This window comes from Nocardia sp. NPDC049526 (assembly GCF_044465765.1).
Taxonomy (GTDB): Bacteria; Actinomycetota; Actinomycetes; order Mycobacteriales; family Mycobacteriaceae; genus Nocardia.
Map to the genome: position 1 here is coordinate 204,529 of NZ_JBITMA010000009.1, position 230,686 is coordinate 435,214.

213 protein-coding genes, 1 tRNA gene, 1 other RNA gene and 1 pseudogene (1 of these 216 cut by a window edge) are annotated in these 230,686 nt (G+C 65.5%); 107 read left to right on the forward strand and 109 right to left on the reverse strand.

Going from position 1 to position 230,686, the window contains the following annotated elements; genetic code table 11:
* Nucleotides 1-147 precede the first annotated feature (147 nt).
* A complete protein-coding gene (locus ACIBW7_RS27630; RefSeq protein ID WP_397051162.1) occupies nt 148-582 on the reverse strand; it encodes an ester cyclase in 435 nt (144 codons plus the stop codon).
* Between the two features lie 928 nt (nt 583-1,510).
* Here ACIBW7_RS27630 and ACIBW7_RS27635 point away from each other — a divergent pair.
* Nucleotides 1,511-3,718 carry an elongation factor G-like protein EF-G2 gene (locus tag ACIBW7_RS27635; RefSeq protein ID WP_397051164.1) on the forward strand — a complete coding sequence of 736 codons (2,208 nt, stop codon included), beginning with the start codon at nt 1,511-1,513 and terminating at the stop codon, nt 3,716-3,718.
* A gap of 33 nt (nt 3,719-3,751) precedes the next feature.
* The gene (locus tag ACIBW7_RS27640) at nt 3,752-4,303 is read left to right on the forward strand and encodes a hypothetical protein (RefSeq protein ID WP_397051166.1); all 552 of its coding nucleotides are present in this window, start codon (nt 3,752-3,754) and stop codon (nt 4,301-4,303) included.
* A 310-nt stretch (nt 4,304-4,613) separates the two neighbouring features.
* Here the strand turns inward: ACIBW7_RS27640 and ACIBW7_RS27645 are convergent, their stop codons facing one another.
* The 4 genes from ACIBW7_RS27645 to glnA all read right to left on the reverse strand — a co-directional run bounded on the left by ACIBW7_RS27645 (nt 4,614) and on the right by glnA (nt 8,719).
* Nucleotides 4,614-5,423 (reverse strand): tyrosine-protein phosphatase, encoded by an 810-nt coding sequence (locus tag ACIBW7_RS27645; protein ID WP_397051168.1) that lies wholly within the window; start codon nt 5,421-5,423, stop codon nt 4,614-4,616.
* 907 nt (nt 5,424-6,330) lie between these two features.
* Entirely contained in the window at nt 6,331-6,714 is a 384-nt protein-coding gene (locus ACIBW7_RS27650; RefSeq protein WP_397051170.1) for a hypothetical protein, read from the reverse strand.
* Between the two features lie 13 nt (nt 6,715-6,727).
* Nucleotides 6,728-7,135: a type VII secretion target gene (locus ACIBW7_RS27655; protein WP_397051172.1), complete on the reverse strand. Its 408-nt coding sequence runs from the start codon at nt 7,133-7,135 to the stop codon at nt 6,728-6,730.
* A gap of 147 nt (nt 7,136-7,282) precedes the next feature.
* Nucleotides 7,283-8,719 (reverse strand): type I glutamate--ammonia ligase, encoded by a 1,437-nt coding sequence (gene glnA, locus ACIBW7_RS27660; RefSeq protein WP_387294815.1) that lies wholly within the window; start codon nt 8,717-8,719, stop codon nt 7,283-7,285.
* Nucleotides 8,720-8,972: 253 nt separating this feature from the next.
* Here glnA and ACIBW7_RS27665 point away from each other — a divergent pair, with 253 nt between their 5' ends.
* Together ACIBW7_RS27665 and ACIBW7_RS27670 are read left to right on the forward strand one after the other, a co-directional pair.
* Nucleotides 8,973-9,503: an RDD family protein gene (locus ACIBW7_RS27665; RefSeq protein ID WP_357480117.1), complete on the forward strand. Its 531-nt coding sequence runs from the start codon at nt 8,973-8,975 to the stop codon at nt 9,501-9,503.
* 37 nt (nt 9,504-9,540) lie between these two features.
* Nucleotides 9,541-9,930 (forward strand): YrdB family protein, encoded by a 390-nt coding sequence (locus tag ACIBW7_RS27670; protein WP_397051175.1) that lies wholly within the window; start codon nt 9,541-9,543, stop codon nt 9,928-9,930.
* A 46-nt stretch (nt 9,931-9,976) separates the two neighbouring features.
* Here the strand turns inward: ACIBW7_RS27670 and ACIBW7_RS27675 are convergent, their stop codons facing one another.
* The 4 genes from ACIBW7_RS27675 to ACIBW7_RS27690 form a co-directional block, all read right to left on the reverse strand.
* Complete coding sequence (locus tag ACIBW7_RS27675; RefSeq protein ID WP_387294812.1) at nt 9,977-10,720, reverse strand: DUF4191 domain-containing protein; 744 nt, start codon at nt 10,718-10,720, stop codon at nt 9,977-9,979.
* A 42-nt stretch (nt 10,721-10,762) separates the two neighbouring features.
* Complete coding sequence (locus ACIBW7_RS27680) at nt 10,763-11,212, reverse strand: TY-Chap domain-containing protein (RefSeq protein WP_397051177.1); 450 nt, start codon at nt 11,210-11,212, stop codon at nt 10,763-10,765.
* 223 nt (nt 11,213-11,435) lie between these two features.
* The gene (locus tag ACIBW7_RS27685; protein ID WP_397051179.1) at nt 11,436-11,891 is read right to left on the reverse strand and encodes a DoxX family protein; all 456 of its coding nucleotides are present in this window, start codon (nt 11,889-11,891) and stop codon (nt 11,436-11,438) included.
* 81 nt (nt 11,892-11,972) lie between these two features.
* Nucleotides 11,973-12,815: a sigma-70 family RNA polymerase sigma factor gene (locus ACIBW7_RS27690; RefSeq protein WP_397051181.1), complete on the reverse strand. Its 843-nt coding sequence runs from the start codon at nt 12,813-12,815 to the stop codon at nt 11,973-11,975.
* Between the two features lie 72 nt (nt 12,816-12,887).
* Between ACIBW7_RS27690 and ACIBW7_RS27695 the strand changes: the two genes are divergently transcribed.
* The 5 genes from ACIBW7_RS27695 to ACIBW7_RS27715 are packed head-to-tail and all read left to right on the forward strand — an operon-like array spanning nt 12,888 to nt 17,630.
* Nucleotides 12,888-13,229 (forward strand): VOC family protein, encoded by a 342-nt coding sequence (locus ACIBW7_RS27695; protein WP_397051183.1) that lies wholly within the window; start codon nt 12,888-12,890, stop codon nt 13,227-13,229.
* 14 nt (nt 13,230-13,243) lie between these two features.
* The gene (gene tsaA, locus ACIBW7_RS27700; RefSeq protein WP_397051185.1) at nt 13,244-13,651 is read left to right on the forward strand and encodes a tRNA (N6-threonylcarbamoyladenosine(37)-N6)-methyltransferase TrmO; all 408 of its coding nucleotides are present in this window, start codon (nt 13,244-13,246) and stop codon (nt 13,649-13,651) included.
* A 57-nt stretch (nt 13,652-13,708) separates the two neighbouring features.
* Nucleotides 13,709-15,361, forward strand: coding sequence for a CocE/NonD family hydrolase (locus tag ACIBW7_RS27705; RefSeq protein WP_397051187.1), 1,653 nt, complete (start codon nt 13,709-13,711; stop codon nt 15,359-15,361).
* Nucleotides 15,358-16,767, forward strand: a complete 1,410-nt coding sequence (locus ACIBW7_RS27710) for a M20 family peptidase (RefSeq protein ID WP_397051189.1) — start codon at nt 15,358-15,360, stop codon at nt 16,765-16,767. Before ACIBW7_RS27705 ends, ACIBW7_RS27710 begins: the two co-directional genes overlap by 4 nt.
* The gene (locus tag ACIBW7_RS27715; RefSeq protein ID WP_397051191.1) at nt 16,764-17,630 is read left to right on the forward strand and encodes a lysophospholipase; all 867 of its coding nucleotides are present in this window, start codon (nt 16,764-16,766) and stop codon (nt 17,628-17,630) included. Before ACIBW7_RS27710 ends, ACIBW7_RS27715 begins: the two co-directional genes overlap by 4 nt.
* A gap of 4 nt (nt 17,631-17,634) precedes the next feature.
* On the opposite strand, the gene ACIBW7_RS27720 is transcribed toward ACIBW7_RS27715, so the two are convergent.
* Together ACIBW7_RS27720 and ACIBW7_RS27725 are read right to left on the reverse strand one after the other, a co-directional pair.
* Nucleotides 17,635-19,077, reverse strand: coding sequence for a metallopeptidase (locus ACIBW7_RS27720; protein ID WP_397051192.1), 1,443 nt, complete (start codon nt 19,075-19,077; stop codon nt 17,635-17,637).
* A 139-nt stretch (nt 19,078-19,216) separates the two neighbouring features.
* Nucleotides 19,217-20,161, reverse strand: a complete 945-nt coding sequence (locus ACIBW7_RS27725; protein WP_397051194.1) for an endonuclease/exonuclease/phosphatase family protein — start codon at nt 20,159-20,161, stop codon at nt 19,217-19,219.
* Nucleotides 20,162-20,268: 107 nt separating this feature from the next.
* Here ACIBW7_RS27725 and ACIBW7_RS27730 point away from each other — a divergent pair, with 107 nt between their 5' ends.
* On the forward strand, nt 20,269-20,610 hold the full coding sequence (locus ACIBW7_RS27730; RefSeq protein WP_397051196.1) for a hypothetical protein: 342 nt from the start codon (nt 20,269-20,271) through the stop codon (nt 20,608-20,610).
* On the opposite strand, the gene ACIBW7_RS27735 is transcribed toward ACIBW7_RS27730, so the two are convergent.
* Together ACIBW7_RS27735 and ACIBW7_RS27740 are read right to left on the reverse strand one after the other, a co-directional pair.
* Nucleotides 20,564-21,205, reverse strand: a complete 642-nt coding sequence (locus ACIBW7_RS27735; protein WP_397051198.1) for a cysteine hydrolase family protein — start codon at nt 21,203-21,205, stop codon at nt 20,564-20,566. The two genes, ACIBW7_RS27730 and ACIBW7_RS27735, sit on opposite strands and share 47 nt — an antisense overlap.
* Nucleotides 21,205-21,543, reverse strand: coding sequence for a hypothetical protein (locus ACIBW7_RS27740; protein ID WP_327096773.1), 339 nt, complete (start codon nt 21,541-21,543; stop codon nt 21,205-21,207). The genes ACIBW7_RS27735 and ACIBW7_RS27740 overlap by 1 nt, the downstream gene beginning before the upstream one ends.
* Before the next feature lie 121 nt (nt 21,544-21,664).
* Here ACIBW7_RS27740 and ACIBW7_RS27745 point away from each other — a divergent pair, with 121 nt between their 5' ends.
* The gene (locus ACIBW7_RS27745; RefSeq protein WP_397051200.1) at nt 21,665-21,997 is read left to right on the forward strand and encodes a winged helix-turn-helix transcriptional regulator; all 333 of its coding nucleotides are present in this window, start codon (nt 21,665-21,667) and stop codon (nt 21,995-21,997) included.
* A 76-nt stretch (nt 21,998-22,073) separates the two neighbouring features.
* On the opposite strand, the gene ACIBW7_RS27750 is transcribed toward ACIBW7_RS27745, so the two are convergent.
* The 3 genes from ACIBW7_RS27750 to ACIBW7_RS27760 all read right to left on the reverse strand — a co-directional run bounded on the left by ACIBW7_RS27750 (nt 22,074) and on the right by ACIBW7_RS27760 (nt 28,170).
* The gene (locus ACIBW7_RS27750) at nt 22,074-25,085 is read right to left on the reverse strand and encodes a bifunctional [glutamine synthetase] adenylyltransferase/[glutamine synthetase]-adenylyl-L-tyrosine phosphorylase (protein WP_397051202.1); all 3,012 of its coding nucleotides are present in this window, start codon (nt 25,083-25,085) and stop codon (nt 22,074-22,076) included.
* Nucleotides 25,086-25,173: 88 nt separating this feature from the next.
* Nucleotides 25,174-26,514: a glutamine synthetase family protein gene (locus ACIBW7_RS27755; RefSeq protein ID WP_397051205.1), complete on the reverse strand. Its 1,341-nt coding sequence runs from the start codon at nt 26,512-26,514 to the stop codon at nt 25,174-25,176.
* 117 nt (nt 26,515-26,631) lie between these two features.
* Entirely contained in the window at nt 26,632-28,170 is a 1,539-nt protein-coding gene (locus ACIBW7_RS27760) for an alpha/beta hydrolase (RefSeq protein ID WP_397051207.1), read from the reverse strand.
* Nucleotides 28,171-28,354: 184 nt separating this feature from the next.
* Between ACIBW7_RS27760 and panB the strand changes: the two genes are divergently transcribed.
* The 5 genes from panB to ACIBW7_RS27785 all read left to right on the forward strand — a co-directional run bounded on the left by panB (nt 28,355) and on the right by ACIBW7_RS27785 (nt 32,498).
* The gene (gene panB / locus ACIBW7_RS27765; protein ID WP_397051209.1) at nt 28,355-29,209 is read left to right on the forward strand and encodes a 3-methyl-2-oxobutanoate hydroxymethyltransferase; all 855 of its coding nucleotides are present in this window, start codon (nt 28,355-28,357) and stop codon (nt 29,207-29,209) included.
* Between the two features lie 7 nt (nt 29,210-29,216).
* Complete coding sequence (locus tag ACIBW7_RS27770) at nt 29,217-30,071, forward strand: phosphotransferase (protein WP_397051211.1); 855 nt, start codon at nt 29,217-29,219, stop codon at nt 30,069-30,071.
* Nucleotides 30,072-30,160: 89 nt separating this feature from the next.
* Nucleotides 30,161-30,607 (forward strand): hypothetical protein, encoded by a 447-nt coding sequence (locus tag ACIBW7_RS27775; RefSeq protein ID WP_397051213.1) that lies wholly within the window; start codon nt 30,161-30,163, stop codon nt 30,605-30,607.
* Complete coding sequence (gene pip / locus ACIBW7_RS27780; protein ID WP_397051215.1) at nt 30,607-31,569, forward strand: prolyl aminopeptidase; 963 nt, start codon at nt 30,607-30,609, stop codon at nt 31,567-31,569. The genes ACIBW7_RS27775 and pip overlap by 1 nt, the downstream gene beginning before the upstream one ends.
* Nucleotides 31,570-31,571: 2 nt before the next feature.
* Nucleotides 31,572-32,498, forward strand: a complete 927-nt coding sequence (locus tag ACIBW7_RS27785; protein WP_397051217.1) for a CHAD domain-containing protein — start codon at nt 31,572-31,574, stop codon at nt 32,496-32,498.
* Nucleotides 32,499-32,570: 72 nt separating this feature from the next.
* On the opposite strand, the gene ACIBW7_RS27790 is transcribed toward ACIBW7_RS27785, so the two are convergent.
* Nucleotides 32,571-33,458, reverse strand: a complete 888-nt coding sequence (locus ACIBW7_RS27790; protein ID WP_357480181.1) for an alpha/beta fold hydrolase — start codon at nt 33,456-33,458, stop codon at nt 32,571-32,573.
* A 107-nt stretch (nt 33,459-33,565) separates the two neighbouring features.
* On the opposite strand from ACIBW7_RS27790, the gene rnpB reads away from it, so the two are divergent.
* Nucleotides 33,566-33,982: RNase P RNA component class A (gene rnpB, locus ACIBW7_RS27795), an RNA gene on the forward strand.
* Between the two features lie 91 nt (nt 33,983-34,073).
* A complete protein-coding gene (locus ACIBW7_RS27800) occupies nt 34,074-34,967 on the forward strand; it encodes a slipin family protein (RefSeq protein ID WP_397051219.1) in 894 nt (297 codons plus the stop codon).
* 195 nt (nt 34,968-35,162) lie between these two features.
* On the opposite strand, the gene ACIBW7_RS27805 is transcribed toward ACIBW7_RS27800, so the two are convergent.
* Nucleotides 35,163-35,543, reverse strand: a complete 381-nt coding sequence (locus ACIBW7_RS27805) for a hypothetical protein (protein ID WP_397051221.1) — start codon at nt 35,541-35,543, stop codon at nt 35,163-35,165.
* A gap of 429 nt (nt 35,544-35,972) precedes the next feature.
* On the opposite strand from ACIBW7_RS27805, the gene ACIBW7_RS27810 reads away from it, so the two are divergent.
* On the forward strand, nt 35,973-36,305 hold the full coding sequence (locus tag ACIBW7_RS27810; protein ID WP_040688408.1) for a hypothetical protein: 333 nt from the start codon (nt 35,973-35,975) through the stop codon (nt 36,303-36,305).
* Between the two features lie 17 nt (nt 36,306-36,322).
* On the forward strand, nt 36,323-38,023 hold the full coding sequence (locus tag ACIBW7_RS27815) for an RNB domain-containing ribonuclease (RefSeq protein ID WP_397051224.1): 1,701 nt from the start codon (nt 36,323-36,325) through the stop codon (nt 38,021-38,023).
* A gap of 166 nt (nt 38,024-38,189) precedes the next feature.
* Here the strand turns inward: ACIBW7_RS27815 and ACIBW7_RS27820 are convergent, their stop codons facing one another.
* Nucleotides 38,190-38,435, reverse strand: coding sequence for a hypothetical protein (locus ACIBW7_RS27820; protein WP_397051226.1), 246 nt, complete (start codon nt 38,433-38,435; stop codon nt 38,190-38,192).
* Nucleotides 38,436-39,566: 1,131 nt separating this feature from the next.
* Between ACIBW7_RS27820 and ACIBW7_RS27825 the strand changes: the two genes are divergently transcribed.
* The 7 genes from ACIBW7_RS27825 (at nt 39,567) to ACIBW7_RS27855 (ending at nt 44,260) form a co-directional block, all read left to right on the forward strand.
* On the forward strand, nt 39,567-39,932 hold the full coding sequence (locus ACIBW7_RS27825) for a hypothetical protein (RefSeq protein ID WP_397051228.1): 366 nt from the start codon (nt 39,567-39,569) through the stop codon (nt 39,930-39,932).
* Nucleotides 39,913-40,434 (forward strand): DUF6879 family protein, encoded by a 522-nt coding sequence (locus ACIBW7_RS27830; RefSeq protein WP_397051230.1) that lies wholly within the window; start codon nt 39,913-39,915, stop codon nt 40,432-40,434. Before ACIBW7_RS27825 ends, ACIBW7_RS27830 begins: the two co-directional genes overlap by 20 nt.
* A complete protein-coding gene (locus tag ACIBW7_RS27835; protein WP_397051232.1) occupies nt 40,431-41,279 on the forward strand; it encodes a helix-turn-helix domain-containing protein in 849 nt (282 codons plus the stop codon). Before ACIBW7_RS27830 ends, ACIBW7_RS27835 begins: the two co-directional genes overlap by 4 nt.
* A gap of 504 nt (nt 41,280-41,783) precedes the next feature.
* Nucleotides 41,784-42,287, forward strand: a complete 504-nt coding sequence (locus ACIBW7_RS27840; RefSeq protein WP_397051657.1) for a TrmH family RNA methyltransferase — start codon at nt 41,784-41,786, stop codon at nt 42,285-42,287.
* A gap of 37 nt (nt 42,288-42,324) precedes the next feature.
* A complete protein-coding gene (locus tag ACIBW7_RS27845; RefSeq protein ID WP_397051234.1) occupies nt 42,325-43,317 on the forward strand; it encodes a YncE family protein in 993 nt (330 codons plus the stop codon).
* 43 nt (nt 43,318-43,360) lie between these two features.
* On the forward strand, nt 43,361-43,645 hold the full coding sequence (locus ACIBW7_RS27850) for a hypothetical protein (protein ID WP_397051235.1): 285 nt from the start codon (nt 43,361-43,363) through the stop codon (nt 43,643-43,645).
* 36 nt (nt 43,646-43,681) lie between these two features.
* Nucleotides 43,682-44,260 (forward strand): NUDIX domain-containing protein, encoded by a 579-nt coding sequence (locus tag ACIBW7_RS27855; RefSeq protein ID WP_397051237.1) that lies wholly within the window; start codon nt 43,682-43,684, stop codon nt 44,258-44,260.
* Between the two features lie 4 nt (nt 44,261-44,264).
* Here ACIBW7_RS27855 and ACIBW7_RS27860 read toward each other — a convergent pair whose 3' ends face one another.
* Nucleotides 44,265-44,684, reverse strand: coding sequence for a pyridoxamine 5'-phosphate oxidase family protein (locus ACIBW7_RS27860; protein WP_397051239.1), 420 nt, complete (start codon nt 44,682-44,684; stop codon nt 44,265-44,267).
* 233 nt (nt 44,685-44,917) lie between these two features.
* On the opposite strand from ACIBW7_RS27860, the gene ACIBW7_RS27865 reads away from it, so the two are divergent.
* Nucleotides 44,918-45,325, forward strand: coding sequence for a hypothetical protein (locus tag ACIBW7_RS27865; protein WP_397051241.1), 408 nt, complete (start codon nt 44,918-44,920; stop codon nt 45,323-45,325).
* A gap of 139 nt (nt 45,326-45,464) precedes the next feature.
* The gene (locus ACIBW7_RS27870) at nt 45,465-45,974 is read left to right on the forward strand and encodes a GNAT family N-acetyltransferase (RefSeq protein WP_397051243.1); all 510 of its coding nucleotides are present in this window, start codon (nt 45,465-45,467) and stop codon (nt 45,972-45,974) included.
* 45 nt (nt 45,975-46,019) lie between these two features.
* Here the strand turns inward: ACIBW7_RS27870 and ACIBW7_RS27875 are convergent, their stop codons facing one another.
* Nucleotides 46,020-46,415: a hypothetical protein gene (locus ACIBW7_RS27875; protein ID WP_397051246.1), complete on the reverse strand. Its 396-nt coding sequence runs from the start codon at nt 46,413-46,415 to the stop codon at nt 46,020-46,022.
* A 127-nt stretch (nt 46,416-46,542) separates the two neighbouring features.
* Here ACIBW7_RS27875 and ACIBW7_RS27880 point away from each other — a divergent pair, with 127 nt between their 5' ends.
* The gene (locus tag ACIBW7_RS27880) at nt 46,543-47,418 is read left to right on the forward strand and encodes a helix-turn-helix domain-containing protein (RefSeq protein ID WP_397051248.1); all 876 of its coding nucleotides are present in this window, start codon (nt 46,543-46,545) and stop codon (nt 47,416-47,418) included.
* On the opposite strand, the gene ACIBW7_RS27885 is transcribed toward ACIBW7_RS27880, so the two are convergent.
* The 8 genes from ACIBW7_RS27885 to cobC all read right to left on the reverse strand — a co-directional run bounded on the left by ACIBW7_RS27885 (nt 47,367) and on the right by cobC (nt 63,996).
* Entirely contained in the window at nt 47,367-48,056 is a 690-nt protein-coding gene (locus tag ACIBW7_RS27885; RefSeq protein WP_397051250.1) for a S1 family peptidase, read from the reverse strand. The two genes, ACIBW7_RS27880 and ACIBW7_RS27885, sit on opposite strands and share 52 nt — an antisense overlap.
* A gap of 151 nt (nt 48,057-48,207) precedes the next feature.
* Nucleotides 48,208-55,470 (reverse strand): amino acid adenylation domain-containing protein, encoded by a 7,263-nt coding sequence (locus tag ACIBW7_RS27890; RefSeq protein ID WP_397051252.1) that lies wholly within the window; start codon nt 55,468-55,470, stop codon nt 48,208-48,210.
* A gap of 177 nt (nt 55,471-55,647) precedes the next feature.
* Nucleotides 55,648-58,122 carry an FAD-dependent monooxygenase gene (locus tag ACIBW7_RS27895; protein WP_397051254.1) on the reverse strand — a complete coding sequence of 825 codons (2,475 nt, stop codon included), beginning with the start codon at nt 58,120-58,122 and terminating at the stop codon, nt 55,648-55,650.
* A gap of 316 nt (nt 58,123-58,438) precedes the next feature.
* The gene (locus ACIBW7_RS27900) at nt 58,439-59,728 is read right to left on the reverse strand and encodes a bifunctional RNase H/acid phosphatase (RefSeq protein ID WP_397051256.1); all 1,290 of its coding nucleotides are present in this window, start codon (nt 59,726-59,728) and stop codon (nt 58,439-58,441) included.
* An 82-nt stretch (nt 59,729-59,810) separates the two neighbouring features.
* Nucleotides 59,811-60,548, reverse strand: a complete 738-nt coding sequence (locus tag ACIBW7_RS27905) for a zinc ribbon domain-containing protein (RefSeq protein ID WP_397051258.1) — start codon at nt 60,546-60,548, stop codon at nt 59,811-59,813.
* A gap of 497 nt (nt 60,549-61,045) precedes the next feature.
* Entirely contained in the window at nt 61,046-61,690 is a 645-nt protein-coding gene (locus ACIBW7_RS27910; protein WP_040688334.1) for a hypothetical protein, read from the reverse strand.
* 103 nt (nt 61,691-61,793) lie between these two features.
* The gene (locus ACIBW7_RS27915) at nt 61,794-62,915 is read right to left on the reverse strand and encodes a Nif3-like dinuclear metal center hexameric protein (RefSeq protein ID WP_397051261.1); all 1,122 of its coding nucleotides are present in this window, start codon (nt 62,913-62,915) and stop codon (nt 61,794-61,796) included.
* Nucleotides 62,916-62,919: 4 nt separating this feature from the next.
* Entirely contained in the window at nt 62,920-63,996 is a 1,077-nt protein-coding gene (cobC, locus tag ACIBW7_RS27920) for an Rv2231c family pyridoxal phosphate-dependent protein CobC (RefSeq protein WP_397051263.1), read from the reverse strand.
* Nucleotides 63,997-64,040: 44 nt separating this feature from the next.
* Here cobC and ACIBW7_RS27925 point away from each other — a divergent pair, with 44 nt between their 5' ends.
* A complete protein-coding gene (locus ACIBW7_RS27925) occupies nt 64,041-64,601 on the forward strand; it encodes a low molecular weight protein-tyrosine-phosphatase (RefSeq protein ID WP_397051659.1) in 561 nt (186 codons plus the stop codon).
* Entirely contained in the window at nt 64,601-65,461 is an 861-nt protein-coding gene (locus ACIBW7_RS27930) for an SURF1 family protein (protein ID WP_397051265.1), read from the forward strand. Before ACIBW7_RS27925 ends, ACIBW7_RS27930 begins: the two co-directional genes overlap by 1 nt.
* A 183-nt stretch (nt 65,462-65,644) precedes the next feature.
* Here the strand turns inward: ACIBW7_RS27930 and ACIBW7_RS27935 are convergent, their stop codons facing one another.
* Nucleotides 65,645-66,562, reverse strand: a complete 918-nt coding sequence (locus ACIBW7_RS27935) for a cobalamin biosynthesis protein (RefSeq protein WP_397051267.1) — start codon at nt 66,560-66,562, stop codon at nt 65,645-65,647.
* Nucleotides 66,563-66,894: 332 nt separating this feature from the next.
* Between ACIBW7_RS27935 and sigJ the strand changes: the two genes are divergently transcribed.
* A complete protein-coding gene (sigJ, locus tag ACIBW7_RS27940) occupies nt 66,895-67,845 on the forward strand; it encodes an RNA polymerase sigma factor SigJ (RefSeq protein WP_397051269.1) in 951 nt (316 codons plus the stop codon).
* 41 nt (nt 67,846-67,886) lie between these two features.
* On the opposite strand, the gene ACIBW7_RS27945 is transcribed toward sigJ, so the two are convergent.
* From ACIBW7_RS27945 to ACIBW7_RS27955, 3 genes are all read right to left on the reverse strand, one after another.
* Nucleotides 67,887-69,398, reverse strand: a complete 1,512-nt coding sequence (locus ACIBW7_RS27945; protein ID WP_397051271.1) for a serine hydrolase domain-containing protein — start codon at nt 69,396-69,398, stop codon at nt 67,887-67,889.
* 49 nt (nt 69,399-69,447) lie between these two features.
* Entirely contained in the window at nt 69,448-70,563 is a 1,116-nt protein-coding gene (gene ald, locus ACIBW7_RS27950; RefSeq protein WP_397051273.1) for an alanine dehydrogenase, read from the reverse strand.
* A gap of 75 nt (nt 70,564-70,638) precedes the next feature.
* Nucleotides 70,639-71,406 (reverse strand): MBL fold metallo-hydrolase, encoded by a 768-nt coding sequence (locus tag ACIBW7_RS27955; protein ID WP_397051275.1) that lies wholly within the window; start codon nt 71,404-71,406, stop codon nt 70,639-70,641.
* Between the two features lie 71 nt (nt 71,407-71,477).
* Here ACIBW7_RS27955 and ACIBW7_RS27960 point away from each other — a divergent pair, with 71 nt between their 5' ends.
* The 4 genes from ACIBW7_RS27960 to ACIBW7_RS27975 all read left to right on the forward strand — a co-directional run bounded on the left by ACIBW7_RS27960 (nt 71,478) and on the right by ACIBW7_RS27975 (nt 74,137).
* Nucleotides 71,478-72,437: a GlxA family transcriptional regulator gene (locus tag ACIBW7_RS27960; protein ID WP_040688322.1), complete on the forward strand. Its 960-nt coding sequence runs from the start codon at nt 71,478-71,480 to the stop codon at nt 72,435-72,437.
* A 64-nt stretch (nt 72,438-72,501) separates the two neighbouring features.
* Nucleotides 72,502-73,017 carry a gamma carbonic anhydrase family protein gene (locus ACIBW7_RS27965; RefSeq protein WP_397051278.1) on the forward strand — a complete coding sequence of 172 codons (516 nt, stop codon included), beginning with the start codon at nt 72,502-72,504 and terminating at the stop codon, nt 73,015-73,017.
* A gap of 166 nt (nt 73,018-73,183) precedes the next feature.
* The gene (locus ACIBW7_RS27970) at nt 73,184-73,369 is read left to right on the forward strand and encodes a hypothetical protein (RefSeq protein WP_364345428.1); all 186 of its coding nucleotides are present in this window, start codon (nt 73,184-73,186) and stop codon (nt 73,367-73,369) included.
* 147 nt (nt 73,370-73,516) lie between these two features.
* Nucleotides 73,517-74,137 (forward strand): TetR/AcrR family transcriptional regulator, encoded by a 621-nt coding sequence (locus ACIBW7_RS27975; protein WP_397051280.1) that lies wholly within the window; start codon nt 73,517-73,519, stop codon nt 74,135-74,137.
* Nucleotide 74,138: 1 nt separating this feature from the next.
* On the opposite strand, the gene ACIBW7_RS27980 is transcribed toward ACIBW7_RS27975, so the two are convergent.
* The 4 genes from ACIBW7_RS27980 to ACIBW7_RS27995 are packed head-to-tail and all read right to left on the reverse strand — an operon-like array spanning nt 74,139 to nt 78,581.
* The gene (locus tag ACIBW7_RS27980; RefSeq protein WP_397051282.1) at nt 74,139-76,139 is read right to left on the reverse strand and encodes an Eco57I restriction-modification methylase domain-containing protein; all 2,001 of its coding nucleotides are present in this window, start codon (nt 76,137-76,139) and stop codon (nt 74,139-74,141) included.
* Between the two features lie 18 nt (nt 76,140-76,157).
* Complete coding sequence (locus ACIBW7_RS27985) at nt 76,158-77,420, reverse strand: acyltransferase family protein (protein WP_397051284.1); 1,263 nt, start codon at nt 77,418-77,420, stop codon at nt 76,158-76,160.
* Nucleotides 77,417-78,337 carry an SGNH/GDSL hydrolase family protein gene (locus tag ACIBW7_RS27990; RefSeq protein ID WP_397051286.1) on the reverse strand — a complete coding sequence of 307 codons (921 nt, stop codon included), beginning with the start codon at nt 78,335-78,337 and terminating at the stop codon, nt 77,417-77,419. The genes ACIBW7_RS27985 and ACIBW7_RS27990 overlap by 4 nt, the downstream gene beginning before the upstream one ends.
* Nucleotides 78,338-78,353: 16 nt before the next feature.
* Complete coding sequence (locus ACIBW7_RS27995) at nt 78,354-78,581, reverse strand: hypothetical protein (RefSeq protein ID WP_397051288.1); 228 nt, start codon at nt 78,579-78,581, stop codon at nt 78,354-78,356.
* Nucleotides 78,582-79,026: 445 nt separating this feature from the next.
* On the opposite strand from ACIBW7_RS27995, the gene ACIBW7_RS28000 reads away from it, so the two are divergent.
* A complete protein-coding gene (locus tag ACIBW7_RS28000) occupies nt 79,027-79,722 on the forward strand; it encodes a nitroreductase (protein WP_397051290.1) in 696 nt (231 codons plus the stop codon).
* 234 nt (nt 79,723-79,956) lie between these two features.
* Complete coding sequence (locus ACIBW7_RS28005) at nt 79,957-80,445, forward strand: hypothetical protein (protein WP_397051292.1); 489 nt, start codon at nt 79,957-79,959, stop codon at nt 80,443-80,445.
* 16 nt (nt 80,446-80,461) lie between these two features.
* Here the strand turns inward: ACIBW7_RS28005 and ACIBW7_RS28010 are convergent, their stop codons facing one another.
* The 8 genes from ACIBW7_RS28010 to aceE all read right to left on the reverse strand — a co-directional run bounded on the left by ACIBW7_RS28010 (nt 80,462) and on the right by aceE (nt 91,042).
* Nucleotides 80,462-80,932 (reverse strand): winged helix-turn-helix transcriptional regulator, encoded by a 471-nt coding sequence (locus tag ACIBW7_RS28010; protein ID WP_397051294.1) that lies wholly within the window; start codon nt 80,930-80,932, stop codon nt 80,462-80,464.
* A gap of 59 nt (nt 80,933-80,991) precedes the next feature.
* Nucleotides 80,992-82,359 (reverse strand): C4-dicarboxylate transporter DctA, encoded by a 1,368-nt coding sequence (gene dctA / locus ACIBW7_RS28015; RefSeq protein WP_397051296.1) that lies wholly within the window; start codon nt 82,357-82,359, stop codon nt 80,992-80,994.
* A 158-nt stretch (nt 82,360-82,517) separates the two neighbouring features.
* Complete coding sequence (locus tag ACIBW7_RS28020) at nt 82,518-83,951, reverse strand: carboxyl transferase domain-containing protein (protein ID WP_329406031.1); 1,434 nt, start codon at nt 83,949-83,951, stop codon at nt 82,518-82,520.
* A 198-nt stretch (nt 83,952-84,149) separates the two neighbouring features.
* A complete protein-coding gene (locus ACIBW7_RS28025; protein ID WP_397051299.1) occupies nt 84,150-85,400 on the reverse strand; it encodes a KasA/KasB family beta-ketoacyl-ACP synthase in 1,251 nt (416 codons plus the stop codon).
* A gap of 10 nt (nt 85,401-85,410) precedes the next feature.
* Entirely contained in the window at nt 85,411-85,710 is a 300-nt protein-coding gene (gene acpM / locus ACIBW7_RS28030) for a meromycolate extension acyl carrier protein AcpM (RefSeq protein ID WP_063040462.1), read from the reverse strand.
* Between the two features lie 123 nt (nt 85,711-85,833).
* Nucleotides 85,834-86,748, reverse strand: coding sequence for an ACP S-malonyltransferase (locus ACIBW7_RS28035; protein WP_397051302.1), 915 nt, complete (start codon nt 86,746-86,748; stop codon nt 85,834-85,836).
* A 128-nt stretch (nt 86,749-86,876) separates the two neighbouring features.
* Nucleotides 86,877-88,211 carry a PucR family transcriptional regulator gene (locus ACIBW7_RS28040; RefSeq protein WP_397051304.1) on the reverse strand — a complete coding sequence of 445 codons (1,335 nt, stop codon included), beginning with the start codon at nt 88,209-88,211 and terminating at the stop codon, nt 86,877-86,879.
* A gap of 11 nt (nt 88,212-88,222) precedes the next feature.
* Nucleotides 88,223-91,042, reverse strand: coding sequence for a pyruvate dehydrogenase (acetyl-transferring), homodimeric type (gene aceE, locus ACIBW7_RS28045; protein ID WP_397051662.1), 2,820 nt, complete (start codon nt 91,040-91,042; stop codon nt 88,223-88,225).
* A 297-nt stretch (nt 91,043-91,339) separates the two neighbouring features.
* On the opposite strand from aceE, the gene ACIBW7_RS28050 reads away from it, so the two are divergent.
* From ACIBW7_RS28050 to ACIBW7_RS28075, 6 genes are all read left to right on the forward strand, one after another.
* Nucleotides 91,340-91,897 carry a hypothetical protein gene (locus tag ACIBW7_RS28050; protein ID WP_397051306.1) on the forward strand — a complete coding sequence of 186 codons (558 nt, stop codon included), beginning with the start codon at nt 91,340-91,342 and terminating at the stop codon, nt 91,895-91,897.
* A 159-nt stretch (nt 91,898-92,056) separates the two neighbouring features.
* Complete coding sequence (locus ACIBW7_RS28055; protein ID WP_040688342.1) at nt 92,057-92,479, forward strand: DUF3052 domain-containing protein; 423 nt, start codon at nt 92,057-92,059, stop codon at nt 92,477-92,479.
* Between the two features lie 71 nt (nt 92,480-92,550).
* On the forward strand, nt 92,551-93,030 hold the full coding sequence (locus ACIBW7_RS28060; protein WP_357480279.1) for a peroxiredoxin: 480 nt from the start codon (nt 92,551-92,553) through the stop codon (nt 93,028-93,030).
* Nucleotides 93,031-93,062: 32 nt separating this feature from the next.
* Nucleotides 93,063-93,134: transfer RNA gene (locus ACIBW7_RS28065), tRNA-Val, on the forward strand.
* 608 nt (nt 93,135-93,742) lie between these two features.
* Entirely contained in the window at nt 93,743-94,255 is a 513-nt protein-coding gene (locus ACIBW7_RS28070; RefSeq protein WP_397051308.1) for a hypothetical protein, read from the forward strand.
* A gap of 111 nt (nt 94,256-94,366) precedes the next feature.
* Complete coding sequence (locus ACIBW7_RS28075; RefSeq protein ID WP_397051310.1) at nt 94,367-95,257, forward strand: NADP-dependent oxidoreductase; 891 nt, start codon at nt 94,367-94,369, stop codon at nt 95,255-95,257.
* A 55-nt stretch (nt 95,258-95,312) separates the two neighbouring features.
* Here ACIBW7_RS28075 and ACIBW7_RS28080 read toward each other — a convergent pair whose 3' ends face one another.
* The gene (locus tag ACIBW7_RS28080; RefSeq protein ID WP_397051312.1) at nt 95,313-97,118 is read right to left on the reverse strand and encodes a serine/threonine-protein kinase PknD; all 1,806 of its coding nucleotides are present in this window, start codon (nt 97,116-97,118) and stop codon (nt 95,313-95,315) included.
* Between the two features lie 293 nt (nt 97,119-97,411).
* A complete protein-coding gene (locus ACIBW7_RS28085) occupies nt 97,412-97,993 on the reverse strand; it encodes a TIGR03086 family metal-binding protein (RefSeq protein ID WP_397051314.1) in 582 nt (193 codons plus the stop codon).
* Between the two features lie 72 nt (nt 97,994-98,065).
* Between ACIBW7_RS28085 and ACIBW7_RS28090 the strand changes: the two genes are divergently transcribed.
* Both ACIBW7_RS28090 and ACIBW7_RS28095 read left to right on the forward strand, forming a co-directional pair.
* Nucleotides 98,066-98,674, forward strand: a complete 609-nt coding sequence (locus ACIBW7_RS28090) for a TetR/AcrR family transcriptional regulator (protein WP_397051316.1) — start codon at nt 98,066-98,068, stop codon at nt 98,672-98,674.
* A 350-nt stretch (nt 98,675-99,024) separates the two neighbouring features.
* Complete coding sequence (locus tag ACIBW7_RS28095) at nt 99,025-100,500, forward strand: glyceraldehyde-3-phosphate dehydrogenase (RefSeq protein WP_397051318.1); 1,476 nt, start codon at nt 99,025-99,027, stop codon at nt 100,498-100,500.
* A gap of 317 nt (nt 100,501-100,817) precedes the next feature.
* Here the strand turns inward: ACIBW7_RS28095 and ACIBW7_RS28100 are convergent, their stop codons facing one another.
* Nucleotides 100,818-101,441, reverse strand: a complete 624-nt coding sequence (locus tag ACIBW7_RS28100; RefSeq protein WP_397051320.1) for a TetR/AcrR family transcriptional regulator — start codon at nt 101,439-101,441, stop codon at nt 100,818-100,820.
* 92 nt (nt 101,442-101,533) lie between these two features.
* Between ACIBW7_RS28100 and ACIBW7_RS28105 the strand changes: the two genes are divergently transcribed.
* The 7 genes from ACIBW7_RS28105 to mmsB all read left to right on the forward strand — a co-directional run bounded on the left by ACIBW7_RS28105 (nt 101,534) and on the right by mmsB (nt 110,999).
* Complete coding sequence (locus ACIBW7_RS28105; protein ID WP_397051322.1) at nt 101,534-102,376, forward strand: alpha/beta fold hydrolase; 843 nt, start codon at nt 101,534-101,536, stop codon at nt 102,374-102,376.
* Nucleotides 102,377-103,160: 784 nt separating this feature from the next.
* Nucleotides 103,161-104,831: a ribulokinase gene (gene araB, locus ACIBW7_RS28110; protein WP_397051324.1), complete on the forward strand. Its 1,671-nt coding sequence runs from the start codon at nt 103,161-103,163 to the stop codon at nt 104,829-104,831.
* Complete coding sequence (locus ACIBW7_RS28115) at nt 104,828-105,493, forward strand: L-ribulose-5-phosphate 4-epimerase (protein ID WP_397051326.1); 666 nt, start codon at nt 104,828-104,830, stop codon at nt 105,491-105,493. Before araB ends, ACIBW7_RS28115 begins: the two co-directional genes overlap by 4 nt.
* Nucleotides 105,494-105,525: 32 nt before the next feature.
* Nucleotides 105,526-106,920 (forward strand): L-fucose/L-arabinose isomerase family protein, encoded by a 1,395-nt coding sequence (locus ACIBW7_RS28120; RefSeq protein WP_397051328.1) that lies wholly within the window; start codon nt 105,526-105,528, stop codon nt 106,918-106,920.
* A 16-nt stretch (nt 106,921-106,936) separates the two neighbouring features.
* A complete protein-coding gene (gene chvE, locus ACIBW7_RS28125) occupies nt 106,937-108,031 on the forward strand; it encodes a multiple monosaccharide ABC transporter substrate-binding protein (protein WP_040698588.1) in 1,095 nt (364 codons plus the stop codon).
* A 101-nt stretch (nt 108,032-108,132) separates the two neighbouring features.
* Nucleotides 108,133-109,686, forward strand: a complete 1,554-nt coding sequence (mmsA, locus tag ACIBW7_RS28130; protein ID WP_397051331.1) for a multiple monosaccharide ABC transporter ATP-binding protein — start codon at nt 108,133-108,135, stop codon at nt 109,684-109,686.
* Complete coding sequence (mmsB, locus tag ACIBW7_RS28135) at nt 109,683-110,999, forward strand: multiple monosaccharide ABC transporter permease (RefSeq protein ID WP_397051333.1); 1,317 nt, start codon at nt 109,683-109,685, stop codon at nt 110,997-110,999. The genes mmsA and mmsB overlap by 4 nt, the downstream gene beginning before the upstream one ends.
* A 4-nt stretch (nt 111,000-111,003) precedes the next feature.
* Here mmsB and ACIBW7_RS28140 read toward each other — a convergent pair whose 3' ends face one another.
* Entirely contained in the window at nt 111,004-112,074 is a 1,071-nt protein-coding gene (locus ACIBW7_RS28140; RefSeq protein ID WP_397051335.1) for a LacI family DNA-binding transcriptional regulator, read from the reverse strand.
* A gap of 239 nt (nt 112,075-112,313) precedes the next feature.
* Between ACIBW7_RS28140 and ACIBW7_RS28145 the strand changes: the two genes are divergently transcribed.
* From ACIBW7_RS28145 to ACIBW7_RS28220, 16 genes are all read left to right on the forward strand, one after another.
* On the forward strand, nt 112,314-113,273 hold the full coding sequence (locus ACIBW7_RS28145; RefSeq protein ID WP_397051337.1) for an ABC transporter substrate-binding protein: 960 nt from the start codon (nt 112,314-112,316) through the stop codon (nt 113,271-113,273).
* Between the two features lie 13 nt (nt 113,274-113,286).
* A complete protein-coding gene (locus tag ACIBW7_RS28150; protein WP_397051339.1) occupies nt 113,287-114,819 on the forward strand; it encodes a sugar ABC transporter ATP-binding protein in 1,533 nt (510 codons plus the stop codon).
* A complete protein-coding gene (locus ACIBW7_RS28155) occupies nt 114,816-115,847 on the forward strand; it encodes an ABC transporter permease (RefSeq protein WP_397051341.1) in 1,032 nt (343 codons plus the stop codon). Before ACIBW7_RS28150 ends, ACIBW7_RS28155 begins: the two co-directional genes overlap by 4 nt.
* On the forward strand, nt 115,844-116,857 hold the full coding sequence (gene yjfF / locus ACIBW7_RS28160) for a galactofuranose ABC transporter, permease protein YjfF (RefSeq protein ID WP_397051343.1): 1,014 nt from the start codon (nt 115,844-115,846) through the stop codon (nt 116,855-116,857). Before ACIBW7_RS28155 ends, yjfF begins: the two co-directional genes overlap by 4 nt.
* Before the next feature lie 76 nt (nt 116,858-116,933).
* On the forward strand, nt 116,934-117,599 hold the full coding sequence (locus tag ACIBW7_RS28165) for a GntR family transcriptional regulator (protein ID WP_397051345.1): 666 nt from the start codon (nt 116,934-116,936) through the stop codon (nt 117,597-117,599).
* A 430-nt stretch (nt 117,600-118,029) separates the two neighbouring features.
* A complete protein-coding gene (locus ACIBW7_RS28170) occupies nt 118,030-118,767 on the forward strand; it encodes a PIG-L deacetylase family protein (protein WP_397051347.1) in 738 nt (245 codons plus the stop codon).
* Nucleotides 118,764-119,570, forward strand: coding sequence for a DUF1932 domain-containing protein (locus ACIBW7_RS28175; RefSeq protein WP_397051349.1), 807 nt, complete (start codon nt 118,764-118,766; stop codon nt 119,568-119,570). Before ACIBW7_RS28170 ends, ACIBW7_RS28175 begins: the two co-directional genes overlap by 4 nt.
* Nucleotides 119,567-120,274: a 4-carboxy-4-hydroxy-2-oxoadipate aldolase/oxaloacetate decarboxylase gene (locus ACIBW7_RS28180; RefSeq protein WP_397051351.1), complete on the forward strand. Its 708-nt coding sequence runs from the start codon at nt 119,567-119,569 to the stop codon at nt 120,272-120,274. Before ACIBW7_RS28175 ends, ACIBW7_RS28180 begins: the two co-directional genes overlap by 4 nt.
* On the forward strand, nt 120,271-121,344 hold the full coding sequence (locus ACIBW7_RS28185) for a 4-oxalomesaconate tautomerase (RefSeq protein WP_397051353.1): 1,074 nt from the start codon (nt 120,271-120,273) through the stop codon (nt 121,342-121,344). The genes ACIBW7_RS28180 and ACIBW7_RS28185 overlap by 4 nt, the downstream gene beginning before the upstream one ends.
* A 27-nt stretch (nt 121,345-121,371) precedes the next feature.
* Entirely contained in the window at nt 121,372-122,358 is a 987-nt protein-coding gene (locus tag ACIBW7_RS28190; protein WP_397051355.1) for a VOC family protein, read from the forward strand.
* Nucleotides 122,359-122,512: 154 nt separating this feature from the next.
* On the forward strand, nt 122,513-123,850 hold the full coding sequence (locus ACIBW7_RS28195; RefSeq protein WP_397051357.1) for an MFS transporter: 1,338 nt from the start codon (nt 122,513-122,515) through the stop codon (nt 123,848-123,850).
* Between the two features lie 160 nt (nt 123,851-124,010).
* Nucleotides 124,011-125,024, forward strand: a complete 1,014-nt coding sequence (locus tag ACIBW7_RS28200; RefSeq protein WP_397051359.1) for an NADP-dependent oxidoreductase — start codon at nt 124,011-124,013, stop codon at nt 125,022-125,024.
* A complete protein-coding gene (locus tag ACIBW7_RS28205) occupies nt 125,024-125,833 on the forward strand; it encodes an SDR family oxidoreductase (RefSeq protein ID WP_397051361.1) in 810 nt (269 codons plus the stop codon). The genes ACIBW7_RS28200 and ACIBW7_RS28205 overlap by 1 nt, the downstream gene beginning before the upstream one ends.
* On the forward strand, nt 125,830-126,450 hold the full coding sequence (locus ACIBW7_RS28210; RefSeq protein WP_397051363.1) for an HAD family hydrolase: 621 nt from the start codon (nt 125,830-125,832) through the stop codon (nt 126,448-126,450). Before ACIBW7_RS28205 ends, ACIBW7_RS28210 begins: the two co-directional genes overlap by 4 nt.
* 58 nt (nt 126,451-126,508) lie before the next feature.
* Nucleotides 126,509-127,726, forward strand: a complete 1,218-nt coding sequence (locus ACIBW7_RS28215; protein ID WP_397051365.1) for an acyl-CoA dehydrogenase family protein — start codon at nt 126,509-126,511, stop codon at nt 127,724-127,726.
* A gap of 15 nt (nt 127,727-127,741) precedes the next feature.
* Nucleotides 127,742-128,797 (forward strand): phosphotransferase family protein, encoded by a 1,056-nt coding sequence (locus ACIBW7_RS28220; protein WP_397051367.1) that lies wholly within the window; start codon nt 127,742-127,744, stop codon nt 128,795-128,797.
* Nucleotides 128,798-128,943: 146 nt separating this feature from the next.
* Here the strand turns inward: ACIBW7_RS28220 and ACIBW7_RS28225 are convergent, their stop codons facing one another.
* The 6 genes from ACIBW7_RS28225 to ACIBW7_RS28250 all read right to left on the reverse strand — a co-directional run bounded on the left by ACIBW7_RS28225 (nt 128,944) and on the right by ACIBW7_RS28250 (nt 134,288).
* Complete coding sequence (locus tag ACIBW7_RS28225) at nt 128,944-130,284, reverse strand: RNA-guided endonuclease TnpB family protein (protein WP_397051369.1); 1,341 nt, start codon at nt 130,282-130,284, stop codon at nt 128,944-128,946.
* A 282-nt stretch (nt 130,285-130,566) separates the two neighbouring features.
* The gene (locus ACIBW7_RS28230) at nt 130,567-131,019 is read right to left on the reverse strand and encodes a MaoC family dehydratase (RefSeq protein WP_397051371.1); all 453 of its coding nucleotides are present in this window, start codon (nt 131,017-131,019) and stop codon (nt 130,567-130,569) included.
* Nucleotides 131,020-131,029: 10 nt separating this feature from the next.
* Complete coding sequence (fabG, locus tag ACIBW7_RS28235; RefSeq protein WP_397051373.1) at nt 131,030-131,791, reverse strand: 3-oxoacyl-ACP reductase FabG; 762 nt, start codon at nt 131,789-131,791, stop codon at nt 131,030-131,032.
* Nucleotides 131,792-131,825: 34 nt separating this feature from the next.
* The gene (locus tag ACIBW7_RS28240; RefSeq protein WP_397051375.1) at nt 131,826-132,809 is read right to left on the reverse strand and encodes an NADPH:quinone oxidoreductase family protein; all 984 of its coding nucleotides are present in this window, start codon (nt 132,807-132,809) and stop codon (nt 131,826-131,828) included.
* Entirely contained in the window at nt 132,806-133,561 is a 756-nt protein-coding gene (locus tag ACIBW7_RS28245) for an SDR family oxidoreductase (protein ID WP_397051377.1), read from the reverse strand. The genes ACIBW7_RS28240 and ACIBW7_RS28245 overlap by 4 nt, the downstream gene beginning before the upstream one ends.
* 148 nt (nt 133,562-133,709) lie before the next feature.
* Nucleotides 133,710-134,288, reverse strand: coding sequence for a TetR/AcrR family transcriptional regulator (locus tag ACIBW7_RS28250; RefSeq protein ID WP_397051664.1), 579 nt, complete (start codon nt 134,286-134,288; stop codon nt 133,710-133,712).
* Between the two features lie 255 nt (nt 134,289-134,543).
* Between ACIBW7_RS28250 and ACIBW7_RS28255 the strand changes: the two genes are divergently transcribed.
* Genes ACIBW7_RS28255 through ACIBW7_RS28265 form a run of 3 tightly spaced genes read left to right on the forward strand, consistent with a single transcriptional unit; the run spans nt 134,544 to nt 137,969 of the window.
* Nucleotides 134,544-136,085 (forward strand): long-chain fatty acid--CoA ligase, encoded by a 1,542-nt coding sequence (locus ACIBW7_RS28255; protein WP_397051379.1) that lies wholly within the window; start codon nt 134,544-134,546, stop codon nt 136,083-136,085.
* Nucleotides 136,082-137,041 carry a phosphotriesterase gene (locus tag ACIBW7_RS28260; protein WP_397051381.1) on the forward strand — a complete coding sequence of 320 codons (960 nt, stop codon included), beginning with the start codon at nt 136,082-136,084 and terminating at the stop codon, nt 137,039-137,041. The genes ACIBW7_RS28255 and ACIBW7_RS28260 overlap by 4 nt, the downstream gene beginning before the upstream one ends.
* 34 nt (nt 137,042-137,075) lie before the next feature.
* Nucleotides 137,076-137,969 (forward strand): hypothetical protein, encoded by an 894-nt coding sequence (locus tag ACIBW7_RS28265; protein ID WP_397051383.1) that lies wholly within the window; start codon nt 137,076-137,078, stop codon nt 137,967-137,969.
* Nucleotides 137,970-137,974: 5 nt separating this feature from the next.
* On the opposite strand, the gene ACIBW7_RS28270 is transcribed toward ACIBW7_RS28265, so the two are convergent.
* The 9 genes from ACIBW7_RS28270 to ACIBW7_RS28310 form a co-directional block, all read right to left on the reverse strand.
* Nucleotides 137,975-138,907 carry an alpha/beta fold hydrolase gene (locus ACIBW7_RS28270; RefSeq protein WP_397051666.1) on the reverse strand — a complete coding sequence of 311 codons (933 nt, stop codon included), beginning with the start codon at nt 138,905-138,907 and terminating at the stop codon, nt 137,975-137,977.
* Nucleotides 138,908-139,099: 192 nt separating this feature from the next.
* Nucleotides 139,100-139,591, reverse strand: a complete 492-nt coding sequence (locus ACIBW7_RS28275; RefSeq protein WP_397051385.1) for a MarR family transcriptional regulator — start codon at nt 139,589-139,591, stop codon at nt 139,100-139,102.
* 91 nt (nt 139,592-139,682) lie between these two features.
* Complete coding sequence (locus tag ACIBW7_RS28280; protein ID WP_397051387.1) at nt 139,683-140,126, reverse strand: nitroreductase/quinone reductase family protein; 444 nt, start codon at nt 140,124-140,126, stop codon at nt 139,683-139,685.
* A 182-nt stretch (nt 140,127-140,308) separates the two neighbouring features.
* Nucleotides 140,309-144,070: an ABC transporter ATP-binding protein gene (locus ACIBW7_RS28285; RefSeq protein ID WP_397051390.1), complete on the reverse strand. Its 3,762-nt coding sequence runs from the start codon at nt 144,068-144,070 to the stop codon at nt 140,309-140,311.
* Nucleotides 144,067-145,410 carry an LLM class flavin-dependent oxidoreductase gene (locus ACIBW7_RS28290; protein ID WP_397051392.1) on the reverse strand — a complete coding sequence of 448 codons (1,344 nt, stop codon included), beginning with the start codon at nt 145,408-145,410 and terminating at the stop codon, nt 144,067-144,069. The genes ACIBW7_RS28285 and ACIBW7_RS28290 overlap by 4 nt, the downstream gene beginning before the upstream one ends.
* Nucleotides 145,411-145,420: 10 nt before the next feature.
* Nucleotides 145,421-146,143, reverse strand: coding sequence for an ABC transporter ATP-binding protein (locus ACIBW7_RS28295; protein WP_397051394.1), 723 nt, complete (start codon nt 146,141-146,143; stop codon nt 145,421-145,423).
* Nucleotides 146,119-146,262 (reverse strand): hypothetical protein, encoded by a 144-nt coding sequence (locus ACIBW7_RS28300; protein ID WP_397051396.1) that lies wholly within the window; start codon nt 146,260-146,262, stop codon nt 146,119-146,121. The genes ACIBW7_RS28295 and ACIBW7_RS28300 overlap by 25 nt, the downstream gene beginning before the upstream one ends.
* Before the next feature lie 405 nt (nt 146,263-146,667).
* Nucleotides 146,668-148,023: an NtaA/DmoA family FMN-dependent monooxygenase gene (locus tag ACIBW7_RS28305; RefSeq protein WP_397051398.1), complete on the reverse strand. Its 1,356-nt coding sequence runs from the start codon at nt 148,021-148,023 to the stop codon at nt 146,668-146,670.
* 11 nt (nt 148,024-148,034) lie between these two features.
* Nucleotides 148,035-149,282: an LLM class flavin-dependent oxidoreductase gene (locus ACIBW7_RS28310; RefSeq protein WP_397051401.1), complete on the reverse strand. Its 1,248-nt coding sequence runs from the start codon at nt 149,280-149,282 to the stop codon at nt 148,035-148,037.
* A 295-nt stretch (nt 149,283-149,577) separates the two neighbouring features.
* On the opposite strand from ACIBW7_RS28310, the gene ACIBW7_RS28315 reads away from it, so the two are divergent.
* On the forward strand, nt 149,578-150,315 hold the full coding sequence (locus ACIBW7_RS28315) for a GNAT family N-acetyltransferase (protein ID WP_397051403.1): 738 nt from the start codon (nt 149,578-149,580) through the stop codon (nt 150,313-150,315).
* A gap of 22 nt (nt 150,316-150,337) precedes the next feature.
* Here the strand turns inward: ACIBW7_RS28315 and ACIBW7_RS28320 are convergent, their stop codons facing one another.
* The 5 genes from ACIBW7_RS28320 to ACIBW7_RS28340 all read right to left on the reverse strand — a co-directional run bounded on the left by ACIBW7_RS28320 (nt 150,338) and on the right by ACIBW7_RS28340 (nt 155,660).
* Nucleotides 150,338-151,633 carry an NtaA/DmoA family FMN-dependent monooxygenase gene (locus tag ACIBW7_RS28320; protein WP_397051404.1) on the reverse strand — a complete coding sequence of 432 codons (1,296 nt, stop codon included), beginning with the start codon at nt 151,631-151,633 and terminating at the stop codon, nt 150,338-150,340.
* A gap of 154 nt (nt 151,634-151,787) precedes the next feature.
* The gene (locus ACIBW7_RS28325; RefSeq protein WP_397051668.1) at nt 151,788-152,486 is read right to left on the reverse strand and encodes an ABC transporter permease; all 699 of its coding nucleotides are present in this window, start codon (nt 152,484-152,486) and stop codon (nt 151,788-151,790) included.
* A gap of 89 nt (nt 152,487-152,575) precedes the next feature.
* Nucleotides 152,576-153,553, reverse strand: coding sequence for an aliphatic sulfonate ABC transporter substrate-binding protein (locus tag ACIBW7_RS28330; protein ID WP_397051406.1), 978 nt, complete (start codon nt 153,551-153,553; stop codon nt 152,576-152,578).
* Complete coding sequence (locus tag ACIBW7_RS28335) at nt 153,553-154,344, reverse strand: ABC transporter ATP-binding protein (RefSeq protein ID WP_397051408.1); 792 nt, start codon at nt 154,342-154,344, stop codon at nt 153,553-153,555. Before ACIBW7_RS28335 ends, ACIBW7_RS28330 begins: the two co-directional genes overlap by 1 nt.
* Before the next feature lie 5 nt (nt 154,345-154,349).
* Nucleotides 154,350-155,660 carry a bifunctional o-acetylhomoserine/o-acetylserine sulfhydrylase gene (locus ACIBW7_RS28340; RefSeq protein ID WP_397051410.1) on the reverse strand — a complete coding sequence of 437 codons (1,311 nt, stop codon included), beginning with the start codon at nt 155,658-155,660 and terminating at the stop codon, nt 154,350-154,352.
* 160 nt (nt 155,661-155,820) lie between these two features.
* Between ACIBW7_RS28340 and ACIBW7_RS28345 the strand changes: the two genes are divergently transcribed.
* Nucleotides 155,821-156,453, forward strand: coding sequence for a TetR/AcrR family transcriptional regulator (locus ACIBW7_RS28345; protein ID WP_397051412.1), 633 nt, complete (start codon nt 155,821-155,823; stop codon nt 156,451-156,453).
* Here ACIBW7_RS28345 and ACIBW7_RS28350 read toward each other — a convergent pair whose 3' ends face one another.
* From ACIBW7_RS28350 to ACIBW7_RS28380, 7 genes are read right to left on the reverse strand one after another with little or no spacing between them, the layout of a single operon-like run.
* On the reverse strand, nt 156,454-157,590 hold the full coding sequence (locus ACIBW7_RS28350) for an amidohydrolase family protein (RefSeq protein ID WP_397051414.1): 1,137 nt from the start codon (nt 157,588-157,590) through the stop codon (nt 156,454-156,456). It lies immediately after the preceding gene.
* Nucleotides 157,591-157,628: 38 nt separating this feature from the next.
* The gene (gene dmpG, locus ACIBW7_RS28355; protein WP_397051416.1) at nt 157,629-158,690 is read right to left on the reverse strand and encodes a 4-hydroxy-2-oxovalerate aldolase; all 1,062 of its coding nucleotides are present in this window, start codon (nt 158,688-158,690) and stop codon (nt 157,629-157,631) included.
* Nucleotides 158,687-159,637, reverse strand: a complete 951-nt coding sequence (locus ACIBW7_RS28360) for an acetaldehyde dehydrogenase (acetylating) (RefSeq protein ID WP_397051418.1) — start codon at nt 159,635-159,637, stop codon at nt 158,687-158,689. The genes dmpG and ACIBW7_RS28360 overlap by 4 nt, the downstream gene beginning before the upstream one ends.
* Nucleotides 159,634-160,461: a 2-keto-4-pentenoate hydratase gene (locus ACIBW7_RS28365; RefSeq protein WP_397051670.1), complete on the reverse strand. Its 828-nt coding sequence runs from the start codon at nt 160,459-160,461 to the stop codon at nt 159,634-159,636. Before ACIBW7_RS28365 ends, ACIBW7_RS28360 begins: the two co-directional genes overlap by 4 nt.
* Nucleotides 160,462-160,487: 26 nt before the next feature.
* On the reverse strand, nt 160,488-162,212 hold the full coding sequence (locus tag ACIBW7_RS28370) for a bifunctional 3-(3-hydroxy-phenyl)propionate/3-hydroxycinnamic acid hydroxylase (RefSeq protein ID WP_397051420.1): 1,725 nt from the start codon (nt 162,210-162,212) through the stop codon (nt 160,488-160,490).
* Complete coding sequence (locus tag ACIBW7_RS28375) at nt 162,209-163,237, reverse strand: VOC family protein (protein WP_397051422.1); 1,029 nt, start codon at nt 163,235-163,237, stop codon at nt 162,209-162,211. Before ACIBW7_RS28375 ends, ACIBW7_RS28370 begins: the two co-directional genes overlap by 4 nt.
* A 2-nt stretch (nt 163,238-163,239) precedes the next feature.
* Complete coding sequence (locus ACIBW7_RS28380; protein ID WP_397051672.1) at nt 163,240-164,094, reverse strand: alpha/beta fold hydrolase; 855 nt, start codon at nt 164,092-164,094, stop codon at nt 163,240-163,242.
* 263 nt (nt 164,095-164,357) lie between these two features.
* Between ACIBW7_RS28380 and ACIBW7_RS28385 the strand changes: the two genes are divergently transcribed.
* The 3 genes from ACIBW7_RS28385 (at nt 164,358) to ACIBW7_RS28395 (ending at nt 167,035) form a co-directional block, all read left to right on the forward strand.
* A complete protein-coding gene (locus ACIBW7_RS28385; protein ID WP_397051424.1) occupies nt 164,358-165,755 on the forward strand; it encodes a wax ester/triacylglycerol synthase family O-acyltransferase in 1,398 nt (465 codons plus the stop codon).
* A gap of 84 nt (nt 165,756-165,839) precedes the next feature.
* Entirely contained in the window at nt 165,840-166,418 is a 579-nt protein-coding gene (locus tag ACIBW7_RS28390; protein WP_397051426.1) for a DUF2267 domain-containing protein, read from the forward strand.
* Nucleotides 166,419-166,540: 122 nt separating this feature from the next.
* Entirely contained in the window at nt 166,541-167,035 is a 495-nt protein-coding gene (locus tag ACIBW7_RS28395; RefSeq protein WP_397051428.1) for a YbhB/YbcL family Raf kinase inhibitor-like protein, read from the forward strand.
* 222 nt (nt 167,036-167,257) lie between these two features.
* Here the strand turns inward: ACIBW7_RS28395 and ACIBW7_RS28400 are convergent.
* Nucleotides 167,258-167,617, reverse strand: a pseudogene (locus ACIBW7_RS28400) (MFS transporter); the annotation flags it as partial.
* A gap of 191 nt (nt 167,618-167,808) precedes the next feature.
* Between ACIBW7_RS28400 and ACIBW7_RS28405 the strand changes: the two are divergent.
* The 10 genes from ACIBW7_RS28405 (at nt 167,809) to ACIBW7_RS28450 (ending at nt 175,591) form a co-directional block, all read left to right on the forward strand.
* Nucleotides 167,809-168,048: a hypothetical protein gene (locus ACIBW7_RS28405; protein WP_397051430.1), complete on the forward strand. Its 240-nt coding sequence runs from the start codon at nt 167,809-167,811 to the stop codon at nt 168,046-168,048.
* A gap of 8 nt (nt 168,049-168,056) precedes the next feature.
* Nucleotides 168,057-168,878, forward strand: coding sequence for a CoA transferase subunit A (locus ACIBW7_RS28410; RefSeq protein ID WP_397051432.1), 822 nt, complete (start codon nt 168,057-168,059; stop codon nt 168,876-168,878).
* The gene (locus ACIBW7_RS28415) at nt 168,875-169,657 is read left to right on the forward strand and encodes a CoA-transferase subunit beta (protein WP_397051434.1); all 783 of its coding nucleotides are present in this window, start codon (nt 168,875-168,877) and stop codon (nt 169,655-169,657) included. The genes ACIBW7_RS28410 and ACIBW7_RS28415 overlap by 4 nt, the downstream gene beginning before the upstream one ends.
* Entirely contained in the window at nt 169,654-170,835 is a 1,182-nt protein-coding gene (locus tag ACIBW7_RS28420) for a thiolase family protein (RefSeq protein WP_397051436.1), read from the forward strand. The genes ACIBW7_RS28415 and ACIBW7_RS28420 overlap by 4 nt, the downstream gene beginning before the upstream one ends.
* A complete protein-coding gene (pcaH, locus tag ACIBW7_RS28425; RefSeq protein ID WP_397051438.1) occupies nt 170,832-171,554 on the forward strand; it encodes a protocatechuate 3,4-dioxygenase subunit beta in 723 nt (240 codons plus the stop codon). Before ACIBW7_RS28420 ends, pcaH begins: the two co-directional genes overlap by 4 nt.
* Nucleotides 171,547-172,089 carry a protocatechuate 3,4-dioxygenase subunit alpha gene (pcaG, locus tag ACIBW7_RS28430; protein ID WP_397051440.1) on the forward strand — a complete coding sequence of 181 codons (543 nt, stop codon included), beginning with the start codon at nt 171,547-171,549 and terminating at the stop codon, nt 172,087-172,089. Before pcaH ends, pcaG begins: the two co-directional genes overlap by 8 nt.
* Complete coding sequence (gene pcaB, locus ACIBW7_RS28435; RefSeq protein WP_397051442.1) at nt 172,082-173,434, forward strand: 3-carboxy-cis,cis-muconate cycloisomerase; 1,353 nt, start codon at nt 172,082-172,084, stop codon at nt 173,432-173,434. The genes pcaG and pcaB overlap by 8 nt, the downstream gene beginning before the upstream one ends.
* A gap of 165 nt (nt 173,435-173,599) precedes the next feature.
* Nucleotides 173,600-174,376 (forward strand): 3-oxoadipate enol-lactonase, encoded by a 777-nt coding sequence (gene pcaD / locus ACIBW7_RS28440; protein ID WP_397051444.1) that lies wholly within the window; start codon nt 173,600-173,602, stop codon nt 174,374-174,376.
* On the forward strand, nt 174,373-174,759 hold the full coding sequence (pcaC, locus tag ACIBW7_RS28445; RefSeq protein WP_397051446.1) for a 4-carboxymuconolactone decarboxylase: 387 nt from the start codon (nt 174,373-174,375) through the stop codon (nt 174,757-174,759). Before pcaD ends, pcaC begins: the two co-directional genes overlap by 4 nt.
* Nucleotides 174,760-174,781: 22 nt before the next feature.
* Nucleotides 174,782-175,591 carry an IclR family transcriptional regulator C-terminal domain-containing protein gene (locus ACIBW7_RS28450; protein WP_397051448.1) on the forward strand — a complete coding sequence of 270 codons (810 nt, stop codon included), beginning with the start codon at nt 174,782-174,784 and terminating at the stop codon, nt 175,589-175,591.
* On the opposite strand, the gene ACIBW7_RS28455 is transcribed toward ACIBW7_RS28450, so the two are convergent.
* A complete protein-coding gene (locus ACIBW7_RS28455; RefSeq protein ID WP_397051451.1) occupies nt 175,575-176,495 on the reverse strand; it encodes a LysR family transcriptional regulator in 921 nt (306 codons plus the stop codon). The genes ACIBW7_RS28450 and ACIBW7_RS28455 overlap by 17 nt on opposite strands.
* A gap of 91 nt (nt 176,496-176,586) precedes the next feature.
* On the opposite strand from ACIBW7_RS28455, the gene ACIBW7_RS28460 reads away from it, so the two are divergent.
* Genes ACIBW7_RS28460 through xylA form a run of 3 tightly spaced genes read left to right on the forward strand, consistent with a single transcriptional unit; the run spans nt 176,587 to nt 180,210 of the window.
* Entirely contained in the window at nt 176,587-177,840 is a 1,254-nt protein-coding gene (locus ACIBW7_RS28460) for an MFS transporter (RefSeq protein ID WP_397051453.1), read from the forward strand.
* On the forward strand, nt 177,837-179,012 hold the full coding sequence (locus ACIBW7_RS28465) for a 4-hydroxybenzoate 3-monooxygenase (RefSeq protein ID WP_397051455.1): 1,176 nt from the start codon (nt 177,837-177,839) through the stop codon (nt 179,010-179,012). Before ACIBW7_RS28460 ends, ACIBW7_RS28465 begins: the two co-directional genes overlap by 4 nt.
* A gap of 19 nt (nt 179,013-179,031) precedes the next feature.
* On the forward strand, nt 179,032-180,210 hold the full coding sequence (gene xylA / locus ACIBW7_RS28470) for a xylose isomerase (protein ID WP_397051457.1): 1,179 nt from the start codon (nt 179,032-179,034) through the stop codon (nt 180,208-180,210).
* Between the two features lie 61 nt (nt 180,211-180,271).
* Here the strand turns inward: xylA and ACIBW7_RS28475 are convergent, their stop codons facing one another.
* Together ACIBW7_RS28475 and ACIBW7_RS28480 are read right to left on the reverse strand one after the other, a co-directional pair.
* On the reverse strand, nt 180,272-180,805 hold the full coding sequence (locus ACIBW7_RS28475) for a DUF3145 domain-containing protein (RefSeq protein WP_397051459.1): 534 nt from the start codon (nt 180,803-180,805) through the stop codon (nt 180,272-180,274).
* Nucleotides 180,806-180,925: 120 nt separating this feature from the next.
* The gene (locus ACIBW7_RS28480) at nt 180,926-181,756 is read right to left on the reverse strand and encodes a serine hydrolase domain-containing protein (protein WP_397051461.1); all 831 of its coding nucleotides are present in this window, start codon (nt 181,754-181,756) and stop codon (nt 180,926-180,928) included.
* 85 nt (nt 181,757-181,841) lie between these two features.
* Here ACIBW7_RS28480 and ACIBW7_RS28485 point away from each other — a divergent pair, with 85 nt between their 5' ends.
* Nucleotides 181,842-183,029 (forward strand): serine hydrolase domain-containing protein, encoded by a 1,188-nt coding sequence (locus ACIBW7_RS28485; protein WP_397051463.1) that lies wholly within the window; start codon nt 181,842-181,844, stop codon nt 183,027-183,029.
* Nucleotides 183,030-183,223: 194 nt separating this feature from the next.
* On the opposite strand, the gene ACIBW7_RS28490 is transcribed toward ACIBW7_RS28485, so the two are convergent.
* From ACIBW7_RS28490 to ACIBW7_RS28500, 3 genes are all read right to left on the reverse strand, one after another.
* Nucleotides 183,224-184,354 carry an NDMA-dependent alcohol dehydrogenase gene (locus ACIBW7_RS28490; protein ID WP_397051465.1) on the reverse strand — a complete coding sequence of 377 codons (1,131 nt, stop codon included), beginning with the start codon at nt 184,352-184,354 and terminating at the stop codon, nt 183,224-183,226.
* Between the two features lie 174 nt (nt 184,355-184,528).
* On the reverse strand, nt 184,529-185,104 hold the full coding sequence (locus ACIBW7_RS28495) for a DinB family protein (RefSeq protein ID WP_397051467.1): 576 nt from the start codon (nt 185,102-185,104) through the stop codon (nt 184,529-184,531).
* A gap of 78 nt (nt 185,105-185,182) precedes the next feature.
* Nucleotides 185,183-186,232, reverse strand: a complete 1,050-nt coding sequence (locus tag ACIBW7_RS28500) for a phosphotransferase family protein (protein ID WP_397051469.1) — start codon at nt 186,230-186,232, stop codon at nt 185,183-185,185.
* Nucleotides 186,233-186,312: 80 nt separating this feature from the next.
* On the opposite strand from ACIBW7_RS28500, the gene pabB reads away from it, so the two are divergent.
* On the forward strand, nt 186,313-188,397 hold the full coding sequence (gene pabB / locus ACIBW7_RS28505; protein WP_397051471.1) for an aminodeoxychorismate synthase component I: 2,085 nt from the start codon (nt 186,313-186,315) through the stop codon (nt 188,395-188,397).
* Between the two features lie 6 nt (nt 188,398-188,403).
* On the opposite strand, the gene ACIBW7_RS28510 is transcribed toward pabB, so the two are convergent.
* Nucleotides 188,404-188,892: a hypothetical protein gene (locus ACIBW7_RS28510; protein WP_397051473.1), complete on the reverse strand. Its 489-nt coding sequence runs from the start codon at nt 188,890-188,892 to the stop codon at nt 188,404-188,406.
* A 195-nt stretch (nt 188,893-189,087) separates the two neighbouring features.
* Here ACIBW7_RS28510 and ACIBW7_RS28515 point away from each other — a divergent pair, with 195 nt between their 5' ends.
* Both ACIBW7_RS28515 and ACIBW7_RS28520 read left to right on the forward strand, forming a co-directional pair.
* Nucleotides 189,088-191,040 (forward strand): TerD family protein, encoded by a 1,953-nt coding sequence (locus ACIBW7_RS28515; RefSeq protein WP_397051475.1) that lies wholly within the window; start codon nt 189,088-189,090, stop codon nt 191,038-191,040.
* Nucleotides 191,041-191,170: 130 nt separating this feature from the next.
* Nucleotides 191,171-191,935, forward strand: a complete 765-nt coding sequence (locus ACIBW7_RS28520) for an SDR family oxidoreductase (RefSeq protein WP_397051478.1) — start codon at nt 191,171-191,173, stop codon at nt 191,933-191,935.
* Here ACIBW7_RS28520 and ACIBW7_RS28525 read toward each other — a convergent pair.
* Nucleotides 191,925-192,650 (reverse strand): TetR/AcrR family transcriptional regulator, encoded by a 726-nt coding sequence (locus ACIBW7_RS28525; protein ID WP_397051480.1) that lies wholly within the window; start codon nt 192,648-192,650, stop codon nt 191,925-191,927. The genes ACIBW7_RS28520 and ACIBW7_RS28525 overlap by 11 nt on opposite strands.
* Before the next feature lie 8 nt (nt 192,651-192,658).
* The gene (locus tag ACIBW7_RS28530; protein WP_397051674.1) at nt 192,659-193,888 is read right to left on the reverse strand and encodes a cytochrome P450; all 1,230 of its coding nucleotides are present in this window, start codon (nt 193,886-193,888) and stop codon (nt 192,659-192,661) included.
* A gap of 315 nt (nt 193,889-194,203) precedes the next feature.
* Here ACIBW7_RS28530 and ACIBW7_RS28535 point away from each other — a divergent pair, with 315 nt between their 5' ends.
* Nucleotides 194,204-194,647: a group II truncated hemoglobin gene (locus ACIBW7_RS28535; protein ID WP_397051482.1), complete on the forward strand. Its 444-nt coding sequence runs from the start codon at nt 194,204-194,206 to the stop codon at nt 194,645-194,647.
* A 7-nt stretch (nt 194,648-194,654) separates the two neighbouring features.
* Here the strand turns inward: ACIBW7_RS28535 and ACIBW7_RS28540 are convergent, their stop codons facing one another.
* The 4 genes from ACIBW7_RS28540 to ACIBW7_RS28555 form a co-directional block, all read right to left on the reverse strand.
* A complete protein-coding gene (locus ACIBW7_RS28540; RefSeq protein WP_397051484.1) occupies nt 194,655-195,365 on the reverse strand; it encodes a hypothetical protein in 711 nt (236 codons plus the stop codon).
* A gap of 22 nt (nt 195,366-195,387) precedes the next feature.
* On the reverse strand, nt 195,388-196,779 hold the full coding sequence (locus tag ACIBW7_RS28545) for a DUF1254 domain-containing protein (RefSeq protein WP_397051486.1): 1,392 nt from the start codon (nt 196,777-196,779) through the stop codon (nt 195,388-195,390).
* Between the two features lie 9 nt (nt 196,780-196,788).
* Nucleotides 196,789-198,189: a DUF1254 domain-containing protein gene (locus tag ACIBW7_RS28550; RefSeq protein ID WP_397051488.1), complete on the reverse strand. Its 1,401-nt coding sequence runs from the start codon at nt 198,187-198,189 to the stop codon at nt 196,789-196,791.
* Between the two features lie 113 nt (nt 198,190-198,302).
* Nucleotides 198,303-198,599 carry a hypothetical protein gene (locus ACIBW7_RS28555; RefSeq protein ID WP_397051490.1) on the reverse strand — a complete coding sequence of 99 codons (297 nt, stop codon included), beginning with the start codon at nt 198,597-198,599 and terminating at the stop codon, nt 198,303-198,305.
* A 157-nt stretch (nt 198,600-198,756) separates the two neighbouring features.
* Between ACIBW7_RS28555 and ACIBW7_RS28560 the strand changes: the two genes are divergently transcribed.
* Nucleotides 198,757-199,032, forward strand: coding sequence for a hypothetical protein (locus ACIBW7_RS28560; protein WP_397051492.1), 276 nt, complete (start codon nt 198,757-198,759; stop codon nt 199,030-199,032).
* A gap of 31 nt (nt 199,033-199,063) precedes the next feature.
* Here the strand turns inward: ACIBW7_RS28560 and ACIBW7_RS28565 are convergent, their stop codons facing one another.
* From ACIBW7_RS28565 to ACIBW7_RS28585, 5 genes are all read right to left on the reverse strand, one after another.
* The gene (locus ACIBW7_RS28565) at nt 199,064-200,320 is read right to left on the reverse strand and encodes a VWA domain-containing protein (RefSeq protein WP_397051494.1); all 1,257 of its coding nucleotides are present in this window, start codon (nt 200,318-200,320) and stop codon (nt 199,064-199,066) included.
* A 46-nt stretch (nt 200,321-200,366) separates the two neighbouring features.
* A complete protein-coding gene (locus ACIBW7_RS28570) occupies nt 200,367-201,206 on the reverse strand; it encodes a DUF5995 family protein (protein ID WP_397051676.1) in 840 nt (279 codons plus the stop codon).
* Nucleotides 201,207-201,306: 100 nt separating this feature from the next.
* Nucleotides 201,307-201,981 carry a hypothetical protein gene (locus ACIBW7_RS28575; RefSeq protein ID WP_397051496.1) on the reverse strand — a complete coding sequence of 225 codons (675 nt, stop codon included), beginning with the start codon at nt 201,979-201,981 and terminating at the stop codon, nt 201,307-201,309.
* Between the two features lie 120 nt (nt 201,982-202,101).
* Nucleotides 202,102-203,625 (reverse strand): glycerol kinase GlpK, encoded by a 1,524-nt coding sequence (glpK, locus tag ACIBW7_RS28580; RefSeq protein ID WP_397051498.1) that lies wholly within the window; start codon nt 203,623-203,625, stop codon nt 202,102-202,104.
* A gap of 48 nt (nt 203,626-203,673) precedes the next feature.
* A complete protein-coding gene (locus tag ACIBW7_RS28585) occupies nt 203,674-204,438 on the reverse strand; it encodes an IclR family transcriptional regulator (protein ID WP_397051500.1) in 765 nt (254 codons plus the stop codon).
* A 308-nt stretch (nt 204,439-204,746) separates the two neighbouring features.
* Here ACIBW7_RS28585 and glpK (ACIBW7_RS28590) point away from each other — a divergent pair, with 308 nt between their 5' ends.
* The 3 genes from glpK (ACIBW7_RS28590) (at nt 204,747) to ACIBW7_RS28600 (ending at nt 208,851) form a co-directional block, all read left to right on the forward strand.
* Nucleotides 204,747-206,216 carry a glycerol kinase GlpK gene (gene glpK / locus ACIBW7_RS28590; RefSeq protein ID WP_397051678.1) on the forward strand — a complete coding sequence of 490 codons (1,470 nt, stop codon included), beginning with the start codon at nt 204,747-204,749 and terminating at the stop codon, nt 206,214-206,216.
* Nucleotides 206,217-206,263: 47 nt separating this feature from the next.
* On the forward strand, nt 206,264-207,943 hold the full coding sequence (gene glpD, locus ACIBW7_RS28595; RefSeq protein ID WP_397051502.1) for a glycerol-3-phosphate dehydrogenase: 1,680 nt from the start codon (nt 206,264-206,266) through the stop codon (nt 207,941-207,943).
* A gap of 131 nt (nt 207,944-208,074) precedes the next feature.
* Nucleotides 208,075-208,851, forward strand: coding sequence for a hypothetical protein (locus ACIBW7_RS28600; RefSeq protein ID WP_397051504.1), 777 nt, complete (start codon nt 208,075-208,077; stop codon nt 208,849-208,851).
* Nucleotides 208,852-209,101: 250 nt separating this feature from the next.
* On the opposite strand, the gene ACIBW7_RS28605 is transcribed toward ACIBW7_RS28600, so the two are convergent.
* Genes ACIBW7_RS28605 through ACIBW7_RS28615 form a run of 3 tightly spaced genes read right to left on the reverse strand, consistent with a single transcriptional unit; the run spans nt 209,102 to nt 212,967 of the window.
* Entirely contained in the window at nt 209,102-209,539 is a 438-nt protein-coding gene (locus ACIBW7_RS28605) for a hypothetical protein (protein ID WP_397051506.1), read from the reverse strand.
* Nucleotides 209,529-211,490: a primary-amine oxidase gene (locus ACIBW7_RS28610; protein ID WP_364476462.1), complete on the reverse strand. Its 1,962-nt coding sequence runs from the start codon at nt 211,488-211,490 to the stop codon at nt 209,529-209,531. Before ACIBW7_RS28610 ends, ACIBW7_RS28605 begins: the two co-directional genes overlap by 11 nt.
* A gap of 19 nt (nt 211,491-211,509) precedes the next feature.
* Nucleotides 211,510-212,967 (reverse strand): APC family permease, encoded by a 1,458-nt coding sequence (locus ACIBW7_RS28615; protein WP_397051509.1) that lies wholly within the window; start codon nt 212,965-212,967, stop codon nt 211,510-211,512.
* 197 nt (nt 212,968-213,164) lie between these two features.
* Here ACIBW7_RS28615 and ACIBW7_RS28620 point away from each other — a divergent pair, with 197 nt between their 5' ends.
* Nucleotides 213,165-214,673 (forward strand): APC family permease, encoded by a 1,509-nt coding sequence (locus ACIBW7_RS28620; protein WP_397051511.1) that lies wholly within the window; start codon nt 213,165-213,167, stop codon nt 214,671-214,673.
* Nucleotides 214,670-215,359: a helix-turn-helix domain-containing protein gene (locus ACIBW7_RS28625; protein WP_364476468.1), complete on the forward strand. Its 690-nt coding sequence runs from the start codon at nt 214,670-214,672 to the stop codon at nt 215,357-215,359. The genes ACIBW7_RS28620 and ACIBW7_RS28625 overlap by 4 nt, the downstream gene beginning before the upstream one ends.
* Before the next feature lie 44 nt (nt 215,360-215,403).
* Here ACIBW7_RS28625 and ACIBW7_RS28630 read toward each other — a convergent pair whose 3' ends face one another.
* The 3 genes from ACIBW7_RS28630 to ACIBW7_RS28640 form a co-directional block, all read right to left on the reverse strand.
* Nucleotides 215,404-216,627, reverse strand: a complete 1,224-nt coding sequence (locus ACIBW7_RS28630) for a cytochrome P450 (protein WP_397051513.1) — start codon at nt 216,625-216,627, stop codon at nt 215,404-215,406.
* 11 nt (nt 216,628-216,638) lie between these two features.
* Nucleotides 216,639-217,901 (reverse strand): cytochrome P450, encoded by a 1,263-nt coding sequence (locus ACIBW7_RS28635; protein ID WP_397051515.1) that lies wholly within the window; start codon nt 217,899-217,901, stop codon nt 216,639-216,641.
* Nucleotides 217,902-218,411: 510 nt separating this feature from the next.
* Entirely contained in the window at nt 218,412-219,158 is a 747-nt protein-coding gene (locus tag ACIBW7_RS28640) for an NADPH-dependent F420 reductase (RefSeq protein ID WP_397051517.1), read from the reverse strand.
* 148 nt (nt 219,159-219,306) lie between these two features.
* Here ACIBW7_RS28640 and ACIBW7_RS28645 point away from each other — a divergent pair, with 148 nt between their 5' ends.
* Together ACIBW7_RS28645 and ACIBW7_RS28650 are read left to right on the forward strand one after the other, a co-directional pair.
* Nucleotides 219,307-220,137 carry a helix-turn-helix domain-containing protein gene (locus ACIBW7_RS28645; protein ID WP_397051519.1) on the forward strand — a complete coding sequence of 277 codons (831 nt, stop codon included), beginning with the start codon at nt 219,307-219,309 and terminating at the stop codon, nt 220,135-220,137.
* Between the two features lie 425 nt (nt 220,138-220,562).
* Nucleotides 220,563-221,453, forward strand: coding sequence for an MHYT domain-containing protein (locus ACIBW7_RS28650; protein WP_397051522.1), 891 nt, complete (start codon nt 220,563-220,565; stop codon nt 221,451-221,453).
* Between the two features lie 6 nt (nt 221,454-221,459).
* On the opposite strand, the gene ACIBW7_RS28655 is transcribed toward ACIBW7_RS28650, so the two are convergent.
* The 7 genes from ACIBW7_RS28655 to ACIBW7_RS28685 all read right to left on the reverse strand — a co-directional run bounded on the left by ACIBW7_RS28655 (nt 221,460) and on the right by ACIBW7_RS28685 (nt 227,969).
* Nucleotides 221,460-222,197, reverse strand: a complete 738-nt coding sequence (locus ACIBW7_RS28655; protein WP_397051524.1) for a glutamine amidotransferase — start codon at nt 222,195-222,197, stop codon at nt 221,460-221,462.
* A gap of 25 nt (nt 222,198-222,222) precedes the next feature.
* A complete protein-coding gene (ehuA, locus tag ACIBW7_RS28660; protein WP_397051680.1) occupies nt 222,223-222,987 on the reverse strand; it encodes an ectoine/hydroxyectoine ABC transporter ATP-binding protein EhuA in 765 nt (254 codons plus the stop codon).
* 4 nt (nt 222,988-222,991) lie between these two features.
* Nucleotides 222,992-223,660: an ectoine/hydroxyectoine ABC transporter permease subunit EhuD gene (ehuD, locus tag ACIBW7_RS28665; protein ID WP_397051526.1), complete on the reverse strand. Its 669-nt coding sequence runs from the start codon at nt 223,658-223,660 to the stop codon at nt 222,992-222,994.
* Entirely contained in the window at nt 223,660-224,385 is a 726-nt protein-coding gene (locus ACIBW7_RS28670) for an amino acid ABC transporter permease (protein WP_397051528.1), read from the reverse strand. The genes ehuD and ACIBW7_RS28670 overlap by 1 nt, the downstream gene beginning before the upstream one ends.
* Nucleotides 224,386-224,389: 4 nt before the next feature.
* The gene (ehuB, locus tag ACIBW7_RS28675) at nt 224,390-225,277 is read right to left on the reverse strand and encodes an ectoine/hydroxyectoine ABC transporter substrate-binding protein EhuB (RefSeq protein WP_397051530.1); all 888 of its coding nucleotides are present in this window, start codon (nt 225,275-225,277) and stop codon (nt 224,390-224,392) included.
* A gap of 98 nt (nt 225,278-225,375) precedes the next feature.
* Nucleotides 225,376-226,473 carry a tartrate dehydrogenase gene (locus ACIBW7_RS28680; RefSeq protein ID WP_397051682.1) on the reverse strand — a complete coding sequence of 366 codons (1,098 nt, stop codon included), beginning with the start codon at nt 226,471-226,473 and terminating at the stop codon, nt 225,376-225,378.
* A gap of 23 nt (nt 226,474-226,496) precedes the next feature.
* Entirely contained in the window at nt 226,497-227,969 is a 1,473-nt protein-coding gene (locus ACIBW7_RS28685; protein ID WP_397051532.1) for an NAD-dependent succinate-semialdehyde dehydrogenase, read from the reverse strand.
* A 123-nt stretch (nt 227,970-228,092) separates the two neighbouring features.
* Here ACIBW7_RS28685 and ACIBW7_RS28690 point away from each other — a divergent pair, with 123 nt between their 5' ends.
* The gene (locus ACIBW7_RS28690) at nt 228,093-229,340 is read left to right on the forward strand and encodes an aspartate aminotransferase family protein (RefSeq protein WP_397051534.1); all 1,248 of its coding nucleotides are present in this window, start codon (nt 228,093-228,095) and stop codon (nt 229,338-229,340) included.
* A gap of 16 nt (nt 229,341-229,356) precedes the next feature.
* A complete protein-coding gene (locus ACIBW7_RS28695) occupies nt 229,357-229,851 on the forward strand; it encodes a DUF3830 family protein (RefSeq protein ID WP_397051535.1) in 495 nt (164 codons plus the stop codon).
* Nucleotides 229,852-229,866: 15 nt separating this feature from the next.
* Here ACIBW7_RS28695 and ACIBW7_RS28700 read toward each other — a convergent pair whose 3' ends face one another.
* Complete coding sequence (locus ACIBW7_RS28700) at nt 229,867-230,556, reverse strand: methyltransferase domain-containing protein (protein WP_397051536.1); 690 nt, start codon at nt 230,554-230,556, stop codon at nt 229,867-229,869.
* A 28-nt stretch (nt 230,557-230,584) separates the two neighbouring features.
* On the opposite strand from ACIBW7_RS28700, the gene ACIBW7_RS28705 reads away from it, so the two are divergent.
* On the forward strand, nt 230,585-230,686 hold the beginning of the coding sequence (locus tag ACIBW7_RS28705; RefSeq protein ID WP_397051537.1) for a MerR family transcriptional regulator. The gene runs 279 nt beyond the window's last position; 102 of the gene's 381 nt are visible here — the first part of the coding sequence; its start codon is at nt 230,585-230,587; the stop codon falls past the right edge of the window.

Below are 230,686 nucleotides of genomic sequence, written 5' to 3' on the forward strand. Positions count from 1 at the left end.
TCCCCCGGAAACAGCGTCACGAGCAGCAGCCGTGCGGACGAGCGGCCAAATTCTGGCGAGATGTACGGAGTGGGCGTACCCAACCGCCCACTCGAATTTCACTGCCGCACTCGAGTTTATCCAACAGCAGCGAGGATGCGGTGCGAGTCAGGTTGTTGCAGAGTGCGCCGGCTGGACGACACCTAGTTGCTGCATCATCCCGAGCGTGTCCCAACATGTCCAGTTTTCGACGATCTTGCCGTCCTGGAAGCGATAGATTGTGATTCCCTGAACGACCGCTGATTTGCCTGTCGGGGACATGCCCATCATCTCGCCGTCATTGGTGCCTGTCGCCGTCCATCGGGTAGTGACGAAATCGCCTTCGGCGATCAGTTCGTTGACCAAGAACCGTTGATCCGAGAACGCGGCGAGATACATCTGCACGAGCCTTTTGAAACTGTCGGGGCCATGGACATCGGCGAACGGGTTCTGTGGATCGTGGTTGATGCAGTCAGCCGCGATCACCTCGTCGAATACGTCGAGGTCTCGCATGTTCCATGCGTCGAGGATGCGCTTGGCGGTGGCCTTGTTCTGCTCTGACATGGCGCTTCCCTTTCGATTGATAGTGCCGAACCGGCGGGGGCGGCCATAGTCGCTACAGGCAGCAGTCGCGGTGCCCGGCATTGAGTGTGATGTGGAACGCGGGCGCGATGCCAGCAGCGAATCCAGGCGCCGCGCCCCAGAATGTGGACGCTGTCATCACGGCGGATGCCCGTCCGAATGTTGTCGGCGGACATTCAGCTACCCGCCGATCACAAACCCTGAAACCGGTGTACCGCAATAATTGTGCGCCTGTTTCGTACGCGAGGTAAGGGGCAACGGAGACTGCTGCGGACCCTGTCCCGTGCTCACATGATGTCTACGTGCGGGTTGATAATTCAATAAGCTGATTTGAGGTCGACCATGAGCGGCCTCGAACGGGAAAACTCTGGCAATGCGAGAATTGGGCTCTACCACCGAGTACTTCATCGAGAGCCTTCAACGTCTCCTCGGCCCGGGTCAGTGCCAGGGATTCCTTCGCCCCGGCAAGGGCATCATCTCGAGCCGGGACGGCCACCGGCGCGTTGCCTGCGGTGGTGGTTGCGTCCGCGCCTCGGCTTCGGCGATGGCAGTCCGCTGATTCGGATCGAGCGGGCCGACTTCGATCCGATGTATCTCCTGACCGGTGGACAGGCGGCGATGGATCACCTTCCACAATGGGGCAAGGTCAGGTGACCGTCGTTCAGCGGTCATCGATCTTCCTGCACCGGGCGGTACGACGAGAGAGCCATCGGGCCATTCCGCACTGGGACCACCTCGGATCCCGATCCGTGGATGCGATGGACCAATGGTGCGTAACCCAAACCTGAACCCCACATGCACGCCATCCCACGCGCACTTGAACGCATCGGATCGCCCGATCCGTGCACACGACGCGACCGCTGGTGGGAAGCTCGAAGGACCGTAGGTGTCGACCGAGAAAGCGAGACACATGGTCGAGAAAGCGAGTGCGTCCGCAGGGACCAACGGTAAGGCTGTGACGGCGCAGCGGCCGGAGGACATCCGGAATGTGGTGCTGGTCGGGCACAGTGGGTCGGGTAAGACCACGTTGGTGGAGGCGATGGCGCTCACGGCGGGCGCGGTGAATCGCGCGGGCCGGGTGGAGGACGGGACGTCGCTATCGGATTACGACGAGATCGAACACCGCCAGCACCGATCGGTGCAGCTTTCGGTGGTGCCGATGGTGTGGCACGGGATCAAGATCAATCTCCTCGATACCCCTGGATACGCCGATTTCGTCGGTGAGCTGCGCGCGGGTCTGCGTGCGGCGGATGCGGCCCTGTTCGTCATCTCCGCGGCCGAAGGTGCCGAGGCCGTGAGCGGCGCGACCCGCGCGCTGTGGGAGGAGTGCGCGGCGGTCGGGATGCCGCGGGCCATCGTGATCACCCACCTCGATACCGCCCGCGCCGAATTCGACGAGATGACCGAGACCTGTCGACAGGTACTCGGCGGCGGTTCCTCGGAAAACATTCTGCCGCTGCACCTTCCGGTGTACGGGCCGAAGAGTCCGGACGGTCGTCGCCCGGTGACCGGTTTGGTCGAGCTGCTGCCGCACTGCATCGCGGACTATTCCTCCGGGGAAGAGGTCCAGTGCGAACCGTCCGCTGATCAGCTGCCGCTGCTCGAGGAGGCGCGCAACCGGCTGATCGAGGGCATCATCGCCGAGAGCGAAGACGAAACCCTGATGGAGCGCTATCTCGGCGGCGAGGAGATCGAGCTGGCGGCACTGGTCGAGGACCTCGAACGCGCGGTCGCCCGGGGCAGCTTCCATCCCGTCCTGTTCGGCGCGCCCGCCCCGGAAGGGGCCAAACAAGGCCTGGGCACCATCGAATTGCTGGAGCTGATCACCGGCGGATTTCCCACACCACCGGAGCATGCGGTCTCGGCGGTCACCACCTCCGACGGCGCGGCGCCGACCCCCTTGCACTGCGATCCCGACGGCGCGTTGGCCGCCGAGGTGATCCGCACCGCCTCGGATCCGTATGTCGGCCGGGTCTCGCTGGTCCGCGTATTCTCCGGCACCCTGCGACCCGACGACACCGTGCACGTCTGCGGTCACGGTCTGGAGGACCGTGGCCATGAAAGCCACGATGTGGACGAGCGCATCGGCGCCGTCACCGCACCGTTCGGCAAACAGCAGCGCCCACTCGGCCAGGCCATCGCCGGTGATATCGCCTATGTCACCAAACTGAGCCACGCGGAAACCGGCGATACCCTGTCCGGCACCGCCGCACCGCTGCTGATCGAACCATGGCAGATGCCGGACCCCTTGCTGCCCATTGCCATTCAGGCACGCAGCAAGGCGGATGAGGACAAGCTCTCCAGCGGCCTGGCCCGGCTGGCGGCCGAGGATCCCGCGATCCGGCTGGAACAGAATCCCGATACCCACCAGATCGTGCTCTGGTGTCTGGGTGAGGCGCACCGCGATGTCGCGCTGGAGCGGTTGCGCACCAGGTTCGGCGTGCAGGTCGACGTGATCGACCACAAGGTCGCGCTGCGAGAAACGTTCGCGGGCAAGGCAACCGGTAAGGGCAGGCACGTCAAACAGTCGGGCGGGCACGGACAGTACGCGGTCTGCGAGATCGAAGTGGAACCGCTGCCCGGCGGATCGGGTATCGAATTCGTCGACCGGGTGGTGGGTGGAGTCGTACCGCGGCAGTTCATTCCGTCGGTGGAGAAGGGTGTGCGCGCCCAGGCGGCGCGCGGAGTGGCGGCCGGGTACCCACTGGTCGATATGCGCGTGACGCTCTTCGATGGCAAGGCGCATTCGGTCGACTCCTCCGATTCCGCATTCCAGACCGCGGGTGCACTGGCGTTGCGCGAGGCCGCGACCGCCGCGGGTATCGACCTACTCGAACCGATCGCCGACGTATGGGTGGTGGTTACCGACGATTACGTCGGTCCGGTACTCAGCGATCTGTCCGGACGCCGCGGACGCGTCCTCGGCACCGAACCGCACGGCACCGGCCGCACCCGCATCCACGCCGAGGTGCCCGAACTCGAACTCACCCGCTACGCAATAGATCTACGCTCGATCTCACATGGCGCGGGTGATTTCACGCGCTCGTATGTCCGGCACGAGCCGATGCCGAACGCATTGGCGGGCACGGTCCGCGAGCAGGCCAAGAAGTCGGGCTGATCCCCAGATGTTCGCTAGCGTCGAAGGAGCCGGGTGAGCAGTCCAGAGCGTTTCGTTGTCGACACCGAGCATTTCGGCAAGATCGTGATCACGCGGGCCGACGAAAGAGTCGTCACCACACCGGTATTCGATGATGCCACCGTGGTGACCATCGAGCGCATCGGTCCACGCACTCGTCAGCGCGTGCCCATCGGTACGCGAAATACCAAGCGACTGCGGGCATCGATCAATGATCGCCCCATCAGATTGACGGTCGGGCGCGGGCATTTCTACTACCGGTGGACCTATCGCGCGGTCGCCGAGGTCGATGGCAAGATCTTGCGGCTGATGCCGACGAATCTGCACTCCAGCACATTGATGGTCGGGCAACGGGATCGGGGCGAGCATGTGCTCGGCGATTTCATGCTGACCGGAACGCACCAGATCGATGTCGTATGGGCGCTGCCTTTCACTTCGCGTGACCACAAGGTAACCGTTCGGCAGCCGACTTTGGAGGACGCACTTATCGCCTACACCTTGGTCACGGCTTTCGGCACCGGGGGCGTCTCACTATGGGACCTGGTCGAGATGGTCCTACCGATCTGAACTTCTACTGTCGCACAAGGTATGCGCGCAGGCTATAGAGCCTGTTGCCAACGGGTGCGTACCACAGATCAATTGCCTGGATGGACTGCTGCCATGTAATCATGCTCACCGGTAGGCGATTCGGTCCCCCGCCGTGGCGTCACGATCGCCTGCTGGGGCGCCCGTTGGGCGTATTCGGCAACAGGCTATATGCGGTGTGCGCGATCGTGAGTGTTGTGCGGCAGCTCGCGGGTTCGGGCGCGGCCACCAGGCTGAGCTGAATGCGATCGGGCCCACTCCACCGGAAAGGAGTGGGCCCGAACCGTTCTCGCTAGCTCACCAGGTTCTTCCGAAGTTGTACGAGGGTGCCGCCGTCGAGGCCCAAGCCCTGCGTCAGGAACTTCCCGAAATCGCCATAGGCCTGCTCGATCGCGGCGATCGCGGTATCCAAGTACTCGTCACGAACCTCTTGCAGCGGAATCAACAGATCGGGATTCTGCATCAGCCCCGCCTGCTTCACCTGCTCGCGCAACTTGGCATCCGCCGCCGCCCGATACTGATTCGACAGCAGATAATCCTGCCGCGCAGTCTGTTCCGGCACCCCGACGGCCCGCAACACCACATACGTCAGCCAGCCGGTGCGATCCTTACCCGACGTGCAGTGGTACAGCGTCGCCCGGTCGGTCGCCGCGAGATCCCGAATCGTCTGCCCGAACTTCGCCCGCGAATCATCGGTGAAGAAGCTCCGATACACATTCGCCATGATCTCCTCGGCCTTCCCGTTCCCGAGCAGCGCCTCCTGCTTCTGCGGATCCCGAGACTGAATCGCCGCCAACATCTGTTGGAACAGCCCCGTGTCATCGATCGGCCGCGCCACCTTCGGCACCCCCGCAGGCACCTTGTCAGCCCCCGCGAACTGCACCTCCGCAGGCGTCCGCAGATCAATAACGGCTTTGAGGTTCAGGGTTCCGAGCTTCTGGACATCGGAGTCCGTCAACTTCTCCAGCGAATCCGCCCGAATAGCCTTCCCCGACTTGACCTTCGCCCCGTCATAAGTCCGATACCCCCCGATATCCCGAACATTGACCGCCCCCTGCAAATCGATCTTCCCGCCGACCGCCGCGACACCCGGCTCAGCCACCGCCGAAGGCTGCACCCCCGTCGCAGTCAACGCCAACGCCGCCGCAGCAGCACCTATAAGTGAAACAAGTGAAATCCTCATGGCGCGGGACAGTAGAACCCACCCCACCCCTCGTGCGCCACTTCCCATCGATCCCGCCGCCGTTACCCCACTCACCGGTATTCCCGTGCCGCTCAATGAGATTCAGGCTGTTCATAACGCGCTGAGCACCCGCCTCGCCAGCGAAACCCGAGATCGGTTGCAGCAGTTCCGAAGCAGTATATGCCTACTCGAAATTGATTGCACGGCACACCGGTTGCAAATACCGCCTATGGCGCGAGGTGTTCCGACGTCACCGCCTCCCCCAGCGCTCGGTCGAACCGCTCGCGCGCTATCCGTCGTTCCTCGACGGGATTGGGACCGTTGCGCCGCGCGTCGCCAGGTACTCATCGAGCAGCGTCGTACCGAACTCCGCTGCACACCGGACGGAAAAGATGCGGATCGGCAGCGGCACATCAGTGAGTGCCGGGCATGTTCGGCGTCGCCGACACTCCTCTACTACTCGAGCTTGCGATGCGACGATCAACTGCTCGTCGATCAGCATGTACGGCTAGCCGACTCCGATCTTGCACCTGCGGCGAATCCAAGGCGCCGATTCGACATGTACATCGCAGCTTCGAACAGGTATGGGAAACCGCTTCGCCCATCATGGATTCAACGTTCCGGGAGGCGTTCTCGGAGGCGCACCGCAAACCCTAAGCGTCTGCTCGATGCCAACGTATTCAGCATTCGACCACAGGGCATTATTTGGATCTGGGCTCGTCGAACATTTTCGACCAAAAAAAAATTCTGGACTCGTATACATGGAACGAAATCCCCGCTGGCTTCCAAGAATCCGAGCTTCGAACTCCATCCGACTCCCATTCGGCTAGCTTGTCGTTCGATCGCGAAACGGCGCGTACCAGTCCCTGGGAAGGCCCTGGATCGTTCCGATCTCGGCGATATCGTCGTGCACGATTCTGAAGCAGACGTAGGTCGGGGAATAGTATTCCGGCAACATCGGTTCGTCATCCGTGACCACACGCAACTCTCCGGCAGAATTTTCCAATATATGGAGCGTGCCACGAAAACCGATCTCGTCGTCGCTATCGATCTCTATTGTTGCGACCGGATGAGGTTCGACGAAACTCAGGTGCCACACAGTCTCCCATCGTCCCCCTTCGAGATCGGTGACATCACCCCAAGTCGTCTTCCGGATATGCTCAGCGGAGTACCGCTTCAGCCCAGGATGCATCGAATAATCATCATTCATTCGCAAAGCCTTTCTATCCGTTCGGAGTGAACTTCGCTATCCACTGCATTTCCCGATTCAGTATTTCGAAAGAGTCCGGATGGAATATCGTTTCATCCGGCACACCCTCACCAGCTTTCCGGACTTCGACAAGACCCATATCCAACGAGGCGTCTACGGTTTCGAAGCTGTCGGCGACGCTGCGAAGCTTGCCCGCGTCCTCTCCCAACGCCGTTTGCGCCGATTCGATCGCGTCGACACCGTCGGTCTCCACCGAATCGACGAATAGTGGTGGGAGGAAGGCACACAGTTTTCCGAACGCATCCGTCGGAAGTGATACCGCCTGCGCCGCCTCCAGTGCCTGCGACAGGGATTGGCCGACTTTCTCCACGTTCGCGGCGTGCGTCCGCAACTTTTCCGGCTCTGCCGAGACTTCGCTCATCTACCCCCCTCAGCACTCCCGGTTCCGAATTGCCTTGTGACTGAACCGGTGTGCCCACTATAGCCAGGGCTTCGAGCCAGAGGCTCCCCCGAAAAACGACGGAGCCCCATCCGTCGAAACGGATGGGGCTCCTTGCCTTACAACGACTTACACGTCGAAGTAGAGCTCGAACTCGTACGGGTGCGGACGCAGGTTCACCGGCGCGATTTCGTTTTCGCGCTTGAGGTTGATCCAGGTCTCGATCAGGTCCGGGGTGAACACGTTACCTTCGGTGAGGTAGTCGTGGTCGGCCTCGAGGCGGTCGATGACCGAAGCCAGGCTGGTGGGGGCCTGCGGGATGCCCTTGGCCTCCTCCGGCGGGAGCTCGTAGAGGTCCTTGTCGACCGGGGCCTTCGGCTCGATCTTCTTCTTGATGCCGTCCAGGCCGGCCATCATCATGGCGGCGAAGGCCAGGTACGGGTTACCCGAGGAGTCGGGCGCACGGAACTCGATGCGCTTGGCCTTCGGGTTGTTGCCGGTGACCGGGATGCGGACCGCGGCGGAGCGGTTGCGCTGCGAGTACACCAGGTTGATCGGGGCCTCGTAGCCCGGGACCAGGCGGTGGTAGGAGTTCACGGTCGGGTTGGTGAACGCCAGCAGCGACGGGGCGTGGTGCAGGATGCCGCCGATGTAGTGGCGCGCCAGATCCGACAGGCCCGCGTAGCCGGCCTCGTCGTGGAACAGCGGCTTGCCGTCCTTCCACAGCGACTGGTGCACGTGCATACCCGAGCCGTTGTCGCCGAAGAGCGGCTTCGGCATGAAGGTGACGGTCTTGCCCTCGGCCCACGCGGTGTTCTTCACGATGTACTTGAACAGCTGCAGGTCGTCGGCCGCGCCGAGCAGGGTGCCGAACTTGTAGTTGATCTCGGCCTGACCGGCGGTACCGACCTCGTGGTGGCCACGCTCGAGTTCGAAGCCCGCGTTCTGCAGGTTGGTCGAGATCTTGTCGCGCAGGTCGACGTAGTGGTCGTACGGGGCGACCGGGAAGTAGCCGCCCTTGTTACGGACCTTGTAGCCGCGGTTCAGGGTGCCGTCCGGGTTGAACTCCGCGCCGGTGTTCCAGGAGCCCGAGATCGACTCGATCTCGTAGAAGGCGCCGTTCATGCCCGAGTCGTAACGGATGGAGTCGAAGATGTAGAACTCGGCCTCGGCACCGAAGTAGGCAGTGTCGGCGATGCCGGTGCTCTTCAGGTACTCCTCCGCCTTGCGCGCGACGTTACGCGGGTCGCGGCTGTAGGCCTCCCGGGTGAACGGGTCGTGCACGAAGAAGTTGAGGTTCAGCGTCTTGGCCTGACGGAACGGGTCCAGCCGCGCCGTGCTGAAGTCGGGGAGCAGCAGCATGTCCGACTCGTCGATGGACTGGAAGCCACGGACGGAGGAGCCGTCGAACGCTAGCCCTTCCTCAGCGAGGTCAGCGGTGAAAGCCTTCGCGGGGATCGAGAAGTGCTGCTGCACACCGGGAAGATCACTGAAGCGGATGTCGACGTATTCGACTTCCTCTTCCTTGATGTGCTTGATGACCTCGTCGGCCGTGCTGAACGTCACTTGTTCTCCTTACGGATCGGTTCCCAGCCAGTGTCGATTGCATGGGTTCGTCGCGTCCAGACGCTATGGACGCGATGTTTCCCAGCAATCAAGGCTATGTTTCGCCAGTGTTACACGTGCGGCCGGACGGGTGGTGAAGGCCACCTGGGCTCGAACAGCATGGTAATCCTGCCATTCTTTCCAGCGCCTGCCGAGGTCAACTTGGGTTGATGCGGTGTCCTACGACCGGTCGTAGAGGCCTATCCTGGGGGCCATGGCACGCATCAGCGGATCCTGGCTCTCCGGCCCCTCGGCGGATCCGGGTGATCCGGCAACCCCAGAGTTCCCCGGTCAGCACCTGGGTCTGCCGCGCTCGGGCGCAGGGTCACTGGTCGGCATGTTACGACGCATCGTCGCACTCGTCGTGGACTGGTTCATCTCGCTCGGTGTGACCGCAATCATCGTGCGCCCGAACCCGGACAAGATCATCGCCGGGATGGATATCCCGGCCGGGAAGCCGCGCCCGTCGAACTTCGAGGCGATTGTGAGTGCGCTCACGACTCCCAACCTGCTCGTCTGGTTCGTGATCGGTGTCGTCGCAGTGTCGTTGTTCGGGTACACGCCGGGGCAGTACTTCCTGCGCCTGCGCGTCATCCGCGTCGATGCGCCGGTGGCCGTCGGCTTCGTGCGCGCGTTGGCCCGCCAGGTGCTGCTGGTTTTCGTGGTTCCGGCGCTGTTCACCGACGCCGACGGTCGCGGCATGCACGACCGCGCCACCGGCACCGCGGTCGTGCGCTCGCGCTAGCGCCTCCGGGCCGGCGTCGGAACAGTACGCTCCGGCGGTGTCTCTGAATCCGGTCATGCTGGCGGTCCGCCTGTTCCTCGAACTCGCCGCCATTTCCTCGTTCGCGGTCTGCGGTTGGCGCGCGTTCGATTCGCCCTGGCGCTATGTGCTGGTTGTACTGCTGCCGCTTGCCGCCGCCGCGGCTTGGGGGACGTTCGCGGTGCCCGGCGATCCGAGCCGCAGTGGAAAAGCCCCGGTCGCGGTGGACGGCTGGGTGCGTCTGCTGGTCGAGATCGTGGTGTTGTTCGGCGGCGCGGCGGCCTTCTGGCTCGCGGGGCTGCCGCGCTGGGCCCTGGTCTTCACCGCGGTGCTCGTCGTCTACCACGCCGTCGGCTACGACCGGATCACCTGGTTGCTCGGCGCCAGGCGAACCGGAACGACTCCTTAGAAATGCGAAGGCCCGCATCCCATGGGATGCGGGCCTCGAAACAGGATCAGCGCCGACGGATGGTGCGCTGCACTCCGCGCATCTTGGCGCCCGCGGGCATCGGGCCCTTGGGCAGTGCGGGACCGCTGCGCGAACTCAGCGCGGCCAGGCGACCCTCGATGAGGTCGATGCGCTTGGCGTCGATATTGCGGGGCAGCTTGGTGAGGTGCTTCTGCAGCTCCTTCAGCGGGATCTGGCCCTCGTCGTTGCCGATGATGATGTCGTAGATCGGGGTGTCGCCGATGAGTCGCGCGGTGCGCTTCTTCTCCTGTGCCAGTAGCGACTTCAGCCGCTGCGGGGAACCCTCGCCGATCAGGATGACGCCCGGCAGACCGATTACCCGATGCACCGCATCCAGCTGGGTGGTCGCGGCGATGCCATTGCTGACCCGCCATTTGCCCTGCAGGTTGTCCAGCACCCAGGCCGCCGCACCCGCCTGGCCCTCGGCCTTGGCGTAGACATTCCGCTGCACCCGGCGACCGAAGATGATGAACGCGACGAGCACACCGAGCAGCAGACCGAGTGGCAGCAGGAACCACTGCAGCCCGAAGATCAGGCCGACCACCAGGAAAACGACCGTGATGCCGACGACGGCGCCGATCATCAAAGGCAGCAGCAGCTTGTCTTCCTTGCGCTGCATCTGGAACGCCTGCCAGAGCTGCTGGCGGCGTTCTTTCGACTGCTGCTTGCGGGCCGCCTTCGCCGCGGCCTTCGCTTCCTTCGACGGCGTGCCGCCCTTGCCTACTGCCATATTCACAGAATAGTGGCACGTCGGGTGGGTGCCCCCACCGCGTCAGTTCACGCCGCGACGCGCGATCTCGCCCAATGCGGTGAGATCCAGATCACCCGAGGTCTCGGTCCACCCCATGGCACGCAACTCCGCGGGCTCGCCGACGCCGAGTGCGTCGTGTAGGCCGACGGCGACCGAGCGTGCGAGCCCGCGCAGTGTGTCCAAAGACAGTGGCCAGAGCAGCGTGCGGGTCCAGTTGTCGATTTCGCGCCGTGCGACGGGTTCGCGCCAGCCGAGATCGCGCAGCATGCGTTCACTGGTCGGCGAGATGGGCTGCGCGAGATAGGAATTGCCCGCTAGTTCGACGGTCAGTTTGATGTCGTATTGCACGAATTGGACATATCGATTGCCGGGGGCGGCGATGATCAGCGTTGCGCGGGAAGGTAGTTCGAAAAGGCACTGCGCCAGCGCCCGCCCGAATAGGTCCCAATCCGTGATCACCGACTCGGTCATGCCTGCGCCTCGCTAACACTCAGCTCCGGCATGACCGCGCGACTCGACTGTATTTACTGTTCACTCGCTGCGCTCGCTCACAACTCCCCCGGGGACCCGCTGTGCCCGATCATACGCCGCGCTGCCTGGGACACCAGCCGAATCGTATCGGCCGAGCTCGACCTTCACCCGGCGATAGCGAAAGCAAATAGCCCGCCGTTCTCACGAACAGCGGGCACCCGCTTCACGCGGTCGCAGCAATCGGCCCTGACCTCATCTGCCGCATGCCGTCCAATTCCGGAACCCGGCCGAGCCCGCGGAAAACGGGCACGTCCAGCTTGCGGCTCGCGGGCCGCAATGCCCACGACGCCACCACGCACAGCGCGAAAAAGCCGGTGTAGATCAGATGATTCGCGGCGGAATGATGCGCGATATGCGAGGCGAATCCACCGGTCAGGTCGAAAAACGCACCGGCATAGGCCCATTCCTTCACCAGCGGAAAGCGCGGGACCGCAAGTGCCATGGCGCCGAGCAATTTCCAGAATCCGAGGATGGTCATGACATAGGTCGGATAACCCAATTCCGTCATGCCCGCCGCCGTCCCGCCGCGATGCAGCAGGTCGGCGATACCGCCCGATGCCAGGACGAACACCGTCAACCCGGTGGTGGTCCAGTAGCCGATCGATCGTGCGTTGCTCATGGTGTTCTCCTGCCTCGTGCGCGAGTGTCTCCCGCTGTCACCCCCTGACCAGCGCGGCGACCGAGATGTGACAGGCGCTGGTCAGCCCGCCTGCAGTTCCATGAGTTCCAAGGTCTGCGGGTCGGCGAGCAGATCGATCGCCACGATCCGACCCTCGGACACGGTGAAATCGAAGATCACGCGCGGTTGGCCGCCGACGGACCACACGAGGCCCGCCCGTCCGTCGATGAGCGCGAGCTGCGCCGCCCTGGCCCGGCCGAAGAAAGTCTGCGCGACCGCATTCGCACCGGACGCTGCCGCGGCACCGGTGGCGATGGCCGCGGCGTCGACGCGCAGCACCACATCCGGATCGAGCAGGGTCAGCAGCGCCTCGAATTCACCGCTGCGCGAGGCGGCGAGAAATGCGTCGACGACCTCACGCTGGCGATCGCGGTCGGCGGCTGCTCTGACACCCTGCACCCGCCGGCGCGCCCGACTGGCCAATTGCCGCGCGGCCGTGGGAGTTTTGCCGACGATCGGCGCGATCTCGTCGAACGGCACGGCGAACATATCGTGCAGTACGAACGACAGCCGCTCCGGCGGAGCGAGGGTGTCGAGCACGACGAGTAGCGCAAGGCCGATCGAATCGCCGAGCACTGCTTCCTGTTCCGGGCCGTCGACATCCGGCACCGGTTCGAATTCGTCGAGCGGTTCCTCGCGCCGCGTCTTGCGGAACTGCAGCATATTCAGGCAGACCCGGGCGACCACGGTGGTGAGCCAGCCACCCAAATTCTCGATCTCATCGCTATCGGAACGGCTGAGTCGCAGCCAGGCCTCCTGGACGGCGTCATCGGCCTCACTGCCGGAGCCGAGCATGCGATACGCCACCGCGAGCAGATGCGTGCGGTGCTCCTCGAAGCGCTCGGCAAGAAATTTCTCGTCCACTTGTCACATTCTCCCGATCGGGCTGGTCATGTCCGTGAACTGGAAACCGCAACCGCGAACAAGGAGCGAATGATGACCGCTGGACTGCAGACCATCGTGTACCCCGTCACCGACCTGGTCAAGGCGAAGAGCGTGTACGGCGCGCTGTTCGGCTCGGAGCCCACCGCCGACACCCCGTACTACGTCGGCTACCGGGTGGCGGGCCAGGACATCGGCCTGGACCCGAACGGCCACAAGAAAGGTATGACCGGTCCGATCGGCTACTGGACCGTCGATGACATGGAGAAGCAGCTGACCACCCTGGTCGAGGCCGGTGCCGAGGTGACCCAGCAGCCGACGAATGTCGGCGGCGGAAAGCTGATCGCGACGGTCAAGGACACCGACGGGAATGTCTTCGGCCTGATGCAGCCGTAGGCGAGGATCAAGCCATGCCCTCCGAGACCTATGACGTGCGCCCGATCGGCCGAGTGCGCTCGCCGCTGACCGATCCGGCGGATGCGCCGAAACAAGGCGACGAAGGCGCACCGCCCACCGAGATCGTGCTCGATCCCGAGGTCGCGGCGGGCTTGCGGCCCGGCGATGAGGTGTTGGTGTTCACCTGGTTGCACCGGGCGGATCGGGAGGTGCTCGCGGTGCATCCGCGCGGCGACCGCACCCGCCCGGTCACCGGCGTGTTCGCGACGCGCGCCCCGCATCGGCCGAATCCGATCGGGCTGCATCGGGTCACGATCGCCGATATCGATGGGGCGACGCTCACCGTGCACGGTTTGGAAGCGATCGACGGCACACCGGTGCTGGATCTGAAGCCGGTGCTCGGTCCGACCGCGGAGCGCTGAGTGGCACCCCCCTTCCGGGGGCTGGACTATCGACCAGCAGCGGTCGATAGTTCTCGGGTGGGTTCGGTGCTGTTGCGCGGGTTGGCCGGGGTTTTGTTGATGCTCGGCGTGCTGGCGCCGGTGACGACGGCGGACCCGGTCGGTGTGCCGTTCCAGTGGTCGCAGAGCTTCATCACCGCGGCGGACGGCACCCGGCTGCACGCCGATATCCTGCGCCCGCAGGGCATTTCCGCGGATACGCGCACGCCGGTGGTAATGACCGTCAGCCCGTACCGCTCGCATACCGCTTATCTGAGTGTGCCGCGGCTCGAAGATGGACCGTCCACCGATGACCTGCACGTCGCGATGTTCCTGAATGCGGGCTACACCTACGTCATCGTGGACCTGCGCGGCTACGGCGGCTCGTCCGGTTGTCCGGATTTCGGTGGGCCGGGCGAACGTTCGGATGTGTCCACCGCCGTGGAGTGGGCGGCGGGGCAGCCGTGGTCGACCGGTCGGGTCGGGATGATCGGCACCTCCTACGAGGCCTGGACCGGGATGATGGGGCTGGCCGCCGAACCCGCGGGGCTGGCCGCCGTCGCGGCGTTCGGACCGGACGTCGACCCATACGCGTACATGTACATGCAGGGTGTCGCTTGGAAGTTCTCGGGTAAGCCGGTCACCGAGAGCGGCATTCGCCCAGCCGAAATGACGGGTTTCGAGCACCTGCTCATCGCCTCTACACCCGGCCGACCCGACGACTTCCCCGAGTACCAGTCCAATGCCGTCCAGATTTCGGCCGGGTGTTACGAGCAATTCGCGGCGAACACCACCAACCATGACGCCACCACCCCGTTCTGGCGCGAGCGCGATCTCGTGGAAGAGTTGCGCGGCAATACCATTCCGCTGTTCGTCGGCCAAGGCTTCCTCGATTACAACACCCGGGCGTATCGCATCTTCGACGTCTGGAATGCGCTCGGTCCCGGCGATCATCGCGCTTGGTTCGGCCAATGGGGCCACAGCGATTGCGATAGCAAATGCGGTGCACCAGATTTCGATACCCAGCTACTTGCCTTCTTCGATAAGCATGTCGCCGACCGCGATGTCGAGGTGCCCGGCCCGCGCGTGACGGTCGGCCAGTTCGATGGCGGCTGGCGCTCCGAAACCGCATGGCCGCCCGCGGATTCGCGACGCATTCCGATCGATCTGCGCACCGGCACCTATACCGATCGTGGCCTGCTGCCCGGACCCGATCGCGAGATCTGGTCCATTTCCGAGCCGCTGAGTACGACCCAGCACGTCTCCGGAATTCCGACGGCAACGCTGCGCCTGTCCGGTCCGCCGACCGCGACGGTCGCGGTCGAGCTGTTCGATATCGCCCCCGACGGCCGCGGCACCATCATCACCCGCGGCATCGCTCCGGTCGCCGATACCGCCGAGGTCAGACTGTTGGCGCAGGACTGGCCGATCATTGCCGGGCACCGCCTCGGCGTGCGGATCACCGATGTCGTCGACGATGTCTGGTCCCATGCCGCCGCCAATGCCCAGGTCACCGTCGTCTCGGCGCGCCTGGACCTGCCCCTGCTCAGCGCCCCGCGTACCCCCGACCTCACCGGCGGCACCAGCGAGGCCTGGGCGAAGTGGCGCGACCAGAAGGTCCGCGCACTTGGGCCCGAGGTGTTGAATGCAGTGATGCCCATGAATTTGCCGAATGAGACCGGCCCTCGATGACAGGTAACGCCGCGCAGACCCACACCACGCCGGTTGTCGTCGATTCGCACGTCGCCGAACGACTCGCGCAGGCCTTGCGCTGTGCGACGGTTTCCTACGAGCCATCGGATACCGCAGAGCCCACAGAACCCAGCGAGGCGGAATTCGTCCGGCTGGGCGCGCACCTGGAACAGTCGTTCCCCCTGGTCCACGCCGAACTGGAATTGGAGCGGTTCGGGCACAGCAGGCTGTATCGCTGGCCGGGCGTCGAACCGGATCGGGTGTCGGCGATTCTGCTCGCCCATCAGGATGTGGTGCCGGTCGACGATCTGCAGCGGTGGACGCATCCGCCGTTCGGGGGCGTAGTGGATGACGAATTCATCTGGGGCCGTGGGGCAATCGATGACAAGAGCCGGTTGATCGCCGTTCTGGAGGCGGTCGAATCCGCACTCGCCGCGGGAATTCGCCCGCGGCACACCATCTATCTGGCATTCGGGCACGACGAGGAGGTGTTCGGAGATGACGGTGCGGTGCGCATGGCGCAGCGGCTGCGCGAATCCGGCGTGCACGCGGATCTGCTGCTCGATGAGGGCGGCGTCATCCTCGATGATATCGCCGACGGCATAGACCGGCCGGTGGCCTCGATCATGGTGGGCGAGAAAGGCTATGCGACCGTTCGCCTTTCGGTATCGGCGGTGGGCGGACATTCGTCGATGCCCGGCAAACAGACCGCGGTCGGACGGATCGCCCGCGCGGTGGGCCGGGTCCAGGACCATCCGATGCCGCTGCGATTGACGCCGGTGGTGTCCGACATGGTCACCAGACTGCGCCACGTCATGCCCGAATATCGCCGTCGCCTGCTCCGCTTCGCCGGACTCGCCACGCCGGTGATCACCCGGATACTCGCGGCCCGTCCGCAGACCGAGGCGATGGTGCGCACCACGACCGCGCCGACGGTCATCCGCGGCGGCGTCAAACCCAATGTGCTGCCGCAGCAGGCCGAGGCCCTGGTGAATTTCCGCATCCTGCCCGGCGATTCGGTCGAATCGGTGCTCGCACACTGCCGCAAGGTGGTGCGCGACGCGGATGTGCGGATCGAACTCGTCGGCATGACCTCGGAGCCCTCCCCCGGTAAACCGCCCGGCCCGGCATTCGACATGATCGCGGGACTGGCCGAGTCCGTCGTCCCGGGCATCGCGGTGACCACCGGCATCGTCCCCGGCGCCACCGACTCCCGGCACTACGACGACCTCGCCGCCACCCGCTGCAACTTCGCCCCCATCCTGCTGACCAAGGCGGATGTGGAAACGATCCATGGAACCGACGAGCGCATCTCCCTGGTGAACTACGCTCGGCTCATCGAGTTCAATCGGCGGCTGATCGATCAGCTCGCGGCGCCGCCACGTACCCAGGGAGCCGATGTATGACAACCGATCCGAAGGCCGACGAGCCGACACCGGGCACCGAGGGCGAATTCGACGGCATCGGCAGCCGAATCGCTTGGCGCGCATGGCTTCCCGAAACGACTGCGCGCGCGGCGATCGTGCTCGTGCACGGCGTCGCCGAACATTCCGGCCGCTACGCCCATGTCGGAAAGCGCCTGGCGGACAACGGTTTCGCGGTCTATGCGCTCGACCATCTCGGCCACGGCAAGTCGGCGGGCAACAACGCGAATATCGGTTCGATGGCCGGCTCGGCCGACAATGTCGCGGAGATGCTGAAGATCGCGAGCCGCGAACATCCGGATGTGCCGCGGTTCCTGCTCGCGCATTCGATGGGCAGCCTGATCACCTTGTATCTGGCGGTCCGAGCGCCGATCGACGTCGACGGCATCGTATTGTCGGCACCGCCGCTGGATATCGCCGTCGGCAATCCGCTGCAGCGTCTGGTCGGTCCGCTGCTGTCCCGGTTCGCACCGAATATCGGTGTGCTGAAACTGGATTCGTCGATGATCAGCCGCGATCCCGAGGTCGTGCGCGCCTACGACAACGATCCGCTGGTCTTCCGTGGCAAGCTGCCGGCCCGAACCGGTATGGAGATGCTGAATGCCACCGAGTTCGTCAAGAGCCGTCTGGACAAGCTCACCGTGCCGCTGCTGGTGTTGCACGGCACCGCCGACGCCATCGCGGCACCGTCCAGCACGGATCTGATCGAGCGGGGCGCGGGTTCGAAGGACCTGACGGTGATCCGCTACGAGGGCCTCTACCATGAGGTATTCAATGAACCCGAACAGGACAAGGTGCTGACCGATGTCCTGGAGTGGCTGGAGGCCCACGTAGCGGACGAGTGAGCCGCTAGCGGTAGTTCGTCAGGCAGGTCTGCTCGCCGTCGAGGACTCCGGTGCGAAACGCCTCCAACCGCTGGAAGCCGCTCGCCACCACCTTGCCGTCCACATCGCCGGCGACCAGACCATCGGCGAGCAGTCCGGAGACCGCCTCGTCGAGATCGTTCGCGGACAGCCGCGGATCGCTGCCCGGCTCGCTCAACTTGGTCGTCACGACTCCGGTGAGGCATGCGGTGCGCAGTCCGGCGGTCTCGGCCCCGGAGATCGAGAGCTTGCGTTCCTGCTGCACCGCAAGGACATAGCGGGAGATGAACACGGCGAAGGCGTTGTAATCACCGTCCACCACCGCCGAGAGCGGTTCGTCGTCGCCCTTCATCGCGCCGCCGCGTTTGGCGAGTTCGGGCACATCGGTGCCGATCTTGTTCGAACTCGGGCAGTACGAGACCGGCTCGGTGGCGGTCACCTTCGAGCAGTTCTTGATGATCCCGTTGTAGTCGTACTGCGGTGCCTGCTGCAGGGGGAAGATCTTCGCCAGCGCTTGGCTCAGGCTGGTCAGCGATGCTACGTCTACCGGGAGCTGAGCGTCCTGTTCGCCGTCCTCGTACGTCGTCGGCAGGGTGCCCCGACGCTGCTCGATCTCCTTCTTATTGATCTTCTTGCAGCCCTGTGCGCCGTCGGTGTAGCCGATCTGCACCGCGGTCACCCGCTCGAAGGCAGAGCCGTGGGCATTCTTCGGATTATCCGGATCGGTATCGCGCACGGCGATGGTCGCGCCGAGGACCGCATTGAGCCCGTCGGTCATATTCAGCGTGAAATGCGCCGAATTCCCTTCCGCCACATGGCGCAGGAACACACCGGCCAGGCAGTCGGCCTGCTGCTCCTTCACCAACGTCCCGGTGAAGAATCCGGCGATTTTGGCCTGGCCCTGGATGGAGTGACCGTATTCGTGCGCGAGCACCATCACGATCGCCATATCGCTGTACTTCTCCTGCAACAGCGGCAGCAGTACACCGCGGTCCCAGCCGATGGTGTGGTCCACGCTGCAGTAGGCGGCGTTGACCAGGTGATAGGTGCTGGACTTGCAGAATTTGACCGCCTGTTCCTTGGACGCCTTGGCATCCCAGGAGATGTAGCGACTCACCGGCTTGAAGGTGCCGGGAAAGTTCTTGCCGTACTCGGTCTTCCAGAAATCTTCCAGATCGGCGACGGTGTTGAGGGCGAGTTTGTCGACCGCGCCGGCGTCGCCGTTCTCCGCGGTGAGCGGTGCGTCCGGCACACCCTTGCGCGGGCCGCTCGGACCGTTGCCGGAGGCCGCGCCGGTCAGCTCCCACGGATTGTCCGCGGTCACCGCACTTGCCCCTGGCGGGCCCGTCTTGCTGTCGCAGCCGACCAGCGCCGCGCCGGCCAACAGCAATACCGCGACCACCCCGAACCGCAGCCGTCTAGTCCTCATCAGGTATTTCCTCCCCGAACTCACTGTGGGTCCGTCCTCGGCGAACCCCGACCCGATGGGGCCACTCCTGCCCGTCGAGCGATCACATGGTAATCGCAGAAACGCCTGCGCGCGTATACGTCTGAGCGCATTCGCTCCGTCAGGCGTTCAACTGCACCTGTGCCAGTATCGCGCGATGATCGGATCCGGGAATGGTGAGCGAGCGGACATCGGCCGCCGTGCCATCGGCGACCAGAATATGGTCGATGCCGATCACCGGACCCCACCGGCGATCCGCCGGATAGGTGAGCAGCGGCCCGGCACCCGCCTGATCCGCCGCCGCGACAAACCGTCCGCGCAGCAGATCACGGAATGCCGAATGATCGCGGGTGGCATTGAAATCCGCGCCGACGATCGCGGGACCCTGTTGTGCGTCCAGTATTTCGCGAATCCGGTCCAGCTCCGAACTCCACGCCGGGAAGTCGACCGACGGCGGCACCGGATGAAATGCGAACACCGCGACCGGTCCGCGCTGTGGATGCTCCATGGTGGCGGACAGATTGTTCATCCAGAATCCGTCGTATTTCTTGGTGTCCCGCAACGGATATCGGCTGTAGATCCCGGTGCCGTTGCCGCCCCCACGGGCCTGTAGGAACTGATGTGGCAGCAACTCTTCGATTCCGGCCGCCGCGAGTCGCTGCGCAACCTCCGGTGTCAGCTCGTCGACGGTGAGCACCTCGACCCGGTTTTCCCGCACCGCCCGAACCACCGCTGGCGCATCCGCCTTCCCGAACAACAGATTCGACTGCATGACCGAAACCTCGGGCCCACTCGCCGCCCGCCCCTCCGGTACGAATATCGGCACCTGCATCCACAACACCGACGCGACGATGCACCCGGCAGCCGCCGCACTCTTCCATCCCCGCGCGACCAGGAACAACACCAGTCCCAACACCGCCCCGAGCATCAGATACGACGCACCCGACGCCAACAGCACCAAAGCCTGCCGCCGCCACGTCCCGAAATGCAGCACGATCCCCAGAACTCCCGCCGCCAAGGCGCACCACCCCAGCCCGAGCACCACCCGGTCCACCCATTTACGCATGCCCCGACCCTAACCGGCAGCGATGGAGACCAGGTGCGGCGATTGTGGAGATCCCGTGGGGATGCCGCGGCCTCCTACACTGGCCAGCAGAGAGTGAGGTGGTCGCGATGTATGTCGAGGAGTTCACGGCGACGGGTGCGCTCACCGCGGACGCGGCCGAAGATCTTGCCGACATCGCGGGCCGGTTCACCTCGCGGATCACGGTGAGCTGCAATGGGCACACGGTGCTGACACCGGTGCTGCCGTCGTGTTGGGACGAGCTGCGGGTGCGCGCGGGGAGCACGGTCTCGGTCACCGCCGAGCGGGGGTACCGCCCGCCCGGCGATGAGGACCGCATTGCGCTGCGGGAATTCGTGCGCCGCTTCCAGGTGCTGACCGCGCTCGGCCCGGCGCGGCTTCCGCTCAGTGGCGGTGCATCCGCTCGACGAGCGTCGCGGCGTCCGTGGTGAGCGAGCCACCGGCGAAAGCCAGTGTGGCCAAGGAACGTTCGGCCGCGGCCGGATGGCCCGCGCCACAGGCATCGGTCACCAGAATCGGGAGATAGCCCAGGTCCAGGCTGTGCCGGACGGTGGGTTCGATGCCGACCTCCAGAGCGATGCCCGCAATGGCGAAGGTGTCGATGCCCAAGTCGCGCAAGGCGATATCGAGCGGTGTCGCCGCGAAGGCGGACATGGTGATCTTATCGATGACCACCTCGTTCGGACCGGGTGTCAGCTCGGGGACGAGCTGATACTGGGGCGACCCCTGCGGGAAGCTGGAATTCACCTCGTTCGGATTGTCGACCCGCTGCCACTCCATGGCCGTGCGCAGTTGCGCGACACCGGCCGCTGCGGGCGGCAGCGACATATGCCGGGTGTAGAAGACGCGAAAACCGTTCTCCCGCGCTGCATCCCGCAGCTGCACACAGGTCTGGACGATCTTGTCGCCGTCCGGCAGCTGCCGGACGATGCCGACCTGCATGTCGTAGACGATCAGCGCCATCCTGGTCGGATCGCAGGCATCCGCGAGGGTCTGCGGAATGCTCAGACCGTAGGCGTATTGCATCAGGCCGACCCCACCTTCGTCCTGTCATAGGGCTCGGCGACGTCGACGGAGGGATCCATCAGCGCCTCCAGCGGCAACGGGGCCTGCACCGGAACGTAGGTCCATTCCAGGTGACCGGCCTTGGTCAGCGGGAAATCAGCGACATAGCGCTTGGCCTCCTCGACGCTGTCGACCTCGAATACGATCACCACGCCCGGCTCATCGGCGCGCGCATAGTTCTCGCGCACGATGCCCGCCTTCCACAGCCGCCACACATTGGCGACCTCTTCGGGAAGATAAGGGGTGATGGTCTCCATCGTCACGCCGGGCTTGAAGCTGTCGAAAACGATGACTTTCACGGGAATCGAACTCCATGTCTGCAGAATGTGATGCGGCCGCGCCGCAGTGCGAGTTCCATGTAAGCCCGATGATTACAGTGTTACAAGAACGCACTTTTTGGTGAGTACCGGGAGGCCAGCGATGCCGGAGAAGCGCTATTACTGCGCGGTCGAGGTGACCGTCGATCTCATCGACGGCAAATGGAAGCCGGTCATCCTGGCCCACCTCAAGGAGGGCGTGCGCCGCTACGGCGAATTGCGGCGCCTGATGCCGAGCACCAGCGAGAAAATGCTCGTCCAGCAACTGCGCGACCTGGAGTCCGACGGCCTGATCCGCCGCACCACCTTCGACACTGTGCCGCCCCAGGTCGAATACGACCTGACCGAGGAAGGCTGGAGCCTGGTCCCGGTCCTGACAGCCCTCTACGAATGGGGCCGAAAACGCGCCGACCGCGCCGGTATCGCCCTGCCCTGAGCGAACTCGCCGACGGTAGTCGAATGGCGGCCGCCATGCCCGCCGAGAACCACCTTTCGACTGTTGTCGGCGCGTGTCAGCCGCCGAAGACGCGCTCCACCACCGCTTTTGCACGGCGGGTGATGCGCATGTAGTTGTCCAGGAACTCGCTGCCGTCGTCGTTCGGCCAGCCCGCGACCCGGGCGACGGCCGATAGTAGACGGCCTGGGCCGGGTAGTTGATCGGCGGCCTTGCCGCGGACGAGCACCAGTGCGTTGCGCGCCCTGGTCGCCGTGATCCAGGCTTCGCGCAGCAGCGAAACATCTTCGATCGCAAGCAATTTGGTCTGCTCGATGACATCGAGGGATTGCAGCGTCGAGGTGTTGTGCAGTGCGCGCACATCGTCGGCGTAGCGCAGCTGCATCAGCTGCACGGTCCATTCGATATCGGCGAGACCACCGCGGCCGAGTTTGGTGTGGGTCGCCGGATTCGCACCGCGCGGCAGGCGTTCGGCATCCACCCTGGCCTTGATCCGGCGGATCTCGCGCACCGCCTCCGCCGATACACCGCCCTCGGGATAGCGAACCTTATCGATGGTGCGCAGGAACCGGACACCGAGATCCTGGTCCCCGGCGACCTGGTGCGCGCGCAGCAACGCCTGCACCTCCCAAGGCTGCGCCCACTGCTCGTAGTAGGCGGCATAGGCGGCCAGCGTGCGCACCAGCGCGCCGTTGCGGCCCTCCGGGCGCAGTCCGGCGTCGACCTGCAGTGGTGGATCGGTACTCGGCGCACCGAGCAACCGCTGCACCTTCTCGGCGATGCCGATCGCCCATTTCACGGCCTTGGTCTCGTCCGCGCCGGGGCGCGGATCGCAGACGAAGAGCACATCGGCGTCGGAGCCGTAGCCGAGTTCCATGCCGCCCAGCCGCCCCATGCCGATCACCGCGAAATCGGCCGGTGCCGGCGCCCCGAGTTCGACCTCGCCGGCCCGAATCACCGCGCGCAGTGCCGCTTCCAGCACCGCGACCCAGACCGAGGACAGTGCCCGGCACACCTGCGGCACATCCAGCATGCCGAGCAGATCGGCCGAGGCCACCCGCGCCAGTTCGTGCCGGCGCAGTGAGCGAGCCGCGGCCACAGCACGTTTCGGATCGTCGTAGCGCGCCGCCGCGGTAAGGATCCCGCGCGCAACGTCCTCCGGCTGCGGGCTGAGCAACAGCGGTCCGCCCGGCCCGTCGGCATACATCCGGATCGTGTCCGGCGCATTGATCAGCAGATCCGGCAGATATTCCGAGGAGCCGAGCACGATCATCAACCGCTGGGCGATCGCGCCCTCGTCGCGCAATTCGCGCAGGAACCAGATCTGATCGTCCAGCCCCTCCGAGACCCGCCGGTAGGCGAGCAGTCCGGCATCGGGATTCGGTGTGTCCCCGAGCCATTCGAGCAGCGTCGGCAATAGCAGCGCCTGAATCCGGCCCTTGCGCGATACCCCGCCGGTGAGCGCTTTCAGATGTCCGAGCGCGTTTTCCGGGGCCGCATAGCCGAGTGCCGCCAACTGGCGGATCGCCGCGTCCGGACTGAGCCGCAGCGCGTCGGGATCCATCTTGACCACCGATTCGAGCAGCGGCCGATAGAAGAGTTTGGCGTGTAATCGCCGCACCCGCACCGCATTTCGGCGGATCTCATTGCTCAGCACGCCGACCGCGTCCTGGCGTCCGTCCGGGCGGATATGGGCGGCGCGCGCCAGCCAGCGCATGCCCTCTTCGTCATCGGCGGCGGGCAAAGTGTGGGTGCGCTTGAGCCGCTGCAACTGCAGCCGGTGTTCGAGCAGGCGCAGGAATTCATAGGAGGCGGTGAGATTCGCGGCGTCGTCGCGGCCGACGTACCCGCCCGCGGCCAACGCCGTCAGCGCTTCCACGGTGCCCTGCACATGCAGCGTCTCGTCTACCCGGCCGTGCACCAATTGCAGTAGCTGGACGGCGAATTCGACATCGCGCAGGCTGCCGTGGCCGAGTTTGAGCTCCCGCTCGCGCAGATCGGCGGGCACCAGATCCTCCACCCGGCGTCGCATCGCCTGCACATCGGTGACGAAGTCGGGGCGCTCGGAGGCGGTCCACACCATCGGCATCAGCGCGTCGCGGTACTGCTCCCCCAGCGCCAGGTCACCGGTCATCGGCCGCGCCTTGAGCAGTGCCTGGAACTCCCAGGTCCTGGCCCAGCGCTTGTAGTAGGCGATATGCGAGTCCAGGGTGCGCACCAGCGCGCCCGCCTTGCCCTCGGGCCGCAGTGCCGCATCGACCTCGAAGAAGGCCGTGCTGCCCACGCTCATCATCTCGGCGGCCAACCGGGTGGCGGTGGCATCGGCCGGTTCGGCCACGAAGACGACATCGACATCGCTGACGTAGTTGAGTTCGCACGCACCGCTCTTACCCATGGCGACCACGGCCAGCCGCACCGGCACCGGCTCGTCCTTGCAGACCCTGGCCACCGCCACCGCCAGCGCGGCGGTCAATGCGGCGTCGGCGAGATCGGTGAGATGACGGCCGACCACCTGATACGGCAGCACCGGCTCGTTCTCCACGGTGGCCGCCAGATCGAGTGCGGCCAAGAGCATGAGCTGATCGCGATATCGATTGCGCAGCAGTGGAATTGCCTCGGGACCGGACAGCTCGGCCCGGTACAGCACGGCATCCGCGTGCGGACTCTCGGCCGGTACTGCTTGCACAGCCGCCAACAGGTCCGCGATCAACTCCTCGCGAGCGGGTAGCTTGTCCCGCAGCAGAATTCGCCATGCGGGAGGGTCGGCGACCAGATGATCGGCGAATGCGCTGGACGATCCGATGAGCGCGAAAAGCCTGCCGCGCAACGCAGTATCGATCCGCAGTGTCGAATCGAGCTCGGACCAGTCCTCGCCGAGCGCAGCCCGCAATCGTGTCAGCGTCAGCAGTGCGAGATCGGCATCGGGTGCGCGCGACAGCGCCCACAGCACCGGAATGGAGTCGATATTGTCCCAAGCCAACTCTCGTAACGAGGCGGCGGCGGTCGGCTCGAGCAAGCCGAGCCGACCGACACCAGGGACAGCTGAACGAGCAGACGGCGGCCGGACCATAAGTCCAACTTAGATGGCCGATCATCTCTTTCCACCCGGCCGGGGTGGAAAGAGTCGCAAACGTAGCCGACTGCGCCGGTTTAGCCGGCTAGAGGCCGAGGTACTCCTTCAGCTCGTACGGCGTCACCTGGCTGCGGTAGTCCGCCCATTCCCGGCGCTTATTGCGCAGGAAGAAGTCGAAAACGTGCTCACCGAGCGTCTCGGCGACCAACTCCGAGCGCTCCATCGCCTGCAGCGCCTCGTCGAGTGTGCCGGGCAGCTCACGGAAGCCCATGGCGCGCCGCTCGGCGACGGTCAGCGACCACACGTCGTCCTCGGCCTCCGGCGGCAGCGTGTAGCCCTTCTCGATGCCGCGCAGACCGGCCGCGAGCAGCACGGCGAAGGTCAGGTAGGGGTTGCAGGCCGAATCTGGGCTGCGGATCTCGACGCGGCGCGAGGAGGACTTGTTCGGGGTGTACATCGGCACCCGCACCAACGCGGAGCGGTTGGACCGCCCCCACGAGGCCGCCGTCGGCGCCTCGCCGCCGTGGATGAGTCGCTTGTAGGAGTTCACCCACTGGTTGGTGATCGCGCTGATCTCCGGGGCGTGCTCCAGGATGCCCGCGATGAACGCCCGCGCGGTCCCCGAGAGGTTGATCGGATCGTCCGGATCGTGGAAGGCGTTGGCCTCACCCTCGAACAGGCTCATATGGGTGTGCATGGCCGAGCCCGGGTACTGCGCGAAGGGCTTGGGCATGAAGGTCGCGCGCACGCCCTCGTCGATGGCCACTTCCTTGATCAGGTAGCGGAAGGTCATCACGTTGTCGGCCATGGACAGCGCATCGGCATAGCGCAGGTCGATCTCCTGCTGACCGGGTGCGCCCTCGTGGTGGCTGAACTCCACCGAGATGCCCATGGACTCCAGCGCGTCGATGGCGTGGCGCCGGAAGTTGGGCGCGGAGTCGTGCACGGCCTGGTCGAAGAACCCCCCGGTGTCGGCAGGAGTCGGCTGGCGGCCGTCCTGTGGGCCATTCTCCAGCAGGAAGAACTCGATCTCCGGGTGCACGTAGCAGCTGAACCCGACGTCACCGGCCTTGTTGAGCTGACGCCGCAGCACATGGCGCGGGTCGGCCCAGGACGGCGAACCGTCGGGCATGGTGATATCGCAGAACATGCGCGCGGAGTGCTGATGCCCCTTACTCGTCGACCACGGCAGCACCTGGAAGGTCGAGGGATCCGGCCGCGCCACCATATCGGCCTCCGACACCCGGGCGAAGCCCTCGATGGCCGAGCCGTCGAAGCCGATGCCCTCTTCGAAGGCGCCCTCTAGCTCCGCCGGAGCGATGGCAACGGACTTCAGATAGCCCAACACATCGGTGAACCAGAGACGCACGAAGCGGATATCCCGTTCTTCGAGCGTCCGCAGCACGAATTCCTTCTGGCGATCCATGTCGCCGAGCGTAAGCACCCGGCGTTAAATCCGTGTTACATACACGCTTAGGGATTGCAATCCCATCATTCGGAATGAAAACGCACCGGGTGCAAGATCGCCTTGTGAGCGGGGCGGTCAGCAGGTCAGACCGGCCTCCGGGACCTTCAGATCAGTGAGGTAGGAGATCACCGCGTCGTCGAGGCACTGATCACCGGCGACCAGTGCCGCGGTGTGTCGGGTGCCCTTGTAGGTGATCAGTGCGGCGCCCAGCTGGTCGGCCAGATCGACACCGGCCTGATACGGCGTCGCGGGATCCTCGGTGGTCGAGACCACCACCGTCTTCGGCAGACCCGGCGCCGAAACCTTGTGCGGTGTGCTGGTGTTCGGCACCGGCCAGACGGCGCACAGTTCCAGCGGTGCGGTCCCGGTGCCGCGGCCGTCGTCCAGGAACGGCGCCGCCTTGCGGTATTCGGCGTCCTGTCGGCCCACCACCGCACGATCGTTGATCGGCGGATCGTCGACGCAGCGGATGGCGTTGAATGCCTCCTGCGTGTTGTCGTAGCTGCCGTCGTCGCGGCGGCCGTCGTAGAGATCGGCGAGCTTCAGCAGCGTGTCGCCACGCCCGTCGCGCAATTCGGACAGACCGAGGGTGAGCACCCTCCAGAAATCATCGGAGTAGAGCGCCTGCTGCACGCCGGTGATGGCGTCGCTGTAGCTGAGTCCGCGCGGATCGGTGGTCGCGGCCGGTTTGGTCTCGAGCGGATTCACCAGCGCGCGGAACTTCGCGACCGCCTGGGCCGGATCGGTGCCGACCGGGCAGTCCGCCTGCTTCGCGCATTCCGCGGCATAGGCGTCGAACGCCTGCTGGAAGCCCGCCGCCTGCCGCAGCGATTCCTGCACCGGATCCTGGGAGGAGTCCACCGCACCGTCGAGCACCAGCGCGCGCACATTGTCCGGGAACTTCTCGGCGTAGGCCGAGCCGAGCTTGGTGCCGTAGGAGTAGCCGAGGTAGCTGAGTTTCGGATCGCCGAGGACGGCGCGGATCACATCCATGTCCTGCACCACCTCGCGGGTGCCGACGTGGGCCAGGAATTCGGTACCGGTGCGCTCGACGCAGTGACCGACGAACTGACGGTTCTCGTCCTCGGCCTTGGCGATGCCTTCCGGGTTGTTGTCGGTCGGCGGTTCGGCGCGTTCGGCGTCGTTCTGCTGCGGGGTCAGACAGGCGATGGTCGGGATCGAGGAGCCGACACCGCGCGGATCGAAGCCGACCCGGTCGAAGCGCTCGGCCAGCGGCGTCTTGCCCGCGATACCCGCCATCGACAGACCCGATACGCCCGGCCCGCCCGGATTGAGCAGCAGTGAGCCTATCCGCTTGCCACTGGCCGGAATTCGGGACAGCGCTATCTGCGCGGTCGCGCCGTCCGGCTTGGTGTAGTCGACGGGCACGGTGATGCGGGTGCATTCGGTATTGGGTGCGGGGCGGTCGTCCGGGGAGCCGAAATCGTCGCAGGAACCCCAGTTCGCGCTCTGGCTGTAGAACTTCTCGAGGCCCTGGGGCGGAGTGGGTAACGCATTGCCCGGCTCATCCGTGGATGCGCTGCACCCGGCCGCCACCACCGCCAACGCCACCGCGACCAGCACACCACGCGACCCATTCCGCACCACAGACATGTCGAAGATCCTGCCATTGCCGTGCGAGCCCGTGCGTACGGTCGCCCGGCGGCGCGGATACGGCTGTGACCAAATGCACCGTCATCGCACTTAAGTCGCGATCGCACGGGTGGCAGACTGGTTTCGTCACACAAACCCGGGGACCCGGACGGGCCTCGAGGCGACAACCACGAAAGGGACGATGATGTCCGTATCCGAATCGGAGACCCCTGCCTACGGCGCTGCCCCCGCTGCCAAGCCGGCCAAGCGCAAGACGCGGGTACCTCATCTGCAGCAGATGAAGGCCGATGGCGAGAAGTGGTCGATGTTGACCGCCTACGACTATTCCTCCGCCCGCATCTTCGAAGAAGCCGGAATTCCGGTGCTCCTGGTGGGCGACTCCGCCGCCAACGTCGTCTACGGCTACGACACCACCGTGCCGATCACCGTCGACGAGCTCATCCCGCTGGTGCGCGGCGTGGTCCGTGGCGCACCGCATGCGCTGGTGGTGGCCGATCTGCCGTTCGGCACCTACGAAACCTCGCCGCAGCAGGCACTGGCCACCGCCACCCGGTTCATGAAGGAGGGCGGTGCGCACGCGGTCAAGCTGGAGGGCGGTGAGCGGGTCGCCGAGCAGATCGCGCTGATCACCTCGGCCGGTATTCCGGTGATGGCGCATATCGGCTTCACCCCGCAGAGCGTCAATACCCTCGGTGGTTTCCGGGTGCAAGGTCGCGGCGACGGCGCCGAGCAGCTCATCGCCGATGCCATCGCGGTCCAGGAGGCCGGTGCGTTCTCCGTGGTGATGGAGATGGTGCCCGCCGAACTGGCCGGCCAGGTGACCCGCAAGCTGACCATCCCGACCGTCGGCATCGGCGCGGGCGCGGAATGCGATGCGCAGGTGCTGGTCTGGCAGGATATGGCGGGCTTCACCAGCGGCAAGACCGCCAAGTTCGTCAAGCGGTTCGGCCGGATCGGCGATGAATTGCGTTCCGCCGCAGCCGCTTACGCCGACGAGGTGCGCCGAGGGACCTTCCCCGGCCCCGAACACAGCTTCTGAGTTCAGGATGACCGGCCGAGCAGTGCACGCACCAGCGGCACTGCTCGGCCGACCCGTGCAACCGATGCTCGACTGGGCCACGGGAGTTCTCACCGATCGCGGCGTGAAAATCGTCGGGCCGCCGGAGGAAACGCGGCGGCGGGCGTGGTCGTTGATTGTGCGCATCCCGACCGATGCGGGTCCGATGTGGTTGAAGGCCAATGCTCGCGCCGGTGCGCACGAGGGTCCGCTGCTGCAGACATTGGCGCGGTTGCGGCCCGGCAGTGTCCTCGAACCGCTTGCGGTGCAACCGGATCACGGCTGGTTGCTCAGTCCTGACGGTGGTGCCACCGCGCGGGATTCCGCAGCCGCGTGGACCGAATTGGTCGGCCGTTACGCCGACCTCCAGCTGGCGATGGGCGATCACATCGATGAGCTGCGCGCCACCGGCACGCCGTATCTGCCGCCTGCCCAACTGATCACGGTGTATCGGCATTTCGAGCCACGCCTTCCCGGCCTCGGCGCGGCGATCACCGAGGACGCCGCGGCGCTTGCCGAATTCGGCAGGCAGAGCATCGAACACAATGATCTCCATCCAGGCAACGTGTTCACCGATTCGGACATGCTGTTCGACTGGGGCGATGCGGTGATCACCCATCCGTTGCTGTCCTGGCGCGTACTGCGCGGTCCGTACCGCTCGGGATACCTGGACCGTTGGCAGCAGTCGTGCGCCATCTCCGACACCGAAATCGCCCTCGTCGACCGGCTGGCACCACTGGTCGCCCTGCATCCGTGGCGCACCATCGACGCGTCACCACCGCGGTTTGCGCGCTTCCTGCAGGGCTTGCTCGACGATCTGCGCGCGGGCTTCGGCCCGGTTTGATCGGCGGCGCCCAGCAAACTCGCGCGGGCCAGGCGCGGCAAACAATGGCAGACTCGAAGCCGACAATGCCGACACGAGCAGAGGTACCGATGCCGCAACCCCGTTGGATTTCACGCAGCACGCTAGTGGTGGCGGGCCTATTCGCCGCCGCGGCACTCACCGCCTGCGGGAGCGACTCGAGCCCGGCGCCCACCGGTAGCTCGAGCTCGACCACCGGATCGGCGACAGCCACCAGCGCGGGCAAGACCACCAGCGCACCGACGACCCTGGAGATCTCCGATGCGTCGGCCACCCAGCTGTGCGACATGATCCGCCCGGAGCTGTCGAACTGGCGGGTACAGGGTCCGACGCTGGGCCGGATCGGGCTCAATGCGCTGGTGCACGAATGGGCACTGCGCAATGGCGGCATCAACGGCCATGTGCTCGCCGATAAGGCGATGATCGACCGGATCACCACCAAGAGCTGCGCCGATGTACACCAGCAGGCGATCGAGGCGCTGGAACTGCCGGATCTGGCTTCGGGAATCGCCTTCTGATGCGAACCCTCTACCCCGCGATCGAGCCGTACGAAACCGGCATGCTCGACGTCGGCGCGGGCCAATCCGTGTACTGGGAGGTCAGCGGCAATCCGGACGGCAAGCCCGTAGTTTTCCTGCACGGCGGACCCGGTGGCGGCACCGAACCGTTCCACCGGCAGTTCTTCGATCCGGCCGCCTACAAGATCGTGCTGCTGGATCAGCGCGGCTGCGGACGATCCACCCCGCATATCGCGGACGGTGCGAGTCTGGAGACCAATACCACCGCACATCTGATCGCCGATGTCGAAGCGCTGCGTATTCGTCTCGGCATCGACCGCTGGCAGGTATTCGGCGGCTCCTGGGGTTCCACACTCGCACTCGCCTATGCGCAACAGCATCCGGAGCGGGTCACCGAACTGGTGCTGCGCGGGGTATTCCTGTTGCGGCGCAAGGAAATCGACTGGTACTACAACGGCGCCGCGGGCAACATCTACCCCGACGAGTGGGAGAAGTTCCTGGCCCCGGTTCCGGAGGACGAGCGCGACAGCGATCTGGTGCAGGTGTATCACCGGCTGCTGCACTCCCCCGACGAACAGGTCGCCGAAGCGGCCGCCATCGCCTGGTCCACCTGGGAGGGCGCGACGAGTTCGCTACTGCCGCACCCGGATCGGGTGCAGGAGAGCGCCCAGCCGCGGTTCGCGCTGGCCTTCGCCAGGATCGAGAACCACTACTTCGTCAATGGCGGATTCCTCGACGAGGGACAACTGCTGCGCGATATCGACAAGATCGCGCACATCCCGGCCGTCATCGTGCAGGGGCGCCACGACGTCGTCTGCCCGGCGACCAGCGCATGGGAACTGCATCGCGCCTGGCCCGGTTCGGTGCTGCACATCGTGGACGACGCCGGTCACGCCGCCGCCGAACCCGGAATCACCCACCATCTCGTCGAGGCGACCGACGGATTCGCGAAAGTGAGCTGACCATGGTCACGGCCGGAACCGCCATCGTCGCGGCGCTGCGCGACGACGTCGACCGGCTGCTGGCCGCCGAACCGGAAGTCCGCGCCGACGCCTGGGATTCGGTACACCAGATGCGGGTCGCGACGCGCAGACTGCGCAGCGTGCTGCGCTCGTACCGCACGCTCTTCGAGGCCACGCCGATCGCCGAGATGCAGGACGAACTGAAGTGGCTGGCCGAGCTGCTAGGTGTTGCCCGCGATGCGGAGGTGCGAGCGGAACGGTTCGCGGCACTGCTGGCCGCACACGCGCCACAGGATGAATTCGCCCGGCTCGCAACGGAATCGGCGGTTCCAAGAGCGGCGGGCACCGGCTATGTGCCCGGCACCACCGAGTATGTGCGCACCGATCTGGTCGACGCGGAGCGAGCCCGGTACCGGAGCGCGCATGCCGAGATCCTCGACGCCCTCGATCACCATCGCTATCACGCACTGCGCCACCGTCTTTCGGCCTGGCGCACCGACCCGCCCCTCGATGCCGACAAGTCGAGGCAGCCCGCCGCCGAGGTCTTCGAACGCATCCTGCGCAAGGACCGCAAGCGCTTACAGCGACTGGTCTACGCCGAACCCGCCGTCTCCCCCGCCGAACGCGTCGAACTGCTACACGATATCCGCAAGGGCGCCAAGCGCCTGCGCTACTCGTGCGAGGGCGCGATCGATGTACTCAGCAGTGCCGCAAAGGATCTCGGCACTGAGGCCAAACGCCTGCAAACCGTACTCGGCGACCACCGCGACGCCGTCGAATCCCGCGAAGCCATCCTCGCCCGCGCCGCCGAAACCCACGCCACCGGCGTCAACGCCACCATCTACGAATTGCTCGCCGACGCCGAAGAAATCGCGGCAGGCGAAGCGCTGGCCAAATACCCTGCCGCAGCCGCGTTCGTATCGGGGTGACCGGCTCTCGTCATTACACACTGTGGGGTGGCACCGTTTGCGGTTCCACCCACACCGCACTTCGAAACGGGCCTAGGGCCGCAGCACCGACACCAGGAACTCGGTCTGGTCGTATACCGTCTGCTCGAAGACATCGTCGAAGTAGACATCGAAATGCCCTACCGGGTAACGCTTTACGATCGCGTGTTTGGTGCGTTCGGCCGCGCGCAGGGTCGGCTTCGGCGGTGCGATGGTGTCGTTGTCGGCGACCGCGTAGAAGACCGGCATCTTCAACGCCTTGGCCCGGCGGCCAGGGGAATCGAACAGTGTCGAGAATGCCACGCGGGCAGCGACTTTCGGCTCGTAGGTCTCGCTCTCATCGGCGAGCCTGCCGTACCCCTCCGGCGCATCGGGTGCGCTCATCAGCGCAGCTGAGCGCTTGCGACCCGCCAACCGGACGCGAACCGGCTTGCGCCGGATCGGACCGACGAGCAGATCGGTTGCCGCGATGGTGGCCACCTTGGTCAGGCTGGTCGGGCCCTTTGCCAGTGCCGAGGCCCAGCCACTGGTGAACGGTACCTGGGCGACCACGGCCGCGATGTAGTCGTCGTCGGGCGCGACCGACAGCACATGGCCGCCGCCGAAAGAGGTGCCCCACAGCGCGATTCGAGTCGCGTCGAAGCCGCGCAGCGTGCGTGCGTAGGCGATGGCCGAGCGCCAGTCCTCGCGCTGCCGGGCGATATGCAGTAGCTGACGCGGCGCACCCTGACTGGCCCCGAAATGCCGGTAGTCGAATACCAGCACACCCATCCCGGCGGCGGCGAAACGCCGTGCGTACCTATCCAGACCCATCTCCCGGTTGGCGCCGAGTCCGTGCCCCATCACAACAAGTGGGCGGGGCTTGGGGATGCCGGCGGGGGGATACAGCCAGGCAGCGCAGTGCTCGCTACCCGAGGGAAAACTGACCTCGACACGTTCCATGGCACCTCACCGTACTGTTTCGGTCCGAACTCTTGCGCTCCGACCGGTCGCCAGGTCAGGCCAGTGAACAACGTACCCCTAGATCAAAGTAGGCTAAACGCTGCGGACGAGTTGGCCGGGCGGCCGCGGTGATGGGAACGGGCACGCGAGTGCCGCCGCCCGTCGCCGAGGAAAGTCCGGACTCCACAGAGCAGGGCGGTTGCTAACGGCAACCCGGGGTGACCCGCGGGAAAGTGCCACAGAAAACAGACCGCCCCACGATCCCTCGGGATCGTGCGGTGAGGGTGAAACGGTGCGGTAAGAGCGCACCAGCGCCCCGGGTGACCGGGGCGGCTAGGTAAACCCCGCCCGGAGCAAGGTCGAAGGTCGCACCGTTCGCGGTGCGGCTGCGCAGGTGTTCGAGGGTTGCTCGCCCGAGCCTGCGGGTGGACCGCTCGAGGCACCCGGCAACGGTGTGTCCAGATGGATGGCCGTCACCCGGTGTGAACCGGGGACAGGATCCGGCTTACAGGTCAACTCGTCCGCCCCTGCAATCCGGTGCTCGCCGGTGCCATGATGGAGGTGACCGCTGAGCCGGAATTCGGTGCGGTCAGGCACTTCGCACGGGGTGTAGCCATGGATATTCTTGCCGTTATCGGGGCGATTTTCGGGGTGGGGGCGATCGCGGGCGGGGTGCTCACCGCAATGAGCGCGCGCGTGGTCAGCCAATACGAGAGGGGGCTGGTATTCCGGTTCGGCCGGGTGGTCGGAACCCGAGATCCCGGACTCCGCATGCTGATTCCGTTCGTCGATCGGATGCGCAAGGTCTCGACACAGATCGTCACCATGCCGGTACCCGCACAGGACGGCATCACCCGCGACAACGTGACGGTGCGCGTCGACGCGGTGGTCTATTTCCGGGTGATCGATCCGGTGTGCGCGGTGATTGAAGTGCAGAACTATCTGTTCGCCGTCGGGCAAGTGGCGCAGACGTCCTTGCGTTCGATCATCGGAAAGAGCGATCTGGATAGCCTGTTGTCCAATCGCGAGGAGCTGAACAGGGGCCTCGAGATCATGATCGACAGCCCGGCGCTCGCCTGGGGTATCCATATCGATCGGGTGGAGATCAAGGATGTCTCGATTCCGGATTCGCTGAAGCGCTCGATGTCGCGGCAGGCCGAGGCGGAGCGGGAACGGCGGGCGCGAGTGATTTCCGCCGAGGGCGAATTGCAGGCGTCGAAGATGTTGGCGCAGGCGGGCGCGCAGATGTCGGAATCGCCGGCGGCACTGCAACTACGATTGCTGGAAACCGTGGTCCAGGTTGCGGCGGAAAAGAACTCGACATTGGTGCTGCCATTCCCGGTGGAATTGCTGCGGTTCCTGGAACGCGGTACGCCGCCCGCGGCGACTACCGCCGAGTCCACCTCGACCCCATCCGAATCCAGACCGGAGATCAACCCGCCCGACCCGACACAGACGCTCGGTCAGGGCAACACGCCAGCGGTCGAACAAGATGGAACGCGCCCGTAACACAACGGGCGTATACCGATACGGGTACGGCAACTATCGCGTGCCGTACCACCGCATCGGTAGCACAACGTAAGGAAACCGGGCCGATGTCCATACTGATTCCCGTGATCGCGATCATTCTCATGATCACCGTGGGGTATGTGTTGAAATACCTGCCCAATTACTTTCCGTGGCTGAAGGATTGAACGTTTTCGCTCAGCAGAGCATCTTCGCCATCTGATAGATCGCCTGGGCCTCTTCCTTGGAGGCCTCGGTGGCGCCCTTCGTGCGCTTGATGACGTTCTGGACGACTTCGTCCTCGCCCTTGCCGTCCTTGATGTCCTTGCAGGTGTCGACCAGGATGTCGCGGATTTTGGTGTCGTCTTTGCCCTCGGCGAGCTTGGGGAAGGCGCTGCGGTAGCTGACGACGAACGTCCCCGCCTTGACGTTGTCAATTGTCTCGCCGCCCGCGGACTTGGCCGCCGAAGTCGTCGCGGAAGCGGGAGCGGCGGAAGAGCCGTTGTCATCATTGCAACCGGCAAGGAGCAGGGCGAAGACGGTGGAGCTGGCCGCGATAGCGGCGGTAGTTCTGGTCACGCAGCGGGATGCTAGCGGCACTTGGGAAACGTCGCCTCCCGTGTGGTTAACGGAAGGCGACGAAAACCGCATCGTTGACGGTGAGGTCAGAGCGGGTTGACCATGAACACCTGAGCCCAATACGCCGCCTGCTCGGGACCGAGCAGAGGCATCAGGTAATCGAAAAGAATCGTTGACATCAGTGGATAACTCCCAATTGTCGACGTACGGGTCACTTGCGAATGTGCGGGAAAAGCTCGATCCCGCCACGCCGGGGAACCCTAGCAGTCGGGGTGTGACCTCGCCGGGCTCGGCGTGTCCGGCATGGCGATTCGGTTGGAACTGGCCTAGAACGTGAGCGACGTCATAGAGTAGGCGCCGTTGGTAAGACCCGTTGCCGGTCCGCCACGAAACTCACATTCTTCGATCACGGAAGCAGGTCACAACTCTATGCGGATTGTTCGTTCACTGGTCGCCGGTGCGCTGATCGCCGGGGCCGCATCGGTTTTCGCCATGCTGGGCACCGGATCCGCCTCGGCGGTCGCGGTCACCCCGCTGGCGGGTGGGGTCCAGGTCGACCTCAACCCGGCCGACACCGCCTGGGTGCACCAGAACCACATCGGGCAGGCCATCGCCGGTCTGCCGCATCCGTCGGCGGCGTCGTTCGGCCAGGCGCTGGACGCCGCGGCAGACGTTTCCACCAGCGTCCCGGGTGGACGGGTGACCTTTACCGTGTACGGTCCGCTCAATGAATTGAACGGCACCATGTTGGCTCTGCAGTAGAGACCGACCGCGACAGCGTGGAACTCCACCAGCGGATCGTGTCGGCGCCGGTCGATTTCGGCGCCATTCGATCCGAATTCGGATTGTCCTCGGCGTATCCCGCCGAGGCCACCGCGGCGGCCCGCGACGCGATCGACGCGTTCGCGGGCACTCGCGCCGACCGCACAGATATTCCATTCGTCACGATCGACCCGCCCGGCGCCATGGATCTGGACCAGGCGGTGCATATCGAACGCACCTCTTCCGGTTTCACCGTCCACTACGCGATCGCCGATGTCGGTGCGGTAGTAGACCCCGCAGGCCCGCTGGCCCAGGAAGCGGGCGCGCGCGGCCAGACCTTCTATCTCCCCGACGGCACCGTGCCGCTGCACCCGCCGATCCTGTCGGAGAATTCCGCAAGCCTGCTGCCCGGCCAGACCAGGCCGGCCGCCCTCTGGACCATCGAATGCGATGAGAACGCGGAACCGCAACAATTCTCGGTGATCCGGGCCACCGTGCGCTCGCGCGCCCGACTCGACTACGCGAGCGTCCAAGCCGACGCCGACGCGAACCGCCTGCATCCCTCGATCGCGGCCCTGCCGGAATTCGGCACGCGGCGCATCGAGGCCGGGCTGGTACGCGGCGCGATCGGGCTGCGTCTGCCCGCCCAGAGCATCATCCGTGACGACAAGGCCGTCGGCCACTGGCGTCTGGTGGTGGAACCGCGCACCGCCGCCGATGACTGGAACGAACAGATTTCCTTGCTGACCGGGATGTGTGCGGCGCGAATCATGTTGAACGGCAATAGATCCGATGGTGCTCCCAGTGTTGGTGAGCGCATCGCATTGCTGCGGACGATGCCGCCGCCCATTGATTCGGCGATCGATTCGATGCGCAGGACCGCTGCGGCGTTGGGGGTTGCCTGGCCTGCGGAACAGTCCGTCGGTCGAATGTTGGCCGGGCTCGATCCGAATGCGCCTGCGACGTTGGTGTTGATGTCAGAGGCGACCGGGTTGCTGCGTGGGGCGGGGTATACGGTGCTCGATGGGGTGGCCGGTGCCGGAGTGAATGGTTCTGGGGTTGGTGCTCAGTCGGCGGATGGTGCGCGGGCGGCGGGCGGCGGCGCCGAGTTGGAGGGCGATTCGCGGTCGGGAGGTTACGCCGAGTCGCCGGGCGGTGCGGGCTCACTGGGCGGCGCAGGCTCGCGAGACGGATCGGATTCCGTCGGCGGCGCGGGCGCGCCAGGCAGTACCGGCGCGGGCGGCGGGCGGACCGGCGCCAAATCGGCGAGCGTCGCTCGGACTGTGAACAATCTGCAGCACAGCGCAATCGGCGCGCCCTACGCGCACGTCACCGCACCGCTGCGCCGCCTCGCCGACCGTTTCGCCACTGAGATCTGCCTGGCCCGCTGCGCCGGAACCGAAGTGCCGCAATGGGTCCGCGATGGCCTGATCCCCACCGCCGAGTCGATGAAACGCAGCGACAGCATCGCGGGCAAAGTGGAACGCGCCTGCATCGACCTCACCGAAGCCACCCTGCTCGCCGAGCGCAGCGGCGCGATTTTCGAAGCCGTAGTAGTACGCGAAGCCAACGGCACCCGCCCCGCCGAGGTCTTCATCGCCGACCCACCAGTAGTCGGCCCCTGCATCGGCGCACCCCCGGAAGGCGAGCAAGTCCAGGTCCGCTTGGTCGCCGCCGACCCCACCACCCGCAAGATCAGCTTCGGTTATCCCATCTGACGCCGTCGCGTCGGCTTCATGCGCCATCCACGTCCACGAAACGGATTGCCGCCCAACGGGCGTGGGTGTCCAGTATCGACGCCCCCAACCGGCAGTAAGCCCCGGCGAAAACCGGGGCCTACTTCGATCATGGCCGAATGGCCGGGGTGGCTGATCCCCTCCTGGGTCACTCGTCCGGGGTGTACTCGGCGTACTGCCCCGACTTAGGGAAGGTGACTACCGCCAACTCTGTTGCAGCTTTGACCAGTGCGTCTATGGCCCGGTGGTCTGGACCGAGGTACGGGTTCACTTCCTCTGCAATCTTCTGCAACCGATCACGAAGCGCCACCGAAAGCTCTCGAGGCAGCGTTCCGGGAAATTCCGGCGGGTTATCGGGATCTATCGGGTACTCGATCGGTTCGGGTGTAGACACAACTCTGGCTCCTTCAGAATCGGGGGTGACACTGCGAGGTCGGTACCTCCACGGTCCCGGATGCGTTGGTGTAGGTGAACTGGTGCCCCTGAATCTTCCCCCGTATGCCGACGCTGACGCGCCATCTCCCGGCGTAGCACGCAGCCGACACCGTGTAGGAGTGTCCACCGGCCCGGTACGGCGGTGGAATGGTCGAATCGGGACGGGCGGAGGCAGAAACCCACCTACCACCCTCTTGATAGTCCAGCGACAACGTAACTATGTGTTCGTCCGGCGGGACATCACAGGCGGCAATGCCATCCCCCGTGATCTGGGGCGGTAGCACTGTCGGCACGCTGCGCGTGAACTCGAAATCGCAACTGAGGGCAGCGCGGGCCGTGGCCGTGCCGACCGTAACCGCTGGACTCATGCCGATCAGCACGGCCGCAGCGATAAGCCCTGATCGCGCAATATTGGTCTTCAAAGGGAACCCCCCGATTTTGATGGATTCAAATTATTCAGTCCGGACTTAACTCGCTCTAGAAGATCGGGCACCGGAGGTTCCCACTCGTCAAAGCTGGAGAGTAGAAACAGCCCCAATCTCGCACCCGGATCACGTTCCGGAAGATCGTCGTCAGTCACCTAGATACCGCCTTGCTGACGCGTATCTTCGCGTTCGATCCGTTCCCGGACCGCTTGTACGGACTTCTCTTTCGGTATCCGCTGAGGCCAGAACACCACCGCGAAAAACGCGACCAGCGGAACAGCGAACGCAATGCTGAGCCCTATCACGCGGACTGCCCGTCTGTGTCTGCATTGCCGGTAGCCGGGGGTTCAGGCCCCCACCACTCCAGATATATCCCGGGGGACTCGTCTTCGTCGCGGTAGCCCCAGACTTCAAGCACGCCACCCGGAAAAATGTAAAGCCTTGTGCCCCTGCGCGATTGCTCTCGGTATGCGTTCATCGCAACCCCTGTAGTCGGCTGTTGGTAGGCACCCCGTGACCGGTTGGCGTCACATGTCACGGGGGCGAGCTCAGACGCTACGAACCCGAAGCCAACCGCGTCCATGCCCATGCTCGAACATGCTCATATCCGCTTATTCGCTCACCCGAACCGCTGCAACTGAGGCATCATCGAAGAGGTTCGAAGCATGAACGCGCATGATCCGATTGGAGACCCAACCATGCGGTTACAGTTCCTTGGCAAAGGCGGCACCGAGGGCGGAGGATGCCCCTCGTTGTACGCCACCGACAGAGGCACCTACATCTGCCAGGGGTGGAAGACGAGCACGCCGGAACGAATCGAGATCCCGCATCTACTACTGGGATTCGCTGAGCCGGACACGTTCATCGGTGCCGCCATGACCGACACCGGCCGGGGCACGTTCACACTGTCCGGCGCACCCGTTGTGGACGCCGAAGCGCTGGCACAGATGGACATCTATCCCGACGAGACCTGTGTGGAAGTGCTCAAACTAGAAAGGAAGTTCTACGGCAATGCTGCTAGCGCAGGGTGAGGCATTCGACGCCCTGTTCCGAGAGGCCAAGCGCGAAGCGTTCCACCTCGAAGTCAGGGACGACTACTACCCGCCGGATTACCCTCCACTCGTTCGGTTTCTGAACAACGAACCCGAGGACTACCAGTGGTTTCAGCCTTGGCTAGACCAGGTAAGGGAAACGACGAATCGGGGCGTAGCAGTCAACCGGGCACGAGTAGTCACCGTGCCGCACAACGATTACACCCGGTACGCGAAACACGTTGCTCATCTCAATGTCGAGGCGGGCGAAGATGTGCGGTACCTGCCGCGCCACTTGATCAAACCTGACGAATTGACTGTAGACGATTGGTGGATATTTGATGATTCGGTTATAGCATTCACCGTATTCGAACCCGGCGAGAACGGTAAGTGGCTTGGTGGTGCTGTAACCACTGATCCCCGAATAGTCGCGTACATCCGCACAGTCAAAGAACGGGTGTGGTCTATGGCTACCCCGTTGTCTGAGTACAGTGAGCCGTGACAAGTTCACTCGATCAGGCTAAGGAAGCTCTCGGGGTGCGACTCCGAGAGCTTCGCCTTGATGCGGGTATCAGCGGCACCGAGCTTGCCCGGCGTGCCGGATGGCATCAAACCAAGGTGTCGAAAATCGAGTACGGCAAGACCAAGCCCACAGACGCCGATATACACGCCTGGTGCGCCCATACAGGCGCTGAAAACCATATCCCCGACCTGATGGCCACTTTGCGGAATATCGAAGCCGCGTGGCTCGAATGGCGGCGCGTACTCGGTACTGGCACCAAAAGGAGACAACAAGCCTCTATCAAGTTGGAAGCGGAAACCGAGGTCATGCGGGTTTATCACCCGTTCCTGATACCGGGATTGCTCCAGACAGCGGAATACGCCGAGGGTGTTCTACGACGCGTTATCGAGTTCCAGCAGGTACCCAACGATATTGACGAAGGCGTGTCCAAGCGGATGGAACGCCAACAAATCTTGTACCGGCGAAACCACAAGTTCCACTTCGTCATTGCGGAACAAGCCCTACTGACCACGGTGGGAACCGATCAAACCATGATCGGCCAACTTGACCGGCTGCTGGCCGTCGCGGGAATGCCGAGGGTAGCTCTCGGAATTGTTCCGGCAGGGTCGCCGTACCGGGTATCCATGACGAACTTCACCATCTTCGACAACGCGCGGGTCATGGTCGAAACCGTCACGGCTGAGTTGACGGTCACTCAGCCGAGAGAAATAGCCCAGTACGGCAGGGCCTTCGATGTGCTTGCTGGCCAGTCGGTGACCGGTGACGCTGCACGGAAGTTGATCGGGGCAGCGCTCGATAAACGACGCGGGCGGCCTGCGGAATGACGAACCGGGGCCTATCGGCTTGATTCCCCGCACACGATCGCTCACGCGGGTTCGGTGGTCCCCAGTCAGCTGACGTATGCCCTCGGTGGCCGACTTCCCGAACCGTCGATGCTGCTCGCGCCGTCGTAGGTCACCCCACGTAGCACTGGTGGCCCAGAAGGGAAAGCCAACGGGTGCGGCCTCACGACTGATGCCGCGATAGCCGCGTAGTGGCGGTTGGCTACGCCATTCCGCGAGTGTGTGAATGAATCCACGGTGAACACCGCTCAGTGACAAGTTCGGTGCAGGAGGCGCACGAACCACGCAGACGATGCCCCAGCGCAATCCTGCCAGGGTATGCACGGGACCGGCGGTATGCTGGGACGACACGGCCGGTTGTCAGATTGACCGGCCACGTCGATGGCCTGATGCGCCGCGAAGCATCATCGTGATGGAATTCATTGTCTGCCAAGACTTCCGCTCCCTCGGGAAGGGTATTCCCGCGCGCCCGTGACGGCCGCGAGGGTGCGCACCCGCCCCGAAATCCGCCGTCAGCGCCGTCCGCGTTCGCATGGCTGTTGGAATCATCTACTCGCCGCACCGCTTTGGCCCAAGCACGGTGTCAATCTCGGCACGCTGCTTCGCACCTGTGATGCGGTCGGTGCGTGCATGGCGGTACCGCGAAGGCCCTGGGTGCCCGATGCGCTCGACCACGGCAATACGCTGCGCCACCGCCAGTGCGTGCACTGGATCGATGGGCGGGTCGATCGGTGGCTGCGGCGTCAGCGGGACGGAGGTTCAGCCATCGTTGGCGTAGAACTCACCGACGAATCCATTCGACTCGCCGATCTGCCCGTCGCCCGCAAACGCACCGTCATCGTGCTCGGCCACGAGTCCACCGGCATCCCCCCAGAAGGGCTCGAACTACTGGATCTGGCCGTCGAGATCCCGATGGTCGGCACCGGACACAGCCTCAATGTGGCCGTCGCCGGATCGCTGGTGCTCTACAAACTCGCGGGGCTGTGCTGAGTTCACTAGCCTGAGACCACCTCCACGGGAGGCTTGGATGGGAACGATGTGGCGGATGGGCTTGGCCTGCGCGGTCGTCATGGTGGCGACCGGGTGCGGTACTCCCGTGCCGTCCGACGCACTGCCGCTGCGTCAGGTCGGGCAGCTCGCTTTGCCCGGTGCGGCAGTCCGATTCGACTACATGAGCCTCGATCCCGGATCCGGCCTGCTGTGGGTGGCGCATATGGGTGCGGGCGCGGTTGTCGAGGTCGATATTCGCGCCCATCGGGTGGTGCGGACAATCTCGGATCTGCCGGATGTGCACGGTGTGCTGGCGGTCCCGCAGCGGCAGCGGACCTACGCGACCGCGACAGGACGCAACCAGCTCGCGGCCATCGATTCGGAGACCGGAGCGATCCTGTGGACCACACCGACCGGCGACTATCCGGACGGACTCGCATTCGATTCGCGACGCGGCACGGTGTGGACCACGGATCAACGCGCCGGGACCGAGACGGTCGTCGACGCGGATACCGGAACCATCCGTGGCACAGTGCCATTGGGCGGGGAGGTCGGCAATGTAGTCTACGTCGCCGATGCCGATCGCATGGTCGTCGCGGTGCAGGGCACGGGCGATCTCGCGGTCATCGATCCGGAGACGCTGGCGGTGACCGATCGGATTCCGGTGCCCGGCTGCGCCGGACCGCACGGCCAGGCCTTGGATGCGGCCGATCGGCTGATGTTCGTGGGGTGTGAGGACAATGCCCGTCTCGTCAGGGTCGATCTCACCCGTCGCAGCGTCGTCGGCGAGAACAGCGTCGGCCAGACACCCGATGTGCTGGTTTACGACGGCTCGGCGCAGCGGCTGTATGTGGCCGCCGAGAGCGGTTGGGTGAATCTGTTCGAGCAGCGTACGGGGCATACGAACGCGCTGGGGTCGAGCCATCTCGCCGACGGCGCGCACACGGTTGCCGTCGATCCGGACACCCATCACAGCTTCTTCCCGCTTCCGCAGGGACCGGTGCTGCTGGAGTTCGAGCCATCGAGGTAGGTCGCGGTAGATTGCGGGGGAATTCGGAAGTGGGGAGCGTGCGATGACCGATCCATTGGCACTCGAGATTCGGCGGCAGCAGTTGTTTCATCGGCTGCGGGAACTTCGTGGGGAGCTGGCCGGGCTCGATGCCGATTACAGTTCGTTGCAGGCCTCGGGAATATTGGTCGATACCGACGGGATCGGGGCGCTCACCACCCCGGCCTACTGCATTGCCGGGGCGCGAGAAGTCTTCGAGGAGACCATGATCGAACTCGATGCCGCCGTCGATGCGCTCGATCGCGCCGGGGTGTACACCACCCGGCTGCGCCCGGTCGTCCTCGAGTAGTAAACCTGTCGGTGTCTGCGGCTACAGTCACCTGCCATGAACCTCGCGACCGCGACCGTCGCCGACATCGTCGACGCGATCACGCCGCTCGATGCGCTCGAACGGCAGCATGTCGAGGACACCAAGGCCTGGCTGGCCTCGACCGACGATGTGTTCCGTCGCGTCGAACCCGACACTCCCCCACGGCATCTGGTCTCGTATGTGGTGCTCGTCGACCCGCGAGCCCGCAGTGTGCTGCTGGGCCGACATCTCCTCGCCGGACTGTGGCTGCCGACCGGCGGCCACATATCGCCGGGAGAACATCCGCGGGCCGCCGCCGGACGCGAGGCCGCCGAGGAATTGGGCATCGATCCAGAATTCACCGTCATCGGGACCGAACCGCTGTTCCTCACCGTCACGACGACGGTCGGCACCCACAGCGGACACCAGGATGTCAGCCTCTGGTACGTCATCCGCGGCGACCGTACCCGCGAATACAGCTTGGACCCGGGCGAATTCGCGGAAGCACACTGGTGGGATATCGACACCTTCGACCGCACCGACGCCGATCCTCATTTCACGCGCTTCCTCACGAAACTCGAACCGCGACTCCCCGAAAGGATTCCGAACCCTTGAACGACTACCGATCGGCCTCTTCCGGCCCTACGTACTCGATTCCGGTGACAATGTCGGGCAGGATTCTGGTCACTCGATCACCAGAACCGACCGTGCGAGCGGGCAAGAACTGTTGGTAGTGCACGATTTCGTGCTGGTCGCGCACGGTGTCGGCGATTCCGGTCACGATTACGCACCAGCCGAGCGAGGTCCGGTGGTCGATCGCGTCCACCTCGTAGGCCACGACCTGACGATCGAGCGAACCGGTCGTCGCGGCGTCGGCGTAGATGACCAGATGGTCCTCGACCAACGCATGGCTGACCGGGCGAATCGCGGGTAAGGCATAGCGCGAGAACGCGACACGCCCGAATCCGATCGTGCCCAGCAGGTGCAGTGCGGTATCGACCGACAGTTCGCGTGACTCCCGCACACCGTGTGCTGCCATACCCCATTGTCCACCAGTTCGCGATGCGAAGCAGCCCGTATCGATCACCTCACTTCGGACAGCCGGTGATCATGTTGCCTACCAAGCAATTACACGGTACGAAGGATAAACAGGTATCGGTTTTCCGAAGGAGCCGTTCGTCCCCGCCCAAATCGGGCGCAGTAGAATGGCCACGTCTCCGGGGTCCCGAAACGTGGCCACCAAATACGAATCAACGACTCAGGAGGATTTCGATGCCCGACGATGTGCGGTCGAGCTCCCGGACCGGCGCCCGCGTGGGCAGCAGCCGAGGCACGTGGCGAAGGCCGCGAAGATCATTCGGCCCCACCAAGGAACTATCCGGAACCGCCACCGCGTTCACCGATACCAGCGATCGACTGGTGCGCCGCCTCTTCGATACCGGGCTGCGGCTGCACAAACTCCGTATGGTTTTCGATCGGCCGGATCCGAGCGCCGCCGAATTGCGCACGGCCAGCGATGCGATCGCCGCGATGCTCGACGATCTGGATGGGCTGATCCGCGAAACCGGACTTGCCATGCTGGATCTCGCCCACGAACGGGATACCGAGACGATCGAATCGCTGCGTAACCAAGCCATACACGACGGGCGACCGACGAATCGTCGCGGACGACTACGCTGAGCCGACGACTCGGCGCCTATCGTTCACGATCGGCACGGCATCCAACAGAGTGCATATTTCGGCAATACACGATACCGACCGGCCAGTCCGAAAGGATGCGCGTTTGCCTGATGCAGCGGTGTCGGTACACGATCGCCGGATGAGAGTTCGGCAGTTGGGCGGGGCCGAATGGACGGTCGCCCGCGAGATCCGGCTCGATGCCCTGTCGGGATCGCCACCGGGTACGTTTGCCTCGACATTCGAGGTGGCATCGCAGTGGGACGAGCCGCAGTGGCGGCAGTGGATGGGGACGCGGCTGCTGTTCGTCGCCGAGCGCGAAGGCAGAGTCGTCGGCTCGGCAGGCATCGTCACCAAGTCGGATGACAGACCGCCGATCGTGGTGTCGGTCTGGGTGAATCCGAGCGCACGCGGCACCGGAGCATCGGATCTCCTACTGGCCGCCACCATCGACTGGACCAGGGCACATGGTCACGGCGAACTCGGACTCTGGGTTGTCGAGGGCAATCATCACGCCGAGTCCTTGTACCTGCGAACAGGTTTCGCCTTCACCGGAGGTCAACAGCGGTGCGCAGAGGATGATCCGCGGCTGGAGAACGAGATGTTCATCGCGGTGACGCCGGGGGTAGGACCGGCTCGCCATCCCGGATGACATCTCGACAGGCTCGTCCGTCATCAGATCCGACGGCACCGAGGTTCACAACCCGGCCCGCCGCACCCCACTCACCTCCAACGCCGCGAACACCGCAACCCACACCGCGCCGATCAGCAGGAACGCGACCCCGAGCCCGGTCAAGTCGAGCAGACCCGAGAACGGCAGCACCACCAGCGCCACCGCCGAAACCACATTGACTCCGATAACAGCGACCGCATGGCTCGGCACGAGATCCGGGTACCCGGCAATCAGCAGCAGCGCCAGTCCGCCGCCGATCATCGCGACACCGAACGGAATGGACCAGGCGGTCGGCAGCCCCAACGGCCCGCTCAGCACAGCCGCCCCGGCCAGCATGACGACGCCGAACACCCCGGTGCCCCAGCCGTCCAAGCGCAGTACGGTACGCAGGTAACCGGTGCGCGCGACGAGTGTGCTCATCTTCTTCTCCTTTGCCGATCCGGCAGCCGATCGGCTCCCGAAACCGACCATGCCGGGCCTGAGGTGAAGGTCTCAATAACCTCTGAGGTCATGGCCGAGCGCACGCGGCGCTGATTAACCTGCCCAGGTGGCGGTAAATCAGACGGAATCGCGGGTCGGCGCCCTGCTGCGCGACTGGCGGCAGCGGCGCAGGCTCAGCCAGCTCGACCTGGCGCTGGCCGCGGACAGCTCCTCGCGCCACATCTCCTATCTGGAGACCGGACGGGCAAAACCCAGCCGAGCCATGATTCTGCGGCTCTGCGATGCGCTGGAGGTGCCGCTGCGCGAGCGCAATACCCTGCTGCTGGCCGCCGACTACGCACCCGCCTACCGGGAGAGCAGTCTCGACGACGCCGGCCTGGCCTCGGTCCGCTCCGCACTCGACATCATGCTGACCGCACACGAGCCCTATCCGGCGGTCGTGGTGGACCGGCTGTGGAATGTGGTCACCGGCAATATCGCCATGGGCTTGTTCATGGCCGATATCCCCGAAGCGCTGATGCTGCCGCAACCGAATGTCTACCGGCTGGTGTTGCACCCCGACGGGCTCGCGGCCCGCCTCGCCAACCTCACCCAGGTGCGAGAGTTGTTCCTGGAGCGACTGTCTCGACAGGTCAATGCCAGCGGCGACGCCGAACTCCGAACACTCTATGGCGAGGTCGCCGCCTATCCCTTACCGCCGGATTTCATCGATGCACCCGATGACGATGCGGCACAACCCAATCCGTTCGAGGTGCCGCTGCGGATCCGAACTCTGTTCGGCGAACTACGCATGTTCAGCACCATGGCCACCTTCGGCGCACCGGCCGATGTCACGCTGTCCGAACTCGCGATCGAATTGTTCTACCCACTCGACGAATTCACCGCCGCAGCCCTGCGCGGACTCGCGGCCGCGCACAACCCGTCGACGGATCAAATGGGCTGGAATCCGCTGCCGACACCACCGGTGGCGTCCACGGCCTGAAGTATCTGATCGATCGGCGCGAAGAACGCCGGCGAGTGGACGGGATTCGCGGGGAAGATGCACGGAATATTGAATCCGACGCCGCCGAATCCGGTCAGCCGCCCCTGATTCATGCCGACCAGTCGATCACCGACGGTGACCGGACCACCGGAATCGCCCGGTTTGGAACAGGATTGGTTGATGGTGGTGCCCTCCAGCGAACCCCAGACCACACCGCAGTCGAATCCGCTGCTGCGCCCGCTCGTGCACACCGGTTCGCCGGGTGCGGGTGCCGCACCGAATCCGGCGATGGTGGTCGGCCCGACATTGCGCACGGGCGTGACCTTGGCCGGATCGAATTGCAGCACAGCGAAATCGAGGCCTTCGCCCTCATCGGAGTATACGACCGTACCGATCACACCGGCATCCAGGAATCGTTCGGCGCCGAATCGCGCACCGGTCGGGGCGCAGTGCCCCGCGGTCAGCCCGACCAGGCGCCCGTCACCGTCGTAGCCGATCGTGGTCAGCGAGCACGCGGCGTTGTTATCGAAGACCAGGCCGGAACTGCCGCCGATCACGGCATTTCCGGCCGCGTGAGCAGTACCGGCCCCCACGAGTCCGACGGCCGCCGAGCACAACGCGATCATTCCGAACTTCACGGCAACTACTCTCCTTCTCGAAAAGCGCTGGCCGACATCGAAATCGACTCAGGCTTTGGCCAACCGCACACACGATGGAGAGCCGCCCCCGACAGCTGCGGCCACCCCCGAACTCTAGTTCACGCTTCGTGTGCAGGGTTGGCCCACACCGCTAGGCGTCGAGCATTTCGGCGCCGAGCTCCCGGTCCGGATCCGGATCGGCCGCCGCGAGCGCCGAGTCCAATTGCACCGCGACCTCGCGAACATGCGGTTCGGTCATCATGTGCAGGTGGTCGCCGGGCACCGGGACCAGCGTGAAGCGCCGGGCCGCGTACTGCTGCCACCCGTTGTTCGCGCTGTCGAACATGCTGCCGACGGCCTGGTGCGCGAGATCCACACCCGGTGGCAGGCCCTCCTCGGCGCGCAGCAGGGTGATATCGCGGTCGTAGGGTTCGAGCTGATACTCCAGCAACGCCGTGTAGTTGGCGTAGAACACCTCGTAGAGCCGCCCGATCGCCTGCGGTGAACTGTCGGCGGGCAGAATTCCCGACCGGATCGCCTCGGCGAGCATCGCATCGAAGAGCTCCTCGGATCCGTGCACGCCGGGCTCGAAATCGACGAGCGCGGCCTTATTGCCACGTGCGTACCACAGCAATTCGAGGAAGAACCAGCGAATGAGCTGTTCCTCGGCAATGGGTTCACGAGCCTGCTGACGCAAAGCCATGGTGTCCAGCAGCGTCACACTGGCCACCTCCCGCTCGGGCAGTTGCCGTGCCATTTCGAGCGCGACATTGCCACCGAAAGACCAGCCGGCCAGGTGGTAGGGCCCCTCCGGATGCACCCGACGCACCGCCGCCAGATAGGACTCGGCCATCCCGACGATCGTCTTCTCCGGCGTACTGCCCGCATCCGCGCCCGCGGCCTGCAGGCCGTAGATCGCGCGATCCGGATCGAGATAGCGGGCAAGTGTCAAGTAGCACAGCACATTTCCGCCGATCGGATGCACCAGGAACAGCGGCGGCTTGTGCCCGCCGACGGTGATCGGCACCAGCGGGTCGAAGGTGCGCCGGGTATTTCCGGACCGGATCACCGCCGCGAGCTGGGCGGCCGTCGGCGCGCCGATGAACATATCCAGCGGTATTTCGGCGCCGAAGCGCCGGGACAACCCCATCACCACGCGCATGGCGCCGATGGAGGTGCCGCCCGCGGCGAAAAAATCGTCGTCGAGGCCGATGGAACGTAGACCCGCGTATTCGGCAAGTAGCTCTACTGCCGAGTGCTCGTATTCGTCGGCCGGTTCCCGTTGTGCGGTAACCGATTCCGGTGCCGATTCGACGATCGAACGCAAAGCGCCGTCGTCGCGTTTGCCGCTGGGGGTGCGGGGCAGTCCGTCGAGGAAGACGAATCGCGACGGCACCATATGCGCGGGCAGTACGCCGCGTAGATCGTGGCGCAACGCGGCCAGATCGGTTTGCTCGGCGTCGCCGGCCAGGAAGGCGATCAGCGCACCGTCGATGCCGCCGAATCCCCGTGCCACCACGGCCGCCTCGGTGATGGTCGGATACTTCTCGACCAGTCCGAGGATGCACAGCTCCACCTCGGCGGGCTCCACCCGGAAACCGCGGATCTTCACCTGGCTGTCACTGCGGCCGAGGCAGACGAGATCGCCGGAGGCCAGCCGCACGCCGAGATCGCCGGTGCGATAGAGAATTCCGCCGCCGTGGGTGGCCACGAACCGCTGTGCGGTCAGTGCCGCCCGGTCCTGGTAACCGCGGGCGAGGGAACGGCCGCCGAGATAGATCTCACCGATCACACCATCGGTCACCGGACGCAACGCGCCGTCGAGCAATTCGACGGTATCGCCGTCGACCGGACGTCCGATCGGCGGCAGCGCCGGGTAGTCGTCAGGTGAGCCCGCGAGGGTGAATACTGTCGCGACGTGGGATTCCGTTGGGCCGTACTGGTTTTCCAGCAATAGACCCGGCACCACTTTGCATAGCGCGCGGATCTCGTCGGTGATGCGCAGTTGCTCACCGGAGGACGCGAGCACTTTGAGGTCGACCGGGAACTTTCGCCGGGCGACCACGGCCTCCGCGAAGGCCTGCAGCGCGACATAGGGCAGGAACAGCCGCTCTATGCCTTCGTCGACAACGGTATTGAGCAATTCCTCGACATCGGCGCGCAAATCCGCCGAACTCACCCGCAGCGTGGACCCCGCGGCCAGGGTCGTGAAGATCTCCTGGAACGACACGTCGAAGCTCAACGGTGCCAACTGCAATGTGCTGGCCAGATTCATGCCCGATGGGCTGCGGTTCTGCCAGTTCACCAGCGTGCTCAGGCCGCGGTGCGGCATGGCGACGCCCTTGGGCTCGCCGGTGGAGCCGGAGGTGAACAGCACGTAGGCGAGTGCGTCGGGCGAAATGTAGTCCGGGACAGCGAAATCTATGTCATTGTCGGCCGTCGGATCGAACACCTCCGCCGTGTCCAGCACCAGTCGAACATTATCGACGATCTCGGCATAGGCGGCGTCGGCGATCACCCGGTGCGGGCGGGCGCGGTCGATCATGAGATTCAGCCGGGCCCGCGGGTAGCTGACATCGAGCGGCACGCAGGCCGCGCCCATTCGCATGAGTGCCAGCACCAGCAGCACCAATTCCGGGCGACGGCTCATCAGGATGCCGATCCGGTCGCCGGGTCCGACTCCCAAACCGTTGAGCCACCGGGCGAGCCGTTCGCTGCGCTCGATCAATTCGTCGTAGGTGAGGCTGGATTCGTCGCCCTGAACAGCGATGGTGTGCGGATTGAGCGCGGCCGCGTCGGCGACAAGTGTGCCGACATCACGCGCGGTCGCCGGGCCGGTGCCGCGATCGATCGGCGCATCCGGATCCGCGACGATCGCCGCCAACATGCGCAGCTGAGTCACCGCGACGGTCTCGCACTGATCCTTGGTCAGCGTGTGATCCCCGTTGACCCGCACCCACATTCGGTCGTCGCGCGGATCATGGGCCACCGTCACCAACAGCTGGAAATTGGTGTCCTCGCGAACGTCGAAGTCGCGCAGGGTGACTCGGTCCGTGCCGAGGATCGGTGCGAAGACGTGATAGTTGATGAAGTTGAATGCCGTCTCGAACGCGGGCCCGCCATCGGCCAGAATCGACCGCAGGGGATAGCGTCGGTGCGGGTAGGCGTCGCGATCCCGGCGCGCTATCTGCGCTACGGCCGCGAGCCAGGTGGTGGCGGTATCGTCCAGCCGCATCGGCAGCGTGTTCAGGAACAGGCCCGCGATACTCTCCGCGCCCGCGCGATCCGGTCGGCCGTGGCTGACCACGCCGGTGGTGATATCGGCGCGGCCGGTCACCGTGCGCAGGGTCAGGCAGTGCGCCGCCAGGTAGACCGCCTTCTCGGGCACCTGATGCCGGGCCGCGAAGGCGGTGACACGCTCGGCGAGCCGGCGCGGCACCAGGGCGGCGGCCTGGGGGTCCGCCGCACCCGCCCCCTCGTGGACACCGAGGGCGGTCAGCGCGGTCGGCTCGGCGCCGGCCAGCGCCTCGCGCCAGAACTCGCTGGCCGAATCATCGTGCACCGCGGCAATTTCGGACTGGGCGTACTCGGCCAGGACAGTGGCCGCATGCGGCGTGTCATCGATACCGGTTTCGATCAGTCGCAGCTTGTTCAGGTAGTCGACCAGCAGCTCGAGCACCGAGGTCGCGACACTCCATCCGTCGAGGATGGCGTGGTGGAAGCTGAGCACCAGATCGACGCTCTGGAGGGTGCCCTCGGACGGCTGCAGGAATACCCGGACGGCATGTAGCGGGGCGCGTGCGAGGTCGTACCGGGCGCGCCTACGTTCCTGCGTGTAGTCCTCGACATCCTGATCGGCCAGCACCGGATCGAGATCGGAGACATCGACGATGTCCATCTCGTACTCGATCGCGGTATGCACGACCTGCAGCGGGACCGAATACCTGCTCAGCTCGAACGAGGAGCGCAGCGCGGGCTGGCGGCGTACCAGCCGGTCGAATGCGGCGCGGAATTGCGCGGCGTCCCAGGGCATTTCGAACCGATAGCGGAATACGTCCTTGTAGGTCACCGAATCCGTGCGCTCGATGCTGTGGAAGAGCATGCCGAGCTGCAGCGCGGTGGCCGGGAAGGCGTCCTCGGCCTGATGCAGTGCGGCGCGGTCGATCAGCGGCACGGTCGCCAATGGATCGGCGATGCGAATCCGGTTGCCGTCCGGGCCATCCGAGACGATCTGAGCCAATTCGGCAATGGTCGGATGCGCATAGAAGGCATCCACATCGAAGAACAGTCCGGCGCGTTCGGCGGCGGTGCGTACCGATAACGCGAGTATGGAGTCGCCGCCGTGGGTAAAGAAGTTGTCGTGCACACCAATGGAGTCGATACCGAGCACGGTCCGCCAGACCTGTGCGAGCTCGGCCTCGACCGGTGTCCGCGGTTCGATGGGCACGCCGACGAACTCCGCATGCTCCGAAACCGCCGCCGCGCGTGCCAGCGCCTTGCGATCGGCCTTGCCGTTGTGGGTCAACGGAATCCGGTCGACGCGCAGCAGCCGGGTCGGAATCATGTAGCGGGGCAGGCGAAGCGCGATCTGTTCGGCGATCTCGTCACCGGTCACCGCGTCGCCGACGAAGTATCCGGCCAGATGCAGTCCATGCGTCTCGGAGTGCTCGTCGACGACAACCGCGGCGCGCACACCCGCACAGTCCAGGATGGCGTTCTGTACCTCGCCGAGGGTGATCCGGTTCCCGCGGATCTTGACCTGATCATCGAAGCGGCCCAGGTACTCCAGGGTGCCGTCGGCCAGCCAACGCGCCAGGTCACCGGTGCGGTAGCGACGACGGCCGGGCACGGTCAGATCGTCGACGAATGCGGCCGCGGTCAGGTCGGGGCGGCCGCGGTAGCCGCGCGCGAGGCCGACTCCGGCGATATTGAGCTCGCCGGGAACGCCGATGGGCATGCGGCGACCGGATTCGTCGAGCACAAGCAGGTCGATATTGTCGATCGGACGGCCGATGGGCACCAGATCCAGCGAATCGCTCTGGTTCTTTCGAGCGACCTGCAAGCGGTCGCCAGCGGGTGGGCACTCGAAATACGAGACATCCACGGTGGCCTCGGTGGGACCGTAGAGGTTCACCAATTGCGGTGGCCGCTGAGCGACCGCGGCGAAGGCGGCGTGGAAGCGGCGGACCAGCGCGGGCGGCAGCGCCTCACCGCTGCAGAACACCCGGCGCAGGCCCGCGATGCGCGGCACGATCGTACGATCGGCCTCCAGTTCATCGATGAAAGCCGCCAGCATGGACGGCACGAAGTGCACGACGGTCACCGCATCCGCCTCGATGGCCTCGGCGATGCGGCGCGGATCGCGCTCGCCGCCGATCTCGAGCAGCGCGACCTTGGCGCCGGTGATGGCCCACCAGAACAACTCCCACACCGAAACGTCGAAGGTGACGGGCGTCTTCTGCAAGATCACGTCGTCGGCGAACAGCGGGTAGCGGCGCTGCATCCAGGTCAGCCGGTTGACCACCGAGCGGTGCTCGACCATCACACCCTTGGGCACACCGGTGGAGCCCGAGGTGTAGATGAGATAGCTCAAATCGTGTGGATGCGAAACGTTTTCGACGGCGCCGGGCACCGTGTCGGCCACCGTGATACGACTGATGCCGAGGTCTCGGTAGACCCGCGCATGCTCGCTTCCAGCAACCACGAACCGCGCTTCGCAGTCCGCGAGAACCGTTTCGATACGCGCCGCCGGATAATCCGGATCGAGCGGCACGTAAGCGCATCCGGCACGCAGAATGCCGAGCACCGCGATGAGCATGTCGGTCGAACGGGGCAGAACCACCGGAATGCACTCGTTGCCGGTGGCGCCGAGTGCATACAGCCGGGCTGCGAAACCGTCGGCCAGACCGGACAATCGGGCGTAGGTCAGTTCGCGGGAGTCGGCGGATACCACCGCCACCCGGTCCGGATGGTCGGCGGCTTTTTCGGTGAAGAGCCGATCAATGGTGGTGTAGGGGAATTCGATACGCGGACCAGCCTCGAACGCCGCGACTTCGGCACTCGCCTGCGCAGAAAGCAGCGGCAGCGCGCCCACCGGGGTCTCCGGACTGTCCAGCGACGCGGTGACCATTTCGCCGACGCTGCGCAGCGCCGATTCGATCGGGAAGCTCGCGTCGAAAATGTCTTTGTCGTAGAACAACTGGAGGCTGAACGAGCCGTCCCGGCCATTTTCGGCAGTGACGATAGTGAGCGCGTTGGTCACCGAACCCGGATTGTGCACCGTCCATTTCGAGATCAGCTCGTGGACATAATCGGCATCCGGCAGCTTCGTGTGCGAGAAGGCGACGTCGTACAGCGGGGGCGCGGCCGGATCCGGATTCAGCGCACGGGTCAGCTCGCCGTATGGGAAGCGCTGATGCTTCTTGAGCTTTCGAATCTGCTGGGTAACCTGCTCGGCGATCCGCGCGAGCGGCACGTCGCGATCGACGCGCACCGGCAGCGGAACGACATTGGCGCGGTGGCCCTGCGTGCGATAAGTCTCCGCCGAGTGCCGGTTCAGCATCGGGACGCCGATCACCACCTGATCGGTGCGGTGGATCGTCGCGAGATACGTCGCCACCGCGGCGGTCAGATATGCGAAGACGGTGACACCGGTGGCACGGACACGATCGAGGTACTCCCCCGAGATCATCGTGTTGTAGTGCCCCCGGGCGATTCTCGGCGAGCTGGTCCGGTTGGGGAACAGCGCGGGTTCGACGCCGTCGAGCGCAGCGAGCAGACCATCGCGGTCCGCCGTGTACTGCTCGGAGGTCCGGTACGCCTCGTCGTCCTCGATGATCCGCCGATAGGTGGCCACGGAACGATCGGTGTGCTCGTTGGCGGGCTCGGGCACCGCAAGCCGTTCGAGCGGAACGTCTTTCATCTTGTAGCTGGTATCGAGCGTGGCGATGACCGGATTCATGCCGTAGCCGTCGGCCAGCGCGTGATGGAACGACATGAACAGGAAGAACCGGTCCGGCCTGTCCACAACCGCGGCCAGCCGCGCGGGCCGCTCCGGCCGCTCCGGCGCGCCGACCTCGCGCCACAGCCACTCCTGGGTCGCGGCCTCGGGGTCGGGTGCTCCGGTCAGATCGACGACCTCGACCGGCGGAATCTCATTCGAAATCCATTGGCGGAATTCGCCGTTCTCGAACGCGAAGCGCAGTCGCAACGCGTCATCGCTCATCAGGGCGCGCTGCCAGCACGCCTGCAGCCGCTCGATATCCAGCGGCTCATCCATGCGCAGGCTATAGGTCTGCTGCGCAACGGGTTCCGGCGCCAGCCGGAATGCCAGGCCGAGCACGTCGCGCTGATATGCGCTGACCGGCCATGCTTCGATTGGTCTTGCGGGATTTGCGCTGGTTTCCGACGTCACAGTCACTCCTATCGCGACAGTCGCGGCACAGACCGTGCGCGAACTGTCCAGGACCCACCCCTGACGACGCCGAAACGCATAGCCGTTACCACTTGTATCCAGTTTTCGGATAGCGCGAATCACCGGCATCGACATAGATGCCGGGATTCGCCCTCGTTTGTGGGTGTGCGAGCCCTGTCAGATCACCGACAGCAGTGCGCGCACACTCTCATCGGCAAGCCGTTCGGCACGCTCGCGCGACACCGCGGGCTCGACATAGCCGATGTTGAACGACAACTCGCCATGCGTGGCATTGGCGGTGGCCATGATGAAGCCGCTCACCGACATGCCCGAGACGAATTGCGCGCCCGAGAGCTGCCACGCGCCGATCTTGTCGGGGAACGCATAACGTCCCAGGTAGGTCATACACAGGTGACCTGGACCGCGGGTGTCCATCAGCTTGACCGTGGATGCACTGGCGGCCACCGATTTCGGTGCGGCCACCTTCAGCAGGCTCAAGGCCGCGAGATGGTCGCGACGGTCCATTCTTGCGCCGTACTCGCGCTCGATTTCGCCGGCGATCTGCCACAGCGAGGACCACGGTGCGTACTTCGCCGGGGTCGCGATCATGCCCTGGTAGGTCCCGACCTCGGTATCGGCGACCGCGCCGTCGAGGTGGCCGCGGAAATTCACCGAACTGCCGACGGTGTACCAGGATTCGGTGTAGGTGCCCGACTCGCGGGCCGCCGCGATGAGCAGCGCCGCCGAGAGCGCGGCCTGCAGGCCGACGCCTTTGCGCTCACAGCCTGCGGTCAATGCGTCGAGTTGATCGGCATCCAGGCTGCGGTGCACGACCCGGCTGCGTCGCTGCGACGGCCGTGCGAGTTCGGTCGGTTCGAGTCGGCGCGGCCGCTTCAGCTGCGCCTTCTGGTCGCGCAGCAGCGATCCCACAGTGCGGCCGAAGCCCTTGGCGCCCTGGAGCTTTGCCGGGAACAGTTGCTCCGGACCCGGCCGGACCGGCGCGGGCTCGAGATCAACGCCGTCGCCCGCGGCGACCTGCAGCACCTGTTTGGCCACCGACATCGCACTCTCGCCGTCGGCGATCGCATAGTGCAGGGTGACGATCAGATCGCTGGTCTCACCGGTCGCATCCGTGATGAGCACGGCGCGCGCGAGCGGACCGGAGTGCCAGTCGAAGGGTTCACGCAATTCGACCTCGTCGACCTCGGTCAACCAGGCATCCGGATCGGCGGATTCGAGCACGCGCAGCGGAATCGGCGTGGGTACCGGCACGAAACGCGGTGCGGTGCCGTCGGGTTCGGCCGCCACCGCAACACCCAGCAGCGGATGTCGGTGCTGCACCTCGTCGAGACCGGTTCGCACTTGCTCAGCGGTAATCGAGCCGTGCACCCGCACCCGGGCCAGAATATGCAGCGGCGCAAGCTGATCCGCGATCCAGTGCCAGCGCTCCACTGGGGACAGCTGGCGCGGCAGCCGCGCGGTCGGTCCCTCCAGCGGCGGGAACGACATCGGCTTGCCCAATTCGCGCAGGAAGAATTCAGTGGGTGCGTGTCGGAAGTAGGTGTCGCGCACCTTCACCAGCTTCGGGTCGGTCGTCTGCTCGATCTTGCCGAGCGACCAGGAGCCGTTTACGAACATGGCGGTGCGCTCTGCGCGCACCTGCTCGTAACGACGCAGGCCCGCAACAGGATCCAGCGAGGACTTCAGCGTGTGGGCGAGTACGACCGCGTCCTCGATGGCCGAGTTGGCGCCCTGGCCCAGGCTGGGCAGCATGGGATGTGCGGCATCACCGAGCAGGGTGACCCGGCCGCGGCCCCAGCCGTCCAGCGGCGGACGGTCCTGGCAGGGCACGGCGAGCACATCGGCCCATTCGGTCTGATCGATGCAGGCGCGCACCTCCGGCGCCCAGTCGGCATAGAGCCGTCGCAGATCTTCCTTGGTGCCCTGCCAATCGGCGGCCTCGTCGCCCGGCATGGTCATCGTGCCCCACCAGTACACCCGGCCGTGGCCGATGTCGTGGATGCCGAAACGCATTCCGGCGCCCCAATAGTGGGCGGAGTAGCCGCGCGGCACGGCGGGATGTTCGAACGGGATGCAGGCCAGCCAGGCGACGAAATTGCCGGGGCGCGGTTCGGCGCGGCCGTGCAATTGGGCGCGCACCACGGAGTGGATGCCGTCGGCGCCGATCAGCAGATCGCCCTCGGCGATGCGGCCGTCGGCGAATTCGACGCGCACATGCTCACCGTCGTCGATGAACCGAATCGCCTGTGCGCCAACATGAGTAGGGGTGTCGCCGATCGCGCGCAGCAGGATCGCGTGCAGATCCTTGCGGTGCAGGGCGACGCTCGATGCGCCGAGCCGGTCGTCCTGGCGGTGTACCGGAAGCACTCGGATGGGCGTGCCGTCCGGGTTGTTGAAGCGGAAGGTCTCGACCTTGCCACCGCGCTCGAACAGTTCCTCCTCGATGCCGAGGCCGATTGCACGCAGCGCCTTGATCCCATTGGCCTGCACCGAAAGTCCGAATCCCTGGCCACGCAGCTCGGGAGCGGCCTCGTAGAGTTCGACCGCGAAGCCCGCCTGGCGCAATGCGGCGGCCGTGGTGAGCCCTCCGATCCCCGCACCGAGCACGATAACCTTGATCGGACTACTCATTCGAACCTGCGCTTCCATCGAATCACTCGACCGCACAGGACTACTTCATCGTACGAAGCGACCACCGAGCAACGCTGCTCGTCAGCTCTCATCCCCCCGAGCAGCACTGTTCGAAGACCTTCGGTATCCCCGACCAGACAGGCGGGGCGGGATGCCTGTGCCTGACCGACCCGAAGCCTACCGCTATAACCGTGTCTGAAACGTTACCGTGTGAGATTCAACCCAAAGGGGTCGTTTCGACAGGCCGAATCCATTGCGATGCGCCATAATTCGCGGTTCGCGAAAAGAATCGGGTTTGGTCCGATGCGCAACTTCCTCAGAGGTAGGACGTGTCGTTGACCAACCGAACCGATGAACCGCCGTCCGGATAGAACTCCGCGATCGATAGCGACGCCAGGTCCAAGTGCAGGCGGTACAGCAACGACGGACCGACACCGAGCGCCAACTGCAGCAGGGTCTTGATCGGGGTCACATGGCTGACCACCACGATGTTCTGGCCGGGATACAGGGCGAGCAGATCACGCCGCGCCGCCTCGACTCGTTCTCGCACCTGGTCGAAACTCTCGCCGTTCGGCGCGGGAGTCGAGGGATCGCCGAGCCAGCGGGCATGTAGTTGCGGATCTCGTTGTGCCGCTTCCTGGAAGGTGAGACCCTCCCATTCGCCGAAGTCGGTCTCGGTGAGGCCGTCGAGGACGCGCATCGGAATATCGAGTGCGGTCGCGGCGGCTTCGGCGGTCTCACGGGCGCGGCCGAGCGGGGAGGTGACAACCGCGGCGATGCCACCCTTCGCGGCGAGCATTTTCGCGGCGCGGGCGGCCTGTTCACGGCCGAGGTCGGTGAGAGGTGGGTTGCCGCGGCCGGAGTAGCGGCGCTCTATCGAGAGGGCGGTTTGACCGTGGCGCAGCAGGAGGAAGCGGGTCGGGCGGCCCGTTGCGCCGGTCCAGGCGGGTGCACTTTCGGCGGCGGCCGGCGTCTCGCGTTCGGCGGCTCGGGTATTCGATGCGGACGACTGCGCATCCCGGGCCTCGTCGATCCAGCTCGGGTGGTGCTCTTCGACGCCGTGCGCGGAGGTCTGCGGCTCGTCGGTCCAGCTGAGCAGCTGTTCTTCGGCCTCACGCACCTCTTCGGCCAGGGTGGCGGCCGCCGCGCCTGCATCGAGCAACTGCCGCTCGGCGGCGTGCACCTCGCCGATCAGCGTGGCGTCATCCATCGCCTCGTTCGCCAGCCGGTCGGCATGTGAGTTCTCGGCGCGTGGAATCCAGGTGAACGTCACGCTGTCGAAGCCGGCGACCAGCCTGCGTGCCCGGTCGGCCAGCGGAATCATGGACGCGTGCTTGACCTTCCAGCGGCCGGACATCTGCTCGACCACCAGCTTGGAATCCATCCGCACCGCCACCACGCGCGCACCCAACTCTGCCGCCGCCTCCAAACCCGCGATGAGCCCGCGGTATTCCGCGACATTATTGGTGGTGATGCCGACGTATTCCCTGCGCTCGGCGAGAATTCGGATGTGATCGGCACTGAAGACGACCGCGCCGTAACCGGCCGGGCCCGGATTGCCCCGGGAACCGCCGTCGGCCTCGACGATCACCTCGCGCTCGGTCATTGTTTCCCTCGTCCTCTTCGACAGCCGACCATCCGTCGCTGGGAGCGGACCGACGCGAGTACTGATACCCGCACCGGAAACCTCACAAACCCGACTCTTTGGTGCGCACCAGGATCGCACCGCATTCCGGACACCGCATGATCACATCCGGCGCGCTCTTGGCGATCCGCGCGATCTCGCCGCGGTCCAGTTCGATCCGGCACGCGCCGCACCGGCGGGCCTGCAGCAGCGCGGCGCCGACGCCGTGCTGGGTGCGCTGCCGGTCGTAGATGCTCAGCAGTTCGTCCGGGAACAGCGCGACCAGATCCTTGCGGTCGGAATCGCAACGGCCCTGCGCCACATCGAGATCCGCCAGCGCCTCGTCGCGCAGGCGCTGCGCATCGGCCAGCTCCTGCTCGGTCTTGCTGAGCCGTGCACCTGCGTGATCATGATCGGATGCCGACGCCTCGCGGCGCTCCATCACCTCGAGCAACTCGTCCTCGAGCACCGAACGGCGTCGCTCCAAGCTGCCCAGCTCGTGCTGAATTTCCGACAGCTGTTTGGCGCCCACCGAACCGGCGGTCAGCATGCCGCGGTCGCGCTCCTCGCGTTTGCGCACCGCGTCGACCTCGCCCTCCAGCTTGCGGATATCGCGGTCGAGATCGTCGAGCATGATCTCGACCGCCACCGCCGCATCCTTGTGCGCATTCCGCTCGCCCTCGAGCCGCGCCACCTCCTGCTGCTCGGGCAGCACGGTGCGCCGATGCGCGATCCGCGTCAGTTCGGCGTCGACGGCGGCGAGCTGGAGCAGCTTGGCCTGGACAGGCGGTTCGACATTCAACGCGGACAAACTCCTGGACGCTGTGGACGGATGGAGGCACGCGAGGTCGCGATGCCAGTCTTCAACCGTACCCCGGATGGTGGGTGATCCGGTCCGGGCCACGACCAGTGGCGGGCAAGTGCGTGGAACCGAGGCGGGGCGGGGACACCTACCGCAGCCGCATCACTGTCTCGATGGGTTCCCGCTTCACCGGTCGGACGGACAGCGGTTTCGTGCCATCGGCCCGGCCACATACTGGAGACTTCCGACCGGCCGACCGGAAAGAAGCGGTCACCTTGGTGACGCTGCACCCGTACCTGCCCGCTTGCTCCGCCGGCATGCGGGTGAACATGCCCCGACCCGCGTCATGCACGCTCTTGGCAGCACACTTACTTGGTTTCGTCACGAAGTATCGGGACGACTTCAGCATCAGCCCCGGACCGCCCGATGAACTGACGCGGCAGCTGCAATCTCCGATCGTCGCGATCAGCCGATCGCGACGGTGGTAGCTCGTACAGTCAGCTGCCGGGGGCCCGGGTTTTGATGGCGTCGCGGGAGATGAAGACGTCGTAGGTGCCGGGGGTGGCGATAACGGCGTTGCCGTAGGCGGAGCGGACGAAGGGGTCGGTCCACCACTTGTGGTTGCGCATATCGTTGAAGAAGTCCTGGTCGTCGCCGTTGACGAAGATCTGGTTCTGGGTGGTGGCCACGCCGTCGAGACGTTGGCCGTAGAGGCGGGTGACCTTGTAGCCGGAGTGGAAGCCGAGGGCGTTCACCCAGGGCTCCAATTCGACGATATTGGCCTGCAGCACCCACAGGTCACCCTCGACCTGATACTTCTCGTGCTTGTCGGGATGATGCTCGTCGCCGTAGAGGGTGAGGTCGACCTCGAGCCGGTGGTCTTGGCCCGCAACCTGATTCACCACCACGTGCGCGGCCTTGACCTCCCCGCTCAGTCCGAGGAACGTCTGCACGAGCGTGATCACCCACAGCAGCAGTACCGCGACGACCAGCAGCGCCAATCCGCCCGCGCCGCGCCCGAGCAAAACCCGCAATCCAACCTTGCGCACCATGACGAGCGCCGATATCAGCAACGCGACCGCGACCAGGATGATCAGCATCAGACCGATCTGCACGATCCCGAAGTCCACCGGGTAGTTCATGCGGTAGTTGTACCCCGAGCGGGCGCGTCAACTCACCTGAACCACAACCTAGTCCGGCAACACGCCCCGAACACGCCGTCGCACTGGCTGGTTCGGTATCGGATTACCGGGCAGCAATGGTCCAGGGGTCGGTGCGCAGGGTGGAGATGCGGGTTTCGAGGTCGGGCAGGGCGGTTCGGACTGCTGTCCGAGCCTGTGCGCACCAAGGGAATTCGGTGGCCCAGTGAGCGGCATCGATCACGGCGGGGCCGCCGCCGCGCAGGTGTTCGTCGACCGGATGGTGGCGCAGGTCGGAGGTGACGTAGGCGTCGACACCGAGGCGGGCAACCGTATTCAGATAGGAGTCGCCCGCGCCGCCGCACACCGCGACGGTCTGGATCATGCGGTCCGGGTCACCGGCCGCACGGACGCCCCAGGTGGTCGCGGGCAATGCGGCGGCGACCCGAGAGGTGAACTCGCGCAAGGACTCCGGTTCGGCCAGGGTGCCGACTCGACCGAGACCGAGCCCCGATGGCAGCGCCGCACGCTCGGTGACGTGATAGGCGGGATCCTCGTAGGGATGGGCCGACCGCAGCGCCGCCAGCACGGCGGTGCGCGCCGCGGGCGGTGCGATCACTTCGAGGCGATCCTCGTCGACCTGCTGCAACTCCCCGATCGCGCCGATCGCCGGATTCGCCCCTGCCACCGGACGAAACTGCCCGACTCCCGGCACCCGCAAAGCGCAGTCACGATAGGTTCCGCTGCCACCGGCACCGGCGGCGAACAGCGCCGCCAGCACCGCATCCGCATGCGAACGCGGCACCTGGACCACCCAATTGTCGACGGCGGCTCGCGGTTTCGAATCCAAAGGTCCGGTGACGGTGAGTCCGAGCGCCTCGGCCAGCGCATCGGAAACTCCCGGATCAGCGGAGTCCGCATTGGTGTGCGCCGCGAACAACGCACACCCGGACCGGATGAGCCGGTGCAGCAGAGCACCCTTGGGCGTATCGGCGGCGACCGTGTCGACCCCGCGCAACAGCAGCGGATGGTGCACCACCAAAGCCTGCGCCCGCCAATCGATCGCCTCATCCACCACGGCGGCAGTGGCATCCACCGCGAACAGCACCCGAGTCACCTCGTCGCCCGGGTCACCGCACACCAAACCCACCGAATCCCACGACTCCGCCAACTTCGGCGGATATGCCGCGTCGAGCACCCCGATGAGATCCGCCAGCGTCGTCACCATCCGCCTACCTCCGTATCCCGACTTCCGCCCGCACCAGCCGACGTCGAGCTCCGGCCGCACGGATTCCGGCTACCAAACGATCGACCTCGGCGGGACCGCGGACCGCGACGCGCACATAATCCACTCCGAGGCCCGGGAATGTGTCCGCGCGGCGGACCGCAATCCCCTGGTCTGCCAGGTGCTTTCGCAAGAGTTCACCGTCCGGCACGCGCAGCAGTAGGAACGGCCCGGCGGCGGGGGTGTGGACGTGTATGCCGACAGCGGTCAGTCGTTCGATCATCGAATCGCGTTCAGCGGCGATAGTGTGTGCGCGCTGTTGCGCCGCGGCGACCGCATCCGGCTCGGCGGTCGCGATAATCGCTTCCAGTTGCAGTGTGCCGAGTGGCCAGTGCGCGCGGCCGTGATTCAGGCGGGCCAGCAGTCGGGGCGCGCCGAGGAAGTAGCCGCAGCGCAGACCCGCCAGGGCCCAGGTTTTGGTGAGACTGCGCAGAACGAGGATGTCCGGTCCGGCCGTAGCGGCCAGTGACTGCGGTTCGCCGGGAATCGCATCGGCGAAGGCCTCGTCGACCACGATGATCCGCCCCGGTCGGCGCAGCGCGCGGATGGTGTCGGCGGGGTGCAGGACCGAGGTGGGATTGGTCGGGTTGCCGAGCACCACCAGGTCGGCGGCGGTGGGGACGAGCGCCGGGTCGAGGGTGTACGGCGGTTCGAGTACGACGCGGGTCACCGGGATATCGGCCTCACGCAGCGCAAGTTCGGGTTCGGTGAACGAAGGGTGCAGCACCGCGGCCAGTCGCGGTGTGAGTCGGGGCAGCATCGCGAAACCCTCGGCCGCGCCCGCCAGCAGCAACACTTCGTCGGTGGTGCGTCCGTGGCGAGCCGCCACCGCGGTGCGTGCGGCCAGTTCGTCGGCCGCGCTCGGATATCTGCCGAGGTCGTCGAGTCGCGCGGCCAGTCGGTTCCGCAGCCAGTCCGGCGGCACACTGCCCTGCACGTTCACCGCGAAATCGAGCATGCCGGGGCGCGCATCGACGTCACCGTGATGACGCAATTTCGCGTGATCGACACTCTCCGCTGGCACGAGAAAACACCCTACGTGGCGGTCCATCGGGACGACCGGCCAGAATAGCTGTCGTGGGTGAGTTGCACGTGTCGTTCGTCTGTACCGGCAACATTTGTCGATCGCCGATGGCGGAGAAGATGCTCGCGGTACACCTGTACCGCGAGGGACTCGCCGACCGCGTGCGGGTCAGCAGCGCGGGCACCGACGGCTGGCATGCCGGACAGGACGCCGACGCCCGCACCAATGCCACCCTGCGCCGCCACGGCTATCCGACCGGCCACGTCGCCGCGAAATTCGGCAACCAACACCGCGACGCCGACCTGCTGGTCGCCCTCGACTCCGGCCACGAACGCCGCCTCGCCACCCTCGGCGTCCCATCGGACCGCCGCCGCCTACTCCGCAGCTTCGACCCCGCTGCCGACGCCCTCGACGTCCCCGACCCGTACTACGGCGACACCGCCGACTTCGACCTGGTCCACGACCAGATCGCAGCCGCCATCCCGGGGCTGTTGGACTGGGTTCGTGCCACCCTCGCCGCGCGCAGCCCGATCGCCGCCGATGAGCCCGGAGACAAACCAGACCAATCAGTCTCTTACGAACCCGTCCCCGACGGACGCCCGTGATGCGCCGACTGACGTTCCTGCTGCGCCCGAGCTGGCTGATCCTGGCCGTACTCGTGGCGGCCTTCGCCTACCTCTGCTTCACCGTGCTCGCACCGTGGCAGCTCGGTAAGAACACCACCACCTCGCACCGCAACCAACTGATCGCCGATTCGGTGGACGCTGCCCCGATCGATATCGCCACCGTCCTGGACGACCGGGGCACCGATTCGCACGCCGAATGGCGACGTGTCACGGCGACCGGCAGCTATATGCCGAACTCGACCGTGCTGGTCCGCCTGCGCCACCTCGACGGCGCACCCGGCTACTCGGTACTGGCCACCTTCAAACTCGACGACGGCCGCATCCTGCTCATCGATCGCGGTCTCGTCGCGGCCGTCGACGGCTCCCGCCCACCGCAGATACCGGACCCGCCCGCCGGGCCGCAGAAGATCGAGGCGCGCATCCGGATGTCCGAGGGCGTCACCCCCGGTAAGGACCCGATGGTCCAGGACGGCTACCGCCAGGTGTATTCGGTGGACACCACACAGGAGATGACCGTCCTGCAGGAGCCCATGACCGCCATTCCCACCGGCGAACGCGGCGGCTACCTGCAGCTCAGCGAAAACCAGCCCGGCGCTTTCACCCCCACCCCCCTCCCACAACTCGACGCGGGCCCCTACCTCTCCTACGGCCTGCAATGGCTGGCCTTCGGCATCATGGCTCCCCTCGGCCTCGGCTACTTCGTCTACGCCGAGATCCGCGAGCGCCGCAAGGAAAAGGCCGAGGCCACCCCGCAGCCGACCCCGGCCGAAACGCCAACTCCCGCACCGGTGTCCACCAACGAGCAGCGCCTTGCCGACCGCTACGGCGGAAATCGCTGACCCCAGCGCTCACCAGGTTGCCGCCCGCACGCGGATCCTCGCACTACCGGACGAGTGAACTGCGCGGGCCCACCGAAGCGTGAATATCGGCCTGGAATCTGTTCATCCGATAACGGGTCTGAGCATGCAATTTCGTATCCGTGCCAGATATTTGCGAAAGCGCACGCCCAACCGTGAGCGGAGTCAGCGGCGCAGGACAGACCAGAGCGCGGCGGTCACGACTGCGCCCAATTGGACCGCCTCCGACATGCGTACGGCGCGACGGAGATCCGCGACCTGAGGTGCCGGGCCGTCCCCCAGGGTGGGACGCAGTTCGGTGCCGTAGCGGTACTGGGTCCGGCCGCCGAGGCAGACGCCGAGCGCGCCGGCCATGGTGGCCTCGACGACACCGGCATTCGGGCTGGGATGTTCGGCCGCGTCTCGACGCCAGGCGTGCAGTGCGTCGGCCGGGTGACCGCCTATCGCAGGGGCCAAAGCAGCGGTGAGCATGCCGGTGATGCGCGCGGGCACCAGATTAGCCAGATCGTCGACGCGAGCCGCGGCCCAGCCGAAGCGAAGGTACCGCTCGTTGCGGTAGCCGATCATCGCGTCCAATGTGTTGATCGCGCGATACCCGAGCAATCCGGGTGTCCCGGCGACCGCGCCCCACAGCAGCGGCGCGACCGTCGCGTCCGAGGTGTTCTCGGCAATGGATTCCAATGCGGCACGGGCCAATCCGTCCGCATCGAGCACCTCCGGATCCCGCCCGCACAGCGAAGGCAGCAGCGCCCGTGCGCCCGCCACATCATCGGACTCGAGCCGGTCGGCCATCTCCCGTCCGGCGCGCACCAGACTGCGCCCGCCGAGCACCGTCCACGTCGCCAGCGCGGTCGCAACTACCCCACCCCGCCGCAGCCCGAACCCGAACGCCGTTGTCGCACCGACCAACACCAGTTCGTGCACCGCCCCCGCCGAACGCCGATCGGCATAGGTCACCCGCTCGAGCGCACTTGCCGCCGCACCGAATCCGGCCACCGGATGCCACCGCCGTGGATCACCGAAAACGCGGTCGAGCGCGAACCCGAGCACCAGCCCGACCGCCGTGGAAGTCCCCGTTTGCACCCGGCGAGGGTAGCCGGTTGCCCTGACCCGATAGTGTCCGCGCCCGCCGGACGCGTCCCGTCCCGGGTAGTCGCACCCGAAACCGATGCGTTTATATCGCGCATCCCATCTCGACCGTCCAGGACCGCGTTGTCGAACTGGCCACGCGGAAAAGTAAGGCGGGCCTCTGCGGCGGCCTGATGGCTGCTCACGCTGGTGCGTTCCTTGCCTGAGCAACCCGCCAGCGCACCCCAGGAATCCGAAATGTCACACTCGCTAGCCCTGCGTCGTCATCAGGATGACGACGCATAAACTCGCCCCTGACGGGGCCGTACGACCGAACGGCGAGACCAGTGACTGCAGACCAGCCTTCCTCCGAACCCATCGACCAGGCCGAGTTGGCTCGGCGTTTCGAGGAGCACCGGCCGTATCTGCGCAGGCTCGCCTACAGCACGCTCGGCAGTCTCACCGATGCCGACGATGTGGTGCAGGAGGCATGGCTGCGGCTGCAGCGTCAGTACGAGGCCGGGACCGCAGGCGAGATCGAGAATCTACGGGCCTGGCTCTCCACGGTCACCGGGCGGCTGGCCCTCGATCAGCTCGGTTCGGCTCGCGCCCGGCGCGAGCAGTACGTCGGTGAATGGTTGCCGGAGCCCGAGGTCACGACCTGGGATGATCCGGCCGACCGGATCACGCAGGACGAGCGTGTCACCACGGCGCTGCTGGTCGTACTGGAATCCCTCTCGCCCGCCGAGCGCACCGCATTCGTGCTGCAGGATGTGTTCGGCATGAGCGGTCCCGAGGTCGCCGAGGTCGTCGGGCGCACACCGGCGGCCGTGCGGCAGCTCGCCTCGCGCGCACGCAAGCGCGTCGAGGACGGCACCCCCCGCTTCCCCGCCTCGCCCGACGAGCAGGAGAAGGTCGTCTCGGCCTTCGCGGTCGCCTGGCGCTCGGGTGATCTGAGTGCGCTGCTCGGTGTGCTCGATGCCAATGTCAGCCTGACCGCCGACGGCGGCGGCAAGGTCCCCGCTATCCGCCAGCCCGTGCGCGGCGCCGAACTCATCGCGAAGATGCTGCTCGGCTGGTACCACGCACCGTCCGCGGCAGGCGCCTGGGGCCGCGCGGTCCTGGTCAACGGCGCGCCCGGTCTGGTCGTCTTCGACGGCACCCACACCGGCGTCTTCTCCTTCACCATCGACAACGGCAGCATCGTCGCCATCAATGTCGTCCGCAACCCGGACAAGCTGCACGACCTGCCCACCGAAGGCGCCCCCGACTGGTACCTCGGCCCGAACGCCGAATGACCCACGCGGCCCGCACATTTCGATGTGCGGGCCGCTGTCGGCTAGGTTGGCGCTCGGGCCACGGGTGCTTCTCGCTCGACATCGGTCCCGGATCGATTGCGCCGCAACATGATGAGCCGGACACCGCGAGCGAGCAGAACACCCGCGCCCGCCAATGCGGCAATGCCGAGAAATACCACGAGACCAGGCCAAACGTAGGTCACCTGGAGGAAAGTCGGGGCCCGGCCGCGGAAGAGCAAACCTGCGAGCTGTGGTAGCGCGATGAGGATCGGGATCGGGGCGAGATAAGGCAATTGGCGCAGGGCGATCAGCCAGCTGGGCCGGGTGGTCTGCCGATCGGCCCAGCGGCGCGATCGCACCAGGCAGAGCACACCGAGTGCGAGAGTCGCGAGCGTGAGCAGTGCCATGCCCCAGTCGGCGTAGATGCCCCACGGGCGGTGCACATCCGGTGACTCGCCCCGGGTCAGCTCGACCAAGCCCTGCGCGATGATCCTGGGATCATCCTCGAGCGCCAATCCGGTATCGGCTATGACAGCGATCCCGTATCCGGTATCGGGCACCAAGACCTGTGCGGCGGTGTAGGTGAACCAGTCACCGTAGTGCACGATCTGATCGGATTGTTCACGCTGCCAACCCATTCCGTATCCGTCGTCACCGACTCCGGAGGGTGTGTGCATCTCGGTCACCGCGGCCGCGGACACCACCCGGTGCCCGTCCGGTGCCACGCCACCGTTGTTCTGGGTGATCAGCCACGCGGCCAGATCGGCGGCCGTGGTGATCACACCGTGGCTACCGCCGACGAACCAATCGGGCTCGGCGACCGGTATCGCGAAGCCGTAGGCCCGAATGTATCCGTGCGTCACATCCTCGGCGTCGCGCGGCGAATTCACTGTCGTGCTGTCGCGCATCCCGATGGGCCCGAATACATTTCGCCGCAAATAATCCGCGAACGGTTCCCCGCTGACCACCTCTACCAGCCGAGCGGCCACCTGGTAGTTCGGGTTGTGATAGTGGAATTCCGTCCCCGGATCGGCGGCCAGTTTCGCCGCATGTAGCCGGTCGACCGCCCCGGCCAGCGAATCCGCCTGTGGCCGGCGCAGATCGGGAAATGCGGTATCCGACATTCCGGACGTCTGATTCAACAACTCCCGCACGGTGATCCGATCACCGCGCGAATCGGCCAACCGAAAGCCGGTGAGATACTCACGCACCGGCGCGTCGAGCCGCACCTTCCCCGCATCGACCAACTGCAGCACGGCCAGCGCCGTCATGGACTTGCTCACCGAGGCGATCGGCATACGCGACGTCGCGCTGATCCCCGCACCGCTCGAATCGTGACCGTACCCCGCGACATACACCACCCGATCCCCATGGGTAATGGCGATCGAAGCCCCCGGCAACCGTGTCCGGGAAAGGTATTCGGACATATATCGATCCACTGCCGCCGGATCGACGCCCTCCGCCGTCGGTGCCGCGACCGCAGTACCGACCGACGGCAACAGCACCAGCAGTAATGCGATCACCACCACCCGCCGCAGGTATTCCGCAGTCACCGCTTTCGCCCTTCTCGTTGCGCGGCCGCGGATCCACCATCGCACCACGTCAGCCCGCCAACCCAACCGGTTCGGGTATCGAATATCCGTGCGCCGCCGCAACCTCTGCCGACAATAACCGCCCTTTATCCGCGGTGACACCGTGTGCGAGATCGGGATGCACCGTGCACGCCTCCCGCCACCCGTGGTCGGCGATCGCGCGCACATACGGCAGCGTGGCATTGGTGAGCGCCACGGTCGCGGTGTGCGGCACCGCGCCCGGCATATTCGCCACACAGTAGTACAGCGAATCAGCCACGCGGAAAGTGGGATTCGCATGCGTCGTCGGGCGTGAACCGGCGAAGCACCCGCCCTGATCGATGGCGATATCCACCAGCACCGACCCCGGCCGCATTCCGCGAACCAGTTCCTCGGACACCAGCTTCGGCGCCCGCGCGCCGGGCACCAGCACCGAACCGATGACGAGATCCGCCGCCAGCACGGCCCGTTCGACCTCGACAGTATTCGAGGCCACCGTCGAGATACGCCCTTCGAACCGCGCGTCGAGCTCGCGCAGTCGCGTCAAATTCGTATCCAGCACAGTGACTTTCGCGCCCATCCCGGCCGCGACCGTGGCCGCGTTCGTCCCCGCGACACCACCGCCGAGCACCACCACATCGGCCGGAAGCACCCCCGGTACCCCGCCGAGCAATAGCCCGGCACCGCCGAGCGGCGCCATCAGGTGATACGCGCCGACCTGTGGGCCGAGCTTGCCCGCGACCTCGCTCATCGGTGCGAGCAGCGGGAGCGCCCCATCCGCCGCCCGCACCGTCTCATAGGCGATCGCGGTTATCCCGGACCGCAGAATCGCATCGGTGCACTCGCGCGACGCGGCCAGATGCAGATATGTGAACAGCACCTGCTCCCGTCGCAGGCGCGGATACTCCTGGGCGATCGGCTCCTTGACCTTCAGTACCAGCTCGCCCTCCCACCACACCTGCTCGACGGTGGGCACCATCCGCGCACCGGCGGCGACATAATCCGCATCCGAAAATCCGGACCCCACCCCCGCACCGGCCTGGATCAGCACTTCGTGCCCGTGCCGTACCAGTTCCCCGGCACCGGCCGGGGTCAGCGCCACTCGAAACTCCTGCTCCTTGACCTCCCGCGGAACTGCGATCCTCATATCGCCATCGTGGACCACCAATGGTCCCGGCGCCATGAACGCCGCGCTGAGCGCACCGCCGGATTCCGAGGGCGCTCACACAGCGAACGTCTCACCCAGCTTCGGAATGCGCAGCTGCTCGCCCCGCCCGGCGTACCCGAAATTCTGCTCCAGGCGCTCGAGCGTCTCACTGAAATGCGCCCATCCCTCGGCATGCACCGGCACGATCACCGCATCGCCCAACGCCTCGGCGGCCTGCACCGCGGTACGGGCGTTCAGGGTGAGATCGATATCGCCGAACCGGCCGACATTCGCGGCACCGGTGAACAGGATCGCTATATCGATCCGGCCGATCCGTGCCACGATCTGCTCGACGACCTCGACCGAGGCATTGTCACCCGATACGTACACGGTCGGCAGCCCCTCGGCCTGTAATACGAACCCGGTCACCACGCCGGTCTGCGACTCGCACCCCGCGGGCCCGTGCAGTGCGGGCACAGCCGTCACGCGCACGTCACCCAGTGTGACGGTCTCCCAATTCGCCAGTCCCCGAACACCTTCGATGCGATCGGCGGCATCAGGGGTCGACAAGACGGTCGGCACTGTCGAGAGGAATTCACGGCCGGAGTGATCCAAATTGTCGTCGTGCTGGTCGTGCGACAGCAGCACGACGTCCACCGGCCCCACCTGGTCCACCGAAACAGCAGGGCCGGTGAGCTTGTGCAGCGTGATCGGGCCGGGGTAGTCGCCCGGAGCGTCGAAGGTGGGATCGGTCAGCCAAGTCAGGGTGCCGTACCGGAAGCGCAGGGTGGGCCCGCCGATATGCAGGGCTTCGATGGTGGTGCGTGCAATCGTCTCGGTCATGGGATCAATACTTGTCGCCCCGATATTCGACCAATAGTGGCCCGTGAGCCGCTTAGCGATAAGATCGGGCCATGCGTTCCGTCGCCGCTCTGGCCTTCGACGGGGTTATCCCCTTCCATCTGTCGGTACCGACGCTGGTCTTCGGCCGCGTCGGCACCGAGGGCACACCCGACTATCGCGTCGAGGTGTGCGCTGAAAATCCCGGCACCCTGCGGACCCCGGCCGGTTTCGACATCGTCGTGAAGACCGGACTCGACGCCTTCGAGCGCGCCGACATGGTGGTGATCCCGAGCTGGCAGCGCGATATGAGCATCTCGGCGGAACTGCGCGACGCACTGCATCGAGCTCACGCCAGGGGTGCCCGGATCGTCGGCCTGTGCCTGGGTTCCTTCGCGGTGGCGGCGAGCGGTCTGGCGGACGGTCGGGAAATCACCACCCACTGGGCCGCTGCCGCCGATTTGGCCGCGACCTATCCGAAGGTCCGGGTCCGCGCCGACACCCTCTGGACCGACCTCGGCGATATCGTCACTTCCGCGGGCGTCGCCGCCGCGCTCGACTGCTGCCTGCACCTGGTCCGCGACGACCTCGGCAGCCGGGCCGCCACCGAACTGGCCAGGTCGCTCGTGACCGCCCCGCACCGCAGCGGCTCCCAGGCCCAGTACATACCGGTCGCCGTGCCCGAAGCCGCCGACGACGACCCGATCGAACGCGCGATGGTCTGGGCGCGAACGAATCTCGGCGAGCCGATCGACCTGGACAATTGGGCTCGCATCGCACTCATGTCGCGACGCACCTTTACCCGCCGCTTCCGTGAACGCACCGGAAACAGTCCGCAGCAGTGGTTGCTGCAACAACGCGCCGACCGCGCCCGGCTGCTCCTGGAATCCACCACCGACACCATGGATCGCATTGCCGCCGAGACCGGCTTCGGCACCGCGGTCAGCCTGCGCCACCACTTCCACCGCATCCTCGGCACCAGCCCGGCCGCGCACCGCGCGCTGTTCTCGGGCACCCCGGTCCCGGCGGAGTAGCAGCTCCGGCTGCCTTCGCCCACCCCGTCGGCTCCACCGCTTTCGGTCCCCTTATGTTTTCGGCATGAGGATCGAGGTAAGCGGACATACGCCCGAAATCGACGAGACCGCGTGGATCGCACCGAACGCCACCGTAATCGGACGCGTGCAACTCGCCGCCGAGGTGAGCATCTGGTACAGCGCCGTACTGCGCGGTGACCTCGAGGCGATCAGCGTCGGCGCGCGCACCAACATTCAGGACGGGTGCGTACTGCACGCCGACCCCGGCTTCGCGCTCACCGTCGGCACCGGAGTTTCGGTGGGACACAATGCGATCCTGCACGGCTGCACCGTCGGCGATGATGTGCTCGTCGGCATGGGCGCCACGGTGCTCAATGGCGCGGTCATCGGCGCGGGCAGTCTGATCGCCGCCAATGCCCTGATTCCGGAGGGTGCGCAGATTCCGCCCGGCTCGCTGGTCGCGGGGGTGCCCGGCAAGGTGCGTCGCGAGTTGAGCGCGGCCGAGCAGGACGGCATCCGACTCAATAGCGCTGTATACCTGCACAACATGGCCAATCACCGAGACGCGAAACAGGTGTGAGACAGAGCACACTGATCAATTGACCAAACTAAATCGCTGATAGCATTCTGCCAGCGTGCCCGGTATCCCGGGGTCTCCCGCCGACACAGCTGTCGAGTGGTCTGCAGCGCGGAGGGCGAGCCCACCGGGATGGTGGCCGCAGAGCGTGCAGGCAGGAGGTAACACGGTGGCGTACGTGCAGCAGAGTATGCACCGGCCGTCGGGGCGGATCAGCGTGGCCGATATCGCGGCCCAGCCGGGTGGGGTCGAGGCGCTACAGCGGCGAGTGCACGAGTTGCGCTCCAGCGGAGTGGATTTCGCCGCCAATGCGATCGAAAAGGAGATGGCGGAACTGGATCTGCCGCGCACATAATCGCGCGTCCGCCTGTCGTCGGTCGGGCTCTGGTGCCGATCCGCGGTCGAACCGCCGCGACCCGGTGAAATAATGAACGGCACGCACCCGCACCGTCGCGACGCCCAGACACCATCGGCGTCCCGAGCCGATTCGACTGGAGCTTCGATGCCGACCGTTCCGCCCATCCTCCAGCGCATCCTGGAAAAGCCCGTCAGCGACGGTGAGAAGCTGCTGGAGAGCGCGCTGTCGGCGTTCCTGGACTTCGGCATCAAACGCACCAGCATGGGCGAGATCGCCCGGCGCGCCGGAATCAGCCCGGCCACCCTGTATCGCCGCTTCGAATCGAAGAACGATCTGGTCGAGGCGGTCAGCGTGCGCGAGGCGCAGCGTTTCGTCGCCGAGATCGATAAGCGGGTGCAGAAGGTCGACGGCGTCGAGGAACAGCTGATCGAGATCTTCGTCGCGGTCATCACCGAGATCGCGGGCAACGAGCTGTTGCGGCGGCTGCTGCGCACCGAACCCGATCTCATCCTGCCCCGATTGACTACCGAAGCCGGACCGATCATCGCAGTCGGGCGCACCTATCTGGCGGAGAAACTGCGCGAATTCCGCAGCGGTGCGAATGACGACTTCGACTTCGAACTCGTCGCCGAGATCATGGCGCGGCTGGCACTGTCGCTGGCATTGACACCCGACGGGCTCATTCCGATCGACGATGTGGCGGCGGGTCGGGATTTCGCGCGACGCACGTTGCTGCCGATGGTCGGTGTCCGGGCCACCGCATAACTCAACGCCTTTCGAACATCCGGGTGCCGAAGGCGGCCGCCACCCATTCGTCGAGCAGGCGGAGCGAATTCGCATCGGGCTCCCTGCCGTCGTCGATGAATTCCCGTACCAGTTCGACGACGCCGCCCGCCCGCATCGTGGTCGGATCCGGCAGCGGCAGCCGCGACACATACTGGGTGATCCACCGCCGCCGTCCCGAATACAGTCGATTCCCGCACACCGCATCGTAGAACCGCAGGCCCAGCGCCGAATTCGCGACGCCCATCAGCAAATACGCCAACCGCTCGGCGGCGCCGTCCACCCCGAGATCGGCCAGCGAAATCCAATAGCAATCCCCGTTCACCACCGCCCCGGACCGATCCAAGGCGAATCGCGGCCGCTCGCTGATATCGGGAAAGACCACCTTCGGCACCCGCCACAGATGCGGTCGCTGCGGCACCCAGATCTCGAACCACTCCCTGCCGCTGTCGGTCAGATATTTCCGGCCTGCCAACGTCTCCCGATGTGACTCCAGATATGCCGCGGACCCGGGAAATTCTCGCAGGTCTACCGGCGTCCGCGCGGGTTTCGCCGTGTCGTACGGATACAGCACCTGTACGTCGCGCTCACGCGAGATCCGCCACGGATCGACATCGTGATGGGTGATCAAATCGAATAGCAACTCCCCCTCCGGCCGCGGCCGCACCTCCCCCCACCGATCGGAAATGAACACCCGATCCGCAGTTGTCTTGATCCCCACCCGAATCCGCCCCACGGCGCCGAACGTCCGCCAAGTCCCCGCCTCCACCTCGGCCAACCACCTGTCGACCTCCGGCCGGGACATTCGCCACGCGCCGCTGTACCCGTTCGCGTCACAAGCAACGGTTTCCGACGCGTCCGCATCGTCACCACGACCGGAAGCGGCGACCCGCCAGGCGACTGCCGGGCCCGATACCACCGGATCGCTGCGGTTTGCTCGATCGCCCGTCATCTGATCGCCGGATGCCCCACCGATCACAGCCTGATCGCCTGTCGCCAACGTACCGACCTCGACCGCGAAAGTGCGCCCGCCGTGCTCGACACAGTGACTGTGTTCGGCTGCCAGCGCCTCGAAAAGATCTGTTCCGCCGACGATTTCGGCGGCGTCGACCTCGTAGGCCGAAACATAGCGGCAGATCGCGCGGGCTGCCGTCCGGGTGGCGATGGTGACCGCGGGCAGCACCGCCGCCTGGAACAACTTCGTATCACCGAGGTCGTACAGCTCGACCGGAGCCAGCTCGGTGCGCAGCAGGCTCCGAATATTCGCACCGGCCTTGGTGGTGAGAAACCGATTGGCACACAGCAACCCGAGCACCCCACCCGATCGCAACAGCCGCGGCGCGACCGCGACGAACGGGTGGGTGAGATCGATCCGCCCCTGCAAACCGAACTGTTTGCTGAGCAGCTGCGCGGTCGGCCCACCCAACTGCTGAGTCCGCACATATGGCGGATTGGTGATGATCGCATCGAACGACCCCGCCGCGATCCCCGCCGACTCGGTCAGGAAATCCCCGATATGCCACTCGATCGCGACCCCCGCGGCCGCAGCCCGCTCCCGCGCCACCGCCACCCCGGTCGCGTCCAGGTCGTACCCCACCAATTCCACCCGCACCCCCGGCACCAACTGCCCCGCAACCTGATCCAGCGCGAGCAGCAGCTCACCGTCCCCGCAGGCCGGATCGAGCACCCGTAGTACCCCTCCGCTCGGCGCACGGACTCCAGCGACCAGGGCTGTCGTGTCCCGCACCTCTCCATCAGGCGTCCCGGACTCGGATAACCCGGCCGGTCGCACCTGCTGACCAAGTCCCGGCAGGGCCACTCGCACGTCCGGTGCCACAACACGAGCGGCTCCCGACGACCCGACGTCAGCCGGCAGCGGCGCATGTTCGAGCAGCCGCTGCGCGAGAAAGCGCGCCAGGGCGGGTGGCGTGTAGTGCCTACCGTGCCGTTTGCGGTCGCGCGCGGCCGGCTCGCCGGGAGTCATGCCTGGGATTCTGCCTCGTCACGGCGCAACCGAGGCGGTAACGCGGTCGACCGGGTCTCGCGTCGTCGCGGGCGGACGCACGGCGCGGCGGCCGGCGAAGCAACGCATCAGCGGTTCGTCCACCCAGCGGTAGATCGCGGCCGCCGCCGCTATTGCGACGATCAGGCTCAGCCCGGCGAACCCCAGCCAGCCGAGTGGGCCGAACTGGCGACCGCCGATGAACAGCCGGGTGATCAGCACCATGACCGGGAACTGGATCAGATAGAAGGCGAAGGAAATATTGCCGAGCCACACCATCCTCGGCGAGGCGTTCAGACCGCGCAGACCAGCCAGATCCCGCACCGCGAGCGTCGCGACCACCGCGGTCATCGGTGCCAGCAGCAGCGCCGACATCTTGTAGTTCACCGGCACCACCCAGGTGGCCGCGAAGGCGACGGCCAAGGCCAGCAGCGGCCAATCCAGCCGGGTATTTCGCCAGCGCCCCTCCAGCACCAGCCGCGCGGCGAGCACCCCGAGGAAGAACTCGGGCAGCCGCGACGCCGGGAACGTGTAGCTGAGCCAATAGGACGGCGCCACCGGGATATCCGGCTGGGCGAACCAGGCCGGTGACGCGTGCAGCTCGAAGTACGGGGACACATCTCCCGGAACGAGCCGTGGCGCAAAGGCATTCGCGATGCCCTTCGGACCGGGCACCCACAGGAAGTACGCCGTATGCAGCGCGAGGATCAGCACGAGCAAACCGGCGAGCACCCACCACACCCGCTCCCCGCGAATGCGCCGCACCAGCGGCAAGGCGAGCGGAAAGCTCAGGTAGAAAAGCATTTCCGCACCCAGCGACCAGGACGGCACATTGAGGCCGCCGACCGTCGTCCACTTGGGCACCCAGGTGTGGACCAGCAGCACATTCGGCGCCCACACCACCAGCCGCGACAGTGGCACACCCGCGACCACGATGAAGGCCACCGTCGCAACCAGATGCGTCGGATAGATCTTCAACACCCGCCGCCAATAGAAGCGCGGCACCGAATTTCCGGGCCGGAACGACCAATAGATGATGAACCCGGACAGCACGAAGAAGAACGTGACCCCGGCCGCGCCCAACTGCATCGGCATCACCTGGTGGATCTGCCGGAACAACTCGGACTTCTGAAACGGATAGACCGGCAGAAATACCAAGGCGTGCAACAGGAATACCGCGAACGCGGCCCACCACCGCGCACCGGTCAGTGCAGGCAGTGCGGGCCGTGCCTCGGCGGGATCCGCCGTGGGCTCGGTCGTCACTTGCCGTACCGCTCGTACAGCGCTCCAGCGATCACCGAATCCCCGTGCGCCGAGGGATGAAACGGAATCCCGACCGGATCCGCTCGCGGATCGAGCACACCGTTCAACCACGGCTGCGCCGAACACAATCCGTGCCCGGCCGTCAGCGCCCTGGAGTCGAAGTATTCGATCCCGAGCTGCGTCGCCGCGTCCCGCTGCGCCGCATCGATGCGATCCAGGTATTCCACCAGCCCGGCACCGCGCGGCTGCACGTACTGCCCGACGCCGAGCACGCTGATACAGGTGAAACTCTGCCCGGCCGGGAACAATTCCGGATAGCCGACCAGCACGACCTTGGCCTGCGGGGCGTAGTACCGCAGATATTCGACCACCGCGCGTATGCGTTCGGCATACTGCGCACCCGATACGCCCCGATAGTCGGTGATCCGCCCCTGTGCGGCGGCCTCCAACCCACACCCCTCGGCGACATTGAAGACGCACGGCACCAGCGAGGTCCACAGGGTGGCCGGATTCGCTCCCCAGGTGTCGTTCAGCCCGAACTGCACTGCGATCAACTTGGTTCGCGGCCCGAATGCGCCCGCCTTATCGGCATTGATCGCCTCCTGAACCAGCGAATAACCCCGCTCGGTCTCGATCGCCGCACCCGAGCACGACACGTCCACGAAGTCGGAGCCACCCGCGGCACCCATCAATCGACTCAGCTGTGTCGGCCACGAAGTCGGCCCGCGCAGACACTCCTTCGCATCGGCTTCCCAGCGAAACCCATTGGCGGCGAATGAATCCCCGAGCACCACCAAGGCGCTACCCGGCGCGGCGGGCGGAGCCGCCTCCGCCGCGGGCACTCCGGCCACAGCCGCCACGGTCGCCGTCACCGCTCCGAGCCATCGGGCACAACGACGAGAGAGCTTGCTGTTCACGGTGTTTCCTCCGCTGTCAGTAGCCCGCGCGTGGTTCGAATCCGGGGGCGGTCAATGTCGGTGCGGGCTTGGCGGGTTCGGGCTGCGGCGCCTGCACGGCCGGTGGCGCTTGCAGTTCCGGTGCCGCGGCGGGCGGCGGCGCTACCGATGTCGCTTCCGGCGCGGGCGGAGCCGGGGCTTCGGATGCGATGGTCGACTGGACCGCGGCGCTGGTCGGCGCCGGTGCACTGGTCTCAACCGGCACGCTGGCAGGGTTGTGATCGCCATGCGATTCGGTCCCCTCGCCGCATCCGGTGACACCGAGAAGCACTGCACCGCAGGCGAACACGGTCGCAAGACAAACCTTCAACACAATCCCCGTTTCAGTAAATCAGGAACATTTGCTTTTCAGTCTAGCCGGGAGGCTACGAGCCGATTCGGACCCGCATGGCGTCTTTCACCGAATTACTCCGACCGCCAGAACCCGACTTCCGACGCGCAGCGCGCCGCGTATCCCGAAGCGGGCCAAGCATTTTCGCTATCAATCCCAGCCAATGCGTATGCACCCCAACCGGTTTCACGAATGTAACCGCCACATTAACTTCGGCAAGCAACACCATACGCCCGATGATCCCACCCCGCTGGTTTCAAAACGAGACCGTAAATGCTAGCGTTCAGTCTCGAAATAAGACCAACTCGAGAGGGTGCCCATGAGCCCGACCAGCCTGCAGACCGACGAGTTCACGGCATTGAGCCACATCCTCGACAACAGATGGACTTGCCGTCAGTTCAAATCCGACCAGGTCCCCCGCGACACCGTCGAGGCCCTGCTGCGGCTGGCCCAGCGCACCCCGTCCTGGTGCAATACTCAGCCCTGGCAGGTCGTCCTCACCGAGGGCGCGGGCACCGACCGATTCCGCGAAGAACTCCTCGAACACGTCACAATCGCCGAACCGGAACCGGATTTCGCATTTCCCGCGCAGTACGCCGGCGCGTACCGCGATCGTCGACGCGCATGCGGCCTGCAGCTCTACGACAGCGTGGGCATCGTGAAGGGAGATCAGGCAGGCACTATGCGCCAGGCCATGCGCAACTTCGAACTCTTCGACGCCCCGCACGTCGCGATCGTCACCACCGAGGCCGACCTCGGCGTGTACGGCGCCATCGACTGCGGCCTCTACATCGGCACCTTCCTCCTCGCGGCCCAGAGCCTGGGCCTCGGTGCCGCCCCCCAAGCCGCCCTCGCCTCCTACTCACCCTTCCTGCACACCTACTTCGACCTACCCGATCACCGCCGAGTGGTCGCCGCGATCTCCTTCGGCTATCCGGACTCGGACCATCCGGTCAACACCTTCCGCACCGCCCGCGAAGACCTGAACCAGGTCGCCACCTGGCACACCGACTGACGCCGCGATCCTGACTCGCAGGCCCACCCGCGACACCGCGCAGCAGACCCGCGCATCCACCATCGGCAGCCGATCGGAGCCCGCCGACCGGGCTGGGCCGCCCGACCTGTAGCCCGATCGGCACACCGACGGAACATCGCCTGTGCGCCGGCCCACCGCGCTGGGGTGGCGGAACGAATCGGGGGTGGGTTCGGCCACCCCTGCCGTTGATTGCACAACGAGGAGGTCGGCTTTATGCGTTCCATCAGTGCACTCTCGACAGTCATCGCGGCCGCGGTTCTCGTGCTCTGCCTGGCATCCTGCGACAAGGCGGACAACAACAACGCCAAGGCCACGAGCTCCACCGCGCGCGCGACAACCACACACCCCACCACCACCTATGCGGCGGCAACCCCGACCACCGAGCCGCCGACCACAGTCGTCACCACCTCACCGCCGACCACCCCACCGGTTGCCGAGCCCACCACGGTCTCCTGCGGCGCGGGCCCCTTCGGCCTGGCCGTCTCGGCCGTCACCACCAAGGGCGACGCCGCCTGCCCCACCGTCCTCGCGGTCACCAATGCCTATGCCGTGCAATTTGATCTGTGGGATGTCGACTTCGTCATCCCCATCACCGTCGGCACCAGCACCTGGGACTGCCAGGAACACGTCGGTACCCCGAACATGTACCAGGAGTGCGTCAGCCGCGACAACCCCACCGAAAAGGCCCGCCTCGGTTCATAATTGGGAACGCCCGGGGTCAGCCGGCCTGACGTCCGTCTTCGGAGGTGAAGCCGGGACCCGGCTCTACGGAGATTTCGCGTGCGGTGAGTTCGCTTCCGCACGAGTCACATTCGAGTTTGATGTGCCCCTCGCCGGTGCAGTCCGAATGGCGGTAGTGCACCGGCGGACCGTCCGGTGCCATGTAGGTATCGCCCCAATCCCGGATCGCCATCAGGATCGGGTAGATATCGTGTCCCTTCGGCGTCAGCCGGTACTCCTCGTGCGCGCCGACGGCAGCCTTCTGTTTGACCAGAATCCCGTGTTCGATCAGCCGGTCGAGCCGATCCTGCAACCGGCTCCGGGAGATGCCGAGCGCGCTCTGGAATGCGTTGAACCGCCGGATGCCCGCAAACGAATATTTCAGGATCACCAGGGTCCAGCGGTCGCCCAGGATCACCAGCGGCCGTGTGATCGAACACGGCTCATCAGCAAGTTCCTCGTAGCGCACCTGTCGATGTTACCGAGCCCGCGGTGCCCGGCGGTGGCTTTACCCGCCGGGCACCGAGGTCAAGCTTCCTCAGCGGTGTAGGCGACCATCGGGTCCTTGTCTTTCAACGGCGGCACCTCTTCCCCGTCCAGCACCTTGCGCATCCGCTCCGAATCCAACTGCCCCTCCCACTTCGCGACCACGAAGGTCGCGACGCAATTGCCGAGCAGATTCACCGTGACCCGCATCGAATCCATCAGCCGATCCGCCCCGAGCAACAGCGCGACCGCCGCCACCGGAATCGATCCGTGCCCGATCGCACTGATCGTCGCCGACAGCGCCAGAAATGACGAACCCGGCACGCCCGCCATACCTTTCGAGGTCAACATCAGCACACCGACGGCCGTGATCTGCTCGCCGAGACTCAGATCCACCCCGAGCGCCTGCGCCAAGAACAGCACGCAGATGGACAGATACAGCGTCGCACCGTCGAGATTGAACGAATACCCGGTCGGTATCACCAGCCCCGTGGTGGCACGTGAACAACCGGCTTCGGTCAGCTTGATCATGATCCGCGGCAGCACCACCTCGGTCGACGCGGTGCCGAGCGCGAGGAACAGCTCATCCTTGATGTATTTGACGAGCTTCCACAGGCTCACCCCCGCGAAAACCCGCACGACCACCGCGAGCACCAGCAGGAACAACACGGCCGCCCCATAACAACAGGCGATCAGCTTGCCATAGCTGCCGAGCGCGGAAAGTCCGTACTGCCCAACGATGTAGGCCATCGCGCCGAACGCACCCAGCGGCGCCAATTTCATGATCCAGCCGATGATCGTGAAGAAGATCTTCCCGATGTGATCGACCGCCTCCAGAATCACCGGCGGGCCATTTTCACCGAACTTCGCCAACGCCAATCCGAACAGCACCGCGAAGAACAACACCTGCAGCAGCGCATTCTCCGCGAATGCCGAAATCACCGATGCCGGAATGATATTCAGCAAAAAGTCGACGGTATGCGGTAGCTCGCCGTTCTTGGTGGTCTTGGCGATCTTCTCGGCACCGGTCGCCAGGGTCTGCGCGTCGACATGAAAGCCCGCACCCGGCTGCACCAGGTTGCCGACCAGCAAACCGAAGAGCAGCGCGAAGGTGGTGATCACCTCGAAGTAGATCAGCGCCTTCACACCGATCCGGCCCACCGACTTCATATCGCCGACATGGGCGATCCCGAGCACCACCGTGCAGAAGATGATCGGCGCGATCACCATTTTGATCAGCTTGATGAATCCGTCGGCCAGCGGTTTGAGATCCGCGCCGAAGTCCGGCCACAGCTTGCCGACCAGAATTCCGGCCACGATCGCCACCAGCAGCTGCAGGAATAGCGACCGGTACCAGGGCGGTTTGCGCACCGGGTCGGTTACTGCGGTGGATTCGATCGTCACGCTCATGCGCGCAACGTACGAGCCATTCGTATCGTCGAAGTTTCAACTGCATTGCCGCGCGGAAACCCGATCGATATATGCCCGTCACCCCAGGTTCGACACCGAGAACAATACGAACGAAAGCGGGCCCCGGGAAATCCCGAAGCCCGCTTCTACTGCTGGTTTTACAGCGGAATGTTCTTGTGGTGACTCTTGCGCACCGGCGCCGCCGCCAATGCCGCGGCAATGGTGCTGCGGGTCTTGGCCGGGTCGATGACCTCGTCCACGACACCGATCGCGATGGCCCGCTCGACACCACCGGCGATGCGCTCGTGTTCGACCGTCAGACGCTCGTGCAGCGCCTCACGCTCTTCCTCCGGCGCGGCCGCGAGGGCCTTCTTGTGCAGGATGCCGACCGCGGCCTTGGCGCCCATCACGGCGACCTCGGAACCGGGCCAGGCGTACACCGCGGTCGCACCGAGCGAACGGGCGTTCATCGCGATGTAGGCGCCACCGTAGATCTTGCGGGTAACCAGCGTGACCCGCGGCACCCGCGCCTCGGCGAATGCGTGCAGCAGCTTCGCGCCGCGCCGCACCACACCTTCCCACTCCATGCTGACACCGGGCAGGTACCCCGGCACATCGGTGAGCACCACCAGCGGAATGCCGAACGCGTCGCACAACCGCACGAAACGCGCGGCCTTCTCGGCACTTTCGGAGTTCAGGCAGCCCCCGAGGCGGATCGGGTTATTGGCGAGCACACCCACGGTGCGCCCACCGAGCCGTCCGAGACCGGTGACGATGCTGCGCGCGTAACCGCCCTGCAGCTCCTCGAACGAGGACTCGCCGTCGACGTTATCGAGCAGTTCGTGGACGATCGGCTTCACGTCATAGGCGCGCTTGGCCGATTCCGGCATCATCGCTTTCAGATCGACATCACCGTGCGCGGCCGCGACCAGATCGAATTCGCCCTGTTCGGCGAACATCGACACCAGGCGCCGACCACGGTGCAGCGCGTCGGCCTCGTCGTTGGCGACGATGTGCGTGACACCGGACTTCTTGCCGTGCGTCTCCGGACCACCCAGGGTGGCCATATCGACCTGCTCACCGGTCACACTGCGCACCACATCGGGACCGGTCACGAAGATCCGACCCTCCGGCGCCATGATCACGATGTCGGTCAGTGCCGGACCGTAGGCGGCGCCACCGGCCGCGAAGCCGAGCACCACCGAAATCTGCGGCACCAGGCCGGACGCGCGAACCATGGCCTCGAAGACCAGACCGACCGCGTGCAGCGCCTCGACACCCTCGGCCAGGCGAGCGCCGCCGGAATGCCAGATGCCGACCACCGGAATGGCGGAATCGATGGCGGTGTCGATCGCGTCGACGATGTGCTTGCAGCCCTCCACGCCCATCGCGCCGCCCATGACGGTGGCGTCGGAGCAGTAGGCAACGGTGCGGACACCGTCCACCTCGCCGATCGCGGCGAGCACACCGGACTTGTCGCGCGGGTGCAGCGGTAGCACGGTTCCGGGATCGAAGAAGCGTTGGAGCCGACCTAGCGGATCACGCGGATCGGTGGCAGTTTCTGGTCGGAACGCGGGAGCAACAATTGTCATCGCGTTTTCTCCTCACCTCAAGGACGTGCGCCGCTACCGCGGCTGCGTATGTCGAACACCGGTGGGGTCGACCGACTTGGCGTTGGTCGACCCCACCGGGATCGTTGTGCAGTCAGCCAGTCTGTGCGGTCAAGGCCCGGACGCGGCACTTGCGTAACCGTGTAGGGCTCCGCTCAGACTGAATCGGTTATCGAGCGGCTATGCCCGACCGAAAGCGAGCGCGACGTTGTGCCCACCGAAACCGAACGAGTTGTTGATGGCGTACTCGATCTCCTGGCGGCGAGCCTCGCCGTGCACCACATCCAGATCGATCTCCGGATCCTGGTTCTCCAGGTTCAGCGTCGGCGGGACGATGCCGTCGCGGATGGCGAGCACGGTGAGCACCGATTCGAGCGCACCGACGGCGCCGATCGAGTGACCGAGTGCCGACTTCGGCGCGTACACCGAAGCGTGATTGCCCACGGCCTTGTTGATCGCGTTCGCCTCGGCGGTGTCGCCGATCGGGGTTGCGGTCGCGTGCGCGTTGATGTGGGTGATGTCCTTGGGCGTCAGACCCGCGGTCTGCATCGCCCTGGTCATCGCCCGGGCGGCACCGTCACCCGTGGGATCGGGTGCGACCAGGTGGAAGCCATCGGAGGTGATACCGGCGCCGAGCAGGCGCGCGTGGATCGTCGCGCCACGAGCCTTGGCGTGTTCCTCGGTCTCGATGACCATCAGCGCACCGGCCTCGCCGAAGACGAAACCGTCGCGATCCTTGTCGAAGGGACGCGAGGCGCCCTTCGGGTCGTCATTGCGGGTACTCATCGCGCGCATCATGGTGAATGCCGCGATCGGCACCGCGTCGATGAAACCCTCGACGCCACCGGTGACGACCATATCGGCGTCACCCATGACGATCATTCGCCACGCATTGGCGATGGCCTCGGAGCCCGATGAGCATGCCGAGACCGGAGTGACCACTCCTGCCCTGGCCTTCAATTCGAGACCGACGACGGCCGACGGACCATTCGGCATGACCATCTGAACAGCCAGCGGCGAAATCTTGCGATAGCCACCGTTCTTCAGCTTGTCGACCGAGTCGATGAGCGCATCACCGCCACCGAGCCCGGTACCGATCGCCACACCCAGACGCTCCGGGTCGACCTCGGGGCTGCCCGCGTTCTGCCAGACCTCGCGACCGAGTACGGTCGCGAGCTGCTCGACGTAGGCCATGCGCCGACATTCGACACGGCTCAACAGGGTCTCTGGCCGGACCTTCAGGTGACCGCCGATACGGACCGGAAGGTCGTACTCCTCGACGAAGGGGTCCTCGAGAACGTCGATACCGCTCTCGCCGTTGAGGAGTCCCTTCCACGTCGCATCGACATCACCAGCGATCGACGTGGTCGCCGCCATACTCGTGACGACGACATTGGGGAAATTCCCGTTCAAGGTGGAAGGAGTGGTCACGGTGTCGGCCCTACTCGGCGTCGAACTTGGCCTTGAGCTCCGCGGCCGCCTCAGCGTTCTCGGCCTCGAGCTTCTGGATGTAGCCGACAGCGTCGCCGACCGTCTTCAGGCTGGCCAGATCCTCGTCCGGGATCTTCACGCCGTACTTGTCCTCGGTCTGAACCGCGATCTCGACCATGGACAGCGAGTCGATGTCCAGGTCATCGACAAAGGACTTCTCGATCGTCACCTCGGAGGGCTCGATACCGGTCACCTCTTCGATGATCTTGCCGAGTTCCTCGACGATTTGTTCCTGGGTCAGAGCGGCCACTTCGTGGCTCCCTTCTTATCTACTTTGTAGGGCTTCACTGTTGTTTTTCGAATCGAGCGAGCCGATGGTTACCGTCCGCTCGGTCACGATCGCGTATTGGGTTACACGGTCGCGGGGGGAAAGCTAGCCGGAAGTGGTGAGCCCGGCCAACGCGGGGAGGTCTTCGGGGGTCTTCAGGGCCAGTGTTGGCGTGCCCTTCAGTTCCCGTTTTGCGATGCCGACGAGCGTGCCCGCCGGCGGCAGCTCCGCCACTGCCGAGACCGCCGCCTGTCGGACGGTCTCGGTGCACAGATCCCACCGGACGGGCCGGGTGACCTGCGCCGCGAGCTTAGCGACAGCATCGGCTCCGGAGGTAACCGGCTTGCCGTCGAAGTTCGAGAGCAGGGTCCTGGTCGGCTCGTTCGGCGTGATCTTGGATATGGCGTCCGTCACAGCGTCCTGGGCCGGGGCCATGAACGCGGTGTGGAACGCACCCGCGACGGGCAGCGCACGCACCCGCGCCTTCTCGGGCGCATCGGCGGCGAGTTCCGCGAGGGCGGTCAAACGTCCGGCGGCCACGATCTGACCCGCGGCATTGCGGTTGGCCGGGACGAGTTCGAGCTCTTCGAGCCGGGCGAGCACGGCGTCCTCATCGCCACCGAGCACCGCGGACATGCCGGTCGGCTCGAGAGCGCACGCCTTGGCCATCTCCGCACCGCGGATTGCGGCCAGCCGCACCGCATCGTCGGCGGAGATGACTCCGGCGACCGCGGCGGCGGCGAGTTCACCGACCGAATGTCCGGCGACGATTGTATCGGCCGGAAGTGCGTCCGGCTCGATTTCCGCGAAGGCCAGCAGTGCGGCGGCGACGACAAGCGGCTGGGTAACGGCAGTATCGGTGATCTCCTCCGCCGTTGCGGTGGTGCCGAGTCGAACCAGATCCAGGCCGGAGGCCTTGGACCAGATGGCGAGGCGATCAGTCGCGCCGGGAAGGTCGAGCCAAGGCGCGAGCATGCCGGGTGTCTGGGACCCCTGTCCAGGGGCGAACAACGCGATCACACCTCTAAGACAACACTGTGAGGTACGCCGCAGGTGATGTCGACGCGAATGAACCTTGCGGAGCGCTTTTGTGGGGGTCCCACAAAAGCGCATGTGGGTCGTCCCGATCGACCGACTCGCTGGATCCGTTACACGCCCTCGTGACTCACCGGGAACTGAGTGACTTCTGGGGTCGGAGTTGACGATTCGTTACGGGTTCGTGTCAAACGACCTACTGTGGCGGCGATCCGGAGCACGTACGCATCCCGCGGATTCATCGGATCCCGGCCCGTAATCTCCGCTATCCGTTTGAGGCGATAGCGAACGGTATTTGGATGAACGTACAGCTGACGTGCACACGTCTCGACCGCGCCACCACAATCCAGATAGGCCTCGAGAGTGTCGGCCAGCGCGGATCCGGCGGCGGCCAACGGTAGGACAAGATACTCGTTCAACGCGTCGATTGCAGCTCGGTCACCCAAAAGTGCTCGCTCGGGTAACAATTCCGCAGCGTGCACCGGTCGCGGGGCCCCGCGCCAGCCGACGACGGCCTCCATGCCAGCCAGTGCCTCCACCGCGCTGGCATGCGCCGCGCCGAGGGTGCGCATGGTCGGGCCGATCACCACCGGACCGTCGGAGAACACCTCGACCAGCAGATCCGCGAGAAAAGGGGAGGCATAAGAGGTATCGCCCAGATTCCCGCTGACCACCATCACCAGCCGTGAACCTTGGACCACGGCCAGCGCCGCGCGACCGTGCCGCGCGGCGATCGTGTGCACCGAGCCGACCATCGACACGCCCTGGTCCCCCGGCGGCGTGCCGACCAGCACCGTCGCCGGTGCGGTGGCGTCCCAGTTCAGGGTCGCGGCCCGCGACAGCATGTCCGGACCGGTATCGCCGCGGACTACGGCGTCCACGACCAGCGCCTCGAGGCGGGTATCCCATGCGCCGCGGGATTCCGCGGCACTCGCATACACCGAGGCGGCGGCGAATCCGAGCTCACGCCCATAGCGCAACACCGCCTCGGTGAGTGCGACCAGCTGCCGATCATTGCGCGCGAGCGCGGGCAGCCACTGTTCGAAGAACTCCATGGCCACACGGACCATGTCCACGGTCTGGCGCAACGTCAGCCGCCGCGCCAGATCCTGCGGGATCACTTGGAAGGCATCCAGGCTGAACCGGATATCACTATCCGGATCCTGTAGCCATTCCAGGAAGTTCACCACCGCGGTCTGCACCAGCATCTGGACGCCTGCGCGTTGCGCGGCGTCCAGATCGGCGAAGAACGGCAACCGATCCTGCATCGACCCGACCGCCTCGGTGGAGAGGCGTCCGGAGAACTGCTTCACGCGTTTGAGCAGCGTGTCCGGCAGCGGGTCACGGGTTTGCCGGTTCGGGGAGAGCGCGCCCGTCGGCAGATACACCTCGTGCTCGGAGGAGCCTTCGGAGATCCGACGCGGCCGCGGCGGTTTACGTTCCACCATCCAATCGTCCGCTATGCGAGTTCATCTTCGGTGCCGGGCGCCGACTTCGGCGCGGCGGCGACATCATCGATGCGATATTTGGCCGCAGCCTCGACGGCCTTGGCCGGATCGATCTTTCCGGTGCGCCCGAGTGCGGCCAGGGCCGCGACCACGATCGACTGTGCGTCGACGTTGTAGACGCGGCGCGCGGCGGGGCGGGTATCGGAGAAGCCGAAACCGTCCGTACCGAGCGTGGTGAAGTCGCCGGGCACCCACTTGCGCACCTGATCCGGCACCGTGCGCATCCAGTCCGTCGCGGCCACATACGGACCCTCGACCCGGGACAGCGCCTGGGTGACGTACGGGATGCCCGCATCGGTGCCCGGGCTGCGCAGCTGGGCGACCTCCTTGTCGAGTGCCTCCTTGCGGAGCTCACCCCATGAGGTCACCGACCAGACATCGGCCTGCACACCCCACTCCTCGGCGAGCAGCGCCTGGGCCCGCACGCCGTCGGGCACCGTGACACCCGAGACCAGGATCTGGGCGCGCACATTGCCCTCGCCGCCGCGCTTGTACAGATAGAGGCCCTTGAGCAGTCCGGCGATATCGAGATCGTCAGGCTCGGCGGGCTGTACATACGGCTCGTTGTAGAGGGTGATGTAGTAGAAGATGTCCTCGCCGCCGAAGCCGCCCGCGGATCCGTGCGGATGCGTGCCGGGCAGTGCGCCGGGACCGGGCTGCGGTGTGCCGCCGCCGTACATGCGACGCAGACCGTCTCGCACGATGTGCGCGATCTCGAAGGAGAACGCCGGATCGTAGGTGACCACAGCCGGGTTGGTGGAGGCCAGCAGCAGCGAGTGGCCGTCGTTGTGTTGCAGCCCCTCACCGGTCAGCGTGGTTCGCCCGGCAGTTGCCCCGAGCACGAAGCCGCGCGCCAATTGGTCCGCCGCCGCCCACAATCCGTCGCCGGTGCGCTGGAAACCGAACATCGAATAGAAGATGTACAGCGGGATCATCGGCTCGCCGTGGGTGGCGTACGAGGTGCCCGCCGCGGTGAACGATGCGGTCGACCCGGCCTCGTTGATGCCCTCGTGCAGAATCTGCCCGACGGCACTCTCTTTGTAGGCAAGCATCAATTCCGCGTCGACGGAGGTGTACAACTGCCCGAGGCGGTTGTAGATCTTCAACGAAGGGAACCACGAGTCCATACCGAAGGTACGGGCCTCGTCCGGAATGATCGGCACGATCCGCTTGCCGATCTCCTTGTCCCGCAGCAGCTCCTTCATGAGCCGAACCAGGGCCATGGTGGTGGCCACGTTCTGCTTGCCGGAGCCCTTGCGCACCGACTTGTACGCCTCGTCCCCGGGCAGTTGCAGCGGCTTTGCTGTGGTGCGCCGTTCGGGCAGGAAACCGCCGAGCGCCTTGCGGCGATCGAGCATGTACTGGATTTCGCGCGCCTGCATGCCCGGGTGGTAGTACGGGGGCAGGTAGGGATCCTTCTCCAGTTCGGCGTCGGAGATCGGAATCCGCTGCAGGTCACGGAAGTCCTTGAGATCCTGCAGGGTCAGCTTCTTCATCTGGTGCGTGGCGTTGCGGCCCTCGAAGTGCTTGCCGAGGGTGTAGCCCTTGATGGTCTTGGCCAGGATCACCGTCGGCTGACCCTTGTGCGCCATCGCGGCCGCATAGGCGGCGTAGACCTTGCGATAGTCGTGACCGCCGCGCTTGAGGTTCCAGATCTCCTGATCCGAAAGATCCTGGACCAGGGCCTTGGTGCGCGGGTCGCGACCGAAGAAGTGGTCGCGCACGTAGGCGCCGTCGTTGGCCTTGTAGGTCTGGTAGTCGCCGTCAGCGGTGGTGTTCATCAGGTTCACCAGCGCGCCGTCGCGATCGGCGCCGAGCAGCGCGTCCCACTCCCGGCCCCAGATGACCTTGATGACGTTCCAGCCCGCGCCACGGAAGAACGACTCCAGTTCCTGGATGATCTTGCCGTTACCGCGCACCGGGCCGTCGAGACGCTGCAGGTTGCAGTTGATCACGAAGGTCAGGTTGTCCAGCCCCTCGTTGGCCGCCACCTGGATCAGACCGCGCGACTCCGGCTCGTCCATCTCGCCGTCGCCCAGGAACGCCCAGACGTGCTGGTCGGAGGTGTCCTTGATGCCACGGTCGTGCAGGTAGTGGTTGAACCGCGCCTGGTAGATGGCGTTCATCGGGCCCAGGCCCATGGACACCGTCGGGAACTCCCAGAAGTCGTTCATCAACCGCGGATGCGGATACGACGGCAAGCCGTGGCCCGGGCCGCCATGGCTGTACTCCTGCCGGAAACCGTCCATCCGGTCGGTGCTCAACCGGCCTTCGAGGAAGGCACGGGCGTAGATGCCGGGCGAGGCGTGACCCTGGATGAAGATCGAATCGCCGCCGCCGGAATGGTCCTTACCGCGGAAGAAGTGATTGAAGCCGACCTCGTAGAGCGCCGCCGAGGACGCGTAGGTCGAGATATGGCCGCCGACACCGATACCGGGACGCTGGGCACGGTGCACCATGATCGCCGCGTTCCAGCGGATCCAGGCACGGAAGCGCCGCTCCACCTCTTCGTCGCCGGGGAACCACGGCTCGTTCTCGGTGGGGATGGTGTTGACGTAGTCGGTGGAGGTCAGGGATGGAATGGCGACCCTGCGCTCACCGGCGCGTTCCAACAGCCGGAGCATGAGGTAACGCGCGCGGCCCGGACCTTCCCGGTCGAGCATGTCATCGAACGATTCGAGCCATTCGGAGGTTTCCTCCGGGTCGATGTCCGGTAGATAGGACGCCACCCCTTCGCGGATAACCCGCACCCGCCCGCCCGTAGGCGGCACCTGTGATCCGTTCGGATCACGCGGCGCGGAGTCGGTGCCGGCGGATTTCGCTGGCGCGGAAGAGTGGATCAGGTCGGTCAAATCTGCTCCTCGTACAGGGGTGGACAAGCTGATAGGCGTCTGTTTCCCCGGGCGGCACACTTGGTTGGCGGACCACCCGTTTTACGAAAGGTTCGGGCGCACCTCCATCCTTGCGGAAGTTGTGGCCCAGGTCATCATGTCAGGGGCATCTGCAGTACGGTTCCGCAGGGAACGTGAGTCGAGGACCGCCGGTGACACAGAGAGGCACGGAGGACGATGAAGGTGCTGGACCCACGCGGGTTCGGAGCAGTGTGCGCGGCAGCGGCGGTCGTAGTCGGGCTGACCATCGCGGGATGCGCGAAACACGTTGACGGCGTTGCCAATCCGAATACCTCGGAGCTAGCCGCCTACAAGACCGAGGCGGCCGCTTCCTCCGCCGCGGCGACCTCCTCGCGCAAGGCCGCGGCCCAGGCGCAGGCGATCAGCGACAACTGCGGTCAATTCCCCACGACTACAGGTGTCGGCGTTTCGAAGTACAACGAATTCGTAGATGCGCACGACGCGAACGCCGCCGACTACAACGCCAAGCGCGATACCGCCGCCAAGACGCTCGAGGACGCCGCGACCAAAGTCGAGACCGGAGTGAACAACGCCAACGGCGCGCTACCCGCCGATCTGCAGGCCAAGTTCGCCGAATACGTCGCGGCCGCACGCCAGCTCGCCGCGGAGACCCGCAAGATGACCTACACCGCCCCGGTCGGCGCACTCAACGAGGCGAGCAAGCGGGTCAACGACGCGCGCAACGCGGTCAAGGACGCCTGCCCGAAACGCTGAATTCGTCCCATGAACCGGGGTCGGGTGGCGAAAATCGGCCAATGACACGAGGTTGCAACGCGACATTCCATGGGTATTTCGTCCGATCAGCTTGCGCTCGAGGCGATAACCATGTTCGCTTGCAACTACCTATTGTCTGGAGTTGAGGAGGACACCACCGTGGTCGCCGCGGCGGACGCGCAGAACTACGCTCAGAAGCTTGGCATTACACACGGCATGGTTGTCCAGGAGCTGGGCTGGGACGAGGACACCGACGACGACCTGCGGGCCGATGTCGAAGAGGCCAGCGGTGGGGAGATGGTCGACGAAGACTCCGACGAGGTTGTCGACGCTGTCCTACTGTGGTGGCGAGAAGGCGACGGCGATCTAGCGGATGAACTGATGGAAGTCATCAGTCCGCTGGCCGACGAAGGCTTCATCTGGGTGCTCACTCCCAAGACCGGGCAACCTGGTCATGTCGATCCGAGTGATATCGCCGAAGCGGCACCCACCGCGGGTTTGACGCAAACCTCGGCGATCAGCCTCGGTGCCTGGTCCGGCAGCCGCCTCGTGCAGCCCAAGGCACCCTCGAAACAGCGCTGACCGCTTTCGCTATGGTTTCGCCGGGCGGTGTTTCACCGCCCGGTGTAGCCCGACACGATGGAGGATCAGTGATGCCAGTCGAGGTTGGCCCGCTGGAAGTCGGCACGCTCGCGCCGGATTTCACACTCAAAGATCAGAACAACCAGGACGTCACGCTGTCGGATTACCGCGGCAAGAAGAACGTGCTGATCGTGTTCTATCCGCTCGCCTTCACCGGCATCTGCCAGGGCGAGCTGTGCAAGGTCCGCGACGAGTTACCCAAATTCCAGAACGACGCCGCGGAAATCCTCGCCATCTCGGTCGGCCCGCCGCCCACCCACAAGATCTGGGCCGCCGAACAGGGCTACGTCTTCCCGCTGCTGTCCGACTTCTGGCCGCACGGCGCCGTCGCCCAGTCCTTCGGCGTCTTCAACCAGAAATCCGGCTACCCCAACCGCGGAACCTTCGTCGTGGACCGCGACGGCGTCATCCGCTTCGCCGAAATGAACGGCCCCGGAGAGCCCCGTGACCAGGCGGCTTGGGAGAAAGCGCTAGCCGCGCTAGAGTCCTAGACCGGCCCGTCGGTCACCCACCGACGGATCCCGGGCGTATAGCTCAGTGGTAGAGCTCTGGTTTTACACACCAGCGGTCGGGGGTTCGAACCCCTCTGCGCCCACCGAAGAACATCCACGTCGAGACCTATTTCTATGGGACGCCTTCGCCCCGCAACTCCGAATTGTGGAGCAAACGGTGGGGCCGAGGGACACACTTCTCACCTTGTTTCGCGAACCTGAGCGGTCGTACAGCATGGAGCACCGGTGACAGTGATGCCGACACAACCGGTTCAATCGCGTCGCCACGCACCATCTCGGTCGCAACTGAGCCGGATCGCCCGAACTTGATTGTCTGTCCCGGCAGCGACCATCTGGTCACCGCCTACGACGGCGGGCTAGCCATGCCCGCGCGAACTTCGGAGATGCCGGTGTTACTGGATACCTCGAAAGCACGGCTGGGCGAAAGGCGTTCCTTCGGCGGGTCTCGATATCGTGTCGAAACCGGACAACAACGGCGATAGGGCGATACGGGGCATTCCACGCCGGTAGCGCGGCTCGGCGGGCGTCGCACACCGGAAACGATTGCGATGAAATAGCTATCAAGCGGCATGTAGACCACATGATTCGCCCTTAAATGCGATATTGTCCGAATGCGCGAAGATAGCCGGGAGCGATCCCATTCAGTGCCGTTCGTCTGTGAAGGTCGAAAATCGGAACGGATGGAAGTGTGGTGAAGATCAAGAAGCTCCTGGCGACTGCGAGCTTGGCCATCGCGGCCACCGCCACAACCACCGTCATGGCCAACGGGCAGGCCGGGGTGGCCTCGGACGTCACCGTCGGCGCGAACGCCGGTCCCGTTGCCTACACCACCACCCTCGCCGCCGATTACACCAGCGCGCTGGTACGGCTGGCCTCCGGCAGATTCACGCTCGGCCCCGACACGGTCACCGTGACCTCGGACGACGGCAACGTCGTCGGCACCATTCCGACGACGTTGCAAGCCCAGAACGGGCATACGTTCAACCTCACGCCGGCGCTGGACACCACCGGCACGGAATTGACGCTGACCCCGGCGTCGGCCCCCGTGCCCGGGCGGCACCAGGCACTGGGAAACTTCGCCGTCGTCGAGGTCGGCGAGATGATCGGTTGTGTCATCGGCATTCTCATCGGGATCTGGTTCTTCCTGGTGGGTGCCATCATCGGCTGTGCGGTCGGCGCGATCCTCGGCCAGCTCATCGCCTAGGGCTTGCCCTCCGTCGGCTAGGGCTTCCGCCCAACCGAGCCGCCCGGCAGTCGGCGTCCCCGCGTCGAGCTCGGTCATGACTACGCCGGCGAATTCCGACGTCGTTCATCGGTGCACATCGGCGGATTGACCCTGACCGATCTGCCCCACCCCCACGCCGCTGAGAACGACGTCATCGTGCAAGTCCACGCCGCCGGCTTCACCCGCGGCGAGCTGGACTGGCCAGGGACGTGGACCGACCGCGCCGGCCGCGACCGCACCCCAAGCGTCCCCGGCCACGAACTATCAGGTGTAGTCGTCGAACTCGGCTACGGCACCACTGGTCTCACGGTGGGCCAGCACGTCTTCGGACCGACCGACTGGGCCCGCAACGGTTCGCTCGCGGAGTACACCGCCGTGGAAGCCCGCAACCTGGCCCCGCTCCCCGCCGACGCCGACCACGTCGCCGCAGCCGCGCTACCGATCTCCGGTCTGACGGCTTGGCAGGCCCTGTTCGACCACGCTCGCCTGAAAACCGGCCAAACCGTCCTGATCCATGGAGTCGGTGGCGCCGTCGGCTCAGTCGCCGCACAACTGGCCCACGAGGCGGGAGCCCACATCATCGGCACCGGCCGAGCCTCCGACCAGGACGCGGCCCGCGATCTCGGCGTCCACGAGTTCGTCGAACTGGACGGCGAACTCCTGGAGGACGTCGGCGAGGTCGACGTAGTACTCGACGTGATCGGCAGTGACATCCGCGACCGCTCCACCGCGCTACTACGCCCCGGCGGCACCCTCGTCACCATCGCCGGTCCACCCACCATCCACCCCCACGACGGCCGAGCAATCTTCTTCGTCGTCGAACCCAACCGGGAGCAACTGGCCCAACTGGCCACCCGCCTCCACGACGGCCGACTCATCCCCCTCGTCAACACCGTCCGCCCACTAGCCGACGCACCCGCGGCCTTCAGCCCCGCCAGACACACCCGCGGCAGAACGATCATCAACGTGACCACGGACTGACGCGCGCCGGTCCCACTCGAGGCGGGCGTGTATCGAAGCTCGCGGCGTGGGCGGTTCAGCCGACCGGGAGTTTCACCACTGGATCGGAGCCCAGGTCGGTGACGTATACGTTGCCCGCCATGTCGACCGCCACATCCTGGGGATTCTTCAGGCCGGTGAACGGCAGCGGGGTCGGCGTCGACGCGCCCGCCGCCAGCATCACCACCCATTTGTTATCCCAGTCGACGACGAACACGTCTCCCGCCGTGTCGACCGCCACACCCTGGGGATCTTTGAGCCCGCTGAACGGCAGCGTCGTCGGTGCCGACGCGCCAGCCGCCAACCTCATCACCCGCTCGGTACCCAATTCGGTGACGTATACGTTGCCCGCCGTGTCGACCGCCACACCGTGGGGATTCTGGAGCTCCGTGAACGGCAGCGTCGTCGGTGCCGACGCGCCCGGCGCCAACCTCATCACCCGATTATTACCCTGGTCGGCGACGTATACGTCTCCCGACATGTCGACCGCCACACCCTCGGGACTCTTCAATCCGGTGAACGGCAGCGGGGTCGGCGTCGACGCGCCCGCCGCCAACATCACCACCCGATCGTTGCTGGTGTCGGTGACGAATATGTTCCCCGCCGTGTCGACCGCCACACCCTGAGGATTCTTCAATCCGGTGAACGGCAGGGGGGTCGGCGTCGACGCGCCCGCCGCCAATTTCACCACCCGATCGTTACCCATGTCGGTGACATACACGTTGCCCGCAGTGTCGACCGACACACCGGTGGGCAGGCTGACACCGGTGAACGGCAGCGAAATCTGTGACGAGTAGGCCGAGGCGATAGTCGTGGGCGAGTTGCCACCGCCGCCTGATTCCGGTCGGACACCGATGACGACAGCTACGGCGGCCACCACCGCAACCACGACCGCGGCGGCGGCGAGCAGCCCGGCGGTCTTGGGCGACAATCTGATTCGCCGCCTGTGGCGCGCAGCCACGCCCCCGGTGGTGCTGACCGCGGAATCGCCAACCGCGGCGGAGGCCGCCGCGGCCAGCTCGCGCACGGTCTGGTAACGATTGTCGGGGTTTTTGGCCATTCCCTTGGCGATGACCGCATCGAACGCAGTCGGTACATCGGGCGTAGTGGCGCTGGGACGCGGGGGCGGGGTGTACAGGTGATGGGCGATCACACCCTGCACCCCCAATGTGCTCGTAAACGGCGGCTGGCCGGTCAGGCACTCGTACAGCACGCACGCCAACGCGTACACGTCCACTCGGGCATCGGCCTTGGCCTCCGCGCTGATCTCCTCCGGCGCCATGTAGGCGAGGGTGCCGATGGTCTCGCCGATCGTGGTCAGCGTACGGTCGTCGGCGGCGTGGGCGATCCCGAAGTCGATCAGGTAGGCGAACTCATTTGCCCCTAGCAGGATGTTGGAGGGTTTGACATCGCGGTGGACCAGCCCCGCGTCGTGGGCCGCCTGCAGCGCGCCGGCCACCTGTCCGATGATCGCCACTGCCCGCTGCGGCGACAAGGCCCCTTCTCGCGTGATCACCTTGCGCAGGTCGGTGCCCTCGATCAAGCGCATATTCAGATAGAGCCGACCGTCGATGTCGCCGAAGTCGTGGATGGGGATCACATGCGGCTCGGTCAACTGCGCCACCGCGTGGCACTCCCGGCGGAATCGCTCACGCAGTTGCTCGTCCTCGGCGAAGCGCTCGGGCAACACCTTGAGCGCCACTACCCGGTTGGTCAGCGAATCATCCGCCCGCCACACCTGGCCCATGCCGCCCTGACCCAGCAGCAACAGAAGCCGATAGCGTCCGAACGCCTCCGCTGGCCCCCAAGTGGCGTCCCCGCCACCGACTGATGTGTCATCCATTGTGCCGTCCCGTGACTACCCCACTGGCAAACGGTGCACTTGCTTACATTCCAGCCCCCGCCCGGGAGCCGATAGCCCCACACTAGCTGATTCAGCCAGGCCAGACAGTCGAGAGTCGGCGCTATTGTGGCGCGCGAACTCTCAGCCATGCTCGTGCCAGCAAGTACGCGGCCGAGCACTGCACCGCCACCGGTCCGAGGATGTCCCGTGGGCCGTCGTAGCGGGATCGGATCCGCGCTCGCCTGACGGTTGCCTCGAGGGCAGCTCCGATTCCCCTTAACCGGTGGAGCGCGCTATTTCCGGCCGTCGGCGGTATTCCGTTGGGGCTCCCAGTGGGGATCACGGCCGAGAAGGGCTGCGATGACGTCCAGTACGGGCAGCGGTCGGTCCGGCTCCACCGGCGGCCGGTAGACGCCATCCGGGCCGTTGAGCGCACTGCCCGGCGCGGTAATCGACTGAGCAATCGGCAATGCGAGGGCGGTGAGACGCTCGGGGACCGGGCAGGGGCGGCACAACGCACGAGACAGGTCCCAGCGGTGCACGAGCATGTCGACGACATGGACCGACAGCACTGTGTCAGTCGCCAGCGGGCCGCGCTGCGGCAGGTTCACGACATCGCCGGTCTGTTCCATCGCGACCACCCACCGGGCCGCTGTACGCGCGAAATCGTCGCGGGGATCGTCGGCGTGGTCGTCGATCGGTGCGAACACCGACGCGATAACAGCCTCGTGGCGTTCGTTCATGTGACTCATGAGGTCCGCGACGGTCCAGCCCGCGCACGGAGTCGGGGCGTCCAGGTCTGTATCGGAAACAGTGGCCACATCATGTGCGATCAGCGCCAAGGCCGTCGCGTCGAGTCGTAGCAGATCACTCATTGACACACTCTCTCATTAGCGTCCGATCGTTCGCTATAAATATAGCGAACGATCGGACGCTATGATGGGTTGATGTCTCCACGCAGCTCATTCGCCGAGGCGGCTCGCACCCGGGATCGAATCGTGCAGGCCGCGGTCGAGGAGGCGTCGTGCATCGGTTTGGAAGGTCTCACAATCGGGCCGCTCGCCGACCGGCTCGTAATGAGCAAGGCGGGTGTCATCGGCCCCTTCGGATCTCGCGAAAACCTGCAGAACGCCGCACTGGACCGGGCCGGCCAAATCTTTCGGACAGCAGTTCTCACCCCACTGACGGCGATGGCTCCCGGTGCGGCCCGCCTGGTACGACTGATCGATGCCTGGATCGATTACCTGGCCGAATGTCCTTTTCCCGGAGGGTGTTTCGTCACTGCGGCATCGACCGAACTCGATGGGCGGCCCGGAATGTTGCGGGACCGGCTGCGTGACGTCGTTGCCGACTGGCGCGCCTTCCTGACCGCCGAAATCGCTGCGGCACAAGACGAAACGTCCGCTTCACATCGCCCCGCCGAGGAAATCGCCACCGTACTCATCGGCATCTCCATGGCGGTCAACCAGGAAATCCAGCTGCTCGACGACGAATCCGCCGCCCAACGCGGCCGCGCGGCCATGCGCAACGCGGCCGGACTGCCTCCCTCACCGTAGTTTCGACATCCCCCACGGACGGGAACCCCAGCCGCTACTCCGAGCATCTTCACGGCTCGAACGCCCCGCCGACGAACACACTGACCGATGTGCGCATCGGCCGTCGGACGTGACACGGGCCAGACCGCGCCCAACACCCGCTCTCACCGGAGGTGGGTGTTGAGAACGTTTCTTGGACACCTTGGCACTAGTTCCGATTTCAGGTCGCTAGCGCGCCCGCGCGGCAGCCCACGGCCAACGGTCTCGGCGCCTGCGACGCGACCTCACAAGGGGGTAGCCGGGCCTTGTGATGGTGCGGCCCTGGATAGCATCGATCGTTGTACAGATCGAGGAACGCCGAGGGGCTTGTGTTGACGAACGACCATCTTGACCGCTGGAACGCTCACGAGGCTTCGGCGGAGGCGATGATTCCGATCATTGGCAGGCTGTACCGCGAGAAGGGGGTGACCATCCTCCTGCACAGCCGGTCGCTGGTGAACAAGTCGGTGATCAGCATTCTGCGGACGCACCGGTTCGCGCGGCAGATCGAGGGTGAGGAACTGTCGATCGAGGAGACCTTGCCGTTTCTCGAAGTGCTCAGCGCGTTGGATCTGGGGCCGTGCAAGATCGACCTCGGCCGATTGGTGATGGCCTATCGCACCGACGATCGCGGGCTGTCGATTCCGGAGTTCACCGCCGCGGTGCTCGCCGATGTCACCGATGGCAACAAGGCCGAGCCGCAGGGGCCGCGGGACGTGGTGCTGTACGGCTTCGGTCGGATCGGTCGTCTGGTCGCTCGTCTGCTCATCGAGAAGGTCGGGTCCGGCAATGGGCTGAACCTGCGGGCCGTGGTGGTGCGCAAGGGCGGCGAGGGCGATCTGGCCAAGCGGGCGTCGCTGCTGCGGCGGGATTCGGTGCACGGGCAGTTCAACGGAACGATCAAGGTCGACGCAGAGAACAACACGATCATCGCCAACGGCAACGTCATCAAGTTCATCTACAGCGATGATCCGACGACGATCGACTACACCGAGTTCGGGATCAACGAGGCGATCCTGATCGACAACACCGGCAAGTGGCGCGACCGTCAGGGCCTGTCGCAGCACATCCAGCCCGGCATCGCGAAGGTCGTGCTCACCGCGCCCGGCAAGGGCGACGTCCCGAATATCGTGCACGGCGTCAACCACCGCGACCTCGATCTGTCCGAGCAGATCTACTCGTGCGCTTCGTGCACCACCAATGCGATCGTGCCGCCACTCAAGGCGATGGATGACGAGTACGGCATCGTCCGCGGTCACGTGGAGACGGTGCATTCGTTCACCAACGACCAGAACCTGCTGGACAACTACCACAAGGCCGACCGTCGCGGCCGCTCCGCGCCGTTCAACCTCGTGCTCACCGAAACCGGCGCCGCATCCGCGGTCGCGAAGGCAATGCCGGACTTCAAGGCCAAAATCACCGGCAACTCGATTCGCGTTCCCACGCCGGATGTTTCGGTCGCGATCCTGAATCTGCAGCTCGAGCGCGAGGTCACGAAGAGCGAAGTGCTCGAGTACCTGCGCCAGGTATCGCTGTCCGGACCGCTGAGCCGCAACCTCGACTACACCGCGGCCACCGATGTGGTCTCGAGCGATTTCATCGGCTCCCGCGCGGCGTCCATCGTCGACGCCAATGCCACCATCGTCGACGGCGACACCGCGATCCTGTACCTCTGGTACGACAACGAATTCGGCTATTCGTGCCAGGTTGTGCGCACTGTGCAGTACATCTCGGGCATCGAGTACCCGACCTACCCGCAGCTGGGCGCACCGGATCGCACCGCCGTTCCCACGGCCGCCGCGCGGTAGTCCGAACAACCACGCGTTCGGCCGAAACCTGGTCGGCCATCAGGGTTTTCCGAGACCGATCACCGGCAACTCACTCGCCACGTGAGCGGCCGGTATCTCGGCAACACTGCCATTCAGGTTGCCAGTAGAAGCGGTGGGCAAGGGCTTGCCCGTCGTCGCCATGCCGCGACCGTAAGGCGGCCCGAACCCTTCGACGGTTCACTGGTCTTCACTCGGCTTGGTCAGCACAAGGCTCTGCCGCAAGTGTCGCCGTGGGCGTTCGTATCCCTGGATTCGACGACATGGGAAAGACGCCCGACCCGTCAGCCGAGGCGTGATCAGCTGCAACGGCGGGGCGCAGGCTCGATAGCTGAGACGGGGTCGGATCCAGGCGGTCTGGCAGCGCCACAGGCGGCGTCGAGAAGGGTTGCCGCGGCGGCGCGGGCGTGGGCAGCGGCGTCGGGGTGCCCTGCGATAGCGGCAGTCGTCTGGGCTCCTTCGACGAGGATCGCGATCTGTGCCGCGACCACTTCGGGGGCGCCGGCGTCGTGGACCAGTTGGACGAGATATCGCTGGAAGCCGTCCTTCTGTTCGCGCACGGCGCGAGTGACGTTCGGCGAGCCGGCGCTCAGTTCACCGAAAATATTGATGAAGGCACAGCCGTGGAAGTCCGGTCGGCGGAACCAGACGTCGAGGAAGTCGAAGACGGATAGGACTTTCTCACGTGCGGTGGCCGCGTTCTCGGCACTGGCGGCGATGCCGGCGTTCCATTGGGCCCTGCGGCGGTGCAGAACAGCGACGATCAGGTCGTCCTTGGAGGGGAACAGCGAGTAGATCCGTTTCAGGGATATCCCTGCATCGCTTCGAACCGCGTCCATGCCCACGGACTGGACTCCGCGCGCATAGAAGAGTCTGTCGGCCGCTTCCAACACCTGCTCGCGAGCTGCTGTGTCGTCGATCATCGTCATTCCCCTTGCGCTGAGAACGTGCGTTCTCTACTGTAGTGCACAGTCCAGAGAACGACCGTTCTCAATCTGATCTCAGGAGTGTGGCAATGGCTACCATCACCGTCGGAACCGAGAACAGCACACCGATCGAGCTCTACTACGAAGACCACGGGACCGGTCAGCCGATCGTGCTCATCCACGGCTACCCACTCGACGGCCACAGCTGGGAGCGGCAGTCCCGCGAGCTGATCGCCGCCGGCTACCGCGTCATCACCTACGACCGCCGCGGCTTCGGGCAGTCGAGCAAGGTCGGCACCGGATACGACTACGACACCTTCGCCGCCGACCTCAACACGCTGCTGGAGACGCTGGACCTGCGCGAGGTGATCCTCGTCGGCTTCTCCATGGGCACCGGCGAACTCGCCCGCTACGTCAACAGGTACGGGCACGAGCGTGTCGCCAAGCTCGCCTTCCTCGCCTCACTGGAACCGTTCCTGGTGCGTCGCGACGACAACCCGACCGGTGTACCGCAGGAGGTCTTCGACGGCATCGCCGAGGCCGCCCGCGCCGACCGGTACGCCTGGTTCACCAAGTTCTACGAGGATTTCTACAACCTCGGCGAGACGCTCGGCAGCAGGATCAGCCAGCAGGCCGTCACCGCCAGCTGGAACACCGCGACCGTCTCGGCGCCGGTAGCGGCCTACGCGGTCGTCTCCTCCTGGATCGAGGACTTCCGCGACGACGTCGCCGCGGTCCGCGCCTCGGGCAAGCCCGCGCTCATCCTGCACGGCACCAAGGACAACATCCTGCCGATCGACGCGACCGGACGCCCCTTCCACGAAGCCTTCCCGGAGGCCGATTACGTCGAGGTCGACGGAGCCCCACACGGTCTCCTGTGGACTCACGCCGCGGAGGTCAACGAGGCACTGCTGCGCTTCGTCCGCTCCTGAACACCGCCTCCGCGGGCGGGTCACGGTGGACCGCACGGTGACCCGCCGGAGGACTTACGGCGAGACGATCGGTTGATGCGGAGGCAGGCATCAGGCGACGTGCCTCGGCGGGCGGACGCGCGGTAGTCCGCACAGCCACATCTTCAGCCGAAACCTGTTCGGCCATTGCGGTTTTCCGCGATGGCCGACCTCGTCCATACACCGTACTGCGGGGTCAGAGTAGGGCCACACGGACGTTGGACCCGTTTGTTCAGCCGCTTGGGCGAGACGGGCATCGAAGGTGACGAGCGGAGCGTCGTGCATGACCGCGATGGCCAGGTAGGCGGTGTCGTAGACCGAAACATTGTGGCGCAGAGCCGCACTTCGGCCGAAACCTCGAGGCGGACCGACTCGATGAGGTTTACATACCAGCGCTCGGGGTCGAATTCCTCTGCGCCCGAACAAATGACGGACCTGCCCAGCCCGCAAGGTCGGCACCGTCCGCTGGCACGATGCCGAAAACAATGGGCATGCCAGTTGCGGTCAGCTCAGGAATTCACGGACCGCTGCGAGCCACTGGTCTGGCTGATCGATACGCGCCATGTAGCCGACCTCGTCGATCACCACCGGCCGCGCGGAGGGAATCCGGGGGCAGCGGCCTCGGCGAGTGCTTCATCGCCAAAGAATGGTTGTCGCAGACACGCCTCAACGTGAGCGATCACAACGCACGAAACCCACGACTCCTTGACACGGGGCAAATGTTCGCGCTAACAATGTTTGCGTTAACATTGTTAGGAGCGTCACAGTGGCGGACGAGTATGTGGTCGGTGTCGACTTCGGCACGTTGTCCGGGCGGGCACTTGTTGTCAGGGTGCGGGATGGGGCTGAGTTCGGTAGTGCGGTAAGCGAATACCGGCATGGGGTCATCGATCGCGTCCTGCCTGTGACGGGCGTTGAGCTGCCGCCGGATTGGGCGTTGCAGGATCCTGAGGATTACCTCGATGTCTTGCGGATGGCGGTGCCGGAGGCGCTGGCGGACTCGGGGGTCGACCCGGCTGATGTCGTTGGGATCGCTACGGATTTCACCGCGTGCACGGTGTTGCCCACGCTTGCTGACGGGACGCCGTTGTGTCGGGTGCCGGAGTTCGCCGGGCGCCCGCATGCCTATCCGAAGTTGTGGAAACACCATGCGGCACAAGCGCAAGCGGATCGGATCAACACGCTCGCCCACGAGCGGGCCGAGCCGTGGATCAACAGGTATGGCGGCAAGATTTCGGCGGAATGGGAGTTCGCCAAGGCGCTGCAGATGTTGGAAGAGGATCCGGAGATCTACGACCGGACCGAGCGCTTCATCGAAGCGGCGGACTGGATCGTTCGGCAGCTGTGCGGCACGGAGACACGCAATGTCTGTACGGCTGGTTACAAGGGAATTCACCAGGACGGTAGCTGGCCGAGCAGCGATTATCTCGCCGCGCTGAATCCCGACTTCGCCGACTTCGCCGTCGGCAAGCTGGTCCACCCGCTGTCCCCGCTCGGGGGTCGTGCCGGCGGCCTGACCGAGCGGGCAGCGGGATGGACAGGGCTGCGGCCCGGGATCGCGGTCGCGGTGGGCAATGTCGACGCGCACGTCACCGCGCCCGCCGCACAGGCTGTCGAGAATGGGCAGCTGCTCGCGGTGATGGGCACTTCCACCTGCCATGTCATGAACAGCGATCACCTCGCCGAGGTGCCTGGCATGTGCGGGGTGGTGGATGGCGGAATCGTCAGTGGCAGTTGGGGATACGAGGCGGGGCAGAGTGGGGTCGGCGATATCTTCGCTTGGTTCGTCGACTCGTCGCTGCCCGGGCGCTATCACACCGAGGCCGCGGCGCGCGGCATGGACGCCCACGCATATTTGAGTGAGTTGGCGCAGCGACAGCGGGTCGGTGAACACGGCCTGGTCGCGCTGGACTGGCACAGCGGAAACCGCTCGGTGCTCGTCGACCACGATCTGTCCGGGATCGTGGTCGGCCTCACCCTTGCGACGAAACCCGAGGACATCTATCGCGCATTGCTGGAGGCCACCGCCTTCGGCACTCGCACCATCATCGAAACCTTCGATGCCGCGGGCGTTCCCGTTCGCGAACTCGTGATTGCCGGCGGCCTGCTGAAGAACTCGTTGCTGATGCAGATCTATGCCGATGTGACGCGGTTACCGCTGTCGATCATCGGCTCGGATCAGGGCCCGGCGCTCGGCTCGGCCATCCATGCCGCAGTCGCCGCCGGGGCCTACCCGGATGTCCGTGCCGCCGCCAAGGCGATGGGCCGGGTGCATCGCAACGCCTACCTCCCCGATCCCGACCGCGCCGCCGCCTACGACGCCATCTACGCCGAATACCAAGCCCTACACGACCATTTCGGCCGCGGCGGCACCGAGGCGTTGCACCGGCTTCGGCGCATCCGCAACGACGCACGAAGGGAAGTCGCCACCGCATGAGTGAGCGAAACGTCATTACCGGCCTGCGTGAGCAGCTCGTCGATCTGCATCGAGAACTGCTGCGCTGGGGTCTGGTGGTGTGGACCGCGGGCAATGTCTCCGCCCGGATACCCGGCGAGCAGCTGCTGGTCATCAAGCCGAGCGGGGTGTCCTATGACGAACTCACCCCGAATTCGATGGTGATCTGCGATTTCGACGGCAAGCTGGTCGAGGGTGATCTGGCACCGTCCAGCGATACCGCCGCGCACGCCTATATCTACCGGGCGATGCCCGAGGTGGGTGGTGTGGTGCACACCCATTCGACCTATGCGAGCGCGTGGGCCGCACGCGCGGAACCGATTCCGTGTGCGCTGACCGCGATGGCCGATGAGTTCGGCGGCGAAATTCCGGTCGGCCCCTTCGCGCTCATCGGCAACGACGATATCGGCCGGGGTGTGGTCGCGACGCTGTCGGGCCACCGCTCCCCCGCCGTCCTGATGCGCAATCACGGCGTCTTCGCGGTCGGGCGCGACGCCCGCGCCGCGGTCAAGGCGGCCGTCATGTGCGAGGACGTGGCTCGCACCGTGCATATCGCACGTCAGCTCGGTGAACCGGTCCCCCTCGCGCAGGCCGATGTGGACAGCCTGCACGACCGCTACCAGAACGTATACGGCCAGCACTGAATTCCGGCCGCCGACAAAGGAGTACGTCCTCGATGAACCCGAAACCACGCATCGGCCTACTCGGCATCATGCAGGCCCTCTACGACGACATGATCCCGGGCATCGCCGAACGCCAGGACCGCTACGCCCACGATATCGCCGAACAACTCGCCGATCTCGCCGACTGGACCGTCGGCCGCCCCGTCAAGGACCGGCGTGACGCCGAGGCGGTAATGCGCGAATTCGTCAATGCCGATCTCGACGGCGTCATGGTGGTGATGCTCACCTACGGCCCGGCGATGCGCGTGGCCCGATTGTTCAACGAGAACCGACTTCCGGTGCTACTGGCCAATATTCAGCCCGAGCCGGCCGTAACCCCCGCCTGGGATATGGCGGATATGACCTACAACCAAGGCATCCATGGAGCCCAGGACACCGCCAATGCGATGGTCCGCGCCGACCGTCCGTTCACGGTCGTCACCGACGACTGGAAAAGCCCGGAATTCGCTGTGCGCGTCGACCGTTGGGCGCGAGCCGCGCGAGCCGTCACCGCATGGCGATCGCTGAAGGTCGGCGTATTCGGCTATGCCATGAACGATATGGGTGATATCCGTGTCGACGAGAACGCGCTGTTGCGGGCGCTCGGGCCGGAGATCAGCTTCGTCGCGCCCGGCGACCTCTACCGCGGCAGCCAAGCGGTGACCGATGACGACGTGGCGGCGCTGATGGCTTGGGAGGACCGGGAATTCGCGATCGATCCGGCACTGACCGGTGCGGAACGCGAAGACCACGCCCGGATGCAGATCGCTATCGAACGCATTCTCACCGACCGCGGCTACGGTGCGTACTCGACACATTTCGACGCGATCGGCGAGGACGGCCGATTCCAGCGGCTGCCACTGGCCGCGGCATCGAGTCTGATGGCCAAGGGCTACGGCTATGGCGCCGAAGGTGATGCGATGGCCGCCGCCATGGTCTACGCGGGTCACCAGCTGATCGGCGACGGCCATTTCACCGAAATGTATGCGATGGACTTCCCCTCCGACTCGATCCTGATGAGCCATATGGGCGAAGGGAATTGGCGGATCGCACGCACCGATGAGCCGGTCCGGCTGATCCGGCGCGAACTCGGCATCGGCAAGCTCGACGAACCGCCGACCTTCCTGTTCCGCTACCGGCCGGGGCCCGCGACGCTGGCCTGTCTGGTTTCGCTCGGCGGCGAAAAGTTCCGGCTGGTGGTCGCCGAGGGCACCGTGCTCGACAGCCAGGAACTGCCCGCACTGGAGATGCCCTACGGCCAGTTCCGCCCCGCGAGCGGCGTACGGGCCTGCATGGACGGCTGGCTCACCGCGGGCGGGCCGCATCACCAGGTCATGAATATCGGCCACCACGCCGCCGACTGGCAGGTCTTCTGTCAGCTCGCCGGCATCGAGTTCGTCCAGGTCTAGTCAAGGAGTTGTGCCCATGCCCACTATCAACCGACGCGGACTCTTCGCCGGCGCCGCCGGTGTCGCCGCGCTGTTGGCCGCCGCCGCGTGTTCCGTTGAGGACAGCGGGAATTCATCCGCGGCCGGCGGCATGATCGGCATCGCCATGCCGACGAAATCCTCCGAACGCTGGGTCGCCGACGGCAACAATATCGTCAAGCAGTTCAAGGACCTCGGCTACGACACCGATCTGCAGTACGCCGAAGACGTCATCGAAACGCAGGTTTCGCAGATCGAGAACATGATCACCCGGGGCGTCAAGGCACTGGTGATCGCGGCGATCGACAACAAATCGCTCACCGGCGTATTGCAGCAGGCCAAGACGAACAAGATCGCGGTGATCGCCTACGACCGGCTCATCCGCGACACCGCGAATGTCGACTATTACGCAACATTCGACAACTTCAAAGTCGGTGTGCTGGAAGCGAATTACATCGTGGACCGGCTCGGACTGCGGGACGGCAAGGGTCCGTTCTCGATCGAACTGTTCGCCGGCTCCCCCGACGACAACAACACCTACTACTTCTTCAACGGCGCCATGTCGGTGATCCGGCCCTATCTCGACTCCGGCAAGCTGGTGGTCCGCTCCGGGCAGACCGCCATCGACCAGGTGACCACGCTGCGCTGGGACGGCGCCACCGCCCAGTCGCGGATGGAGAACCTGCTCAGCGCCAACTACTCCACCACGAATATCGATGCCGTGCTGTCCCCCTACGACGGCCTCAGTATCGGCATCGTCTCGGCCCTCAAGGCGGTCGGGTACGGCAGGGGCGATAAGAAGATGCCGGTCGTCACCGGTCAGGATGCCGAGAAGGCGTCGGTGAAGTCGATCATCGCGGGCGAGCAGACCATGACCGTCTTCAAGGACACCCGTGATCTCGCCAAACGCGCCGTGCAGATGGTCAATGCGATCTTGACCAGCGGCACCCCGGAAACCAATGACACCACCTCCTACGACAACGGCGCCAAGAAGGTGCCGTCGTATCTGCTGCAGCCGGTCTCGGTCGATAAGGACAACTACCGGAAGGTGCTGATCGACTCCGGCTACTACTCCGAGCGCGACTTCGCCTGACAACCAAGAAGGGGCTGCCCAGCATGGCCGAGTCAGGGCCCGCAGGAGGCAGCCGGCATAACCACGGAGGGCCCATCGGGCATGCGTAAAGGACACAGCCCATGACCAAGCACATTCTCGAAATGCGCGGAATCACCATGGAATTCCCCGGCGTAAAAGCGCTCGACGCGGTCGATTTCGCGGTGGCCGACGGCGAAATCCACGCGCTGGTCGGCGAGAACGGCGCGGGCAAATCCACGCTCATGAAGGTGGTCAGCGGCGTCTACCCGCACGGCTCCTACAGCGGACAGATCCGCATGGACGGTACCGATGTGGCATTCAAGGATATTCGCGGTAGCGAGGCGGCGGGGATCGCGATCATCCACCAGGAATTGGCGCTGGTGCCGCAGCTTTCGATCGCGGAGAATATCTTCCTCGGCAATGAACGGCTGCGCAGCTGGACCGTCGACTGGCACGAGACCAATCGGCAGGCGATGCTGCTGATGCGGCAGGTCGGTCTCGTCGAGGATCCCGAAACCCTGGTCGCCGCTTTGGGTGTCGGTAAACAGCAGCTGGTGGAGATCGCCAAGGCGCTGTCCAAACAGGTGCGATTGCTCATCCTCGACGAACCGACCGCGGCACTCAACGAGACCGACAGTGCGAGCCTGCTCGCACTGCTGCGGCAACTGCGCGAACAGGGCATCACCTCGATCCTTATCTCGCACAAGCTCAATGAAGTGCTCGAGGTCGCCGATTCGATAACCGTGCTGCGCGACGGCCGCACCATCGAGACCTTGGATGCGGCGGCCGCGGAGGTCACCGAGGATCGCATTATCAAGGGGATGGTCGGGCGCGATCTCGACCACCGGTTCCCGCCGCGGGCGGATCCGCAGATCGGCGAGGTGTTCTTCGAGATCGCCGATTGGAATGTCGACCACCCGACCATCGCCGATCGCCGGATCGTCCGGGACGCCGCACTCAACGTACGGCGCGGTGAAATCGTCGGCATCGCCGGATTGATGGGTGCCGGGCGCACCGAATTGGCGATGAGTGTTTTCGGCCGGTCCTACGGCCGCAATATTCGCGGGACAATACGCAAAGATGGTGCGGTACTGCGCGTTTCGTCGGTGCGCGATGCGATCGGCGCGGGGATCGCCTATGTCTCGGAGGACCGTAAACAATACGGATTGATCCTCGACGAGGACATCCGACGCAATATGACCCTCGCCAATCTCCCCGCGGTCTCGCGGCACGCCGTCATCGACACCCACCGCGAGATCGTCGAAGCCGAGCGCCTGCGCACCCGGCTGACGGTGAAGACGCCGACGGTATTCCAGAAGGTGGGCAACCTCTCCGGCGGAAACCAGCAGAAGGTCGTACTCGGCAAATGGATCTTCACCGAACCCGATCTGCTGATCCTCGACGAGCCGACCCGCGGTATCGACGTCGGCGCCAAATACGAGATCTACCTGATCGTTCAGCAGCTCGCCGCAGCCGGAAAAGGCGTGCTGATCATCTCCTCGGAACTGCCGGAATTACTCGGCCTGTGTGACCGCGTCTACGCGATGAGCCAGGGCCGCATCACCGGGGAACTTCCGAAACACGAAGCCACACAGGAGGCTGTCATGAAACTGATGACACGCGGCACCGCCACAGCCGAGGCGGTACCCGAATGACATTGCTGGACAAACTTGAAGACGACGACTCCGCGGAGGTTATCGCGAAGGCCGTCGAGCAGAAACAGGTCGGCGCGCTCGCTGCCCTGCGCCGCACCCTGCGCGGCAATGTGCGCCAATACGGCATGATCGTGGCGCTCGTGGTGATCACGCTGCTGTTCCAAATCCTCACCACGGCAAAGCTTTCCGACGGTGTCAGCCTGTTGACGCCGCTCAATGTCACCAATGTCATCCTGCAGAACGGCTACATCCTGGTGCTGGCCATCGGGATGATGCTGGTGATCATCAACGGGCACATCGACCTGTCGGTCGGATCACTGTGCGCGCTGGTCGGTGCGGTGACCGGTATCGCCATCGTGCAGTGGCACTGGCCGTGGCCGCTTGTCGTGCTGGCGGCCGTCGCGATGGGCGCGGCCATCGGTGCGTGGCAAGGGTATTGGATCGCCTACGTCAAAATTCCGGCGTTCATCGTCACCCTCGGCGGCATGCTGCTGTTCCGTGGACTGGCGCAACTGGTGCTCAAAGGCCAGTCGATCGGCCCGTTCCCGCAGGGCTTCGTGAATATCGCGGCCGGGTACCTACCGAATTGGTTGCCGCTGCACGCCGTTCAGTTCGCCGGGTTCAACGGAATCGCCATCCGGCTGCGCGTCGGTGAGCTGAACGGTTTGACCTTGCTCATCGGCGTGCTCGCGGTGGCGGCCCTGGTGTGGTCGCAATGGCGGGTGCGCCAACGCCGCCACTCCTACGGTCTGCCTGCCGGACCGCGCTCGCTGTTCATCGCGAAGTTGGCGGCGCTCGGCGCGGTCATCCTGGCCTTTAGTTTCGTATTGGCGTCCTACAACGGGATTCCGATTATCGGCGTCATCCTGATCGTGTTGATCGTGCTGTATTCGTTCGTCATGAACCGGTCGGTGATCGGGCGCCAGATCTACGCCGTCGGCGGCAACGAGAAGGCCGCACAACTGTCCGGGGTGAATACCAAGGCCAATACGTTCTGGGTTTTCGTGAATATGGGCGTGCTCGCGGCGCTGGCGGGTGTCATCTTCGCGGCCCGGCTCGGTGCGGCAACTCCGAAGGCGGGACAGAACTTCGAGCTCGACGCCATTGCCGCGGCATTCGTCGGTGGCGCGTCGGCCAGCGGCGGTATCGGCACGGTCGTCGGCGCCATTGTCGGAGCGCTGGTGATGGGCGTGATGAACAACGGCATGTCGATGCTCGGCGTCGGCAGCGACTGGCAGTTGGTCATCAAGGGCCTGGTGCTGCTGGCCGCAGTGGCATTCGACGTCTACAACAAGAAGCGCGCTGCGGCCTGACCCTTCACCGCTGGGCCGGTGCCGCCGTGCTGTCGCGCGTGACCAGCGTCGGCACCACCGACGGCGATGCCGGTTCGGCGGTGGTGCCGTCGAATTCCAAGAGCCGCAACAACATCTGCATACTGCGGCGGCCCACCTCGTCGAAGTCCTGCCGGACGGTCGTGAGCGGCGACGAAAGGTAAGCGGCCTCCGGAATATCGTCGAACCCGACCACCGAGATGTCGGCGGGTACGCGGATACCGCGTTCGGTGAAGGCGCGCAGCATGCCGAGCGCCATCTGGTCATTGGCCGCGAATACCGCGGTCACATCGGGCTGCGCGGCGAGCAGCAGGCCCGCTTCGTATCCGGAGCGGGCACTCCAATCCCCACCGATCACCGGGGGGATCGGCGCGCCCGCGGCCTCCAGCGTGCGTCGCCAGCCCTCGATGCGGTCGCGTGCCTCCAGCCAGTCACTGGGACCGGCGACCTGCCATACCGTGCGATGCCCCAGATCGAGCAGATGCTGCACCGCCAGGCGGGCACCCTCGACCTGATCCACCGAAACCGACGGCAAGCCGCTGTCCTGTCCGGCCTCGACCGCGACGGCCAGCAGGCGTTCGGGCAGATTGTGCAGTGCCGCGGCGGCGGCCATCTGCGGGGCGATGACGATGATCCCGTCCACACCCTGATCGGCCAGGCTGTTCGCGGCCGCCAGCACACTGGAGCGGTCCACCGTCTCCAGCGCGAAGATGCTGACACCGTAACCAGCTGCGCGAGCGGCACGTTCGATGCCGAGCAGGGTGCATGCCGGGCCGTACAGGATGGTGTCGAAACTGACCACGCCGAGCATATTCGAGCGCCTGCTGACCAGACCCCTGGCCATGGCGTTGGGTCGGTAGCCGAGTTGTTCGACGGCGCGCAATACCCGCTCGCGGGTCTCCGGGCGCACGTTCGCGCTGCCGTTGAGCACCCGCGACACGGTCTGATGGGAGACTCCGGCGAGTTTGGCGACATCGGTCATGACCGCCGGGCGCGCGCCCGTCGGTCGAACCGCCGTTGAGGTGTCCCCGGCGGCAAATCCGTCTCTGTCCCTCACATCCCACCTTCCAAGCGTCGCGTCGAATAGTCGTCCCGGCTTCCCCCAGGTTAACGCTCACACAGCCGATGGCCGCACCACGACCCGAACTACCGTGCCGACCTCGGCAACCGATATCCAGTCGTCGCCACCAGATTACGGCCCTCAGAGCTCTTGACTAGAAGAATGTGAGCGCTAACACTAACAGGACTACCGCACCTCGGTGCAACACGTTTCACAATTCAAGGGAGAGCCTGATCGTGTTGAAGAGGCTTCTGATCACCGCCAGCGCACTTGTCCTCACCGCAGCAACAGCCATCGGCTGCGGCAGCTCGGGAAGCGACCAGACCGTACTCGGGTTCTCCCAGGTAGGCGCTGAAAGCGGTTGGCGCACCGCGAATACGAAATCCATCCAGGACGCCGCGGCCGCAGCCGGAATACAGCTGAAATTCGCTGACGCCCAACAAAAACAGGAAAACCAGATCAAGGCGATCCGCACCTTCATCCAGCAGCGTGTGGACGTCATTGCCTTCTCCCCCGTCGTCGCATCCGGATGGGACACCGTCCTGAAGGAGGCCAAGGACGCCAAGATTCCGGTGATCCTCACCGACCGCGCGGTCGACTCGGCCGACACCTCGCTGTATGTGACCTTCCTCGGCTCGGATTTCGTCGAAGAGGGCCGCAGGGCGGCGAATTGGCTCGTCGACGCGACCAAGAACTCGAACGACACCGTGAATATCGCGGAGTTGCAGGGCACTACCGGATCCGCGCCCGCGACGGATCGGAAGAAGGGTTTCCAGGAGATCATCGGCGCCGACCCGAAGTTCAAGATCATCGCATCACAGACCGCGGAGTTCACCCGCGCCAAGGGTAAAGAGGTGATGCAGGCATTCCTGGCCGCGCACCGCGATATCAACGTGTTGTACGCGCACAACGACGATATGGCGCTCGGTGCGATCCAGGCGATCGAGGAAGCCGGGCTGAAGCCGGGTAAGGACATCAAGATCATCTCGATCGATGGGACCCGAGATGCCTTCCAGGCCATGGCCGACGGCAAGATCAACGTCGTGGTCGAATGCAATCCGCTGCTCGGCCCGAAGCTGATGGAGATCACCAAGGAGGTTGTGGCGGGTCACCCGACGCCCAAGCGGATCGTCACCGACGAAGGCGTCTACACCCAGGACCAGGCCGCCGCCGCGCTGCCCACTCGTACGTACTGAGCCGGAGCCGCGCATGTCGGAATCGACTGTCACACCTGCACTTCGGATGTCGGGCATTGTCAAGCGTTTCGCCGGCGTCACCGCGCTGTCCGAAGTGGACCTGCGGCTGTTCCCCGGTGAGATACACGCACTGGTCGGTGAGAACGGTGCGGGCAAATCCACCCTCATCAAGGTGCTCACCGGAATCCACGACGCCGACGCCGGGACCATCGAACTCGACGGTCGCCCAGTGCGATTCACCGGCCCGCAGCAGGCGCTGCGGGCCGGGGTGAGCACCGTCTATCAGGAGGTGAATCTGTGCCCGAATCTGTCGGTGGCGGAGAACATCTACATCGGACGGGAACCGCGGCGAGCCGGTCTGATCCGCTTCGCCACGATGCGTCGCGATGCCGCCCGGCTGCTGGCCAGACTGCATCTGAACATCGATGTGGCGGCTCCACTCGGGTCGTATTCGCTTGCGGTACAACAGCTCATCGCCATCGCCCGAGCTGTCGACCTGGATGCGAGGGTCCTCATCCTGGACGAGCCGACCTCATCGCTGGACTCCGGTGAGGTCGAGCAACTGTTCGCGGTGATGCGCAGGCTTGCCGCCGAGGGCGTGGCGATCGGATTCGTCACCCACTTCCTCGATCAGATCTTCGAGATCTGCGACCGGGCAACCGTGCTGCGCAACGGAACTCTCGTCGGCGAATATCCGGTGGCACAGCTGGACCAGAAGGATCTCATCGCGCACATGCTCGGCACGGCGCTGCGCACGCTCGACGAGATCGAGCACGAGAAACCGGATCCGGCGGTGGTCGCGCGCCACGATCCGCTGTTGCAAGCCACCGGGATCGGCGGGCGCCGCAATTCTGTCGCGCCCTTCGATCTCACCGTCCGGGACGGCGAAGTCGTCGGGTTGGCCGGACTGCTCGGCTCCGGCCGCACCGAGGTGGCGCGACTGCTCTTCGGTGCCGACCGCGCGTCCACCGGGAACCTCCGCGTGGCGGGCGCACCGACGGCACTGCGCTCGCCGCGCGCCGCGATCGACCACCGGATCGCCTTCTGTCCCGAAGATCGCAAATCCCAGGGCCTGATCCTCGACCTGTCGGTGCGCGACAATATCGTGCTCGCGGTCCAGGCCGCGCGCGGCTGGGCCCGGCCGCTGCCGGCGCGCAAGCGCGACGAACTCGTCGCCGGGTACCTCACCTCGCTGCGGATCGTCCCGGCCGATCCGGATACGCCGGTGAAATTTCTCAGCGGCGGCAACCAGCAGAAGGTGCTGCTGGCCCGCTGGCTGGCCACCCGGCCGAAACTGTTGATCCTCGATGAACCGACCCGCGGCATCGATATCGGCGCCAAGGCGGAAATCCAGCGACTGGTCATCTCGCTGTCCGAGGAGGGCATGTCGGTGCTGTTCATCTCCGCCGAACTCGAGGAGGTACTGCGGCTGAGTCACAAGGTGGCGATCCTGCGCGATCGGCGGCTGGTCGCCGAACTCGTCAACGATGCCACCCTGACCATGGATCGCCTCACCGAAACCATTGCGAGCGGGGCGATTTCATGACGATTATCCGAAGCCACCTGTTCTGGCCCGCGGCCGCGCTCATCGCCTTGCTGATCGTCAACGTCGCGTTCACACCCGGCTTCCTGTCGATCCGCATCCAGGACGGACACCTCTACGGCAGCCTGATCGATATCCTGCGCTACGGCGCACCACTGGTGCTGATCTCGCTCGGCATGACGCTGGTCATCGCGACGCGCGGCATCGACCTGTCGGTCGGCACGGTCGTGGCGATCGCGGGTGCGCTGGCCTGTCTGCACATCAGCGATATGCCGGATCAGGCCGATGCCGCGGGCGTCGCCGTCGCGGTGCTGATCGCGCTCGGCGTGGCGGTCGCGCTCGGACTGTGGAACGGAGTGTTGGTGGCGCGCTTCGGGATTCAGCCGATCGTGGCGACATTGATCCTGATGGTGGCCGGACGCGGTGTCGCACAGCTGATTACGTCCGGCCAGATCATCACGATCAACAGTCCGCCGTACAAAGTCATCGGTGGTGGTTATCTGCTCGGCCTGCCGGTGCCCGTATTGGTCGCCGCCGCAGTGTTCGCTGGGCTCGCGTTGTTGTTGCGGCGCAGTGCGCTCGGGCTGCTGCTGGAATCGGTGGGCGGTAATGCCGAGGCGGCACGTCTGGTCGGCATCCGGGCCGGTGGTCTGATCGTCGCGGTGTACGCGGTCTGTGCGTGTTGTGCGGCGATCGCGGGACTGATGATCAGCTCGAATGTCTCTGCGGCGGATGGCAATAACGCCGGACTGTGGATCGAACTCGATGCGATTCTCGCGGTCGTCATCGGCGGTACCGCATTGACCGGTGGGCGATTTCAGCTCGGCGGCACCGTCCTCGGGGCGCTGGTGATCCAGACGCTCACCACCACGATCTACACCGTCGGGGTGCCACCGGAGACGACGCTGGTCTCCAAGGCGGTCGTGGTGATCGCGGTATGCCTGATCCAGTCACCGGCGTTCCGCGCCAAGGTCTTTCGCCGCCGATCCCGACCGAGTATTCCATCGACAGCGACGGAGGCGACTACATGAACGTGCTGACCCAGGCCCGCGCCGTCCGACCTGTGCTGCGCCGACCCACGATGCGCGGACACCGCAGCCGATATATCCCGGTGCTGGCGACCGCGGCACTGTTCGCCGTCATCTACGGCGTCGCAGTGATGCGCTATCCGGCATTCGGCTATCCGCAGGTTTTCGTGAACCTGTTCATAGACAACGCCTTTCTGCTGGTCCTCGCCGTCGGGACGACCTTCGTGATCCTCACCGGCGGCATCGACCTGTCCGTCGGTGCGGTGCTGGCCCTGTCCACAGTGGTCTCGGCGTGGCTGGTGACCGGGCACGGTTGGCCGCCGCTGCTGGTCATGCCACTCATGCTGGTCGGCGGCACGCTCTTCGGCGCCGCGATGGGCGCGGTCATCCACTACTTCGAGATCCAGCCGTTCATCGTCACGCTGGCCGGGATGTTCCTCGCGCGCGGGCTGGCGTATGTGATCAGCACGGATTCGATCACGATCACCGAACCGGTGTATACGGATCTGGCGCAGCGTCGATTCCGGCTCGGCGGGGACGTATTCCTGACGGTGGGCATGATCGTCGCGCTGGTGATCGTCGCAGCGGCGTTCGTCGTCCTGCACTACACCCGGCTCGGTCGCACCGCGTACGCGATCGGCGGCAACGAACAGTCGGCACTCATGATGGGGCTACCGGTGGCCAGGACCAAGGTCGCCGTGTACGCGATCAGCGGCTTCTGCTCGGCACTCGCGGGCATCCTATTCACGCTCTACACCCTGTCCGGCTGGAGCCTGCACGCCGTCGGTATGGAACTCGACGCCATCGCCGCGGTAGTTATCGGCGGCACCCTACTCACCGGCGGCTCCGGATTCGTCCTCGGCTCGGTACTCGGCGTACTGACCCTCGGCGTAATCCAGACCATCATCAGCTTCGAAGGCACCCTGAGTTCCTGGTGGACCAAGATCTTCGTCGGCGTCCTGCTACTCGCCTTCATCCTGCTCCAGCGCACCATCGCAACGCGCGACGGATAATGCCTCCACAGGGGTGTCGTTGGGTGACTCGACGAATTGTTGGCATAATTTCTAACAATATGGTCGCCTGAACAGGATGGTGTCAGTGTCGCAGACTTCCGAGTTGGAGCGGGGAACGCAGGGCAAAGCCATTGCGGTGGAGCGGTTGCGGCGTGCCGTTCGACAGGGGGAGGTGGCGCCTGGACAGCGGCTTGTCGAAGCGGAGTTGGTCGAGCAGTTCGGGGTCACCAGGGGGAGTGTGCGGGCCGCCATCGACGAGTTGGTGGCAGAAGGGTTGATCGAGCGAATCCATAATCGGGGTGCTCGGGTGCGCCGGGTTACCAAGCAGCAGGCCGTCGAAATCCTCGAATGCCGTAGGGCGCTCGAAGGTTTGATTGCCGCCAAGGCGGCCGAACATGCCGGCCCGGCCGATGTGGAGCGGCTGCGCGAGTATGCCGATCAGCTGACCGCCGCGGTGCAGGAGAGTGCGCCGCTGAAGTATTCCGAGCTCAACCATGAGTTGCATGCGGCGCTCGCCGAGATTGCCGGTCAATCGATCGCCAGTGATCTGATCGGGCGGCTCAATACCCAGGTGGTGCGGTTCCAGTTCCAGTTGTCGCTGCGGCCGGGGCGTCCGCAGACCTCGCTCGGCGAGCATCTTGCTGTGATCGAGGCCGTGATCGCGCACGATCCTGCCGGTGCCGAGCAGGCAATGCGTGCGCACCTGGACAGTGTCATCGCCGCGGTCGGCGACTTCGACTGAGCACGAGATCAATTCGGCCCGACGAGGATCGGCAGCGGTACCAGCAAGCAGTGAGCCGTGCCTCGTTGAGCGACACCAGCGCCGCAGCAACCCGCACCAGCACCAGCACCAGCACCAGCACCAGCACCGAAGCAAGCACACCGGCGCTCATGTCCTTGTGGACGGCAGATGGGACAGTTGTTGCTTGGCGCCGTTGTCGTAAAAGGTGCCGCAACCGCCGCTCATACGTCTTCACTGACCGTTCGCCTTCGCCTGCCTGTTGCGGCAGGCCCGTCCCAGACCCAACCGATCATCACGGCTCCAAGACTTCGTCACCAAAATTGTTGACAATTTTGCCGACAAAAATCTACCGTGATAGCGGACGTGAGCTACAACGCATGTCCGTGCTCCGCCGCATGGTGCGGCATCCGTGATCGAGTGAGGTGAGGCGATGGCCGAGAACGCAACCGAATCGCTACTGGTGGTGAGTGCCCACGCGGGCGACTTCGTCTGGCGCGCGGGCGGCACGATCGCGCTGGCCGCGGCACGCGGCGAGCGGGCAACCGTGGTGTGCCTGAGCTATGGCGAGCGCGGTGAGTCGGCCAAGGCCTGGCGGGAGGGCAAGGCCCTCGACGAGATCAAGGCGCTGCGGCGCAGTGAGGCCGAGGCGGCCGCCGACGTACTCGGGGCCGATATCCGCTTCCTCGATGCCGGCGACTACCCGCTGCTCGAATCGCAGGAATTGACCGACCAGCTGGTGCGCGTCTACCGCGAGGTCACCCCGACCGTGGTGCTCACCCATACCCTGGTCGACCCGTACAACGGCGACCATCCCGCGGCCGCCCGGATGGCGCTGCAGGCCCGCATCCTGGCCCAGGCCGTCGGCTACGACGCTCCCGGCGAGGCATTGGGCGCTCCCCCGGTCTTCAGCTTCGAACCACATCAGTCGGAGATGTCGGAGTTTCGCCCCGACGTGCTGCTCGATATCACCGAGGTGTTCGAGACCAAGCGCAAGGCAATGCGCTGTCTCGGCGCTCAGGAGCACATGTGGACCTACTACGAGGATCTGGCCGCGCGCCGCGGCGTGCAGCTCGAACGCAATGCGGGCCCGAACCTGGGACTATTGAAGAACAGTCGCGCCGAGGCGTTCGTGCGCCACTACCCGCACGTCACCACTCGGCTGTCGTGAATACCCCTGCGCACCAGCTCCGCGTCGCGGTGCTCGGATTCGGTGAAGCCGGTGGCGCTTTCGCCCGCGATCTCGTCGTGGCGGGAGCCGATGTGCGCGGATTCGATCCGAAAGTCGTTGCACCGGAGGGTGTTACGCAGCGCTCCGATGACGCCGACGCGGTCCGTGACGCGGAGTTGGTCTTCAACCTGACCACCGGAAACGAAGCGGAGTCCGTGCTGCGGGCCGCCCTGCCCGGGCTGCGACCGGGCACCGTTTGGGCGGAGGCGAATACCGTTTCGCCCGCGTTGAAGGTGCAGCTGGCCGAGTTGGTCGAAGATGTCGGCGGCGAACTCGTGGATGTCGCGATCATGGCCCCGGTGCCAGGAAAAGGCCTGAACACCCCGATGACGGCCGCCGGTCCCGCAGCACCGCTGTTCGGGACCATGATGAGCGGTCTCGGGGGCGCGATCAAGCTGGTCGACGGCCCGATCGGTGCCGCGAGTTCGCGCAAGCTGCTGCGCAGTGTGGTCTACAAGGGCTTGGCTGCGGCAGTCGTCGAGGCGATGGCGGGGGCAGCGGCGGCCGGCTGCGCCGAGTGGTTCCACGAGCATTTGACCACCGAGTTCGTGAATTTCGACGCGAACATGATCGACCGGCTGATCAGCGGCACTTACACGCACGCGAACCGCCGGGCCGAGGAGATGGCGGCCGCCGCGCAGCAACTGACCGACCTCGGCATCACCCCGCATATCGCGTCCGCCACCCGAGATGCCTTGCAGGCCATTGCCGCACCGCATCGACAAGGAGAGGAAGGCCTATGAAGTCCATTGTGGTGACCGATCCGCCGCGCGCGTCAATCGAGGATGCCGCCCGACTGGGTGCGTACGGTGTCGCGACCGTGCACGAAGCCGCCGGTCGGGTCGGATATCTGGGTCCGCGGCTGCGTCCGGCCTGGCCGGGGGCGCGGATCGGCGGCACCGCCGTCACCGTGGTGTGCTGGCCCGGCGACAACCTGATGATCCATGTGGCGGTCGAACAGTGCATCGAAGGCGATGTCCTTGTGGTGGTGACGAATTCGCCTTCCACAGACGGACTCTTCGGCGAGCTGTTCGCGACCGCGCTGCAGCGTCGCGGTGTGCGCGGCGTCGTATTGGGTTGCGGTGTCCGGGATGTCGCGGAGCTGCGGGAGATGGGCTTTCCCGCTTGGTCGACAGCCGTGAGTGCGCAGGGGTCGGTCAAGGCGACCGCCGGGGCGATCAATGTGCCGATCGTGCTGGAGGGCCAGGTGATTCACGCCGGTGACGTGATCGTCGCCGACGACGACGGCGTCGCCTGCGTGCCGCGCCTGAAAGTCCCCGAGGTACTGGAACTTTCGGCCGCCCGCGTGGCCAAGGAAGAGGACGGCCGCCGAGCGTTCCAGCGGGGTGAGCTCGGCCTGGACCGCTACGGCCTGCGCGACCGCCTCGACGAATTCGGCATCACCTATCTCTCCTACGACGACTACATCGCCAAGGAACGGCAATGAATCCGGTTGCCGACCAAGGTGTTCCGTGCATATGGATGAGGGGCGGAACATCCAAGGGCGGGTATTTCCGGGCGGTCGATCTGCCCGCGGATCCGCCGGCGCGCGATGATCTGCTGCTGCGGATCATGGGCACGCCGGATCCGCGGCAGATCGACGGCATGGGCGGGGCCACGTCGCTGACCAGCAAGGTGGCGATAGTCTCGCCATCGCAGCGTTCAGGCGTCGACGTCGACTATCTGTTCCTGCAGTTGGGCGTCGATCAGCCGACGGTGTCGGATAAGCAGAACTGCGGCAATATCCTCGCCGGTGTCGGCCAGTTCGCAGTGGAGACCGGAATGGTGACCGCGACCGGTGACAGTGCGAGTGTCCGTATCCACCTGATCAATTCCGGCAGCCTCGCGACCGCAAGCTTCCCGATTCGCGACGGGCTGCCGGTCTACAACGGCGACACCACCATCGATGGCGTCCCCGGCGCCGCGGCACCGGTGGTGTTGTCGTTCACCGATACCGCGGGCTCGGCCACAGAAGGACTTTTCCCCACCGGACGACTGCGCGACAGCATCGACGGTATCGACGTCACCTGCGTGGACAACGGCATGCCGGTCGTGGTTGCGACCGCGACGAGTTTCGGGCTGACCGGCTACGAGGCGCACGCCGAACTGGCCGCTGACACCGCCTTGTTGGACCGCGTAGACCGCCTGCGCCGCAAGGCCGCCCAACTGATGGGTCTCGGCGACGTGTCACAGTCGTCGATACCCAAGACGGTATTGCTCGCCTCCGCCCGCGACGGCGGCCGAGTGTGCACCCGCTCCTTCATCCCCGTCCAACCACATACTTCGATCGGCGTGTTCGCCGCGATCAGCGCGGTAACGGCAATGATGACTCCGGGAGCGGTCGGCCACGACCCCACCGCGGGCCGACCGCAGCGGATAGACGTGGAGCACCCGTCCGGGCATCTGCTGGTCGATATCGACCTGGATACCACCGTCACCCCGCCGCTGGTGCGTTCGGCCGGTGTGGTGCGAACCGCTCGAAAACTGTTCGCCGGTACGGCTTTTCCCCGCATTTGATGCGCCGTTGGTCAAGGAGGACCGAATATGGCACCCCGTCACGAGATCGCGCATCTGGCGCACGTGCAGTTGCTCACCCCGAAGCTGGACGAGAGCGTCGGCTTCTTCACCGACTTCCTCGGCCTGCGGGTGGTCGGCGCCGACGCCGACCTGGTCTACCTGCACGCCTGGGACGACTACCAGCACCACACCATCACCCTGCGTGCCCACCGGCATGCTGGGATCGCCCGCACCTATCTGCGCGCGACGAGTCCGGAAGCGCTGCAGCAGCGAGTCGCAGTGATCGAAGCGGTCGGTCGCGGCATCGGCTGGACCGACGGCGAACCGGGCTTCGGCCCCACCTACCTGTTCACCGATCCGGACGGCCACGAATTCGGCCTCTATTACGAGGCCGAGTGGTTCGAATGCGGCGACGACATCCGGCCGTCGCTGAAGAACCAGGCCGCGGCCTATCCCTGCGGCGGCGTACCGGCACGACGGCTGGATCACGTCAACTTCCTCGGCAAGACCCCGGTGGACAACCGCGACTTCCTGGTCGACACGCTCGGCGCGATGACCACCGAGCAGATCGTGCTCGACAACGGCACCGTGGCGGGGACCTGGACCACCTTCACCAATAAGAGCTACGACATCGTCTACACCAAGGACAATCTCGGCAAGTCCGGACGACTGCACCACATCGCATTCGCCGCCGACAGCCGCCACGACATCCTGCGCGCATGCGACGTCGCCCTCGACCAAGGCGTATTCATCGAGACCGGGCCGCATAAACACGCCATCCAGCAGACCTTCTTCCTCTACGTCTACGAGCCGGGCGGCAACCGCATCGAACTGTGCAACCCCGGCGCGCGGCTGATCCTGGCACCCGACTGGAAACGGGTGGACTGGACCGAGACCGAACGCGCCAAGGGACAGGCCTGGGGGCTGAAGACCATCGAGTCGTTCCACACGCATGGCACCCCGACTGCCGAGGAGTTGGCGCGCGAAGAACAGGCGACTTCCGCTGAACGCTGATCCCCCTTCGCAACGCCGCAACCCAAGGCGCACCCATCTCCGCTCGCACACATTTCTTGATTGTTAACAATTTTGATGGCGATATTGTGCACTATATCTCAAACACTGTAACCTGCGTCACTATGATGCACACCCTTGGACGAAAGAGACGCCGTTGTCCTCGATAGCTCTGCCCGGCGGCAACACCGCCATTTCCCGACTGGCGGCCCGCGTCATCGCACTGTGCTGGTTCCTCGTCCTGCTCGACGGTCTCGATCTGTTCGTCTACGGCGCGGTACTCCCCGGCGTGCTCGACGACAAGGCATTCCACCTGACCAAGTCCATGGGTGGCGATATCGGCAGCCTCACCAATTTCGGCATGCTGCTCGGCGCCCTCAGCGCCGGTCTGCTCACCGACCGCATCGGACGGCGCAAGATCCTCATCACCGGGGTGATCATCTTTTCGATCGCCTCGGCCGGCGCGGCCGCTGCACCGTCGGTCGGCGCGTTCGCCCTGGCTCGTTTCATCTCCGGCTACGGGCTGGGGGCACTGCTGCCGACCTGCATCGCACTGGTGCAGGAATTCGCACCGGCCGGACGCAAGGCCTTCGCAGTCACCTTCCTGATGACCGCCCACCAGGCCGGTGGCGCATTGGCCGGTGCGCTGGCCATGTCGGTCGTGCACGAGCTCGGCTGGCGTTCGGTGTACTGGTTCGGCGCACTGCCGCTGCTGCTGGTGCCGGTGGTGTGGGCGCTGCTACCGGAATCGATTACCTACCTGCTGTCCAGCGGCCGCACCGAGCAAGCTGATGCGCAGGCGGCGAAATATGGTGTGCCACTGGAGTTCTACACGCCTGAGCAGGGTGCCCAGCGGCGGCGCGGCGACGTGCGCGCACTGTTCGCATCCTCGGTACGGCAGACGACCCTACTGTTCTGGATCGCGTCGTTCTTCGGCCTGCTGCTGGTATACGGCATGAACACCTGGCTGCCGACCATGATGCGCGGCCACGGCTACAACCTCGGCTCGGCGATCAGCTTCCTGCTGGTGATCAACTTGGGCGGCATCGCGGGGATGCTGACCGCAGGCCCGCTGGCCGACCGGTTCGGCCCGCGCCCGGTGGCGATGATCTGGTTCGCGATGACGGCAATCGGCGTCAGCCTGCTGGTATTGCACATGCCGCTGGTGGTCACCTACACCGTCGTCTTCGTCACCGGCGGCTTCCTGTTCAGCGCGCAGACCCTGATCTATGCGGCCACCAGTTCGTACTATCTGCCGAGCGTGCGGGCCACCGCATTGGGCTGGGTCTCCAGCGTGGGCCGGTGGGGTTCGATCTTCGGCCCCTGGTTCGGCGGCGTACTGCTGTCGCACGGACTGACCACCAGCGGATTCGGGATGTTCGCCGCGGCGGCGGTGATCGCCCTGCTCATGATCAGCTTCGTGCGCCGCAATCCCGAGGTGGATGCGATCAATGCCGCCGAAGCTCGCGCGGCGGTCACCGCACAGCCCGCATAATCGGATCGGTGCCGGTGCGCCGTGACCGGCGCACCCGCACCGCGGCCGGATCCAACAATTGAATCCGACGTCAACTTCAACTAACCTCTGAGCCATCCGGCAACCCGCGCTCCATCGCGGACGCCCCGGTCAGCGCGCATGAACATGGAGGTTTCTGGTCGTGAAGAGCCGAGAGGTACATCTGGTGGCCCGGCCCACCGGCGAACCCGCACCATCCGATTTCCGGATGGTGACCACGGATGTCCCGGATCCGGGCAGTGGGCAGTTGCTGGTCCGCAACGACTGGATATCGGTCGATCCGTACATGCGCAACCGCATGAACGACGTGAAGTCCTACATTCCGCCGTTCCGACTCGATGCCCCCATGGACGGCGGCGCGGTCGGCACCGTCGTCGCCTCGGGCGTACCGGGAATCGAAGTCGGCGCGACAGTGCTGCACGATCTCGGCTGGCGGGAGTACGCGCTGTTGCAGGCGGGGCAGGCACGCGTGGTCGATACCACGCCGGCCCCGGCCGAGACCTACCTCGGCCCGCTCGGCATCCCCGGACTCACGGCGTATGTGGGTCTGAAGGAAATCGCGCCGGTCCGTCCGGGTGACGTCGTATTCATCTCGGGCGCGGCAGGTGCCGTCGGTCTTGCCGCCTGCCGGGTGGCCAGGCACTTCGGCGCGGCCAAGATCATCGGCTCGGCGGGCGGTCCGGAGAAGGCACGGCGGCTCGTCGAGGAGTTCGGCTACGACGCCGCGATCGACTACCGGGCGGGCAGTCTGGGGAAACGGCTGCGAGAGGCGGCCCCGGACGGCATCGATGTCTACTTCGACAATGTCGGCGGCGACCATTTGCAGGCCGCGATCGGCTCGACGCGCGACTTCGGCCGAATCGCCCTGTGCGGAGCCGTCGCCGGATACAACGCCGAAACCCCGCCGCCCGGCCCGAAGAATCTGGCGCTGGCGGTGGTGCGCCGATTGTCGTTGCGCGGCTTCATCGTCACCGACCACAGTGACCTCGCACCAGAGTACGCGGCGCTCGCGGCGGACTGGGTGCGTGACGGCAGCCTCCGCGTCCCCACCACGGTGCTGACCGGCATCGACAACGCTGTCGACGCCTTCCTCGGCCTGCTGCGCGGTGCCAATACCGGCAAGATGCTGGTCCGGCTGAATGCCGAGGCGATCTGATGCGCGTGGAGAACGCAGTCGCGATCGTCACCGGCGCCGCGGGCGGCATCGGCGCGGCCATCGCGCAACGCCTGCTCGAGCACGGTGCCCGGGTCCTGATCACCGATCGTGACGCCGACCGGCTCGCGGCGACGACACGTCAACTCGCCGAGGCATTTCCGGGCGCGGTATCCGGACAGGCCGCTGACGCCGCATCCGAATCCGATCTCCGCAAGCTCATCGATACGGCCACAACCGAATTCGGCCCGGTCGACATGTTCTTCGCGAATGCCGGTGTCGGCGGTGGCCCCGGACTGGACGCCACCGAGGCGCAGTGGGAGCAAGCACTCGAGGTCAACACCTTGGCCCACGTGCGGGCGGCGCGGTTGCTCGTCCCGGGCTGGCTCGAGCGCGGCAGCGGCTACTTCGTGAGCACCGCCTCGGCGGCGGGACTGCTCACCCAGATCGGTTCGGCCACCTACGCCGTCTCCAAGCACGCGGCCGTCGGATTCGCCGAGTGGCTGGCGGTGACCTACGGGGATCTCGGTGTGCGGGTCAGCTGCCTGTGTCCGATGGGTGTCGATACCGCCCTGCTCACCGGACTCGGCACGGACGGCGGATCCGCCGGCGACCTGGCCACCCGCGCCGTCACCGGAGCCGGGGCGGTGCTGGCTCCGCTCGACGTGGCCGATCGCGTGCTCGAGGCGATCGAGGCCGAACGTTTCCTCGTGCTGCCCCACACGGAGGTCCGAGAATTCCTGCACCGCAAGGCTGCCGATCACGACCGGTGGATCTCGGGCATGCAGCGCTATCGGAGGTCACTGTCATGAGCGGGCGCACCGCCGTACTGTTCGATTTCGGCGGCGTGCTCACCACCGCCGTGCTCGCCGCCTTCGCCGAGTTCGGCGCGGAGCTGGGCGACCCGCGGCTACCGCTGCGTTTGCTCACCCGCGATCCGGAAAGCAGTGCGCTGCTGGTGGATCACGAAGAGGGGCGCATCGGTCAGCGTGAGTTCGAAGTCGGGTTCGCGCGGCGGCTGCGCGCGCACGGAGCCGAAATCGACGATACGGGCCTTGTCGATCGCATCCAGTCCCGGCTGCATCCCGACCCGGAAATGATCGAGCTGGTCGCGGGTGTCCGCACGGCGGGCTATCGCGTCGGTCTGCTGTCGAATTCGCTCGGCGACGACTGCTACGCGGGCTTCGATCTGCCCGCCATGTTCGACGCGGTGACTATCTCCGCGGAGATCGGTACCCGCAAACCGTCCCGTCGGGCCTATCTCGTCGGCTGCGAACGGCTCGGTGTCGCGCCCGAGCAGACCATCATGGTCGACGACCTCGAGCAGAACATCACCGCGGCCGAACTGCTCGGACTCGGCGGCATCGTGCACCGCGACGCCGCATCGACGGCGGCCCTGCTGTGGCCCGCGCTGCGAACCCCTAGCTGATTCACCCACCTTGCGGCGCAGTCTGTTTCGACCGCCCGCACCAACGATCGGAGCCTCGATGGACCTGTTCAGCACGTCCGAGCGCACCCAGCGGTATCAACGCGATCTGCGCGCCTTCATGGACGAATGCGTATACCCGGCCGAGTCGGAGTACGAGAAGCAGATGGCGGCATCCGGCGATCCGCACCACCATCCGCAGATCGTCGAGGACCTCAAGACCGAGGCCCGCGCCCGCGGCCTGTGGAATCTCTTCCATCCGCACCCTGAATGGGGTCCGGGGCTGACCAATCTGGAATACGCCCCGCTGGCCGAGATCATGGGCCGCAGCCCGCATCTCGCGCCGGAGGCGTGCAACTGTTCGGCGCCCGACACCGGCAATATGGAGGTGTTCACCCTCTTCGGCACCCAGGAGCACAAGGAGCGCTGGCTGGAGCCGCTGCTGAACGGCACCATCCGCTCCGCCTTCGCCATGACCGAGCCCGCCGTCGCCAGCTCCGACGCCACCAATATCCAGCTGCGCATGACGCGCGACGGCGACCACTACCTGCTCAACGGCCGGAAGTGGTTCGCCTCCAACGCATTACACAAGAACTGCAGGGTGCTCATCGTCATGGGCAAGACCGACCCGGACGCACCCAAGCACCGCCAGCAGTCGATGATGGTCGTGCCGATCGACGCACCCGGCGTCACGGTCATGCGCAATCTGCCGGTCTTCGGCTACGCCGACCGCGAGGGCCACGCCGAGATCGATTTCTCCGATGTGCGGGTCCCCGTCACGGATGTATTGAAGGGCGAGGGCGAGGGTTTCGCCATCAGCCAGGCCCGGCTCGGCCCGGGTCGCATCCACCACTGCATGCGCGCCATCGGTATGGCCGAACGTGCGCTGGAACTGATGTGCGCACGCGCAGAATCACGAATCACATTCGGGCAGAAGCTGAGTGAGCGCGCCAATATCCAGGACTGGATCGCCGAGGCCCGCATCGATATCGAGCAGGCCCGGCTGCTGACCCTCAAGGCCGCCTGGATGATGGATACCGTCGGCAATAAGGCGGCCCAGGTCGAGATCGCGGCGATCAAGATCGCCGCACCGGAGATGGCGCTGCGGATCGTGGACCGGGCGATCCAGGTGCACGGCGGGGCCGGTGTCACCGACGATTTCCCGCTCGCCAGCATGTACGCGCACCTGCGCACATTGCGCCTGGCCGATGGACCCGACGAAGTGCACAAACGCGCCATCGCGCGCGCCGAACTCGGTAAGTTCAGGGCCGGGGCGTAGGACGGGCAGGAACGAATGCAGACAAGTAACGGGCTCATTCAGCCCACCGCGGACGCGACCGGCTTCGATATCGATGCGGCCGCGTTCGCGGACTGGGTGTCCTCGCTCGGTTCGGCGTGTACCGCCCCGGTGCGGGCCGAACGGGTGGGGATCGGCCAGTCCAATCTGACCTTCCTGATCACCGATGCACAGGGGCGTCGTTGGGTGCTGCGGCGTCCGCCGCTCGGCCACCTGCTGGCGTCCGCGCACGATGTGGCGCGGGAGGCCCGCGTCATGTCGGCCCTGGCGCCCACCGATGTCCCGGTGCCGCGCGTCCACGATATCCGGCACGAGGGCGAGATCGCGCTGGTGCTCATGGAATTCGTCGACGGACTGGTCGTCGACGGAGTCGAGACCGCCGAGCGAATCACCCCCGAGCTGCGCCGCAGCGCCGGGCTGTCACTGGTGCGTACGCTGGCCCGCATCCACGCCGTCGATCTGGAAGCCACCGCGCTGATCGACCTGGCCAGTCACAAACCGTATGCGGAGCGGCAGCTCAAACGGTGGTCGGCACAGTGGGAGAAGTCGAAAACACGGGACCTGCCGCTGGTGGACCGCCTCACCGAACGGCTCCGGGCCGCTGTTCCCGAACAGCGCGAACTCGCGCTCGTGCACGGTGATTACAACCTCCGCAATGTGATCACCACACCGGAGACAGGTGCGGTCGCCGCCGTACTCGACTGGGAACTGTGCACCCTGGGTGATCCGCTGGCCGATGTCGGCAGTCTGCTGGCTTACTGGCCGATGCCCGGCGAAGCGGCCATTCCGGGTACGGAGATGGTCATGCTCCCGGGTTTTCCGTCGCGTGCCGAACTGATCGAGGAGTATCTCGCGATCACCGGACGTGACCGGCGGTCACTCGGGTTCTGGCATGCGCTCGGGCTGTGGAAGCTCGCGGTCATTGCCGAGGGTGTGTACCGCCGCACCCTCGACGACCCCCGCAACCGTGCGGCCGCGGGCATTCCGACTACCGATATGGTCGACGGACTCGCCGAAACCGCAGACCGAATCGCCACCGAAGCCGGTTTCTGACAGCGTGTCTGAATACCCCGCTGGGTGTTCAGACACCGCCCTTCTCGGGCGTCGTCGGTTCACACCACGATGGTGTGAACGTCGGTTCCCGCGTCTTCCGGGCTGGTTTCACCGGTGCCCATTGGGTGCCGGTCAGCTCCTTCCCGTCAGCGGGCGTTGGTGACCCGGCCTCCTGCTTGGGGGTCCGGGGATCGTGATTGGTCTTGGTGGGTCGCCGCCCAAACGGCGAGGTTGATCGCCGCGTTGTGGTCGCGGTCGGCGCGGAACCCGCACCCGCAGGTGAACACCCGATCCGACAAGGTCAGCTCGGTGGTTACCGTTTCGCACTTCGAGCAGCGTTTACTCGACGCGAACCAGCGGTCGGTGGTGACGACGGTGCCGCTGCGCCAGGATTGCTTGTAGCGCAACAGTCGTGCGAAGTCGGTCCATCCGGCGTCGCTGATCGCACGCGCCAGATGCCGATTACGGAGCATGCCCGCCACGTGCAGGTCCTCGACAACGAGTCGGTCGTGGGTTTTGACCAGTGTGTTGGTGACCTGATGCAGAAAATGGCGGCGAATATTGGCGATTCGGTGGTGGTGCCGCGCCAGGCGGGCGGTGGCGTCTTTGCGGTTGCGGGATCCTTTCCGTTTGCGGGACAACGATTTCGCCAGCCGCCGCTGCTTGTGCAGCCCGGTGGTCAGAGGTTTGGGTGGGTCGTCGATGCGAGCGACTTCGGCACCGTCGGCGGTGGCAGCGACCACGAACGCCGACAACCCACGGTCGAGGCCCACCCAGCCGCCGTCATCGTCGGCTGTGCGCGGTTGGTAGTGGCGGGCGGGATGCAGGTCGGCGGCCTCGGTGGTGATGCTGATCTGCCAGCGGCCCGCACGGTAGGTGACGGTGGTGTAGAGGATTTTCGCCCGTCCCTTCGCGAGCAGGCGACGCAGGCGGCGGGTGTCCTCCCGCACCCGCATCATCCCGATACCGGGCAGGGTCACCGACCGTGGAATGTCGTCACCCAGGCGGATCCCGGCACGACCGGTCTTGGAAAGTTTGTTGCGCAGCCGAAACGACGAAGTGGTGACGTGTTTCTTTTTGAAGCGCGGAAACCCGACCCTGGTACCTTTGTGTTTTCCGGTGCGGGAGTCGGAGTAGGCGGCCAAGCCCCGACCGCAATCGACGGCAGCTTCTTCGAACACCTGCTGACTCACCTGGGTGCGCCACACCAGCCCGGTCACCTCGACTTCGGCGACGCCAGCCGCGTCGACGGCGATCACGCGCCCGGCGGCTTCGGATTTCTTCCACCCGTTGAAGGCGTTGATCAAACTGAACCCGGTCCACGGCACCGAGTGATCGGGGTCGAATTTCCGTTGGGTGAGAGCGGTTTTCACGATGTCGAGGCAAGTGTTGAACGCGAACCGGGCCGCTCCGGCATGGCGTGCGAGCACCACTTGCTGCTCGACGGTTGGGTCGAGGCAGTACCGGAACGTGGTGTGGCGGCTCATCACCGGCGAGTGTGACACAGGCCACCGACACTGAGGCGATCTGGTGACCGCCAGTGCCACGCGATTCCCATCCCGCGTTCTCAGACACGCTCTGAGCTTGTGATTCAAATTTAAGCAAGGTCAGCTACAACGCAAGCTCATTCTCCGCGCTCGTGGCGCACTTGAAAGACAAGCTGAGACGAACTGGCCTGCCTCCCGATATTGCCAGGGAGACAGGCAGTTTCGCGTATTCGCTCGAACGAAGTAACCGCCGGGCACAGGATGTCCGGCGGTCAACTTCTATCAGGGCACGAGTACCGACAGCGCTTCGGCAATACAGGCGGGCTTGTCGCTGCCCTCGAGTTCGATGGTCACCCGAGCCGTCACCTGGACCCCCGCTTTGGTCGGCTCGAGCTTCACCAATTCCACTCCCGCCCGCAGGCGACTACCCGACGGCACCGGCGACGGGAAGCGAACCTTGTTGCTGCCGTAGTTGATTCCCATCTTCACCCCGTCGACGCGATACACCTGCCAGACCAGCTGCGGCAATAGGGACAGGGTCAGATAACCGTGAGCGATCGTCGTGCCGAACGGTCCCTGCGCGGCCCGCTCCGGGTCGACGTGAATCCACTGATGGTCACCGGTCGCCTCGGCGAACAGATCGATCTGCTCCTGGGTCACGGTGTGCCATTCGCTGTAGCCGAGATGGGTGCCGACAGCCTGCTCGAGTTCGCCGATTCCGTTGAATACCTTCATTATTCGCCCCTCAGACCGTCGGCGCACCGGCGACGTAGAGCACCTGGCCGGTGACATACGACGCGCCTTCGCTGACGAAGAACGACACCGTGTGCGCGATATCCTCGGGCTTGCCGACGCGGCCCACCGGAATCCGCGCCACCAGGGTCTTGCTGAACTCCTCGAACGAAACACCCATGCGCTCGGCGGTGGCGGCGGTCATCTCGGTCTCGATGAAACCCGGCGCGACGGAGTTTACGGTCACGCCGAATTTTCCGAGTTCGATCGCGAGGGTCTTGGTGAATCCCTGCAATCCGGCCTTGGCGGCGGCATAGTTGGCCTGGCCGCGATTGCCGAGCGCCGAAGTGCTGGAGAGATTGACGATGCGGCCCCAGCCCGCGTCGGTCATGTACTTCTGCGTCGCGCGGCTCATCAGGAAGGATCCACGCAGGTGCACGCCCATGACCGCGTCCCAGTCGTCGACGGTCATCTTGTACAGCATGTTGTCGCGGATGATGCCCGCATTGTTCACCAGAACGGTCGGCGCGCCCAGTTCGGCGGCGACCCGCTCGACCGCCGCGGCGACGGCCTGTTCGTCGGCGACGTTCGCACCCACCGCGAGCGCCCGGCCGCCGGCCGATTCGATCTCGGCGACAACGGTTTTGCAGGCCGCCTCGTCGAGATCCAGGACGGCGACCGCGAAGCCGTCCGCCGCCAGCCGCTTTGCGGTGGTAGCACCGATGCCACGCGCGGCGCCGGTCACGATGGCGGTACGGGTTGTCTCACTGCTCATTACGGTTCTCCTTGTCGAATTCGGTTGGCACCGTTCATGGTTCGAAGACCACACGGCCGACGGTCTTACCGTCGGCGAGGCGCTGCAGTCCGGCAGCCACGTTATCCAGTGGCAGCCGCTCGCCGATCAGGGGTTTCACCGACCCCCGCTCGGCCAGCCCGGTCAACTCCAGATGGCACTCGCGCACCGCCTGCGGATCCTTGTCGCGGTACAGGCCCCAGTGCAGACCGAGTATCGAATAGTTCTTCACCAGTGCGTGGTTCAGTGCGGTGGACTGGATCTGCCCGCCCGCGAATCCGATGACCAGGATGCGTCCCTCGAAGGCGATGCACTTGGTGGAGCGCTGATACACCTCACCGCCGACCGGGTCGTACACCACATCCGCACCGCGACCGTCGGTCGCGTCCCGCACAACCGAGACAAAATCCTGTGCACTGCGATCCACCACGATGTCCGCGCCGAGCGCCCGCGCGACCTCGGCCTTGGCCGCGCTGCCGACCACCCCGATCACCGTGGCCCCGGCCGCCTTGCCCAATTGCACAGCGGCACTGCCGACGCCACCGGCCGCCGCATGGACCAGCAGCGTCTCCCCCGCCCGCAGACCGGCACGCCGATGCAGTCCGAACCAGCCCGTCTGGTAGCCGATGAAGAGGGCGGCGGCCTCGGCATCGTCGAGCGCCGCCGGGGCGGGAAAGACATCCGTGGCGGGCATGACCGCCAGTTCCGCAAACCCACCCCAGGGCAGCGCGGTACTGCCGAGCACCCGGTCGCCGATCGCGATGCCGTCGACGTCGGCACCGACCGCGACCACCTCACCGCACAGTTCGACCCCGGGGGTGAACGGGAGTTCGGGCTTGATCTGGTACTCGCCCCGGCACATCAGTACGTCCGGGAAGTTCGCGGCCGCGGCGCGGGTCCGCACCACCACCTGGCCTGGACCGGGCTCGGGCTCCTCCAGTTCGACCAGCCGCAGTACTTGCGCCGGTTCGCCCAATTCCGTTACCCGCCAAGCCTTCACGCCACGCCTCCGGTGAGGGTGACGCCGCCGTCGACGACGATCAGCTGGCCGGTCAACCAGGCCGCGTCATCGGAGAGCAGGAAGGCGGCGACGCTGCCGATGTCCTCGGGTACGCCGAGGCGCTTGAGCGGATAGGCCGAGGCGACCTGCTCCTCGCGGCCGTCGTAGAGCGCGGTGGCGAATTGGGTCTTCACCACGGCGGGCGCGATCGCATTCACCCGGATCGACGGGCCCAGTTCGACCGCCAACTCCTGGGTGATGTGCACCAGCATCGCCTTGGTTGCCCCGTAGAACCCGATGCCGGGCGCGGGCTTGATTCCGGCTACCGACGCGACATTGACCACCGAGCCGCCGTGCTCGCCCTGCCATGCCTTGTGCACCTGCTGCACCCAGGAGATCGCCGCCAGGCAGTTCACCTCGAAGACTTTACGGGCCGCGGCCAGGTCGAGTTCGACCATCGGCCCATATACCGGGTTGATACCGGCATTGTTGACAAGGAAGTCGACCGAACCGAAGGTCTCCAGCGTGCGCTCGATGGCCTCGGTCTGATGTTCGACGTCGTCGGCTCGTCCCGCGACGGCGATGGCGTGCTCGGGTCCGCCGAGTTCGGCGACCACCGCATCCAGCGCGTCCTTTTTGCGGGCGGTCACACAGACCCGCGCACCGTCGGCTACCAGCCGCTGCGCGATGGCCAGCCCGATACCGCGGCTGGCCCCGGTGACAATCGCCGTCTTTCCGTCGAAACGACCCATTACGTAAGCCTCTCCTGATGCTCGACCTGCGTGACCCAGACTCACCGAACTTGATTCCGACGTCAAGTTCAAGTGAGGCCACACGTCGCGTGATCCGGGTCACATGAATGATCGGCGCACATCGACCGACCGCGTGGCCGACGCGCGGTCAGTGAGCTTCTTTCAGCTGAAGAGCGTTGAACCACAATTGATTCAGCGTTTTCACCAACTTTTCGAAGGACACCTTCCGCCCCTCGACGAATACGAAGTACGCCATGCGGCTCACCATGCTCGACAGCGCCAGCGACGTGACCTCGGCATCCAACTCGGCATCCACCAGACCACGATCCTGCAGATTCCGGATCATCTCGGCATTGCGCTCGACGAAGGCCAGGGCGCGTTCGAAGCGCAGCACCCGGAAGTTCTCATCGATCTTCGACACCTGTTCGAGCACGGCCATCAGCCGCGCATTACGCCGATACGACAACAGGTACTCGCGATTGGCTGCGGCGATCAACTCACGCGGGTCGTCGATGCCCACCCGCTCCCGGATGTGCGGGTGCAGCATTTCCTCGCGCACCTGCTCGACAACCGCGGCGAAGATCTCTTCCTTGCTGTCGAAGTAGGTGTAGAACGATCCGGAGGCGACCCCGGCGGCCTTGGAGATATCACTGATCCTGGCGTCGAGGAAACCGTCGCGTTCGAACACCTCGCGCGCCGCAGTCACCAGTGCGGACCTGGTGCGCATGCCACGCTTACTCCGTGGGGGCACCCGACCGGGCTGGTCCTCGTTGGCTTCCTGGGCGTTCACTGCCTCACTCGCTGTCGTCCGGCTCGCTGACGTGGTGGATCGTAACAGCGCACGCCGCTGCCGCGACGCCGCTGGGCAACCCGTATCGGCACAACATCTATTGAACATGACGCCAAATTCAAGTAGCGTCCGACCCACTGACGTGGCCTGGGTCACATCAGTTCTCGCCCACTCATGAAACTGGAGCAAGCCATGCCTGCGAATCCGGCTTCCCCGACCGCATCGGATCAGCCGACCAATGTCGCCGACCGGTGCTGGCAGCACGCCGCCGAACGCCCCGGCGCCATCGCGCTGCTCGCCGCGGACACACAACTCACCTACGGCGAATTGGCCAGGCGCAGTGCGGCTTACGGCGGCCTGCTGCGCGAGTCCGGTATCGCGATGGGCGACCGGGTACTGCTGGTGGCGCCCACCGTCGGTGAATTCGTCGTCGCATATCTGGGCGCGCAGCTCATCGGCGCCATCGCCATCACCATGAACACCATGGCCACCACGCCCGAAATCGGTTACGTGCTGGACGACTCCGGCGCGCGGATCGTCATTGCCTGGCACGGCGCGCAGGAGGCCGCACGGGAGGCAGCCATCGAACGAAATCTGCCATTGCTCGTGCTCACGCCGGACGCGCATGCCGAACCGGCCCAGCCCGTGGCCGAACCGGTGCGCCGCCGCGCCGACGACACCGCCGTGCTGCTCTACACCTCCGGAACCACCGGCAAACCGAAGGGCGTCGAACTCACCATCGCCAACCTGACCGAGACCGCTCGAATCTTCACCGATCAGCTGCAGCTCGGCCCGGACGATCGCTTCGGCACCGGACTGCCGCTGTTCCATGTCTACGGGCAGGCGGTATGCCTGCTCACCGCACTGCACGCGGGCGCGTCCTTCGCCATGGTGACGCCCTTCGAACCGCGGGCCATGATCGCAATGATCCGAGAGCAACAGCTCACCCACGTCGCCGGTGTACCGACCATGTGGAATGCCATGCTGCACGCGGCCGGTGACTACGGTGCGGCAGATTTCGCGAGCCTGCGGCTGGCGGCATCCGGCGGGGCGTCACTGCCCGGTGAGGTGATCCGCGCCTTCTCGGATCGCTTCGGCTGCACCATCCTCGAGGGTTACGGCCTCACCGAATCCACGGGTGCGGCGACCTACAACCCGCTCAATCGTGAACAGCGGGTGGGCTCGGTCGGCGCCGCGCTGCCCGGGACGTCGATCGAGGTTCGCGATCCCGACGGCAAAGTACTGCCCGCAGACACCGTCGGCGAGATCTTCCTGCGCGGCCCCAGCATCATGAAGGGGTACTGGAACCGGCCCGACGCCACCGCCGCCGATTTGTCCGACGGCTGGTTGAAGAGCGGCGATCTGGGCCGCGTCGACGCCGACGGCTATGTCTACATCGTCGACCGCGCAAAGGATCTCATCATTCGCGGCGGATACAACGTCTACCCGCGCGAGGTCGAGGAAGTGCTGTACGAGCATCCGGATGTCGTCGAAGTGGCAGTGATCGGTATTCCGGACGACCACTACGGCGAAGAGGTCGGCGCGGTCGTCGCCGCCGCGCCCGGGGTCGAACTCGATCCGGCGGAGCTGCGGTCCTGGGCCAAGGAGCGGTTGTCGGCGTACAAGGTGCCGCATCGCTTCGCCTTCACCGACCAGCTACCCAAGGGCGCCACCGGCAAGATCCTCAAACGCGCTCTCGACCGGAATCTCTTCACAGACAAGGCAGCCCGATGACCGAGATCCCCACCGCGACCGGAACCGTCGACTCCGCCGAACTGGGCCGCGTCCTGGTGCACGAGCACGTCTTCGTACTCGGCGAGGAATTCCGGCAGAACTTCGCCGACTGGGATGAGGACGCCCGCGTCGACGACGCCGTCGAACAACTGAACGAGTTGAAATCCCTCGGCATCGACACCATCCTCGACCCGACCGTGCTCGGGTTGGGCCGCTATCTGCCGCGCATCCAGAAGATCGCGGCCAGAACGGATTTGCGGGTCATCGTCGCCACCGGCATCTACACCTACAACGATGCGCCCTTCCAATTCCATTACATCGGGCCGGGTTTGCTGTTCGACCGGCCGGAGCCGATGGTGGAAATGTTCGTCAAGGATCTCACCGAGGGCATTGCCGATACCGGTGTGCGCGCCGGATTCCTCAAGTGCGCCATCGAGGAACCCGGACTGACGCCCGGCGTCGAACGGGTGATGCGCGCGGTCGGGCAGGCATCGGCGCAGACGGGTGCGCCGATCACCGTGCACACCAACCCGCACACCCGCTCCGGGCTGGTGGCGCAGCGGGTGCTGGCCGAAGAAGGCGCGGACCTGAGCCGCGTGGTGATCGGCCACTCCGGCGACACCACCGATATCGATTACCTCACCGAACTCGCCGACGCGGGGTCGCTGCTCGGCATGGATCGCTTCGGGCTCGATGTCCTGCTGCCGTTCGAGGATCGGATCGACACCATTGTCGAACTGGTGCGGCGCGGCTACGTGGACAAGGTCGTTATCGCCCACGACGCGGCGTGCCACATCGACTGGTTCGACCCCGATGCCAAGAAGCAGGTGGCACCGAAGTGGAACTACCGGCACATCAGTGAAGATGTGACTCCGGCACTGACCGCGCGGGGACTCACCGAGGACGATATCGACGCGATTCTGGTGCGCAATCCGCGCCGGTACTTCGAGAAGTGATCCGAACGATGCACGGACACAAGGAGCAACGCTGTTGACCACGCTCGCCCCGCACAGTGCCCATCTCGCGTTCCGCGCGCTCGAGCCGGTTCACGGGATGATCTACTTCACCCCGCACGGCCCGGATGCCTACCGCGAGTTGGGCATTACCGATCCGCGCATGATGTACTTCGCATCCCGGTCCGCGGCATTCGGGCCGGTGCCCGCCGAGGTCACCATCGCCACGTTCTTCAATTTCAATCCGGCCGCGGTGCGGGCCGTTCTCCCGGCCGCATGGGAAATCGCCTCGCCCGCAGATATTTTCCGTGCTCGGTTGCGCGCCGTCGATCGGTCGCTGCGGCAGGCATGGGGCGACGACATCAGTGGCCCCGAGGTCCGTGCAGCCGCCGAGCTTGCCCGGCGCGCTGCCGAACGTGCTTGCGAACGCCCTCAGGGCCGTCCGTTGTTCGCCGCACACGCGGCGCTGCCGTGGCCCGACGAACCGCATCTGGTGCTGTGGCATGCGCAGACACTGTTGCGGGAGTATCGAGGCGATGGGCATGTCGCACTATTGCTCACGGAGGGTCTGGACGGAATCGAGGCATTGATCACCCACAGTGCGACCGGCGAGATATCGCCGGAAGTGTTGCGCGCCAGTCGATCCTGGAGCGAAGCGGACTGGGCCACCGGTGTGCGGCGGCTTCGCGAGCGGGGTTGGATGGTCGACGATGCCGTCGCGCTGAGCGAACACGGCTCGGCGCGACGCGAGGCGATCGAGCGCCGGACCGACGAACTCTCGGTCTATCCGTACGAAGCGATCGGCGAAGCCGGGTGCGCGCGCCTGTGTGCGCTCGCCGCGCCGCTGGCGATCCGGGTAATCGAAGGAAACCTCGGATTCCCGCACACGCTGTCGGCTCGCTATCGACAGGCGATCAAAGCCGTTCTATAGGACTTTCAGCCGATACTGCGGGCGAAATCGATCAGGGCGGCGCTGACTTCGGCGGCACGTTCCTGTTGAATCCAGTGTCCCGCTCCGTCCAGGACAATGGATGCCCGCAGGTCGGACAATATGGCAGCCATCTTGGTGGTCGGGGTGAACCGGATGACGGCATCCTCCGATCCGGCGATGAACAGCGCGGGCTGGTGGATCTTCGCATCGGCCAGGTGCGTGCTCAGTTCCCAGTTGCGGTCGAGATTGCGGTAGTAGTTGAGTCCACCGGTGAACCCGGTGGTCGTGAAAGTCGCTATGTAGTAACCGAGTTCGTCCTCGCTCAGCCAGGCCGGAGCGGCCATCTCGGAACCGTTGCCGCTCAACAGATCCCGAGCGCTGACGACATCGTCCTGCAGCAGCGTGCGGCGCACGTTCGACGCGAGCTCCGCGTCCGCGCGGCCCGGCTCCTGGAACCAGCACATATAGAAGTCGTCGCCGAGCCTGGACCGGAGTATCGGCAACGGCGGCGCGGCCGACCGCGGCGTCGCCGGAACGCTCAGCCCCGCGACGGCCCGCACTCGTTCCGGATGCCGAAGGGCCAACTGCCACACCACCGACGCACCCCAGTCATGACCGACGAAGATCGCATCCTCGACCCCGGCCGCATCGAGCAGACCGACTAGATCACCGCACAGCGTGGCCATGTCGTAGTCCTCGATCCGACTCGGCCGAGAACTGCCACCGTAGCCGCGCATATCCGGCGTCAACGTCCGGAAACCAGCCTCGGCGAGCGCGAAGACTTGATGACGCCACGAGAATCCGAGTTCCGGAAAGCCATGACAGAACACCACCACGGGACCGTCGCCGTGCTCGACGACCCGCAACTCGATCCCGTTCGTCGCGACCTGGCGGCTCCCCAGCCCCAGCCACTCGTCCAGCAGATTACGCGTGTCCATGGTCACCTCGTCTACCGCGGCAATATAGCTCGACACCGTATTCGATTATGACGTCAAGTTCAACTTTCACCGCAGACCAACAGCGGGTATTGAGCGCCGACCACCCCCAGATCCGCAACACACGAAACAACCTGTCTCATTGCATACGGCTGCTATCGGACAAGCCGTGCCTGTGACCTGGGCTATCCGCGCTCAGCCTTCCGCCAACTCCTCGGCGGCCTCTTGGCCCACGACGCCGGTTCGCTGCAGGAAGTCGGCAATTATCTCGAGTTCGGACTCGGAATAGCGGGAGCAGAGTTCATCCATGCGGTTGTTCATGCCGGAGAACAGCTCGAACAGTTCGGAATTCCGTTCGCGCACCGGATGCAAGGTGACCGCGCGGCGATCCGTGGACTCCGGGTCACGTTCACGGACGATCCATCCGCCCTTCTGCAGGCGATCCAGAATTCCGGTCATGGTCGCGGGGTGCAGTCCGGCGCGGCGCGCCAATACCGTCGGGGATATGGGGCCGTGGCGGTTGATCAGGTCGAGGCATGTCCAATCGACGTCCTTGAGTTCGACCCGGCCACCGAACCTTCTATTGAGCAGCGAAAGCTGAATATTCAAGTCACGCAATGCTTCCCGCACGTCGGCCGTCAATCGCCGACGACTGCGCGTCGAAGTACGACCTGCTACTGAACTCATTGTCCGCCACCCTCGCCTACGTTTATACGGCTTTCGTATCATACGTAGGCGAGGGGCAGATACGGCTCGCCGACGTGTGCGATTCGCTCCGTCAGACCGGAACGACGCGGAAGACCGCGATTCGATGCGCCGATGCGGCCACACCATCGGGAGTGGCGGCATCGGCCAGTCCGGTGGTGACGAAACGCTTGCCGACGCTCTTCGGGCTCGTGGCCACCAATTCGTGCAGCAGCGGGGGGCGCTCGCCTACCGGCACCTCGACCAGGCGCGCGGTCGACGACTTTCGGCCGCGTGTCAGCGTAACGATGTCTGCCGCACGGGCATTCGCGACCCATGCCGCCTTCGGGAATGCCTGGAAAATGAAGCGTCCGCTGTCGAGCTTGTTCACCGCAATCGGGAAGGTGCGCAACTGTCCGCTGCGTCGCCCCGCGACCGTGAGCAGCTGCATCGGGCCGAAGGCGATGCCTATCCGCTGCAACCCGACGATGACCTTGTTGATGGTGTTGGTTGTCCGACGGTAACTATCTGCACTCATGCACACAATCCTAGTTGAAGATTATATGAGTTTCATATCGTATATTTCACATATCAGCGCCGGTTCCATCGTGGGTGAAGCGACCGGCGTCGGCGATTATCACCGCCCGGACAGTCGGACGCGGCGACGTTGGCGTATTCGATGGAGGCGGCTCGCCGAACAGTTCCTGGCAACCGAGCACGTCATCTGCTGCCGACCGACGATTCGTCGCCGACGTAGGCCGACCACAGCTTGCGGTAGGGGCCGTCGACTTCGAGAAGGTCAGTGTGGCGGCCGATTTGGAGCAGGCGGCCGTCGCCGACGACCAGGATGAGGTCGGCAGCGGCGGCGGTCGCCAGACGGTGGGCCACGACGATGGTGGTGCGACCCGCGGTGAGCACATCGACGGCCGCGCGGACGCGGGCGTCGGTCGCCAGGTCGAGGGACGCCGTGGCCTCGTCGAGGATGAGGATGTCGGGCTCCACCAGTTGGGCACGGGCCAGGGCAAGCAGTTGGCGCTGGCCCGCGGACAGACCCGCACCGTGCGCGCCGATCGGCTGACGGTAGCCGTGTTCGAGGGCGGCGATCATCTCGTGCGCACCGACAGCGCGTGCCGCCCATTCGATTTCGGCCGGGGTGGCGTCGGGTTTGCCGTACGCGATGGCGGCGTGCACGGTGTCGCCGAACAGGAATGGTTCCTGCGGCACCACACCCAGGCGCTTGCGGAAGTCGCGCAACCGGTAGCCGCGGATATCGACACCGTCGACGAGTACCGCGCCGTCGGTGGTGTCGTACAGGCGCGCAAGCAGTTTCACCAGAGTGGACTTGCCCGCGCCGGTTTCGCCGACCACGGCCACCTTCTCGCCGGGCGCGATCGTCACATCGATATCCGACAGCACCCGCGCAGCGGTACTGTCGTAGGCGAAACCGACACCGCGGAACTCGATTTCGCCCGCGAGCCGGTCGACGGTGCGGGCATCGGGTGCGTCCGGGGTGGTAACGGGTTCGCGCATCAGGACACCGATGCGCTCCACTCCGACGACCGCCTGCTGATAACTGTCGAAAACCTGCGACAGCTGCTGGATCGGCGCGAACAGCAGATCGATGTAGAGCAGAAATGCGATCAAAGTGCCTGCGGTGAGCGCGTTCTCGCGGACCTGATGCACACCGACGGCAAGCACCGCGGCCGTGGCGATCACCGACATGATCTCGATGAACGGAAAGAACAGCGCCATCAGCGTCTGGCTGTGCAGCCGCGCATTGCGGTACCCCCAGGAGCGGCGCTCGAATTCGCGCTGGTTGATCGCCTCCCTGCGATAGGCCTGCGTCACCGCGATGGTGTCGACATTCTCCTGCAGATAGGCGTTCGCTGCGCTGACCTGTTCGCGCGCGAGGTTGTACGCGGGCACCGACGCCCGGCGGAACGCAACCGTGGCGGCCACCAGCACCGGCAGCAGTGCGAGCACCACCAGCGCCAGTTCGGCATCGATCACAAGCAGCGCGACCAGCACGCCGCCGATGGTGAGTGTGCTGGTCAGCGCGACCGTCAGTCCGGTCTGGAGGAAAGTGGACAACCCGTCCACGTCAGTGATCATCCGGGTCATGATGCGGCCGGCCAGTTCTCGCTCATAGAACTGCAGACCCAGCCGTTGCAGTTGCGCGAATACCTTCACGCGCAGGCCGTACAACAACCTTTCCCCGGCGCGCCCGGTCACCCGCACCTGCGCGACGGTGATCGCCCAGTCCACGACCACCAGCACCAGCGCCGAGGCCGCAGCGAGCAGCAGGACATCGCGAGCACCGACCAGCACACCCCGGTCTATGCCGTAGCGCACCAGGAACGGAATGAGCGTCTGCGCCAGCGCGTCCAGGGCCACCAGTCCCAGCCCGGCCAGCAGCGGAGCCGCGAAGGGCCGCAGCAGCCGAGGCAGATCGAAGTTCGGCTCGGGGGTGTGGGAAAACTGGTCGGGCACATCGGGTTCACCACTCACGGCGGGCAACCGGTCGATCAGTGCGCGCACATCGCCGCTCGGCGGTGCGCTCGACATCATGCCGCCACCCAGGTGACCGCCCATGCCTCCCGGCCCACCCGCGGCCCGCTGGGAGAATGCCTTCGCCATCTGCTCCAGCGTGCGCGACTCGTCACCGTCGGTGTCGGTGTGCACCCACAGTCCCGCGGTGGGCACGGGGTCGGTGACCGCGGTCAGATCGGCGGCGATACTCGCCGGATCGGGCGGGGTGAACAGGGCGTGGAACAGTTCGCCGGAGGTCTGCAGCTCGTGCAGGGTGCCGAGTTCGGCCACCCGCCCGCCGTCGAGCACCGCTACCCGGTCGGCCAACGCGAGGGTCGAAATGCGGTGCGCCACCACGATTGTGGTGCGCCGATGCACCTCCGCGGCGATACGGGCGAAGATCTCCTCCTCCACCTGCGCGTCGATAGCGGAGGTGGCATCGTCGAGTACCAGCACCGGGGCGTCGGTGATAAGAGCGCGCGCCAATGCCAATCGTTGCCGCTGCCCGCCGGAAAGTCGTTGTCCGCGTTCTCCGATGACGGTGTCGAGCCCCTCGGGCAGCGCGGCGACGAAATCCTCGGCGGCGGCCAGATGCAATGCGTGCCATACCTGTTCGTCGGTGGCGTCCGGGCGGCCGTAGCAGACGTTGACTCGCACGGTATCCGCCATCAGTGAGGTGTCCTCGAAGACCATCGCCACCCGACCCCTCAGATCCGGTAGCTCGCGGATATCGGTGCCGTCCAGCAGGATCCGACCCGCATCGGGATCGAACAACCGCGGTAGCAGTTGCACCAGAATCGATTTGCCGGAACCCGCCGCACCGGCGATGGCGATGGTCTCCCCCGGCTCGATGGTGAGATCGAGTCCGTGCAGTAATGGTGGCTGACCTTCGAATGCGAAACGCACACCGTGGAATTCGATTCGCGGCGTGCCGTCCGAGTCGACGACCTGCCCGGCGGTCGACTCGCTCGGCGGTGGCGTCTCGATCACCTCTCGTACTCGCTCCAGCGATGCCTTGCCTTGCTGGCTCACCGTCAGCAGCATGGAGAACATGCGGACCGGGGTGACGAACGACCCCAGGTAGGTCATGAACGCGAGAAATGTGCCCAGCGTGATCGACTGCCGCAATGCCAGCAGCCCACCGACGACAAGGACCAATGCCTGACCGGCGGCGGGCACCGCCTGCATGACCGGCGTGAACCGACTGGTAATTCGCGTGACTCGCAACCGCGACCGATAAAGATCACGAGCGGACGCGGCCAGCTGCTCGAGCTCGTGCGACTCCTGCCCGAAACCCTTCACCACCCGCACCCCGGCCACCGCGGCCTCGACCCGCATGGCGACCTCGGCGGCCCGGGCCTGCGCATCCCAGTTGGCCGGGAACAGCTCACGCTGGCTGCGCGAGATGATCAACCACAGCGCGGGCACCACCAGCAGTGCGATCACGCTCAGCACCGGCGACATCGACGCCATCAGCGACAGTGACGCGGCGATCAGCACGACGTTGCCCGCGACCAGCGGAACTAGTTGCAGGAACATCTGGATCAGCGTCACATCGGTAATGGCGCGGCTGACCACCTGCCCGGTGTAGAGCCCCGCGCGCTGCCGTCCGTTCAGGCGCAGCAGCGCCGCGAACAGATCACGGCGTAGATCGTGCTGCACATCCAGTGATAGCCGCGAGGATCCGGTCCGCCGCAGGTATCCCGCGACGAACCGGACGGACCCGATCGCCAACAGGACGAGCACCCACGGCAGCACCGATGCGGCCGTGGTGGTCAAGGTGTCGACCACATGCCGCACAAGCAGCGGCAGGATGGCCGTGAGTACCGCGGCCACCACCGAACCCACACACGCGACGATTACCGTCCGCCGATGTTGCGCGCTGCGCCGCAGCAGATAACGAATCCACCCGTCGGCAACCGCGTCGCCGGAACAGCCCGAGCCCGAACTCATCCGGCGACCACGAGGGCGTCCACTTCGGCGAACTGGTTGGCGGGCCGGTCCAGGCCGTAGTGCCCGCGCAGCGTGGTTTCGGTGTATTCGGTGCGGAACAGCCCGCGCCGCTGCAGGATCGGCACCACCTGGTCGACGAATCTTTCCAGGCCCGAGGGCAGTACCGCGGGCATGATGTTGAATCCGTCCGCGGCGCCGCGGGTGAACCACTCCTCGATGGTGTCGGCCACCTGTTCGGCGGTGCCCGCGAAAGTGTGGTGGCCGCGTCCGCCGCCGAGCCGTCCGATCAGCTGGCGCAGCGTAAGCCGTTCGCGCCGAGCCAGGTTCACGATGAGGGTGAATCGGCTCTTGGCGCCCTGGATCTCGTCCTCGGTGGGCAGATTGTCGGGTAGTTCGCTGTCCAGGTCCAGGTCCTCCACCGGGATACCCCACGTGCGGGCCAGCTGGCGTTTCGCGTATTCGGGGGAGATCAGCCGCTCGAGTTCGGCGTCCAGTTCGCGGGCGTGCTCCTCGGTGTCGCCGATGACGGGCACGATGCCCGGCAGGATCTTGACGGTCTCCGGATCGCGGCCGAGTGCGATGGCGCGGCGCTTCAAGTCGGTGTAGAACTCGAGGCCGTCCTCGATCGTCTGCTGGGCGGTGAACACCGCTTCGGCGTAGCGGGCGGCGAAATCCTTACCGTCCTCGGAGGATCCGGCCTGCACGAGCACCGGGTATGCCTGCGGCGAGCGCGGCACGTTCAGCGGACCCGCGACCTTGAAGAACTGGCCCTCGTGTTCGATCTTGCGGACCTTGTCCGGATCGGTGTGGAGCCCGGATTCCTTATCGGCGAGCACGGCATCGTCCTGCCAGCTGTCCCACAATTTCGTTGCCACATCGACGAATTCGGCGGCCTTCTCGTAGCGCAGCTTGTGGTCCGGGACGTCATCGAGCCCGAAGTTACGCGCCGCGTCCGCACCGGCGGTGGTGACGATATTCCAGCCGACGCGCCCGTTGGACACCCAGTCCACCGACGCGAACCGGCGCGCCAGGTTGAATGGCGAGTTGTAGCTGGTGGACGCGGTCGCGATGAGCCCGATCCGCGAGGTCTGCACGGCGATCGCGGTGAGCAGGACGGTCGGCTCCAGCTTGCCGCTGGGACGGCGACCGGTATCGCCGAAGAGCACCGGGCTGTCGGCGAAGAAGATGGAATCCAGCTTCCCGCGTTCGGCGATGCGGGCGAGGTTCACGTAGTGCTCGATTTTGGTGTTCGAGTGCGGGTCGGATTCCGGCAGCCGCCACGAGGCCTCGTGGTGGCCGGTCGACATGAGAAATGCGTTGAGGTGCAACTGTTTCGACATGGTATTCCTTTCAGACTCCGGCCGGAACGACGCCGAGCGCGGTCAGTAGGGTGCGACGGATGCGCTGGAATTCCGGTTGGCCCGGATCGCGCTCGGCCGGCAGTTCGATGGGTAGGTCGACGGTGAGACGCCCGGCGTCGAGCACCAGCACCCGCTGTGCGAGCGTGATCGCCTCGTCCACGTCATGGGTGACGAGCAAAACGGTCGGGGTGTGGCGCTGGATCAGGTCGCGCAGCAATTCGTGCATCTTGATGCGGGTCAGCGCGTCCAACGCGCCGAACGGTTCATCGGCGAGCAGTAGATCGGGTGCACCGACCAGCGCTCGGGCCAGCGCCACCCGCTGCTGTTCACCGCCGGACAACTCCGACGGCCAGGCGCGTTCCCGTCCGGCCAACCCGACCTCTGACAGCACAGACTTTCCGGCCTCGCGGTGGTTGCGCGGCTGCCGGTACGGCACATTGGTCAGCACCCGCTGCCAGGGCAGCAATCGCGAATCCTGGAATACCACAGCGGTTTTGGCAGGTACGCGCAGTGACCCAGAACCCTGGACATCGTGATCGAGCCCGGCCAAGGCCCGCAGCAGCGTGCTCTTACCGGAATCGCTGCGACCGAGCAGGGCGACGAATTGGCCCGGCGGGATGGTCAGCGTGATCTCCTCCAGGATGGTCCGGTCCCCGAAGGATCGGATCAGGTCCCGGGTCCGGACGCCTAGGTCGCGATCGTGCGACGCCATGACAGCACCTTGCCTTCGAGCAGACGGATACCGGCATCGGAGATCAGTCCGAATACGCCGTAGATGAGCAGGCAGAACAGGATGACATCGGCCTGTCCGTAGTTCTGGGCACTGCTCATTGGCCGTCTCCGGCAGTTCGGTCAGCAAACCCGCCGTCCGCGGCGCACGCACCTGCGCTGTCACCGTCGCGGGCGACAACCCCGCCAGCCGAGCGATCTCACTGCGCGGCGCCGTCCCCTGCTCGAGCACCGCACGCAAGACCGCCCCCGCACTATTACCCCCAGCCACCACCGTCATCTCACCCTCGGTCAACCCGACCGGGACATCATCGACTCCGCCGGACCCGAGCGACACCCTTGCGCTCGAGCCGATTCTGAGAACGCACCTGGGTAGACGACTGAAGATATGCCGCCGGTTTTGTCCACGGCGGCATCATTCGCACGCGAATTCCATACCGCCTCCGGCCGAACTGCACTGTCTCGATTGCCACCCTCGATCCGGAATACCGAGGGCAGCAGCTGAATTCAGGCCGACACCGTGGACCGGATATTCGGCAGACCGAGGTTGTCGCGCAGAGTGGTCCCGGTGTATTCGGTGCGCAATACGCCGCGGTCCTGCAGCAGCGGCACCACCTGGTCGACGAATTCATCGATGCCCCATGGCACCAGGTGCGAGCCGAGGATGAAGCCGTCGGAGCCGTCGTTCTGGACGAAGGTATCGATCTGCTCGGCGACCTGGGCGGGAGTGCCGACCAGGGGACCGCGTTCGAACTGATCGGTCACGACCTCGCGCAGGGTGAGTTTCTTCGCCTCGGCCACCTGGCGCAGGCGCTCGACGGTGGCGAACCGGTCCTGATGCACGAAGGCACGTCCCTGGATGATCGGTGGCGCCTCGGGATCCGGATCGATATCGGGTACCGGACCCTCCGGGTCGTAGCCGGAGAGGTCGCGATTCCAGATCTGTTCCAGCAGGATCAGCGCGGTCTGTCCGGTGACCTGCTCGTTGCGCACGGCGTGGAACTTCTCGATCGCCTCGGCCTCGGTATCACCGAGTACGAAGCTCGCCGACGGCAGGATCTTGATGTCATCGGCCGCACGTCCCGCCGCGACCGCGCGCGCCTTGATATCGCGATAGAAGTCCGCGGCCTCCGGCAGCTTGCCGTACGGGGAGAAGATGGCGTCGGCATTGGCGGCGGCAAAGGCGCGGCCCTGCGGTGAGACGCCGGCCTGCAGGATCACCGGTCGCCCCTGCGGGCTGCGCGGCACGGTGAATCGCCCGGAGATATCGAATTGGTTGCCGTGGAAGGCGAATGCTCCGGCATCGGGGCGGGCCAGGAACCGGCCGGACTCCCTGTCTGCGACGATATCGGCGACGTCCCACGAATCCCACAGGGCGCGAACGGCATTCAGTGTCTCCTCGGCCCGCGCATAGCGCTCGGCCGGGTCGAGGAAGCCGCCGCGGCGAAAGTTCTGACCGGTGAAGGCGTCGAAGGAGGTCACCACATTCCAGGCGGCGCGACCGCCGGACAGGTGGTCCAGGCTCGCGAGCTGGCGGGCCAATTCGTAGGGCTCGTTGAAGGTGGCGTTGATCGTGCCCGCGAGCCCGAGATGTTCGGTGACCGCGGCGATCGAGGCGAGCACGGTGAAGGTATCGGGGCGTCCGATGATGTCCTGATCGAAGATCTTGCCCGCGCGTTCGCGCAGGATGAGACCTTCGGCGAGGAAGAAGAAGTCGAATTTACCGCGTTCGGCAGTGCGCGCGGTGTGTTCGAAACTGCTGAAATCTATCTGGCTGCCCGCCTCGGGATGCCACCAGGCGGTGTGGTGGTTGACGCCGCCGAGATAGGCGCCCAGGATGACCTGCTTACGTGGAGTACTCATGCTGACCTCGCTCAGGCTGTCGCGTAACGGTTGGGAACGTCGGTGGGCAAGCCGAGCAGCGCGCGCAGCGAACCATCCGGATAGCCGGTGCGGAACACACCGCGACGTTGCAGGGCGGACACGAGCCGGGTGGCGATGGCGGCCAGATCATCGACCGCGACACCCGGCCGCAACCGGAAGCCGTCGATCCCCTGCTCGCTCCATGCGGTGAGCAGTTCGGCGAGTTCCTCCGCGCTGCCCGCGAAAACCTCGGCATCCGAGGCGAATTCGGCACGGGCGAGCTCGTTCAACCGCGCCAGGCGCTGCGGGCCGGTCGCTTCGTCGGTATCGAGGAATACGACAATGTCGGCATAGACCTGCAGCGGTTCACCCGCGCGATCGACTCGCGCCGCGGCGGCCGCGACCTGCTCGAGAATCGTGCCGGGACCGGTCTCGCGACTCGGCGTGAGGAAGGCCAGATCCACTGAGCGAGCCGCGAATTCGTAGATCAGCGGACCGTGCGCCAGCGCCGCGACCACCGGCTGCCCCTGGGGCGGACGCGGTGTGATGGACGGCCCACGGATACTGAAGAAGCGGCCCTCGAAATCGATGTAGTGCAGCTTGTCGCGATCGATGAAGCGGCGGGCGGCCACATCGCGGATCTCCGCATCGTCCTCCCAGCTGTCCCACAGCCGCCGCGCCACCTCGACCACATCGGCGGCTTCATCGAACAGATCGCGCACCCGGCTCGGAAAGACGCCCGACGCGACAGCTTCCGCGATATCGGCGGCGGTGAGTTCGTGCACCTCACGACGGCCGAAGTGCGCTGCCTCCTCGGCGCTGCTGGATACCCGCACCTGCCAGCCCGCCCGGCCGCGCGAGGTGTAGTCGAGGGTGGCGATCGATTTGGAAACGTGGAACGGTTCGGTATGGGTCACCGTCACGGTCGGAATGAGCCCGATGTGCCGGGTGACCGGTGCGACCCGCGCGGCGATCAGATTGGCATCGATCCTGGCCCGGACCTGGTCGACGGCGTCATCGGAGGGCTCGTGCGGGGTCCCCGGAATTCGCAGGGTGTCCTCGATGCTCACGAAATCGAGCAGTCCGCGCTCCGCGGTGGCGACCAGTTCCGTCCAGTAGCCGGGGCTGAACAGCTCGGCGGGTCGCGAGTTCGGCTCCCGCCACGCGGCCGGATGCCAGCCCGCTCCATCGAGCGCGACGCCGAGATGTAGTTGTTTCGGTGCCATCGTCTCCCGTTCCTGTGCATGCGCGAATGTCATGTCCTGCAACGCGCGCAATCGCTGATGCGTCGGGCGGTAGACGACTCCGACCGGACGCTGTGCTGCCAGGTCTGACTCCGCGCAGACCTCATTTGGCGTGGCCAGGCGATATTCGTGGCGGGACCGACCCGATGGTGTCAACGATTGAGATCAGCTCGAGCGCGGGGAAATACGCTGCGAGCGAGCGGAAGCGAGGACCGTCACCGGATAGAAATTCCGCTGAGCACAACCGGTGCCGACACTCGTGCGCCTCGCTAACGTTCTCCGGTCGGACCCTGTTGCGGAGGAGTGCGCGATGACCACCGAGTCGACCATCGATATCAATACCCCACTGCACCCGCTCGACGATCCGGTGCGGGCATCGCTGCGCGGCGAGCACCGCCGCTTCGCCAGTTGGGTGGGCCGCATCGGCCGCTACGACCCGGACGTCGCCAGGTTCATCGGTCATCCACCGGTACTGGACGAGCAGGATTGGGCCGATCTGGCCACCCTGCTCGGACCGGGCGGCAGCACCGCACTGCGCGGCTACGGCCATGTGCCGCCGGATGGGTGGACCGTCCTGAACGAATTCGGTTCGGTGCAAATGGACGGCACCGCGCTACGCGTCGTCCACGATCCGGAACTCGAGGTACTCACCGCCGCCGATGTGCCGCAGATTCTGGAGCTGATCGCCCGGACCGAACCCGGCCCGTACGCGCCTCGGACCATCGAAATGGGCACCTACCTCGGGATTCGGGTGGACGGCAAGCTCGTGGCAATGGCGGGTGAGCGCCTGCACCCGCCGGGTTGGACCGAGATCAGCGCCGTGTGCACCGATGCCGAATTCCGCGGCCGCGGTTTCGCCTCCCGCCTGACCCGTGCGGTCGGCGCGAGGATCCGGGCGCGCGGCGAGACACCGTTCCTGCACGCCGTCGCCCACAATGCGACGGCGATCAGTCTGTACGAGACGTTGGGATTCACCCTGCGCAAGCGTTCGTTGTTGACGCTCGTGCAGGCACCATCGTGCACCAGTGCCGCGTCGACGCCGAACTAGCCGCCGAAATCAGTCCGTGCGGTCAGCGCTCAGGTAGCGGAGGCAGTTCCAGGTTCTCGCGGAAAGTACCACCGACATAGTCGTTTCCGACGATTCCCCGGCGACGCAATTCGGGCAGCAGTCCATTGGTGACAAAGTCCCGAGTTCGGGCATCGGCCAGTCCACCCAAGGAGATGACATCGAGAACGCCTGCGCGATAACGCTCTTCGACAGCATCGGCCAATTGTTCCGGCGTCCCGGCTGCCGCCCAGTGCCCGGTATCCTTCGCCGCGACGATCAGCTCGCGCAGCGTGCGACCCGATGCCGCCAGCTTGGTGAAGATCTCCACCCTTCCGCGACGCCGATTCACCGAATTCAGTTCCGGCAGCAGCACTTCCGGAATCGGCTGATCCAGCGGAAGTTCCGAAAGATCGATACCGCCGCCGAACATATCCGCCAATTGGATTCGACCCGCAGCGAAGTCGGTCGCTTCGGCCGCCTCGCGGACCAACCGGCGCGCCTCCTCCTCCGTCGCTCCATAAGTCGCATGGAATGAACTCATGATCAGCGGTAACCCTTGTGCGCGACCGAGTTCCGTCGCGCGGGCACGAATCGCCTTGGTATAGGTCACCGCATCTTCGAGCGTCGGCAGCGAGGTGAAGACCACCTCGGCGAACCGCGCGCCGAGCTCGATACCGCCCGCCGATTGACCGGCCTGGAATTGGACCGGGCGACGCTGCGGCAACGGCGGGATATTGAGTGGACCCCGCACCGTGAAGTATTGCCCCGCATACTCGATCGGGCGCACCTTGGTCGCATCGAGGACCGCGCCGCCGTTTCCGTCGTGGGTCAGCGCCCCCGGTTCCCAGCTGTCGAACAGCGCGTTGACGACCTCGAGCGATTCGGTCGCCCGCGCATACCGCTCTTCTGGGCTCGGCAGATCCTGATCGCCGTAGTTCTCCTCCCCCACCGAGGACGTGACGACATTCCAGGCGGCGCGGCCATTGCTGACATGGTCGAGCGTTCCGAACAGCCGGGCGAGATTGTAAGGGTGGTGGAAGGTGCTGGTCACGGTGGCGATCAGGCCGACGTGCGAGGTCACCGCGCTCAATGCGGACAGGAAGATCAGCGGCTCCTGCGCCCCGATCGCACCCTGTGCGCCGAAGCTCAACAGGTCGGCGGCGAACAGTGCGTCGAACTTATTGGCCTCGGCGATCTTCGCAATCTCGATCGAGGACGCCACCGTCGATTCGTGCGGATCGATCGCGGCCGCATAGACGCTCACCGCGCCGCTGACTCCGGTGACTGTTTTCAACGCCCGACGTCGTGCAGAACTCATTTGCTCGAGACAACCGTATTCCGCTCCCGCAGAACAGGTTTGCGATCAGCTCGAATGGAATCGGTCAGAGTTCGGGAAGATCGTGCAGCGGCACACCGACCATCCGACCCGCTTTTCCATCGTCGACCGCATCCGTGGCGCGCACGCCTGACTTTCAGAACCGGCTGTCGATCAATTTCGTTTCCGCGATGGCGAATACGGTGTCGCTGATCTTGCCGAGCAAGGCCAGCAGCACAATGGCCAGCAGCATGATGTCGGTGCGGCCGCTGTTCTGGCTGTCGATCAGCAGGAATCCGAGTCCCTTCGACGAGGCGATCAGCTCGGCCGCCACCAGGAACAGCCAACCATTCGCCAGGCCGAGACGCAGACCGTTGACGACCGCCGGTGCCACCGCGGGCAATTGGATCGAGAACAACAGCGCGGCCCGACGGAGTCCATAGGCGCGGCCGAGTTCGGTCAGGTGCGGATCGACCTGTGCCAGCGCCGAAGCCGTCGTCGTATAGATCGGGAAGAACGCACCGATGGCCACCAGCACGATCTTCGGCTCCTCGCCGATGCCGAGCCACAACAGCAGCAGCGGCACCCACGCCAGCGACGGCACCGTGCGGAACAATCCGACGGTCGGCGCCAGCAGCACGCGGGCGATATCGAACAGCCCGACCACCGCGCCGAGCACCAGTGCGATGAACGCGCCACTGGCGAATCCGAGCAGCACCCGCTGGATGCTGATCGCCAGATGGCTCCACAGTTCGTCGCGCTGTAGCAATTCCCGCAGTGCGGCAAGCACATCCGCGGGCGGCGCGAGCTGACTCGACGAATACAGTCCGGCCGAGGTCACCCCTTGCCACAGCAATAGCAGCAGCACGGGCACGACCAGTCCGAGCGCTACCCGGTCCCAACGGATCCGGCGCGCGACACGCGCCGGCGCGGTCTGGGTCACCGTCACCGAATGGCCTGCTGTGCGAATTTCGGTTCGAAGAGTGCGTCGAGCGCGGTCTCGGCTGCTTCCTTCGATCGCACGTCACCGTCGGCCACGATAATCGGCACGATCGGGGTGAGCACCGCCCGCTGGGCCTCGCCCGGCACCGGATCGACCTTCAGCACGGTGCGCTCGAGCGTTTCCTTGGCGACATCGAGGGAGGTCTTCGATTCCGTCGCCAGCAGCTGCGCGAGTTCGTTCGGATGATCCTGCGCCCAAACCCGTGCCTGCTCATAGGCGCTGACCACGGCCTGGACCCGCTCCGGATGCTGCGCGATGAAATCCGCGCGTGCATTGAGCACGCCGTAGGTCTGGAAATTGGCGTTGCGGTAGAGCAATCGCGAACCCTGCTCCTGACGGGTCTGTGCCATATAGGGATCCAAACCCGCCCATGCGTCGACATCGCCGCGTTCGAGCGCGGTCTTGCCGTCGGCGTGCTGCAAGTTGGTCACTTCCACGTCCTTGGCGGTGAGACCGGCCGTCTGAAGTGCTTGCAGCAGTGTGAAATAAGCGTCGGTGCCCTTCGTCGCCGCGATCTTCTTCCCCTTCAACTCCGACACCGAGGTGATGGGTGAATCCTTCGCGACGACCAGCGCGGTCCATTCGGGCTTGCTGTAAACCGAAATGCTCTGCAGCGGTGTGCCATTGGCCTTCGCCAGCAACGCCGCCGAACCCGCGGTCGAATTCACATCGATCGCATTGGCACGCAGGCTTTCATTGGCCTTGTTGCTGCCCGCGGAGAACACCCAGGTCACCTTGGCGCCGGACTTCTCCAGCAGGTGCTGGTCCCGGATGACCAGGCTCAGCGGGTTGTAGTAGGCGTAGTCCAGCCGCACCTCATCCGCCCCGGCCGCACCAGACTTTTCGCCCTCCGCGCAACCCGAAAGCAGTGTCACCACAGTCGCCGCGACGGCTGCCAGGACGATGGTCGATCGTCTCATCAGAGTGTCTCCTTGATGGTGGCGCGGCGCGGAACGCCGAGTCGTTCGAGTAAGTCGAGCCGCAGTGCGGCCAACCGTGGGTCGGTATCGTCGCGGGGGCGATCGGCGGACACCTCGAGCGCCGCGCCGATTGTGAAACCTGTTTCACCACTGACGGTTTCGAGTACGACAACGCGGTCGGCCAGCCGCAGCGCCTCGTCCACATCATGGGTGACGAGTACGACCGTGATGCCCGCGGCGCGCTGCACCTCGTCGAGCAGGTCCTGCATCCGCAGCCTGGTCAGCGCATCCAGCGCCGCGAACGGCTCGTCCAGCAGCAGCACGCCGGGATGACGAACCAGCGCGCGGGCCAATGCCGTTCGCTGCGCCATACCCCCGGACACCTGTCGCGGGCGATGTCCCTCGAATCCGGCCAAGCCGACGATCTCGAGCCCGCGCCGCACCTCGACCTCACCTTCGGCCCGCGAGATGGTCGGTGGCAGACCCAATGCGACATTGCCCGCGAGATCACGCCACGGCAGTAGCCGCGGCTCCTGGAAAACCACCGCGCAGCGCGGGTCGATGCCACGCATTGGCCGACCGTCCAGCACGACCTCGCCCTCGGTCGGCTCGTCCAACCCGGCAATGACCCGCAGCAGTGTCGACTTCCCACTGCCGGACGGACCGACCAGCGCGATCACCTCACCCGGCGCGATCTGCAATTCGATATCGCGCAGGACGGTATGGGCGCCGAAACTGCGGCCGAGGCCGCGCAATGCGACCCCGGCGGCACGACTGGCAGTGGATGGCACGTCGGCTACTGAGCGGCAGCGAATCCGGCACGGAGATCGGCGAGGATATCGTCGATCCCCTCGATGCCGACCGCGAGCCGGACCAGTCCCGGGGTCACACCGGCCGCCAACTGCTCTTCCGGAGTCAGCTGGGAGTGGGTGGTCGAGGCCGGATGGATCACCAGCGAACGCACATCGCCGATATTGGCGACGTGGCTGTGCAGCGTGAGCGCCTCGACGAAACGCTTACCCGCATCGACCCCACCGGCCAATTCGAAGCCGATCACCGCGCCGACGCCCTTGGGCGCGAGGGTGCGCCCGCGTTCGTACCACGGGGAGGACGGCAGCCCGGCGTAGGACACCGAGGTCACCTCCGAACGGGCCGCGAGGAAGTCCGCCACCGCCTCGGCATTCTGCACATGCCGTTCGATCCGCAGACTGAGCGTCTCCAGACCCTGGCTGATCAGAAAGGCGTTGAACGGCGAGACTGCCGAGCCGAGATCGCGCAGCAGTTGCACCCTGGCCTTGAGGGCGTAGGCGGGGGCGCCGAGGTCGGCGTACACCACACCGTGGTAGCTCGGGTCAGGTGTGGTGAAGCCGGGGAACCGGCCGCCGGTCCAATCGAAGGTGCCGCCGTCGACGATCACGCCCGCGATGGCCGCACCGTGGCCGCCCAGATACTTGGTCGCCGAATGCACCACGATATCGGCGCCGTGGGCGAGCGGCTGGATCAGATACGGCGTCGCGACGGTGTTGTCGAGGATCAGCGGAACGCCTGCGGCATGGGCGATTTCGGCGATGCCGGGAATGTCGAAGATGTGGTTCTGCGGGTTGGAGATCGTTTCGCCGTACAGTGCCTTGGTATTCGGCCGGATCGCCGCGCGCCACTGGTCCAGATCATCCGGATCGTCGACGAAGCTGACCTCGATGCCCAGTTTCGGCAGCGAGTAGCGGAACAGATTGTAGGTGCCGCCGTACAGCCGCGGACTGGACACGATGTGATCGCCCGCACCGGCGATATTCAGGATCGCGAAGGTCTCCGCGGCCTGTCCGGATGCCAGCAGCAGCGCCGCGACACCGCCCTCCAACGCCGCGATGCGCTGTTCCACAGCATCCTGGGTCGGGTTCATGATGCGGGTGTAGATATTGCCCGGTTCGGCGAGACCGAACAGCGCCGCGGCGTGCGCGGTATCCCGGAACGTGTAGGAGGTGGTCTGGTAGATCGGCAGGGCGCGGGCATTGGTCGTACTGTCCGGTGCCTGTCCGACATGGATCTGCTTGGTTTCGAAGCTCCAGTCGGCGCTCGGGTCGGCCTGGGTCTGGTCGCTGGTGGTCACATCAACGGACACTAAGAAGCGCCCGGCTTGGCGTCGAGAATTACATTCAGCCGGAACCGAATCCGGGCACCCGCCGGCGCAGGAAACCATAGCCGCAATCGACTCTGATCCTTTTATCAGATACGATTCCGATAACGGAATCGAGGGGAAAGAGGACACGGTGACAGGCGTGGTGGGCAACCGCATCGACAGGCGGCGCGAGCGAACGCGCAATGCGCTGATCGGGGCGGCGCGGAAGTTCCTGTCCGAGGGGCGATCCGCGGTCAGCATCCAGGAGATCACCGATGCGGCCGATGTCGGATTCGGCTCGTTCTACAACCACTTCCAGTCCAAGGAGCAGTTGTTCGACGAGGCGGTGCGGTCGGTACTGCAGATCTACAGCGAGATGCGCGACGAGATCGTCGCCATGTACGACGATCCGGCCGAGGTATTCGCGGTGAGCTTCCGAATGACCGGGCGGCTGCAGCGCCAGATCCCGGAGGGCGTGCGGGTGATCCTGAATTCCGGAACGTCGGTGCTGCTACGCGACGAGGGTCTGGGCCCGCGGGCTCGCCGCGACATCATGGCCGCCCAGGAGGCGGGCCGGTTCGAGCCGATGGACCCGGATATGGCGCTGATGGCCGCGGGCGGGGCGCTGCTGGGATTGCTGCAACTATTGGACGCCCGACCCGAGGCCGACGCCGGGGCGCTCACCGACGAGATGACCCTGCATGTGCTGCGGATGTTCGGTATGAACAAGCGCTCGGCACAGAAGCTGGTATCCAGCGAGTTGCCGCCGCAGCCCCAGCTGTAGTCAACTGTTGACCGCTGCGGCCAGTCGGGGCAACTGCCGCAGCGGATTGTGGTGTTCGACCTCCATGCGCTGGTCGGCATCGAAGATATCGCTGAGTCCGGGCGCGGGATCGTGCGAACCGCTCTGCGGGAGCGTAAGCGCGCTGAACGGCCAGTCGGAGCCGAAGACGATGTGATCACGATTCGTCACGGCGAGCACCCCGGCCATGGCGGCGGCCGAACCACTGAGCGCGGTGTCGTAGTAGAAGCGCGAGATCTGGTTCTTCATATCCAGCACAGACGGTTTCGGCAGGTCTTGCGGCCACAGTTCGCCCAATACTGTTTGCGACGCGACGCTGATGCGCCACGACAGGAACGGCACGGTCCCGCCCGCGTGCGCGAGCTGGAAGCGAATGTTGGGATAGCGCTGGGTCATTCCGGTGACCATCATCATGGTCGCCGCGCGCGTCGTGTCGAAAGTGAACTCCTCCAGGAAGTCCGGCAGCGGCAGCTTCGGCTTGGCCGCATCCGGAATGGCGGCCGGATGCACGAAGACGTAGGCATTGCGCTGGTTCAACGCGATCATCAGCGGTTCGAAGCGCGGATCACCGAGGTAGACACCGTCATAGGCCGACAGCAGGATCACACCGTCGAGGTGCAGTTCGTCCAGCGCGTAGATCGACTCGGTGATCGAGGCCGCGATATCGGGCATCGGCAGCACGGCGAATGCGCCGAACCGCGCGGGATTGGACCGGAGCAGACCGGCGGCATAGGTATTGCAGTAGCGGGCCATATCGCTGGCCTCTTTACCCGTCAGGAACGACACCCCCGGATCCGATACCGACAGTGCCTGCGCCTGGATGCCGTAGTAGTCCATGAAGGCCACCGCCGCCTCCGGCGACCACTGCGGCGTCGGGTAGCCGCCGATGGTGAGGTGACCGTGATCCAGCAGTGCGGCACGGTAATCCGGCGGCAGGAAGTGCGCGTGCAGGTCGATGCGGTAGGTGCCCGACGGCGCGGACTGCTGGGCGCGGGCCGGAGCCGCCTGGGCATTCGGCATCGAAGCCACCGCAGCCGCACCGAACGTGCCGGCAACAACGCTACCGAGTGCGCGCCGCCGACTGACCGCCGGCGGGGCCTCCGCACGAGGACCGTTCACAGAGATTCACCTTTCGTGTTCATGACAGCAGTCCCTCGTCATCCCGACACAGCGGCCAGATCGAGTGCGATGTCGACGATCATGTCTTCCTGCCCACCGACCAGACCGCGGCGTCCCGCCTCGGTCAACAGTGTCCGCACGTCGATTCCATATGTGGTGGAGGCCTTTTCGGCGTGGCGCAGGAAGCTCGAGTACACACCCGCGTAGCCGAGGGTCAGCGTTTCCCGGTCCACCTGCACCGGTCGCTCCATCAGCGGTCGGATCAGATCGTCGGCGGCATCGGTGAGCCGGTTCAGGTCCGCACCGTGCTTCCAGCCTTGCAGGTCGGCGACCGCGACGAATGCCTCGAGCGGTGTGTTGCCCGCTCCCGCGCCGAGCCCGGCCAGCGAGGCGTCGACGCGGGTCACGCCCTCCTCGACGGCGATGACACTATTGGCGACCGACAGCGACAGGTTCTGATGCGCATGGATACCGATCTCGGTGTCCTCGTCGAGCACGGCACGGTAGGCGCGGACCCGTTTGCGGACCCCGTCCATGGTCAGCCGCCCGCCCGAGTCGGTGACGTAAACGCAGTGTGCGCCATAGGCTTCCATGAGCTTGGCTTGTGCGGCGAGCCCGGCGGGGGTGTTCATATGGCTCATCATCAGGAAGCCGGAGACGTCCATGCCGATTTCGCGGGCGAAGGCGATGTGCTGAGCGGAGATATCGGCCTCGGTGCAGTGCGTGGCCACCCGCACCGAGCGCACGCCGAGGTCGTAGGCGCGGCGCAGATCGTCGATGGTGCCGATGCCGGGCAGCAGCAGTGTGGTCAACCGGGCGTGGCGCAATGCGCTCGCGGCGGCCTCGAGCCACTCCCAATCGGCGTGACTGCCCGGTCCGTAGGTGAGGCTGCTGCCGTGCAGCCCATCGCCGTGCGCGACCTCCACCGCGTCGACGCCCGCAGCATCGAGCGCGGCGGCAACGGCGGCAACGTTTTTCGGGGTGATGCGGTGGCGCAGCGCATGCATACCGTCGCGCAACGTCACGTCCTGCAAGAATACTTCGGGCCCACCGGCCACCCGGCCACCATTCATCGAATCGCTGTGCGATGTTGTGCTCATTGGACATTCTCCCGGATCGGCACCGAAACGGATGCTGCGGCGAGGCGTTCGGCGACGCGCAGCGCAGCCGAGGTCATGATGTCGAGATTTCCGGCGTAGGACGGCAGATAGTGCGCCGCGCCTTCGACTTCGAGGAATACCGAGACCTGATGGGTGACAACGGTATCGCCGACGAGGGTTTCCGACTGTGTGGCGGGAGTGATCTGGATGTCCTGCTTGAGCCGGTAGCCGGGTACGTAGGCCGCGACCTCGGCGATCATCGTCTCGATCGATTTCCGCACGGCCGCATGGGTTTCCGGATTCGGATCGCCGATCAGCGCGAGTACGGTGTCGCGCATGATCAGCGGCGGCTCGGCCGGATTGAGGATGATGATCGCCCGGCCGCGGGTAGCGCCGCCGACCGCTTCGATCGCCTGCGCGGTCGTCTCGGTGAATTCGTCGATATTGGCGCGGGTGCCGGGACCGGCGGATTTCGATGCGATCGAGGCGACGATCTCGGCGTATGGCACATCGGTGATCCGGGAGATCGCCGCGACGATCGGGATGGTGGCCTGGCCACCACAGGTCACCATGTTCACATTGGCGGCGCGCAGGTGCTGGTCCAGGTTGACCGCGGGCACGACAAAGGGCCCGATCGCGGCCGGAGTCAGGTCGATCAGGCGTTTCCCGTGCGGCTCCAGCGCGGCGGCATTGGCACGGTGCGCTCCGGCGGAGGTGGCGTCGAAGACGATATCGATCTCGCCGAAATGCGACATGGCGATGAGTCCGTCGACACCGCTCGCGGTCGTCGGCACACCGAGCCGGTCGGCACGGGCCAGCCCGTCGGAGTCCGGATCGATGCCGACCACGGCGGCCACCTCCAGGGTGTCCGACAGCCGGAGCACCTTGAACATCAGGTCGGTGCCGATATTGCCCGAGCCGATGACGGCGACTTTGGTGCGGCTCATATTTCCTCCAGCGTGAAGTCGACGGCACCGAGTGTCTGTGTGCCACTGAATAATTCGGACCGCACCCGGGCGCCGGGCCGCAATGGGGCCATCGGTCCGAGCGCACCGGACAGCACGATTTCACCGGCTCGCAGCGGATCGCCGAAGTCGCGGGCGGCGCGGGCCAGCCAGGCGAGTGCGTTGAGCGGATCACCGAGGCACGCGGAACCCGTTCCGGTGGAGACGATTTCGCCGTTGATCGCCATATTCATCGCGATCTCGCGCGGTTCGAAATCGGCCAGTGACAGCCGCTCGGTCCCGAGGGCGAACCAGCCGCTGGACGCGTTGTCGGCGACGGTATCGGCGAAACTGATATCCCAGCCGGCGATGCGGCTGTCCACGATCTCCAATGCGGCAACCGCGTAGTCCACCGCAGCGCGGACGCTGATCGCATCCAACTGTTCGATATCGAGGTCGGCACCCAGCACGAAGGCCAGCTCGGCCTCGATCTTCGGCTGCAGTAGCGAGGGCCGTTGTGCCGCAGAGGTTTCGGCGACATTCATATCGCCGAACAACACGCCGAAGTCGGGCTGATTCACTCCGAGCTGCTGCTGGACCGCCGGTGAGGTGAGTCCGATCTTGCGTCCGACGAGCCGGGCGCCGGCGGCAAGGCGGTACTGGACACCGATGCGCTGCACCGCATATGCCAGGTCGACGTCATCGGGGCCGATGAGGTCGCGGATGGGCGCGATCGGCGCTCCGGTCGTCGTGGCGATGGAAAGCCGTTCCGCCGCAGCACGAACCGCGGTCACTGGCCCGCCCGCCGTCCGACCACCACCCCTCATCGAATCGCTGTGCGATGCTGTCGTGTTCATCGAGCCTCCTCGAGATGGCGATCCGGTACTTGCGTCGACGCCGGAATCGGCCCGCCGAGCTGTCGGAAGAGTTCGGCGATCAAGGACCCGCCGCGCCCGGCACCGGCCGTGCCGAAGACGAACTTGTCCGGGCGCAGCAGCACCACGCCACCGGTCCCGACGCTCGCCTTGGCGAACCAGCGGGTCAAAGCGCCGGTGTGGTCTTCGATATCGGCGTAGTCGTCGCCGGTGGCGCGGCCATCACCCGGCTGCCCCTGCGGTCGTCCGCCGAGCGGATACACGGTGACGAAACGAGCACCCCAGGTCCGCAACCTCGCCAGATCGTCGGCACCGAGCACAGCCCGCGGATCGACCCCGTTGCCGACGACCGCGAACCCGAGGCCGAGCACATCGTCGAAACGCCGATGCCGTCCGTCGTAGGTCCGTACGTCCGGTTGCGGGGCGAGCGTGCCTTGCACGCCACGCAGCCCACGCCGAGGTAGGCCGAGGTACGCGCCGCGACGGAAGCGCGGCGCCGGTTTCATCTTCGCGGCGCGAATCCAGCCGCCCAGCCCGGGCACTCCTAGCGCGGTGGTGAGTGCGATATCCCGGGCCGCCGCGACCAGCTTGTTGTCGAAGGAGACGATGTTCTTGTTCAGGACCGAGAAATCGATCATCGCCTTGGCGTGCGGCCGCCGTTCGGACTCGTAGCTGTCCAGAATCCGCAGGTCTGCACCCTGTTCGAGGATTGCGGTGAGCTTCCACGACAGGTTGTCGGCATCGCGCACCCCGGAGTTCATGCCCTGTCCGACGAACTGCGGCGTCATATGCGCGGCGTCACCGGCGATGAGGATCCGCCCGTCCCGCCACCGGTCGGCGACCACGGCATTGAAGGTGTAGACCAGCTTGCGCAACACTTCGACCTCACCCGGATCGACATAGCGCGCGATGTGGCGGCGGACGTTGTCCGGATCCTCCATCTCCTCTTTGGTCTGCGAATCGGTCAGCATGAACTCGAAGCGGTGATGCCCATTCGGCTGTGGGCAGGACACGATCGGCATTGCCGGATCGCAGACGAAGTTGAAATACGGCAGATGCCGGAATGCGTCGATACCGTCCTTGGCCTTCAGGTCCACCACGAGCCAGCGCTCGGGAAAGCTGGTCCCGCTCATATCGATACCGAGCTTGGTGCGCACCACACTGCGCCCGCCGTCGCAGCCGACCAGGAATTTCGCGCGCACTCGCTCTGCGGTCCGCGGGTCGGAATCCGGTGCGCGGTTGCCGTATCCGGTGCCCCGGCACTCGGCATGTTCGACGTTCACGCCGGATTCGTCCTGGTCGAAATCGACGACCTCTCGTCCGCGGCGGACGGTGACATGCGGATAACGCCCGAGCCCACTTTCGAGGGTGTTCTCCAGGTAGGGCTGGTACAGAAAATTGACCACCGGCCACCCCAGCGGACGGTCGGTCTGATGGAACTGCACCAGCACCCGGCCATCCGCGCGCACCCACTGCACGGTGGAGTCGACATTCATATCGGCTGCGAGTTCGTCTGCCGCACCGGCGGTTTGGAAGATGCGCATGCCTTCGTCGTCGGTGTAGACCGCGCGCGCGAGTCCGTAGTATTCCGGTTCGCGTTCCAGGACGAGCACGCGCACGCCCCGCCGCCCCAGCAGGTTGGCCAGCGTCAGGCCGGTCGGGCCGAGACCGACGACCACCACGTCGTAGTCGGTGGTACTCATCGTGAAAGTCCTCCTGCCAGTTGCGGAACGGTGATCTCCGGTGTGTTGTAGGTCCGCACGGCTTGGCGAAATTGGGCGAACTTGTCCAGCACCGTTTCCCCGACCGTCGTATGGCCCCAGATGCTGAAGCCCTGGTACGTGGTCGGCTCCCAGGTGGATTCGAGTTCCGGACCGATCACGACCGGGTTCCAGCCGACCTCGAGTTCGAAATCCGACGGCGTCACGCAATAGAAGGACAACTCGCGATCATTGGTGTGCTGACCGACCGACCACTGCATGCGGAAACCGAGATCGGTGACCCGCCCGAAGGCGGCGAGCATGTCGTCCAAGGTCGCGGACTGGATATTGATGTGCTGCACCCGGGTGCGAATCGGGTCGATCTTGATGCCGCGAATACTGGCGATGGCGATCGAATGGTGGCGCTCGTTGACCCGCAGGAACCGGGCCTTCAGCTTCAACCCGGAGATGTTCTCATCGATGTAATCGGTCAGCCGGGAGTCGAAAACCGTGTGGTAGTAGTCACGCAGCGCTTCCGGTACGCGCGAGGTGATCGCGACATGACCCATTCCGGCCTCCCCCGTCACCCATCCGGAGCTGAGCATCCGCAATGGTTCAGGTGTGCTGATCGGGTCCGTAAAGATCTCCTGCGCAATACCTTTCGGGCCCGGAAAGCGCCAGAGTCGCTCGACGCCACGCAGCGCGGCCTCTTCCGGGGTGCCCTCGACGACCGGCACACCACGATCGGTCACCCGGGCGATGATGCGGTCGAAGGTCTCGTGGTCATCGATGTGCCAGCCCACCGCGGTGACATCCTCGGCCGACCCGCGCTCGATCAGGAATCGACAGGTGTGCTCGTCCAGCCGCATGCGCAGCGCATTGCGGTCGACCTCGTCCACGTGCATGCCGATCGCCTCGGCACCGAAGCGACGCCAATCCGGCAGCCGATTCGATTGCACCGCAACGTATCCCATATGCACCGAGCCGAATACCGAGGCATCGGTGTCGGGGCGCAGAAAACCGTTCATCGTTATGCCTCGAGGAATGCGACGGCCAGTGTGTTGAACAGTCCGGCGCGTTCCCACTGCACCCAGTGGCCGGTATCGGCCGCAAGGTACAGGTCGCAGTTCGGCATCGCATCGGCCAGCATCCGGCCGCCCGCGGGACGGTTGACCTTGTCATCGGCGCCCCAGATGACCAGGGTCGGATGGGCCACCTCGCGCAGCCGGGAGTCCCGGGTGAAATCCATCCGCCACAGCGTCCGCAGGGCCAGCGGTCCGGAGGGACGGCGCAGCGGCGGATTCGCGATCACCTCGGGATCGATGCTGGCCTGGAATCGCAGCTCGATGAGCTCGTCGGGCACCGCGGCGCCGTCGAATACCAGGTACTCGCGGATGAACCGGGTGATCTTCTCCCGGCTCGGTCCGCTGCCCGGGTAGTAAGCGAGCAACTCCTGCAGGCCCTTGGTCGGCAGGGCGCGCGTGGAACCGACACCGCCGGGCCCCATCAGGATCATCCGGCCCACCTTTTCCGGCCGGTCCATTGCCAACCGCAGCGCCGCGGCGCCACCGTAGGAGTTGCCGACCAGGTGTGCCGAGTCCACGCCGAGTTCGTCCAGCAGACCGCCGATCGCCCGCGCGAGATCGCCGAACGGGTCGGACTGATCGATAACCTTCGAGGAGCGTCCGTAGCCCGGCATATCCGGCACGATCACGCGAAATCGCTGTGCCAGCGCCTCGATATTGCGCGAATAGTTCGACTGTCCGTTCGCACCCGGTCCGCCACCGTGCAGCAGCACCACCGCGGGCCCGGATCCGACCTCGCTGAAGAAGACCTCACGCTGGCCGACCCGAACAGTCCGTCCGGCGTCGACCCCCTTGTCGATGCTTGTCACAGCTACCTCCACGACGTTGTTGATGAAATCATCAGTCACGATCACCGTCTCTGTCAAGAGTAAATGATGAAAACATCAGAATGACACACATCCAGATTTGACGAGCTGTCTCAGCAATGATGAAATCATCATCAGATTGAGCAGCCTCGGCTCCGGATACAGCCGGATCACGAGGGCCTACGACCCCGATCATGCGCCGCCGACGTCGCGCCGAAATTCTTGTCGAGCGCGCTGGCGCACGAAGGGGGAATACCATGAGTCGCCCGAAACGACGCAAGCACCTCACCTTCGACGATTCGTTCTGGATGTGGCTCGAATCGCCCGAAACTCCCATGCAGGTCGCGGCCCTGGCGATCTTCGCAGCGCAGGACGAACCGGCCACCACGGTCGTCGAACGAATCGTGACCGAATTCCGGTGTCACCGCGATGTCGATCCGCGATTCCGGTCGTTGCTCGGCAATCGCCGCTTCCCGCGCCGTACCCGACTCGAAGCGACCGACCACATCGATATCGACTACCACCTGCGACACCACGTCTTGTCCGCACCTGGTGGTGAACACGAACTGGCACAACTCATTTCACGCATGCACTCGAGTCGACTCGATGTTCGACGACCGATGTGGGAGGTACACGTCATCGATGGACTCGATGACAATCGGTTCGCCATCTACCTGAAGGCACATCACGCGTTGATCACCGGCGTCGACGCGGTCCGCCTGTTCGGCCGATCGCTCGCCACCGACGCCGACGCTCCGATCCCGCCCCCGGTGTGGGCGACTGTCCGCAGATCGCCGACGAAAACCACCGCAGGCCGACGCCGACCGAGTCGAGTCGAACTGCTGACCGCCATTGCGCGTGCCGCCAAAACCTTGTGGCGAGCCGGACACACGGACTCACCCCTGGTCGGTCCGTTCGCGGCACCACGATCACCACTCAACGTCGACGAGGTCGGCCAGCATCGCCGGATCAGCACGGCCGCAATCGAATTGGACCGCATCAAGCGGTTGTCGAAGCGCAGCGATACCACCGTCAACGACATCGTGCTCACCGCTTGTGCCACGGCGCTGCGCCGGTACATGATGGAGCTCGCCGACCTACCCGATAAGCCATTGGTACTCGGCTGCCCGGTTTCCATCGCACCCGAGGGATCCGCGACCGCCAGCTCGATCGGCATCATGTTCGTCGATTCGGCCACGGACGAAACCGATGCCGGGGCTCGGCTGGCACGGATCTCCTCCTCGACGCGTGCGGCAAAGCAACATCAGTCGGCCTTGCCGCACGCGGCCCTGGTCGGCTACGCGATTGTCGCCATGGCGCCGCACACACTGCGCCAACTCGTGCCCGGCGCCGTGACCCACGTTCCGCCGATGTTCAACCTGATCGTGTCGAACGTGCCGGGGCCCGACCGACCGCGCTATCTCGCCGGGGCGCGGATGGTCGAGATGTATCCCCTGTCGCTGCTGTTCAAGGGAGAATCGCTCAATATCACCGCGGTGTCCTACGACGGTCGGCTGCATTTCGGCTTCACCGCATGCCGCACCGCACTCCCCGATGTCGCCCGCCTCACCCGCTACCTCCGTGACGCCTTCGACGAACTCGAAGGCCACTTCGCGATGTCGCTGCCCGATCTGGCGCGGAGGACGGCCGGATAGGCGTGAGCTGCGGTTATGACACGTATGACGGGTTCGATCGGCCTACCCTGGGTAGTGGATTCACGAGACCGAAGGGAAGTCGAAATGAACCGCGGAGGTGACCCATTCGCCCACACCGAACAGACAGCGCGAATCTGGCTCGACACCGTTATGGAGTGCCTGGGTACCAGTGATCGCCGCTACGCATACCGCGTGCTCCGCGCGTGGTTGCATACGGTGCGTGACCGTCTGACGGTGGATGCGGCAGCGCATCTCGGCGCACAGCTCCCGGAGCTGCTGCGCGGCATTTACTACGAGGGCTGGCGTCCGAGCGACGTTCCGAAACGCTACGACCAATCCGAATTCGTCCAGCTCTTCGCCGCGGAGGCCACGATCTCCGACGGCGATGTGCCGTTTACGGTGACCTGTTTGAGCGCGGCGCTGCGGGACCGGTTCTCCCCGGGCACGCTGGAGCACGCCCTCGAACAACTGCCACCCGCACTGCGCGAGCTCCTGTTGTCCGCCGAGACTGCCCCACCCAAGACGGCCAGGCACGGCACGGCCGACCGGTTGGATCGACTGGAACGGTCGGTCGAATCACTCTCGGATACGCTCGCGCGCATCGATCAGCGGCTGGCCGGTATGTCATCGGATCAGACCGGTAAATACGAGACCGTCTATTAGCCACGGTTTAACAGGTAGTCCAGCGGTAACCCGCACTTTGACGCTGCTCGGCATGTACGAGATCAGCGCGAACCTCTCCGATTCCGAGGCAGCTCCGAACCATCGATCGACCGGAGGAAACTATGGCGAATCCCACCAGCCAGCGCTCCGACGTGCAACGGACGCCGGCACGCGCGGACCTGCACAGTGCCGCGTTCACCGACCACGCGACGATTCCGGACCGCTACTCCTATGACGGCGGAAACGTTGCCCCGCCGCTCGAGTGGAGTGGTATCCCCGACGACGCCGTAGAGCTCGTCCTGCTTTGCGAGGACGAGGACGCACCGGGCGGCCCGTTCACCCACTGGCTGATGACCGGCATCGCGCCGAACGCGACCAGTATCCGGGCGGACGCGCCGCCGCCCATGGCCGTCGCGGGTCCCAATGACTTCGGTGAAATCGGCTGGAGTGGTCCGCGACCGCCGGTCGGCGACCGGCCGCACCGGTACTTCTTCCGCCTCTACGCCCTGGACCAAAAGCCCGGATTCACCAAGGAAACCACGGCCGACGTGGTCCGATCCGCTATCACGGACCACGTCGTCGCGAGCGGCACCCTGGTCGGCCTCTTCGCCGCCTGATCCGCCCGCACCACGCATTCTTACGCCGCGATCGCCTCGGCGCGCAGGCGCGAGTAGTCCTCGCGGGACAGCGGGGCCGCGTCCGGTGCGCCGAGGTCTTCGACCGGGATACGGAATGTCTCGCGCGGAGAATGCCACGACCGCCGCGATCACGGCGCAGCCGAAGGTGAAGGCGCCGACGACGAGCGGAATCAGCACCTGCACGATCGGCGAGGCGAGGACCTCCTGCTGCGCCTGCTCGGCCTGGAATGCGAGAGTTTCGTCCGCCCGGCGCCGGACCAGATAGCCGGCGAACAGCACAACGACGCTGAGCAGGAACGGAATTCGCCAACCCCACGACTGGAACGCATCATCGGACAACAGCGCCGACATCGGCAAAAATGCTGCGGCAGCGAGGATTTGACCGGCCTGTACCCCTTGCAGCGCGAAGCTCGCGAAGAATCCGCGTCGCCCGAACGGCGCGTGCTCCACGATCATGGCACTGGCCCCGGATAATTCGCCGCCGACGGCGAAGCCCTGGATCAACCGCAACGCCACCAGTAACGCCGGAGCCAGATAACCGACGCTGTGATAAGTCGGCAGTAAGCCACCAAGAGCGTCGAGACGCCCCCATGGCGGACAGCGTTCTCAACAAGTCGCCTTTGCTGGGAAATGCCAGTTCGAAGCGGTTCCACCAAGCCATCGATCGATATAGGGGACTTGAGTCACCATCGGATTCAACCTAAGATGTTCGCATATCAACCATCTGTACGGATTGCGCACAAGGAGGCATCGTGGAGGCGGCTACCTTGGTTGCGCCCGAGCAGATCGCGGTCGCGGAGCTGCCGAACCGGATCGTCCTCGGTATCAATACGCCCGGCGTCATCGCCGAATTAGTCGCGGTACCAGCTGAATTCGCCGGGTGCCGCGGGCCGAGTTCGCACTCGACGACACGATCAGGCCTTCGCCGCCGTGCGATCAACCCCGGGCAAGTGCTGGATTCGGCTCGGCCGCGTTTCCACGATTTCGAATGAGGAGTGATATGGCCAGGATTACCTCCTTGGCAGCTGCGGTCGGCGAACTCGTCCGCGACGGCGATACTGTCGCGCTGGAAGGTTTCACCCATCTGATCCCGGTGGCAGCCGGCCAGGAGATCATCCGCCAGCGCAAGCGGGATCTGACGCTGGTGCGGATGACACCGGACATCGTCTACGACCAGCTGATCGGGGCCGGTTGCGCACGCAAGCTGATCTTTTCCTGGGGCGGCAATCCCGGCGTCGGCTCGCTGCACCGGTTCCGCGACGCGGTACAGCAGGCCTGGCCCGCGACGTTGGAGATCGAGGAGCACAGCCACGCCGGTATGGCGAATCGCTATGTCGCGGGGGCGTCCGGATTGCCGTTCGCCGTGCTGCGCGGATACGTCGGCACCGATCTGCCGACGGTCACCGACACCATCAAACCGATCACCTGCCCGTTCACCGGTGAACAGCTGACGGCGGTTCCGGCGATCAATCCCGATGTCACGGTCATCCACGCCCAGCGCGCCGATCGTGCCGGAAACGTGCAACTGTGGGGGCTACTGGGGGTGCAGAAGGAGGCGGTGCTCGCCGCGCGCCGCAGCCTGGTCACAGTCGAGGAGATCGTCGACGAGTTGACCCCGGTGCCCGGCGCGATCGTGCTGCCCGCCTGGGCGGTGACCGCCGTCGCACAGGTGCCCGGCGGCGCGCATCCGTCCTACGCGCAGGGCTATTCCGAACGCGACAACGATTACTACGCGGCCTGGGACGCGATCAGCCGAGACCGTGACCACTTCACCCGCTGGCTCGACGAAAACGTGTACACCGCCACCACGGAGACAGTATGACCATCGCCGAAACACGCACCGCCACAACGGAAACGGCATACACCGCGGACGAGATGATGACAATCGCCGCCGCCAGAGCACTCGGCGCGGGCAAACGGTGCTTCGTCGGGATCGGGCTGCCGTCGACGGCCGCGAATCTCGCACGCAATATCCACGCGCCCGATCTGGTCCTCATCTACGAATCCGGAACTTTGGGTTCGAAGCCGGATCGGCTGCCCGCTTCCATCGGTGACGGTGTGCTCGCCGAGACCGCCGACGCAGTGATCAGCGTGCCGGAGATTTTCAACTACTGGCTGCAGCCGGGTCGCATCGATATCGGGTTCCTCGGGGCCGCGCAGCTCGACAAGTACGGCAATATCAACACCACCGTCATCGGCGGTGATTACACCCACCCCAAGGTCCGCCTGCCGGGAGCGGGTGGCGCTCCCGAGATCGCCGCCTCCTGTGGCGAGGTGTTCGTCGTCGTGCGTCAGTCGCGCCGATCCTTCGTCGACAAAGTCGACTTCATCACCTCTTTCGGGCACGGTCGCGGTAGCGGCGAGCGCACGAAACTCGGCCTGCGCGGTGCGGGCCCGACCCTGGTGATCACCGACCTGGGGGTGATGCGGCCCGACGACACCGGCGAGTTGATCCTCGTCGCGGTGCATCCGGGCGTGACCGTCGAACAGGTCCGCGATGCCACCGGCTGGCAGCTGCGGGTCGCGCCGGATCTCGAGATCGGCGAGCCGCCGACGGCCATGGAACTCACGACCCTGCGAGCGCTGAAAGCGGCCTCATGACCAGCGCATTTCTCTACGACGGTATTCGCACCCCGTTCGGCAGGTACGGCGGTGCACTGAGCGGCATCCGGCCCGATGATCTCGCCGCGTCGGTGCTGCGGTCGCTCGCGGAGCGCAACGATCTGGACCCTGCGACGGTGGACGAGGTCGTCTTCGGGGCGGCGAACCAGGCGGGCGAGGATAATCGCAATGTGGCACGCATGGCAGCGCTGCTGGCCGATTGGCCGACCTCGGTGCCCGGCACGACCGTGAACCAGCTGTGCGGGTCGAGTATGGACGCCGCGATGCAGGCCGCCCGGATGATCGAAACCGGTGATGCGGCAACGGTTGTCGTTGGCGGCGTCGAATCGATGAGCCGCGCGCCCATGGTTATGCCCAAGCCCGCCAAGGGATTTCCCGTCGGCAACGAAACACTGCACTCCACCACATTGGGCTGGCGGCTGGTGAATCCGGGAATGCCCGCGCAGTGGACGGTGTCGTTGGGCGAGAGCACCGAAATCCTCGCGGGTCGTTACGGAATCGAGCGTGCGGCGCAGGACGAATTCGCGGCGCGCAGCCATCAGCTCACCGCGAAGGCCTGGGACAACGGCTTCTACGACGATCATGTCGTCGCCGTGCCCGGCACCGAACTGGCTCGCGACGAGTCGCTGCGGGCGGAGACGACCGTCGAACGGTTGGCGGAATTGAAACCGTCGTTCCGGCCCGATGGCACCGTCACCGCCGGAAATGCCTCACCGCTGAACGACGGCGCCTCCGCCCTGCTGCTCGGTGCCGAAGCCCTGGCCGCTCGGCTCGGCCGCGCCCCCTTGGCGCGGATCGCGGGACGCGGTGCGGCCGGCGTCGATCCGGATGTCTTCGGTATCGGTCCGGTCGAAGCGGCGCGAATCGCCCTGCGGCGCGCGGGAATCGGCTGGGGCGATCTCGGCGTGGTCGAATTGAACGAGGCCTTCGCCGCGCAATCGCTTGCCTGCCTTGCCGATTGGCCGGAGTTGGATCCCGGCATCGTCAATGTCAACGGCGGTGCGATCGCGATCGGCCACCCGCTCGGGGCGTCCGGGGGACGTGTCATCAACCAACTCGCCCGCGAAATGCGGCGTAGCGGCAGCCGGTGGGGACTGGCGGCACTGTGTATCGGCGTCGGCCAGGGGCTGGCCGTTGTCCTGGAGGCGACATCATGAAAACCCGTGCGCTGCAAGGCTATCGAAAGGATTCGGCGGGCACCCACCCCCCGCTCGACTCCCCGGACTACAAGTCCACCGCCCTGCGTCATCCGAAAGAGCCGCTTGTGCTGCTGCCGCAGCGGCTGACCGAACTCACCGCTCCGGTACTCGGCGCGGACCGGCTTGCCGAGACCGATAACGACCTGACCGCGCAGCACCGCGCGGAACCGCTCGGACAGCGCATCATCGTGCACGGTCGACTGCTCGACGGTGACGGCAAGCCGATCCCGAACTCGCTGATCGAGATCTGGCAGGCCAATGCCGGCGGCCGGTACCGCCATGACCGGGGCGCGTGGGACTGTCCGCTCGATCCCAACTTCGACGGTGCCGGGCGGACCCTCACCGACGGCGCGGGCCGCTACGAGTTCACCACGATCAAGCCCGGCGCCTATCCGTGGCGCAACCACCACAATGCCTGGCGGCCCGCGCACATCCACTTCTCGCTGTTCGGGCGCGCCTTCACCCAGCGACTGGTCACCCAGATGTATTTTCCGGACGATCCGTTGTTCGCCCAGGACCCCATCTTCAACTCGGTGCCCGAGGCCGCTCGCCCACTGCTGATCAGCCGCTTCGATCTCGACCGCAGCGAACCAGAGCGGGCGCTGGCCTTCGAGTTCGACATCGTATTGCGTGGCCGCGACGCCACACCTTTCGAGGACGACGAGGACGATGACTAATCTGCCCACCACGCCTTCGCAGACCGTCGGCCCCTACCTGCATATCGGACTGACGTGGGACGACGGCCCGTATGCCGTACCGCTGGGGACACCCGGGGCCGGGTGGATTCGCGGCCGGGTGTTCGACGCCGTCGGCGAGCCGATCGATGACGCCATGGTCGAGATCTGGCAGGCCGACCCGGACGGGCATATCGCGCATCCCGACGACGGTCGCGGTGTCCGCGAATACTTCCGCGGATTCGCTCGCAGCGACACCCGAGCGGGCGAATTCGCGGTCTACACCGTCGTTCCGGGCGCGCTCGGCGATGGGCAGGCCCCACATATCGATGTCTCGGTGTTCGCCCGTGGTCTGCTGCATCGAGTGGTCACCCGCATCTACTTCCCCGAGCACGCCGATCAGCACGCGAGTGATCCGGTGCTGGCCGCGGTGCCGTCGGAGCGCCGCGGCACCTTGATCGCCGCGAACGGCACCGATGGCTATGTTTTCGACGTGCACCTCCAAGGTGAACGCGAGACGGTGTTCTTCGATGTCTGACGGGTTGTTCGACACTGTGCTCGCGGCCGGTCCGGTCGCGGCGCAGGTCGGCGACCGGGCATGGGTGCAGGCCATGCTCGACTTCGAAGGCGCGCTGGCGGCCGCCTCTGCCGCGGCCGGAGTCATTCCACCCGATGCCGCCGCCGTTATCCAAAGCTGTTGCAACGCAGATGATTACGATATCGCAGAGCTCGGCGCGCAGGCGGTCGGCATCGGCAATCCGGCCGGGCCGCTGGTGCGGGCGCTCACCGCACGTGTCGCGGGCGATGCGGCCGGATATGTGCACCTCGGCGCGACCAGCCAGGACGTGGGCGATACCGCCGCCATGCTGGTGACGCACCGGGCGCTGACCGCGCTCGATGACGACTTGCGCGCGTGCGCGGCCCAGCTGGCGTACCTCGCCGAAATCCACGCCGACACCGTGCTGGCCGGGCGCAGCCTGCTCCAGCAGGGACCGCCGGTCACCTTCGGCCTCACCGCGGCGGGCTGGCTCGGCGGTATCGCCGCGGCGCGGGATCGGCTCGACGACATCCGGCGGCACCGCTTGGCGGTGCAGTTCGGCGGGGCGGTCGGCACACTGGCTTCCTTGGGCGACAACGGGATTGCCGTGCTGAGCGGACTCGCGCGGCAGCTCGGATTGGCCGAACCGGCCCTGCCGTGGCATACCGAGCGCGGCCGCATCGCCGAGATCGCCGGGGCGCTCGGTCAGACCTGCGCGGCGGTGGCCAAGATCGCCCGCGATATCACGCTGCTGGCGCAGACCGAGGTTGCGGAAGTCCGCGAGGAGGGCCCGGCGGGTACGGGCGGCTCCTCGACCATGCCGCACAAACGTAATCCGGTTGCCGCCGTTCTTGCCGCCGGATCCGCCGGGCAGGCGCCGGGATCGGTCGCGGCACTGCTCGGCGCGGCCGCGCACGAACATCAGCGCGCAGCGGGCTCGTGGCATGCGGAATGGCGGCCGTATATCGAATTGCTGCGGACCACCGGTTCCGCGGTGCATTGGCTGCGTATCAGCCTGGAGCGACTTCGAGTCGATCCACAGCGCATGCGCGCCAACCTCGAACTCACCTGCGGCCTGGCACTCGCGGAAAACGTAGCGACCGAGTTGGTTTCGACATCCAACGGCGAGATCGGCAGGCACACCGCGGGCGATACCGTCGCGCAGTGCTGCCGGGCCGCCCTCGCCGGTGCAGGCCCACTCGCCGATCTGCTCGCCGCCGATCCGGTGGTCGGGAAGTTTCTGGGCCGAGAGCAAATCGAGAGACTGCTCGATCCGGCGCTGTACCTCGGGTCGGCACGCAAGTTCATCGAACGGGCACTCGACGATTGGCGTGAGAAATTATGAGCGCACGATCAATCCCCTGCCAGGACTTGAAAAGGCCGAGAGCCGATGAGACGGAGGCATGACTGTGGTCGAGATGCACTGCCCCACGGACGATCCCGATGACAGCGAACCGATCGTGCTGAGCAGATCACCTGGTGGCAGCCAAATGATTCGGCAGGCGCAGTCGTGAGCGCCATCGAGGTGAACTCCCTTGTCGACGGTCCCGACGACGGCGAACCCGTCGTACTGAGCGGATCACTGGGCAGCAACCTGCGCATGTGGGATCCGCAGGTAACCGCGCTGACCGCCGCCGGATACCGGGTATTGCGCTACGACCACCGCGGACACGGCGCATCCCCGGTACCCCCTGGCCCGTACACGCTGACGGACCTGGGCTCCGATGTGATCGGGCTGCTCGACCGATTCGGGGTCGGGCGAGCGCATTTCGTCGGACTCTCCCTCGGCGGCATGGTCGGCATGTGGCTCGGCGAGCACGCACCGGACCGGCTGCGCACGCTGACCCTGTGCTGCACCTCCGCCGAACTGGGCCCGCCCAGCGGTTGGGCCGAGCGCGCCGCGCTGGTCAGAGCCGAAGGGACACAGTCAGTTTCAAATGCTGTGGTGCAACGCTGGTTCACCCCCCAATGGCGCGCGGACCATCCAGAGCGCACCCGTTACTACGAGGAAATGGTCGCGGCCACCGACGCCGACGGGTACGCATCCTGTTGCGCGGCAATCGAAACGATGAATATCGCGGCCCGGCTGTCATCGATCACCGCACCCACCCTCGTGATCGCCGGCGCCCAGGATCCGGCCATCCCACCCGAGCACGGACAGCTCATCGCGCACACGGTACCGCGCGCCCGCCTCGAAATCGTCAGCCCCGGCGCACATCTGGCCAACGCCGAGGCATCGGAGGCGATCAACGATCTGATTCTCGCTCACTTGAAGGAGGACTCGTGAACGAACGAGCCGATAGCGGCATGGCGGTCCGGCGCGAAGTGCTCGGCGACGATCACGTCGATCGCGCCGTCGCCAGGACCACCGAATTCACCAGGCCGTTCCAGGAGTACATCACCGAGTCGGTCTGGGGCTCGATCTGGACCCGCGAGGGCCTGGACCGGCGCACCCGCAGCTGCGTTACCCTTGCGGTGCTCACCGCCCTCGGGCGGCACGAGGAGATCGCGATGCATGTCCGCGCCGCGATCACCAACGGTCTCACCGCCGCCGAGATCGCCGAGGTACTGCTGCACACCGGCGCCTACGCGGGCGTGCCGGCGGCCAATGCCGCCTTCGCGATCGGGCAGCAGGTACTGGCCGAACTCGGGGACGATTCCGCCCTGTAGCACCCTGTCGAGGAGGATGAGGATGACGACCGGCGGTAACGACGACGACGGCCGGCGCGGCACCCACTATGTGCAGTCGCTCGAACGCGGCCTCGCGGTCATCAAGGCATTCGATGCCGCGAATCCGCAGCTGACGCTCTCCGATGTCGCGCGCCTGACCGGACTCACCCGTGCCGCCGCACGCCGGTTCCTCCTGACCCTCGCCGATCTCGGCTATGTCCGAACCGACGGCAAACGCTTCTCGCTCACCGCCAAGGTGCTGGAACTGGGCTATTCGTATCTGTCCAGCATGACCCTGTCCGAGTTGGCGCAGCCGCATCTCGAACAGCTCTCCGCCGACGTGCACGAATCCAGCTCGGTATCGGTGCTCGACGGTCCGGATGTCGTGTACGTCGCCCGGGTCGCCGCATCCCGGATCATGACCGTCAGCATCAATATCGGCACGCGTTTCCCCGCCTACGCCACCTCCATGGGGCATGTCCTGCTGGCCGGACTCGCGGCTGCCGAACTCGACGCCTATCTAGCGCGCACGCCGCTGGCCCGGCTGACCGCCAACACCATCACCGATCAGGACGCCTTGCGCGCCGCCTTGGAAACGGTTCGCGCACAGGGCTTTTCCATCGTCGACCAGGAACTGGAGGAAGGTCTGCGGTCGGTCGCGGCCCCCATCCGCGATCGGTCGGGCGTGATCGCCGCGATCAATATTTCGACGCACGCCTCCCGCCGCAGCATCGAATCCATTCGGGCCGAACTGATTCCGCGCCTGCAAACGGCCGCTCACCGAATCGAGGCGGATCTCACCGCCGCGAAACCGATTACGCGGCTGGGCTGACCGACGGCAGATTCTCCAGCGCCGCCCGAACCACGTCCAGAAACCACCCCTGAGCCGCCGCCCGGCCAGGTGCGCGCCGGGTATAGGCCGCCACCTCCACCGGCTCGATGGGCCACGGGAGGGTGAATACGCGCACGGGATGGGTGCGCGCCAAAGCGTGTGCCACCCGTTCGGGCACGATGGCGACCAGCTCACTGTCCTGCACCACATAGGGCAGGGTGGCGAATCGGGTGACGCGCACGGCTACGCGATCTTCGAGATGGTGCTCGCGCAGCGCCTTGCGCGGGCCGGGGTGGCCTGTCACGCCTTCGACGACGATATGCCGCTCACCATCCAGTTCGGCTTCGGTGGGTGCATCACCACGCAACCGAGGGTGATGCGCCGCGACCAGCCCCGCATAGCCCTCGGTGAACAGTGGCGTCCGTGTCAGCCGAGTCGAGTCGAGTATCGGACTGGCCACCATCGCGTCGACCTCGCCGCGGGCGAGCCGGTCGGGCGCGGTATCCACATCGAAGGCTTCTACCTGCAATGTCACCTGCGGTGCCCGTGCCGCCAGTTCCGCGAGCACCAGCGGCAGCACCGTCACCTCGCCGAGATCGGAGAGTCCGAGCCTGAAGCGGGTCGGTCGGCTCGGGTCGAATTCGGTTGCGGCACCGAGCGTTTCATCGATACCCGCGATGGCCGCGCGGAGCGGCGGATAGAGCCGCTCGGCCTCCGCGCTCGGCACGAGACCGCCCGGACCGCGCACGAACAGTTCATCGCGCAGCCGCCGCCGCAACTTGCCGAGCCCGTAGCTGACCGTCGGCTGGGTGACCCCGAGCAGATCGGCGGCGGCCGTGACACTCCTGGTCTCGTACAGCAGCACAAATGTGCGCACCAGGTTCAGATCGAACTCGGATGCCATAGATCCCCTCTATGTGGATCGAGAAAAATATCAATTGGATTTCTGATTGCCGGTCATTTTAGCGTGAGAGCCATCACAATCAGGGCCCGCTATGACCGGCCCGAATCTGCAGAAACGAATCATCATGAACAAGCTGTCGTCGTGGCCGGCCGCGCTGTGCTGGCTCATCGTCCTGCTCGAGGGCTACGACCTGGTCGTGCTCGGCGCCGTCATCCCCACCCTGATCGAGCACCACCACATCGGATTCACCGCGGCCGGTGCGACTTTCGTCGCGACGATCTCGCTGGTCGGTGTCGCCATCGGCGCGGCGGGCGGGCCGCTGGCCGACCGGTATGGACGCCGCAAGGTCCTGCTCGCCTCGATCGCCTTGTTCTCAGCGTTCACCGCGGCCGTCCCGGCGGCCGGATCCGTCACCGTTTTCGGCATCTTCCGCTTGTTGGCCGGGATCGGGCTCGGTGCGTGTCTGCCGACGGCGCTGACCTTCATGGCCGAGCAGGTGCCCGCCGCCCGCCGCGCCTTCGCCAGCACCATCACCATGACCGGCTATCACACGGGCGCGGTGATCAGCTCGCTCATGGCGCTGCAGCTCGTTCCGCACTGGCAGCCGCTGTTCTACCTCGGCGGCATCGTGGGATTCCTGCTGCTGCCGCTGATCTGGGCCAAACTGCCCGAATCCGAGGCGTATCTGGCCGCCCAGGCCACGCCCGAACGGGTCCGACCGACCGTCGTGCTGACACCACGCTATCTGCGGACGACGCTCGGGGTGTGGGTCGCTTCGTTCATGGGTCTGCTGCTGGTCTACGGACTCAACACCTGGCTGCCGAAGCTGATGCGCGACGCCGGATACAACATGTCGACCTCGTTGACGCTGTTGCTGGTGCTGAATATCGGTGCGGTCATCGGATTGCTCGTCGCCGGGACCCTCGCGGACCGGCGCGGCACGAAACCGATTGTCCTCGTTTGGTTCGCGGCCGCCGCGGTACTGCTGGCGCTGCTGAGCATCAAGGTTTCCAGCACCGTGCTGCTCGATGCGTTGGTACTGGTCACCGGCATCTTCGTATTCTCGGCTCAGGTACTCGTCTATGCCTATGTCACGCAGGCATATCCGGCCGAGGTGCGGGCCACCGCACTCGGCCTCACCTCGGGTGTGGGTCGGCTCGGCGCGATCTTCGGTCCGACCATTACCGGCTGGCTCATCGTCGCCGGATCGGCATACCCGTGGGGTTTCTACTTTTTCGCCGCGGTGGCGGGTATCGGCATGCTCGCGATGGCCACGGTAACCCGGCTGCGCATTCGATCGGTGGAACCCGCCGCCCTCGACACTTCGAAGGGGTTCGCGCTATGACGAATACGCGCACCCAGGTCGCCATTGTCGGCGCAGGTCCGGCGGGTCTACTGCTGTCACATCTGTTGCACCGCTCCGGAATCGACTCGGTCGTCATCGATATCCGCACGCACGAGGAAATCGCGACCACCATTCGCGCGGGCATCCTCGAGGCCGGTTCGGTGCGCATGCTGGTGGATTCCGACGTCTCCGATCGGGTGCTCACCGAAGGCGACCGGCACGACGGTGTGGTGCTGCGCTTCGACGGTGACCACCATCGGATCGATTTCCGCGAACTGGTCGGCGAATCGGTGTGGCTGTATCCGCAGACCGAGGTATTCATCGACCTCGCCCACCGCCGTAAGACCGATGGCGGCGATGTCCGCTACGGCGTCCGGGATACCGCCGTCTCCATCGACCCGGCGGTGGTGACGTTCACCGAGGCGGACGGCCGCCCGGCCCGACTGGAGGCCGATCTGATCGTCGGAGCCGACGGTTCACGGTCGATCTGCCGTCACGCCTTTCCCGATGGCCTGCGCACCGAATGGTTTCGCGAATATCCCTTCGCCTGGTTCGGCTTCCTCACCGAGGCGCCGCAATCACATCCGGAGCTGATCTACGCACGCTCCGAACACGGCTTCGCCCTGGTCAGCCAGCGCACGTCGACGATGCAGCGCATGTATTTCCAATGCGCGCCCACCGAGCGCCCCGAAGACTGGGACGACGAGCGGATCTGGGCCGAGATGCGCCGCCGCGTCAACGGCAATGGTTTCGCACTGCAAGAGGGCCCGATCAGCGGAAAGACGGTGCTACCGTTCCGCTCGTTCGTCACCGCGCCGATGCGCTACGGCAGACTCCTGCTGGCGGGCGATGCCGCCCACACCGTCCCGCCGACTGGTGCGAAAGGTTTGAATCTCGCACTCGCGGATGTACGCGTGCTGCACGAAGTCCTCGTCGACTACTTCGCCGGGGGTGGCGAGGAATCCTTGCGGCATTACACCGATACCGCACTCGACCGAGTGTGGAAAGCACAGCACTTCTCCTACTGGGCGACGACCCTCCTGCACTCGATCGACGGCGCGTCCCCCTTCGACATCGAGCGCCAACACGGGGAACTCGCGATGCTCATCGGATCCCAACGCGGCGCGGCATACTTCGCTGAGGGGTACACCGGAAGCTGGGGCCCGTCCTAGACACACCTGGAGGCATCGCGTGACCCGTCAACCCACCACCGACGATAAGTTCTCCTTCGGGCTGTGGACAGTCGGTTGGACGGGTACCGACCCGTTCGGCCTGCCGACCCGACCGATACTCCCGCCGTGGGAGTACGCCGAACGCCTGGCCGAACTCGGCGTCTGGGGCATCACCTTCCACGACAACGACGTATTCCCGTTCGATGCCGACGACGCCACCAAAGAGCACAACCTCACGCGCCTCAAAGACGCGACCGATCGCAGCGGTCTCACCATCGAGATGGTCACGACCAACACCTTCACCCATCCGGTCTTCAAGGACGGCGGGCTGACCGCCAACGACCGCTCGGTCCGCCGCTTCGGTCTGCGCAAAATCCTGCGCGCGGTGGATCTGGCCGCGCAGGTCGGTGCCACCACCTTCGTGATGTGGGGCGGCCGGGAGGGCAGCGAGTACGACGGATCCAAGGACATCTTCGCCGCGTTCGAGCGCTACAAAGAGGGTTTGGATACGGTCGCCGGCTATATCAAGTCACAGGGTTACGACCTGCGAATCGCGTTGGAGCCCAAGCCCAATGAGCCACGCGGCGATATCTTTCTGCCCACCGTCGGGCACGCGCTCGCCCTCATCGCCGAATTGGAGCACGGCGATATCGTCGGCCTCAATCCGGAAACCGGCCACGAACAGATGGCCAACCTCAACTACACGCACGCCCTCGGCCAGGCATTGTGGAGCGGCAAGCTGTTCCACATCGACCTCAATGGCCAACGCGGTCTCAAATACGACCAGGACCTGGTCTTCGGACACGGCGATCTGGTCTCCGCATTCTTCACCGTCGACCTGCTCGAAAACGGTTTCCCCGGCTATCCGGACGGACCGCGCTACACCGGACCACGGCACTTCGACTACAAGCCTTCACGCACCGAACACCTCACCGGCGTATGGGAATCGGCCAAGGCTTGTATGGCGACCTACCTGATGCTGGCGGACAAGGCACGCGCCTTCCGCGCCGATTCCCGCGTGCAGGAGGCGATGGCCTATTCCGGCGTCCTCGACCTCGCGCAACCCACTCTCGACGACGGGGAATCGATCGAGGCATTCCTGCGTGACGACGACGGTTTCGACCCGGATAAGGCCGCCGAACGGGACTTCGGTTTCGTCCGACTGCAACAACTCGCACTCGAACACCTGATCAGCTGAGACGTGCGCCGAGAGTTGTTGGCAGACAGCGTCGTTGCGTACTCCAACCGCGGGCGCCCGATCAGCCGACGTCGCGGCGCAGCCAGGTCACCTCGGCGCCGGATTCGGTGCCGTAGCGGTAGATCTCGAGATCTTCGTCCCAGGGGGTGCCGAGGGCGCGGTCGAGTTCGGTCGCCAGGTCGTAGCCGGTGTAGTTGCCGAGTTCACTGTTGGCCTGCAGCATGGCGCGCAGACGCATTTCGCCGATGGTGACATCGCCGTTGGCCGAGGTGGAGCCGTGCCAGAGGCCGAGGGTGGGCACGAAGCTGTAGCGCTCACCGTCGACGCCGTCGCTCGGGTCCTCGGTGACCTCGAAGCGCAGAACGGGCCAAGACCGCAAGGATTGGGCAATTCGCGATGCGGTACCTACCGGACCGATCCAGTCGGTGGTCGCGCGCAGCTGTCCGTCGGCGGGTTGTGCGGTCCAGCGCAATTTCGCGGGTGAGCCGAGGGCCGAGGTGAGTGCCCATTCGATATGTGGGCACAGCGCAGCCGGCGATGAGTGGATATAGACCACACCCGCCGTCGCGTCCGCGAACTGACTCGATGCGCGCACCACTGACACCTCCAGCTTCGACGAGAAACGTCTTCCCCAACGATCCGTCGTACTGGCGTTGCCCGAGTGTACTGGAGTGCCCCGAGTTACACATGTTACTTCGGAGGCGTGTCCGACCTGTTACTTCGCAACCGAGTTCCGAGCGAGGATCACCTCGGCGATCACCGCATCGGAAAAGACGGGCCATGCCTCCCGTGCCCAGTCGCCGAAATTCTCGTCGCTCAAAGCGATACTCGCCACTCCTAATTCGGGATCGACCCACAGAAATGTGCCGGACTGCCCGAAATGGCCATAGGTACCTGCGGAATTAGATCCGCCGGTCCAGTGCGGTGATTTCCCGTCGCGAATCTCGAATCCGAGGCCCCAGTCGTTGGGACGCTGCGATCCGTAACCCGGCAGCACACCGTTGAGTCCCGGAAACGCGACCGTGGTCGCCTCGGCGTGGGTCTGCGCCGAAATCAGCTGGGGATCCAGCAGTTCCGCACCGAAGCGCACCAGATCGGCCGCGGTGGACCGGCCCGCATGCCCGGCCGGACCGGCCAGCACGGAGGCCGTCATGCCGAGTGGCTCGAATACGGCCTCGCGCAAGTACTCCGGAAAGGCGATCCCGGTCTGCTCCGCGACGAAGGCCGCGAGGATTTCGAATCCGGCGCTGGAGTAGATGCGCCGCGTACCGGGCGCGGCGATCACCTCGGTGGTGTCGAAGGCGATGCCGGAAGTGTGCGCGAGCAGATGCCGGACGGTAGCTCCCGGTGGACCGGCGGGCTGATCGAGTTCGATCGCACCCTCCTCCACCGCTACGAGCACCGCGTAGGCGACCAGCGGCTTGGTCACCGAGGCGAGCGGGAATACACGCTCGGTATCACCCGCCCTCTGCGCACCGTCGCGGGTGACGACGCCCGCCGCCGCATGCCGAACCGGCCAGTCCTTGATCTGCTCGAATGCACGCACGAAATGAGCGTACGAGACGCCTGTTCCCGGCGTGTCCGCACCGTCTGCATGGGAAAGTCGGTACCGCCGGTACCATCAACTGATCATGAGCGCACCCACCATCCACGGCGATGTGGCGGCCGGTTTCGGTCCCGTTGCCGACGCCTTCCGCCGCAACTTCGCCCGCCACGGCGAAATCGGCGCTGCCGTAGCCGTTTACGCGGGCGATCGCCCGGTGGTCGACCTGTGGGCGGGCCATCGTGACCGCCGCCGGACCCTGCCGTGGGAGCGCGACACGATCGTCCCGGTCTTCTCCTCGACCAAGGGCATGTCCGCGTTCGTGGTCGCCACGATGGTGTCGAAGGGACTGCTCGACTACGAAGAGCCGGTCGCGAAGTACTGGCCGGAGTTCGCCGCGCAGGGCAAGGGCGCGGTCACGGTGCGTCAGCTGATCGACCATCAGGCCGGACTGTCCGGACTCGATACCGTGGTGCGGCTACGGCAGATCGCCGATCTCGACGGTCTCGCATCGATTCTCGCGGCGCAGCGGCCCGCATGGCGGCCGGGCACGCGACACGGCTATCACGCCATAACCCTCGGTCTGTATCAAGGCGAACTCGTGCGCCGCGCCGATCCGGAACACCGCACACTCGGCCGGATCTTCGCCGAGGAGATCGCGAAACCGCTCGACCTGGACTTCTTCATCGGCCTGCCCGCCGAACAGAGCATGGACCGGATCGCCACCCTGGCCGCCACCGAGGGCGTGGACATCCTGCGCTACGAGCGCGATATTCCGGTACGGATCGGTGCGGAGATCTTCGCCAGACGCGGACTTTCCCATGCGGCACTGACCAATCCGCGTATCGGCGCGCCGGTGCGGGCGAGCCGACGCGAACTGCTCGAGTTGGAGATGCCGGGTTCCAATGGCGTCGGCAATGCCAGGTCGTTGGCCAAGACGTACGGCGCGGCGGCGGGGCGCACCGGTGCGTTGCCGATCGAGGACACGGTGCTCGATCGGCTCGCCGCCGCGGCCGCGGACGATGTGCCCGCCGATGATCTGGTGTTGCACACCAAGTCTCGCTATCACCTGGGCTTCCGCAAATCCCGCGGCTCGTTCCGCTTCGGCTCGGATAAACGCGCCTACGGCACCACGGGCCTCGGCGGCTCGTTCGGCTTCGCCGACCCCGCCACCGGCCTAGGCTTCGGCTACTCCATGAACCGCCTGGGCCTAGCCGTCCTCGACGACGTCCGCAGCCGCAACCTACGCAACGCCCTCCTGCGCTGCATCCGCTGACGCCGCGCACGTTTTTGGTTCGCCACGCCCCGATTTGCCGGGCAAATTCATGCGCGGCGCGCGAATTCGCGTGCGGCACACCAGCTCAACGGCCCAAGCCGCACCGGGGGGCGTTGAATCGGCGCTCGGCGAGCCGATTTCGTGCGGGCTGATCACGAGTCGCGACCGAGCTCGCCGAGCAGTGACGCTGCGGTTTACCAGTCGGCCTCGGTGTACTTGATGATGCCGCGAATGTTCTTGCCGTCCAACATGTCCTGGTAGCCCTCGTTGATCTGCTCCAGGGAGTACTGGCGGGTCACCATATCGTCGAGGTTCAGCTGGCCCGACTTGTACAGCGACAGCAGGTGCGGCGCGTCCTGGCGGGCGTTGCCACCGCCGAAGATGCAGCCCTTGACGGTCTTCTGCAGCATGGACAGCAGGAAGCTGTTCAGCTTGACATCGCTCTCGTCCATGCGACCCATGGAGGTGACGACCAGGGTGCCGGCCTTGGCGGTGAGAATGAGGCCCTCTTCGATGTATTCGCCGTGCATCTCACCCATGGTCAGGATGACCTTCTGCGCCATCCGGCCCTCGGTGGCCTCTATCAGCGGCATGATCGCGGCGGCCATGCTCTCGTAGGTGTGCGTCGCGCCGAACTTCTGCGCCTGCTCGCGCTTCCACGGATTCGGATCGATGGCAACGACTTTGGACGCGCCGGAGAGCACCGCGCCCTGCAGCGCGCTCATACCGACGCCGCCGATACCCGCGATCACCACGGTCTCGCCGGGCGCGACCTGGGCGACGTGAGTGGAAGAACCGAAGCCGGTGGGGACGCCGCAGCCGACGAGGCAGGCGACCTCGAACGGAATGCTCGGGTCGATCTTGACCACCGAGGTGTGGTGCACCGTCATATACGGCGCGAAGGTGCCCAGCAGGCACATCGGGATCACATTCTCACCGCGCGCCTGGATCCGGTAGGTGCCGTCGCTGATGGCCTGACCCATCAGCAGGCCCGCGCCCAGATCGCACAGCGCCATATTGCCGCTCACACACGCCGGACAGCGACCGCAGGCCGGGATGAACGACAGGATCACGTGATCGCCGACCTGCAGATCGGCGGGGCAGTTCGGCCCGAGCTTGGTGATCACGCCTGCGCCCTCGTGGCCGCCCATGACCGGGAATGCGGGCATCGGCGTCGCGCCGGTCACGATGTGGTGGTCCGAGTGGCACATACCGGCGGTTTCCATCCGGATCTGGACCTCACCGGATACCGGATCGCCGACCTCGATCTCCTCGACCGACCACTGCTGGTCGGTCCCCCACAGGATCGCGCCTTTCGTCTTCATTCGTGTCGACCTCTCGCATGCACGGGCTTCTATGTGACTGCACCCACACTACGAGAAAACTGGAACGCGTTCTAGTACTCGATCGAAAATTCGTCGACACGGATTGACAGACCCCCCGAACGAGTTCCAGTTCCATCCGACCGCGAACCCGTCCCGGACCGATATTGCCCGACTTCAGCCCCGCACGTCGTGCACATGGTGGATTACGTCGTGCAGGAAGTAGGCGGCCAGGGATTCGACCGTGAAGACCGAGCCGTCGCTGCGTCGCGCCTGATTGCCGCGGGCGGCTTCAGGGACCGACGCGAAGGCGCGCGCGACGGTCTCCGCCGCGTCGGTCAGCTCCGCGGCAACCTTTCGTGGATCCTGCTTGTCGTATTGATCGGCGATGGCGGTTACGTCCTGATCCCAGTTCGAGAACACCGGGACGCCATCCGCGGAGTCGAGGCCTTCGGCGTCGAACCCGGGAACCCTCGGATCCACCGCCTCGGCGCGGGCCGCGACGGCCGTGCGATAGGTGAAGATTCGGCAGACATCGCGAACGTGAGCGGCATATTCGAGTGCCGACCAGGTGGAGTCGTCCGGGCGGATGGCCACGTCGGGTCGCGCGAGGGTTGCCGAGAGACGGCCCGCGTACTCGCGGGCCAGATCGGGCACCGCCGCGAAGGTGATCGACTCCGGGTCGAATCCACATTCGGGACAGGAGCGTTCGAGGACCCAGGTCCAGTTCTTGACGTCGGGAACGATCGGCATGCGCCCACCCTAGATTGGCCGAATATCGCCAGCGACACATATCCAGCCAGCTATCGGCAAGATCCGGTCAAACGCTTTTCACTCCATCAAGCGATGCGCCCGTTCGAAGAGCTCGAGCGTGATGGCATGCAGGAAGTCACCGACCTGCTTGGGCGCCTTGCCCGCGAATGCGCGAGCATGCGTGCCCTCCAGCACAATTCCCAGCTTGAAGCAGGCGAGCACCGTGTACCAGGTGACATTGCTCAGGTCGCGGTCGGAGAACTTGCCGTAGTGCTCGACCATTTGCTCCGGCGTCGGCAGACCGCCGACGGCGCCCAGCTTGCCGATCAGCGCCGCACCCGTGGTACCCGGCTCCGGACGCGTCGCGATCTGCCAGCCGAGGTCGAGCAGCGGGTCGCCGATGGTCGACATCTCCCAGTCCACCATCGCGGCCACCTCCGGGCCGTCGTAGGAGAACATCATGTTGGCCAGGTGGCAGTCGCCGTGCAGGATGCCGGGCGTCCACTGCGCGGGCCGATGCCGATCCAGCCATTCCCCGACCTGCTGCACTCCCGGAATCTCTGGGCCCGGATACCCCGCATTGGCCGAATAGGATTCGAGTTCGCCGAGCCAGCGCGGCACCTGACGCTCCAGGAAGCCGTCCGGTTTGCCGTAGTCCTGCAGGCCGAGCGCCTGATAGTCGAGCGAGCCGAGGCGGGCGATGGCCTCCACCGCGGACAGGCCCATCTGCCGCCGGATCTCCGGATCGCTCGCGTGCAACTCCGGCAGTTCGTTCTGCGGATTGAATCCGGTGATGGGCTCCATCAGGTAGAACACCGCGCCGAGAACGGATTCGTCCGGGCAGGCGGCGATCACCTTCGGCGCGCGCACGCCGGTTCCGTCCAGCGCGCCGAGCAGCCGGGCCTCGCGACGGATGACGTCATTGCTCTTGGCGCGCAGATGTTTCGGGCCGCGGCGCAGCACGTAGTCCTGACCGCCGCGCGCGAACCGCAGCATGATGTTCTGCGTGCCGCCGCCGAGCGCGGTCACGTCCTCGAACTCACCGGCAGGCAGGCCCTGCTCGTCCATCCATTTACCGACGACGGCAAAGTCGACGACCTCACGATCCACCTCTGACATGTCCCACATTGTGCACCACGCGCCGAACCTAACTGAAGGCATATGACAACAGTTTGCTTCGACCGCCGCGGCGTAGGGTTCGGAGCACGATGCGCACGCTCTTGATCGACAATTACGACTCGTTCACCTACAACCTCTATCAGCTGATCAGCGAGGTGAACGGGGAAGAACCCACGGTCGTGCGCAATGACGAGGTGGACGATATCGCGCGGCTGAGGCTGGAGCGCTTCGACAATGTCGTCATCTCCCCCGGACCGGGTCGCCCCGATGTCGGCCGGGATATCGGCATCTCGGCCGCGGTGATCCGGGAGACCGAACTGCCGCTACTCGGTGTCTGTCTCGGACATCAGGCCATCGTCGTCGCGGCGGACGGCATCGTCACGACCGCGCCCACCGCGCGGCACGGCTATCTCGATCACATCGAGCACGACGGCGACGAACTGTTCGCCGGGCTGCCCGAGGGTTTCACCGCGGTGCGCTACCACTCGCTGTGCGCGCAGCGGCCGTTGCCGGACAGTCTCGAGATCACCGCCGTCGCGGCCGATGGGGTGATCATGGGTGTGCGGCACCGGAGCAGACCGCAGTGGGGGGTGCAGTTCCATCCCGAATCGATTGCCAGCGAGTACGGTGCGGCATTGCTCGGCAATTTCGCGAAACTTACTGCGGGCCAGCGGATTCGGTCGAGCATCAGCGCGCCGTTCGAGAATGCCGAGCCGCTGATGGGTAGACATGAGTTCCGCGAATCCCGACGCTCCTGGCAGCTGCGGCATGCGGTGATCGAGCGGGCGATCGATACCGAGGCCGCGTTCCTGCGCCTATACGGCAACTCCCCCACCGCATTCTGGCTCGACAGCGAACATGTCGAACCGGGACTGGATCGGTTCTCCTTCCTCGGCGATGCGAGCGGGCCGCTGGCCGAGGTGATCCGCTACCGGGTCGGCGAGAACAAGGTGACGGTCGAATCCTCGGACGGGAATCGGCGGACCGTACCGGGCGGAATTCTCGACTATCTCGCCGGGCAGCTGCACCTGAGACATACCGAACTACCTGATCTGCCTTTCGATTTCGCGTGTGGTTACGTCGGATACCTCGGCTATGAGGTGAAGGCCGATTGCGGTGCGAATGCCGCGCATCGCGCCTCGACACCGGACGCACAGTGGATTTTCGCCGATCGGATCGTGGTCGTTGACCACGTCGGCGGGCGCACCCATCTGCTCGCACTCACCGATCCCACGCCGGAAGCCCTTCGGGCGGGCGCGGATTGGTTGCGCGATACCCGCGAAATCCTGGAATCCCTACCGACGTGGGCGAATCCGCCGACACTCGAGGTGCGCTCCGATACCGCCGCCGTCGCACCGCTGTTCACCCGCGGGCGCGAGCGGTATCTCGCCGATATCGCCGTCTGCCAGGAGCGGCTGCATGCGGGCGAGTCCTACGAAATCTGCCTGACCGACACCGCATCCATGGCGGCCGCCGAAGCCGATGGACTCGACTTCTACCACACACTGCGCCGCAGCAATCCCGCGCCGTACGCGGCGTATCTGCGCTTCGACGATCTCGAAATCGCCTGCTCGTCACCGGAACGCTTCCTCAAGGTGGACCGCGCCCGCACCGTGGAGAGCAAGCCGATCAAGGGCACCGCGCCGCGCGGGACCACGGCCGCCGAGGACGAGCGGCTGCGGCGCGAACTGGCCGACAGTCCGAAGACCAGGGCCGAAAATCTGATGATCGTCGACCTGTTGCGCAATGACCTGGGCCGGGTCTGCCAGGTCGGCAGCGTGCACGTGCCGAAATTGATGGCCACCGAGACGTATACGACCATGCACCAACTGGTTTCGACCGTGCGCGGCACGCTGCGGCCGAATGTCGACGTGATCGATTGTCTGCGTGCGTGTTTCCCGGGCGGTTCGATGACCGGGGCGCCCAAGTTGCGGACCATGGAGATCATCGACGAGCTGGAGACCGAAGCGCGCGGCATCTATTCGGGCACCATCGGTTTCCTCGGTCTGGGGGGCACCGCCGACCTCAATATCGTCATCCGCACCGCGGTCCGCCACGACGGCCACTGGCGCATCGGCGCGGGCGGCGCCATCGTCCTCGACTCGGACCCCGAGGACGAGTACCACGAAACCCTGCTCAAGGCCGCCGCCACCCACCGGGCCGCACCCCGCTGAGCCCGGTTACTTGCGGCGGCTACGTTTCGGGGGTTCGGCCGGCGCGGGAGGTTCGGCAGGTTTGCCGGTGATGCGGCCGAGGAGGGATACGCCCGGGAGTTTGGCGAGGGCCATGAAGAGGTCTTCGCCGAGTCCGATCATCGCCTCCAGGCGCGGCAGCAAGCGGTCGTAGGCGGCGAAGGCCGGATCCGCCAGCGCCAGAGTGCGGTCCAGGCGATCGATGGTGGAGTTGAGCCGGTCGATGGCGATCGACAGGCTTTCGATCAGATCCGGCAGCTGAGCCGCCAGCTGAGCCGAGGCCGGTGGCAGGCGCACCGCCGCATCGAAGGCCTGACCGGCGGTGAGTTGTGCGGCATCCAATACTTGACTCGCCGCCGACTGTGCCGCCTCCACCGCCGATTGCGCGGCCGCCAGAACATCGCCGGGACTCGGCACCCGCCCACCCGGCGCCTTCGGAGTCGAGGCCTTCCGGCCCGCACCCTTCGGGGTAGTCATCCCTCCACTCTGCCGCACCAGCAGGCCTATCGAACGGATATCCCGAACCGACCGGTTTGTGTCGCCGACTCCGTCGGCGCGGTCGGGCCGCCATATGCGAGCGTGGTCGCGACGGGCTACCCACTCGCTCGCATCGCCGAAGGTATGGACCGCCGAAGTCGGCGTGTCGGTGGTTCGTGGCATAGTTCGAGCACGATGAAACTCAGTAAAGGGGCCAATGCGGCGGTGCCGACTTCCCTTCTTGCCGTGGTTGTTTCATGGCGGTCGGGGCATGCGGTCGATGCGCACGCGCTGTTGCTGGCGGAGGCGGGGACGGTGCGCACCGATCGGGATCTGGTGTTCTTCAATGCACCCCGACATATGTCGCAGGCAGTGACGCTCGATCAGGAACCCGCACCGGGGACCGCGCGCCTGAGCGTGTCGCTACCGCGCACCGAATCGGATGTGGCGCGGATCGTGGTCGCCGGATCGGTCGACGACGGCACCTTCGGCGATATCGCGGATCTGACCCTCACCATCGAGGCCGCGCACGGGCCGATCGCCCGGTTCGAGATCACCGATCCCGATGCGGTCACCGCAATGATGTTCGGCGAGTTCTACCGCCGTGACGGCCAGTGGCGCTTCCGCGCGATCGGCCAGGGTTGGGACAGTGGGCTCCCCGGCCTCGTCACCGAATTCGGCGTCACCATCGGCGACCCCGCCGAACCGACACCCGATCGGTCGCGCGTGGCGCACGCGAATCGGATACCCACTTTTCCAGTGCAGCAACGTGTCTCGACTGGCACGGCGCCGGCCGGATCACCCGGTCCCCAGCAGCTCGACACTGCGTCCTGGGAGCAGGACGGCACCCGCGCCGACCCGATTGGACAGCACGATCGGCCCGATGCAGCACCGGCCCGATCACGGACGCCCGGCGCATACCGTGCAGATCAGGCTGGGCACCACACCGCCGCCACCGGGCCCCGGGACCGAGCCGACCATCGCACCGACTCGGCCGACGAACGGCCTGCCCGGCCGCGACCAGGCAGGCCGGTCGACCTTCAGCGCCAGCGGCACGAGGTCGAACCGCCGATATCACCACCGCCGAATCCCGAACGCGCGGACTGGCATTCGGATCCCGAGAACCCCTCGAGGCTGCGCTGGTGGGATGGGGCCGAATGGACCAGTGCCACATACGAACGGCGGCTGCCCGGCCCACGCAGCTGTGAGCGGTGCGGAAATCCCCGGCGCCGCAAGCTGTTCGGCGGTCTTGCGCCATGCCAGAGCTGCGAGCAGCAGATCGAGGAATTCCTGACGCACTGGCATACCCAGGCCTGGCGGGCGCTGACCGCAGCCGGACCGCGCGGTGTGGAGTGGGATGCGCTGTGGGCGTCGTTGCGGTATCAGCGAATCGATGAGGGCCTGGGCCGGGCGGCGCTGCGTGATGTGGCGCTCACCTATGTCGAGCGACTGGTCGCCTTCGCATTCGCGGATGGCGAGATCGAGCAGACCGAGTTCGATGCGTTCGAGTACGCGATCGAAGAGTTGGCGCTGAGCGGACCGCTGGTCGAGGATCTGCGCAGGCGGATGTATCGGGGGCACACCCTGTCGCGGTTGCGCGGTGGGGATCTGCCGGTGGTGCGAACGCCCGGCCTGCATCTGGATCCGGAGGAGAAGGTGCACGTGGATCTGCCCGCCGTGCACGTCCGCCTGCTCGCCAAGGGCCCGAAGCTCACCGAAGGCAGGCTGATCGCCAGCAATAAGAAGCTGCGGTTCGTCGGTACCGACACCGGCACCGAATTGCCGTGGAACCGGGTGGTTTCGGTGCATGTCGAGCAGCGTTCGGTGGTTGTCGCGGCAACCTCGTCCCGCGGTGGCGCCACCTTCGATGTCGACGATCCGGATTACGTCGCGGCCGCGCTGGAAGGTGCGCTGCGAGTCGCCAAACGCCTGGTGCTCACGCCCGGCCAGCGCGACACCCGCAGCATCCCGCAGGAGGTCAAGGCCGAGGTGTGGCAACGTGACGGCGGTAAATGCGTCGAATGCGGCGATGGCCACTACCTGGAGTTCGATCACATCATCCCGCTGAGCCGCGGTGGCGCGACGAGTGCGACCAATCTGCAGATCCTCTGCCGCGCCTGCAACCGCGCCAAGGGTGCGCGGATCTGATGCGGATACCGCACGCGATCACGCACCGGAACACCGATGTGGTGAACAATGCATATGCGATGAAGCACGTTGAGCCGTCCGGCGTGTCACCGTAGCGTCCAATACCGAACAGAGCCGTTTGGGAGGATCAATGCAGGTAGCGGTAATCGGCGGAACCGGGGTACTGGGGGCCGCGGTAGTACGAGAGCTGAGTGCGCGCGGACATCGGGTCCGCGTTGTGAGCCGAACCGCTCCGGCGGATCGAACTCTGGACCATCGCTCCGCGGATCTCGCCACCGGCTCCGGCCTGGAATCCGCATTGGACGGCTGCGACACCGTCGTCGACGCGGTGAGCGCCCGCAGCCGGACCCGATCGGTCATGGTGGACGGCGTGCGTCGACTACTGGCTGCCGAAAAGCAGGCGAGTATCGGCCACCACGTCGAAATCTCCATCGTCGGTTGCGATCTCGTCCCCTTCGGCTATTACAACGCGAAGGTGGACCAGGAACAGGTGGTCACCACCGGCGAGATCCCCTGGACGCTGTTGCGCGCCAGCCAATTCCACGAACTCGTCACCGACATCCTGGCCCTGTCGGCGCGCTGGCGGCTCGCACCGCGCTCGACGGCGAAGATACAGCCGATCGACGTCGACGCCGTCGCGACAAGACTCGCCGACGCGGTGGACAACGGCCCGGCCGGACGCATTCCGGATATCGCCGGACCGACCGTGCACACCCTCACCGAACTGGCTGATATCTACCGCGAACACATCGGCCGCAAGCTGCTTCCGCTTCCGGTACCCATCCCGGGCCGCGCCGGACGCGCCCTACGGTCCGGCGCTCTCTGCCTGGACGGACACGGCGACGCAATCGGCATCGGCTACGCCGAATGGCTGTCTCGCCGAATCACTCGCTGATCAACCCGGCCGTGCGCCCCAGATCGGCCAGCATCGCATCGAAGAGGATCTCCGGATTCGACAGCGGGATCGGATAATTCCCGAACACCTCGAGCGTGACATGCCCGTATAGCCGTGCCCAGATCTGGATCATCAGATACGTCACGCCGAGGTCGAGCTTTTCGGCCGGAAATTTCTGCCCGGACTCCGAAAGCGCTGCCAGCAGCTCGGTTTGGAACAGTACGAGGTCATCGCGCAGCTCCGCCGGGATCACATCGGTCGGCGGCGTCACAACATCGTAGGTGGCCAGCAGTCGCCCGGCTGCGGCGAGGAAGATCCGGCCGAACGGTTCGTCGAACCGGCGCAGCATGCGCGCGCGGCCCGCGCCCGGCGAGGCGAACACCAGGGTGAATTCCCTGGTGTGCGCCAGCGCCCAGCGCCGGAATCCCCTGCAGATGGCGAAGAACTGCACCGCGCCGTCGTCGGGCAGCGTGGCGATCTGCTCGGACAGCTCGGCAGCGAGGTCCTCGCAGAACTCCAGGCGCAGACTCTCCAACAGGTCCTCGCGCGAGTTGTAATACCGGTACAGCGCGGGCGCGGTAATGCCGAGTTCGCGCGCGATCGCGCGCAAGGTGACCGCATCGGGACCGTGCTCGACCAGCAGTGCGCGGGCCACCCGGCGGATATCCGCATCCGAGACCACCGGTGCCCGCCCCCGCGGCTTGGAGCTGTTCATAGGGGAATTCAAGCGTATTCGACTTCCCAGCGCTTGATGCCGTTCAACCAACCCGAGCGCAACCGCACCGGATCGGAGACCTGTCGCAGGTTCGGCATCACATCGGCAATGGCGTTGAACATCAGATCGATCTGCAGCCGGGCCAGGTTGGCGCCCACGCAGTAGTGCGTGCCGGTGCCGCCGAAGCCGACGTGCGGGTTGGGGTTGCGCAGCACATCGAAGGTGAACGGGTTCTCGAATCCGTCCTCGTCGAAATTGGCCGAGCTGTAGAACAGCCCGAGGCGCTGTCCCTTCTTGATCTCCTGGCCGCCGACCTCGGTGTCCTGGGTGGCGGTGCGCTGGAAGGCGGTCACCGGGGTGGCCCAGCGCACGATCTCATCGGGCGCGGTGCGCGGGCGCTGCTGCTTGTAGAGCTCCCACTGCTCCGGGTTGTCGACGAAGGCCTTCATGCCGTGGGTGATCGAGTTGCGGGTGGTCTCATTGCCCGCGACCGACAGCAGGATCACGAAGAACGCGAATTCGTCCGAGCCCAGGTTCTCGCCGTTGATATCGGCATTGATCAGCTGGGTGACGATGTCGTCGGCCGGACATTTGCGCCGCTCTTCGGCCATATTCCAGGCGTAGCCCATGACCTCGGCGGTGGCGGTGTGGTGGTTGCCGTCGAACTCTGGATCGTCATAGGAGATCATCTGGTTGGTCCAGTCGAACAGCTTCTTGCGGTCGTCCTGCGGCACTCCGAGCAGTTCGGCGATGGCCTGCAGCGGCAGTTCGCAGGCGACCTGTTCGACGAAGTCGCCGCGCCCGGTCCGCTTGGCCTCGTGCACAATTCGGGCCGCACGCTCGGTGAGCGCCACACGCAAGCTCTCCACCGCGCGCGGGGTGAAACCCTTGGAGATGATGCGGCGGGTCTTGGTGTGCTGCGGCGGATCCTGGTTGAGCATCAGCATATTGCCGAGCATGTCGATCTGCTCGCGAGTGGTTTCCTCGTTGAACCGGATGATCGCGGTGTTCTCGTGTGAGGAGAACACCTCCGGATTCTTCGAGATCTCCTTGATGTGGTCGAGCTTGGAGATGACCCAGTAGCCGCCGTCATCGAAACCGCTGGCCCGCCCGGTCTGCGCGCACCACCAGACCGGGGCGGTCCGGCGCAGCTCGGCGAATTCCTGGATGGGCAAGCGGGTGGACAGCAGGTCTGGGTCGGTGAAGTCGAATCCTGCGGGAATCGACGGCGTGGTCACGGTCACGGCTATCTCCTACCGGTCTGACTTGGGCTGCAGACCTCACGACACTGGGGATGGCAGGCCGGCGGAGCCGGCGGGGCGGGTAAGAACTGTGTGGACACGTTCCGAAGCCGATAAAACCACACAACCCGAGTTTTGTGAATAGTGTTTAGTAAACCCCGTTAACTTCAGCTGCGGTAGCCGTCCAATCAGTTACGATTAATAGCGATTACCTATAAATAGTGACCTTGATCGCTTAACGCGAAACCGTGCACGCAACCGAGCGGACAAGCCTCTAATGGGACCCAACAGGTCACTATTCGGAGGTCCCCCATGCCCAGCCTGTACGAGCACGCCGGTGGCGATGAGGCATTGCATCGCGTCGAAGAAGCCTTCTACGACAAGGTGCTCGCCGATCCGGTGCTGAAAACCCAGTTCACCGAACGCCGCCCGACGCACGTCGACCATCTCACCTGGTTCACCGCCGAATCCTTCGGCGGCCCGGACCGTTTCACCCGCAACCTCGGCTTCGACTACATCATCGCCGTACATCGCGGCCTCGAAATCACCGACGAACAGCGTGAGCGCTTCGCCCAGCTGTATCTGGAGGCGTTCGAGGAGGCGGGGTTATTCGACGATCCCGCCTTCCGTGCCGCGGTACGCGAGCATGCCGAATTCGGTGCCCAAGTGGCACAACAGAATTCGCATGCCGAGTCCGACGACGAACTGCACCCGATCCGCGAGGTGCCGCACTGGACCTGGGACGGCGAGAACTGACCGCCGCCTATCCCGTCATGCGCGCGACCAGAGCCAGTAGCAAGAACGGCACGGTGGCGCTGACATCGGCCGTCTGATCCTCGGGTGTGCCACGAGTATGCGCCGCGACCGCGAAGCTCTCGCCGAACGATGCCGAGGCCACCTCCAGCGGCCCGCTGTCGGACCAGCCCCACTTGCTGCCCTCGACGCCGGGCAACCGCGCGGTCCCCCAGTCCTGTGCGGTGCCGTCGGCAGCCTGTTCGCCCGCCGCGGCCATCCAGCCGAAGATCGGCGACCAGGGTTCGGTTCGCTTCTTGGTCGCCAGGAAGTTGGCCACATCCGCGGTGCTGGTGTACGACATGCCCCAGGCCGGGCCCGATTTGGTAGCGGTCAGGCCGTACTCCGCGGCAATGGCGTCGATCGCCTGCGGATACTTCGCACCGAGTTCGTCGGCCGCGGAGTCGTCGGAATAGCGGATCATCCGCTCCGCCAACGCCATATCCGTCGCCGACCCGTCGCCTCGATGCAGTGCGTAGTCGACCATATAGAGCTTGACCAGTGACAATCCGGTGCGCATCTCGTGTTCGTTGCTGGTGCCCCACTGGACGCCCGGCAGCACCGAACGGAAGGAGAATGCGGTTCGCGACGGCACGCCGTCCTCGTCACCCACCTCGGCGGCGGCAACGGGCGCGGCGAACACCAGCACCACGGCGGCGGCGACCGAGATCGGGAAAGCCAAGCGGCCCATAGTTTCTCGTCTCCTATCGCACTACAGTCAGGACGGGCGGCTGCCAATGCCCGTCGATGGCAATGTCTTTCGGCGCGTACAGCCGCATGGTCAGTGAGAACTGCCCCGACGCCGGGATGGGCAGCCAATTGCCGGCCGGTACGCTCGTACCCGGATCCTCGTGCTGCACAGCGAGTTCGACCGAACCGTCCGAATCGGGGACCACCGGCACCTGATGTCCGATCGCATAGATATTCGCGGTATTCGGCACCAGGTAGCTGTCCGCGTCATAGGCGGTCAGCGACCAGAAGGCATCGACCGGTGGAAGTCGGCCGGGCGGGAAGTGCAGGCGGAACTTTCCGGGTGCGCCGCTGAAGTCCGCATTGCCGAACATGGTCGGGTAGATCGCGTCCTCAGCCAGGTTGGCGCCCAGGCCGACCCACGCGGTATTGGCCCGCAGCGAATAGTCGGTGCCGTAGGCACCGACCTTCGGATTGAAGCGCCATCCGTTCTCGTTCACCGTATTGGGGTCGGCGTAGGCCGGAATTTCCTTCTTCGCATCGTCGGCCGCGGCGGTCAGATCCTCGTCGGAAATGCCCTGGACGCTGCCGCCGGGGCGAATCCCGATGGTGGCGAAGCGTTTCATGGCCGGTTCGTCCTCGGGGCGCGGCGGATTCACCGCCAGCACCGCGCACATCCGCTCGAAGAAGGTCGCCGCATCCATCTCGAGCACCTGCTTCGGCGGCGGCACCGCGGTCGTACCCTTCGGTGTCGGGGCCGATGGTGGCGGCCGGCCCGCCGCCCATGCGCTGAGCGGTGCGAGTTTCAGCTGCTCCTGTAGCGCCGTGACGGCCGGAATATCGTCGGGTCCGTTGACCTGGATGCGACCGAGCAACCACATCGTCGGCGTCGGTACCGACAGCTGGGTCATGTCCTCGGGCACGGCTCCCGACCACTTCGGTCCGGTGACGAGATAGGTGAACGGCGGGCCGCCCGAATTCACCTGTGGCCGAACGCTACTGGGATTGTGCACGGTATTCGTCCAGGCATCGAGCAACTGCATCAGCCAGAAGCGGCCCGGATCCATTGCGGGTACCTGCAAGACGACCGGCTCGGCCGAGACATCGAGCCATGCGGCCGAATACAGGGTGTCCAGATTCAGCCGCACCACATCGCGGCGCTCCGGTGTCGGCAGCGCCCCGGCGTGCTGGAAGGTATTGACCGGGGTTACCGCCTCGGCCGCAGCCCTGGTGAGGTCCATCAGCACCAGCGGATACCCGAAGACGTAGGCATCCTTGGCGATGTCGCGCGCCTCATCGGATGCCACGGTCGAACTCGACGGCGTGTTGTCCGAGGATTTCCCACAGGCGGCCAGTCCGACACCAGTCACGGCGAGCCCGAGTGCGGTTCTGCGCGAGACGTCCATACATCTCCTTCATCCGACTCGGTCCAGACTCGGCGGTTGCCAGCGGCCGTTGAGCGCCCGCTCCTCGGGCACATACAGGCGAAGCGCGAGCCGGAAGGTGCCGGTCTCCGGTATCGGCAACCAATTGCCGGATGGCACATCACTTCCCGGGTCCGCCGCCTGGATGGCGAGTTCCAGCGAGCCGTCGGCCAGCGGTACGACGGGACGCTGATGACCGACCGAGAAGATGCCCGCCGGGTTCGGCACCAGAAAGCGCTCCGCGGTGTAGGCGGTCAGCGACCAGAAGGCCCGCGCGGGCGGAGTCTGGCCAGCGGGGAAATGCAGCCGGTACGAGCGCGGCGCACCCTGCTCCCCCGCATTCGCGCTGATCTCCGGATAGACGGTGTCTTCCGGCAGATTCGCACCGAGTGCGGTCCACGCAGTCGAGGCACGCAGTGAGTAATCGGTGCCGTAGGCGCCGAGGTTCGTCGCGAAACCCCAGCCGTTCTCACGTCTGGCTTTGGGATTGGCGTAGTCCGGGATGCGCATCTGGCCCGCCGCCACCGCGGCGTTGAGATCGGCGACCGGCGCACCGTCCAGCGTGCCGCCCGGCCGGATGCCGATCTTCGAAAACCGCTGCAGCGCGGGAGCATCGTCGCGGGCGGGCGGGTTGGTGAGCATGAGTGTGCAGAGCCGGTCGAAGAAGGTGCGCCCGTCCATCCGCGCAACCTGCTGCGGGGGTGCGATCGGGGCGGTCGTAACGGGATTGATCACCGGGGTCGGCCGTTCACCGCGCAACCAGGCGCTCAACGGTGCGAGCAGCACCTGCTGCTGCACGCTCTCGGCGGCGTCGAAATCGTCCTGACCGCGCAGCTCGATGCGACCGATCAGCCAAGCGGTCGCGGTGGGCATCGCCAACCTGGTCAGGTTATCCGGCAGCGCACCGGACCAATTGGGGCCGGTGATCACGTAGCCGTACGGCGGGTCCTGACCGGCGCGCACCCGTGGTGCGACACTGCTGGGATTGTGGGTGGTATTGGTCCAGGCGTCCATGATCTGCATGAGCCAGTACCGGTCGCCGTCCATCGGCGGAACCTGCAGCACCACCGGTTCGGCACCAACGTCGAGCCAGGCTGTGGCATAAAGGGTGTCGATATTCGGCATGACCACCGTATTCATCCCGGGATCCACCGGGCTGACGGCCCAGATCCGATTGGCGGGTACGGCGGCGGTATTCGACTGCAGCGTGACATCCATCAGCACCAGCGGATATCCATAGATATAGGCGTCGGTCGCGATCGAACGCGGATCACTCGGCGGCACACTGCCGGAACTCGCCACATTATCGGAATCCGTCGATTTGCCGCACGCGACCAGGCCCGCGCCCGTAACGGCACCGGCCAGCAGCATTGATCGCCGCGACATACTCATGCCTTCTCCCTACTTTCCCGATCAGGTCGGACAACTTCGAGAGAGATCAGCCGGAGTATAGCCACATATTTGCCGTAATTCGGGCAAGCGGCGATGCGGCCGGGTTTTCGGGGTCAGCCGGTGCCGAGAATCGAATTCATAATCGTACCCGCACTGGTGGCAACGACACCGCCGATCATGGCTCCCGCCACCATCTTCGGCGATTGCATCGCACCGCCGTTCCATTTCTCCCAGGCGAACCGGCCGCCCGCATAGATGATGCTGATTATTCCGGACAGCAGGGCAAACCAGGTCAGATAGCGCACCATCTGCAGCAGCTTGTCCGATAGCGGCGGAGCTTGCGGCGTCGGATTCTGGATCTGCGCCAACGTCGCATAGGCATCGCCGATCGACATCAGATAGATGTTCATCGTCTACTCCTCGACTATCACGCCCTTTCCATGATCCGCACAACGAGTGGTCTCGCAACCGTGCAGGCATCGTGACTGCACGGTCGCCTAGAAACCGATACCATCGCTCGGAGAGCTCGTTAACCCCCTGTCCCGCATCCAGAATGAGCAACACGAGATGATCCTGGCCACCGTTTACGACACTTGGGCGCAGATCGGCAATCCCACCCCCGAGGCCCCTCCGGTGTCCGACAAGATTCTTCAACTGGTCCGCTACTTCACCTGGTTCGTGCTGCTCGCCGGCATTTGCGCCATCATCTACGCAGGTGGTCGCTTCGCCTGGGAGAAGTGGAGCGGCGGCGGTCTGGAATCCCCGAAGATGGTGGCCGGAGCCATGATCGGCGGTGTCATCGCCACCAGTGCGGGCACCATCATGAACGCCGTCATCGGCTGAGTCCGCGACTTCGACTGCGGACCGGCACGATTCAGCGCAGGATCCCCGCTCGGCCGGCCGCACGCAGCCAGTCCGGGAATTCGCCCAGCAACCTGGCATACAACTGCGCGTCGTCCACAAGGTCTATGTCGTCGAGGGCGAAGAAGCCCGCGTTGTCCACGACTCGATCCGGCATTTCGTCGAGGGTGCGCAGCAGACCGTAGTTGGCCCGGCCGAGGCCGACGAACTGCCAGAAGGCCGGCAGTCGGGACGCATCGCGCATGAGCGCGGCGATCTCGCGCTTCTTCGCGAAGCCGCCGTCGGTGAAGAACAGCACCAGGGTCGGCGCATCTCCGGGCCGCAGCGAGGCGATGATGTCGCGCATGATCGGCAGTTCGTCATTGCGACCGCCGATCCTGGCGTAGTCGATGCCCTGGTGAGTGCCGGTGAGGTGCAAGAAGGTCTGAGCCCATGCCTCGCCGTGCTCGACGGTGATATCGGGCAGTTTCGCGAAGGACAGCGCGTAGAGGTAGGCCTCCAGCGTGCCGTCCTCGTCGAGTTGGGTCGCCACCGGGATCATCCGCTGCACAACGCGGTGCACGACCTGTTTGCTGTATTGCCTGCTCATGCTGAGGGTTTTGTCGATGACCAGGATGACGCGGGCGCGAATTCCGAAGGCGTTCTTGTTGATCAGGACCTTGGCGACTTCGCGTTTGCGCAGGTCGAGTTCGGCGCGCTTCTCGAAGGAGAGTGCGGCTTCACCGGGGACGGTGCGAACCTCCGGAGTGGCGGGAGGAGTGACCGGCGCGGGCTCGTCGTCGACGCTTACCCCGTGATCGGTGACCAGCGCGGCGAACCCGCCCGCATAACCCTGCCCGACCGCGCGGACCTTCCACTCGGAATTACGCCGATACAATTCCAGTGCGATGACGACGGACTCGCTGTCGAGTCCATCGATTACATACTCGTAGAGCGCATTTCCTGGTCCGTCGGCAACGGTGGCAATCGGCGGCGCGAATTGCCCGAAAGTTGCCCCAGATTCGTCCAAAGTGATTACAACACGTATCTGGGCGATATCGGCAGGGATATGGGCCGTGGAAACGACCAGCGCCGCAGGCGTTCCCGGCCGCAACTCGACGCCGGACGCATGCGGCTGATTGAAGAAGACGAAATCGGCGTCGGTGCGAACGCGGCCCGCTTCGGTCACCAATAATGCCGAGACATCGGCCGGGGCGATGGATCGCACCGAGACAACCACATTCGACGCCGCGAGCGGGCCGTTCTGCCCCTTGACGAGTGATATGCCCACCGCGACTCCCTGCCGTACCCGATCGAACCTGTACAGACTAGGCGTCTCACAGCCCCCTGAGCAGTGTCAACACATCCAATGCCGTTTCGACGGAATCGCTGAGCAGCCGGATCTCCGCCGCGGTCGCGTCGTGCAGTCCGGGATCCGCCAGCGCCAGGCCATTGCCGTAGATCACCACGTTGTATCCGAGATCGGCGGCCCGCAGCAGCGGACCGGTCGCCACGCCCGCACCGAGCAGCAGGTCCAGACCCTCGCCGACGAAATAGAACCGCCACAGCGGACCGAGATCGCCGTTATAGATCTCCTTGGTCCGATCGATGATCACCTGACCGGAGGCGGCGATCGCGTCGACGATCTTGAAGTAGTCGGGCGCGTTCTCCGGCTTACTCGCAACCGTCGCTACGGAATGCGTGAGATCCACGCTCAAATGCGCGTTGTAGCCCGCCATGGCGACGCGGGCGGGCGATACCTCACACCGGCGAGCGAGCTCGAAATACCGCGCCCAGTGCGGCTCGACCGGCGCGCCGGTGAAGGCCGCGTGCACATTGACCAGGAACCGCCGCAGCAATTCCAGGCTGATCGCATGCGCGTACTCCGGATCCACGAACGCGCCGGGATCGCGCTGCAACGGCATTACCGCCGACTGCTCCACACCGTCGAGCCCGAGCGAAAACAGCCCGCGCCGATCCCGGTGCGCGACCAGGATATCGGTGATCTCGTGGTGGCGCGCCACCGCGGTCTCCAAGCGCTGCAACGGATCTCCGGTCAGCGTGCTGGTATCGGAGAGTCGCGCGATGGTGTCCAGTTCGTCCGTCGACAGTGGCGTGCCGCACAGCGCCGGATCAACCGGCTCCGCGACGGCCACCGGCGTCAGTCCGACGGCCATCGCGATTACCGCGGTGATCAGTCCGAGGACCGCCGTTCGCAGGGAAGCTAGCACCGGCGAAGTCTAAAGCGCGATTCAGGTTTTCGCCGAACGTGACACGTCAGCCCACGAATTCGCGGTCACCGTAGTGGACGGTATCCGGATTCCACGTGCCTCCGATGCTGGTGACGAATCGCTGGGTCAGCGTGAAATCCGCGAGGTCGGCGACCAGGATGAGACTGCCGGATTCGGTGACGGACCCGCCGACCAGATGCTCGCGCGCCTCTCGATCGGCGACGAGCGCGTCACGGAACCGGCGCACATCGACACCGGCGACCTCGACCGTGAAGGCGTCGACCTCCGACGCGGTATTCGGCAGGTGGCGGAAGGTCAGCACCGACTCCTGAGCGAATCGAGTCCGCACCTGATCGCCGATGCGATGCAAATCGGCGGCATCGACACAGGCGAGATGGAATTCGCGCGAACGCTCATAGGTCGCATGCTGCCGCTCATCCGACCAGAACACCCCACTGACCAAGGTGGACCCCACCGGCAGCCCGACATTCCCGAGCGCGATCCCGTCGACCTGAAGTTCGAACGCCGCCAACCCATTCCGCAACCGCTGGTCATCCGGATCGGTGATCGTCGCCGTGTTGTCGGTCGCGAACAGTTCCGCAGTGGGCTGCAATGGATTGCCCACCGCACACGCATTCGGCGCCGCCTGCGCCGGTCCCCCGACCAGCACGGTACCGAGGAGCAAGGCAACCACAACGCCGACAACGCGTGACACGATCATCTGGATCCTCTCCGTCACCGATGAGCCCCGATGGCCACCCACACCTTGGGCGCGGCTTTTTCGAATTCCCCGCCATGCTGTTCATTCTGCATGAGGACGGCGCGCTGCGAGACCTGCAATTCAGCGGGCGGGACCCGGCGCGCGCTTCGAGCGAGACCAGCCGAAGGTCAGGGCTACGGCACGTTTCCAGTTGTCGTACTCGTCTGCGCGGTGGGTGGGGTCCATTTGGGGGATCCATTGTCCGGCCAGGCGCCAGTTGCTGCGCAGTCCTTCGAGGTCGGGCCAGTAGCCGACGGCCAGACCGGCGGCGTAAGCGGCTCCGAGAGAGACGGTTTCGGCTACGAAGGGGCGCATGACAGGGATGTCGAGGACGTCGGCGACGATCTGCATGAGCAGGTTGTCGGAGGTCATACCGCCGTCGACGCGTAGGGTGCGGGCCTGGAGACCGGAGTCGGCGTTCATGGCGTCGACGACTTCGCGGGTCTGCCATGCGGTCGCCTCCAGGACGGCGCGGGCGAGGTGGCCCTTGTTGATGTATGAGGTCAGGCCGATGACGAGACCCCTTGCGTCACTGCGCCAATGCGGCGCATACAGGCCGGAGAACGCGGGCACGATATAGCAGCCGCCATTGTCTTCGACTGTGCGAGCGAGGGTTTCGATCTCGGGTGCACTCGACACCAGACCGATGTTGTCGCGCACCCACTGCACCAGCGAGCCGGTGACCGCGATCGGCCCCTCCAACGCGTATACCGGTTCGGGCTCGATCTGATAGCCGATGGTGGTGAGCAGACCGTGCGAGGACTGCACCAGCTCACGTCCGGTATTCATCATCAGGAAGCCGCCCGTGCCGTAGGTGCATTTGGTTTCCCCACGGGCGAAACAGGTTTGGCCGAACAGTGCGGCGTGCTGGTCGCCGAGCGCGGCGGCGATCCGGATGCCTGGCACCACTCGGCTGGTCGTCCCATAGGATGCGGTCGACGGCTGAATGCTCGGCAGCATCGCGGCCGGAATTCCGAAGAACTCCAACAGTTCTCGATCCCAGGCGAGCGAGGCGATATTCATCAACAGCGTGCGACTGGCATTGGTGACATCGGTGCGATGCACACCGCCGTCCGGTCCACCGGTGAGATTCCAGATCAGCCAGGTCTCCATGGTGCCGAACAGCACTTCCCCGCGCTCGGCCCGATCTCGCAGTCCGGGAATGGTATCCAACAGCCAGCGCAGCCGCGGCGCGGCGAAATAGCCGGCCAGCGGCAGACCACACAGTTCGCGAATTCGTTCCGCACCAGGCCTGCTCTCGAATTCGCGCACCAGTTCATCGGTGCGCACGTCCTGCCAGACGACCGCCCGCCGGATCGGCACACCGGTATGGCGATCCCACACCACTGTGGTCTCGCGCTGGTTCGCGATGCCAAGGGCCACAACCTGTTCCGCCGCGATACCGGAATCCCGCAGCGCGTGCGGCACGATCCGCTCGACATTGCGCCAGATCTCCAGCGCATCCTGTTCGACCCAGCCGGGCCGCGGATAGTGCTGCTGATGTTCACGCTGCGCGACGCCGACCAGGCGTGCGCGCTGATCGAACAGGATGCACCTGGTGGAGGTGGTGCCCTGATCGATCGCCAGCACATAGCGTTGCACCATCGGCTACTTCCTGTCGGATGAGAATTGGTGCCACATGACGTACGAAACTCATTGTCCGGCACCGAGATCCCGCGATACCGCATGCGCGGCATCACGGACGTGCCCGACCAGCGTCGGCCGGTGCCGCAGTTGCGGATCGCAGAGCCGGTCGACCGGGCCGCTGATCCCGATCGCACCGACCACGAGTCCACCGTGTGTCCGGATCGGCGCGGCTATACCGGCCACCCCGGACCGGAATTCCTCGGTCTCCCCGGCCCATCCGGCCTGCCGGACCGCGGCAAGCGCCCGGGTGAGCGCCGCCCGATCGACAATGGTGCGCCGTGTGAGCGGCGCCAATTCACCACCGCGAACAGCGACGGCCAGCTCGGCGTCATAGGCGAGCAGCACCTTGCCGAGCGCGGTCGCATGCGCCGGTAGCAATTCGCCGACCTCGAGCGCCTGTTCGGAGTTGTCCGGCCGGAAGACGTGGTGCACGACCAGCACGCTTTCGTCCGCCGCGGCACCGATTCGCACCGACTCCCCTGTCCGCGCGGCCAGGGCATCGGCCCAGTTGATCGCCCGCGAGCGCAGTTCGTTGTTGTCGAGATAACTTGTCCCGAGATGCAGTACGGCCGCGCCGAGCTGATACTTGCCACTGGCCTGATCCTGTTCGACGAATCCCACGCCCTGCAATGTGCGCAGGATGCCGTGCGCGGTCGGCTTGGCCAGCCCGAGCGCACCCGCGATTTCGCCGACCCCGAGGCGGCCGGAACCCCGAGCGAGCAGCTGTAGGACGGCCGCCGCTCGTTCGATCGATTGGATCGGACCGGGCATACGCCGAAACCTATCCCGCCGATTCGACAATGTCGAACACGCACCGACGGACCACCAACACCCACACAACGCGATGTGACCTGCACCATAGCGACCTTCACGGTCGCTGGACAGTAGTGAGGTCGCTCGGCGATGGCGATCGCAACCGTTCGGCATTGTCGAACGCACGCTATGTCCGTTTCGGCAATCCGGTCGTAGCGTCGGCCCCAACGGCCGCAACCGCGGCAGTCTTTGCAGACGGAGGCTCAACGGTGAACTTCGACTCGTACGTCGGCGCCATCGATCAGGGCACCACGAGCACCCGTTTCATGGTGTTCGACCACGGTGGCAACGAGATCGCCCGGCACCAGCTCGAGCACGAGCAGATCCTGCCGCGCGCCGGGTGGGTGGAGCACAACCCGACCGAGATCTGGGAGCGCACCCGTTCGGTCATCGTGTCCACCCTGAACAAGGCGAATCTCGTCGCGAGCGATCTGGCCGCGGTCGGTGTGACAAATCAGCGCGAAACCACCGTGGTGTGGAATCGCCGGACCGGGCGGCCGTATTGCAACGCCATCGTCTGGCAGGACACCCGCACCGACAAGATCGCGGCCGAGTTGGAACGCGCCGGCCACGGCGAAATCATCCGCCGCAAAGCGGGTTTGCCGCCCGCCACCTACTTCTCCGGCGGCAAGCTGCGCTGGATCCTGGAAAATGTGCCCGGCGTCGCCGCCGATGCGGACAGGGGCGAGGCCGTCTTCGGCACCACCGACACCTGGCTGCTGTGGAATCTCACCGGCGGCATCGACGGCGGCGTGCACGTCACCGATCCGACCAATGCCAGCCGCACCATGCTGATGGATCTGGAGACCTGCGACTGGGACGACGAACTGTTGTCCCTCTTCGGAATTCCGCGCGCCATGCTGCCCGCCATCGCGCCCTCGTCGAATCCGGAACTATTCGGCAGGACCCGCGCCGACGGACCGTTCGGCGGCGAGGTGCCGCTGGCGGGTGTGCTCGGCGATCAGCAGGCGGCCACCGTCGGTCAGGTGTGCTTCCGCCCCGGCGAGGCCAAGAACACCTACGGCACCGGAAACTTCCTGCTGCTCAATACCGGAACCGAACTCGTGCGCTCCCAGCACGGGTTGCTCACCACCATCGCCTACCAGTTCGGCGCCGAGAAGCCGGTGTACGCGCTGGAGGGTTCGATCGCGGTCACCGGCTCGGCCGTGCAGTGGTTGCGCGATCAGCTCGGCATCATTTCCGGTGCGGCACAAAGCGAATCGCTGGCGCGGCAGGCCGAGGACAACGGCGGGGTGTACTTCGTGCCCGCATTCTCCGGCCTGTTCGCACCGTATTGGCGATCGGACGCGCGCGGTGTGATCGTCGGGCTGTCGCGGTACAGCACCAATGCCCATCTCGCACGGGCCACGCTGGAATCGATCTGCTATCAGACCCGTGATGTCGTCGAGGCCATGGAGGCCGATTCCGGTGTGCGATTGGACACTTTGCGCGTGGACGGTGGCGTCACGGCCAACGAACTGTGCATGCAGTTGCAGGCCGACTTCCTCGATGTGCCGGTCTCGCGGCCGGTGGTCGCGGAGACCACCGCACTCGGCGCGGCCTATGCGGCCGGGCTGGCAGTCGGATTCTGGAGCGACACCGACGAACTCGTACACAACTGGCACGAGGACAAGCGCTGGACCCCCACTTGGACCGCGGAGCAGCGCGAACGCGGTTACGCACGTTGGCAGAAGGCGGTCTCGCGCACGCTCGACTGGATCGACGTCGACGACTGACCACCCCATCTCGAAGACGCAGTAGCACCGAAACAAGGAGACATACCGTGTCCGCACGTTTGGACTCGAACTACCGCGCCAATGCATTGCACACATTGGGCGACAATGAAATCGACGTACTGGTTATCGGCGGCGGCGTAGTCGGCGCCGGTGCCGCCCTCGATGCCGCCGCCCGCGGCCTGACCGTAACCCTGGTCGAGGCAAGGGATTTCGCGGCGGGCACGTCGAGCCGGTCCAGCAAGCTCATCCACGGCGGCCTGCGCTATCTGGAGCAGCTCGACTTCTGGCTGGTGCGCGAGGCTTTGAAGGAGCGCGGCCTGCTGCTGCACCGGCTCGCCCCGCATCTGGTGCGCCCGGTGTCGTTCCTGCTGCCGCTGCAGCACCGGGTCTGGGAGCGCGCCTACATCGGCGCGGGCGTCGCGCTGTACGACACCATCGGCGGGGCCAGGGCGCTGCCCATGCACCGGCACCTGTCGCACACGCGCGCAATGGAATTGGCGCCCGCACTGCGCGACGACGCGATGATCGGCGCGATCCGCTACTTCGACGCACAGGTCGACGACGCGCGCCACACCATGACCATCGCCCGCACCGCCGCCCAGCACGGCGCGACGGTACTCACCCGCACCAAGGTCACCGGACTGTTGCGCGACGGCGAGCGGGTGATCGGCGCGCACGTCACCGATGTGGAGACCGGTCGCGAATACACCGTGCGTGCCCGCCGGGTGATCAGCGCGACCGGCGTCTGGACCGACGAGATGAACAAGATGACCGACGTGGAATTCCCTTTCCACGTGCGCATGTCGAAGGGCGTGCACATCCTGGTCCCGCGCGAGCGGCTCGACCTGGATACCGGTCTGATCATGCGGACCGAGAAGAGTGTGCTGTTCGTGATCCCGTGGGCCCGGCACTGGATCATCGGCACCACCGATACCGATTGGGCGCTGGACAAGAACCATCCGGTGGCCAGCGATGCCGATGTGCAGTACATCCTCGATCACACGAACGCGGTGCTGCGAGAGCCGTTGACCCGCAACGATATTGTCGGCACCTACGCGGGTCTGCGCCCGCTGCTGTCGGGCACGTCCGCCGATACCGCGACGCTCTCGCGGGAACACGCTGTCGCGGAACCGGTTCCGGGTCTGTTCGTGATCGCGGGCGGTAAGTACACCACCTACCGCGTGATGGCGGCCGATGTGGTGGACGCGGCCGTCGAGGGGCTCGGTCGCGCGGCCGCACCGTCGGTGACCGAACATCTGCCGCTGCTCGGTGCAGTCGGCTACCAGGAACTGGCCGCCGATGTGAACAGCGTCGCGCAGCGGGCCGGTCTGCCCGTCGCTACTGTCGAGCACCTGCTCGGTCGCTATGGTTCGGGCGTCGCCGAGCTGTTCGATCTGATCGCGGCCGAACCGGAGTTGGCCGAGCCGCTCCCCGGTGCCGGTGAGTACCTCGGTGCCGAGATCGTCTACGCGGTGACCCATGAGGGCGCACTGCATCTCGACGATGTTCTCACCCGACGCACCCGCATCTCGATCGAAACCGCCGACCGCGGCCTGACCGCCGCACCCGCGGTGGCCTTCCTCATGGGCGCGCGACTCGGCTGGGACGCGGCGACCACGGATCGCGAAATCACCCGCTACCGCGAGCGAGTCGAGGCCGAACTCGCGGCCAACAAGGCCACTGACGACGAGTCGGCCAACGCGGCCCGCTTGGTCGCCGTGGCCTGATCCGAGTCGATTCGGCCCGGTGCGGGGCGTCCGCACCGGGCCGAATCGGCTCGACAAAAATGGGTTCATCCGAAAGGCGGGCGGTTCCGAATGTAGGTAAGTAATCATCGATGTTCGGAATGAGGTAATCCATGGGTAAACATCGACCCACACATCCGGTTCGTCTCATCCGTCGACGGACAGCCGCACTGGTTTTGGCCAGTGCGCTTCCCCTGTCCGCCGCCCTGATCAGCACCACACCCGCTAGCGCCGAGTCGCAACCACTCGGCACCGCGACGCTCTCGGAGACTCCGTACGGACTGGCGCTCATCGCCGATCCATCGGCTCCGGTCGACGACCCCGCCGCCTTCGCGACCTTGCCGCTGCGCGACGCCACCGCACCGGTGGCCGAGCCGGACGCCACGGTGCCGGACATTCCGAACGCGGCACAGCCGGACCAAGTCCCGCAGGCGCCCGTTGTCACCAATCGCATCCGCATCGGCAATATCCAGGTCGATCGCCCGGACTTTCTGCCGCCCGAACTGGCCGACCAGATCAACGGCGGCTCCACGGCTACCGAAGGCGCACTGTCCCAAGGCCTTCAGTCGGTGGGCGTCGAACGCGCTCGTTCCGACCAAATCGCCAGTGCTGTCGTAGGTGACGCGGTCGTAGGCGCGTCAGTGGGCTCCACCCTGGCGAGCCCGCTAGCCGCCACCAGTGCCGTCGTCGGCGCGGCCGCAGGTCTCATCGCCGGGATCCCATTCCTCCCGGCGGGCTTGGTCGTCGTCCCCATCATCGGCGCGGCCATCGGCTACGCGGTGATCGCCATCCCGGCCGCCGCGGCCGGCGCCGCCGCCGGCGCGGCCGTCGGAGTTGTCCACGGTGCCGTCACCCCGATACCAACCGAGGAACAACCGACGATCTCATAACGCCCGTCGTGCGGCGACGGTCGAATATGACCGTTGCCGCAGCTACTCGGATCGATCGAGTCGGGGTGCCGCTGTGCGGCACCCCGATAACGATCTAGTCTCGGGCACACCCATCATTTCGGTGATGATCTCGATCGGCACCGGATAGGCGTAACCCTCCCGCAGATCGGCCACCTCGCCCTTCGGAGTGGCCGCGAGCGCGTTCAGCAGCCCCTCGGTGATCGCCTCCGATCCGCGGCCTCGGCGATGATTAGTCGGTGACTCCGATTCGGTGACCCTCGCGAATGACCGACCCATGCGTCATGGCGAAGACGATGGAGGTGGCGAGGAGGGCTTCGAATACGGCAGCGCCGAGCGTAACGGCTTGCAGCGGGTCGAGTGGGCCGTTCGAGGGTGCGATACCGCCGTGATGTCTGTGCCCGACCGACGTCGACATCGAGAAATGCACCGCTACCAGCACCAGGTTCAGCAGTGCCGTCAGACCGAAAACCTTGGTGCACGGGCGAATCCAGAGGGCCGGAACACAGCGCAGACAGACCAGCGCCATGATGAGCGCGACCATGCCGTGCAGCAACCCGTTCGCGGCGACACCGGCAATGTGCAAACCCGAGGTGGCGATGCCGCAGACCGCCAGCAGGCGGCCCGCGATGCTGATCCCGGACCGCCTGCGGGGTGAATCAGTCGCCATGGCAATGGGATTCGTGCGCGGGACCACAGTGGTCACTGGTTGTCGCCGGGACATTCATGACCGGGTTGGCGGCGAAGAACCCATAGGGCTTCAGGGTGAATCCACAATAGTCGGTGGGCATGACAGGCCAATCCTCGGTGCGGGGAAAGTGCGTGAGTCCGAAGGTGTGCCAGACCACGATGTCGGTGCCGTCGAGGGATCGGTTCGCGGCCATGTAGGCGGGTAGGCCGTCACCGCCCGGATTCTGATTGACGAGATCACCGGCGGGGTAACGCTCCTCGGGGGCGTAGCGGGTCACCCAGAGTTGTTTGGTTGTATAGGCCGCGCGGGCCGCGATCGAGGAGGACGCGTCGGCGAGCAGCGTGGGTGTTTGCTCCGGGTACAGGACGTAGGCGGTCGGTGCACCCATGCGGTTGGTCTTTTCGGTATTGACGATGTGCCATACCCGACCGACGGAGGCATCGGCGTCGCGCGCCCCCTCGGATTCGCTGGTGATACGGGTGGATTTCGCGGTGAACGCATTGCCGAACGGGTTCGTCTCGCCGACCGGCACCCGTTGCACCTGCACCTCGTCCACCGCATTTGCCAGACCATCGACCATCATGTCCAAACGCGCGCTGAACAGGTGCTGGTGATACGGCAGCCCGAGACCGGGCGCGACTTCGCTTTGGTAGGGCGAACCTTCGGGCGGGTAGGCCGCAGTGAACGCGACGCCGGTCAGCTTGGCCTCGCATTCGATGGTGCCGTCCAGGTAGAGGTACCAGTAGAACCCGTAGTCGTAGTTTCCGACCGTGGTGAAGAAGCTGATGACCAGGCGACGCTGCCGCCGAACCTCACTGACTCCGGTGAACAGATCGGTGTGCTTCCAGAGCGTGCCGTAATCCTCCTCGTGCATGCATATTGCGTTCTCGATGGTGCGTGGCATGCCGAGCTCGTCGCTGAGAGTGGCGTCGAAGTAGTGGATTTCGCCGAGACAGTCGCAGCCGAGGCGCAACGAGTTGGCGAATCGGCCGAATAGATATTCACCGGTGTCGAAGTAGTTCTGCCAGTAGCGATTCGGGGACGGATCGGCATAGGGCACCACCATTTCCGCGATGGAAGCCCGGTAGAGCACGGGCCGGTATCGCTCGGCGTCCCGGAATGCCAACTGCCGCAGGATCAATCCCTCGCGCGCATCGAATCCGATACTCAGTCGCCAGTTGGCCCATTCGATCCGATCACCATCGACGGTGAAGCTGGGTCCCTGCGGCTGGCTGATTTCGATGGGACGCAACCCTTCCAGCGGCGGACCGGCCTGCGCCGGGTCCTGGAAGTTGCCCGGTTCCGCGGGCACATCGAAGGTCCGGAAATCGATCAGATCGACCAACTCGCGGGCGATGATGTCGACGTAGGCGCACAGGCCGTCGACCGGATGCGCCCACGGGTGATCCTGCGGATGATCCTGTCGGAAGGCGAATACGCGAATTATGCGCCGCCCCTGCTCATTCGGAATATCGTAGTGTCCGGCGGACAGCGGCACACAGACGACGGACTCCGGATCGACGCCCCGCTGCCGCAAAGCGGCGCACCAGCGCTCGTTATCGGCGAGCACCGTCCCGACCGCCGCGAACTCCTCCTCGAGGATCGGTACTTGGCCCCGCGTACCGTCGATCGGCCTATCCGCGCGGATCACACGCGCGGTCAACGACACCGAGACATCGCGAGCCGCGCCGGATGCGAGATCCAACAGCAGCACTCGCACCAACCGTTCCGGTGCGGGCCCGGTTCCGGCCTGGTAGGCCAGCACCTGCGCCTTATCTGGTTCGTCCAGTCCGACGTAGACGAATCGGCCGGTCGCCGTGAGCGAGCCCGTATCGGCGACGATGGCACGCACCATGGTGATCTCGTCGGCGGAGAGGCTTTCGAGCACTCGCACATCGGTTGCGCGCGTATCGAATTCGATGATGGACATGGCAGGTCTCCTCCGAGGGTCAGGCGGCGATCGCGTCGGCGATGCCGTCGTAGGCAGTGCGGTTCGTACGGCGCATGGCATACGCTTGCGCGATCCCGGCCAGCGGAAACACCGCCGTGACGAGCAGCAGGATCACGGCGAGCGTGGTCGAACCACCGATCAAGGTTGGAAAGTTCGCGATGATGATGCCCGCGGCCACCAGCAGCCCGATCAGGCCGAGCGTTGGGGCGATGCGTGTCTGCCACACCCGGGTATCCGCGCGGGTGCGCGCGAAGTAGATGATGACGGCGAGGCAGGTCGTCGCCATGAGCACCGCGACGCCCAGCGTCGCGACTCCCGAGAACCAGGTGAAGACCTCGAGTTCGGGATCCAGCCGGCACAGTGCGAACACGGCCACCAGCGTTGTCGCGGTGACAGTCTGCACCAGCGACGAGCTGTGCGGCGACAGATGCTTGCTGTGCACGCCCGCCAGCGAACCCGGCAGTACACCCGTCGACGCCATCGAATGCTGGTACCGCGCAACGACATTGTGGAACGAGAGCACACACGCGAACAGGCTCGTCAGCAACAGCACATTGATCGCGACGGCGCCCACCGAGCCGAGATAGTCCGATGCGGTCCGCACGATCATGCCCGCCGGATCCTCGGCAGCGACCGCGACCACCTGTGCCGGCCCCCACGCCATGACCAGCGCCCAGGTCCCGAAGGTGTAAAACACCCCGATCGCGATCACCGCCGCATAGGTGGCCCGCGGAATCGTCCGGTGCGGATCGCGCGCCTCGTCTCGGAAGATGGCGGTCGCCTCGAACCCGATGAATCCGGCCAACGCCATCATCAAACCGATACCGGGCGAACCCGATAGCGCGGCGCTCGGTGTGAAGGGCTCGAGCGAGAGCCCATCGGCCCCACCGCGTCCCATCACGACCGCGGCCAGCACGAGCACGATCCCCACCTCGCCGATCAGCAACAGCCCCAACACCTTCGAGCTGAGCTCGATATGCCGGTAACCGAGCACACCGACCGCGGCGACGACCAGCAATGCATATACGTACCAAGGCAGGTCGGGGCCGCCGATATCGACCACCGACCGTTCGAGCGCGGCGCCAAGATATCCGTAGACCGCCACCTGAATCATCGTGTAGGTCAACAGCGCCAGATACGCCGCGCCCAATCCCATCGGACGTCCGAGCCCGTAGCCGACATAGGTGAAGAAGGCTCCGGCCTTGGGCACATACCGGCTCATCGCCCCGAGTCCGACCGAAAAGAACAGCAGCACTATGGCGGACACCACGAACATGGTCGGATACCCGGCCCCGTCGCCGATCAGCATGCCGATCGGCGCCGCACCACCGATCACGGTGAGCGGCGCGGCCGCCGCCACGACCATGAAGACGATCGCCCCCGGGCCGAGCGAGCCGCGCAGACTGCCGGCCGGTGGGGATACAGCCGTCGCGTCGAGTGGGGAATTGGCGACCATGGTGAACCTCCGAAACAGGCGAACGCTTTCGATGCACACACTGTTCGCGGGACGCTTTGCCGAAGAGTCACCCGGCGGTAAAGGTCAGCGGTGCGCCGAATGAGACCGCGAATCCGCTCGTCGCCTCGTTTGCCGATCACCCATACATGACGCGACAGCAACGCGTCCGAAACATCCGGTTCCTACATTCCGACCGTATGAACCCTCACGTCAGCGCCCTGGACCGGGCCATTGCCGATCCCGAGCCGGTGACCGGCGTGGGTACGACATCGCCGATGTCCGGTCTGCACCGGCGCACCCTCGGCTTCGGCGATGTGCTGGCGCAGTCGGTGTCGGCTGTCGCGCCGTGCGCCGCGGCCGCCACCGTCCCCGGGCTGTTGGCGCTGTACAGCGGCAATGCGGGACTGTGGGCGGCGCTGATCGGGGTCCTGCTCACCCTGCTCGCGGCGGCGACGATCAATCAGTTCACCAAGCGCATCGCGACCGCAGGATCGCTGTACACCTTCACCGCCAAGGGGCTCGGCGCGACGGCGGGGTTCGCGAGCGGGGTGAGTCTGATCCTCGGCTACGGCTTCATTTCGATGTACGCCTTCGCCAATGTCGGCTTCCACGTATCGAATCTGCTCGGCTACTTCGGGGGCGGGCCGGCACATGCCTCGAGCGTTTCGTTGCTGTGCGTCATCACGTGCGGAGTGCTGTGCACGGTCGTCATGGTGCGCGGCATCCGGCTGTCAGCGCGGGTCAGCCTACTGGTCGAGTCGGTCGCCGTGGCCGTGCTCGTCGCACTGGTCGTGGTGCTGTTCATCGGACAGGGCAGTCAACCGATCTCCTGGGAGCTGATCGCGCCACGCCAGTTGAGCCTCGGTCAATTGGTCACCGGAGTAGTCATCGCGATCACGGCCTTCGTCGGGTTCGAGAGTGCCGCATCGCTTTCGGTCGAGGCCCGCCGCCCGTTCGCGACCGTACCGCGCGTACTGACCTGGTCGCCGATTGCTGCGGGCCTGCTCGTGGTGGCCGCGACCTCGGTGCAGACCACCGGATTTCGGGCGGCGAACGTCGCGCTCGGCGAGGATGTCACGCCGGTGTCCGCGCTCTCGGCCTACTACGGCGTCGGCTGGATCACCCCGATCCTCGACATCGGGGTCGCCGCCTCATTTTTCGCGTGCGCACTCGCGTCCTCGACGGCGCTCGTGCGCGTGCTGCTCGCACTTGCCATCGACGGCGTGATCCCGGCGACCGTCGGCCATACGCATTCCCGGTTCAAGACACCACATATCGCGATCTACACCGCAATGCCGGTGCTCACCATCGGGCCCATCATCCTGTTACTCGCGGGCGCGACCTCGAAACAGGCCGTCGGTATTCTCCTGGCCGTCTCCGCGGGTGGGTACGTCCTGGCCTACACCCTTGTGTGCTCGGCCGCCGTATTCTTCCTACGCCGGATCGGCGAGCTGACGATATGGCCCGCCATCGGAGCGTCGAGCGCCGCCTGCTGTCTCGGTGCCTGCCTTGCCGTATATCTGATCAGAGAGTCGAATAGTCCCCGTGCCGTGGGTGTTTGGCTCTTCGTGTGCAGTGTCGCGCTCGCCCTCGCGTGGTTCGCCCGCGCGCGACGGATGGTCGCTCGGATGGGCACCCATGACACCCCGATCCGAGACGAGGTGCTCGGAGGTGCACCAACCGGCTCCGACCGGCGGCCGCGGTGACCGCCTCCGGTGCGCTCGGCGGGCGACAACCCAAGGCCGTACTCAGCGCCCTGGTTGTGCTCGAGGAGGTCGCCGCCTGCGGACCGGGCGTCACCGCACGAGAGATCAGCCGTAACCTCGCCATGCCCAAGGCGACCATCTACCGATTGCTCAATCTCCTTGTCCAACAGGAATATCTGGTCCGCACTCCTGATCTCAGCGGCTTCGCGCTCGGCAGCAAGGTCACCGAACTCGCCGGAATGGCCGCTCCCCCAAGGATTCCAGCGGCTGCGGTGGATATTCTCGAGAGCCTGCGCGGGCGCATCCGAGGCGGCATCCACCTCGCGGGATACCACCGCACCGGCACTACGCGCCCACTTGTCCGCATCCTCGACGCCGACCCCGAATACCCTATCGAGCACGAACAATTGGTCATCCGCGACCTGACCGCCTCCGCCATCGGCCGACTCGCCCTCGCCGAATCCGACCCGGGCACCGATATCCATCGCCATGGTTTCGCGATGCAAATCGATGAACTCCGCGCAGGCTCCGGCTGCCTCGCCGTCCCCATCCGCGACCGCACGGGCACCCTCGTCGCGGGACTCACTCTCTCGACCACCTCGGCCCGCCTACACCACCTCGAGTCCGTCCTCCCGCTACTGCTGCCGCAACGCCGAGAGCTCGAAATCGCGTTAACCGAGCGGTGATCAGTCACCGGGGGTGCCGATGTGACGGCACCCCCGTCGCGCTGCTACGCGTCCAGGAAAACCGGCAACGTGCGGTGTCCGTTCGAAATGAAACTGCCGACCGGCGCCAATTCCGCCGGATCCACGGCCAAGCGCATATTCGGGAAGCGCTCGAAGATGGCCGGGAGGGCGATCGTCGCCTCCAGCCGAGCCAGCGGGGCGCCGATGCAGTGGTGCGCGCCGTGCCCGAAGGACAGGTGTTCCTTATTGACCCGGTGCAGGTCGAACGTCGCGGCGCTGGCACCGTGCAGGTTCGGATCGCGGCCCGCGGCGGCGTAGGACGCCAGAATCGCCTCGCCCTTGGGAATTCGGATCTCACCGAGCTCGATATCCTCGACCGCGTAGCGCAGCGGAAGGTGCGCTACCGGCGCCTCGTAGCGCAGCGTCTCCTCCACCAGATCCGACCACGGCACCCGGCCCTCGACCAGATCGGCGCGCTGCTCGGGATGGGTGAGCAGGATGAAGATCGCCTGATCGAGCAGATTCACCGTAGTCTCGTGACCGGCATTGATGACCAGCATCAGCGTGTCGACGAGTTCCTTCTCGCTCAGCTGCGAGCCGTCGTCCTCGTCACGGGTGGCGATGAGGACACTGGTGACATCGTCGCCCGGGGTCTCGCGCCGGTAGGCCACGAGTTCGCTGACGAGGCGGTACATCTCGAGGTAGTTGGCCTGTGCTTCCTCCGGCCCGAACGAGGTGTCGAAGAAGCCGTCGACGCATTTGCGCAGACCGGGTCCGAGATGTTCGGGCACACCCATCATTTCGGTGATGATCTCGATCGGCACCGGATAGGCGTAACCCTCGCGCAGATCGGCCACCTCGCCCTTCGGGGTGGCCGCGAGCGCGTTCAGCAGCCCCTCGGTGATCGCCTCGATCCGCGGGCGCAGCGCCGTGGTGCGACGGTGCGTGAACGCGGGTGAGACCAGCTTGCGCAGGCGGCGATGGTCGGTGCCGTACGCGGTGAACATATTGTCGACCGCGATCCACGGAAGCAGCGGCCACTCCTGGGTGATCTCGCCATTGATGAACGAAGACCAGTGCTGCCGTGCGTCTTTCGACACCCGCGGATCGGCGAGCAGAGCCTTGAGCACGGCGGCATCGGTCACCGACCACGCGGGCACGCCGCCGGGCAGCGCGACCAGCGCGACCGGCCCGCGCTCCCGGATCCGCTCGTTCTCGCCTTGGATATCGGCGCCGGTCAGATCCAGGACCAGCGGTTCATGCTCCATCGTTATCTCCTTCAGAAAACGGGCAGCGGAGGGGACTTGGGAAAAACGACCGGCAGCGCCGCCAGTGCGCGGTGGAAGGGGCCGGGCCGCCAAGCCAATTCGTCCGCGGGCACGGCAAGTTCCATCTCGGGCAGTGCGTCGAGCAGCTGATCGATGGCGTCCTGAACGACGAGGTAGGCAACGGATTTCGCGGGGCAGGCGTGCGGCCCGGCGCCCCAGGCCAGATGCGAGCGGTTGCCGGTGCGATCGCCGCCGCGGATCGCCGGATCGTTATTGCAGCCGGAAAGGCTGACCACGACCGGCTGATGGGCGGGCAACCAGGTGTTGTCGATGAGGATCGGCTGGCGCGGGTAGGTGATGCTGAAGTTGGCCATCGGCGGGTCGTTGAACAACACCTCGTCGAGTGCGTCGCGGGTCGAGAGGCTACCGCCGAGCATGTCGCCGCCGAATCGATCGTCGGTGAGCATCAGCAGCAGGGTGTTGGTGATCAGGTTCTGCATCGGTTCGATGCCCGCGCCGTAGAAACTGATCAGCTGACATAGCATTTCGGTATCGTCGAGCTCGGACGGGTGGTGAGCCATTCGCGAGGTGACGTCGTCACCGGGCTCGGCCCGGCGTAGCTGCACCAACTCCAGCAGCGCCTCGCTGAGCATCGCCATACCGGCGGCCGCCTCGACGGTGTCGAAGAGCATCGCCATACCGGTCGCGACCCGCTGCCCCAGTTCCGTTGAGCAGCCCACCATCTGGTTGATGACCTCGAAGACGACCGGCAGCGCGTACTGGGTGACCAGGTCGACCTCGCCGGCCTCGCAGAAGGTGTTGATCACCGGGATGGCGATCTTCTCGACCGTCGAATGCAGTTCGTGCAGATCGATTCCGTCGATGCTGCCGGTGTAAGCCTGCCGGTAGCGAGCATGCGCCGCCCCGGCATTGCGTAGTGCGTTCGGGTACCACATCATCATCGGCTTGACGGGTGAGTCGTCGGGAACCGTCTGTTCCCAATGCCGCGGATCCGCCGGAAAGTGATCCGGATCATTGAGGATTCGCACCGCGGTCTGATATCCGACCACCAGCGTGGCGGGCACACCAGGCGCCAACTCCATCGGCACCAGCGACCCGTACTGGCTGCGAGCCTCTCGATAGGCCCGATGCGGATCGGCGGCGAACTCCGGCGTATGCAACAGCACTCGGGGTTCGCCGGGATCGAGTGGTGAGCCGTGCCCGGCGGGGCAGGCTCCGGTCGCGGTGGCGCGGGTTGACGATGGCGTAGTCAAAGGCGTGACTCCAGACGTTGGATCAGCAAGGCGGCCAGGATCAATGGAAGCACCGCGGCGATAACACAGCCTGCGGCCACAGCACTCAGTTCAGCCCTCCTCGCGACGCCGACCGTATGTGACCCCGGCCATGAGGTCCGCGTCGAGAACTCGAACCCTGGCGAGGCAACCACAGCCGACTGCGGTCACCCCACAGTCCCTGCAGGACAGGCGATTTCGACGCACAATCACCGGACGCCCTACCAGCCGCCCAGAACTCGACGACCCGCCCACGTTATCAGTATCCGGAAGAACTCTCTCCAGATCCGTCCGCATCACCTGCACACCCCATGCAACCGGCAAATATGTTCAGCTGCTATTGATCACGTCACTCATCGATGCTCGACGCGCAGTTGTTCCATGTCCGCTCCCCGCCCACACTCTCTGCGGCAGTTGCGCACGGCCTGTACGGCTGCGACAAATGGTGCGCATCCGAAAGAAGCTGCTCGACGGCGCAGTTCTCGGGGTCGTTCAGTCGGCGCTGGGAAGTTCGGCTTCGCCTGCGGGCTGGCGGACTGCGGTTTCGATGAGTTCGGTGAGTCGGAGTACGGGGACGGCAATTCCGGGGGTTCGGTGGGTCCATCGAAGGAATGCCTCGACGTCCATAGCTGGAATTTCGCCGAGGTAGGGGCGGATGTATGCCGGAGTGTTCGGTTCAGTGCGCCAGCTGGCGGACAGGGGGCCGATGTCCACCGCGTCGTAGCCGAAGAGGTCGAGTAGGCGGGTGGCGTCGGCTTTGGCCGCCGTGTTGTCGCCTGCGATGGGGAGAGCACTGCGGTCCGGGGCATCGGTGGGGCGGGCGAGGGAGAACAGTTGGTGTGGGGTGATGTTGTTGAATGCCTTGACCACGTGGGAATCCGCGAGGTGGTGCTGGATCAGAGCGCTGGAAGTCAGTGCGCCTGTGTCCAACTCGGTCACGTGACCATCTCGTTCCGGGTAGTAGTTCGCCGTGTCCAGGACCGTCTTTCCGGCCAGCGCTGCCGCGGGAAGCTTTTGATACGCCAGCAGCGGTATCGCAGCCACCACCACGTCTGCGGCGCGCGCTGCTTCCGCTGGAGTCGCCGCTCGGGCCTGCCCGCCCAATTCGGCGACGAGATCGGCGAGGGTCGCGGGGCCTCGCGAATTACCGAGGACGACATCGAGGCCTGCCGAGATGGCCAAGCGAGCAATGGAAGTACCGATCATTCCGCTGCCGATCAGTCCGAGTGTTCCGTGCACGGGCTTCTCCGTTCGCTGGTGTGAGTGCCGCCTGACAGCGTGGAGCCACCGCGGCCGGGCGACCAGACCCGTGTGCTGCGTACTCACGGCGTGATCACCCAATTCGCCACGGCGGCAAAGACATAGAGGCCCGGCGTAGGGTTGTCGAGTGGACGATCGGAGCGAGCTGAGCGGGTTCCTCAAATCACGCCGAGCCCGCCTGCGCCCGCAGGACGTCGGGCTACGCGACCACGGCGGAGCACGCCGCGTCGCAGGCCTGCGACGCGAGGAGTTGGCCCGCGTGGCAGGGGTCAGCATCGCCCACTACACGCGCCTGGAGCAGGGCAATGGTGACAGCGTCTCGGACGAGGTCCTACAAGCGATCAGCGCGGCGCTGCGCCTGGACGCGGACGAATCGGCATACCTGTACCGGATCGCACGACGTCCGCGACCGTGCGCACCGGAGACACCCTCGACGGACATGCCTGCGGGCCTGCGCTATCTGCTGGATTCGTTCGTACTGACACCAGCGCTGGTAGTCGGTCGCCACACTCAGATCATCGGGTGGAACCGACTCGCCGTCGCGGTATTCGGCGACTTCCCCACACTTCCCCACGACCGCCGTACCCTCTCACACCTCCTGTTCACCGAGCCGCACCTGCGCGAACTACTCGGACCGGGTTGGGGTCAGGCGGCACTCGCGCATGTGGCGCATCTGCGCGTTCTGTTCGGACGCTTTCGCGGACATACCGAACTCACGGCGCACATCGAGAACATGCAAGAGCTGAGCCCGGACTTCACACGAATGTGGGCCGAGCGCCCGGTCGCCCAGGTCCGCAACCGGATGTACGCGCTGCACCATCCGCTCGTTGGCGAACTGACCCTGCATGGCGAACTCATCGCACTCCCCGACGCGCCGTCGTGTTGCGGCTTGGACCTGTTCGCCGCCGAGCCGGGTTCGGCATCCGAACAGGCGCTGCGGGAACTCGGGAATCAGTAGCCCGGCTCGGTCCTTCGGCCGGTTCGTCGCGCACGCGTCGAACGCAGTCCACGGCTCGAATGGACATTCGAGTGCGAACGGCGTCGCGAGCCGCTGACACGTGAACGCCTCGGTAACACCGAACACCCGAATCGCGCCGCGCGGCGAACCCGGCTCCCAGAACTGAACGCTGGCCGATTGCTCTGCCGGAAACTATGTGTTAGCTGTGAATCTGACACCCGAGCTGGCGGGGAGCGACCGACCTGGCTATTGTCAGCGGCTGGCGGAAATGTCCGTGTAATTTCCGCAGATCGTGAGGTTCAACCCGATGTTCATTGGTTTACTGCCGCTGTGCTCGACGGACAGCTGGTCGCCGCCGATCGATAGCGGGCCGCCCCTGACCCACATTCGGCCGCAACGGCACGACTGGTGACCGGGGCGTACACATGCTAGAACTCGATCATTTCAGCCACGGCTGGTTGACCCCCGTCATGGCCTACCTCATCTCGGTTATCGGATCCGCGCTCGCGCTCCGTTGTGTGGTACACGCTCGGTCCTCCGATTTGCCCAGCGGGTGGCTGGCCACCGCTGCCGTCTCCCTCGGTGGCGCGGGCATTTGGGTCATGCATTTCACCGCCATGCTCGGCTTCTCCATCCACGGCGCCACCATCCGCTATGACGTGCCGCTGACGCTGCTCAGCGCGGTCATCGCGATCGTGGTCGTGTGGGTCGGGCTATCGATCGTGGTGCGCGGTCGAAACGAATTCGTGGCACTGCCGATCGGCGGCGCGATCACCGGGCTCGGCGTGGCCGCGATGCACTACCTGGGCATGTACGCGATGAAAACCAACGCACACGTCGAATACGACCGCAAAACGGTGGTGGTTTCGGTCGTGATCGCGGTGGTCGCGGCCACCGCGGCGCTGTGGTTCATGCTGCATGTCCGCGGTCTGTTCGCCACCATCGGCGCCGCGCTGATCATGGGTGTCGCGGTGTGCGGAATGCACTACGTCGGAATGACCTCGATGCACGCCAGCCATGCCGACCACCAGGTCGACGGCGGCGGTATCGATCCCCTCCAACTGGTGACACCGCTGATCGTGACCGTCACGATGGTCATCATGATGCTGATGGTCGTCGTCGGACTCGCCGAGATCGACGAACGCAGCACCCGCGAAGCGCTGCCTGTCCGGCGCGAACCACGCGAAACGTCAGCCACGACGACCGGATCCTGGCCCGTGATCACCGACGTGCGCCCCGACTCACCGAGCTGGGCGCTGCGTACCAGCTCGCGCACCGAACACCGAAATCGCCATCGCCTCGACTCCGATCGGTAATCGGACCTATCCGCGGCAGTACCGCGCGATGAATCGGCTCAGAATCGCGCTGGGCACCGTGATCGATTCCCGATGACCGAGCTCGATCAGGTCCTCGGCCTCGTGCGGTTCGAAATAGCCTGCGTGCCGGTAAACCTCGATGCGCAAGGCAAGTCCGTCGCTGTCCAATTCGGGATGGAATTGGGTCGCGTACACGTGCTGCCCGACGCGAATCATCTGAACCGGGCAATCGGCCGATCCGGCCAGCAGTACCGCACCGGGCGGCACCTCCTGACAGGCTTCCTTGTGTCCGACGAACGCTCGGAATGTCCGCGGAATACCTGCCAGCAGCGGGTCCATGCGGCCGTGCTCGGTCAGATCGATGGTCTGCGCGCCGACCGGTTCACTGTATTGCTGGACGCTCACCTCGCCGCCGAGCACGTCCGCGAGAATGCCCAATCCGTAGCAGGCGCCCAGATACGGGAAATCCCGGTCGATGATCTCGGTCATCAGCTTCTTCAGCTTGGGTTCGAATGTCCGCTGGTACCCGTATTTCTCGGCGTCCGGACTGCTGACATTGCTCGGCCCGCCACCGACGATGACCGCCGAATAATCGTCGAGATCGATATCCGGGAATTCCCGATCCATCTGCACCCGGACCGTGTCTCCCTCGGCGAGGTCGGCCATGCGCAGGACGGCGCGGTATTCGTCATCCGCGGCGGGTCGCTCCGGCCGCAACTGCAGGACTAGACACGGCTTGGTCATGCATCAAATTGTGGAAGATCGGCGGTCAGTTTTCATCCAAGACCGCCTGTAAGAATTCGCGAGTCCGATCCTGCCGGGGATCGGTGAAGATTCGTTCCGGATCACCGTCCTCGAGCACGCGCCCCGCGTCGAACATCATTACGCGATCGGAAACCTTCCGGGCGAACTGCATTTCGTGTGTCACGCAGAGGAAGGTGATCTCGGTATCGGCCGCGATATCCGCCAGCAGATGCAGCACTCCGGTCACCAGCTCCGGGTCGAGCGCCGAGGTCACCTCGTCGAGCAGCAGCACTTCCGGCTCCATGGCCAGCGCCCTGGCAATGGCGACTCGCTGCTGCTGGCCGCCGGACAGGTGTGCGGGACGGGCGTCGATCTTGTCGGTGAGCCCGACCAGATCGAGCAATTTTCGCGCCCGCTCCTCGGCGGCGTCCTTGGACTGGCCGAGACCGCGGACCGGGCCCTCGGTGACATTGCGCAGCACGGTCATATTCGGGAACAGATTGAACTGCTGGAAGACCATCCCGATCTTGCGGCGCATCCGGCGTAGGTGCGCCGGACCGGCGGGCACCAGTTTGTCACCGCGCCGCTGGTGGCTGAGCAATTCTCCGCCGACCTCGATGGTGCCCGCGTCTATCCGCTCGAGCCCCATGAGCAGACGCAGAATTGTGGTCTTGCCGGAACCCGACGGCCCGATCAAAGTGACGAATTCACCTGGCGCAATGGCGAAATCGAGTTCGTCCAGGCACACCGTGGCGCCGTAGCGCTTTTCCACACCGGTGAACCGGATCATCGGTTCAGACACGTCGTTCCAACTTTCGTACCAGGATCGAGCACGGATAGCTCAGCGCGAGGAAGGTCAGACCGGCCGCGAACCAGGCCTCGGGTCCCGTGCCACCGGTATCGGCGGCGTACTCGGTCTTGACCTGATACACCATGTCGAGGATGACGATCGAGGACAGCAGGGGCACCTCTTTGAACATGGCGATGGTGTAGTTGCCCAGCGCGGGCAGCACCCGAGGCACCGCCTGCGGCAGAATCACATCGACCCAGGTGCGTGTGCGCGGCAGATTCAGCGCGGTGGCCGCCTCCCATTGCGCAGCGGGCACCGCGTCGATGCCCGCGCGGAATACCTCCGAGGTGTAGCAGGCGTAGTGCACGCCGAGTGCGGTCACGCCGACCACCAGACGTTGGGTGTCGATGGACAACCCGCCGAGCAGATCCGGACGCACCACCCAGTACAGGAAAAAAATCTGCACCAAAAGCGGTGTGCTGCGGATGAATTCGATAAAGGTCCACAGCAGCTGATCGACCACCGGAATCCGCAGCCGCCGAATCACCGCGAAGATCAGACCGAGCACATATGCGACCAGCGATCCGAGCACGGTGTATTGGATCGTGACGAGCAGCCCGTCCCAAATGAAGGGAAAGGCATCGAAGAAGCGGTCCCACCGCCATTTCTCCATCAGACCCCCACATGTGCCGAGAGTCGAATGCTCGAACGCTTCGGCCGCCGTCCGACCCGCCGGGCCGCCAACAGCTCCAGCACCCGCATGATCACTGTGATCACCACCGCGATCAGCAGGTACACGACCAGCTGAATCCCGTAGATGAGACCGAGTTCGCGAGAGAACGCAGGTACCGCACGCAGTTCATCGGCCTTCTTGAAAACCTCTGGCACCGCGATAAAGCTCAGCAGCGCAGTGGCTTTCACGAGCTGAATGAACAGATTGTTGAATGTCGGCAGCATCTCCACCACGGCCTGCGGCAGGACCACCCGCCACATGCGTTGCGCCGGTGACAGATTCAGCGCGATCGCGGCCTCGACCTGCGCCTGCGGCACGGATCCGATCGCACCCCTGACTATTTCGGCACCGTAGGCGCCGTGGTTGAGACCGAGCACGATAATGCCGATGACCAGTAGACCCTTCGCCGTCGCACCGAGCGATACCCCGAAAAAGATCGGTATCGCCACGGCGAAGAAGAACAGCTGCACCACCTCCGAGCTGCCCCGGAACCCCTCCACATAGATACGGGTGACGAACCGCACCGGCAGATACGGCGACAGCATGGCGATCCCGGCGACGAAGGACAGCACGACGGTCAGCGCGATGCCGCCGACCGCCGCCCACAGCGTGAAGGGAAGACCCTGGAGTACCCGCTCGAGGTAGGTCGAGAAATGCGACGACACGAGGTCAAGCCGTGCAGTATTGCTCGGCCGTTGCCGCCGGATCCGCCTCGTTCGCCTTGGTCAGGCCGAACGGCTCCACCAGCTTCAACCATTCACCGCTCTCGTGCAGTGCGCGCAGCTCGCGGTTGAAGTCCTCGCGGAACTTGTCGTCGCCGATGCGGAAGTTGAAGGTGCCGACATCCGGCTTATTGCCGAAGCGGAAGGACGGGCCGACCGCCAGGTTGGCGTCCGGATTGTTCTTCACCAGCCATGCGGCCGTGACGTCCAGCATCGCCGCGCCATAGACGTCCTTGTTGCGCACCGCGCGCAGGATGTCGTCCTGTTTGGCCATCGGCTCGACGAGTTGGGATGGCACGCCGGAGGATTGCGCGTAGCCGTTCTCGACTGCGCCACCCAGCGTGGCTATCCGGACATTCTCCCGGGTAATGTCCTCGAACTTGTTGATATTGCGTGGGTTGCCTTCCGGCACCAGGAATGCCGAGCCGACTTGGTAGTCGGGAGTGGCGAATGCCGAACTCTCACATCGCTTCGGATTGATGAACATACCCGCCGCGACGAATGCGTAGTTCTTGGCCCGAACGCCGTCGATCAGTCCGTCGAAATCGGTGACGACGCCTTCGATTTCGTTGATGCCGAGTCGTTTCAATACCGCGCGGGCGACGGTCGGCGCATATCCGGTCAGCTGGCCGTCCGCACCGAGGAAAGCCCACGGCGCCTCATTGGCGAAGCCGACCTTGATCTTGCCCGAGGATTTCGCATCCTCGTAGGTCACCGCCGCCGCATCGTCGCCGCCCAAGCCACAGCCCGCTACCACCACCAGGCCGGCCGCGGCCACCGCGGCGGCCATGGCGCGACGCAATCGCCTGCGCGCACCCCCGAATTCGAACTTCATGACCCAGTCCTTCCGCAGACACGCGAGTCGCCCCATGCTCGCGGATGAACTTTGCGATCCGCCTGCCGAATTCTTTGCGGTCACATGACGATGCGGATCTACGGTTGCGCGAATACCGAACCGGTCTCGACCAATTCGGCCGCACGGTGCGCAATGGCACTGCCGAACGCACCGGTCGTCGCGGTGCCGCCGAGATCCGGTGTGCGAATTCGACCTTCGCGCAGGACGTCGCAGACCGCGCGATCGACCGCCATGGCGGCCGCATGTTCGCCCAAGTGCTCCAACAGCATTGCTCCGGCGAGAATCTGCGCCACCGGATTCGCAATGCCCTGGCCGGCGATATCGGGCGCACTACCGTGTACCGCCTCGAACATCGACGGCGCCGTGCGCTCGGGATTGATGTTGCCCGATGGCGCGAGGCCGAGGCCACCCGTTATCGCGGCGGCCAGGTCGGACAGGATGTCGCCGAAGAGATTCGATCCGACGATCACATCGAGCCGATCCGGATGCAGCACGATTTCGGCGGCCAGCGCGTCGACATGCAGCTGTCGGGTCTCCACCTGCGGATATTCCGAGGCAATGCGCTCGAAGATGCTGTCCCAGTACGGCATCGAGTGCAGCAGCCCGTTCGATTTGGTGGCCGAGCACAGGCGGCCGTCGCGTTCGAGAGCCCGTTCGAAGGCGTAGCGGATGATCCGTTCGCAGCCGACCCGCGTGAAGATCGATTCCTGCCGGACGAATTCGTCGGTGCGGCCGGGATGGTGCATGCCGCCGATCGCGGAGTATTCGCCCTCGGAATTCTCCCGCACGATCAGGATGTCCAGATCTTCGGCGGTACGGTCGCGCAAGGCCGACTCGGTGCCCGGCAACAGTCGGACCGGACGCAGATTCACGTACTGGCCGAAGGCGCGACGCAGCGGAATCAGCAAACCCCACAGCGAAATATGGTCGGGTACACCGGGAAAGCCGACCGCACCGAGCAGGATCGCGTCGAATCCGGCCAGTTGACCGGGCGCGTCGGCGGGCATCATCGCTCCGGTGCGCAGGTAATTCTCACAGGACCAGTCGAATTCGGTCCATTCGATACCGGGCAGCACCGCGTCCAGTACGGCTACCGCCTCGGCCGTGACATCGACACCGATGCCGTCGCCGGGAATGGTAGCTATCCGATACGCCGCCCGACCGCCACCCCTCATGGAATCGCTTCGCGCTGCTGTACTCATATTCGCACTCCGATGTATTTGGTCTCCAGGAATTCGTCTATGCCGGTGAGTCCGCCCTCACGGCCGAGCCCGGATTCTTTCACGCCGCCGAACGGTGCGGCGGGGTTGGACACTACTCCCTGGTTCAAGCCGACCATGCCGGATTCCAGCGCCTCACACACCCGCAGTCCGCGCCGCAGATTTTCGGTGAAAACATAGGCCACCAATCCGTAGGGCGTGTTATTCGCGCGCGCGACGACCTCGGCTTCGGTATCGAAGGCGGCGATCGCCGCGACCGGTCCGAAAATCTCGGTATGGCACATCTCGGCGTCATCGGGTACATCGGTCAATACCGTTGCGGGATAGAAGTTTCCGAGGCCCGCCAATGCAGCGCCGCCGGTGCGCACGGTGGCCCCGCGACGGACCGCATCGGCGACCAGACCGGTCACCTTTGCCACCGCATCGGCGTCGATCAGCGGGCCGACTACGACTCCCGGCTCGGTCCCGCGCCCCATCGGCAGCGTCGTCAGCCGGTCCGCAAGCCGAGTCGCGAATTCGTCAACGACACTGCGCTGCACGAAGATTCGGTTCGCGGCAGTACACGCCTGCCCGATATTGCGCATCTTCGCCGCGAGCGCGCCCTCGACGGCCTCATCCAGGTCCGCATCGTCGAATACGATGAACGGCGCATTACCGCCGAGCTCCATCGAGGTGCGCATCACGGTCCGCGCGCACTGTTCGAGCAGCAACTTCCCGACGGCGGTCGAACCGGTGAACGACAGCTTGCGCGAGCGACTGTCCAAAATCAGCGGCGTCATCACCGCCGCCGGATCGGATGTGGTGATCACATTGACCACACCCGCCGGGACACCGGCGCGATCCAGGATATCGGCCAGTGCGAGCATCGAAAGTGGTGTCTGCTCAGCGGGTTTCACGACGCAGGTGCATCCCGCGGCCAGTGCCGGACCGATCTTGCGGGTCCCCATGGCCATCGGGAAGTTCCACGGCGTGATGAGCAGGCTCGGACCGACCGGCTGTCTGGTCACCAAGAAACGCGAACCACCCGCCGGTGCAGGCATGTACCCACCGTCCAGACGGACGGCCTCCTCGGCGAACCATCGGAAAAACTCTGCCGCATAAGCGATTTCACCGCGCGCTTCGGCCAGCGGCTTACCCATTTCCAGCGTCGTGATCAGCGCGAGTCGTTCGGTATCGGCGAGCAGTGCCCGGTGCGCGTCCATGAGGATGTCGCTGCGCTGCCTCGGCGTCGTTCGCGCCCACTCCGCCTGCGCCCGATCGGCCGCGGCCAAGGCGTCGAGCCCATCGGTCGCATCGGCATCGGCCACCGCACAGAGCAACTGGCCCGTTGCCGGATCGGTGACCGGGAGCGTAGCGGCTGTTGCGCGCCATCCGCCGTCGATGAACAGTCCCGTCGGAACCGTATCGATCGCGGCGCGTTCGGCTGCGGTCAGGGCGGTTTCGGTGAGCATGTGGGCTCCTTTTCATTCCCGACGCGGCCTTCGGCCATTGCTGTGAACCCCGTGCCCATGTTATGCATATTGTCAACAATCCGACAATAGACAATCAGCGGAGACGCGCCCGGGAGGCGGATCATGACCGAGTTATCCCCCGTTCTCAAGCAGGCCACCCCGGTAACCGTCGACCACGGATCGGGCTGCTACCTCTACGGCACCGACGGTCGCCGCTATCTCGACTTCACCGCGGGCATCGGGGTAACCAGCACCGGTCACTGCCATCCGCATGTGGTCGCGGCGGCCCAGGCCCAGGTCGCCAGCCTGATCCACGGCCAATACACCACCGTCATGCACCGGCCGCTGCTCGAACTCATCGAGCGACTCGGCACGGTGCTGCCCGAAGGTCTGGACACGCTGTTCTTCGCCAACTCCGGCAGCGAGGCGATAGAGGCCGCGCTGCGGCTGGCCCGCCAGGCCACCGGACGGCCGAATATCGTTGTCTTCCAAGGTGGATTCCACGGTCGAACCGTCGCGGCGGCAACCATGACGACCTCGGGCACCCGCTTCTCCGCCGGATTCAGCCCGCTGATGTCCGGTGTGCACGTAGCGCCGTTCCCCACCGCCTACCGCTACGGCTGGACCGAGGCCGAGGCCACCGACTTCGCACTGCGCGAACTCGATTACCTCTTCGCCACCGTCACCTCCCCCGCCGAAACCGCCGCATTCGTGGTCGAACCGATGCTCGGCGAGGGCGGCTATATCCCCGGCAATGCCACGTTCTTCCGCGGGCTGCGCGAACGCGCGGACCGGCACGGCATTCTGCTCATCTTCGACGAGATCCAGACCGGCTTCGGCCGGACCGGAAGGTTCTTCGGACATCAGCACTTCGGCGTTCGCCCCGATGTCATCACCATCGCCAAGGGTCTGGCCAGCGGGTTCCCGCTGTCCGGAATCGCGGCGCCGCGCGAGCTGATGGCCAAGGCCTGGCCGGGCTCGCAGGGCGGCACCTACGGCGGCAATGCGGTGGCGTGTGCGGCGGCAATTGCCACACTCGAGGTGATCGAATCGGAGGGGTTGGTGGACAACGCCGCCGCGCGCGGCACGCAACTGCTGACCGGACTGCGCGAGGGCGCCACCAAGGCGATCGGCGATGTGCGCGGCCTCGGACTGCTCTGCGGAACCGAATTCACCACCGCCACAGGCGAACCCGATACCGCGACCGCCGCCGCCGCCCAGCGGCTCGCGGTCGAGAAGGGGCTACTGCTGCTCACCTGCGGTGCGTATATGAATGTGGTGCGGATGATCCCGCCGCTGATCGTGACCGATACCCAGATCGACGATGCGCTCGCGATCTGGTCCACCGTGCTCGCCGAACTCCCCGCGTGACCAGGAGGCAGAACCGATGGCCCGCTACATCTCGATCACACTGACCAAGGCGGGCGTGACCTGCCGAGCCCGACTGCTCGACGCGGAGGCACCGCGGACCTGCGCGGCCGTGTGGGATGCGCTGCCGCAAGAAGGCGACGCCTTCCACGCCAAATACGCCCGCAACGAGGTGTACACCCTGCTGCCCCGGATCGTTGCGGCACCGCATCGGGAAAACCCGACCGTCACCCCGATTCCGGGCGACGTGTGCCTGTTCGATTTCGAAGCGTGGGAGATCGGCAACCCGGCCTACGGCTACGAGCCCGGTACGGCGGCGCACCATGAGCAGGGCGCCACCGACCTCGCTTTGTTCTACGGCCGCAACAACTTACTGATCAATGGCGATCTGGGCTGGGTGCCCGGCAATGTATTCGCCACCATCGAAGAGGGCCTCACCGATATCGCGACAGCCTGCAACTCGCTCTGGCTGCACGGTGTCCAAGGTGAGACCTTGGCATTCGCCCGCGTCTGAGAATTCGCGATCGGCTCAATCGGCGCGAGTCCCGGAGGCGAGAAACATCGGGACGGCGACGAACAGCCGATCGTTGCGCGCCCTGTCGGCTTGGCCGTCTAGCCAGGCGCCTTCTCCTGCGATATTGGCGAGCATCGGCAGGCACGCGGCATCGGTCCACACGATCGTGTGGACCTCGACGGTAACGTCGACGAACCCGTTGTCCAGCAGGAGGTTCCGGTATCGGCGGGCGACCCGCGGGCTGGGCATACCGTCCGCGCGAGCGTGGACGAGCATGCGGGTGAGTTCGGGATTGTCGGAGTCGATCACGAACGTGTCCCAGTCTTGGCCGACGAGCACCGCACGCCCGTTTCTGGCCAGGACCCGGCGGGCCTCGGCGACGGCCCGCTCGGGCTCGGCGAGGGTGTGCAGGATCTTGTCGGCGCGGTAGCCGGTGACCGAGGCGTCATCGAGGGGCAGCGCGGTGGCGTCGGCGACATGGAACGTACCTGTGGGCCAGCGCTCGATTGCGATCTCGATCATGGCGGGGTCCAGGTCGATGCCGATGGCCCTTACCCCGCGAACGGCCAACTCGCCGACGGCGCGCCCGCTCCCGCAGCCGACGTCGACAATGGCGTCGCCCAACCCTTCATACGTGCGTTCCCGCAGGTTACGAGCCTGGGGCAGGTCGTCAAGGGCGTCGAGGAGAGTCAGCAACGTAGACATGGCCGCCAGTGTGCGACTTAATGTCGACATGAAGTCAATCGGCGAGGTGGCGGCTCGGTTCGGGTTGCCGACACATGTGCTGCGACATTGGGAGGCGGAAGGACTACTGACACCGGCCCGCGTCGGTGAC

Bases quoted from the DNA above. Each gene is read 5' to 3' on its own strand.
- ACIBW7_RS27630 (WP_397051162.1), bottom strand. From the start codon at position 582: ATGTCAGAGCAGAACAAGGCCACCGCCAAGCGCATCCTCGACGCATGG.
- ACIBW7_RS27635 (WP_397051164.1), top strand. From the start codon at position 1,511: ATGGTCGAGAAAGCGAGTGCGTCCGCAGGGACCAACGGTAAGGCTGTG.
- ACIBW7_RS27650 (WP_397051170.1), bottom strand. From the start codon at position 6,714: ATGAATGATGATTATTCGATGCATCCTGGGCTGAAGCGGTACTCCGCT.
- ACIBW7_RS27655 (WP_397051172.1), bottom strand. From the start codon at position 7,135: ATGAGCGAAGTCTCGGCAGAGCCGGAAAAGTTGCGGACGCACGCCGCG.
- ACIBW7_RS27665 (WP_357480117.1), top strand. From the start codon at position 8,973: ATGGCACGCATCAGCGGATCCTGGCTCTCCGGCCCCTCGGCGGATCCG.
- ACIBW7_RS27675 (WP_387294812.1), bottom strand. From the start codon at position 10,720: ATGGCAGTAGGCAAGGGCGGCACGCCGTCGAAGGAAGCGAAGGCCGCG.
- ACIBW7_RS27680 (WP_397051177.1), bottom strand. From the start codon at position 11,212: ATGACCGAGTCGGTGATCACGGATTGGGACCTATTCGGGCGGGCGCTG.
- ACIBW7_RS27685 (WP_397051179.1), bottom strand. From the start codon at position 11,891: ATGAGCAACGCACGATCGATCGGCTACTGGACCACCACCGGGTTGACG.
- ACIBW7_RS27695 (WP_397051183.1), top strand. From the start codon at position 12,888: ATGACCGCTGGACTGCAGACCATCGTGTACCCCGTCACCGACCTGGTC.
- tsaA (WP_397051185.1), top strand. From the start codon at position 13,244: ATGCCCTCCGAGACCTATGACGTGCGCCCGATCGGCCGAGTGCGCTCG.
- ACIBW7_RS27710 (WP_397051189.1), top strand. From the start codon at position 15,358: ATGACAGGTAACGCCGCGCAGACCCACACCACGCCGGTTGTCGTCGAT.
- ACIBW7_RS27715 (WP_397051191.1), top strand. From the start codon at position 16,764: ATGACAACCGATCCGAAGGCCGACGAGCCGACACCGGGCACCGAGGGC.
- ACIBW7_RS27720 (WP_397051192.1), bottom strand. From the start codon at position 19,077: ATGAGGACTAGACGGCTGCGGTTCGGGGTGGTCGCGGTATTGCTGTTG.
- ACIBW7_RS27725 (WP_397051194.1), bottom strand. From the start codon at position 20,161: ATGCGTAAATGGGTGGACCGGGTGGTGCTCGGGCTGGGGTGGTGCGCC.
- ACIBW7_RS27730 (WP_397051196.1), top strand. From the start codon at position 20,269: ATGTATGTCGAGGAGTTCACGGCGACGGGTGCGCTCACCGCGGACGCG.
- ACIBW7_RS27735 (WP_397051198.1), bottom strand. From the start codon at position 21,205: ATGCAATACGCCTACGGTCTGAGCATTCCGCAGACCCTCGCGGATGCC.
- ACIBW7_RS27745 (WP_397051200.1), top strand. From the start codon at position 21,665: ATGCCGGAGAAGCGCTATTACTGCGCGGTCGAGGTGACCGTCGATCTC.
- ACIBW7_RS27750 (WP_397051202.1), bottom strand. From the start codon at position 25,085: ATGGTCCGGCCGCCGTCTGCTCGTTCAGCTGTCCCTGGTGTCGGTCGG.
- ACIBW7_RS27755 (WP_397051205.1), bottom strand. From the start codon at position 26,514: ATGGATCGCCAGAAGGAATTCGTGCTGCGGACGCTCGAAGAACGGGAT.
- ACIBW7_RS27760 (WP_397051207.1), bottom strand. From the start codon at position 28,170: ATGTCTGTGGTGCGGAATGGGTCGCGTGGTGTGCTGGTCGCGGTGGCG.
- panB (WP_397051209.1), top strand. From the start codon at position 28,355: ATGTCCGTATCCGAATCGGAGACCCCTGCCTACGGCGCTGCCCCCGCT.
- ACIBW7_RS27770 (WP_397051211.1), top strand. From the start codon at position 29,217: ATGACCGGCCGAGCAGTGCACGCACCAGCGGCACTGCTCGGCCGACCC.
- ACIBW7_RS27775 (WP_397051213.1), top strand. From the start codon at position 30,161: ATGCCGCAACCCCGTTGGATTTCACGCAGCACGCTAGTGGTGGCGGGC.
- pip (WP_397051215.1), top strand. From the start codon at position 30,607: ATGCGAACCCTCTACCCCGCGATCGAGCCGTACGAAACCGGCATGCTC.
- ACIBW7_RS27785 (WP_397051217.1), top strand. From the start codon at position 31,572: ATGGTCACGGCCGGAACCGCCATCGTCGCGGCGCTGCGCGACGACGTC.
- ACIBW7_RS27790 (WP_357480181.1), bottom strand. From the start codon at position 33,458: ATGGAACGTGTCGAGGTCAGTTTTCCCTCGGGTAGCGAGCACTGCGCT.
- ACIBW7_RS27800 (WP_397051219.1), top strand. From the start codon at position 34,074: ATGGATATTCTTGCCGTTATCGGGGCGATTTTCGGGGTGGGGGCGATC.
- ACIBW7_RS27810 (WP_040688408.1), top strand. From the start codon at position 35,973: ATGCGGATTGTTCGTTCACTGGTCGCCGGTGCGCTGATCGCCGGGGCC.
- ACIBW7_RS27825 (WP_397051228.1), top strand. From the start codon at position 39,567: ATGAACGCGCATGATCCGATTGGAGACCCAACCATGCGGTTACAGTTC.
- ACIBW7_RS27830 (WP_397051230.1), top strand. From the start codon at position 39,913: ATGCTGCTAGCGCAGGGTGAGGCATTCGACGCCCTGTTCCGAGAGGCC.
- ACIBW7_RS27845 (WP_397051234.1), top strand. From the start codon at position 42,325: ATGGGAACGATGTGGCGGATGGGCTTGGCCTGCGCGGTCGTCATGGTG.
- ACIBW7_RS27850 (WP_397051235.1), top strand. From the start codon at position 43,361: ATGACCGATCCATTGGCACTCGAGATTCGGCGGCAGCAGTTGTTTCAT.
- ACIBW7_RS27855 (WP_397051237.1), top strand. From the start codon at position 43,682: ATGAACCTCGCGACCGCGACCGTCGCCGACATCGTCGACGCGATCACG.
- ACIBW7_RS27860 (WP_397051239.1), bottom strand. From the start codon at position 44,684: ATGGCAGCACACGGTGTGCGGGAGTCACGCGAACTGTCGGTCGATACC.
- ACIBW7_RS27865 (WP_397051241.1), top strand. From the start codon at position 44,918: ATGCCCGACGATGTGCGGTCGAGCTCCCGGACCGGCGCCCGCGTGGGC.
- ACIBW7_RS27870 (WP_397051243.1), top strand. From the start codon at position 45,465: ATGAGAGTTCGGCAGTTGGGCGGGGCCGAATGGACGGTCGCCCGCGAG.
- ACIBW7_RS27875 (WP_397051246.1), bottom strand. From the start codon at position 46,415: ATGAGCACACTCGTCGCGCGCACCGGTTACCTGCGTACCGTACTGCGC.
- ACIBW7_RS27895 (WP_397051254.1), bottom strand. From the start codon at position 58,122: ATGAGTAGTCCGATCAAGGTTATCGTGCTCGGTGCGGGGATCGGAGGG.
- ACIBW7_RS27900 (WP_397051256.1), bottom strand. From the start codon at position 59,728: ATGACCGAGCGCGAGGTGATCGTCGAGGCCGACGGCGGTTCCCGGGGC.
- ACIBW7_RS27910 (WP_040688334.1), bottom strand. From the start codon at position 61,690: ATGAACTACCCGGTGGACTTCGGGATCGTGCAGATCGGTCTGATGCTG.
- ACIBW7_RS27915 (WP_397051261.1), bottom strand. From the start codon at position 62,915: ATGGTGACGACGCTGGCGGATCTCATCGGGGTGCTCGACGCGGCATAT.
- ACIBW7_RS27930 (WP_397051265.1), top strand. From the start codon at position 64,601: ATGCGCCGACTGACGTTCCTGCTGCGCCCGAGCTGGCTGATCCTGGCC.
- ald (WP_397051273.1), bottom strand. From the start codon at position 70,563: ATGAGGATCGCAGTTCCGCGGGAGGTCAAGGAGCAGGAGTTTCGAGTG.
- ACIBW7_RS27955 (WP_397051275.1), bottom strand. From the start codon at position 71,406: ATGACCGAGACGATTGCACGCACCACCATCGAAGCCCTGCATATCGGC.
- ACIBW7_RS27960 (WP_040688322.1), top strand. From the start codon at position 71,478: ATGCGTTCCGTCGCCGCTCTGGCCTTCGACGGGGTTATCCCCTTCCAT.
- ACIBW7_RS27965 (WP_397051278.1), top strand. From the start codon at position 72,502: ATGAGGATCGAGGTAAGCGGACATACGCCCGAAATCGACGAGACCGCG.
- ACIBW7_RS27975 (WP_397051280.1), top strand. From the start codon at position 73,517: ATGCCGACCGTTCCGCCCATCCTCCAGCGCATCCTGGAAAAGCCCGTC.
- ACIBW7_RS27980 (WP_397051282.1), bottom strand. From the start codon at position 76,139: ATGACTCCCGGCGAGCCGGCCGCGCGCGACCGCAAACGGCACGGTAGG.
- ACIBW7_RS28000 (WP_397051290.1), top strand. From the start codon at position 79,027: ATGAGCCCGACCAGCCTGCAGACCGACGAGTTCACGGCATTGAGCCAC.
- ACIBW7_RS28005 (WP_397051292.1), top strand. From the start codon at position 79,957: ATGCGTTCCATCAGTGCACTCTCGACAGTCATCGCGGCCGCGGTTCTC.
- dctA (WP_397051296.1), bottom strand. From the start codon at position 82,359: ATGAGCGTGACGATCGAATCCACCGCAGTAACCGACCCGGTGCGCAAA.
- ACIBW7_RS28020 (WP_329406031.1), bottom strand. From the start codon at position 83,951: ATGACAATTGTTGCTCCCGCGTTCCGACCAGAAACTGCCACCGATCCG.
- ACIBW7_RS28040 (WP_397051304.1), bottom strand. From the start codon at position 88,211: ATGGTGGAACGTAAACCGCCGCGGCCGCGTCGGATCTCCGAAGGCTCC.
- ACIBW7_RS28050 (WP_397051306.1), top strand. From the start codon at position 91,340: ATGAAGGTGCTGGACCCACGCGGGTTCGGAGCAGTGTGCGCGGCAGCG.
- ACIBW7_RS28060 (WP_357480279.1), top strand. From the start codon at position 92,551: ATGCCAGTCGAGGTTGGCCCGCTGGAAGTCGGCACGCTCGCGCCGGAT.
- ACIBW7_RS28080 (WP_397051312.1), bottom strand. From the start codon at position 97,118: ATGGATGACACATCAGTCGGTGGCGGGGACGCCACTTGGGGGCCAGCG.
- ACIBW7_RS28085 (WP_397051314.1), bottom strand. From the start codon at position 97,993: ATGAGTGATCTGCTACGACTCGACGCGACGGCCTTGGCGCTGATCGCA.
- ACIBW7_RS28090 (WP_397051316.1), top strand. From the start codon at position 98,066: ATGTCTCCACGCAGCTCATTCGCCGAGGCGGCTCGCACCCGGGATCGA.
- ACIBW7_RS28100 (WP_397051320.1), bottom strand. From the start codon at position 101,441: ATGATCGACGACACAGCAGCTCGCGAGCAGGTGTTGGAAGCGGCCGAC.
- ACIBW7_RS28105 (WP_397051322.1), top strand. From the start codon at position 101,534: ATGGCTACCATCACCGTCGGAACCGAGAACAGCACACCGATCGAGCTC.
- ACIBW7_RS28115 (WP_397051326.1), top strand. From the start codon at position 104,828: ATGAGTGAGCGAAACGTCATTACCGGCCTGCGTGAGCAGCTCGTCGAT.
- ACIBW7_RS28120 (WP_397051328.1), top strand. From the start codon at position 105,526: ATGAACCCGAAACCACGCATCGGCCTACTCGGCATCATGCAGGCCCTC.
- chvE (WP_040698588.1), top strand. From the start codon at position 106,937: ATGCCCACTATCAACCGACGCGGACTCTTCGCCGGCGCCGCCGGTGTC.
- mmsA (WP_397051331.1), top strand. From the start codon at position 108,133: ATGACCAAGCACATTCTCGAAATGCGCGGAATCACCATGGAATTCCCC.
- mmsB (WP_397051333.1), top strand. From the start codon at position 109,683: ATGACATTGCTGGACAAACTTGAAGACGACGACTCCGCGGAGGTTATC.
- ACIBW7_RS28150 (WP_397051339.1), top strand. From the start codon at position 113,287: ATGTCGGAATCGACTGTCACACCTGCACTTCGGATGTCGGGCATTGTC.
- ACIBW7_RS28155 (WP_397051341.1), top strand. From the start codon at position 114,816: ATGACGATTATCCGAAGCCACCTGTTCTGGCCCGCGGCCGCGCTCATC.
- yjfF (WP_397051343.1), top strand. From the start codon at position 115,844: ATGAACGTGCTGACCCAGGCCCGCGCCGTCCGACCTGTGCTGCGCCGA.
- ACIBW7_RS28165 (WP_397051345.1), top strand. From the start codon at position 116,934: ATGGTGTCAGTGTCGCAGACTTCCGAGTTGGAGCGGGGAACGCAGGGC.
- ACIBW7_RS28170 (WP_397051347.1), top strand. From the start codon at position 118,030: ATGGCCGAGAACGCAACCGAATCGCTACTGGTGGTGAGTGCCCACGCG.
- ACIBW7_RS28180 (WP_397051351.1), top strand. From the start codon at position 119,567: ATGAAGTCCATTGTGGTGACCGATCCGCCGCGCGCGTCAATCGAGGAT.
- ACIBW7_RS28185 (WP_397051353.1), top strand. From the start codon at position 120,271: ATGAATCCGGTTGCCGACCAAGGTGTTCCGTGCATATGGATGAGGGGC.
- ACIBW7_RS28190 (WP_397051355.1), top strand. From the start codon at position 121,372: ATGGCACCCCGTCACGAGATCGCGCATCTGGCGCACGTGCAGTTGCTC.
- ACIBW7_RS28205 (WP_397051361.1), top strand. From the start codon at position 125,024: ATGCGCGTGGAGAACGCAGTCGCGATCGTCACCGGCGCCGCGGGCGGC.
- ACIBW7_RS28210 (WP_397051363.1), top strand. From the start codon at position 125,830: ATGAGCGGGCGCACCGCCGTACTGTTCGATTTCGGCGGCGTGCTCACC.
- ACIBW7_RS28215 (WP_397051365.1), top strand. From the start codon at position 126,509: ATGGACCTGTTCAGCACGTCCGAGCGCACCCAGCGGTATCAACGCGAT.
- ACIBW7_RS28220 (WP_397051367.1), top strand. From the start codon at position 127,742: ATGCAGACAAGTAACGGGCTCATTCAGCCCACCGCGGACGCGACCGGC.
- ACIBW7_RS28225 (WP_397051369.1), bottom strand. From the start codon at position 130,284: ATGAGCCGCCACACCACGTTCCGGTACTGCCTCGACCCAACCGTCGAG.
- ACIBW7_RS28230 (WP_397051371.1), bottom strand. From the start codon at position 131,019: ATGAAGGTATTCAACGGAATCGGCGAACTCGAGCAGGCTGTCGGCACC.
- fabG (WP_397051373.1), bottom strand. From the start codon at position 131,791: ATGAGCAGTGAGACAACCCGTACCGCCATCGTGACCGGCGCCGCGCGT.
- ACIBW7_RS28245 (WP_397051377.1), bottom strand. From the start codon at position 133,561: ATGGGTCGTTTCGACGGAAAGACGGCGATTGTCACCGGGGCCAGCCGC.
- ACIBW7_RS28250 (WP_397051664.1), bottom strand. From the start codon at position 134,288: ATGCGCACCAGGTCCGCACTGGTGACTGCGGCGCGCGAGGTGTTCGAA.
- ACIBW7_RS28255 (WP_397051379.1), top strand. From the start codon at position 134,544: ATGCCTGCGAATCCGGCTTCCCCGACCGCATCGGATCAGCCGACCAAT.
- ACIBW7_RS28260 (WP_397051381.1), top strand. From the start codon at position 136,082: ATGACCGAGATCCCCACCGCGACCGGAACCGTCGACTCCGCCGAACTG.
- ACIBW7_RS28270 (WP_397051666.1), bottom strand. From the start codon at position 138,907: ATGGACACGCGTAATCTGCTGGACGAGTGGCTGGGGCTGGGGAGCCGC.
- ACIBW7_RS28275 (WP_397051385.1), bottom strand. From the start codon at position 139,591: ATGAGTTCAGTAGCAGGTCGTACTTCGACGCGCAGTCGTCGGCGATTG.
- ACIBW7_RS28280 (WP_397051387.1), bottom strand. From the start codon at position 140,126: ATGAGTGCAGATAGTTACCGTCGGACAACCAACACCATCAACAAGGTC.
- ACIBW7_RS28285 (WP_397051390.1), bottom strand. From the start codon at position 144,070: ATGAGTTCGGGCTCGGGCTGTTCCGGCGACGCGGTTGCCGACGGGTGG.
- ACIBW7_RS28290 (WP_397051392.1), bottom strand. From the start codon at position 145,410: ATGTCGAAACAGTTGCACCTCAACGCATTTCTCATGTCGACCGGCCAC.
- ACIBW7_RS28295 (WP_397051394.1), bottom strand. From the start codon at position 146,143: ATGGCGTCGCACGATCGCGACCTAGGCGTCCGGACCCGGGACCTGATC.
- ACIBW7_RS28300 (WP_397051396.1), bottom strand. From the start codon at position 146,262: ATGAGCAGTGCCCAGAACTACGGACAGGCCGATGTCATCCTGTTCTGC.
- ACIBW7_RS28305 (WP_397051398.1), bottom strand. From the start codon at position 148,023: ATGAGTACTCCACGTAAGCAGGTCATCCTGGGCGCCTATCTCGGCGGC.
- ACIBW7_RS28310 (WP_397051401.1), bottom strand. From the start codon at position 149,282: ATGACATTCGCGCATGCACAGGAACGGGAGACGATGGCACCGAAACAA.
- ACIBW7_RS28315 (WP_397051403.1), top strand. From the start codon at position 149,578: ATGACCACCGAGTCGACCATCGATATCAATACCCCACTGCACCCGCTC.
- ACIBW7_RS28320 (WP_397051404.1), bottom strand. From the start codon at position 151,633: ATGAGTTCTGCACGACGTCGGGCGTTGAAAACAGTCACCGGAGTCAGC.
- ACIBW7_RS28330 (WP_397051406.1), bottom strand. From the start codon at position 153,553: ATGAGACGATCGACCATCGTCCTGGCAGCCGTCGCGGCGACTGTGGTG.
- dmpG (WP_397051416.1), bottom strand. From the start codon at position 158,690: ATGAGCACAACATCGCACAGCGATTCGATGAATGGTGGCCGGGTGGCC.
- ACIBW7_RS28360 (WP_397051418.1), bottom strand. From the start codon at position 159,637: ATGAGCCGCACCAAAGTCGCCGTCATCGGCTCGGGCAATATCGGCACC.
- ACIBW7_RS28365 (WP_397051670.1), bottom strand. From the start codon at position 160,461: ATGAGGGGTGGTGGTCGGACGGCGGGCGGGCCAGTGACCGCGGTTCGT.
- ACIBW7_RS28370 (WP_397051420.1), bottom strand. From the start codon at position 162,212: ATGAGTACCACCGACTACGACGTGGTGGTCGTCGGTCTCGGCCCGACC.
- ACIBW7_RS28375 (WP_397051422.1), bottom strand. From the start codon at position 163,237: ATGAACGGTTTTCTGCGCCCCGACACCGATGCCTCGGTATTCGGCTCG.
- ACIBW7_RS28385 (WP_397051424.1), top strand. From the start codon at position 164,358: ATGAGTCGCCCGAAACGACGCAAGCACCTCACCTTCGACGATTCGTTC.
- ACIBW7_RS28390 (WP_397051426.1), top strand. From the start codon at position 165,840: ATGAACCGCGGAGGTGACCCATTCGCCCACACCGAACAGACAGCGCGA.
- ACIBW7_RS28395 (WP_397051428.1), top strand. From the start codon at position 166,541: ATGGCGAATCCCACCAGCCAGCGCTCCGACGTGCAACGGACGCCGGCA.
- ACIBW7_RS28410 (WP_397051432.1), top strand. From the start codon at position 168,057: ATGGCCAGGATTACCTCCTTGGCAGCTGCGGTCGGCGAACTCGTCCGC.
- ACIBW7_RS28415 (WP_397051434.1), top strand. From the start codon at position 168,875: ATGACCATCGCCGAAACACGCACCGCCACAACGGAAACGGCATACACC.
- ACIBW7_RS28420 (WP_397051436.1), top strand. From the start codon at position 169,654: ATGACCAGCGCATTTCTCTACGACGGTATTCGCACCCCGTTCGGCAGG.
- pcaH (WP_397051438.1), top strand. From the start codon at position 170,832: ATGAAAACCCGTGCGCTGCAAGGCTATCGAAAGGATTCGGCGGGCACC.
- pcaG (WP_397051440.1), top strand. From the start codon at position 171,547: ATGACTAATCTGCCCACCACGCCTTCGCAGACCGTCGGCCCCTACCTG.
- pcaB (WP_397051442.1), top strand. From the start codon at position 172,082: ATGTCTGACGGGTTGTTCGACACTGTGCTCGCGGCCGGTCCGGTCGCG.
- ACIBW7_RS28450 (WP_397051448.1), top strand. From the start codon at position 174,782: ATGACGACCGGCGGTAACGACGACGACGGCCGGCGCGGCACCCACTAT.
- ACIBW7_RS28455 (WP_397051451.1), bottom strand. From the start codon at position 176,495: ATGGCATCCGAGTTCGATCTGAACCTGGTGCGCACATTTGTGCTGCTG.
- ACIBW7_RS28460 (WP_397051453.1), top strand. From the start codon at position 176,587: ATGACCGGCCCGAATCTGCAGAAACGAATCATCATGAACAAGCTGTCG.
- ACIBW7_RS28465 (WP_397051455.1), top strand. From the start codon at position 177,837: ATGACGAATACGCGCACCCAGGTCGCCATTGTCGGCGCAGGTCCGGCG.
- ACIBW7_RS28485 (WP_397051463.1), top strand. From the start codon at position 181,842: ATGAGCGCACCCACCATCCACGGCGATGTGGCGGCCGGTTTCGGTCCC.
- ACIBW7_RS28490 (WP_397051465.1), bottom strand. From the start codon at position 184,354: ATGAAGACGAAAGGCGCGATCCTGTGGGGGACCGACCAGCAGTGGTCG.
- ACIBW7_RS28495 (WP_397051467.1), bottom strand. From the start codon at position 185,104: ATGCCGATCGTTCCCGACGTCAAGAACTGGACCTGGGTCCTCGAACGC.
- ACIBW7_RS28500 (WP_397051469.1), bottom strand. From the start codon at position 186,232: ATGTGGGACATGTCAGAGGTGGATCGTGAGGTCGTCGACTTTGCCGTC.
- pabB (WP_397051471.1), top strand. From the start codon at position 186,313: ATGCGCACGCTCTTGATCGACAATTACGACTCGTTCACCTACAACCTC.
- ACIBW7_RS28510 (WP_397051473.1), bottom strand. From the start codon at position 188,892: ATGACTACCCCGAAGGGTGCGGGCCGGAAGGCCTCGACTCCGAAGGCG.
- ACIBW7_RS28515 (WP_397051475.1), top strand. From the start codon at position 189,088: ATGAAACTCAGTAAAGGGGCCAATGCGGCGGTGCCGACTTCCCTTCTT.
- ACIBW7_RS28520 (WP_397051478.1), top strand. From the start codon at position 191,171: ATGCAGGTAGCGGTAATCGGCGGAACCGGGGTACTGGGGGCCGCGGTA.
- ACIBW7_RS28525 (WP_397051480.1), bottom strand. From the start codon at position 192,650: ATGAACAGCTCCAAGCCGCGGGGGCGGGCACCGGTGGTCTCGGATGCG.
- ACIBW7_RS28535 (WP_397051482.1), top strand. From the start codon at position 194,204: ATGCCCAGCCTGTACGAGCACGCCGGTGGCGATGAGGCATTGCATCGC.
- ACIBW7_RS28545 (WP_397051486.1), bottom strand. From the start codon at position 196,779: ATGGACGTCTCGCGCAGAACCGCACTCGGGCTCGCCGTGACTGGTGTC.
- ACIBW7_RS28550 (WP_397051488.1), bottom strand. From the start codon at position 198,189: ATGAGTATGTCGCGGCGATCAATGCTGCTGGCCGGTGCCGTTACGGGC.
- ACIBW7_RS28555 (WP_397051490.1), bottom strand. From the start codon at position 198,599: ATGAACATCTATCTGATGTCGATCGGCGATGCCTATGCGACGTTGGCG.
- ACIBW7_RS28560 (WP_397051492.1), top strand. From the start codon at position 198,757: ATGATCCTGGCCACCGTTTACGACACTTGGGCGCAGATCGGCAATCCC.
- ACIBW7_RS28570 (WP_397051676.1), bottom strand. From the start codon at position 201,206: ATGGCCGTCGGACTGACGCCGGTGGCCGTCGCGGAGCCGGTTGATCCG.
- ACIBW7_RS28575 (WP_397051496.1), bottom strand. From the start codon at position 201,981: ATGATCGTGTCACGCGTTGTCGGCGTTGTGGTTGCCTTGCTCCTCGGT.
- glpK (WP_397051498.1), bottom strand. From the start codon at position 203,625: ATGGTGCAACGCTATGTGCTGGCGATCGATCAGGGCACCACCTCCACC.
- ACIBW7_RS28585 (WP_397051500.1), bottom strand. From the start codon at position 204,438: ATGCCCGGTCCGATCCAATCGATCGAACGAGCGGCGGCCGTCCTACAG.
- glpK (WP_397051678.1), top strand. From the start codon at position 204,747: ATGGTGTTCGACCACGGTGGCAACGAGATCGCCCGGCACCAGCTCGAG.
- ACIBW7_RS28600 (WP_397051504.1), top strand. From the start codon at position 208,075: ATGGGTAAACATCGACCCACACATCCGGTTCGTCTCATCCGTCGACGG.
- ACIBW7_RS28605 (WP_397051506.1), bottom strand. From the start codon at position 209,539: ATGGCGACTGATTCACCCCGCAGGCGGTCCGGGATCAGCATCGCGGGC.
- ACIBW7_RS28610 (WP_364476462.1), bottom strand. From the start codon at position 211,490: ATGTCCATCATCGAATTCGATACGCGCGCAACCGATGTGCGAGTGCTC.
- ACIBW7_RS28615 (WP_397051509.1), bottom strand. From the start codon at position 212,967: ATGGTCGCCAATTCCCCACTCGACGCGACGGCTGTATCCCCACCGGCC.
- ACIBW7_RS28620 (WP_397051511.1), top strand. From the start codon at position 213,165: ATGAACCCTCACGTCAGCGCCCTGGACCGGGCCATTGCCGATCCCGAG.
- ACIBW7_RS28630 (WP_397051513.1), bottom strand. From the start codon at position 216,627: ATGGAGCATGAACCGCTGGTCCTGGATCTGACCGGCGCCGATATCCAA.
- ACIBW7_RS28650 (WP_397051522.1), top strand. From the start codon at position 220,563: ATGCTAGAACTCGATCATTTCAGCCACGGCTGGTTGACCCCCGTCATG.
- ACIBW7_RS28655 (WP_397051524.1), bottom strand. From the start codon at position 222,197: ATGACCAAGCCGTGTCTAGTCCTGCAGTTGCGGCCGGAGCGACCCGCC.
- ehuA (WP_397051680.1), bottom strand. From the start codon at position 222,987: ATGATCCGGTTCACCGGTGTGGAAAAGCGCTACGGCGCCACGGTGTGC.
- ehuD (WP_397051526.1), bottom strand. From the start codon at position 223,660: ATGGAGAAATGGCGGTGGGACCGCTTCTTCGATGCCTTTCCCTTCATT.
- ehuB (WP_397051530.1), bottom strand. From the start codon at position 225,277: ATGAAGTTCGAATTCGGGGGTGCGCGCAGGCGATTGCGTCGCGCCATG.
- ACIBW7_RS28680 (WP_397051682.1), bottom strand. From the start codon at position 226,473: ATGAGGGGTGGCGGTCGGGCGGCGTATCGGATAGCTACCATTCCCGGC.
- ACIBW7_RS28685 (WP_397051532.1), bottom strand. From the start codon at position 227,969: ATGCTCACCGAAACCGCCCTGACCGCAGCCGAACGCGCCGCGATCGAT.
- ACIBW7_RS28690 (WP_397051534.1), top strand. From the start codon at position 228,093: ATGACCGAGTTATCCCCCGTTCTCAAGCAGGCCACCCCGGTAACCGTC.
- ACIBW7_RS28695 (WP_397051535.1), top strand. From the start codon at position 229,357: ATGGCCCGCTACATCTCGATCACACTGACCAAGGCGGGCGTGACCTGC.
- ACIBW7_RS28700 (WP_397051536.1), bottom strand. From the start codon at position 230,556: ATGTCTACGTTGCTGACTCTCCTCGACGCCCTTGACGACCTGCCCCAG.